We start from the raw sequence: 180,710 nt of genomic DNA on the forward strand, positions 1-180,710 counted from the left end.
AGACGGCGGTGCAGTTCACCCTGACCGGCACTCTGATCGGCTTCGCCGTCGGCCAATTGGTGATCGGTCCGATGTCGGACGCACTGGGTAGGCGACGTCCACTGATCGTGGCGTCGCTGCTCCATGTTGCGGCCTCTCTCGGGTGCGTGGTCGCGCCGGGTATCGAGGTGCTGGCAGTGCTTCGGGTCCTGCAGGGTTTCGGAGGTGCAGCCGGGGCGGTCCTCGCCATGGCCGTGGTGCGAGACCTCTACCAGGGCAACGCCGCTGCGGTCATGATGTCCCGGCTGATGCTGGTGATGGGCGTGGCACCGATCCTGGCACCGTCGATCGGTGGCCTGGTCGTCGAAGTGTCGACGTGGCGCGTGATCTTCGTGATCCTCGCGGCTCTGGGACTGACGGCGGTCGCGATCGGTGCGTTCGCGATGCCCGAGACCTTGCCCCCGGCGGCGCGGCAGCAGAACAGTGCACGCACGGTTCTGCGGAATTACGCGCGCCTCGGCACGGATCGAGCCTTCGTCTCGATGGTGCTCGTATGTGGCCTGGGCCGGGTGGTGATGTTCGCGTACATCTCTGCCTCGCCGTTCGTCCTACAAGGTAGCTTCGGACTCACTCCGCAGCAGTTCGGAATCGCTTTTGCCGCAGGCGCAGTCGTCTTGATCGGAGCTTCGCAGCTCAACGTCGTCGTTCTTCGTCGATGGACAACTCGAACCGTTCTGCTCTCTGCGCTGCTGATCGGCACCGTCGTTGCCGTCGTGTTCGTGGTCTTGGCGGCGACCGATACGGGTGGGTTGATCGGTTTCGGGGTGCCGGTGCTGCTGATCTTGGCGGTGATGGGCACGGTCCTACCGAACGCTCCGGCGCAAGCACTGGCCGGCTACGGATCCCTGGCCGGTACCGCGTCGGCCTTGATCGGCGGCGTCCAATTCGCCTTCGCAGCGGCAGCCGCACCCGTCGTCGGTCTCCTCGGCAACGACGCCCTCGCAGTGGCGACCATGATGGCTTTCGCGGCGTCGGTTGCCTTGGTGCTGGTTGTCGTCGGCACCGGACCGACGGTGAGGACCGCTGAGCGAGACGCAGTTGTTGCCGGTGACGCCCCCGTGTCCGAAGCTTGCGTCGTGACTGTGAGCCAGAACAACATCGAGGCCGCCGCCGAGCGGCTGAATCACGCTGCGAACAGCGGCGAGCCCTGCGAGCCGGTCCGCGACCTGATCGGCCGTGACGACGTGACGGCGGCCTATGCGGTACAGGAGATTCTCAACAACGAGCGTCTGGATTCCGGAGCGGTCGTGGTCGGCCGAAAGATCGGTTTGACGTCGAAAGCCGTTCAGGCGCAATTGGGTGTCGACCGTCCCGACTTCGGAATGCTGTTCGACGACATGGCCTACGGTGCCGACGCCGTCATTCCCGCCGAGCAGGTGTCACAGCCGCGTGTCGAGGCCGAGATCGGCTTCGTATTGCGCGAAGATCTGGCCGACGGGCCTCTCGACGCAGATCGCGTCAGACGAGCCACCGATTACGTGGTCGCCGCCCTCGAGGTATGTGGTAGCCGAATCAGCAACTGGGACATCAGCTTTGCAGACACCGTGGCCGACAATGCGTCGGCGGGTGCCTACGTACTCGGTGATCGGAAAGTGTTGCTCGGGGATCTGGACCTCACCGAGGTGCAGATGACCATGTCGATCGACGGAACTCAGGTGTCCGAGGGCACCGGTGCCGCCTGCCTCGGCGATCCGGTCGCAGCCGTCGTCTGGCTGGCGCAGACCGCGGCAGACCTCGGTCGGCCGCTGCGTGCCGGCCAGGTCGTTCTGTCCGGAGCTTTGGGACCGATGCGGGCGGTCGCAGCAGGACAGTCGGTCACGGCCACCCTGACCGGCCTCGGATCGGTGAGCGCTTCCTTCCAGTAGTAAACCGGGACAACCCTTCTCCGTGTATCGCGCTACGGAAGCGGGTTGTACTCGCAACGTGTCACGTCAGAAGGAGAACAATGTCGTCCATTCTCTCGTCGGAAACAGCCCGCGCGGCTTTCGTCCCCAACGGGGATTATCAGCAGTTCATCGGTGGCGACTGGGTGAGCGCCCGTAGCACCTTCGAAGCGGTCGACCCCAGCGTCGGAAGCCCGTGGGCGGTCCTGCCGCAGGGCACGGCCGAGGACGCGGAGTCCGCCGTGGCGGCGGCCGTCCGCGCCTTCGGGCAGTGGCGCAGGACGACGCAGGATCAGCGACAAGCAATCCTGCTGTCGATCGCGGATCGCTTCGAGGCCGACGGCGAACGTTTCGGTGCCTTGTTGGCGACCGAGAACGGCCGACCGGTGCGCGAAGCAGGAATTGCCGACATCCCTACGGTGGTGGCAATTTTCAGGTTCTACGCCGGCGTCATTCGCGCATTCAACGGCGAGCAGATTCCGCTGTCGAACCCCGACACCCTGCTCTACACCAAGCGCGAACCTCTCGGGGTGGTCGCGGCGATCATCTCGTGGAATTCGCCGTTGATCACCTTCGCCAACAAGGTGGCACCCGCGCTGGCCGCCGGGAACACGGTCGTCGTCAAGCCCTCGGAGTACGCGTCTGCGAGCATTCTCGAGTTCACCCGGTTGATCGGTGACCTCCTGCCGGCCGGTGTGCTGAACATCGTCACCGGTCTCGGCCCCGAGACGGGAGCGGCTCTGGTCTCGCACCCCGACGTCGCCAAGATAACGTTCACCGGTGGTCCGGACACCGCACGGGCAATTCTCGGTTCCGCAGCGCGCACACTGCGGCCGAGTTTGATGGAGCTCGGCGGCAAGGGACCGATGATCGTCGCTGCCGACGCGGACCTCGAACTCGCGGTTCAGGACGCGCTGATGGGGATCTATCTGGCCAACGGTCAGGCGTGCATCGCAGCCTCCCGTCTACTGCTGCACGACGACATCCACGACGAATTCGTCGAGCGGTTCGCGGCGGTGGCCCGAAAGATCAAGGTGGGCGACGCGACGGATCCGAGCAGCGAGATGGGACCGCTGGTGTCGGGTCGTCAACTCGAACTGGTCAGCGCACACGTCGAGCGGGCGCGCGCGGAGGGTGTCTCGGTGGTCGTCGGAGACGAGCCACTCGACCTGGACGACTCTTTGCACGGTGGGTTCTATCGTCGTCCGGTACTGCTGGCCGATCCGAAGGGCCAGGCCACGATCGTGCGGACCGAAGTCTTCGGTCCGGTGACCGTCGCGGAACGCTACCGAACCGACGAAGAAGCGATCACTCGCGCGAACGCATCGCCGTACGGCTTGGCGGCCGGAGTCTGGACACAGAACCTGCGCCGCGCGCATCAGTTCGCAGATCGCCTGGACGCGGGAATCGTGTGGGTGAACCGATGGTTCGATCTGCCGCCCGGGATGCCGATGGGCGGCCGAGGTGACAGCGGGTTCGGACGTGAGTTGTCGTTCGAGACGCTCCGTGAGTACTCCGCAGTCAAGTCGGTCAACATCGATCTCGGAGGCGACCGACCACCACTGTGGGGATTGGCCGGGCAGTAGCGACGCGGTCGTCGGTAGCGTGGTTTGCTGTGAGGATGAACGCTGCCGACGACTCGACGGAACATGAATCCGATCAGTCCACCAGGGATCGACTGCTGGATGCGGCCATCGATATCGCCGGTGAGACCGGTGTACAGGCCGTCACCTACCGGGCCGTGGCTGCCCGTGTGGGGATGGCGCACGGCTTGGTCCGGCACCATTTCGGCACCCGGGAGCAGTTGCTGATCGAAGCGTTTCGCCGAGCGGCGGAACAGGATTCGGACGACGTCGGGCTGGAGGCGAACTCGATCGACGAGTTTGCCTCCAATCTCGTTCCAACACTGAATATTTCGCGTAAGCGCCAGTTGCTTCAATACGACGAGACCACTCAGGCGGTCCGCGGTAATCTACCGATCGAAAACGTGCGTGGACTGTACCGGCGGTATGCGGCTCAGGTCCGACACACGCTCGACAATGCCGGCGTGCCCGACCCCGACGGCAGCATCTCGGAGCTGGTGTTCTCGGCACTGGACGGACTCGTGATGCAGCACATGGTCTTCTCCGACGACGACAGGACCTCGCAGCTGCTGGAGCAGCTGCGAGAAGTCCTCCGGCGTCTGGTCGCGAGCTGATCGCTCAGTGATTCGCCGTGAATTCGGTGTCGACGCCCAACGGTCCCAATTTCTGAGACCCGCCCGGATCACCGATCGGCTCGCTTCTTCCCGGCAACGGCTCGTTGAAGAAGGCGATGGAATCTGCGACGAATTCTGCGAGCTCGGGATCCTTGCGCGCTTTTCGGTCGACGAAGACGGCGTCCACCGGGCACTCCACTTCGCATGCCCCGCAGTCGATGCACTCGTTGGGGTTGATGTAGCTGCGGCGGTCGCCGATGTAGATGCAGTCGACGGGGCACACTTCGATGCACGACCGATCGAGCTGATCGATGCAGTTGATTCCGATGACGTAGGACATGCTTGTTCCTCCTGGTGTGGTGAGGTCTGGTGTGGTGAGGCGCTCAGGCGCCGTCGGTCGAATGTCCGGGGAAGAGCACCAGGTCGGGATCGAGGTCGACCGCAACGTGATTCATCGCGGTCGCGACTTCACCGAATCCGACCGACATGAGCTTGACCTTTCCGTCGTAGTCGGTCACGTCACCGGCGGCGTAGACGCGGGGCAGGTTGGTTCGACCCGAACGGTCGACGGTGATGGAACGGCCTCGCAGTTCGAGGTTCCAGTCGCGGATTGGGCCCAGATTGCTGATGAAGCCGAGAGCGGCGATCACATGATCGGCCGCGACGACGGTTTCCTCGCCGTTCTTCGCCCGAAGCGCCACCTTCGACAATGACCCGGTTTCCAGATCGCCCACCAGGGCAAGGACTTCGGTGTCCGTGTGGATGGCGACCTTGCCCGAACGCACGCGTTCGAGAGTCGCGGCGTGACCTCGGAACGTGGCTCGGCGGTGGACCAATGTGACCGATCGGGCGATCGAGGCCAGTGCATCTGCCCAGTCGAGCGCGGAGTCACCGCCACCGACGACGACGACATCCTGGTCGGCATGGACCGTGGGATCGGTGACGAAGTAGGAGAGCGCGGATCCGAGCCATTCGGTACCGGTCTCCATCGCCCGCGGCGTCGGGGTACCGATACCGGCGGTCAGCACGACGGCACCGGCACGAACGATCGTGCCGTCGTCGAGGGTCAGGACCGGCAGGCCGTCCTCGTGGGTCAGCTCGATGGCCTGACGGCCGAGTAGATAAGTCGGTGAGAAGGCACCGGCCTGCTCCACGAGATTGGCGACGAAGTCACGACCCCGTATCGACGGCAGCGCGGCCACGTCGCGAATCTGCTTCTCCGGGTACAGGGCCATCACCTGCCCTCCTGCCTGGGGGAGAGCGTCGATGACTACGGTCTCCAGCCCGCGAAAGCCGGCGTAGTACGCGCCGTAGAGTCCGGTCGGGCCAGCACCGACGATGGCGACGTCGGTCGTGACGACCGAGGGCTGAATGGTCATCGGGTCTCCTTCGAGTTCGTTGGGTCCTAGGGACAGTAGGCGCCGCCGTCGGATACATCACGTGGATTGGACCGCTGAGCGGAACCGGGCGGGGTTCTCGGTCCGAGAAGGCCGGGCGCGTGGACAAATTCCGGTAGGCGGACCGCTTCGATTGTGGTGTCCGCAACGCAGTGATGTGCTGTGCCGACTCGGAGCGATCGGTCGAGAAGTCGATCGCTTCCCACGACACGAGTGAACTGCACCTGGAGAGCACATATGAGCGAGACGCTGGAACCCCGCGCGGCGTCGACGGTATCGCGCCCTACCGTCGCGACACCGCCGAAAGAAGCGGACCGAGTGAAGACGCCGGCCCAGAAGAAGAAGGACGGCAACCTGCCCGGTAGGCAGGACTGGTCGAGTTGGCCCCTGTATCAGGCAGCCGGAGCAGGCTTTCGCGGCTACTGGTACCCGGTGGTGTTCTCGTCCAAGGTCGGCGAGCGTCCCGTACGGGTCAAGCTGCTCGGCGAGGACATCTTCGTCATCCGCGACCGCGGTGTCGTCCGAGGCATGGCCAATCGGTGCCCCCACCGCGGAGTGCCGCTGAGCTACGGCAACAAGCAGTTTCCCGGCACGATCTCGTGCGTGTACCACGGCTGGACTTTCGATCTCGAGACCGGCGACCTTAAGGCCGCCATCACCGACGGTCCCAAGTCGCCGATCTGCGGCAAGGTCACCCAACCGACCTACCACGTCGAGGAACGACTGGGAATGGTGTGGATTTTCGTCGGCGACGGTGAAGAGCCACACCCCATCGACGAGCAGCTGCCCGAGGAACTCGTCAGCAACGCTGCCGTCATCGGATCGCGAATCATGCCGCGAGAAGGCAACTGGCGCTTCGCCTGCGAGAACGGGTACGACGAGGGACACGCGAAGTACCTGCACCGAACGGCGCTGTGGCGGCTGTTCAAGGCGATGCCGGTGTGGAACACCACCAAGATCGTCAAGCGCGGTCGCTGGATCTACCGAGTTCAGCTGGAACAGTTCTGGGATGCGGACTTCCCCGGCCTCGGCAAGTGGACCGGGAAGGCGTGGTTCAAGAGCAACCCGCCGAAGACCACCACGAACATCGGCAACACCGGTTCACACCGTGAGGTGAACCCGGTGATTGCGGCACAGGAGTTCCCGGGTTTCGCGTCGGTGAGTATGCCGGGTGTTCTGCGTATCGCCTACCCCACCTTCATTCACTACGAGTTCTACGTACCGGTGGACGAGGACAACCACCTCTACGTGGGAGTGATGGCGGATTTCCAGAAGGGGCTCAAGACCATTCCCTTCTACTTCAAGTACCTCGGAGCGGTCCGTTGGCTGTTCCACGGTCAGTTCTCCAGCCAGGACAAGTGGATGGTCGAGGTGACCGATGCACCGCCGGAGAAGCTGTACCGGCCCGACGACTCGCTTCTGCAGTGGCGCAAGCTCGCCGAGGACACGACAGAGGATCGGATCGACGCGTTGGCCGAACAGGGCATCGACGTACCGACCCCGAACTGATCTCACCCTCTGATTCGAGCTCGACCGAAGGAGCAAAACATGTCAATCGTGCTGGGAATCGGGGCATCTCACTCCACGTTGATGAACACCCACTGGGACAAGGTCGTTCACACCGAGCGTGCCGAGGCGTTTCGAGACGGACTCGCGACGGCCCGCGACCGCATCGTCGAAGCACGTCCGGATGTCGTGGTTCTGGTGGGATCCAATCACTTCCGGGGGTTCTGGCTGGACATGATCCCGTCCTTCACCATGGGCGTCGGCGAGGTCGTTGCCGCAGGTGACGGCGGAACACCGAAGGGCCCGCAGAAGACCGATCCCGAATTCGCTCGTGCGTTGGCTCAGTACCTCGTCGATGCCGGCACCGAAGTCGCCATTTCGGCACGCCTGCAGATCGACCACGGTCAGTCCCACGCAATTCAGTACCTGCTCGACGGGATCGACGTCCCGGTGGTGCCGTTGGTGGTCAACGTGTTCGCCGCGCCCCTGCCGACACTTCCTCGTGTCGCCGAGCTCGGTCGCAATATCGCCGCGGCAATCGAGAGCTTCGGTGACCGCCGCGTCGTGGTCGTCGCCTCGGGCGGACTGTCACACCAGTTGCCGTGGCCCAGTGACTGGACCGCTCCCGAGGGCGAGGACGAGGAGTTCCTGGTCGAAGCCTGGTTGAACGGGCGCGGCGAATGGGAACGCTACGACAAGCGGCGACGGGAAATCATCGTCGGAGCGAAGCCGACCATATTCCCGGAATTCGACGAACAGTTTCTGCGCGATCTCGAACACGGAGATCTGCAGAAATACACACAGTGGACGTCCGAGCAGATTGCCGAAAACGCAGGAAACGGTGGCCAGGAGCTACGAACGTGGCTGATGATGGCTGCTGCTCTCGGCTTCGCGCCGGGCAAGACCCTTGCGTATTCGCCGATGCCCGAATGGTTGACGGGAATGGGCGTGGCAGTGATCGAACCCCACACCTTGCCAGGAGAGAAGAACTCATGACTGTCGCATCACCGGTTGCGGTCGGGAAGTCGCCCGCCGCTTCGGCACCCCCGGAAAGCCGCTTCATCGAAGCGGACGGTGCCACCTACCACTACTATGACATCGGCACCGGGCAGGACACGATCTTCCTGCACGGCGGCGGCCCAGGATGCACCGCGTGGAGTGACTTCGGCCCCGTCGCACCGTATTTCGAGGAAGACCGACGTTGCGTGCTGGTGGATATCCTGCAGTACGGGCAGTCGGAGAAGTGCCTGATCGATGGCCCGATGTGGGACTTTCATGCGGCCAAGACGGTGGCGCTGATGGACGCACTCGGCATCGAGCAAGCCGACTTCGTCTGCAACTCGTGGGGTGGAACGATCGCCCTGAACTTCGCTGCCCTGCACCCCGAGCGTGTTCGCTCATTGGTGATCACCGGAAGTATGCCGGTGTTCTACGGTCCACTGGCACCACTTCCCGAGCGCGGTCATCGGGGACGGACCGCACGGGACGTCTACTACGGCGGCGAAGGACCCACCCGGGAAAAGATGCGGACGCTGATCACCCGCCTGGAATGGTGCGACCCCGATCGTCTCCCCGAGGAGACCCTGGACATGCGCTACCAGCAGAGCCTCGATCCCGAGGAAACGGCACTCGCTGCGATGTCGGACAGCCCACGCGGCGAATGGCAGGACCTGACACAGCAATTGGGCCTGATCGAGGCGCCCACCTTGTTCATCTGGGGCCGCGAGGATGCATTCCTCACGCCCGACTATCCAATGATGCTCGCGCGCATGATCAAACGCGGCAATCTGCATGTGATGGACAACGTCTCGCACCATCTGCAGGAAGAGCGGCCCGCTGCGTACCACGCGGTGGTGTCCGGATTCTTCACTGCCAGCCAACATCCCTGATCGAGCGAACGAGGACACCGTCGTGAAGATTCTGTACATCCCGCTGGCCATCGGTACCGGGATCGGCGCGCTGCGCTACTTCAGCGGGCGCCTGGCCACCCACCAGCGTCTGATCCCGAACCCGTTGGCACGCGTCAACACCCAAGTACATCGCATCAATCAATAGCACCGTATCGACTGAGTAGGAGCATCCAACGTGACGCAGGAACTCGCACGAACAATTTGGACGGAACTGGCGGGGCTCGACTTCAGTGTCAGCACCATCGACGCAGGTGGCATCCCCACCCGATCGCTTCGGGCAGGTAACGGTGCCGAGCACATCGTGTTCTTGCACGGCACCAGCGGGCACCTGGAAGCGTTCGTCCAGAACATCAAGCCGCACGCGGAGCGCTACACCGTTCACGCGATCGACATGCTCGGCCACGGGTACACCGGAAAGCCGGACTACCCGTACGAAATTCCGCGCTACCGGGATCACTTGCTCGCGTACTTCGATGCCGTCGGTATCGACAAGGCGCACATCGGCGGAGAGTCACTGGGCGGTTGGGTGGGCGGTCGGACCGCAATCGACAACCCCGATCGTGTCGCTTCGCTGCAGATGATCGCGGCCGGTGGAACAGTGGCCAATCCGGAGGTCATGGATCGCATTCGCACGAGTACGCGAAAGGCCGTCGAGACCGACGACGTGGAGCTGACGCGCCGTCGGATGCAGTTGCTGATGCACGATCCGGCCAACGCGAGCGAGGAATTGATCTCGGTTCGGCACACCATCTATCACCAGCCGGATTTCATCGCAGGTATCGACAATCTCCTGTCGCTGCAGAACATGGAGACTCGGCTGCGGAATATCCTCACACCCGAGGACCTCGCTCAGATCACCGTTCCCACCCTGGTCGTGTGGGGGCGCAACAACCCGTTCGGCGACATTCCGGAGGCACACGCGATGCACCAGAACATCGCCGGATCCGAGCTTCTGTTGTTCGAGAACTGCGGCCACTGGCCCCAGCGTGAGCACGCGGACGAGTACAACGCGGCCAGCCTCGCGTTCCTCGAGAAGCACCCGATCGCATGAGTGCGACGATGCGCGCAGCCCGGGTGCACGCGTGGGGCGAAGCGCCGGTCGTCGAAGACGTCGACGTGCCGGTGCCGGCAGCGGGCGAGGCACTCGTCCGCGTCGAGGCCGCATCGGTAGCGCACCTCGACGTGACCGTCGCCAGTGGTGAGTTCGGTATCAAGCCGACGTTGCCGTACACCGGAGGCGTGGAGGGCAGCGGCGTCGTCGTCGAGTCCGCCGTGTTCGAGCCCGGCACCAAGGTCGTTCTGCGCGGCGGTGGCCTCGGACTGTTCAAGAACGGAACGTGGGCCGAGTACGTCGTCGTCAAGGACAAGGCTTTGGTCGAAGTGCCCCACGGTCTTTCACCCGAGGTCGCAGCGACATTCTGGGTTCCGACGACGACCGCCCGCGCTGCACTGGTCGACGTCGGTCGACTCGGTTCGTGGTTGCCCGACGTCGGCAGTGCTGCCGAGGAACACGTCATCGTGGCCGGTGCCGCCGGTGCCGTCGGCTCGATGGTCACCCAGCTGGCCCTGCGGTACGGAGCCACGGTGACGGCCCTCGTAGCCGACCGCGAGCAGGCGTCGCGGGTCCCTGCCGGTGCCACCGCATTGGTCGCCGGTGACGACGAGCAGTTCGCCGTACTCGCCGAGCAGCGCGCGGCCACCCTGCTGGTGGACACACTGGGCGGGTCGAATCTCATCGTGAGATCCCGTTGGGTGCGCCCCGGCGGCCGCGCGGTATCGATCGGATACGTCACCGGCAACGACGTGTCGATCGGGCTGTCCAACTGGCTGCTCGACGACGTTGCACTGTTGCCGGTCAACATGATTCGGCGCGAGGAGTCTGCGCGTGCCACGGTTCCCGAACTCGCTGCACTGTTGGCTGCAGGAGATCTGACGCTCGACTACGAGAGTTTCTCGTTGGACGAGACCGGGATTGCGCTCGACAAGCTCGGCGCGGGAAAGGTCCGTGGACGAGCGGTGGTCATTCCCCAGTGACGACCGTGAGCAGAAGGGACTCCGCCGACGAGGCCATCGAGCGCGTTCTCGCACATCTCACGCGAGAACGACTGCTCGCTGCCGTTCGGGCAATGGTGGACATTCCCAGCCCCACCGGCGGGGAAGCACCGCTGGCCGAGTGGATCACGTCGGATCTGGCCTCGGCCGGGGTCGACGCCGAGGTCCAGCGCATCGACTCGAGCCAGGCGAATGCCGTCGCGACCATCCCCGGCGGCGACGGACCGTCCCTTCTGCTCTACGCCCCGATCGACACGTTCACCACCGGTGATCCCGCGCTGGACATCCCCGGCGCGGCCGTGTCGTGGCGGCCGGATCTCGCACCGCGGTCGGTGGTCTCGGGCGACATCGTCGAGGGACTCGGAGCCGGTAATCCCAAGGGCCACGGCGCAGTGGTGCTGGCTGCACTGCATGCGTTGCACGCGGCCGGCGTCACTCCGCCCGGAGACGTCGTGGGCGGCTTCGGAGCCGGCGGCATGCCGAGTTTCGCGGTGTCGGGAGTCGGTGCGCCGGACCGCACGAACACCGGTCACGGTGTCGGCGCGGGGTTCATGCTCGAACGTGGGTACACCACCGACTTCGCCGTCATAACCAAGCCCGGTTGGACGGTGCTGCACGAGGAGGTCGGGCTCGTGTGGATCGACGTGACCGTGCACGGTGGACACACTTACGTCGGCAGTCGCCACCGCATTCCGTACAGCAACGCAGTTGCGTCGGCCGGCCGCGTGGCCGTCGCCCTCGAAGACTGGCTCGAGGAATACGCACAGCGCCATCGATATTCGACGATGACGCCCCAGGGAATTGTCTCGTCGATCAGCGGCGGCCTTCGCCGGCTCGCGGCGTCGACCCCTGCGGCAGTGACGCTTCGGCTCGATCTGAGGCTGACGACCCGACAGACGCCGGCCACGGTGCTGCGCGAAGTTCGCGCCATGCTGGCCGGGGTGAGCGAGCAGCTCGGCGTGGAGGTGTCGGCACGAGCGGTGGCGGCCATTCCGGCGACCCACACGCCCCTCGACTCACCGGTGATTCTGGCGGCTGTCGATGCCTTCGAGACGGTCTCCGGTTCACCGCACCAGATCATCATGGACAACAGCGGTGCCACCGACGCGAACATTCTTCGCATGCGCGGTGTGCCCACGGCTCGGGTCGGAATGCCGAAAGTGGCTGCCGTTCCCGATGGTTCGAGCATCGACTTCACGCGTGGCATGAACCTGGTGGACGTCCGAGAGATGCAGCGGTTGGCAGAAATTCTGATCCGTACCGTGTTCCTCCTGCCCTCGAAAGACGACAGTGCCCGAGCAGGATGACTGCGCCACACCCAGCGTCGCGAACTCGGTGCTGGGCAAAACGCGGTTGATTCTCGAAGCGTTTCGACTCGACGACGACAGCCTCACGTTGACCGAATTGGCGCAGCGCACCCAGATATCGAAAGCATCGGTACACAGGCTCAGCCGGGAACTCCTCGAATGGGGAATGCTCGAGCGGTCCGGTCTCGAATATCGCCTCGGCATGCGGGCTTTCGAGTTGGGGAGCCGCGTCCCGAGATTACGTGTTCTGCGTGACGCCGTCCGGCCGTTCATGGAGACCCTGCATCATCGGACCCACGAGACAGTGCATTTGGCGGTGCTCGACGGCCACGAAGTTCTGTACCTCGAAAAGGTCGCCGGCGGCCCCGCTTCCGCCCGCCCGTCACGGATCGCGGGTCGGCTTCCGCTGCACTCGACGGCCACCGGGAAGGTGCTGCTCGCATTCGGGCAGCCGAAGCTGTTCAACGATCTGCTCGCCAGGGGCCCGCTGGAGCGGGTGACCCCGGCGACGATCGTGCTACCCGGCATGTTGGCCGAGCAACTTCGCCGAGCGAGGGCCGACGGGTACGCCTCCGAACGGGAAGAGATGACCGCAGGCTACTGCTCGGTCGCTGCGCCCATCTTCGGGCCCACCGGCCTGCTGTTGGCGGCGGTGTCGTTGACTGCGCCGGCCGCCCGATCGGACCTGCCGCAGTTGGCCACGCTGGTGAAGTCGCTGAGCGACAGCGTCTCTGCTACCGGCGTGGTCAACTGACCCCTAGCTCATCGACCCTCGAACTGCGCAGCACGCTTGTCGAGGAACGATCCGATGCCCTCGGCGGCGTCGCGTAGCTCGAGGTTGGCCATGACGTGTTGCTCCTCGACCGCCATGGCCTCGTCGATGGGCAGGTGCAGGCCGCGATCGATCACGGACTTCACCAAACCGATCGTGGCGGTGGGACGGTCGGCGAGTCGACGTGTTTCGCGAGCAACAACGTCCTCGAAATCGTCACCGGCGACCACGTCGACCAAGCCTTCTCGTAGAGCTTGCTCCGCCGTGAACTTGGTGGCGTCGATGATGAATCGTTTGGCCCGATGTGCGCCGACCAAACGGGGCAGCCGTTGCGATCCACCGGCACCGGGAAAGATCCCGAGATCTGTCTCCGGGAATCCGAACACGGCCTTCGCGTGCAGGATTCGCAGGTCGCAGGCCAGCGACAGTTCGGCACCTCCACCGAGTGCATGGCCGTTCAGCGCTGCGATCACCGGTTTGGGAGCCAGTTCGAGCAAGCGTTGCACCACCACCCATCGACGCATGTCCCGATAGGTATCGGGATCGAGTCGTTGCATGACCCGCAGATTCGCTCCACCGACGAAGATTCGGTCCTTGCCGCGAACCACCACACATCGCACCGTCGGGTCGTCCAGCACGGTGGGAAGATGGGTGATCATCGATTCGATCAGTTCCGGATCGACGATGTTGATCGGCCCGTGGTCGATCACCACGGTGACGATGTCGCCGTCGCGCTCGTAGCGGTGGCCGATCGGTTCGGTACTCATGAAAGAACTCCTTCGTTGTGCAGGTCGACCAGCTCGTCCGGAGTCAGACCCAGCTGTTCGACGAGGATGTCGTCGGTGTGTTGGCCCAGAAGTGGTGCTGCTGTGCGTAATCCGCCCGGGGTAGCGGACAGGTGCGCGACGAGACCCTCGTGCGCCACCGATCCCGCCAGTGGGTGTTCGAGGGTGGGGTAGAAATTGCGGGCGCGCAGCTGTGGGTCCGTGTCCACCAGGTCTCGTCCGTCGCGGACGGGATATGCGGCGATTCCCTGGCTCTGCAGGCGCTCCGCGAGCACGTCGGGGTCCGTCGTCGCTGCCGTCTGCGTGAGCGCTTCCCATGGATCGTGCTCGACGGCTGTCCCGATCGCAGTGAGCGCGTCGTTCAGCTCGTCGGGAGTGCAACTCCCGACCGCTATCCATCGATCGTCACCGAGACTCTTCAGGATTCGTGCCGAATCGGTCGGAACATCTCCTGCCACTTGACTTTCGAGAGCCGCGGTGCCCAAATTCGAGGCCATTGCTTCGAGCTGCGACAGGTCGACGTGGCCACCTTCACCGCGATAGAGCAGTTCGAGTGCGCCGATGACAGCCGAATTCGCAGCGACCATGTCGCCGAGTCCGAACGTCAGCCCCTGTGGATCGCGATCGGCCCGTGCTGTCTCCGCTGTCAGTCCGGACATGGCCGCGAGGGTGTCGGCGAAGGTCACGGCATCGCGCCACGGTCCCGTCTGGCCGGTCCCGGCCATGGACACCAACACGACGCCGGGGTTGATCTTGCGAAGTTGTTCGTAGTCGAGCCCCCATCGCGCCAGGACGCCCGGGCTGAAATTTTCCACGACGACGTCGACATCCGCGGCAAGGCGACGCAAGAGATCCTGGCCGGCTTCGGTTTTCAGATTCAACGCAACGCTTCTCTTGTTGCGGTTGAAGTTGAGGAAGTAGCCACCGTCGTCGAATCCGGCGTCGGGGCGCAGTCTCATCCCCGGCGAGAAGCGGGTGGGGTCCTTTCGGTGGTACGACTCCACCTTGAGAATGTCGGCACCGTGTTCGGCGAATGTCTTGGTGACGTACGGACCGGCCAGAACCCAGGTCAGATCGAGAACGCGGACTCCGTTCAGTGCGCCGGTCGTTCTCGCCCCGTCGGCCGGTGCGCGCTCGTCGCGACGTACCTCGGCCGCGTCGTCGCTCGGGTTCGGTCGCGGAACGGCCCAGGCCTCGGCTGCCGTGACATCGCGAGGCTCGGCGAGGCGGACGGGTCTCGGTAGCGCGGGTGACTCCCAGCCGAAGCCGACGTCCCGGTAGCTGCCCTTGCTTCCACTGTGTACGAAGAACTGTCGATCCAGCAGCTGCGGATTGTCCAGCAGCGCAGGCCCGTTCGCCACCTCGGCCCAGGGCAATGCTCGACGACGGGCCTCCTCGGCGAACGGTCCGGCCGAGCGTCGACCGGTGAAGCGGGAGACCACTGCATCCACGTGTGCTCGTTCGCGCCACCGAATCTCGTTGTCCTGCCAGCGGTCGTCCGCCAGATCCTCGGCCTCGCCCTCTTCGACCATCCAGGCCAGAAGGTCCGTCCACATGCGGGGGGATCCGGAATAACCGCCGGCGAGGAACCCGTCGGATGCCCGGAACACTCGGTGGGCGACGTGACCGTAGATGCCCGAGGTGCGCCCGGGAATCGTCCCGCCGTGGATCCACGAGATGGCACCGATCTCGAGGGTGGCCGCGACGGCCTCCTGCGCAGAGATCTCGACCAATTGTCCTGCGTTCGTTCGACGTCGTGCAATGAGGGCGAGCAATGCGCCGATGGCACCGTGGGTGCCGGCGAGTTGAGTTCCCTGCTCGCGTGGCGGTGGCTCGGGGGCCTGTCCGGCATCTCCGCAGAGCCACGCCATCCCGCCTGCTGCGGTGATCACGGTGTCGTCGCCGAGCCACTCTCGGCGTGGGCCCGAATTGCCGAACGGGGTGATCACCGTGTGCACGACCGCGTCCCACAGCGACGGCCTACTCTCGCGCAGAGCAAGGGTGCGAAGCCTGGGTGCGGGGCCGGACTCGAGCACCACGTCGGCCTGGGCGATCAGTTCGATCAACGTGGTGTCCGAGACGGTCCCCGAATGTCGAATGACCTTCTTCCCGGCGTGCCAGTGCAGTCGGTCTGCCGCCGAATCCGAACTATCGTGGAGGGCTACCCGTACCACGTCGGCACCGAGGCCGACGAACACACGCGCGGCCTGGTATCCGAGCCGGTCGGTGAGGTCCAGTACGCGAATCGCAGGAACGGACAAGTGAAAGCTCCTAATCTTGTTGGTGCGCTTCGGCATCGAACGCGGAGGTCGGAATACCGCGATCGCGCAGTGCGCGCCGGTTCAGTTTCTTACTGGCCGTGGTCGGCAAGGCCGTCTCCACGTTGACGTACCGGGGGACCGCATGGCGCGGTAATTCCTGCGCGCAGTATCGGAGAAGATCGCGCGGGCAGATGTGTCGTCCGTGACGGGGGACGACGGCGAGCAGAACCTCGTCCTCGGTCAGCTCGGACGGCACGCCGACCGCAGCAGCCTGGGCAACGTCCGGGTGGCCGGACGCCACCCACTCCACTCGTTCGGCATCGACAGTCAAACCCCGGCGTCGGATCGTGTCGGCGGTTCGCCCCTCGTAGTAGAGCCACCCGTCGACCAGACGCCCGCAGTCACCGGTGACGAACCAACCGTCACGCCAAGCTTTTCGGGTGATCTCGGGTTCTCCGACGTATTCGGTGAAGGTCAGGTTCTCGCCACACGGCCGTACCTCGAGCGAGCCGGGCGTTCCGTCGTCCACCGTACGTCCGTCGTCGTCCACCACGCGCACTCGATAATCGTCGACGACTCGACCGGCCGCGCCCGGGCGCGGCGCCACATCGGTCGTGGCCACGTCACCGAGCTCGGTCGATGCATACGCCTGCCGTAGCTCGACACCGAAGCGCTCCGCGACGCTGTGGAACATCCAGTCCGGTGCAGGCCCGCCGTAGGCGCGCGAAATGGTATGAGCGCGATCGTCTTCGGTGGCGGGGGAGCGAAGCAGTATCGCGCACACCGCACCCATGAAGTTGAAGGCGGTGATGTGCTCTTCCCTGGCGGTACGCCAGAACCGTCGTGCGGAGAAGTCGTCTACCACCAGGCGGGCCCCGGACATCACCGCGGGTAGGAACGCGGCATGACGGGCATTGACGTGTTGCCAGGGAAACACATTGAGCAGCACGTCGTCGGAGCCGTAGTGCATGGCGCGGCAGACACGTCGGGCCTGACCGAGCCCGACGCCATTGCCCAGAAGAGCGCCTTTCGGACGCCCTCCGGTACCCGACGTGACCATGATCGCGGCCGGGTCGCCCGGGGACGTCCGATGACGCGACGGTGTGGTCCCGGTTCCGTCCGTCACCGCAGCCAGGCCGTCGACGTGGCCGTCGACAGTCATCGTTGCGACACCGACGGATTCGCCGAGCCGAATCAGATGCGGCTCCATGGCCAGCCGCGCCGGAGACGCGACAACGAGCACAGCGGAGCCCGCAGTCATCAGCTGACGAGCGACATCGGGATCCAGTGCCGTCGGGATCGGCAGCTCGATCGCTCCGAGCCAGGAGATGGCCGTGGTGAGTGTCGCGGCCGCGGGTCCGGACGAACACGCGGTCGCGACAACGCTGCCGGCACCGACGACACCGGCCATCGAGCCGGCCATGGCCAGGGCGTCCTCGAGTAGCCGACCGGCGCTGATGCTCGGCCCGCCGACGCGACGGATCACTTCACCGTCGGCGTCGGCGTGGGCGCGGAGCTCGACTGCCTCGGCCCACGAGGTCGGGTCGATCACGCCGGGAGTGCTTCCCTTTCGGCCACGAGACCGAGAGCGATGTCGATGATCATGTCCTCCTGGCCACCGACCAGTCTGCGACGGCCACATTCCATCAGTAGGTCACGCACGTCGACTCCGTAGGCACTCGAGGCAGCCTCCGCATGCCGAAGGAAGCTCGAGTACACGCCTGCGTAGCCGAGCGTCAGCGTCTCGCGGTCGACGCGGACCGGTCGATCCTGAAGCGGACGAACGATGTCGTCGGCGGCGTCCTGCAGCGCGAACAGGTCGCTTCCGTGAGTCAGTCCGGTCAGATTCGCAGCAGCGATGAAGGCTTCGATGGGGCAATTTCCTGCCCCGGCACCGTGTCCGGCCAGCGACGCGTCCACTCGATACGCGCCGTTCTCGACCGCTACCAGCGAATTGGCAACGGACAGAGACAGATTCTCGTGGGCGTGGATGCCGATCTGGGTTTCCGGTTCGAGCACGTCGCGGTAGGCGCGAACTCGAGCCTGGACGTCGCCCATCGTCAGGCGACCACCCGAGTCGGTGACATATACGCAGTGGGCGCCGTACGACTCCATCAACTTGGCCTGCTGTGCCAGAGCCTCGGGTTCTGCCATGTGCGACAGCATCAGAAAGCCGGACACATCCATCCCGATCTCGCGGGCCGCCGCAATGTGCTGGGCGGAGATGTCTGCTTCCGTGCAGTGAGTGGCAACGCGTACCGACCGGACCCCGAGCTCGTATGCCCGTTTCAGATCGTGGATCGATCCCACACCGGGGAGCAGGAGAGAGGTGAGGGTGGCGCGCTGGATCACCGACGCGGCAGCCTCCAACCATGCCCAGTCGCTGTGCGATCCCGGCCCGTAGTTCAGCGACGAACCTGCCAACCCGTCGCCGTGCGCCACCTCGATCGCGTCGACGCCGGCAGCGTCGAGCGCGACGACGATGCGGGCAACGTCGGTGGGGGACATGCGGTGCCGAACGGCATGCATACCGTCCCGCAACGTGACGTCCTGGACGTAGATGGGGGTGCTCATCGGAGTGCCACCTTTCGGCTTGCGATGCGTTCGGCGACCTGGATGCCGGCGGAGGTCATGATGTCGAGATTGCCTGCGAAGGCGGGGAGATAGTCTGCAGCGCCTTCGACTTCGAGAAACACCGAGACCTGATGTGTGGGCCGCGGTGCGGACGGGTCGGCGAGCAACGTCTCGACGGGCTGATCGTCGGGGACCGCGACAACCTGGACCTCCTGCTTCAACCGATAACCGGGCACGTAGGCGGAGACATCGGCCACCATCGCGGACACGGATTCGCGGATACGTTCGGTGAGAGCACCACGACCGTCGTCGGTCACGAGGGCAAACACGGTGTCGCGCATGATCAATGGCGGCTCGGCCGGGTTGAGCACGATGATTGCCTTACCGCGTGCTGCGCCGCCGACGGTCACGATCGCCGCGGATGTGGTCTCGGTGAACTCGTCGATGTTCGCGCGGGTTCCCGGCCCCGCAGATCGGGATGCGATCGACGCCACGATTTCGGCGTAGGCGACGGGAACGACGCGGTTGACGGCCGCGACCACCGGAATGGTTGCCTGCCCACCGCAGGTGACCATGTTGACGTTGCGCGCGGCGATGTGGTTTTCGAGGTTGACGGCCGGGATGACGTACGGCCCGATCGCGGCCGGGGTCAGGTCGATCATCGTCTTTCCCAGTGGTTCGAGCCGAGCTGCATTGGCCTGGTGGGCTTTTGCCGACGTCGCGTCGAACACGATGTCGATCTCGTCGAACCCGTCGAGCTCGATCAATCCCTCGACTCCACGATGGGTGACGGGTACGCCGAGTGCTCGGGCACGCGCGAGGCCGTCGGAGTCGGGATCGATCCCGACCATGGCACCCATCTCGAGTACCTCGGAGCGGCCGATCTTCATCATCAGATCGGTCCCGATGTTCCCAGATCCGATGATGGCGACTCTGGTGGCGATTGGCATGGGCTTACCTCACTCACGGACTGCGGCGTCACTGCCGTTGTGGCAGAACTGCTCCAGCTTCACAGCTGAACGGCGATCGACGCACGAATCGGGTCCGTTGAGCGATACGGCCTATGCCAGACGTTGCGCAGGGAAGACGCTCGGCGTGCTCATGGCCGCGTGGGTGTGCTGCCGCGTGATGGCGTGCGAGGCGAGCCGCAGTGCGTTGATCAATGCGGCGTCACCGGTGTGGTCCACCGGCACGGTCAGGGACAGTGCCGCAATGGCGTTGTCGCCGGAATCGTAGATGGGCACGGCGAAACTCTTGTATCCGACCAGAGCCTCTTCGCGCTCCGTCGCCAGGCGCTGATTACGGATCGACACCATCTCGCGGCGGACGGCGTGCATGCTTCGCGCGCTCTGCGCGGTCAGCCGTGGAAAGTCGCTCTCCACCAATTGGTCGAGCAGCCGATTGGAGTCGGGAGCCATTGCCAGAAGCAGCTTTCCGGACGCTGTACACGTCAGTGGGAGACGGCCGCCGACACGGGAGAGCGAGTGCACGCTTCGCGTTCCTCCCAGCTTTTCCAAATAGCACGTGTGCGTGCCCTCGCGAACCGCCAGGTGTGCGGTTCCCCGCGTCGACGCGACGAGATCGACGAGGACCGGCCGGCCCACTCGGCGAAGCAGAGATGTGCTGCCTGCGCGCTGACTCAGGGCGAACACGCTGAACCCGATTCGGTACTCGTGACCGACCCGCTCGAGCAAGCCGAGTGCCACCAACTCCTGTGCCAACCGATATACCGACGGCTTGGGAACGCCACTGCGCTCACAGAGGTCGACCAGACGAAGCGAGTCGCTGTCACCGTCGAAGGCCGAGAGTATCGAGAAGGCCTTCCCGAGGACAGAGTTGGGCGGAGCCAGCGATGAGTCCTCATCCAGGTCGAACGGGTGTGCCAACACGGACATGGTTGCCTCCTGCGCTCACGGGTGACGGATGTGCGGCCCATCACATCCACCATCATTATCCAGATGGATAACAATGTCCAGCCCGGTGAGCGGATCGAAACGCGGTGTTTACGACGCGTCGAATATCTGGGGTCGGTTCGGTCACCGAAACTCCCCGATACGGCGTCGCTCCGCGGCTGGCACATTGGACCGTCGAAGTCCGATATGGCGCTCGCCGAACGAGATGTTGAGGGAACACATGCACAACACGCAATTGCTCATCGCAAACGAGTGGGTCGATGCCTCCGATGGCCGTACCGGCGAGACCGTGGACCCGGCTACCAGCCAGGTGATCGGACGGTTCGCCGAGGCCACGATCTCGGACGTCGACGCTGCGGTGGCCTCCGCACGTGTGGGGTTCGAGTCCGATGCCTGGCAGGGGATGAGCCCGGATGCCCGAGGGCAGCTACTGTGGCGGATCGCCGACTTGCTCGACCGAGATGCCAAGGAAATAGCGGCACTCGAAACCGCCGACCAGGGGCAGCCGACGTTCATGAGCGTCGGCGTCAACCTGCCGCTGACCGCTCAGGTCTTCCGGTACTACGCGGGCTATGCCACCAAGATCGAGGGCACCGTCTCACCCGTGTCCATTCCCGGGAACCTCAGTTTCCAGCAGCGGGTACCGGTAGGTGTCTGCGCGCTGATCACCCCGTGGAACTTCCCGCTGGCCATTGCTGCGTGGAAGTTGGCACCGGCACTGGCCACGGGCAACGCGGTGATCCTCAAGCCTGCCGAACAGACGCCGCTGTCGACCATGAAGCTGGTGGAACTGTGCCTCGAAGCGGGAGTGCCCGCGGGCGTGGTCAATCTGTTGACCGGAGGACCCGAAGTCGGTAAGGCGCTGGTGTCCCATCGCGGTGTCGACAAGGTGTCGTTCACCGGATCGACCGAAACCGGGCAGCACATCGTTCGAGCCTCGGCCGGAAATCTCAAGCGCGTATCGCTCGAGCTCGGGGGCAAAGCCCCCAGCATCATCGCTGCCGACGCCGACATCGACGCTGCCGTCGCAGGCAACCTGCAGGGCGCTGTGTTCAACACGGGTCAGGCCTGTGGTGCCTACACCCGGTTCTTCGTACACAGCTCGCGCGCAGAGGAATTCACTTCCAAGATCGCCGCGGCAGCCGACGCGTTGCCGATCGGTCCGGGATTCGACCCGTCGACGGTCATCGGCCCCCTGGTGTCCCAGGAACATCTCGACCGAGTGCATTCCTACGTCGAATCCGGTCGGTCACAAGGAGCCGAATTGGTGACGGGCGGAAGCCGCGTCCAGGGCGATCTGGCCGACGGATTCTTCTACAAGCCAACGGTATTCGCCGGAGTGCGCGACGACATGACCATCGCCCGAGAGGAAATCTTCGGGCCGGTGCTGTCGGTCATGGCCTACGACGACGAGGACGAGGTCATCGCTCGGGCGAACGATACCGAGTACGGGTTGGCTGCGGTGGTGTGGACCAAGGCACTCGACTCCGCACTCACACTCCCGCCCAAGTTACGCTTCGGCACGGTGTTCGTCAATCAGCTGCCCCTGCTGGACCCGGCATCACCCTGGGGTGGTTTCGGGATGAGTGGCTGGGGCCGTGAATTCGGTTCCCATTCGATCGATGCCTACACCGAAGTCAAGACGACGTTCATCAACCTCGCCTAGCCGGCCACGTCCGCACGGCGGTGGGCCGAAGCCTCGTCCATCGCCGTGAGTGAGCGGCTTCGCTGCACGTGCACGGAAACTCGGTCTCTACTACGAACTTCCATTCACATGCGGCGAAGCCGCTCTTCCCAACTATTTGCCGCAGCCGTTGAACGAACACACGGTGGGATGACACGTTCCGTCTCCGCGCGCAGCGCCCGCCGGCTGGAGGCACCGCATGGCCTGCAGGCTGCGGGAGATGCCGATTCCGGCGGTACGCAGCGCTCCGGCAACGCGATTGACGTTCATCCTCGAGGTCGGTGCGGTGACCGACAGTGCGCCGGCCAGAACAGCGTTACCGCTGAACACCGGAACTGCAACGCTCATGTAGCCCAGTCGCGTTTCTTCGACCTCGACGGCCAACTGGTCCCTGCGCATTCGCTCGAGTTGCTGCGCCAGGACTGCGACCGACATCGTCGTGCGTGAGGTGTGTGCGACGAAGCCCTGCGCCACGACCTCGTCGAAGACCTCTCGAGGCGAGAACGCCAACATGATCTTTCCGGTTGCCGTGCTGTACAGCGGAAGTCGTCCCGCCACCCGCGAGTTCTCGTTCAAGCCCCGATGGCCCACGATCTTCTCGATGTAGAGAACGTCGAAACCTTCACGCACAGCGAAGTGGACGGTCTCCTGGGTGGCGAGAAGCAAGTCCTCCATGTACGGCAGGGCAGCGTCGCGAAGAATGCGCTGTCGGGGGACCATCTGGCCGAGCTCGAACAGCCGCAGCCCCAATCGGTACTTCGTGCCTGCACGTTCGAGCAAACCCCATTCGACCAACTCGCCGGCCAGCCGATGCACGCTGGCTTTGGACACACCGCTACGACGGGTGAGTTCGGTCAGCGAGAGGTCGGTATTCGTACTGTCGAACGCGTCGACGATCAGCCTGGCCTTGGCCAATACCGAGGTCATGTCCGCAGTCGGCTCGATGTCCAGCGGTCGCGGACTGGTCGCAGATCGTGCGGAGAGTGCGGAAGACATGCTCACCTCTATCGTCGAAATGTCTGAAACCCCCCCTCGACTTCGACGTTATGCCCTTGTTCACCTTTTGTTCGGGTTTCGGGGTCCACTGGGTGAACCTGTTTCGGGGTGTTAACAATTGCGGGCGACAGCGATCATTCGTCGAACAGAGGTCGAGCATCGAAGATGTCCGGCTCTGCTGCAGCAATACTCTGAATGATGGTCGAGTAGGCGAACCAGCCCACCTTGTCCACCCCGACCGCCTCGAACGTCTGCGCCGCGATCTTGTCGTGCAGAACCACCGGATCTCCGGCGGCACACGCCGCCAACTCGGCCTGCATCGACCGTTCCATCGAGACGTACCACCACACGGCCGCCTCGACGGATGTTCCCACGGTGAGGTGGCCGTGATTGGACAGGATCACGGCCTTGTTCGTACCCAGCGCCGCGGCAATTCTTACCCCTTCTTCGGCGTCGAGAGCCACTCCGTGGTACTCGTCGTACAGTGCGTGGTCCTGGTGAAAAGCGCAGGCGTCCTGGGTGATCGGCTGCAGTAGCCGGTGCAGGGACGAGAACGCTTTTCCGTGCAGCCCGTGTGCGTGCACGGCTCCGATCACGTCCGGGCGGGCTTCGTGCACCGTGGAGTGGATGACGAAGGCTGCTCGATTCAACGGTCCCGATCCGGACAGAACGGTGCCGTCGGCACCGACGTGCAACAGCTCCTCGGGCCGCACCTGGGAGAAGTGGCGTCCGAACGGCGCGGTCCAGAAGGTATCGGGATCTTCGGGGTCACGGGCGGTGATGTGGCCGGAGATGCCCTCGTCGAGGCCGAATTTCGACAATATGCGATAGCCGCCCACTACCGCGATCTTGCGACGCGTCCGCTCTTCTGCACTGCTCAGGCCAACGGGTGCATCCGGTATCGAGGCGAGTTCGGCAATCGATGCTGCCGAGCCCGGCATCACTTGACTCCGTAACGGCCGAGGAACCGCCTGGACAGCAACCGCAGTACGCGGTCGAACAGAAAGCCCATGATTCCGAGAGTGATGATCCCGACGAACGTCCAGTCGATGCGGCCGTAATTGCGCGCCTGCCAAATCATGGAGCCGATGCCGGCATCGGCAGCGACGATTTCGGCCGACACAATGGTCAAGAAGCTGTTACCCATGGCCAACCGAGCTCCGGTCACGATTCCCGGGACCGTGGACGGCAGGACGACCGTCTTCATGATCTGTAGCCTGCCTGCGCCGAGGTTCGTCGCCGCCTGCAGCTTGTTCTCGCTGATCGCCACTGTCGCAGCGATCGTACTCACGGTCACGATGAACACCGAGGTGTAGAAGATCAGGACGACTTTGGACGTTTCGCCGATGCCGAACCACACCACCGCCAGCGTGACGAACGCGATGGGCGGGATGAACCTGAAGAATTCGATGTACGGATCGAGCAGCTGGCGGACGATATTGATGCGGCCCATGAGGATTCCCACCGGCGCGCCCACGATCACACCCAGAACCCACCCGATGAGGATGCGTTGCCCGGACGCCTGAATCGATGTCCACAGGACCCCGGTGTCGGACAGTTCTTTCGCAGCCGAGACGACAGCCGCGGGCGACGCCATCGTCGTCGGTCCGTACCACCACGCCAGGAAGGACCAGAGTGCGAGACCGATTGCGGCCGAGACGACGAACAGAGCAGCGGTGCGCATCGCAGACTTTCCCGCACCCCACGCTCGATTGCCTCGACCAGGCTTGGCCGGCGACGCAGCCTCGGTGCGTCCTGCGATCACGGCGGTCATAGCGTGTCCTCCTCGATACCTTGATTGCGAAGCGAGGCAACCACTTCGGCTCGAATGTCGTCTCGTAGTCGTTCGTAGAGTTCTACGACGGCGGGATGATTGCGGTCACGCGGACGTGGAGCATCGACCTCGTACACGCTCTTGATGCGAGCGCTCGGACCGGCTGTCATGACGACGACACGGTCGGCCAGGGTGATCGCTTCGTCGATGTCGTGGGTGACGAACACGACGGTGCATCCCGTACGCCGCCAGATTCCGTCCAGTTCGGTTTGGAGAACTTGACGCGTCTGGGCGTCGAGGGCACCGAACGGCTCGTCCATCAGCACCAAGCGGGGTTGATTGGCGAGTACGCGCGCGATCTGGACACGTTGCTTCATGCCACCGGACAATTGCGTCGGGTACTTGCTACCCGCGTGCTTCAGGCCGACCATGGCCAAGTACTCGGCTGCGATACGCGCCTGTTCGGACTTGTTCGATCCGTGCATGCGGGGGCCGTACGCAACGTTCTGGCTGACGGTCATCCACTCGAACAATGCTTCGGAACTCTGGAACACCATGCCGGCGTGGGTGTTGTTTCCTTTCACCGACTCGCCGTCGCAACTGATGTCGCCTGCTGCCACCGACACGAACCCGGCCAGGGCCGACAGCAGGGTCGACTTGCCGCACCCACTCGGCCCGAGCAGGCAGACGAACTCGCCCGGTCGGATGTCGAGGTCGATGCCGCTGACCACCTCCAATTCGCCGAATCTGATGGCTACGTCGCGTGCCTCGATCGGAACGCCCTCTACTGTGTCCACACTCATCGTGATCCCTCCGTCGACCAACCGACGAGGAGCGCCGTGTTCAGGTCGGGTTGGTTGTTCATGGCACCGATCTCGGTGTAGAAATCGACCACGCTCTGGGCATCGGCAACGCTGGTCGGCGTCAAATCCTCTACTGCGTAATCGATTTCGTCGATCGACTGCACCGTCTGGGCTTCGTCGACGTTCACTGCGGTCTTCGTCGCCGCCGCCGCGGCCTGCGGATCTGCTTCGACCTCTGCCGTTGCCTCCGACAGCACGTCTCGAACGGCGCGTGCGGTGTCCTCGTTGCCATCGAGCCACGACTGGGTCGTGATCGCCCAATGGTGGTAGAACCAATCGAAGTCGCCGGTGGTCGCCACGACCTTGCCGGTTCCCTGGTCGATAGCAGCGCTCGGCCAGGGCTCCCACATCACGTATCCGTCGATGTCACCGCGACTCAGGAGTGCAGGCATGTCGGTCGGGGTTGCCGAGATCATCTCGACGGAGTCGGGAGAAACACCGTTCGCTTCCAGGTACTTGACGGTCGAAATCTGGCTGAGTCCGGCGACGATGCCCAGCTTGCGTATCGATTGCGGACCGTCGACGCCGTTGCGGAGTACGACTTTGATGTATTTGCCCGACGACTCGTACGAATACATGGCACGCAGCGCCGGGTTCTGTTGGAGCTGGGCGATCGTGGTCGTGTCCGAACTACCCGCCATCTGTACCTGGCCGGTGGACAGTGCATCGACGGCTTCGCCACCTCGGCCGAACTGAACCAATTCGACGTCGAGACCGGCTTTTTCGAAGAGGCCTTGCTCGTCGGCCACGAAGAACGGCGCGTACGACGCGTCGATACCGACCGCGATGCGAATGCTGCCGGTGGAGCTCGTTGCAGCCGCGGATTCGGTCGCCGGGCGGGTGCACGCACCCGCGAACAGTGTGGTGATTGCGGCGAGTGCAACAAGACTCGATGTGGTCACTGTCGATCGTGGGGCCATGGGCGCACGCTTTCCTTGCTGTGATCTGGACCGCATTTCGCGGCGGTGTGAGGCAAAGCTAGTGGCGGTCCGACCCTGCGCCCACCAACGCGGTCCACCGTGCGGACCCGACCGATGTCTTAACGTGGCCGAAACCCAGCGCAACGATGTCGGATGAATTCGTAGTGGGGTCTGGTGGCCGGACCGTCGGACGTACAGGTCAGCGCGAACACCGACATCATCATGTCTTCCGATACATGGGACTGCTGCCGCATCCGTTTGGACCGCACTCCACATCGAAAGGCACAACATGCTCTTGAAACGCACTTTTCCGACCGCCGGTCGGGCGCTGGCCGTCGTCGTGGCCTCGGTGGTCGTGCTCGCCGCAGGCTGCTCGCGACCGGCCACCGAAGCAGCGGCGACCGCTGATCTGGTACGGATCTCGGTCGGTGTCGATCCGTCGTACGCGCCGATCTTCCTCGCCGACAGTGAGGGAATGTTCGAAGCCGCAGGCCTCGATGTCGAGGTCATCCAGACTGAGGGCGGGGCGGCCGGTGCGCAGAACGTGGTGGCGGGAACGTCGGAGCTGTCCGGCAACGCCGATTCCACTGCGCTCACTGTCATGGCCGCGAACCCGAGCCTTCGCGCACTCGGAGTGTTCCAGGATTCGGATCGCTACTTCCAGGTCGTTCTCCGGGACGGGGTCGCACCGGCGGACATCAAGACAATGGGGGTGTTTCCCGGAATCGGTTTGTACTTCACCGATTTGTACCTGCGGAGCCTGGGGATCGACCCAGCTGCCGTGACTCTGGTGACCACGAGCCCGCCGGAGCAGCCGGCGCTGCTGGCGCGAGGTGACATCGACGGGTTCATCTCCTTCGACCCGTGGGTCGGGCAAGCGGAGGATGCCGGGTCGACAGTCGTCGCGACGACCGGTGATTTCGGCGCGAAGTACTCGCAGTGGATCATCGCATCCGAGGGTTGGCTCGCAGCCAACGAAGAACTTGCAGGCAAGGTGTTCTCGGTCATTGCCGAGGCATCTGCAATCGTCAACACCGATCCGGCTCGTGCAGCGAGGGCGGTGTCCTCGGAAATTCAGATGGATGCCGCCGAAGCGCAGGATCGGGTGTCGCAGATCGACTTCGGCGGTCGAGACTTCACCGAAGCCGACGTCCAGCAAGCTGGGAGCCTGGTCGACTTCTTCACTGCACAGGGCAAGTTGGCAGGTCCGGTCGACCCGTCAACGGTGCTGCTCAGCGGCTGGGTTTCGCAGCACGCAGGCTGACAGCGCTGCCGCGGCCTCGACACACGCGGGGCCGCGGTAGTGCCGCGCTTCCTCTCGGTCTCAGATGCTCGAGCGGAATGTCACGCGTCGTACGCGACGTAGTGCAATTCTGCGTCGCGGCGCTCGTCGTACAACGTCGTGTATGCCTTCGCAATGACGTCCGGTTCGGCCTCCGGATGACCTGCCCCGATGAGGGCAGTGATGCCGACGTGGGCAACGTAGACGCCCTTGGGTTCGAGAGCGTTGTGCAGATTCAGCACCCAGTTGCGAAGGCCCGCAGCGGCGATGTTGACGTTCCCCAGGAACGGCATCGGACTGATCGAACCGCCACCGGTGGTCACCAGGATCGTTCCGTTGCCGGCGGCGACCATGTCGGGGAGGACGTCGCCGATGGCGCGCAGCGCACCGCCGATATAGAAGTCGATCTGCGGCTGCAGGTTCTCAGGCGACACCTCGAGCACGTCCACGGGAACGAGTGTCGGATCCGCCGGGGAGAATTCCAGCACGTCGATCGGTCCGAGGTCGGCCTTGATCCGGCCGAGGGCGGCTGTGATCGTGTCGGGCCGGCTCACATCGGCGGCAAAGCCGCGAGCGCGGAACCCTTCACCGGTCAGAGTGTCGGCGAGGGCATCGAGCTTCGCCTGGGTGCGAGCGACGAGGGCGATGTCGAAACCCTTGCGGCCGAACGCGCGAGCGATTTCCAGACCGAGGCCGGGACCGGCTCCGATGATGGCGATGAGGGGCATGAGGGTCCTTTCGAGAACCGCCGAGTAGTCGGTGCAGACGGGTGATGGGCTAAGTTGAGGTCAACCTCATCTAATTCATACCCTAACTTGAGGTCGTACTCAACATCTAGGAGTTGGCATGGGTCCCGAGAAAGGCCTTCGGCGAGACGCACAGGCGAACCTGGACAAGCTCCATTCCGCAGCCCTACGGGTGTTCGCCGAGCACGGGTTGGGGGCACCTCTGGAAGACATCGCTCGGGAAGCAGGCGTGAGTATCGGCACGCTCTACAACCGCGTCGGATCACGCGAAGCGCTGATCGACGCCGTCGTTCCCGCCGTCGCGGGCGAGAAACTCATGACGCTCACCGAGCACACACTGGCTCAGGGATCGCCCCGTGCAAGACTGCAGACATTCGTCGACACCATGATCGAGCTCCAGCTGAGCGACCCGGCGCTGAACGACGCCATGCTCCGACGGTTCCCGAACGCGACCACGTTGATCGACGCCTGCGAGCGCTCGACGGCTCTGGGTGCGAAACTCGTCGACGAAGCACACGCCGCCGGCGTGCTCTCGACGTCGTTCACGGCGGACGACCTCATGGCGATGTTGTGGATAGCAGGCACGTCGAGCCGCGACGGGGCGGCACCCCCCGGCTGGCGTCGCATCGTCGACCGCGGTCTCACCGCGGCCTGGACGACCCAGTTGGATTAGTCGCTGCGCTGCACGTTTCCGCGCGGCGTCGAGACCATCACCTCGACTCGTCCAGGTAGATCTGCGTCAGTGTTCGCAGGCGATTCCCATCGAAGCTGTCCCCGTGCCCGGCATAGGCCCTGGCGACGTCGAGGGCCGCGAGCTCTGCCATGGATCGGCGGTAGTCGGCGACGTTCGAGCCGTGGCAACGATCGATCAGAATGTCGTCGTACACAACGTCTCCGGAGAAGAGTGTGCCGTCGTGTTCGGAGTACAACGCGATGCCGCCCGGAGTATGACCCGGTAGGTGCAGGACCGTGTAGGTGACGTCGCCCAGATCGATCGTCGCGCCGTGCTCCACAGGGAGAACGGTTGACGCGGGCCTGAGCCGATAGAGGTCGATGTCGTAGTCCGGTTCGGGTAGTGCATCGAGAAGGATTGTGTCGTCGGTGACACCGAACTCGCGCAAGTCCATTCCGAGTTCGACGCCCAGCGGGGCACCGCGCAGACTTCCCGGTGGTGGAGACGTCAGGTTCTCGTCGGCGTGAGCGAGGCACGTGTCGAACTCGTGTGCTCCTCCCATGTGATCGAGGTGTGCGTGTGTGACGACGACGATCGGATCGCGATCGAACAGGTGGGGGAGGTGTCCGCGCAGAGATGCGACACCGAGTCCGGTATCGACGATCAGATCTCGATCGCGGCCGCGAAGATGCCAGACGTTCGCCTGCAGGAGTGGATGAACAGAAGGTTCATCGATCCGCGTCAACGTGGCCGTCTCCGAGCGCGATCTGAACCAGGGGCCGACACCGGGGCTGTCCTTCGCGGTGCCGGCTGCCGGCGTCGACAAGCTGGTCGGCATCAGATCTGTTCCTTTTCTCGTACCCCGGTCGTCGTTGCGGCGTTCCGCGCCGGCTGTTGTGCCCGTTCCGGGCGCGCTGGTGCCGGTTCGGCGGCATCGGTGATTCGGGGGCGATCCGTCAGTGCTGAAAGTGACAGGTAGACCGCGGTGGTCACGACCGGTCCGACGATCCAGGACACGTCCGCTCCGCCGAGAGCCTCGGCGATCGGCCCGGTGAAATCCGTCGTACTGACGCACAGGAGCGCCGACGCAGCTCCGATCAGGAAGGCACTCATGCCGGCAATGCTGAATCCGCGGTGAAACCAGAAGCGGCCACCGGGGCTCAGGTCGTTCAGTTCCCAGCCGTCGTAGGCGTTGTGGCGTCGCAGCTGATCGACGACGTAGATCGTGATCATCGGGACCAGGAGAACCACGGTCAGCTCGAGCAGTGCGCTCAATGTATCGGTGAAGTCTGCGACGAACAGTGCGTAGGCCGCGAATGCCACACCGAGTGCGCCGTCGAAGAGCACCGTGACCGATCTCTTCAACTTCAGGCCCACTGCCTGCAGGCACAGGCCCGAGGAGTACATGGTCAACACGTTGTTCGCCATGGAGCCGATGACGATGACCAGCAACAGAATCGGGTAGAACCAACCGTCGACGATGGTCCCCAGGCTGGTCTGCGCGTCGGACATGTCCACGGCAGTGCCGGCGAGCGCACCCACGGCACCGAGTGCCACAGAGGGCAGGTATCCGCCCAATGCGGTCCACGATGCGACTGCCACGCGGGAGGCGTCCGGCGGCAGATACCGTGCGTAGTCGGGACTCACACCCCAGGACAAGGGGCATGCAGCGATCAGAGCCACACCTGCCGCCATGGTGGCCAGGGTTGCGCCGCCGGTCAGAGCTTCCGGCGGCTGGTAGCTCCAGTTCGTGTTCGCCACCACGAAGACCCCGAGTACGACCATGGCGACAGTCAGGGCAAGGGTGATGATTCCGCTGACGCGCATGATGGTCGCGTGTCCGTACACGCTGACGACCAGCGTCAGGGCAGCGATGACGATGAGGATCGCGGCCTCGCCCCACAGGGGTAGATCGACTCCGAGCTGATCCAGGATCGCGACGCCGGCAAGGGTGCCCAGACACAGATTGATCGCCTCGTAGGCGATGAACACCGGCCACGAGAACACGCCCAGGCTGATGCGATTTCCGCGGGTACCGAACTGTGCTCGGGTGATCACGCTGCTCGGCGAGCCCGACACCGGACCGCTCGTGGCCATGAAACCGATTGCGGCCCAGAACAGGTTGCCCACGGCTACGACGACGATGGCTTGCCACAGGTTCAGTCCCAAGACGATCAGGAGTCCGCCCAGAACTACGTACAAGAAGTTGATGTTCGATGCCGCCCACACCGCGAACAGGCTCCGGGGGTGTCCGAAGCGTTCGTCGTCGGGTATTCGGTCGATGCCGTGTGCTTCGACCTTGCCGACATCGTTCGTGCCTGGCCCACCGCGGGTGTCCGTCACGCGTTGCTCCTTATTGTCACCACCACCAACAGCTTGTTGGTGGTGGTGACAATACGCGTGACCCACGTCTCCGCAACCCGAACGATCGAACTCCTCGCGACGAATTTCGTTGGGTCTCGATATCCTCCTGGCGCGCGCATCTACCGGTGGTAGCGTCGTCGTCATGACGCTGTCGGCGACCAGCACGCACCGCCGGAAGGATCCGCAGTCCAGGCGTCGGGAGCTCGCAGAGGTGGCCGGGAGGCTGGCGATGTCGGAGGGGTTGGGGCAGCTGACGGCCAAAAAAGTTGCCGACGAGGTCAAGGTGTATCCCGGCCTTGTCAACCACTACTTCAAAACCTCGGACGGGCTGATCGCTGCCGGGTTCGCGGCAGCGGTGGAGGGCCGTCGCTCGCAGCGAGTCGGTGCTGCAGCCGATTCCGCCGATGCACTCGACCGTCTCAGAATCTTCCTGGACGAAGCGACGGACCCGAGCCACGATGAATATGCGCTGCTGTGGCTCGACGCTTGGCGTGAGAGCACCCGCCGCCCGGCACTGCAGCAGGAGGTCGTGAGCCAGATGGAAGTCGATATCGACACCCTGATCAGAATTCTCGAATCCGGTTGCGAACAGGGCCGTTTCGCGCCGCTGGACTGCGCTTCGACTGCGATGCGCATCCTCGCCCTCATCGACGGAACCTTCGCGCAGAGTGCCGTCAGAACAGCGTTGTCGGAGACCTCTGCCATCAACTACCCGATCGCGACGGACATGGTCTTCCGGCACACCGAGCTCGAATTAGGGCTTGCGCCTGGAACATTGGTCTCCAGCTGACCCGGTCGTCATAACGAATCGGATGTTCGCGGCGTCGTGTCGTTCCGGTTCGCGTTCGACGCATCGACCAGATTCTCTCGGAGAAAGCGGGTCGACAACGCCGACCAGTGTTCGGCGTTGCCCATCGCGCAGTGGTCGTCGTCGGCGTACAGAACCAATTGGGCGTTCGGTGCGTCGACGGCGAGTTCGATCGAGTCACGGGTGCTGGCCAACGTGTCTGCGGCTCCATTGATCACCAGCAGTGGGATGTCGATATCCCGGTAGCGATGCCGTAGGGACATTTTCGAGGTCTTGCGCGCCAAGTCCAGGTTTCCGGTCGCACCGAGTGTGCGGATGAGCGTCGATATCATCACCTCGGGCATCCCGATCGAGTTGATCGCACCGAAACTGCGGTGAGTCAGCGGACCGTTGGACACCGCCACTTTCAATCGTGGATCCGACGCGGCCATGCGTGCGGACCAGTATCCGCCGAAACTGAAGCCCATCATGCCGATTCGGTCCGCGTCGATGCGCGCATCGGCCGCGAGGAAGTCGATCACTGCCGAGTACACGTTCTCGGACGCAGCTGTCATGGGTTCGTCGTACGAGTAGGTTCCGGGCATTTCCATGACGAACGTGCCCAGTCCTGCATCCCGTTGCGTCAGTAGGGGTAGCAATGTTTCGGCAATGGTCCCTTCCAGACCGTTCGTAACCAGGACTGTCGGAATGTGTTTCGCATTCAGCGGTAACGCGAGAATTCCGTGTACCCGGTCGGAGGTACCGGGCAGGGCGATGTCGACCACCTCCACGACGTACCCCATAACCGGTGCGAGAGCGAGCAACAGCGACTCCGACAATCGAGTCGACCTGCGATAGGCGTCCTGGCGTCGCGGCGTCCCACCCGGCCATGCGGCGACGAAGTAGTACACCAGCGCCTTGATCAATCCGTCGACAGCGATGGCCTCGTCGGATGCGTCGGGATGCTCGGCGATGAATCGTGCGGTCGCGTGTGGATCGGCGACCGTTCCGCGGTCGGCGAGGATCGACGCCGCTGGGGCGAGTGCGCCGCCCAATTCGGACAGTACCGCGCCGGTCGGAGCCTCTGTGTCGAGCAGCCGTGAACTCACGGGCGCACGCAACCGTGACAGGGCCGCATCGGCGCGTTCGAGGTGCTCGGTGGCGAAAGTCGACCAGTAAGAAACCCACCTGTCGTCCTCGAAGGAGCGGCATCGAGCCAACTGGCCGCGGAACTCGTCATCGGGTATGCCGCCGAGGTGGGTGAAACGGTCGACGAACAGACGAGGCAGAAACGGCGCGACACCGCCTCTGCGCGAGGCCCTTTCGGTGGTGTGGGTCAGTGCTCTCGCGCTGACTGTTGCCCTCTTTCGCCATTCGATCAACGATGCCATCGTGTAGCTCCCCGTCCCTTAACGCAGATCAATCTGCTTTAGACGCACGGTAAGGCGCTCGATCGGTAAATGCAAGACTTTCTGCTTTAGCCTTGGGGTGTGGAGCACACACCTACCGATCCTCGAATACGGCGGCGACCCGGCGGTCGAGCCGCGCAGGTGACGGAAGCTGTCCACGAGGCTGTGCTCGCTGCCGTCGTGGAGGTCGGTGTCGACAAGGTCGGCATTCCCGATATCAGTCGACGGGCCGGAGTGCGTGACACCACGATCTACCGGCGGTGGGGGACACGCGAAAACCTGATTCTCGACGTCATGCTCACCGGGAGTGAGCGGATTCTTCGAGTGCCCGACACGGGCGCGCTGAAGGACGACTTGACTGCACTCGCTACTGCGCTCGACGGATATCTCGCATCTGCATTGGGGCAGGGCCTGATTCGAGTGCTCGCCTCCATCACCGACTCGCCTGCCACCGCAGAAGCGCGCACTACGTTCTGGTCGCAACGGTTGCGGTCCGTACAGGTGATCATCCATCGCGCGGTCGAGCGTTCCGAGGTGCCAACTGATGTCGATGCCGGCCTCGCGATCGAGCTACTGATTTCACCGATTCACTTCCGCCATCTGCTGACCCGGCAACCATGCGACCGCGAGTTCATCGACAGCCTGGTGAATGCCGTAATAGGTTGCTGCCAGTGTGCTCCGGCAGATGCGACGCACGAGTGATCGCAGCTAACCCAGGACGGTCCCGGTCGACTCGGTGTTGAATTCTCTTCGGCGAGAAAAGGACCCGAGATCGACCTTCACCCCGGTGTGAGTTCCCGTGTATACGACGGGGTCGACGTCGTGGTCGTGTCCGGCCTCGACCCTCTCGATCAGAGTTGTCAGCATTCGGCCGACGACGGGTGCATTCTTGAACTGATTCCCGCTGGTGCCCATGGCAACGTAGAAGCCTGCCCGATCGGTCCGGTCGTAGATCGGGGTCCAATCCGAGGCGGCGTCGTACACGCCGGCAATTCCCTTGGGCTGGAACGGGACCGACAATCGAGGTAGACGCCGAGCGGCTCTGGTGACCTGCGCCTGGAAGCGCGCGGCAGTGCGGCTCGGGTTGGCGCTGTCGGGGTCGTCGATCCATTCCAGGGGGTCGCATTCCGGTTCGGTACCGCCGATCAACAGGCCCCCGCCCCGCTCCGGTCGCATGTACGTGCCCAGGTCCAGATCGGCGATCATGGGTCCGAGACGTGCATCCTGGTTGTAGCCTTCCGGTGCAGAGACGTGGTGGACCTCCTGCCGCAGGGGGCGTACGTCCACAGTGAAATCGCTACCTACCCCCGCCATTGCGTTGAGTGCGCCCGACCAGGGGCCGGCTGCATTGACCACTATCGGGGCTTCCACGGTATCTCCGTTGTCCAAGTGCACGATCCACCTCTCGGAGACCTGCTGCTCGATACGAACCACCCGTGTCCGGAAGGTAAATCGGGCCCCAGCAGAGGCCGCAGCAGCTCCCAGGTTGGCCGCAGCGAGTCGAGGGTCGTCGACAAAGCCTGCCTGCGGCGTGAACACCGCTCCGAGCGAGGTAGCAGCATCTGCGTAGAAAGCGTCGCTGTCAACAGGTTTCGGCGGAAAGTAGGAGCCGACATCGATTCCAGGGACTCGATCGCTCAGAGTCGTCGAGTCCCAGAGTTCATATGCGACGCCGATTTCGTCGAAGAGTCGGACCGTTCGCTCGCGCGGGGCCAGGTCCACATCGAGAAACACCATGCCGCACTCGTGGAAGCGGGCCAGGTCGGTCGACGCCGAGTTGCCCAGGTGCTCCGGCCAGTTCTTCCAACACTGAGCGGACTCCCATGCCGTAGCCATACCGTCGAAGGTCGAATAGTTGAACCGAATGATCGCGCTGGAAGCGCTGGTGGATCCGAATCCCGGCCCACCTTCCTTGTCGACCACCAGAACTCGATATCCGCGTGCAGAGAGTTCGTAGGCAATGGAGTTGCCGATGACCCCCGCTCCCACGACTACCACGTCGGTCGATCGGGGCACCGTTCCTCCAGATGATTCGGTCGCGTCGTTGTCCGGAACGTGGTTTTGTTGCACAACAACAGTTTTGCTGAAGCCGACGGGCGACGCTATCGACATCTGTGAACACTTCGGCCACCCGCAGCGCATCTCGTGTAGCGCATGCCGGAGGTCACGGAACCGCCCGCCCGGACGACGCTTCCCGGGCCGCAGTCAGCGACGTCAACTTCAATCCCAGATGCAAGGTAAGTCGATCATCGCCGTTGTCGAGACTGCACTCGGTGATCTGCTCGATGCGTTTGAGTCGTTGGTAAAGGGTCGCACGATGAATGCACAGCTGGTCTGCTGTTCGCCGAATATCGCAGGCGTTGTCGAAGAATGTGTTCAACGTGCTCACGAACACGTGCTGCCGGTCCGCTGCCTCGAGTACCGACACCGGAGAATTGCGTGCAGCACTGGCGATGTCGTCGTTGGACATTCGTAGGAGAGTGTCGTAGGGGCCAAGATTGCCCCATCGTGCCATGTCGCCGAGCGAGGGGACCAGCAGCGCGGCGCGAACCGCCGTGAGAGCGTGTCGATAGGCGCGAAATATCAGCCCAGGTTCGTTCACGACGTCACTGGTGCCGAGTACGAACCGAGTGTTGTTTCCGCTCAGCTGCCGGAAACGAGAAGTCGCACGCGTGGTGACGGACTCCAGCTGATGCGGTGTCAACGGTTCCGTCGTCGCGAGCAGCAACCATATTCGCGATTTCTCCACAGCGATCGAGCCGGTGCCGCTCGGGAGAGCCTGTAGCCCCTCCTGAATCGCCACTTCCATTGCTACGTCGTCCGATGTTTCGGCAGGGTTCGCACTCTCGCGCTGTGCTGCGACGACCTGATAGTGGCCAGTGTGCTCCGCTATCACTTGCTCGGCGAGCGCGTCCTCGACTGCCTGCTTCCTGACGTCGTCGGCCGAGTCGACGAGGTCACGCAGAATTGCCGCGCGACGCTCGTTCGATCGCTCGCGGACCAGAAGGCGTTCGTACAGAACGATTCCCGCTCGCATAGCGGTGTTCTCTGCCTTCTGGATATCGGACGCGGTGAGAGGATTCTCGGCGGAGTCGATGAGCCAGAGAAAGCCCAACAGAAGACTCTTGCACCGCACAGGAACACAGAGCCTTTTCTGGCTCCCGGGCACATCGGGTTGGGCGAGGCCGGGTTCGATCCACGTACCGATGCCGGAAGCGAGCAGGGGGCGGGAGACTTCCTCCGGTACCGCTCGGTTCAGGATGGAGGTGATTCTCAGCGAGTCTTCGTCGCCGAAATGTCGACTTGCTGCGAGTAGGCGAATCGAGGGGTCGTCGATGGCCACAGAGCGGTGAAGCTGCGCGGCCAGGTCGTCGACGAACGTCTGCAGATCGTCGATGGGCATGACACCCTCCTCACGACGTCGATGGGCTCCACCAAATGTTAGAGCAGCCACTGCACACGATTACCGGACATGGCACTCCTTCAGGTAGCTCAAGAACGACGCCTGTACACCGGTCACGTGCGTCTCGTCGAGCATCGAGGTCGACACGACGTCGGCGCGTCCTTCGGCTCGCAATTCCTCGAGCGCGCGCAGGACGTTTCGAGCCAGACCGCGGTAGACCGGGACATCCCCCCACAGTTCGACCTTGTTCAGGGTGACGTGGAGACGAGGGTCGCGCTCGTCTCTCTCCGGAAGAGCGCGGATCAGTTCGAACAATTGGCTCTCGGCACTGCTGATTCCTGGAGTTCCCGCACCGACCGTCGCGAACGGTGTTCCGCCGCGAAGCCACGCGTAGAGCGCGAAGAGGCCACCGTACGAGTACCCGAACAGGCCGTGACCGTACTCGCTGACGCGCAGGCGCGATTGCAGTAGAGGGTGCAGCTCCTGAACGAGGAAGTCGAGGAAGGCACCTGCGTTGCAGTCCGAGATCTGCGCTATGTACGCATCGATGTCCGTCTGGCTCATCGTGCCTGCTTCGCGAGCCGACTCCAGCGCGGCTACGACGTCGTCGCCGATCGGTTCTCCGGGCGGAACGAGGTCTCGGTTGCGGAGCTGCGACCAGTCCGACGCCTCCTGACCGGCGTAGCCGACGGTGATCTGGATGTAAGGCGCGATACTCAGAAACGGATCCTTCTGCGTGACGATCAACGGTGCCGTGAAACCCACTGTCCAATTGCCATCTAACACATAGATCAGGGGCACCGTGTCGGTGGATTCGGCGTATCCAGGAGGTGTGGTGATCCACACCGCGTAATCGAGCCCGGATCGGGACGTTACTTGGATGTACTCGGTGTCGGGAAGGCAACCGTGCAATATCGTGCTCATCGAATGTCCTTTACTGTCGAACCGCTCTTGACTACGAGAACGGCCATTTCCGGATTTGCAAAGACGCTGGGATCTTCGAAGGGATCGCGCTGCCACACCGCGAGGTCGGCTCGCATTCCGACGCGCACCATTCCGACGGTGTCGCCCACGCCCAGAATGTCCGCGTTGACGCTCGTCGCAGACACCAAGGCCTGCATCGGTGATTCCAGCTCGGATCGCACGCGCAATTCTTCGCCTCTCCGTTGCTGGTTGGGGCCGATGAGGTCGGAACCGAGACCGATTCTCAAACCGCTCGCGCGAGCGATCGCGAGGGCGGCTTCCATGCGCTCGCGGATTCCGGCCGCCCTCGACGCAGTCACCGGATTCACGTCCGTCACTTCGTCGTTGGACAGCAGATCGAGGACGGAGAACGTGGGGACCACGGCGACGTCGTGTTCCTTCATCGAAGCTGCTGTCTGCTCGTCGATGTCGGTTCCGTGTTCGATGCAGCGCGCGCCGGCCTGTATCGCGTTGCGGATGCCTTCTTTGCCGTGCGCGTGGACCGTGACGTAGGTACCGCGGGCAGATGCTTCCTCAACGGCCACTGCGATTTCCTCGACGGTGAACTGAGTATCGGAGAGCCGGTCGTGGCCGCCGACCACCCCGCCGGTCACACACAACTTGAGGAAGGTGGCACCTCGGCGGAACGTTTCTCGAACGTTCTTCCGAAGTTCGTCGGCATTGCCCGACATCAACGACAACGCGCACAGTCCGGGGATGTGATGGTCCGTCCACATGGCCGTCGGTTCCCACTCGGCACCGTAGTACCCGTGCCCGCCCACCTGGCATTGGACGGGTCCGCACGACAAGACATGTGGACCACGTACCTTGCCCTTGGCGAGAACGCCCACGACGCCGCCGTCGATGCCGCCGGTATCACGAACGGTCGTGAATCCGGCGTCGAGCGCGAACCCCGCCGTTGTGAAAATGTCGGCAGCAACCTCTGCGGCAGACAGTTCGAACCCGAACTGCGCGCGGATAGGGCTGGACAGGCCGAGGTGGACGTGTGCATCGATCAGGCCAGGGGTCAGTAGTCTGCCGTCCAGGTCGACAGTCGTCGCACCCGCCGGAGCGCTGCCGACCGCGGTGATGATGCCATCCGTCACGCACACATCCACAGCGGATGGTTCTCTACCGGAACCGTCCGCGACTCTTCCTCCTGCGTACCACGTCTCCGTCACACAACCTCCCGGTCTTCGTCTCGACCGATGTCTCCGAGGCACGCCGACATCGGCGCGTAATGTTGGGCCGTCGAATACATCATGGTGTCTAGTAGCCGGAACCGACAGTGACCGTGCGATGCGACTTCGGCGACCTGCAATCGACAAACGTCGTGTCTACGTCTTCGATTCCGGTATTCCGCGCCACAGGACGGGCAGAGAGATCACGGCGATCGCCGTTGCGTAGAAGGCCGGTGACAGGGTGTTGCCCGTCGCGTTCACCAGTGCCTCGCACACCAACGGTGCCGTACCGGCGAAGAGTGCATAGGCCACGTTGTACGGGAGTGCCGTACCCGTGAATCGTGCATGTGTGGGCATCATTTCCAGAACCGCGAGAAGGGCGGAAGCCAGCAAAGCTTGGACGATGACCAGGGCCAGCAACGCAAGTGCGATCGCAACGATGTTTCCCGTTCCGATGAGTAGGTAGCTCGGTATCGCGACGAAGATCGACGACACCATGCCGATCCGGACGAGTGGCCGCCGGCCGACTCGGTCCACCGTGGCTCCGAAGTAGACGTACAGGGGAACTGCCACCACCAGTGCGCTCGACGTCAGTAACAGAGCAGTCGTGCTCGAGACTCGAGCCGCATGAACCAGGAACGTCGGCATGTAGCCGATCAGCATGTGAGTGGCAACGCCCAGCGCGGCGAAGTAGACGAACGCGGTGATCAGGGACTGCCGGTGATGGCGGAGCAGATCAGCCATAGGACGAATCGGGAGAGATTCTTTTTCCTTCATTTCCGTGAAAGCCGGAGTTTCCTCGACAGCAAGCCTCAGAAACAGGCCCGCAAGTGCGACAATTCCGCCGATGACGAACGGCCAACGCCACCCGCCATTCAGGAAATACTCTGCACCAACCGAATTGAACGACAGGACCGTCACCGTTGCGAAGATGCTTCCGACGAACGACGAGCCGGCGATTATCCCCGCGTACAGGCCGCGACGGTGGTACGGCGCATGTTCGACGACAAACGTAGCTGCTCCGGTGTATTCGCCTCCCGCCGAAAATCCCTGTACCAATCTGCAGACCAGCAACAACAGCGGTGCAGCGGCACCGATCGATGCGTACGTGGGAAGCAGGCCTATTGCGGCCGTCGAGCACCCCATGAGAGTGATGGCCAGTGAGAGCGATCCCCGTCGACCGAATCGGTCACCGAGTCTTCCGAAGAAGACTCCACCTGCTGGTCTGGCCAAGAAGGCGACTCCGTACAGGGCAAAGGTGGCCAGCAGTGCGCCACTCCCGAATTCCGCCGGAAAGAACACTGTCGCGAGAACAACCGCGCTGAATCCGTAGATGGTGAAATCGAACCATTCGACGATATTTCCTGTTGCACCGGCAATCAATGCTTTCCGACGAGTGAGCGACAGTGCTGTCGACCCTTCTGCCGGGGTCTTGACGGGAACATCGGCTGCACCGGTCATCGCAGTTCCTTCGGTGGTAGGTGGACATCGTGCAACGACGGCGGAACTCCGAAGTATCCTGGAATGCACGTGAGAAAACCGTTGCTACACAGTCGAACTCACGAGGTCGGTTCGACACGAGGAAAGCCTATGGCAGGCAACCTGGGCTGCGACATCGTCATTTGTTCACGGTAGCCGGGTGAAACCGCGGCACGTGTCGCATACGAATCTGCGCGGGGATGGCGACAGTCGGCGTCAGCTCGGTCCGAAACGCTCTGTTCGAATGTTCCCAGCCGAGTGACCCCGCGCTACCAGCATGTCCGCCACCGTGTCGACGAAGCTCGTGGGCCCGCAGATGTAGCAGCGCGGCTCGAATTCCGCCGGCCATCCGTGAGCGTCGATGTCTTCCAACGTGATTCGACCGAGGGGCCGTGTGCTGCCGGCAGGAGCACGCCGCGTGTGGATCATCGTGACGTCCACTCCCGCCGGAGGGTGAGCCCACTCGTCCGCGAAGTACACCTCTGCTGGTTCGCGCACGGAGTACAACACTCGGAAGGGCACCCGCCCGCCCGTCGCAGACGCCTGCGCGCGAACCATGGCGCGGAGCGGGACGATGCCGGAACCACCACCCACCAACAGAATCGGCGGAGACGGGGTCTCCGACGGTTGGGACGGCCGCCAGACGAACCATCGACCCACCGGCCCGCGGATTTCGATGCGATCGCCGACCTCGACGGACTCGACCAAGTAGGGCGACACCTCACCGTCCGCGACGTTCTGCACGGCGATCTCGATACGCGACGTGCCGTCGGGTGCCGAGGCCAAGGAGTAGCTGCGCTGTGCGCTGTAGCCGTCCTCGGCGGTGAGCTTGACGTCCACGTGCTGCCCGGCGAGATGGCCGGGCCAACCGTCGACGTCGAGAACAAGGGTGGACGCGGTGGGTGTCTCACGCCGCACGGCCGCAGCCGTGGCAACGAGCCAGGGTTTCGCCCCAGCCGCCGAAGTCACGTCAGTCGCCCTGGTAGCGCTGCTCGCGCCACGGGTCTCCGTAGTCGTGGTACCCACCACGCTCCCAGAAACCTTGTTCGTTCTCCAGGGTGAGCTCGATGCGTGAGATCCACTTGGCCGATTTCCAGAAGTACAGATGAGGAACGAGAAGCCTTGCCGGACCGCCGTGTTCGCGAGCCAAGGGAGCGCCGTCGAATTCGGTGACCAGCCAGGCCTTCCCGTCCCTGAGATCTTCGAGGGGGAGATTGGTGGTGTAACCGTCGAAGCCGTGCACCACGACGTACCCGGCATCGGTGTCGAGACCGTCCAGCAGAACGTCCAGGCTCACGCCCTTCCACGTGGTGTCGAGCTTCGACCACTTGGTGACGCAGTGAATGTCGACGGTCGGAGTCTCGTGTGGAAGTGCCGCGAATTCGTCCCAGGTCCAACTGCGAGTGTCGCCGCGTTCGGTGGTGACCGAGAACGACCAGGTGTCGATCGCGACCACGGGCGCAGGCCCGATCGCGAGGACGGGAAAATCCTTGGTCAGATACTGACCGGGGGGAGTGCGCCCGTCGTCGCCGCGCCGTCGGCCCACGAAGCCCTTCGAGATCAGTGCCATGGTGAAGAATTGTGCGCTCGTCGTCGGGAGTCTGACAAGTCGGGTGACGGTGTCGGCTACCTGCGCTTCGGCGGGAGCACATGGGATCGATGCGGAGTTCGCCGTGCTTCGTACCGGTACGGTCGAGGTGTGGACACTTCTATCGTCGACGCACCATGTGGTGCGTCATGAGTATCTCCGCCGCCGACCGTGCATTTCTGGCGCGTGCTGTGGATCTGGCGGCGGCCGCAGTGAGTACGGGCAACGATCCGTTCGGTTCGGTGCTGGTGTCGGGAAGCGGTGAAGTGCTTGCGGAAGATCGCAATCGCGTCGGCGATCGACACGATCCCACCCAGCACCCCGAGATCGCTCTGTCACGGTGGGCTGCGACCAATCTGAACCCCAGTGAGCGACGATCGTCGACGGTATACACCTCCGGTGAGCACTGTGCGATGTGCGCGGCGAGCCACGGAATTGTCGGGCTCGGACGTATCGTCTACGCCACCTCGACAGCCCAATTGCTCACGTGGCTGGAAGAATTCGATGCTGCGCCGCTCGCGATCACGCCGCTCACCATCACGCAGGTCGTGCCGGGAGCAGTGGTCGACGGGCCGGTCGCCGAGTTCAGCGACGCTGTCCGTGACCTGCACAGGCAACGTCACACGTCCACGGCGTAGCTAAGGGTGAGCAAAATTTTCGAAGGCCGGCGAACGAGAACGTCGACATCGGCACTCGTGATGACCGGTGGTATCGGTGTTGCACTCGCGTGGCTCCAGTGTCTTCTGATCCGTCAGCAGTTCGCGGTGGGATTGTGGGTCATCGTGGTGGCCGTCGTGGCCACCTGTCTCGTCGCGTCCGATGCCAGAAAGCATGTAGCCGTAGGAATTTCGCTCGGTGCAGTGACCGTGGTCGCTCAGGTCGCCTGGTTGGTGACGCCCTTTCACGCGCTGTGGGTCGTGAGCGCAACCGCGGGGACTGCGCTCGGGTTCTTTCTGCTCGGATCGGCGTGGGCGGGCTCCTCGGATGGCACTCGCCGGGTGGTTCTCGCCGTACCGGCCGGCCTCGCTGCCTCGATTGCGTTGGTGGTTTCCGCAGTGACGATCACTACGGCCGCCAGTCCGGCGCCGCTGGTTCGAGCGCTGCACTCGTTGGGGCAGAGTAATTCCTTCGTTTCTGCCGCGCCGACAGCGACGTCGGTAGTGAACGGGGCAGGTCGCACCAGTGACATCGAATACGGCTCGACGCTTCCCAATTCGTTTCTCGACATCTACATCGCCGACAACGATCCGTCGGTCAGCCGTCCCACGTACGTCATGGTGCACGGCGGGGGATGGATAGCGGGGGACAAGGCCGACGGTGATTCCGAACTCGGCGCGGACGACCCGTACTTCGCGTCGGGGGCGGGCCCCGTACTCGACGCCGGTTTCAACCTGGTGTCGGTGAATTATGCCTTCGCACCGGAATACCGTTTTCCCACACAGACGATCCAGCTGGGTGAGGCTCTGCAGTTCTTGGAAACGAACGCCGACCGATACGGCTTGGACATGAGCCGCGTCGTGCTCGCCGGAAGCAGCGCGGGTGGTCAGATCGTGGGTAGCTACGCCAATGTTCGGACCAACCCCGACTACGCACGGGCGCTGGGCATCGAACCCACGATGGATCGAAGCGCTCTCAAGGCCTTGGTGTTCGACAGTGCAGTCCTCGATGTGGGGAGGGCCGGCTCACCGCAATCTCCGAGTCCGTCGAACGGCTTTCTGTACGACATCGGTGCACGCAGCTACCTCGACACCACCGATGCCGATTGGCTGGCGCGCGCAAACGTCACGGAGAACGCCACCTCCGACTTCCCGCCGAGCTTCATCGCCGACGGAAACACCGGCACGTTCCCCGATCAGGCGGCCGAACTGAGCGCGAAGCTGGACAGAATGGGCGTTGCCAATCGCTTGAATCTGTACAGCAAGAACGAGGGGACCCTCGAGCATGCATTCATGACCACGGGCTCGCAGTGGACCGACGAGTACAACCGGCTCAGGATCGAGTTCCTCCGCGGCATCGTCGGATAGCAGAGCAGTCGCTGACGCACTCGACTGGCCGCTACTGCACTGGCAACCGCAGCTGGTCGACGGACCCGGAAACGGCGGCCAACCGGAGTTTCGTGTCGTCCTCCGATCCGGGGGCGGCTGTCATGATGACGATTTTCAGCTCCGCGTCTCCGTCGGTGAGTACGTCGCAGTCGACGGTGATCGGTCCGACGGTCGGATGGTGGACCACTTTGTGATCCTCGCGATGTGAACCGACAGCACCGACCGACCACAGAGACTCGAATTCTGGACTGCCGGTGCGTAATTCTTCGATCAGACCCCTCAGTCTCGAGTCTCGGGGAAACCGCCCGGTGGCCCGCCGAAGGTCCGATACGACTGCTGCGCGGACCGACCCGTCGCCGCCGGACGGCGTCACCGGCCATGCGGACATTCCGGGTGCATCCGTGCCGACAGGGAAACAGTCACGAGCGAAGTTGCGCTTCGAGGGTGAGACGGACGACGGATCACCGACCAGCGCGGCCCAACTCCGGTTCCACCAGAGCAGTTGCCAATCGGCGGCGAAGACGGCAACCGCACCCTCGTCGAGTCGGCCGACAACCCGCCTGACCCCAGGCGGGATGTGGTCGGAAATAGTCCCGTCGGCCGGCGGAATGTGGCCGGCCAAGCGGTAGAGATGGTCTCGCTCGGGAAGAGTCAGCTGGAGAGCCCGCGCCACGGACGACACCACCTGCACCGACGGTGTCGTCGCTCGTCCCTGTTCGAGCCGCACTACGTAGTCCACGGAAATGCCCGCGAGATCGGCGAGGTCCTCGCGTCGGAGCCCCGTGGCCCGTCGAGAGCGTCCGGTCGTCAGTCCGACAGCATCGGGTGAGAGTCGATCACGCCACGATCTGATCGTCGCGCCGAGTCCGTCCGTTGTCGAGGTCACGACTCCATTGTCACTCTTCGAGCGGGTGTGAGGGTGGTACCGATTGTCCTACCGTCCAGGCGTGCCTGGAACACGCGCCGGTCGACCTGAACACTGGGGCCATGACCATCACATTCATCACCGGAGCAAACAAGGGCCTCGGTTACGAAACCGCGCGCCGACTGATAGAACAGGGCCACACCGTGATCCTCGGAGCACGTGACGCCGAGCGGGGTAGGAATGCAGCAGCAGCGTTGGGCGCTCGGTTCGTTCGGATCGACGTCACCGATGCCGAATCCGTCGCATCGGCAGCTGCGGACGTACAACGGCAGGAGGGGGTTGTCGACGTACTGATCAACAACGCGGGCGTTCCCGGACCGCACAGCGCCATCGAAGAACTGACCGCCGAGGATGTGCAGTCGGTACTCGATGTCAACGTCCTCGGAATCGTCCGCACCACAACAGCATTCCTTCCACTACTGCGCCGCTCCACCGATCCCGTCATCGTCAATGTCAGCAGTGGAATGGGTTCGTTCGCGGCGACACACGATCCGTCTCGCGTCGAATCCAGCGTGATTGCTCCGGCCTACACCGCGTCGAAGTCGGCTGTCACGATGTTGACGACGCAGTATGCCAAGGGCCTGAGCGACATTCGCATCAATGCCGCCGATCCGGGCTACACCGCAACCGAATTCAACGGAAACAGCGGGCCGCAGACCGTCACCGAGGGGACCGACGCCATCGTGCAGCTCGCCACCGAAGGGCCCGGCCACGGATCCGGGCGGTTCATCGACCGCCACGGAACCGTCAGCTGGTGACCTGTTCCGTGGCAGTCGGAGTCAGCCGATCACACTCCGCAGTTCCATCCCCGCAGGCTTCTTCAGCGGAGTGAACGTTCCGACGCTCTGCTCGACGGCCCGGGCCGCCGCGAGTGCGATGTGGTCGCCGTTGCGCGGAGCGATCAGCTGAACGCCGGACGGGATGCCGTCCGAGTCGAGCCCGGTGGGCACGGCGACAGAGGGCAGGCCGAGGAGGTTGACCGTCACCAGTAGCCGGTGATCACGCCACAGTTGCGTGGTCGCTTCGGGACCGGACAAGTCGTAGCCGATGGCAGTCATCCGCCGCGCCGAGACCGGGCCCAACACGATCGGGTACTGGGCGTGAAACCTCTCCCACGCTGCCGAAATCAGCACACGCTGACCCCACGCAGCCTTGTACTCGGCGATCGACTCGTAGACCTCGGTCTCCGAGGAGTTGTCGAGGAAATACTGCGTTGCGCCCGCGCCGAGGGGCTCGGCACCGCTGTCGGGTTGGAAATTGCCGACGAACTCGGTGACCGAGAGTCGACGCCACAGCACCGCAGCTTCCTCGATCATGGGTGCCTCGGCCTCGACGACCTCCCACCCCGCAGAGGCCAGTTCATCGGCAGCTACCGAGATTGCCTCGGCCACTTGCGGATCCACACCCCAGCCGGCGGGATCGCGCGTGACGGCGACGCGACGTACGCCGTCGTAGGTGGTCGGGTGAGGAATCGAGGACGCCATCGGATCCAGGCCGTCCGACCCGTGCATCAGCGAGAAGGCGGTGTCCAGGTCGTCGACCCGGCGAGCGATCGGTCCGTTCACTGCGAAGAACTGTTCCGTCAGGGGCCAGGCCTCGACGGGTGAGGGTGCAGGCACTCGGCCCGCCGACGGTCGCAGTGCGCAGATACCGGCAGCGTAGGCGGGCAATCGTAGAGATCCGCCGAAGTCGTTGCCGAGTCCGATGACGGACATGCCGGTGGCCACGGCGACGCTGTCTCCGCCGCTGGAGCCGCCGGCGACTCGGTCACGATCCCATGGGTTGTAGGTCCGCCCGAAGAGTTCGTTGTCGGTGTCCCAACGCAATCCGGTGTCGGGCATGTTTCCCCGGCCGATCGGGATCGCGCCTGCTTCCATCAGCCGTCGGACCATTGTCGAATCCGACGTCGGAATCGCATCCGCGAGGAAGGTCCAGCCTTGCGTCGACGCAGACCACGTCAGGTCGATGTTCTCCTTCACGGAGATCGGTACCCCGGCGAGCTCACCGACATCCTCACCGTCGGCGATTCGGCGATCGATGGTGTCGGCGAGTGCGCGTGCGCGGTCGTGGAATACGACGGTGAGAGCGCCGAGGTGACCGTTGACCTCGGCGATGCGGTCCAGGTGCGCGTCGATCACCTCGCGTGCGGTCACTGCGCGAGTTCGAACGAGTCGCGCTATCTCGCGGGCGCCGAGCGTCCAGAGAACGGGGTGTGCCTGAGTCATGCTGTGCCTCCTGTGGCGTGGGACGGGGAGCCGAGTGGTGCAGGTGCCGCGAGGGCGAGGCCGAAGGCCGGGCCGCCGGGGACCGAATCGATCAGTGTGCGTGTGTATTCGGACTGCGGATCGGCGAATACCTGCTGCACCGAGCCGGATTCGACTACGTCGCCGCCCAGCAGCACGACGATGTCGTCGCAGATCTGGCTGACGACGGCAAGGTTGTGCGAGATGAAGAGCACGGTCAGCTGCAGTTCCTGACGCAATCGGGCGAGTAGATCGAGAATCTCGGCCTGCGTCGAGACGTCGAGAGCCGACGTGATTTCGTCGGCGATCACCACCTCGGGATCGGTGGCAAGTGCACGGGCGATCGCGATCCGTTGGCGCTGGCCACCCGAGAACTCGTGTGGGTACCGGGTGATGGCCGAGTCGTCGAGGGCCACCATGGCAAGTAGGGAGGAGACGCGCTCGCGATTCGGCCCGACCCGTGCCAGTACCGGATCGATTGCCTCGGCCAGTGTTTGTCCGATGGTTCGGCGTGGATCGAGAGACGAGTACGGGTTCTGCGGAACGAGCTGAATCCGACGCCGCACAGATCGACGGGTTCGGCGACTCGCACCGACCAACTCGGTCCCGGCGAATCGGATCGATCCTCGATCGGCTCGATGAATTCCGATGACGGTCTTGGCAATCGTGGATTTGCCGGATCCCGATTCGCCGACGAGAGCGACCGTCGACCCACGTTGGAGGGTCAGGTCGATCCCGTTCAGGATCTTCGTCGCCTTCGATCGCTGTCCGAGCGTGACATCGAGTCCGTGCACCTCGAGAATGGGGTTGTCGCTCGTGGTCATTGGGAGACCTCCTCGGCAGCAAGGGCGGGGGTGGGCAGTGCGATCGTCGGCGTCGCGGCCAGGAGTGCTGTGGTGTACGGATGCTGCACGTCCCGAGCGGCAAGCTGTGCACCGGTGAGCCGTTCGACTATCTCGCCCTGCTCCATGACCAGAACTCGGTCGCAGAAGGCCTCGACCACACCGATGTCGTGCGAGATGAACAGGATGGCGGTGCCCTCGCTGCTGTTGATGTGCTTGAGCTGCCGCAGAACCTCGGCCTGAACCGTCACGTCGAGTGCCGTCGTGGGTTCGTCGGCGATGATGAGCTTGGGGTGCGTGACGAGTGACGAGGCGATGATGGCCCGCTGCAGCATTCCTCCCGACAATTGATAGGGATGCTGGGTCATTCGTTCCTCGGGCTTCTTGATCCGCATGGCGCGCAGTGCCTCGACCAAGGTCTCGTTCGCCTTCGTGCGAGCCATGCCGAGGTGCACCTTCGCCACCTCGGTGAGCTGAACACCAAGCCGCAGAGCGGGATTGAACGTCGAACCCGGGTCCTGGTAGACCAGCCCGATCTCCTTGGCCAAGCGGCTCTGCTGTGTGCAGGAGCGGAGATCGAGATCGCCCAGCCTCATCAGACCGACGTCCACCGCGACACTGTCCGGGTGCAGGCGTGCCAGGCTCATGGCCGTCATCGACTTACCGGAGCCCGATTCGCCGACCAGGCCGAGGATTTCGCCGGGCGCTATGTCGAAATCGATCCCCTTCACGAGCTGTGTACCGTTCGCGGCCGTCACCTTCAGATCACGAACCTCCACCAGGGCAGCGGGGGACAGAGAGGTGGCTGCCGCCGACTGCGACTTGCGCGCCAACCGCGGCTGGCGACCCCACGGATCGATGCGTGCGGCAAGACCGTCGCCGGTGAGCATCGCCGCGACCCCGGCGAAGATCAACATCGCGGCGGGGGCGGCAACTGCCATGGGCTGCGAGTAGATCGCAGGCAGGCCCTCGTTGAGCAGGCGGCCCCAGTCGTAGTCCGGGCTCTGCACGCCGAGTCCGACGAAGGACAGGCTCGAAATATCGAGCAGCGACAGCGCGAAACTCGACGCGATGAGGACGAGCAACGGACCGCCGATGTTGGGCAGCAGGTGCCGGACGAACAGCATCCAACCCGGCACGCCCAGTAGCCGTGCCGTCCCCACGAAGTCCTTCTGGGCAACCGACGCAGTCATGTTCGAGGTGATGCGTGCGAATCCAGGGATACCGGCGACGCCGATCGCGATGATTGCAGACGACGTGGCCGGCCCGAGGATCGCGGCGATGACGAGCGCGAGGATGATCGAGGGGAACGCGACGGTGGAGTCGATGATCCGGAGGACCGCCTCCCGGAGCCGACGCGGTGCGAGCCAGACCAGTGCTCCGACAAGCACTCCCGCAACTACCGCCATCGCGGTTGCGGCTGCCGCCATGAGCAGTGTCAGACGAGCGGCGACCAGGGAGCGTGCCAGGATGTCACGGCCGAGGTCGTCGGTGCCGAACCAGTGTTCCGCCGAGGGAGTGGCGCGGGTATCGGTGGTCAGCGTGTTGGCCGCGCTGCTGAGGAAGACCGGCGCAAGGATGGCGGTCAGGACGAGGATTCCCAGCATGACCAAGCCCGCGATCAGCGGTGCCGGCATGCGGCGGTGTGTTTCAGCCATTGGTCGGCCCACCCAGGGTTCGGGGGTCGATGAGACCCAAGAGGACGTCGATCACCAGGTTGATGACGATCGCGATGGTTCCGATGGTCAGGACGATGCCTTGAATCACCGGATAGTCGCGGTAGATGATCGCCTGTACCACCTCCAAACCGAGCCCGGGCAGGCTGAATACGGTTTCGATGATGACTGCTCCGCCGAGGAGTCCGGCGAGGATCAGGCCCGTGAGTGTCAGCGTCGACGCCATCAGGTTCGGCAACGCATGGCGCAGGTACAGACGGGCCGAGGAGATGCGCCGGCCGCGGGCGGTGCGAACGTAGTCCTGCTGCAGTACCTCGAAAGTTTCCTGTCGGACCACTCGTGCGACCGCGAAAGCGGGACCTGTTGCGAGAGCGGCAATGGGAAGGATGAAGGAGCCGGTGGACGACACCCCACCTGCAGGAAGAACTCGAAGCCAGATGGCGAAGACGATGACCAGGATCGTGCCCGCCACATAGGCCGGGAAGGATGCGAAAAATCCTGCGACAGATCCGAACCCGGTTGCGAGTGCAGGTCTGCGTCCACCGCGGGTGAGGACGCCGATCGTCATGCCGAGTGGAATCGCAACGAGAATGACCACTGCAATCGAGCCGAACGCCAGAGTCGCTGTGTACGGGAGTTTCGTCGCGATCGTCTCCGTGACAGGCGTCGAATACCGGAAGCTGTCGCCGAGATCGAACGAGAACAGACCTCTGATGTAGAGCTCGAATTGACTCCACAGCGGAAGGTCGAGATGAAGCCGTTCGTGCACGGCCGCGATCGCGTCCGGCCGCGCGTCCGGGCCCAGAATCGCAAGTGCAGGATCACCGGGAATGAGCGGCACGATGAGGAAGGTGAGAACGACCAGCAATGCGAGGGAGAGAACGAGTCCCCCGAATCGGCGGAGCGCGAAGCCACTCCACGAGTTCTGTGCGATTCGACGTCCGAATCCGAGCGCGGGCGCGCCGGTCGGGAGAGTCTGTTCGGCTATGGACATCAGCGGTTCCCTGCTCTGTGGACCAGGGGCACACGCTCGTTCTGCCAACGGAACGTCGGTGCAAGAGGGTCGACCACGACGTGGTCGCGGGTCGTCCGAGCGGACGCGGAGTGCCATCGGTCGGTCATGTCTGCTCCTGAGGGTTCGGTTCGCGGGAGGGGCTCATCCGGTGATGCGAAAGATCGGGTCGTCGAGCGAGCCGCCGCGCATCTGCACGGTGAAGCCGGGGCGCTGGACGTAGATGAAGGCGTCGTTGATCAGTGGGAGTGCATCGACATCGTCGACCAGTGCCGAGACCGCACTGTTGAGGTAGCTGCAGCGTTCCTCCGGCGAGGATGCAGTCAGTGAGGCGGCGAAGGCTTCGTCCGCGGCGTCGTTCGTTACCCCGCCGACGTTTCCACCGCCCTCCTGGATCGTCGGTCCGACGAAGCTGCCCAACGGACTGGTCAGCGAACCGAGGAAGTTGAGGTCCGCGAACAACGTGAGGTCCCACGCGTCCGGCTCACCGAAGACCGTGCCGATCCAGCTTCCGACGTCGGTGTTCTGAATCGTGACCTGAGCGCCCGCAGCCCGCAACGCCTCGGCAATGTACTCGTTGCCGGCACCGGCGGGACCGGCAATGGACGGGCCGATGAAGCGGATGTTCAGACCGTCGAGGGCCTTCGAGGCAGCGTCGGCGTCCTGCTCGGGAAACGTGGTGTCTGCGGTGGGAACGCAGGGGGTCAGGTTCGATGCGAGCGAGGTCGCGATCTCACCCGTTCCTGCGGACGTCACCTTTTCGAGCATGCTGCGATCGATCGCCTGTGCGACGCCCCGTCGGAGGGCGGGGTCGGCGAGAACACTGCTGGGGCGTTCGTTGAACACGAGGTAGAAGTCGGAAAAGCGATCGACCGATACCCTGTACCCGTCCATGCCGTCGAAGCGTTCCATCGTCGTGGCTTGAATCTTGGCGATGTCCAGTTGCTCGCTCATCACCAGATTTGCCGTAGCGGTGGAGTCCTGAGAAACGAAGTACTCCAAAGTCTTTGCGGGCGTGCCGTCTACCGGTGTCGCCCACGCAGGCCAGCCGTCGTAGTTCTCACGCAATCGGAAGGTGTACTTCACTCCCGGCTGGAACGAATCCAGTACGTACGGCCCCGACTCGCTGCCCTTCGCGGTGCCGGCACCGAGACCCTCGGGATCGGCAAGTCCTGCGGGACAGATGATTCCGGTCGACGAAATGCTCAATCCGGTCATCAGGTCGGGCCAGGGCGCGCCGAGGTCGATGACGACCGTCCCGGCGTTGTCGTCCGCGGTGATCGTCGGCGGTGTTCCGCCGAAGACTTGACCGGGGACGGTCGAGCCGGAGTCCGGACGCGCGAAGTAGTCGAGCGAATTCTTGACGACCCCCGGAGTGATTGCGGTTCCGTCGGAACAGGTTGCGCCCTTGCGGATGGTGAGCGCCGCTTGGGTCGGTGTCGCCGTCCAGTCGGTTGCCAGACCGGCAATCAAGCCGCCGTCGTCTCGGCGGACCAGTGTGTCGTAGGACGTTCGTGCGAGCAGATTGTCAGGAAGCGACAGTGTTTTGGTGGGGTCGAACGTCGACGGCGGATCGATCGTCGTCCGAATCGTGTCTGCGGATTCAGGATTGGTCCCGCCGACACAGGCCGTCGTGAAGAGCGCGCATGCGGCGGTGAATGCGATCGCAATCATGCGAGTATGTCGTGTTGACATCTGGGTGCCTCTCGGGCGGATGCGTGCGAACACGCGTGCGGCGGTGAGATGAGTGATCAGGCCAGAACTTCGAAGACGTCGATCGTGGTGCCGGTTGCGTCGGATGTCGCGCGCCCCACGAACACCGAACGCGTGAGCCACTGAAGTCGCGGTGACGTCGTCCGAAATCGGGGGGTGGACTGGAAGTAGCCCATCTGTTCGCCGGACTCACCGGGGAGGTGGCGGACTATCCCCAGGTTGACCACGTCGACGATGTCGTCCTGATCGGTACGAATCAGGTATCGCGCTTCGACCTGGTATGCGTCGTCTGCGCGAGTCAGGCACCAGTCACCACCGCCGGGAATGATCGTTCCCGAAACATCTCCTTCCATGGTTCCGCCGGTGATGGGGATGAACTCGAGCAGCTCGGCGGCTCGTTGTTCGAGAGGTAGATAGGGGCCGGTGTCGGCGACGATGCGGAATGTGAATCGCAGCTCCGGTGCCGTGGGGGCGTCCATGGCTCGTCCAATCTCGGGTCGTATCGTTTGGTGTTGCAGTGACTATGGTCATAGTCAAGGCAATAGTCAATGGCATTCACTAAAAGAAATGTCGTCGGAACAAGACGGAAACACGTCTGGACGCGCTCGACGCGTCGGACGCGAAGGGATGTGCCGATGAGTTCGGACGTACGCAAGCGCCGCAAGAGGGGATCGCTGTCGCAGGAGGAAATTGTTGCCGCAGCGCTGACGATCCTGGACACAGAGGGCGAGCCGGCGCTGAAGTTCTCGCGCTTGGGTGACGAGCTGAAGTCGTCCCCGACTGCGGTGTACCGACATTTCGCGAGTCGTTACGACCTCCTCATCGCGGTGGCCGATCATCTCGACGAGCTGTCTCTGGACGGCTACGAGCCGACCGACGACTGGCGTGCGGATCTCGAAGATCTTGCCTGGCGCGCGTGGCGAACCACGACTGCGCACCCGGCAGCCGCCGCTGCAACGTTCTCCCTCGTCACCAACGGCCCGAACGAATTACGGGCCGTCGAGTGGGTGTTGCGGGCGATGCACATGGCAGGTCTGCGAGGCCGTGCCGCCGTGATCCAGTATCAGGTCTTCGCGAATCTGGTTCTCGGTTCGGCCAGTGCCGAGGGTGCTCGGCTCAGTGCGTCGGACCCGCGCGAAAAGGAGGACGGGTGGGTGCAGGTGTACGCCCCGAAGCATCCCGAGAAGTTTCCGTATGCAGAGCAAGCCAAAGCCGAACTGGCACTGATGAATTACGAAGAGGTGTTCGCCAAGCAGGTCGAGATGTACCTCGACGCGCTGCAGGCGCTTGCCGCGAAGGGCCGCGAGTAGGTCAGCCCCGGATCGTCGGACATCCCAGTTGCGCTGCAACTGCACGCATTCCGTCGGCCGCTACGTCGTGAGTCGTGATGTGATCGGCCACGATGTGCAGGCCGTATCCGTCCTCGAGGACGACCATCGTCGTCGCCACGAGGTCGCCGCTCGGGGTCGGAGTGAACACTCCAGCACGCTCGCCCGTAGCGATGATGTTCCGGTACGTCGCGGCCTGACGTCGGTCGAGTTCCTGCACCAGCTTTTCGTGCAGCGCAGAGCTGCCGGCGAGTACGTCGAGCTCGAACAGTAGCCGCATCAGAGCATCGTCGGGCCCTGTCGGTAAGCCGGCGTCGATGGCGATGTCCAGTTGTCGACGCGGGTCCTGTGTCGCCGCCACCAGTTCGTCGCGCTCGTCGCAGAACCGCGAGACACCGGCGGCATGAGCCTCGACCAGCAACGAGTCCAGGTCGTCGTAGTAGTAGAGCACGGCACCACGGGTCAAGCCGGCTTCCTTGGCGACGTCGGTCAACGACAACGCGCGCAGCCCGTGCTCGCGACCCGCTGCATACGTCGCTTCGATCAGCGCATTGCGCCTGGCCATCTGGTTCCGCTGGCGTGCCACCTGTTGACAGTACCGAGCGCGCGTGCCAATCTCCTAAGAATTCTTTGACACTTGAGTCAAAGAATATCTCGGCTTCACACTCCAGGAAGCAGGCCGTGTCATGCCCGAAATCCCCAATTCTCCGGTTGCCGCCGATGCACGCTCCGGTCCGCCGCTCGGCGTTTCTGGCACCTACGACAGGGAACTGGCGCGTTCGCTGGGCGTCAGCGGCAACGTCATGCTCACCCTCTCGTCGATCTCACCTGCAGCGAGCGTGTTCATCCTCGGCGGAGCGGCACTGACGGCCTACGGCACCGGGGTGTTCTGGGGCTTCCTGATCGGCGGCATCATCAGCTTGCTCATAGCGCTGTGTTACGCCGAGCTCGGTTCGCGGCACCCCGTCGCCGGTGGTGACTACGCGATGGTCAGTCGAACGCTCGGACCCGCATCCGGGGTTGCAGTCTTCTTCCTGGGGCTCGTCGGTCTTCCTCTGGCGCAGGCCATCTTCGCCCTCGGTGTTGCCGACTACCTCGGAGTCGCGATCTCCGGCGTCGACCCACTCGTCACAGCCCTGGTCGTCACCCTCATCGCAACAGTGGTGGCCTGCTTGAACATTCGTACCAACGCGTGGGTGACCGGGTCGTTTCTGTTCGTCGAGATGGCATCGTTGGTATTGCTCACCGCACTGGGATTGGTACACATCGAACGCCCGATCACCGATCTGCTGAACCCGCAGGCGCTGGACTCGAGCGGGGCTCTTGCCCCCATCGGGATCGCCGGGCTTGTACTCGTCGTCACTCAGGGAGTGCTGTCGCAGTTCGGATACGGCGGCGCGGTGTATTTCGCTGAGGAGACCAAGAACCCGCGTCGAAACGTGGCACGGGCGGTGTTGTATTCCGCCTTGATCACCGTGGTGGTCGAGCTGGTCCCTCTCGTGTCGGTGATGCTGGGAGCGGACTCGATCGAGGGCCTCGTCGGTTCCGATCTGCCGGTCCAGGAGTTCCTCGAGCAACGTGCAGGTCATGCGGTAGCCGTATTCGTATTGCTGACAATGGCTTTGGCCATCCTCAACGCCAATATTGCTCTCGGGCTGCAGGCCGGTCGGTTGTTGTTCGCCGCTGCCCGTGATCAGGCACTGCCTGCTGTGTTGGCCACGCCCCTCTCGCGTGTCTCCGGCTCCGTCAGCATGCCGCGGGTGGCAACGATCGTGATGGGTGTGATCTCGGGTGCCTGCTGTCTCATGCCGATGACCCTGCTGGTCAACGCGACGGGATCCACAGTTGTCGTCGGCTTCGCCTTCATCGCACTGTCGGCTCTCGTCGTTCGTCGACAGCGTGGCGTGGAGCATCCGGAGTTGTTCCGAATGCCGTTGTGGCCGTTGCCTGCACTGGTCGCGCTGATTGTGATCGTCGGCATCGTGGTCATCGGTGTGATGGATCCGGAGCAGTGGTTGAGTCTGGGTATCGCACTCGGCATCGTCGCAGCCGGCTACGCCTACTACTTCGGGTATCTCCGCTCGCGCGGTGCTACCCACCTGTTGTTGCTCGACGCGCAGGACGACGATCGGGTGTGAGTCCCGCGCCCAGCGCTCGTCTCCGCTGAGCCTCGGCTGCTCCGAAGTCGCAATCGAACGCGCGGGTTTGACGTGCGCGGTGTTCGAGGCAAAGGTGAACCGCGTGACGTACGGAGGCGACTGGCAGCCCAGCTCGGTGGATTGGTCGTCCACGCGTGGAAAAATCCTGTTGGCGGCGGCTTCGTTGTTCGCGCAGCGCGGTTACTTCGGTACTTCCACGCGTGACATCGCCGAGGCGGTGCACATTCGCCAGCCGTCGCTCTTTCATCATTTCGAGGCCAAGCACGCAGTCTTTCGGGCACTGGTGGAGATGGACCTCGGGGCTGCGATCCACCGCTTGCAGTGCCGGTTGGCAGAGGACAGCTCGTGGGCGGAGAAGCTGCACCTGACAGTAGCCGGGGACGTGCGGGTGTCGCTGTTGCAAACTTTCGACTCGCGCGGCCTGTATCAAGATGCTGTTCTGACGCAACCGGAGTTCGAAGCCGAGCGCCAGGGCATAGCTCTGTTCCACGAGTTGATGGAGCAGCTGATCATCGGCGGACAGAAAACTGGTGAATTCGTCGATGTGGAGCCGAGTTTCGTGCAGCGAGCGGTGAACGGAGTGCTGTTCGAGACGGTGCGCGAGCAAGGGGGGCCCAATGGGCCCGTCCGCCACGCGCGTCCGCTGCAGGCGGGCGATTTCGTGTTGCGCGCAGTACTGGTGGACCCGGCCGCGCTGTCCGCGGTACGTGAAACGACGCGTCGTCGGCTGGATGACCTCGAGGGCGCAACGGTCGGCTGACCGCACCAGCCCGCCGTTTCTGCATCGTTAGCCGACCGATTTCGCGCAATCGACACAATTCGTAACCCGGTTGACACAGAGTCGGCCTATCGTTTGATAGTCACCACCTATCGAGTGATAGGCGACAGGTGGCAAGAGTTCTCGTTCCCGCCCGATCTGGAGGAAGAACCGTGTTCAAGACCGCATTTTTCGTCGGCGCCGGTGTCGTTGCCCTGCTGGCCACAGGCTGTTCGTCGTCGGACTCGGCAGAGGCGAATGCCCCCTCGGGCCCACCGAAGGTGGCTCCGTCCGCCCTGCAGGAAGCCGGCACCTTGAAGGTGTGCGCCGCAAACGACGGCGCCCCGCCCAGCGTCTACTTCGACGAGGGCGGCGAGTTGGTCGGCAGCGAAGTCGATCTGGCCAAAGCCCTTGCGGCGCAGATGGGATTGAAGACCCAGTTCGTGCAGGCCGGATTCCCCGCCCTGATTCCGACACTGCAGGCAAAACAGTGTGACGTGATCATGGCCGCGCTCTACATCAAACCCGAGCGCGAAGCGATCGTCGATTTCGTGCCGTATCTGTACTCCGGTACCGGAATTGCGGTCAGCGAGAAGGACCCCGCCGACGTGACAGGTCTGGACGACAGTCTGTGCGGCAAGAAAGTCATGGTTGCCGTCGGAACCACCGCCGAGGCACTGGCGCAGGAGCAGTCCGACACGTGCGTGACCGAAGGCAAGCCCTCGGTGGACATCAACCGCAACAACAAGCCGGACGTATCGATTCAGCAGGTGCAGAACGGGCAGATGGACGCCTACATGGATGCCGCCGAGACACTCGGCTACTACGAGACCAAGACCGGGGCACAGATACAGACCGCAGGAAAACCGTTCGGCACCATCAAGATCGGTGCTGCAACGCTGAAAGGGAATGACGAACTGCACGATGCCATCGCAGAGTCGTTGAGTGCGCTCGAGGCCGACGGTACATACAAGAGCATCATCGACCAATGGGGCCAGGGCGACCTGAGCATCCAGGAATAGCGGCGGTCGACGACATGCAGTTCGATTGGCAATTCTTTTGGCAGAGCTTGTTCACTCCGACCGATCGCTTCCTCGACGGACTCGTATTGACCATCGCGATCTCCGTGGTGGCAATGATATTGGCCATCATCACCGGGCTGGCGATTGCCCTCATGCGACGATCTCGTATCGCTGCGGTGCGCTGGGTTGCAGGCGTCTACATCTGGGCCATCCGTGGAACTCCGTTGCTGGTTCAGTTGGTGCTGATCTACACAGGCTTCGCGGCCGTCGGTCTCTATCAGTTCGATGATGTGTCGCTACTGGGGCTTTCGTTGAAGGCGGCCGTGCAAGCTGCGATCCTCGGATTGATGATCAACGAGAGCGCGTACATCGCGGAGATCGTTCGCGCCGGACTCGATGCTGTTCCCAAGGGACAGTTCGAGGCTGCCGCTTCCCTCGGAATGCGACCGGGCAAGCTCATGCGGTGGATCATCGTGCCGCAATCGCTGCGGGTCATGGTTCCGCCCTTGGGCAATTCCTTCAACGGAATGATGAAAACCACGTCGATACTGAGCGTCATCGGGGTGAGCGAGATGTTTCAGGTCACCCAATCCATAAGTTCTGCAACGTTTCACACGTTCGAGATCTTCATCGTGGTTGCTATCTACTATCTGGCACTGACCACGGTCTGGACGGTCATTCAGTCGGCCATCGAGAACCGGCTGGCCCGTCAGGTGGGCATCGAACAGCCGGTACGAATCACCCAACGCCTGTTGGGGGCGCGGCGCTCGGTAGCCGCCTCTCAACCTGCCCACGAATGACGACAGCAGTCGAGGAGAGCGACATGACAGTCAAGACCGAGGATGCCGAGCCCATCGTTCGGGTCCGCAACGCATGCTGCACGCTCGGTGGCCGCCGAGTGCTCGATGAGGTTTCGCTCGATGTTCTGCGTGGTCAGGTCGTGGTGTTGATCGGGCCGTCCGGCGCAGGAAAGACGACGCTGCTGAGGTCGTTGAATCACCTCGAGCAGATCGACGAAGGCGAAATACTCATCGACGGCGCGTCCATCGGCCACCGGGACCTGACCTCCAGGAAGAAGGTCGGGACCACCGAGCTCGCTCGTCGACGCCGCGAAATCGGTTTCGTCTTTCAGCATTTCAATTTGTTTCCGCACATGACCGCCGCCGAGAACATCTGGAACGCCCCGGTGCGTGTTCTCGGAACTCCCAAGCAGACGGCGGTTCGTGAGGCGGCTGTGCTGCTGGAACGGGTGGGGCTGGCCGACAAGGCCGAATCGCGTCCCAGCCAGCTGTCCGGCGGCCAGCAGCAACGCGTGGCCATTGCGCGTGCACTCGCCATGCGGCCCAAGGTGATGCTGTTCGACGAACCCACGAGTGCACTCGACGTCGAGATGGTCGGGGAAGTGCTGGCGGTGATGCGCGAACTGGCGCAAGAGAACATGACCATGGTCATCGTCACGCACGAAATGCGCTTTGCCCGTGATGTTGCCGACCGCATCGTCGTCATGGACGCCGGTCGGATCATCGAGGACGCACCGCCCGAGAAGCTCTTCTCCGATCCGGTTCACGAACGCACGAGGTCGTTTCTGTCGACCATCGACTGAACGGGCCTCGTCGTCACCAATCAACTCGAGACCAAGGAGTATCCAGGCCGTGTCGGAATCGACTGCCACCAGACGTTTCACCGGAGCAGTAGCCACACCTCACACGTCGGCGACCGATGCTGCTCAGCGGGTCTACCGCGATGGCGGCAGCGCCGTCGACGCGGCCATCGCCGCTGCCGCGACCCTGACGGTCGTGTATCCGCAGAACGTAGCGCTGGGAGGCGATCTCATCGCCTTGGTGCGTAGTCCGGACGGTGTCATCCGGTGTGTCAATGCGTCCGGGTGGGCACCGTCGACGACGGACGCACACGCGCTGCGATCTCGGCACAGCAGCGGGCACCTACCGTTCCGCGGTGTCGAGACGATAACCGTGCCCGGGGGAGTGGGCGGCTGGGAGCGCATGCGCGGGTTGGGCGGTCGCCTACCATGGGAACGGTTGCTGCACGATGCGGAGGAGGCCGCCGAACGCGGGGTCCCGGTGTCGGCCTCGCTGGCAGACCACATCGTCGACCCCGAACATGCAGACCTGTTCGGTATGCCGGATTTCGATCGGGTCTTCCGACCGGGTGGACAGCCCCTTCACGCCGGAGAGTCGTTCGCGCAACCCGCACTCGCAGAGACGTTCCGCATCTTGAGAAGCGAGGGATCGGAGAGTTTCTACGAGGGCACTCTCGCCCGCCGCACCGTTGCATTCCTACGCAGTCGGGGTTCCAGCCTCGCCGAGGACGATTTCGTCGAATTCGCCCCGGAGGTGACCGAACCGGTCTCGGTGACATTTCGTGGATTGACCGTGTCGACGAGTCCGCCGAACACCCACGGTTTCGTTCTTCTCCGCGCGTTGCGCGCACTCGACGAACTCGGTTCGAACGACCCTTTGGGCGACGATCTGGGTGCCGTGATGCGAATCTTCCATCACGCCAACGGCCTACGGTCGAAGTGCCTCGCCGATCCGCGTCGGAGCGTCGTGGACGTGGGTGAACTGGTGCACGCGGACCTGTTGGCAACCTCCGCACTGGGAGCGATGACCGAGTGCACGGCACCGGTGCCGCACGGTGACACGGTCGGTATCTCCACCGCCGACAGCGACGGGTACGCGGTGTCCCTCATTCAGAGCGTCTACGGCGGTTTCGGATCGGGAATCATCGATCCCGAAACCGGTGTCCTGTTCCAGAACCGAGGCACCAGCTTTTCCCTCGACGAATCTTCTCCCAATGTCATCGGACCTCGAAAACGCCCGGCCCACACGCTGATGCCGACAATGACCACACAGGGCAGCTCTGTCCGTCACATCCTGTCGACGATGGGTGGTCAGGGTCAGCCGCAGATCATCGCTCAGTTGCTGCTTCGAATACTGAGCGGCGTCGGCCCCGACATCGCCGTAGCTGCACCGCGGGCAATCGTCGGAGTCCAATTCGACGGCAACACAGACGAATCCGTTTCGGTCGAACCAGGATTGTCCGCGCCGGCATGCGCATCACTCGAACGAAGCGGCCTGAACGTTCGACATGTTCCGGCCTTCACCGAAGCTATGGGTCAGTCGAACGTCGTAGTCGTGGGCGATGACGGGTCGATGACCGCGACATCGGATCCTCGGTCGGACGGCTCCGGGTCCGTCGTGCACTACTCGCGCCACGCGAGTCCCGCAATGTGAAACGGTCGACCAAGAACACAAACGTCAGAGAACTTCGATGGACAGCAATTTTATTGCCGAAAAGCACATTCGGCTGTTCTTCTGGGCTAATCTTGGTCGATCGTTCAACTTTGGAGGTAGTAGCTGATGGTGTTCACTCCGGTCGATGTTGCAAGGCCCGTTGCCGTGGTGACGGGTGCAGGTGGCCCCGACGGCATCGGCTTCGCCTGCGCCCGAGCGTTGGCGTCGACGCATTCGCTCGTGATCGCGGCGACGTCGTCGCGCATCGACACCCGTGTCGCGGAGTTGACCGCTACCGGTGCGCAGGCGATCGGCTTCATCGGCGATCTCACGGACTCGTCCACGGCGAAACGCTTGGTGGACGAGGCAGTCGAACACTTCGGTCGAGTCGACGTGCTGGTGAACAATGCGGGCATGACCGCGACCACGGGTAGCGAAGAGCAGACTCCGGCCGAACTCACCTCGGACGACCAATGGCACGCCGCAATCTCACGCAACCTCGACACGAACTTCTTCGTCACCCGCGCTGCGCTCGCACCCATGGTGGAACAGCAGTTCGGTCGAATCGTGAACGTCGGTTCGGTTTCGGGTTCGGTGATGGCCTACGGGGGAGACGCCTCGTATCATGCTGCCAAGGCGGCATTGGTGGGCTTGACGCGGTCGATCGCGATCGACAACGCTCACCGCGGCATCACCGCCAATATCGTTGCCCCGGGCTGGATTGCGACGGGATCGGCAACCGAGCACGAGAACACGATGGGTGCTGCCAGCCCCCTCGGACGTTCCGGTCGGCCGGACGAGGTGGCAGCGCTCGTATCATTCCTCGCCTCGGCATCGGCGTCGTACATCACCGGCCAGGTTCTCGTCGTCGACGGAGGAAACTCCATTGCCGAAGAACGAGGCGTCACCACACCTGCAGTGAACTGATACAGCCGTCGAAAGATACCCCGACACAGTGCATCCGAGGTCCCCTTCACTGGGCAACTTCGCCTCAACCAAGGATCGGAACAACGAATGACGCAGTCGGCCGACATAGCTTCAGCACTCGAAACGCATCACATCGACCCGGTGCCCACCACCGAACGCACAGGAACTGCGCGAGACCTGTTCGCAGTGTGGTTCTCGGCTAACCTCAATGTGGGCAATGCCGTATTCGGCCTGGTCATCTTGACGATCGTTCCCAACTTCTGGGTGGCGCTGGTTGCGACTCTGGTCGGCAACGTGATCGGGACGGCGCTGATGGCCCTGCACTCCGTGCAAGGGGCGAGACTCGGTATCCCACAATTGATTCAGAGTCGCGGACAGTTCGGTTACAACGGTGCTCTCATACCGGTGATCGCGGCCTTCTTGATGTACGCGGGATTGACTGCATCGGTCACCATAATCGGCGGGCAAGCATTGACGGCCGCAACCGGCATAGCTCTGCCGGTTGCCATGTCGATCGTGGCAGTGGCAAGTCTGCTGATCGCGGTCGTCGGCTATCACGCCATCCATGCGGTGTGCCGATGGGCGCAGATTCCCCTGACCGCGATACTTCTGACGGTGATCGTGGCTGCCTTCCTCCGCGATGGGGCTCCGGTGACCACGTCGCAGGACGTGTCGTGGGGTGCCTTCCTCACCGGCACCGGTGTCGCGGTCACATTCGCTCTGACATACGCACCCTTCGTGTCGGACTACTCCCGTTATCTGCCGGAAGACACCTCGGGACCGGCCATCTTCGGGTGGACCGCCGCGGGTGTGTTCCTTTCCGCGACGGGGGTGTGCGCCCTCGGCTTGCTGCTGACCGCGAAGTTCGGGTTCGGAGACATCTTCCAGAGTGCCGACGCGGCGCTCGGAGGCGGCCTACTCGGTTCGGTCGTTCTCGCGGCAACTGCCGCGGGCCTTGCCGTCACCAATGTCCTCAACATCTACGGCGGGATGCTCAACCTCGTCACCGGTCTGTCCACCTTCGTTCGCGTACCTGCTTCGCTCCGCACACGGGTTCTGATGATGATGCCAACTTTCGTCCTCGGGACGGCCGCCGCCACCATCGCGTATCAGAGTTACGCGCAGAACCTCCAGGCGTTCCTGTCCGTGCTCTTGCTGCTGCTCACTCCGTGGGGTGCGGTCAACCTGGTCGACTACTACGTGGTCCAGCACGGCGCGTACAACGTGTCCGCCATGTATGCGAAGGCAGGTCCGTATTGGCACGACCCCGTCAATTGGACCTACTACGGGCTGAACCTCAAGGTCCTGATCGCATACTTCGCCGGCGTTGCCACCGGGATCCCGTTCATGACCAGTGCATGGTTCACTGGGGCGTTCAGCACGGCGCTCGGGGGTGCCGACGTGTCCTGGATACCCGGGCTGGCCGTCACCGCAGGCGTCTACCTCGTCCTCGCGCGCAAGCGATCTGTCCAGCCGACCACCGTAAGCCGCTGAATCCCTACATCTTCGGAGACTCGATGACGTCAACTTCCGCCCGTCCGATCCCCGTCGTGACAAGTCCGGAACACCGGGGCCATGCCCCGCCCGTCGAGGTGCAGTGCGGGCGACCGATTCCGGCGTTCGACACCGTCGCACGAATGGACGCGATCCACCATGCTCTCGCAGGTGAACCGAATGTCGAGTTGATCGGACCGGACGTCGATAGTGCTGTCCTTGAGAGCATTCGAGGCGTACACGACACGGCACTCGTCGACTTTCTCGGGCAAGCATGGTCGGCGGCCGATGTGCCGGACGACGGCGTCGAGCTGGTGTTCGCAGACACGTTCAGCCACCCAGGTCTGCATGCTCCGACCGTTGCCGCGAAGAAGCCCCAGGACGCAGGTGCTTTCGGACAGTACTGCTTCGACACCATCACCGGTATCGGGCCGGGTACCTACGACGCTGCGATCGGGTCGGTGAGTACTGCACTGACCGCCATGAGACGAGTCGCCGACGGCGCTCCTCTGGCTTTGGCATTGTGCCGGCCTCCGGGCCATCACGTGTCGGCGGATGCGTTCGGAGGTGGGAGCTACCTCAACAATGCCGCGATCTCCGCGCAGTCGTTGCGAGACAGCGGTGCCGACAGGGTCGCCATCCTCGATGTCGATTTTCATCACGGCAACGGGACACAATCGATTTTCTACGATCGGGCAGACGTGCTGTACGCCTCGCTGCACGGTCACCCGGACCGTAGCTATCCGTACTTCACCGGATATGCGGGAGAAGCGGGATCCGGTCACGGACGCGGAAGCACGCTCAATCTTCCCTTCGCGGAAGCGATCGAGGGTCCCGCGTACCTCGCCCTCTTGGATGGCGCGCTGTCGGCGATCTCGAAGTTCACTCCCGACCTCATCGTCGTGTCCCTCGGCTTCGACACCTTTCGCGGGGATCCGGGTGGGGATGCCGCGCTCGATCGTGCCGATTATCGCGAGATGGGTCGTGCGATCGCTGATGTCGGCGTACCAGTGCTCGCGATTCTCGAGGGCGGCTATTCTGTGTCCGAGCTCGGCGACAACGTCGGTGCGTGGTTGTCCGGCGCGACGAACGCGTCCACAGTGGGAGGGTAGCGATCACCGAACACGGCGGGAACGGTTCTGCGGATCTGCCCGATGCCCTGAGCAAGATGCCGCCGAGTCGCCGCGGCGTCGCCAAGAAGAACGCGATCGTGGACGCAGCTCTCGAGGTGGTCAGTGAGATGGGGATCGCAGGCCTGTCGATGCGAGTGGTTGCTGCTCGAGCGGGGATACCGCTCGGCGCCGTGGGCTACTACTTCGAGGGAAAAGACGACCTGATTCAGGCAGCGTTCGACCGTCACATTCAGCGCGAAACGGCGCGGGTCACCTCGGCGATCGCTCGCATCGGCGAGCACCCATCCACAGACGATCTGGCCGATCGGTTGGCCGATCTCGTCATCGATGGTCTGACGCACAAGCGTTTTCAGCTTCTGGCCGAATACGAATTCACCGTCGAGGGTGTGCGGCGTCCCGCGTTGGCGCGCGCATCCGCCGCCTGGCAGGCAACGCTGAACATCCAGTTGCAGACCGTTCTGAAGAACATGGATTTCACGAGCCCGAGGACGGATGCTCGTCTGATCCTGGCGGTGCTCGCCGGTCTCGAGGTCGATCACCTGCCGAACGAGCTCCGGCCCGCGGATGCTCGAACTATCAGAGAAGTGCTGAGGCGACTGGTGCAGTCGCTCGACAAAGGTTGAGGCACAGCAGAACCTGAGAGTTCGAGCGAATACCGCGCTCGAAGTCATCCTCTACATCTGTCGCCGGCACCTCGGCCGGTGACCCCGACATGAAAGGTGCCGACTGTGGCACGTGTTGAGATCACTCGAATGACGAAGGCCCTCTCGGACGCGGCATTCATCGCGATCGCCGAGGCCACCAAGTACTCGATCGGAAGGCGGGTGTGCGGCAAAGAGCCCAGCGAACTCGAACCGGTAGACGTCACCGTATTCACGCAGGTGCCGTGGATCGGTACCGAGTCCGGCTACGCCGTTGAAATCATGCCCCAGCTTGCGACCGAGGATCAACCGGCGACGGTCGAAGCCTGCGATCGACTGGCAGCAGACATACTGAGCGACGTCGTGGCGGTCGTTCCCCGCGGCGCTCCGTTCCATGTGTGGGTCAACAACGGTGGATTGACTGGATTCGCCGAGGGTTTCGGAGCCTCGGCGAATCCGATTCTGACCCGGGACAGCTATGTCGCAGTTCTCGGTCACGCCGTCACGGACCAGGTATGGGAGTCCGCGAGCGCGCTCGCCGAGGAGGAGGGGCAGTGGGCGTTGCTTCAACACCCCGAGTCCGTCTATCGAGCGCTTTCCACGTGACGGCTCCGCAAGTTGGACGTTCGTCTCACAAACGCATAGCGTGATGCCTCACGTAAAGCCCTATACTACGTGTAGGGTCGGACAAAACTTGGTCGAACGTTCCACTTAGCAGGTAGGAATTCAATGGATGCCATGAGGCTGGACGCAACAATGGCCCTGCGAAAATCATGTGAGCACGGTGCCCGATGACTACACCTACCTGTGAACGCATGTTCTGTCTGACCTTGGCCTTCGACGAGATCCCCGAGCACATTTCGATCGAGGGCGGCTCCGACCGCGTTCTCGTCGAGCCGGTGTGCGCCATCCTCGTCAAGACGACCATCGGCTGGGTCCTGCTCGACACCGGAACCGATGCGCGACGGTTCCGCGGTCCCGATCCCGACGATTCCTACGCGCCGTGCGCTCCTCCCACCTTCCCCACCGACGGGGATCCGTTGATCGATGCCCTTGCGGTTCATGGACTGACGCCCGCCGACCTCGCTTTCGCGTCGATCTCTCATTTGCATCTGGACCACTCGGGAGGACTTCGGCATCTCGCCGACGCAGGTGTCGAAGTATTCGTGCAACGGCGCGAACTCGAATTCGCAATGGACACGGCCGGGCGGGCCGACGCCTACTTGCGCGAGGACTACTCGAACCCGAACATCAAGTGGCGCATCCTCGATGGTGACGCAGAGCTCGCCCCGGGTATCGACGCGATCTCGACGCCGGGACACACCCCGGGGCACATGTCGTATCGGGTTCGGATGGCGAAGTCCGGAACGTGGATCTTCACGATGGATGCCATCGATCTGCAGGCCGGCATCGATGAGAACCGTCTGGTCGGAACCCATGCAGTGCCGGAAGATGCTCCGCTGGTACGTCTGTCGCACGATCGGCTGATCGACCTGGCGGCAGCCGAGGGGGCTCGCTTGGTCGCCGGGCACTGCCCGGTCACATGGCCGAACGTAGCCACCGTCGCCGGTCACGAGTAGGTCCGGGTCGAGCGAACAAAACGGTGCGGCGTGTAGCGTCTCGAGCTGCGCGGCAACCGAGTTTCGAGTGGTGGCGCGTCGGGGCATGTCACCGTCGACGAAACGAGAGCAATCGATGAGCACCAAACCTCCACTTCTGTTGCTGCACGGAGTGACGATGTCGGCTCGAGCGTGGGACACCGTCGCACCGTTGCTCGAGAGGAACTACGACCTCGTCGTCCCCACTGCAGCGGGGCACCGCGGTGGACGTCGTCTCGATCATGCGAGTATCGGTGCTCTGACCGATGTGACAGAGCAGCTGCTCGATGATCGTGGTCTCGACACCGTGCACATCGCGGGCAATTCGATGGGAGGGTGGATGGGTATCGAGCTCGCTCGCAGAGGCCGGGCCCGTTCGGTGTGCGCGCTCTCGCCCGCCGGTTTCTGGGAGCCCGACGCCGATCCCGGTAAGAGTCGAGCGACGTTGATCCGAACCAAGAAGCTGGCCGACGCCACCAGCTCACTGATGCCGCCGCTGATGCGGTTCGGGTTCGTTCGCCAGCTCGCCATGCGTGATATTGCGTTGCGCGGCAAGCAGATGACGCACCAGCAGGCTACCGAATCATTCGAAGACCTCGTCGGATGCGATGCGGCTCACGACCTGTTGAACACCCGCGAGAGCGTGGCACCGTTCACCGAAATGCCGTGCCCCCTCACCGTGGCGTGGTCGAGTGGAGACCGCATCTTCCCGCCCGAACATTTCGTCCCTGCGGCCCGTCAGCGGCTACCCGGGGCGCATTTCGTCACGCTGGCAAACGTCGGCCATGTGCCGATGATCGACGATGCGGCACTGGTGGCGAAGACGATCGAGGAGTCCATAGTCGGTCGTTGACCACAAGAATCAGATCGTCGGCTCCAGGGCGTCGGCGAGCATGTGCATCGCTGCGGTGGTGGAAAGCGAACGCACACTTGCCCTGTCACCGGGCAGTCGAAGTGTCCGGGTGACGGTCGGCTGATCGCGGACGGCAATCGCGAAGCATACGGTGCCGACGGGCTTGAGTTCGGTGCCACCACCGGGGCCTGCGATGCCACTGGTCGAGACAGCGATGTCGACGCTCACCCGGTTCAACGCGCCCTCCGCCATCAGTGCAGCCACCGGTTCGCTCACGGCTCCGTGCTGCTCGATGACCTCGGCTGGAACACCGAGAAGTTCGGTCTTGGCTTCGTTTGCGTACGACACCACCGCGCCGATGACATATGCCGACGACCCGGCACGGTCGGTGAGACGCGCGGCAATCATGCCGCCCGTGCACGATTCTGCCGTTGCGATGCGACGGCCCGTCAAGCGACTCGCCACGATGTCGTCGATAGTGGATCCGTCGGTCGAAAAGACCTGTGCTCCATAGTGTTTATCGATGAGTGCTGCGACGTCGGCGTATGCGGCCGCCGCTGATTCGGCATAGCGCGTCACCATTTCGAGTTCACCCTGGCGCAGGCAGGTGGTGATCTCGAGGTCGCCGAATCCCGCTACCTCGCGCTCCGCTGTTCGTAAGGTAGCCGCGAGGTCGGCCTCCGACAGACCGTACGCGCGGATGGTGTCCTGGCGAACCGCAGCACTCCTGGCCAACACTCGCGAGACAGTCGCTGTCTGCACAGCTTCGGGCCACATGGCCTGTAGTTCGCGCGGTGGGCCCGGCAGAATCAGAACCGCAGGCAGCATCCCGGAGTCACTCGCTGGTATCGCGACGCCGGGAGCAGTGCCGGTCGGCGAAATGGACTGCGCGCCCTGCGGAACCATGGCTTGCTTGCGGATCCCCGCGAGAAGGGGCTCCGAATCGGTCGAGGAACTCAGGCGACTCCGCCAACGCTGCACGATCTGCTGGATGCGCTGCTCCAGTTCGACGTCGAGTTGCAGTTCTCGACCGTAGAGCGCGGCAACGGTCGCGACCGTGAGATCGTCGGCGGTCGGCCCCAACCCGCCAGTGGTGACAATGAGGTCCATACGCTGATCGGCGAGGAAACGAAGTTGTGCGGTGAGATCATCGGGCCTGTCCCCGCACACGGTGATGTGGGCGACGTCGACGCCCAGTTCCAAGAGACGTTGGGCGACCCATGGGCCGTTCCTGTCGGACACCCGACCCGAAAGAACCTCGGTTCCCGTGACCACAACACCTGCTCGCACTGACATTCTTCGACTTTACTGTCACCGGGTTCGAGTGGACTCGCGACGGTGGCTCGATCGACACCGAATCCGGGGCCGCGGTGAGTTTCCGTACCGACGGCAGTCGATACCGGCGACATCGTGCATCTCGAACATCGGAGAACATCATGACCACGACGACCACTCCTGCAACCACGTCACGTACCGCTGCGCGCGTCGGCTGGGTCCTCACCGGCCTGCTGGCGCTGTTTCTGATCTTCGATATCGTCGGCAAACTGCTGAATGTGCAGCAGGTGAAAGACGCGACGGTGGAATTGGGGCTGCGCGACGAGATGACGCCCGTCATCGGCGTCGTGCTACTGGTGTGCTTGGTGCTGTACGTGGTGCCGCGCACCGCATTTTTGGGTGCCGTTCTCCTGACCGGCTATCTCGGTGGTGCCGTTCTCACCAACTGGCGGGTCGACAAGCCGCTCTTCAGTACGGTCCTGTTCGCGGTCTACGTCGGAATTCTTGCATGGGGTGCGCTGTACCTACGGGATCCGAAGGTGCGTCAGGTCATGCCGATAGTGCGGTAGTGAGACGCCTCCTGCCCACACATGTGAGGGTCAGGACAACGGATTCAGACCCGACGTGACGGGACCCTCCAACACGGAGCCGTCGGCAGCGAAACGCGAACCGTGCAGCGGGCAGTCCCAGGACTTCTCGGCATCGTTCCACGCCACGATGCCGCCGAGGTGCGGGCACACCGCAGACACGCGGTGGGTGACGCCGTCGACGGTGCAGACAGCCTTCGGTGCGATGCCGGGCTCGACGTGGCCCTGACCCTCGACCAGTGGGGTTTTCGAGCCCCCGGTGATCGGCTTCGCCCATCCTTTCGTCATGTTCAGTCCCACGTTGGCGTTGATACGGATCGCGTCGACGATGCCGGTAAGTTGGCGCAGATTCCAGCTGTCGTACGCGCCGGCCCAGTCGGTTCGACCGCCGAACGCCCGCTGTGCAAGAACGAGCGCGGACGCCGCGGCGTTCGTCATTCCCCATTTGTCGTAACCCGTGGCGACCCAGATGCGATCGTCGCCGGGCAGTAGTGGTCCGGCGTACGGCAGCGCGTCGATCGACCCGTAGTCCTGCGCGGACCATCTGTATCGTCGTCGGGCTCCGGGGAAATTCTCTGCGGTCCACTCGTCGAGGTCGTTCACCTGGGCCTGCGGAGAAGACTCGCGCCCGACGACGTGATCGTTTCCACCGATGAGGAGTAGATCGCCGGCCGGAGTGGGCGCATACCGGATCGATCGGCTGGGGGAGTCGGCCGAGAGGTACATTCCGCGTGGAACGTCGCCGTCGATCTCGTACGCGGCGGCATACGACCGCATCGGTTCCATTCGAGCGAAGAATGCACCACGATCGAGAATGGGTGTGCCAGTGGCCAAGACGACCCGCGACCCGCGGAGTGGACCCTGATCCGTCTTGACGTCGACGTGACGAAGCCTTCGTCTCACACCGAGAGCTCGGGTGCCCTCGGTGATATCCGCACCCGCGCTCGAGGCGTCCTCGGCCAGGGCAATGAGGGCGTCCATCGGATCGAATTGAGCTTGGTCCGGAACAGACACGGCACCGGCGACGTCGAAGGGAAGTTCGGTGTCGGTGCCGTAGGAGGCGTTCAGTCCGGCACCGAGAGCGACGCGCAATTCATCGCGAACGGCGGTGAGACCTGAGCTAGTCGTGGCGTACGTGTACGCCGTCTCGCGTTGGACGGCGATACCCCGCTCCGCGCAGTAGTCGAGTAACCATTGCTGGCCAGCAGTGTTGCCCTGCAGGTAACGTCGCACCTGCTGCTGCGAATGTTTCGACGCTATCGACGACAGCTTCGTGCCCTGCAGAACACTGATCTTGGCTGTCGTGTTTCCCGTCGCGACGGCACCGATCGTGCGGGCTTCGAGCACCGCGACGCGTTCTCCGGCTCGTGCGAACAGCAGGGCGGTGACCAAACCTGTGAGTCCGGCTCCGATGACCACGGTGTCGTACTTCTGGGTGAAATCGATCGCGCGGTAGGGCGTGCGGTCGGGTCGGTCGAGCCAGAGCGAGTTGGGCGGCATACAACCGGGTTCCCGCCTTCGTCGTCGCGAAACCCGGAAAAACCAGATCGCCGTACGCCGTCGTCAGTGAACGATATCGCCGGGCGGACGCGCAAGAGCGACGCAATTGCGGCCGTTGCGTTTCGCGCGATACAAAGCCTCGTCGGCGGCGGCGAGTGTTCGGTCGAACACGGTGCGGGTGGAGCGTGGATCCACCTGTGGCAGTGCGGCACCGACGCTGACGGTGATCGGGATGTCGTCTGCGACGTTATGGACGGCCTGTCGAAGGCGCTCGGCGAATTCGCCGAGCGTCGGCGTCGGATCCGGGACGAGGACGACGAATTCGTCGCCGCCCAGTCGTGAGACCGTCGCGTGTCGGCCGGCGCTCATGGTCAATCGCATTGCCGTCAGCCTCAACGCGACATCGCCCGCGGAGTGGCCGTGGTGGTCGTTGACGGCTTTGAAGTGGTCGATATCGATCAGCAACAAGGCCGGACGAACGGGGTCGTTGCCGGCACCGACTGTTCTGGCTTCCAGGCCGCGCCGGTTCAGCACTCCGGTCAGTGGGTCGGTCATCGCGTCGGACAGATGAACCCGAGAGGAGTGCAGTACTGCTCGTGAGAACGCCGACAGCAGCGTGACAGCGCCGTTGATCACCGTGATGGCCACGACGACTCGGAGGACGACCGATACGGTGTCGGTAGGGGTTGTCGCCAATGCTGATGCTCCGAGTACGAGCACGTACACCGTGCTCCACCCGACGTGGAACCAGATCACTTTCGGTCGAGCGAAGTGCGCGGCGTACGCACCGACCAGTGCGAGAAGCATCGCACCCTGAAGCGCTGCAAGAGGATCAGCGTAGGTTGCCGTCACCACGGTGACACCGAGTTCGCAATACACGACGAACCAGTTGTTGACGGGTGCGCGGCGAGACCACCAGTCCATCCCGAATTCGGCTTTGCTCATGATCCGGGCGACGGGAATCGTGCTGATGCACACGGCGTAGGTCAGTACGGTGCCGAGTCCTTCGGTGGGGCCGTCCTGCGTGAACGTGGTGCCGATGCCGAGCAGCCCGAACAGCAGTGTCTGAACGACAACCCCCGTCCGCAGCAGCGGGTCGGGTGTCTCGTCGTTCGCCCGCATGCCGGCCGGTCGCTCGGTGGGCGCACGTCTTGCCGGTGAGTCCCGATGTCTACCCACCGAAACCGTCTCGTGTCATGTCCGATCGCCAGCGCAGACTGGCTCGGACTGCCTCGCCGACACGGTCGGCGAGGTCGGCGGCGAGGGGCTCGGAGTGGTGAAACGTAGTCGCCTGTTTCGGTTTCGACAACCGGGCCGGTTCGAGCTTCGGTGCATGCTCATCGATGCCCAACCGGAACGCACTGTCCGGAGTCATTCGAGTCGAGGGTATGCGTTCGGCGTTGCGCGGAACCGCCGAACAGTCGATGGTGAGCAGCGTTCGATCCGGGCGCGCGAACGTCTGCTTGTCGGCAAGCGCGACGTACAGTCCGTCGTTCGCCTCGGCGCGCGTGGCCAGTCGTGCGACGACCCGTCGAATACGCTGCTGGCACTGTGTTCGGTCCGACGACACGACCAGCTCGGCACCCGGGACGACAGATCGTGTGCTGCGCGCCGACTCCGTCAAGGACGTCCAGATTGCGTCGTCGTCCTCGCCGAAATATGTTCGCAACAGCCAGAGTTCGGAGCTGCTCGCGCCGTCGGGCATGGTGATCCAATCCGAGAACTGTGGGGTGCACCGAACGTGCGGTCAGGCGGAGGGGACAGCCCGGAGTGGCACGGGCACAGTATCGGCGAGGAAGGTCAGCTGATCTCCGATCACCGAGGAGAACAGCGGCTCCACGTACGGGTCGAAATGACCGCCTACGTAGGTTCGAACCGTCGCACCGCGAACTTTCGCCGCGGCGCGTTGTGCGACGGACGCCGGGGTCACTGTGTCTTCGGACGCAATCTGCACCAAAGTGGGGCAGTCGATACGCGACATCGTTCTTCCGGGGGAGTAGCGCCAGATCTTCAGAAGGATTCGTGCAGCGACGGTTTCGGGGTAGTCGCCGTCGGACAGTCCGGACTCGAGGACGAGACGGTCACGCCCCTTCATCGCGTCGGGCGAGACCATCACGGCTCGTTGGCCGGGTAGTCCGACGCTGTCGACGTAGCGCGGCGATCGGCCGAGGACAGCGCGCACAGCGTCGGACATGGCGGCCGGTGCCAGCCGCACAGCCTGTCGCAATCCGGTTGCGCGAACGGCAGCAATGCCGTCGATGTGGGGTACCTGGGCGATGACGGCTGCGAATCGAATACCGTTGCCCGCCAACGTCAGTACGTGGCCACCGGCGAACGACGTCCCCCAGCCGACGACCCGATTGTTGTCGACTCCGTCCAATGAGCGAGCGAAGTCGACTGCGTTTCGCCAGTCGGTGAGCTGTTCGTTCACGTCCAACAACTGGCGCGGTTCGCCCTCGCTGTCCCCGAAGAACCGGTAGTCGAAGACGCACACCACGTAACCGGCCGCGACGAAACGCTCCGCGTAGGCGTATAAGCGCATGGCTCGGGGACTGCCGAACCCGTGGGCCATGACAATCACCGGCAGACGGTCGGAGGCCGGGCTGCTCGGCCGGAAAACCGTAGCAGCGCAACGAACTCCGTTCGAGTGGAATGACGTCTCGGTACGGGTGAAACCGGTGTGGTCGTCGGTGATCATGCGATTGTTCCTCTGTTCAGCAAAGACTGTATGGATCGAAACTCGTTACTTGAAGGGATTGAGTGTCCGACCGAGGTAGTACCCGATACGTGTCGGAATCGGTTTGGCTGCAACAGCAGTCGCTTTGTTGACCAACCCGGGCACGCACACCGGAGTGCCGTTCTCGACCGCGCGCCATCCCTCGCGGACGACGTCCTCGGGGTTCTGCCACAGGATCGAGGGGAGCTTGGACGTGGCCGCCTCCCTGGTCCCCATGACGTCGTGGAACTCGCTGTGCGTGAAGCCCGGGCAGAGCGCGGTGACGTGAATGCCGTGGGGACGCAGCTCCATGTCGAGTGACTGCGACATGTCGAGTACGTAGGACTTGATGCCGGTGTACAGCAGACTGGCTGCGGGCGGAAGCAGGGCCGCCAGCGACGAGAGGTTGACGATGCGTCCGTATCCTCGCACTTCCATGCCAGGAACAGTGAGGTGAGCAAGTTCGGTCACCGCCGTGATCATCACCTGGATCTCCGCGGCCAGCGACTCGAATGGAGCGTCGGCGAACTTCGAATTCCCCGACATTCCAGCATTGTTGACGAGTATGTCGATGTCGACACCCAGGGCTCGCGTGCGCTCCATGATCGCGCGGGGAGCGTCGCGATCGGCCAGGTCGGCGGCCACCACGTCGCACCGCACGCTGTGGCGCGTGGTGAGCTCGTTTGCCAGTGCAGTCAACCGATCCTCGCGACGGGCTACCAGAACGAGGTTGTGTCCCTCGGCGGCGAGGTGACGGGCGAAGGCCGCGCCGATGCCTGCGGATGCGCCGGTGATCAGGGCTGTGCGTCCGGTGTTCGACATCTGCCACGTCTCCATCTCTTGAACGGTCATCAAGAACGGTAGCAGTGTCTTGAATGACATTCAAGATAAACTCCGGGACATGCCCAAGAATCGCGGACTGCACGACAGAGAGAGCAAGCGCGACGACATCGTCGCCGCTGCCCGCGAGATGTTCGTATCCGACGGTTTCGAGCGCGCATCGATCAGCCGTCTGGCGAAAGCTGTCGGGATCACCCCGAACACCGTGTACTGGTACTTCGACGACAAGGACGACATCCTGGTCGCAGTGCTGACCGCTATCGCGGCCGAGGACGCGGCAGATTATGCGACCGTCGCGGATCGATCCCTGGCCGACCGTTTGGTCTGGCTCGTGGAGCAACTGCAGAGGGTGGGCCCTCTGGTATCGACGGTGCACGACCGAGTTGCCAAGTCGGCAGCAATCGAACACTGGCACAACGGTTTCCACCACTTCGCGGAATCGTTGTTCGCTTCCGATATCGAGAAGGCTGGACTGTCCGGGTCCGAAGCCGATGCGATGCTGCGCATCGGGACGTTCGTCGTGGAGGGATTGCTGACGCACGCCCCGGCTCCAGAGGTCGTCCGTTCGGTGATCGATCGATTGGTCGCGACCATACCTCCGGCTACGCATGCCTCCGCGGCCGAATAGGGCGACACATTCGGTCCGGCTACCGCTCGCGGGCCCGGCGGGGTACGAGTAATCGACGAAGGTGGATCAACGCGCTGTCCGTCGCCTGTCGGTCGTCACCGGTGATCTGCTCGAGTATCAGGCCCTCTGCAGCCGAGTAGACGAGGTGGCTCAGAGCTGGATCGGGGTCGATTCCTGCCAGCGTCAGTTCCGCGCCGATGGCATCGACGTACGCGTCACGTACGCGCCGGATGTGGGGCCTCAGCTTCGGACGACGGCGTGACTCGAGCATCAACTCGAATTGAAACGCCTGATCGATCGCATCGTCGTCCGCAAATGTGGACAGCCCTGCGAACAGCGCGTTCAGATCGCCGCTACCGGGCCGGGTGGTGATGGTGGCGACACTGCGAACGTAGGAGCGGTGCAGCGCCTCCTCGACGAGAGTGTCGATCGATCCGAAGTGGTGTGCCACCAGTGTGTGACCGACACCGGCCTCCGAGGCAACCCGCCTGTAGGTGAGGCGACGAAGCCCGTCTTCGGCGACCGCTCGAACGGTCGCGTCCAGCAGGGCGTCGCGGCCGGTACCGTACCGGGACTCGTGAACTCTCTGCTCGACGGCCATGTGCGGTGTGCCCCTTTCTGTCGGCTCGAAGATGCGCTCCTCACCGTACCCAGCTTGCGATCCGAGATGTGGTCGAAGCAACGGTGATTCGGAGAGCATCGCTGGTGCGGCCTCGGGCACGCTGTGCGGTGTCATACCCTCGAATGCGGCGAACGCCGACCGATCCGCGAGGCGAAGCGGTGGCGTCCGGATCGATGGAATTCAGACCAATTCGGCCTCGTAGTCGATTGCGGGGCGAATTGTGGCCCAGGCAAACCCGGCGACCGACACCGCGGGAATCAAAAGGAGCAGCCACTGAGCAACTCCGCCCTGGCCACCGAGCAGGACGTCGTAGTTGGTGACCGCAATGTAGGCCACGGATCCGAATCCGGCGATCGAGAGCCCAGGCGCGATCTTCGTCGTCCACGGGTTGGTCTCCAACGTGTTCCGTGCGAAGAACGCGATGATGGACACGGATGTGAGGATCAGGATCACGATCAGCGCCACGGTGCCCAGCGAGAGAAGCCAGCTGAAGGTGACGGTGATGGGATCTGCGCCGGCGAGTCCGAAACCGGCGACGACGACAGCGATGAGTACACCAACACACAGAGCGGCGGTGGCAGGTGTACCCGACCTGGAGGTGACGGTACCCAGTCGAGCGGGCAGAACGCCTGCTCTGCTCAGTGCATAGAGATAGCGAGCGAACATGTTCTGAAACCCGATGAGCATGGCGACGAAACTCGTGACGACGAGAACCTCGAGGGAGGTCGCGAGCCAGGACCCGACCTCGGTCTCCGCCACTGCGAACACGAGTCCGGCAGGGTCATCGGTGGCTGCAGCCTGAACCGAATCCGATCCGACCGAATTGCCGATCGCCCACACGGTCAGGGCGTAGAACAGACCGATGAAGGCGATGGATCCGTAGACGGCGCGGGGAATGGTGCGACGTGGGTTCTTGGCCTCCTCCGAGAACACCACCGTTGCCTCGAATCCGGTGAAGCACGCGAAGGCGAACAGGAACGCCACGCCGAGACCCGGGCCGACCAGGTCGGATGGATCGAACGCGGCCAGAGAATTACCGGCCGGCCCGCCGCCACCGAGGATGATGGCAACGTCGAGCACGAGGAGCGCCGCGATCTCGAGGGCCACCAGAACGCCGAGAACTTTGAGGCTGAGGTCCACCCCGACGGCTGTCAATGTGGTCACTGCTGCAAGGACGACCAGGACGATGACCAACGGCGGAATGTCGATGCCGAGTTTGTCCGCAATCAATGCGTTGGCGAATACGGAGAACTGCGACCACAGAGCCGCCTGCAGACTGCCGTAGAACAAGATGGCCAATCCTGCCCCGGCGGTGGCGATTCGGGCACCCAGACCCTGAGCGATGTAGGCCACGAACCCGCCGGCGTTGCGTACGTGCCGACTCATGGCGACATACCCGGAGGAGAAGATCACGAACAGTGCAGCAGCGAGTAGATAGACCAGCGGTGCCGTTGCGCCGTTGGCGGAGAACACGACCGGCGAGGCGCCGATGACGGCCGCCATGGGTGCCACGGCGGCAACCACGAAGAAGATGATGGCCCCGACGCCCAACGTGCCCGGACGCAATCCGGATCGTTCGGAGGAACCTGGCTGGGGTGCTGCGTTCGAAGAGAAGGGTGGCATGGTGGACATCGGGGCATCTCCGTCGGTGGCGGGTAGAGCAGGATCGAATAGGTGGTGTTCGGCCGAATGCGTAGGGAACGAGCTGTCAGGCCGAGGGGCCGGGACGCGGAGCGTCGATCGAGGGCGTGCGCTCGAATTCCTGGGCGTACGAGCCCATCGTGAGGTTCACCAGTTCTCCGCTGTATTGATCGAGGGCGAACTGGATGCCGACCGTGCGGTGGGCCGCCAGATCGATGAGAACCATCCCTTCGACGCCCAGGTTCTTCTCCAGCCAGGAGAAGAGGTACGTGTTGTCGCGCAGCTTGAAGTAAGTGCAGCGTTCGGTGTCACCGACTCCGAGTTCGGTTCCGCCGACACACAGCCACGTGAAGATGTTCTCGTTCAAGTAGACGTGGTCGTAGACGTCCTCACTGCTGTAGGCGTAGCGGACGCGGCGTCCGATCAGCTCGTCGGTGACAGTGTGCGCCGCAGCGGGCGTGGCGCCGGAACCTGCGATTTGGCCCTGAAACCACTGCTGGCGTGCGGCTTCCGGCCGTGGAGAAAGGCCGAGTTCGCCGATCGCTCCGGTGACCTGCCCGCTGGCGGTGTCGATCGCAGCGCTGAAGGCCACGGGATGATCCGCCCCTGCCCGCAGGTAGTGGATGTAGAACAGTCCGGGCTGCATCTCGAACAGCTCGTAGCTGTCGCTTCCGCGCGCGGTCTCGGTGCCGTTCTCGAGCACCGCCCACTCGACGGCCGAACTGGAAAATTTCTGGGACAGAGTGAAGTCGCCACCACCGTCGAGGTACTGGGCGTCCAGCACGATTTCTCGGCCGTCGAGCGCCCGGCTGAGGTCGGGCAGGTACTCGTCGAAGCCGTCGGCCATTTCGGTGAGCGGAGCCCAGTCTTCCTTGCTCCAGCTGAACGGTGTTGCTGCAGTCTTCATTTCATACCTCTCGAAGGTGACGGCGCGTCGCGTTCGGTGACCGGCGGGTGATCACCGCGCAAACTGAACAGATGGTCGATTGTGATCCGTGGCACAACTATGACCGATCGCCGGCAAATAATCAAGGGTTTGATCGATTTGTTTACGCGTGCAACACGGTGGAAACAGGAATCGGACATATCCGTCGGGGATGCACAACGAATCGAATCCGCGAGGTGGCAGTTACGCCCTGCGTCGGAACGGTTTTCATGATGCTGAGCGTGCGGCGAGGGTAGATCCGGAGCACTTGCCCCGTCGGCGAGCGGTCAGCGCCGTTTGATGCCGTCCTGATCGATCGCGGTGGCCAGCTTTTGCAGAAGGCCGGTGAGAATCAGGCGTTCTTCGCCTGTCAGTGCTTCGGCCCAGAGTTGTTCACGACGGTTGTGAGCCGCAAAAGTGTCCGTGATGGCGGAATGCCCGGATTCCGTCAGCGAGACGGTCAGGGCTCGGCCGTCGGTGATGGACCGTTCCGATTCCACCAGACCGTCCTTGATCAAGGTCTTGACCAGAGCGGACGTGGCAGAGCGGCTGATGCCTGCCAGCTCTGCGATGCGCTTCGATTCGCTCGGCCCGACGAGCCACAGAACGAACAACACTCGGAAACCCGACCATGTCCAGCCACTGGGGCGATGAACGCTCGATTCCAGGTCGTAGACCACGGCACCGGTGACTCGATGCAGCTCGAGCACCAACCGCATGGCAACCGGATCGACCTGTTCGAGTTCCGTGGACGCCTTCTCGACGGCGAACTCGACGAACGACATGAAGTCGAGCTGAGCGGGGTCGATGGCGTCGGCGGTCACCGTCCCACGGTATCGGACCGGCATCGGCGTGCCCGGCCGAGCACGCCGATGCGGTTCGATCAGCCGTTGATGACCTGTGGTGCCGAGACCGATTTGAGTCCGTCGACTCCGAATTCGAGGCCGTAGCCGGACATCTTGATGCCGCCGAACGGAACCATCGGGTGTACGCCACCGTGGCTGTTGATCCATACCGTGCCGGCTTGAATCCGAGCGGCTATCTTTCGGGCAGCATCGCGGTCGGAACTCCACACCGAAGCTCCGAGTCCGACATCGAGGCCGTTGGCGAGTTCGATTGCCTCGTCGACTGTTTCGTATCGAACGATGGGTAGGGCCGGGCCGAACTGCTCCTCGGTCACCAGAGCGTTGTCGTTGTCGATGTTCGACACCAGAGTCGTGGGGTAGAAGTGCCCGGGGGCGTCGGCGTCCGGGTTTCCGCCGACCAGCATGGTGGCACCGGATTCGCGGGCGCGCTCGACAAGATTCGCGACGATGTCGTACTGTGCCTTGTTCTGCAACGGGCCCAACACGTTGTCCTCATCCAGACCGCGGCCCATCGGCATCGCCTCCGCGACTGCCGCGAGTTCGGTGCAGACCGCGTCGTAGACGTCGGTGTGCACGTACAGGCGCTTGAGTGCGGCACAGGTTTGTCCAGTGTTGATGAAGGCACCCCAGAACAGATCCTGCGCAATGGCTTGGGATCGACATCCGGCAACACGATGCCGGCGTCGTTGCCACCGAGTTCGAGGGTGAGCCGCTTCACCGTATCGGCGGAGCTCTTGATGATCGCTTGGCCGGTGCGGGTGGACCCGGTGAACATCAGCTTGTCGATGTCGGGGTGCGACGACAGGCGTGCGCCCAGGTCTCCCTCGCCGGCGACAACGGTCAGCACATCCTCGGGTAGCGCCGAGTTGATGACCGTGGCGAGCGCCAGCACACTCAACGGCGTGTATTCCGACGGTTTGACGACAGTGGTGTTACCCATCCGCAGTGCCGGCGCGACCTGCCAGACGGTGATCATCATGGGCCAGTTCCACGGCCCGATCGCTCCGACGACTCCGAGGGGGCGGTAGTACATTTCGGCATTGCCGTCGTCTCCATCGAGGAGGGTTCGGCCGGGGAGTTCGGTTGCCGCGGTGGCGCGGAGCCAGTCGGCGCAGGCACCGACCTCGAAGCGGGCGTTGGGTCCGTTGAGCGGCTTACCTTGCTCACGCGAAAGCAATTCTGCCAGTGGCTCGGTGGCTGCATCGATGGCATCGGCTGCCTGGAGCAGGCGCGCCGTGCGGTCCTCGTCGGTGAGCGCCGCCCACGCAGGCTGTGCTGCTTTGGCGCGGGCGATCGCGGCGTCGAGCACGTCGACACCCTCGACCGGTGCTTTCCCGACGACGTCCCCGGTTGCCGGGTCGAGGATCTCGCGTCCGTTCGGATCGGTGATCTCGCTGAGAAGCGAATCGAATGTGATGGTCACTGTCTGTCCTTTCGACGGCGAACTGGGTTGGAGGATCAGTAGCTGGCGCGCGCGCTGTGCGCCGATGGATCGATGTAGCGCTGGGCGAGGGCCTCGGAACCCCGCGCCAAGATTGCAGCGTCGGCACCGACGAGCAGGAACCGTGCGCCGTCCTCGGCGTAGGAGTCGGCACGGCCGGGCTCGAAAGCATTGACTCCGAACGGCTTTCCGGTGGATGCGATCGCCGTGAACGCATCGTTCACGGCGGCCACGACGTCGGGGTGGTTCTGCTGTCCGAGTAGTCCCATCGAGGCGGACAGATCGCTTGGTCCGAGGAAGACGCCGTCGATCCCCGGCGTTCCCGCGATAGCCGCCGCGTTGGATACCCCTTCGGCCGTCTCGATCTGGACGAAGACGGACACGTGATCGGCTCCGTCCGCCAGATAGTCCTCGACCCGGTTCCAGCGGGCCGATCGTGCCAGCGCGCTACCGACGCCGCGCCGCCCGACCGGTGGGTACTGTGCCGCGGCGGCCACCTCGCGTGCTTGATCGGCCGTCGAGATCATCGGCACCAAGATGTTCTGAGCGCCCAGATCCAAGACTTGTTTGATGATCACCGCGTCGCCGACGGGGACTCGCACCACCGGCGTCACAGGGTAAGCCGAGACCGCATACAGCTGTGCGAGAACCGATTCGAGCCCGTTGGGTGCGTGCTCCATGTCGATCAGCACCCAGTCCAGTCCCGAGCCGGCCATGATCTCGGCGGCCACCGGTGAACCGGTGGTGACCCAGCCGCCGTACAGCGGCCGGTCCGCCTCCGCCAACGCATCCCGGAAGGTCTTGTTCAGACGAAGCGGCATGAGATCGTTCCCATCGGGCCGTAGTCGGCGAGCACGCTGTCGCCCTGGTGCACCCACATCGGGCGGGTGAACGATCCGGCCAACACGATTTCACCGGCCTCGAGCCGGTCGCCGTGCTGAGAGAGCTTGTTGGCCAACCACGCCACGCCCGTCGCCGGATGATTGAGCACCGCGGCGGCGACGCCGGACTCTTCGATCGTCTCGTTGCGATAGAGCAGCGCCGATATCCACCGCATGTCCACAGTCGAGGGGTCGGTGGGATTGCCGCCGTAGACCATCGCGCCGAGTGCGGCGTTGTCGCTGATGGTGTCGACGATGGTGCGGCCCTGCATCTCGATCCGCGAACTGAGAATCTCGAGAGCCGGCACGACGAACTCGGTTGCCTTCAGAACATCGAAGATCGTCGCTGTCGGACCGGCGAGCGGGCTCCCGAGAACGAAGGCGAGTTCGACCTCGATGCGCACATTGGAGAAGCGTCCGTGTTCGATCACCGAGCCGTTGTCGAAAACCTGATCGTCGAAGATCGCGCCGTAGTCTGGCTCGGTGATGCCGGTCGCGACCTGCATCACCTTGCTCGTCAAGCCGATCTTACGGCCGACCAGGCGTCGACCGGACTCGACCTTGCGTCGACGCCACTCGTTCTGCACCGCGTACGAATCCTCGAAGGTCATGTCGGGATAGCGAGCAGTGAGCCGCGGAATCATCGTCCGCGTCCGTTCGGCTTCTTCGAGTTGGTCGGCGATGGCCGTGATGGTGTTCGGGGGGAGCATGAATTCTCCTGTGCCGTCGGGGAATGAGTCGTTACTACAGCTGTGCGCCGAGCTTGAACTCGCCCTTCTTCCAGTCCGGCATCTCGTCGGTGTCCTCTTTGCGGGTATACGAGAAGCCGTCCGCCCCGATGGTGACGGCCATTTCGGAATCGTCGGTCCGCGCGATGACCGGCTTGGGGTTGCCGTCGAGATCCAGGACGATCGAGGCGTCGGTGTACCAGCTGGGGACCACCGGGGTGCCCCACCAGTCGCGGCGTTGGTTGTCGTGCACGTCCCAGGTGACGACCGGGTTGTCGGGATCGCCGGTGTAGTAGTCCTGGGTGTAGATCTCGATGCGGTGGCCATCCGGGTCGCGGAGGTAGAGGTAGAAGGCGTTCGAGACGCCGTGCCGTCCCGGTCCGCGCTCGATGTGGTCGGACATCCGGAGGGAACCGAGTTTGTCGCAGATCGCGATGATGTTGTGCTTCTCGTGCGTGGCGAAGGCAACGTGGTGCATCCGTGGTCCGTCGCCCCCGGTCATCGCGGTGTCGTGCACAGTGGACTTACGACGCATCCAGGCCGCGTACGTTGTCCCGGCCTCGTCCTGGATGTCTTCGGTGACGCGAAAGCCGAGATCCTCCATGTACGCCACGGCGCGGGGGACATCGGGGGTCACCTGATTGAAGTGGTCCAGTCGGACGAGCGCACCCGGGGTGTACAGGTGGTAGTGCCACGCAAGGCGCTCGACGTGCTCGACGTCGTAGAAGAACTCGTACGGAAAGCCGAGGGGATCCTCGACGCGCACCGAATCACCGATGCCCTTGTTGTACCCGTTGGGGTTTCGCTCCACGCGGCAGCCGAGTTCGGTGTAGAACGCGACGGCTTTGTCGAGATCCTCCGGGCTGCGTACCCGATAGGAGAACGCTGCTACACCGGCGACAGGGCCCTTGCGCAGGACCAGGTTGTGGTGGATGAATTCCTCGAACGAGCGAAGGTAGACGGCGTTCTCGTCTTCCTCGGTCACGACGAGGTCGAGTACGTCGACGTAGAACTTGCGTGAACGCTCGAGGTCGGTGACGACCAATTCCATGTAGGCGCAGCGCAATACATCCGGGGGAGTGGCCCGCGGGGTGGGAACCGGGTCGGCCGAGCGGATCGGGCTGGTGCGCGTCACGACGGGCTCGGGGGCATCGGGGGTGATGGTCATGTCATGGTCCTTGTCGAAAGGTGAAGGGAGTCGGTGCTGTCTGCGTCAGTGCTTGGCTGAGTCGGCCTTGCCGAAGGTCGGGTTGTGTACCTCGCCGAGCGTGATGTGCACGGCCTGCTGCTGGGTGTAGAAGTCGATGGAGCGGTAGCCACCCTCGTGCCCGAGCCCAGAAGCCTTGACCCCACCGAACGGGGTGCGTAGGTCGCGGACGTTGTTGGAGTTGAGCCACACCATGCCGGCATCGATGGCCTGGGCGAAGTTGTGCGAGCGCTTGAGGTCGTTGGTCCAGACGTATGCTGCGAGACCGTATTTGACACCGTTGGCCAATTCGAGAGCTTCGTCGTCGGTGTCGAACGGAGTGATCGCCACGACCGGTCCGAAGATCTCTTCCTGGAAGATGCGGGCGTCGGGTGCGACATCGGCGAACACCGTCGGGGTCACGAAGTTGCCCTGCTCGAAGCCTTCGGCCCGGCCGCCGCCCGCAACCAGGCGGGCTTCGGTCTTGCCGATCTCGATGTAGCTCATCACCTTGTCGTAGTGCTCCGGGTGTACCAGCGCACCGACCTCGGTCGAGGGATCGTGCGGGTAGCCCACCTTCACGCGCTTTGCTTGTGCGGCATAGCGTTCGACGAATTCATCGTAGATGGACCGTTCGACGAGGATGCGGCTGCCCGCGGTGCAGCGCTCCCCGTTGAGGGAGAACACACCGAAGATCGTGGCGTCCACTGCTGCTTCGAGATCGGCATCGGCGAACACGATCGCCGGGCTCTTTCCGCCCAGTTCCATCGACAGGCCCTTGAGGAAGGGCGCGGCGTTGCCGAAAATGAGCTGACCCGTGCTGGATTCGCCGGTGAAGGAGATCAAGGGAACGTCGGGGTGCTTGACGAGCGCGTCGCCTGCGTGTTCGCCGAGGCCGTTGACAAGGTTGAACACACCCTCGGGGAGGCCGGCTTCCTCGAAGATGCCCGCCCACAACGATGCCGACAGGGGAGTGAACTCGGCGGGCTTGAGGACGACGGTATTGCCGGTGGCCAGTGCTGGGCCGAGCTTCCACGATTCGAGCATGAACGGGGTGTTCCACGGGGTGATGAGGCCGGCGACCCCGATGGGGGTGCGATTGACGTAGTTGATCTGCCGTCCTGGCACCTTGTAGGTGTCGTCGGCCTGAGCGACGATGAGGTCTGCGAAGAAGCGGAAGTTCTCGGCGGCGCGGCGAGCCTGACCGAGTGCCTGGGTGATGGGCAGGCCGGAGTCGAAGGATTCCAGTTCGGCCAGCCGGGCGTCGCGTGACTCGACGATGTCGGCAATGCGGTGGAGGATCCGGGAGCGCTCGCGCGGCAGCATGCGCGGCCACGGGCCTTCCTTGAAGGCTTTCTTGGCGGCCTCGACAGCGCGGTCGATGTCGGCCTTCTTGCCGGCGGCGGCCTGCAGGTAGACCTCATTGGATACCGGGTCGAGAACGTCGAAGGTGCCGCCGTCGATCGAATCGACGAACGCACCGCCGATGTAGTGCTGGATCTTGCTGGGAAGGTCGGTGGGGACGTGGCGTTGTGCCTGTTCGGCGACAGTGTTCGTCATGAATGCTCCAATATCGGGATCGGTTGTCTGATCTGACTCAGTAGGCCGGTAGGCCGATGGTTTCGTCTGGGTGCTCGTGGACCAGGTAAGCGTCGAGCGTTGCGGATCGGTGTCGTCGAGCCGCCTTCTCGATTTCGCCGAGGGGCGCACCGATTTCGATGAGCCGCACGATGTTTTCGTGTTCGTGCACCGATTCACGTGCGCGACCGGGAACGAACGCGAACGTCGATGCGCGCAAGTGTCCGAGACGGCCCCACTCGGCTTCGACGAGTGTCAGCATTCGCGGGTTCACGCATTTCGCGAACAGAATTTGGTGGAACCCCTTGTTCAGCGACGTGAACAGGTGCGGATCGAAATGCTCGAGGGACTCGATCATGCGTTCGTTCACGGCACGGGCTTTCCGAATGTCGTCCTCCGACAATCGGCGTGCGGCCATGGCAGTGGCAGCGCCCTCGAGAATGCTCAAACTCTGCATGCTGTAGCGATATTGGGTGTCGTCCACCATCGACACGTGGGCACCGACGTTCCGCTCGAACGTCACCAGACCTTCGGCCTCGAGTTGTCGGATCGCCTCACGAACCGGAACGACACTCATGTCGAGATCCTTCGCGATCGAGCCGAGTACGAGGCGGTAGCCGGGCGTGTATTCCTGCCGCGCTATCCGGTCCTTGATGTAGTGGTAGGCGGCCTGCGATTTGCTCTGTGTCACTGGGAAACTCCCTGATCCATACGCCACTGCTCGTACTTGCTCTTCCACTCCGCATTCGGTGGGAAGAGCCCGTCGAGTGGATGTCCGGCCGCGACTTGGTCGGCAACCCACGCGTCCTGCTCTTCCTGAGCGAGCGCCTCGTCGACCACTTCCTCGGCCAACGCCGGCGGAATCACGATCACCCCGTCGCTGTCGCCGACGATGACGTCGCCGGGCTGTACCGTCGCTCCACCGCAGGCGACGGTCAGGTCGAAATCCCATGGGACGTGGCGGCGGCCCAACACTGCGGGGTGGGCGGTCGCGGCGAACACAGGGAGGCCGATCTCGGCTACGGCGTCGCGATCGCGGACTCCTCCGTCGGTCACGACGCCGACGGCGCCGCGGGATCGGGCCCGCAGGGCGAGGATGTCACCCAGCGTGCCGGAGCCGAGTTCGCCGCGGGCCTCGATGACGATGATCTCACCGTCGTTCACGGCGTCGAACGCTCGTTTCTGGGCGTTGTAGCCGCCGCCGTGGGAGACGAACAGGTCTTCGCGGTTGGGTACGAACCGCAGTGTCCTGGCCGTTCCGACGATCTTGTCGCCGGTATTCAGTGCGCGAACACCGTCGATCGACACGTTGTTCAGTCCCCGCTTACGAAGCTGGGCCGACAGACCCGCCACCGGTACCCGGGTCAGTTTGTCTCGTAGCTGGGGGCTCAAACCTGTTCGAGGCGGGATGATTCCGGCCGCCTCGGCCGAGCCCCACGCGTCCTCGCGCTGCGCATCGTCTGCCGCCGGCAGAGAGCCGAGCCCTGGGTCGAAATCGTTCTCGCCCTGGGTGACTGTTGTGATCAACCGGCCGGTCGACGACGAATCGTCGATCGTGCTCACCTCGACCTCGACGACGTCGCCGGGAACGACGACCGACGAGCCGGCGGGTGTACCGGTGAGGATGACGTCGCCGGGCTCGAGGGTGAAGTGCTGCGACAGGTCGGCTATCAGCTGGGGCAGCGAGAAGATGAGGCCGGCCGTGGTGTCGTCCTGGGCCACGGTTCCGTTGACCCACGTCCGGATTCGCAGTGCAGTCGGGTCGACCGAACGCGCGTCGATGACGTCGGGTCCCAGGGGTGTGTACCCGTCTCCGCCTTTGGAGCGGACGTTGGATCCCTTGTCGTTGGCGCGCAGATCGTAGAGGCCGAAGTCGTTGGCGGCCGTGATGCCCGAGACGTGGTTCCAGGCGTTCTCTGTCGTTACCCATCGCGTTGTCGACCCGATGATCAGGGCGATTTCGCCCTCGAAAGCGAGAAGTTCGGTGCCTGCCGGCCGCTCGACCGTGTCGCCCGTCGACGCCACAGAGCTTGTCGGCTTGAGGAAGTAGGACGGATGAGCCGGGCGGCGACCGCGCTGATCGGCTCGTGATGCATAGCTCAGATGCACCGCGACGATCTTCCCGGGCCTGGTCAGTGAGTTGTTCGACTCGATGACGGCAGCATCGTGGCTCTCGGTCTTCATGTTCCTCCTCGATTGCGACCCTTGCATCATATCTCAGATCGTATACGATGAGTGACGCAGATCGCAATGAATACCGTCGGTGCTACACAGCACTCGAGCACACGAGAGAATCGGCGAAGGTCCAGCAATGCAATTTCACCACCATGGCTACGTATCCGGTGACCCACGCGTCCAGCAAGCATCGGGGACCGGTATCGACCGGCCGGACGAGCTTCCGGAGTACGTCGATGTGCTCATCGTCGGCACCGGTCCGGCAGGAATGATGACCGCCGCACAGCTTTCCCAGTTTCCCGACGTGACGACGCGCATCGTCGAGCGCCGCACGGGACGTCTTGCGATAGGACAGGCCGACGGGATTCAGGCTCGTAGTGTCGAGACCTTCCAGGCGTTCGGATTTGCGGATCGCATCACAGCAGAGGCATATCGAATTACCGAAATGGCCTTCTGGAAGCCCGATCCCGAGGATGCCTCGAAGATCGTGCGCACTGCGCGGACGCCCGACGACGCAACCGGCATCAGTGAATTCCCTCATCTGATCGTCAATCAGGCGCGCGTCCTGGATTACTTCGCCGAGGTCATGGCTCTGTCGCCTACTCGAATGAAGCCGGATTTCGGCTACGAATTCTGCACTCTGGAGATCGGGGATGGCGACTACCCGGTCACGGTCACACTGGAGCACACCGGCGGCGATCAGGTGGGGCAGAAGCGAACGGTTCACGCCAAATACGTCGTCGGCTCCGACGGTGCACGCAGCGCCGTGCGCGACACGATCGGATGTAAGCCGGTCGGAGACAAAGCGTTCCATGCCTGGGGTGTGATGGACGTTCTTGCTGTCACCGATTTTCCCGACATTCGCCTCAAGTGCGCCATCCAGTCCGGCTCGGGCGGGAGCATCCTGCACATTCCACGCGAGGGTGGTCACCTGTTTCGCATGTACGTCGACCTCGGGGAAGTTGCCGAGGACGACAACGGCAAGGTGCGCACGACCAGCATCGACCAGATCATCGCGCAGGCCAACGAGATTTTGCATCCCTACACCCTCGATGTGAAAAATGTTGCGTGGCATAGCGTCTACGAGGTCGGCCACCGCGTGACCGACCGCTTCGACGATGTACCGGCCAACGAGGTCGGGGTGCGTATGCCGCATGTCTTCATCACCGGCGATGCCTGCCACACCCACAGCGCCAAGGCGGGTCAGGGAATGAACGTGTCGATGCAGGACGGGTTCAACCTCGGCTGGAAACTCGGGCACGTACTCGAAGGCCGCGCGCCCGAGAGCCTGCTCGCAACCTATACCGCCGAACGCCAGGTCATCGCGCAGAACCTGATCGACTTCGACAAACAGTGGTCGGCCATGATGGCGAAGCGCCCGGAGGACTTCGACAACCCGTCCGAGCTCGAAGAGTTCTACGTCAAGACCGGAGAATTCCCGGCCGGCTTCATGACCGAGTACCGGCCGTCGATGATCGTCGGCGATACCACCCATCAGAATCTGGCCACCGGATTTCCGGTGGGCAAGCGTTTCAAGTCGGCACCGGTGGTGCGAGTATGCGATGCCAATCCGATGCATCTCGGTCATCATCACCGTGCAGACGGACGCTGGCGGATCTACGTTTTCGCTGACGCGGCCGCCGCCGGCCTTCACTCGGCCAGCGTGGCGTTGACCGAATTGTCGTCGTGGCTCCTCGAGTCACCCGATTCGCCGATCGTGCGGTTCACCCCGCAGGGCACCGACATCGACAGTTTCTTCGACGTCAAGGTGATCTACCAGCAGGACCACGCCTCGGTCGATATCGGCGCGGTGAATCCCGTGTACCTCCCCGTCGGGGGTCCCTTCGGACTCGTCGACTACGAGAAGGTCTTCGCGACCGATCCCAGTACCGACATCTTCACCGAGCGCGGAATCGATCGCGACGGCGCAATCGTGGTGGTTCGGCCCGATCAGTATGTGGCACAGGTTCTTCCACTCAGCGCAACCGACGAGCTGGCGACGTTCTTCGCCGGAAACATGCTGCCGCGCAACACGGCCTCCAACCCGAAGGAATTGGTATGACCGATCACGAGAAGAAGCTCCTCGACTCCGTCCCGAACGAACTGTTCATCGGGGGACACTGGCGCGCGTCGTCCTCGAACACAACTCTGGCGGTACATGATCCGGCAACGGGGAAGGTTGTTCGTGACATCGCCGACGCCACCCCCGAGGACGGGATGGCTGCACTCGATGCGGCCGTCGCCGCCGCCGACTCGTGGGCGTCGACCCCCGCGCGTGAGCGTGCCGAGATTCTGCGACGTGCTTTCGACCTGCTGCAGGCGCGAAAGGAGGACTTTGCGCTCCTCATGACCATCGAGATGGGTAAACCGTTGGCCGAGGCCAGGGGAGAGGTGGCGTACGGAGGCGAGTTCCTGCGGTGGTTCAGCGAGGAGGCCACCCACGTCCAGGGTCGGTACGGCGCAAACCCGGAGAACACCGGGCGGATGTTCGTCACTCAGCATCCCGTCGGTCCGTGTTTTCTCATCACGCCGTGGAACTTCCCCCTTGCCATGGCAACTCGTAAGATTGCCCCGGCTCTGGCTGCGGGCTGCACTGTCGTGGTCAAACCGGCTGCGCTCACTCCGTTGACGACTCTGCTCCTGGTGAAAATTCTGCAGGAGGCAGGCCTGCCTGACGGCGTCGTCAACGTGGTCACCACTTCGTCCTCGTCGGCGGTATCCGGCCCGATCATTGCCGACCCCAAATTGCGGAAGCTGTCGTTCACCGGTTCGACCCCCGTCGGTCAGGCTCTGCTGCGTCAGGCCGCCACCGGGGTTCTTCGTACGTCGATGGAGCTCGGCGGTAACGCCCCGTTCGTGGTGTTCGGTGACGCCGATCTGGACAAGGCTGTCGACGGGGCCATTGCCGCGAAGTTTCGCAACATCGGTCAAGCCTGCACGGCGGCAAACCGTTTCATCGTGCACAGTTCGATAGCAACCGAGTTCGCCCGGCGAGTCACCGAACGAGTCGACGCCTTCGGCGTCGGGCGAGGTACCGAGGACGGGGTGACGATCGGTCCGCTCATCGATGGCAAGGCCGTGGCCAAGGCCGACGAGTTGGTCACCGATGCCGTGCAGCGCGGCGCAACGGTCACCACCGGCGGCGCAGCGATCGACCGGCCCGGGACCTTCTTTGCCCCTACGGTTCTGACCGACGTGGCCCCGGGCAGCGATATCCTCCGTGAGGAAATCTTCGGTCCGGTACTCGCGATCGCGACCTTCGATACCGACGACGAGGCAGTCTCGCTGGCGAACGACACCGAGTACGGGCTCGTCTCGTACGTCTTTACCGAGGACTTCCGTCGCGGCCAGCGCATGATCGAACGTCTGCAGACTGGAATGATGGGACTGAACGTCGGTGTGGTGTCCAACGCCGCGGCACCGTTCGGTGGCTGGAAGATGTCGGGTCTCGGACGTGAAGGTGGAGCCGAAGGCATCCATGAGTATCTGCAAACCAAATACACACTGACCCCGTCGCCCTTCGCAGACTAGACACGCCGTTGTGGGGGTCTTGGACCCCCACAACGTGTGATCGCAGTGAGGATCCGGTAACGCGAAATTCACAGCGCCAACGAGGATTCGTAACGCAGGGAGAGCAATCTTCTTTCAACGGGCGTAGAACAACGAACCGTTCACCGAGAGGAGGTAAAGCGTGAGTCGAGACTTGCGACCGTCGACCGGCGCGTCGGGACCGCCCGGTGAGCCGTTACCGTGGCCTCATGCCCAAGCTGGTCGACCACGATGAACGCAGGCGAGCCATCGCTGCGGCAACGTGGCGGCTGATCGCGGCAAAGGGGATCGACGCCGCGAACATGCGCGACATCGCTACCGAAGCCGGCTACACGAACGGCGCGCTGAGTCACTACTTCTCAGGCAAGGACGAGATTCTCAGAACCTCGTTCGAGCTCGTCTTCGAGGCTACGAACGCCCGGATCGACGCGCGAATGCGTGACGCCAAAGGTCTCGCCGCGCTTCGCATCTTCTGTCGCGAGATCATGCCGACGACGCAAGAGACGCTGCTCGAAGCCCGTATTGCGATCTCTCTGTTTCAGCGGGCGATGTACGACGAGCGGATGGACGAGATCAATCGCCGTGCATTGACTCTGTGGCGTGGGCAGATGGCCGGTCACCTCGAGGATGCACGTGCGACAGGCGAGGTCGGCGACATCGATGTCGCGGTCGTCATCGAGCAGTTGCTCGGCATGATGATGGGCGTGCAGCTCCTCGGTGTTCTCACTCCATCGGAGAGTTCTGCGAAGATGCAGTTGGCGATGCTCGACAACTTCCTCGCGCTGCTGCGTTTCTAGCGCCCGCGCTCACTGGCTCCATGCCAGAAATTTTTCGGATCGTCTTTCGAATGTGATCTGTACAGCCGTTGCCCACAGGTGTAGCGTCCGTCACATCTTTTTTCCAACATGTGTAGAACCAACCTACTCGAGGACTGTTCATGCCGACTCTTTCTCCCACAAGAATCGATCACCCTCTGGCCTTGCCCACCACCGAAGAGATCGCGGACGTACGTGCCGTCCTCGATGACGCAGGACTGCTGGGTGAGCACACCCGCTTCGTCTATGTCGGTCTGGAGGAGCCGCTCAAGTCGGAGCTGTACCCCTCTGCGACGGGTATCGACCGCCGCTTTCGTGCCTTGCTGCACGACGTCTCCACGCCGAACGCCGTCGACGTCGTCGTATCGGTCACCGAGCGAGCGGTCGTGTCGTCGGTGACTCTCGACGCAATCCGTGACGGCCAGATGCCGGTTCTCGACGAGGAATTCGGACTCGTCGAAGAAACACTGCGAACCGATCCCGAATGGTTGGCTGCGCTCGAGCGCCGTGGCCTCGATGTCGACCACGTCCGAGTGGCACCGTTGTCGGCCGGCGTCTTCGACTACCCCGGCGAGGAAGGGCGAAGGATTCTGCGAGGCTTGGCATTTCGCCAGGATTACCCGACGGATCATGCATGGGCGCATCCCATCGACGGCCTGGTCGGGTTCGTCGACGTCATGAACAAGACGGTCGAAAAGGTGCTCGACACCGGAGTGGTGCCGATCCCCGAGGAATCGGGCAACTTCACCGATCCCGAGGTCACCGGTCCGATGCGCACGACGCAGAAGCCGATCGAGATCACCCAGCCCGAGGGGCCGAGTTTCGAGGTCACCGGCAATCTCGTCGAGTGGGAGAAGTGGAGCCTTCGCGTCGGTTTCGACGCCCGAGAGGGCCTTGTGCTGCATCAGATCGGCTTCGACGACAAAGGGGCGACCAGGCCGATCATTCACCGCGCATCGATCGCGGAAATGGTTGTCCCGTACGGTGATCCATCACCGGTCCGCTCCTGGCAGAACTATTTCGATACTGGTGAGTACCTCGTCGGCAGGTACGCCAATGCCTTGGAGCTCGGGTGTGACTGCGTCGGCGACATCACGTACTTCGACGTCGTCATCGCAGACGAGCTGGGTAATCCGCAGACGTTGAGAAACGCGGTCTGCATGCACGAAGAGGACTTCGGCATCCTGTGGAAGCACACCGACCTGTGGGCCGGTTCGAATGAGACGAGACGTCAACGTAGACTGGTCATTTCGTTCTTCACCACTATCGGCAACTACGATTACGGCTTCTTCTGGTACCTGTACCTCGACGGCACCATCGAATTCGAGGTCAAGGCAACCGGTGTCGTGTTCACCTCCGGTCATCTCGGAGACGACTACCCGTACTCCTCGCAGATCGCCCCGGGTCTCGGTGCTCCGTGCCATCAGCACCTGTTCAGCGCGCGGCTGGACATGATGGTCGACGGTGCCGTGAACTCGGTGGAGGAAGTCGAGACCAGACGCGTCCCGATGGGCCCGGACAACCCGCACGGCAACGCTTTTGCTCTGTCCACGACTCCACTGACGACCGAGGCCGAGGCCGCTCGCTGCGCGAACGGATCCACGGGACGTGTATGGCACATCAGTAACCCGGATTCACTCAACCGACTCGGTAAGCCTGTCGCATACGTGTTGCATCCGGAAGGTCAGCCATTGCTGCTCGCCGACGACAATTCGTCCATCGCCAAACGTGCCACCTTCGCCACCAAACACCTGTGGGTCACGCAGTTCGACGCGGCGGAGCGCTACGCGTCGGGAGACTTCGTGAATCAGCATTCCGGCGGAGCAGGGCTGCCCAGTTACGTGGCCGGTAACCGGGACATCGAGGGCAAGGACATCGTCGTATGGCACACGTTCGGCTTGACCCACTTCCCGAGACCGGAGGACTGGCCAATCATGCCGGTCGACTACACCGGCTTCAAACTCAAGCCGGTCGGCTTTTTCGACCGGAATCCGACGCTCGACGTCCCCGCCTCGACCTCGGCACACTGTGCGCCGTCGAGCACCCCGTGCCATTCTACGAACGGAAGCTCCCATGTCTGACACACGAGACGGAAAGCTGAAGGGCTCGATCGGCGTTGTCGGGATCGTCTTCCTCGTGATCGCAGCCGCGGCTCCGCTCACCGCGATCGGCGGTGCACTGCCCATCATGATCGCGACGGGCAACGGCGCGGGTGCGCCCATGGCATACATCGTCGCGGCAGTGGTGCTGCTGGTGTTCAGCGTGGGGTACGCGGCAATGAGCAGCCACATGACCGACACCGGCGCGTTCTACGCATACGTCGGAAAGGGTCTGGGCGAAAACGTCGGTCTCGGAGCGGCGGGACTCGCATTGCTGACGTACACCGCAATACAAGCGGGAATCTATGGACTGGCGGCGTCCACGTTGCAGGGACTCGTCGTTTCCTACGGCGGCCCGGACCTACCGTGGTGGCTGTGGGCGCTGGTGCTCATCGGCATCGTCTCGGTGCTCGGCTACCGAAGCATCGATCTGGGCGCGAAGGTTCTCGGTGTTCTGCTGGTACTGGAAATCGGTATCGTGCTGGCGTTGTCGGTGGCGGTGTTCGCTCAGGGCGGTGCCGACGGTATCGACGTCCAGTCGTTCACACCGGACGCGTTCCTGTCCGGATCTCCTGGAATCGCGCTGATGTTCGCGATCGCGTCGTTCATCGGATTCGAGGCGACCGCGATCTACGGCGAGGAGGCCAAGGACCCCAAGCGGACGGTGCCGATCGCGACGTACGCCGCGGTCATCGTCATCGGAGCCGTGTACGCGGTGTCGAGTTGGGCGGTCGTGCTGGCATTCGGTAGCAACTCGGTCGCCGACGCTGCCGCCGCGGATCCGGCGGGTCTCACCTTTGCCGCGGCCGCACAGTTCCTCGGAGCGACGTGGTCGGACATCATCCAAATAATGCTCGTGACAAGCCTTTTCGCAGCACTACTCGCCTTCCACAACGCGATCTCACGGTACGTCTTCGCGCTGGCAAGACGAGGCGCAGCGCCGAAAGCACTGGCGCGGACACATGCCCGACACGGATCGCCACATGTGGGCTCGATCTTCCAGACTCTCTCGGCCGTTCTGGTGGTCGGAGTGTTCGCATTGGCGGGCGCAGACCCGATACTTCAGCTGTTCACCTGGATGTCCGGATTGGCGACAGTGAGCATTCTGGTGCTGATGATCCTCACCGGAGTTGCGATCTACACGTTCTTCGCCCGAACCCGAGTCGACTCGCGGACGTGGCACACGAAGATCGCCCCCGTGCTCGGAACCCTCGGGCTCCTCGTCGTTCTCGGGCTCGTCCTCGACAACTTCACTCTGCTCATCGGAGGTTCGTCCACGATCGCTGCGATCCTGCTGCTCATCGTTGTGGGATTCTTCGTCGCAGGTCTGCTGCGGGGTATCTCCACGCGCCGTTCACGATCGACCGAGGCTTCTCGGGCGATCGAGCACGAACCCGGCGAGCTGGCCCAGTGAGCGCCGCCGACGCGCTGATGGCCGCCGGCGCTGTCGGCGCATTTCTCCCTCTGGTGACGCGGCGCGCGATGTCACGTTCGATGACGATCGCGCACGGCTCCATGGCCGTCCTGATGGTGGTCATGGTGGTGACCCATGTGCCGCAGTGGATCTACCTGATCGCCGCCCTCGGATTACTGGGCCAGGCGTTCCACATGGTGGGGTGTACCAACGGCAGTCGAGCCAGACGACTGTGCACCGTCGACCTCACCGCCATGGGCGCGCTGCTGCTGGCGATGCCGAGCTCGGGCACCTCAGGGGTTTCGTCACTGGGTCACCACCACGCAGCGAGCAGTACGCAACTGCCTTGGGGGCCGGCGATCGTACTCGTGTGTTGGCTTGCAGCAACCACTCTCGTGGCCATCTCGGACCGGCCGCAGGCGAGAAGGGGAGCGACAATCGGTTCGGTGCTGATGATCCTCGGGATGACACCGATGGCAGTGTGACAATGCCATCGGTGTCCGAGCATGGGGCGATACCGAATTACTTGCGGCCGCCCCGCACGAACATGCTGTCGTCCATAGCTTCGTCGACGGCGAGGATCGTCACGTCGATGTCGCAGTCATCGGTCGGACCCTCCGTGGTCGGACCGACATAGACACAGATTCCGGTCTGTACGTCGAGTCTCACGGATACCGGCGGCCCGGGAACCCAGTGCCCGGTATCGAAGTCGTAGTGCCCGCTCAGTAACGCGCAGCATTCGCATCGGGCGTCGTACTCCGGAGTGGTGCAGACGGTGGCCTCCCACGCTTGACGGCCGCCATGCTCGACAACCTCGACCTCGGATACGGCGGTGCCTGTCGCGGCGGACGAATGGTCGTGCGGTGAACGAGTGAGTTCGATCGGGTTGAGCATCGCGATCCATTGGTAGTTCTCGTAGAACGGATCGTCCCAGTCCACGAACCACGAATCCGTTTCCGATGGTAACGCCGACACCAACCCATCGGCGTCGAACACCGGTGTCGTATCCGATGCCCACAGTGCACTGGGACGGTCGGCATCGGCTCCGTTCGAGTACACAGCTGCCCTCCCGTCGAACGGGATTGCCGCGGAGGATAATTCGACGACTTCACCAGCGGCGTTCTCCACGCGAAGATAACCCGGGCGTCGAATCCATGCGTGCACCGGAGATGTGTGACCGGCGCGCACGAACGCGAGCTCGACAGTTCTCCACCGCCACGGAGACGACTGTGCCAATCGACGGAACTGTTCGACGGACGGTGTGACAATCATGTCTTCGATCATGTCAGCCACGTCCAGTCATTTCTGGTATCAGCAGAATCCAGTTGCTGACGTTCGTTGATCAGACCGTCAACAGGGATTTGACTGCGAGCAGGTCCACCTGGCGGATGGTCGGCGGCTCGGCCAGAAGCTCCTGCTGACGTTCGCGAAGCGACTTCACGATGCTGCCGTGCAGGTGGTCCTGGCGTCCGTCCTCGTCGGGGAACGTGTCGTAGATCGCGAACGTGTTCTCGCTCAACTTGATTGCATACCAGGTTGTGGTGCCCGGCTCGTCGAGTGCGTGGGTGTGCATCTCGGTGAGCCAGTTTTCCAGGGCGTCTGCCGTGTCGGGTTTGGCGGTGAGGGTGACCAGGAGTCCGACATTGCGGGGTGCGACGCGAATGGTCGTCGGCGGGGCCGGACGGGGACCCGTCGTCGCGGCGGGCCGAAAGGCCGCGCCGGGATGGTCGTCGCGCAGACGGGGCTGCCCCAGCACCAGTTCACGCAGGGAGGTGGGTTCGGTGCGGTTGGTGTCGGGAATCAATCCACGGCGACGGAGTTCGGGGGTGATCAATTCTCCGAAGTCGCGAAACGTTTCGAAGTTGGTGACGCGAGCGATGTTGAAGCCGTCGACATCGGCGATCTCGATCCACTCCTCGAAGTGATCGACGATCGTCTTCGGTGAGCCCACGATGCTCGCGCTCATGCCGCCCACGCACAGCCACTCCGCGAGTTTGCGTGGTGTCCAGACCAATTCGCTGTCGACCCGAGTGAGCATGTCGCTGAACGCACGGATGCCGTCGCCTCGGAACTGGTCCAACGGCTTGTCGGGGTCGGCTCCCGAGAGATCGACTCCGGTCCATCCGCCCCACAGTGCCAGAGCGGCGTCGACCTGGGCGTGCTTCTGAACCTGCAGCAGTTTTTCGTGCGCGGCCTCGTCGGTCTCGGCGACGATGGGGGTGAGCATCATGATGATCTTCAGGCTTCGCGGATCGCGTCCCTGCTCGGCGGCCAACATGCGGTACTGGTCGACGATGGGGCGAACGTCGTGCGGGTTGACTCCGACGAGGAAGACCGCTTCGGCGTGCTTGGCAGCGAACTTGCGCCCCCGGGCCGACGCCCCGGCCTGGAACAGGAACGGCGTGCGTTGCGGGGACGGTTCGCCCAGATGCGCACCGGGAACGGTGAAGTACTTACCGGCGTGGTCGATGTCGTGCACCTTGGACGGCTCGGTGTAGACGCCACGAGCGCGGTCGCGCACCACGGCGTCCTCTTCCCACGAGCCCTCCCACAGCTTGTAGCAGACCTCCATGAACTCGTCGGCGATCTCGTACCGTTCGTCGTGCGAGATCTGCTGCGTCAGGCCGAGATTGACTGCTGCGCTCTGCTGGTAGGACGTCACGACGTTCCACGCGACGCGGCCTTTGGTGAGGTGATCGAGTGTCGTCATGGTCTTGGCGAACTTGTACGGCAGCTCGTACGTGGACGAGACCGTCGCACCGTAACTCAGCGTCTTCGTCGCCGCGGCCATGGCCGAGATCGTCAACAGCGGATCGGCCACAGGAGCCTGCGCAGCGGTACGCAGTGCGGCGTCTCGGTTGCCGCCGTACACGTCGTAAAACCCCAGGACGTCGGCCAGGAAGAGGATGTCGAAACCCGCCGCTTCCAGCGTCTGGGCCAATTCCACCCAGTACTCGATGTCGGTGTAGCGGTGAGTCTGGTCATCGGCGTCGGTCCACATGCCGGGGTTCTGGTGCACCACGCACGCCATGTCGAAAGCACTCAGTACCAGCTGCTTGCGTGCGGTGTCGGGCCCTGCGTTCATGTTCGGCTCTTTCGATCAGCGGGTCGGAGTACTGGGGTGAACCTGCTGTTCATCGCAGGTCGGTCGACATCAGACCTTGGAGGCGAGCACGTCGAACGACTGCACCGACGGCGCGTGCGCGAGTAGGTCGTCGGACAGTCGGGTGAGCACCGGATGCCCGTCCTGGCCGAGGGGTGCCTGACTCTCGGACGAACCGAAGATTCCGAACTCGGTGTTGGTGATTCGATACGCGTACCACGTCGCGGTCTGCGGATCCCGCGCCACCGATCCGAGTGCTTCGCCCAGGATCGCGGCGACCTCGTCCTGCTTTCCCTCTCGTGCGACCAGGTGGATCAGAGTTCCGTTGTTGAGCGCCATGCGGTGCGACTGTCCTCACTGTTGGGCAGACCGACGTCCACCACGAATCGAGCATCGTTACCGAAGCTAACCCGTCCGAGTCCGTGCAGCGACGGTTCGAATCACCCTGATTCGAAGCCTGGCCAACGGTCGCCGAGCGTGCGAGACGCGATTGGTGGGCGCGCGTGTGCGCCGACCGACGGACATATCGATCGAAACTCCCGCCGATCGGCGGGGACGGAGCAGACCTTCGGTGGATGTTCTTCGGCCGCGGCCGACACCAGGATCGAAGGACAGGAAGTCGATGATCGGAGTGGCCGGGTGCAGTGGTTCGAGGACGTGTCGTTGATCGACGGTTGGCTGGTGCCGGTCCTCTGGGGCATCGCTGCGGTCGGCGCGATCGCGCTGCTTGCCGTCAGGTCGGCGTGGTACGCACAGGTCGTCGTCCCGATCGTGGCGGCGACGGCCGCGGTCGTGACAGGCGTCGGTTACGTCGTCATCGAGCATTGGTGGCATCCGTTTCCGGACAGACTGCCCTTCGTCGTCTACCTGTGGGCCGGTGTCGGTGTAATGGCGGTCGGCTTGGCGGTGTACCGCTCGCTTGCCGGTCGCAGCATCGGGACCGCGGTCGTCGTGGTGCTCGCTGCTTGTGCGGTGCTCGTGCAATCGGCCGCTGCCGTCAACGGGTACTTCGCCTACTTTCCGACTGTCGGCGCGGCTGTCGGGACCAGTCGGGTGAACGAGATCCCGTTGCTGTCGTTGCCGGCGCACCATCGGGAGCCCGTGCCCGTCGCACAGTGGCAGGACCCCGGTGGTCTACCGGCAGGCGGATCCGTCGTCACCACCGACATAGCCGGTCGGACATCGAGTTTCTCGGCCCGTCCCGCAAAGATCTACCTGCCGCCCGCGTACTTCGCGGCCCGTCGGCCGTCGATGCCGGTATTGGTCCTACTGGCCGGCCAGCCCGGCAGCCCGGGGGACTGGCTGCGAAGTGGAGGGTTGGTGAAAACGATGGACGCGTTCGCCGCTCGTCATTCCGGGCTCGCACCCGTCGTCGTGGTTGCCGACGGAACCGGGTCGACGCTCGCCAACCCTCTGTGCGTCGATTCCCCGCGAGGAAATGCTGCGACGTACCTGGCAGTCGACGTACCGGCGTGGGTCAGAACGTTCCTTCAGGTCGACAACTCCGCGTCGTCCTGGGCGGTGGGTGGGCTGTCGTACGGCGGAACGTGTGCACTGCAGCTGGCGACCAACTATCCGTCGGTGTTCCCGACGTTCCTCGATATTTCCGGTCAGGCCGAGCCGACGTTGGGCGGCGATCGTCGACGCACTCTCGACGCAGTCTTCGATGGGGACGCAACGCTTTTCGAGAAGGTCAATCCCCTGGACAAGCTGCGGACGAATTCGTACGCGAACAGCGGTGGTGTCTTCGTGGTGGGGGCGTCCGACAACGACAACAAACCGGGCTTGCAGGCGCTGTACGGGGCGGCCCGGTCATCGGGGATGCAGGTCTCGTACCAGGAGATTCCGGGCGGACACGACTTCCGGGTGTGGTCGGGCGGCTTGTCGAGCCAAATCGATACCATTGCAGCACGATTGGGAATATCCCGATGAGCGCGGGAATCGAGCCGCGTCCCGAGATCGTGCGTGCGTCGACCGCCCTGGCCTGCGCCGCACGAAGATGGACTGCGGGCGCGCCGATCACGATCGTGATTGCGGCGACGACTGCGGTCGCGACCGTGACGGTTCACGCTTTGACAGCCGATCCGGACTTCGTGGAACACCATCTGAACCTGAGCATTTCGGCGCTCTCGCAGATGCATTGGTGGACGCTGCTCACTTCTGTGGTCGTCGCACCGAATTTCCTCGTGCTCTCGCTGTCCGTCGTGCTGTTGCTCCTGTGTGGGGTGCCGTTGGAACGACACATGGGCTCGGGCAAGTTTCTGGCGGCCGTCGGAATCGTTGCCGTGCTCGGGGCCATTGCCGGACTGAGCCTTGCCGTCTCGGTCGATTCCTTCGACGAGGACTGGGGCAGTCGGCTCGGCACGTCCGTGGTGTTCGATCCGGCGGCGTGGGTCGCTGGGGTCGCCATGGCAGCGAGTGCATCGATGCCCGTCCTGTGGCGCCGCAGAATTCGCGTGGGTCTGCCGGCCGCTGCGATCGTGCTCGCGCTGTTCCACGGCGGGTTGTCGGATCTGGTGGGGCTGGCATCCATCATCGTCGGACTCGCGGTCGGCCGGGTGATGCACGGCCCAGTCGATCCGGAGGACGCGGTGGCGGGGACGCGCCGCGAGAGCCGCTTGCTGGTAGCGCTGATCGTGCTGGCAAGCGCGCTGGGCCCGGTGCTCGCGCTCGTGTCGAACGATGCTGCCGGTCCGTTCGGGGTCCTGGAGGCATTGCTGCGGGCCGATCCGTGGACCGCCGAGGAAGTACGGGCGGTCTGCAGTTCGGCGGCCCAGAGTTCCGAATGCCGGCAGGGATTGTTCGCCTTGCGGTTCGATGGGCTCGGGTTCACGGTGCTCGCCGTCGCACCGTCCCTGCTTCTCGTCACAATCTGCGACGGCCTCCGGCGGGGCAGGCGAGCGGCATGGACGTCGGCTCTGATCGCGCAGCTGTGTCTGACGGCATCGGCGGTCCTCAACGTCGCTCAGTTGCACGAGTCCTGGTCCGAATTGTCCGATGCCGGTGTGCAGCTGGACGGTTCGTATCTGATCCGGGCGGCCGCGCCGCTGTTGACCCCGGTAGCGGTGGCTCTGGTCCTCGCCTTCACCCGATCGTCCTTCACGATCGCCTCGCCGAACGGAGCTGCACGATCGGCCATGCGATCCGTCGGTCTGGCGCTGCTCACCTTGGGCACGCTCTACGTCGCCACGGGGTCGATGTCGGCGCGGACGATCGCATACGTTCCCGAACTGGCCGTCGACTTCGTTCAACGCCTGATTCCCAGCGTGTACCTGCAATGGTTCGAGCCCGCTCTGCTTGCCGGGGAGTTCGTTCCGTCCTGGATGTACCAGTGGATCGGCGTCGCGTTCTGGGTGACGCTGTGTGCGACCGTCCTCGCGATGTTTCTGCGGCCCACCTACGACGACGAGCCGGACGATGCTCGGCGGGCTCGCGACATCCTCTTGCGCAGCGGTGGGTCGAATCTGTCGTGGATGTCGACCTGGAGCAGCAACAATTATTGGTTCACGCCGGACGGGAACAGCTTCGTGGCCTACCGCGTCGTGGGCGGCATTGCGTTGACCACTGCCGGCCCGGTCGGACCGAGACAAGACCATGCCGCCGCGGTACGTGCATTCGCGGACTTCTGTTCCGACAACGGGTGGACACCGTGCCTGTACTCGATCTCGGCTGACACCCGTCGCGTCGCAGATGCATTGGGCTGGAACTCCGTTCACGTGGGGGAGGAAGCCATCCTCGACCTCACCTCGCTGAAATTCACCGGTAAGAAATTCCAGGACATCAGGACGTCGTTCAACCGAGCGACGAAATCCGGAATCGCTGCCGAGTGGACAGCGTATTCCGACGTATCACCGGTGATACGCGATCAGATAGCGGCCATTTCCAGAGAGTGGGTGGCGGACAAAGCGATGCCCGAGATGGGGTTCACTCTCGGTGGATTGACGGAGATGGAGGATCCGGACGTCCGATGCCTGATAGCCATCGATGCCGATCGAACGGTGCACGGTGTCACATCCTGGTTGCCGGTGTATCGAGACGGAGAAGTGGTGGGATGGACGCTCGATTTCATGAGGAGACGATCGACGGGATTCGGACCGGCAGTGGAATTCCTCATCGCGTCGGCAGCAGTGTCGTTCGCGTCGGAGGGCTTCGAATTCGTGAGCTTGTCCGGCGCACCACTCGCCAAAAGCCCGCGAACGATCGAGGCCGACGGTCTCTCTGCGACAGTATCGAGCCCGGACCCGGTGGAGAAGCTCCTCGATGCCGTCGGCCGAGCACTCGAACCCGTCTACGGATTCAGGTCTCTGCTGGCATTCAAATCCAAGTTTCAGCCGCGGTACGAGTCCATGTACATGAGCTTCCCCGACAGTGCCGCACTTCCGGGTATCGCCAATGCAGTCGGTCGTGCGTATCTACCGCGAATGACGGTGAGCCAGAGCGCACATCTGATGTGGACTGTCGCTCGCTCCCGGGTAACGAAACGCGACCGGCAGTGAGGCCACCCGCCGACAGGATCGACTGTGTCCGGCCGAGAAAGAACGAGGGGGTACACCGATGACCGCACTGGCTCAGTCACTGCTGTGCTGCGTCGGCGTTGTCGCACTGTGGTCACTGGTGTCCGCGAAGCTTGCGTCGTGGCGAGTGAGCGCACCTCTGGCGATCGCGTCGGCGGGCGCAGTGGTCGGTTGGTTCTTCGGCCCCGAGATCGTGACGGTGCTGAACTATCACGTCACCGAGCAGATCGTCGAACTCGTTCTGGCTGCACTGCTGTTCTCCGATTCCCTCAGGGTCGAGGGAAAGATGCTGGGGAGCTCGCCCTCGGTGTCGCTTCGGCTACTTCTTCTCGCACTACCGCTGAGCCTTGCGCTGGCGGCGAGTGCCTCATGGTTCCTGTTGCCCGAGTACGGCTTTGCCGTCGCACTGCTGATCGCGTGTGTGATCATGCCCATCGACATGGCTCCAGCGACGGCAATTCTGACCGACAATCGGCTCACGCGTGGCGTGCGGTCGGCGCTCAACGTCGAGTCCGGGTACAACGACGGGGTCGTCGCTCCCATCTTCGTGTTCGCGCTCGCCATGATCACCGCGACGAGTGTCGACAGCGTGACCACATCGATCGGAAAAGCGCTGCTCGCCAGCACCGTGTCGCTACTCGTCGGCAGCGCCATCGGCCTTACCTTCGGATGGGCGATGAAGGTGGCCCTGCGACGGGGGTGGACCACCACGAGCTCGTTGTCCATCGGCGTGCTCGCTGTCCCTCTCGTGACGTTCTCTGTGGCAATCCTTCTGCACGGCAACGGTTTCGTCGCGGCGTTCGTGGCAGGAGTTGCCGTGCACCTGTGTGCGCGCTCCGAACTCCACCCGCACACTGCCCTCACCGAACAGTTCGTGGAATGCACGTCCCTCGTGGTGTGGTTCGTATTCGGCGCGGTGGCCGCGTACATCGTCTACCTCGGTCTCGACTGGCGCATCGTCGTCATCTCGGTGCTGGCCTTGACCGTGGTGAGACTAATGCCGGTGTGTCTGGCGCTCGTGGGCTCACGATTGGGCGTCGTCGATCGGCTTGCGTCGTCGATCCTCGGTCCGCGCGGGATCACGACCATCGTGCTGGGATTGTTGGCGTTCAACGCACTCGACGACGACATCGGGTTGATCGTGTTGCAGGCGATGATCGTCACCATCTCCCTCAGCCTGCTGATGCACGGATTGGGCTCGTCCTTCATGGTCCGGGTGTTGTCGCGTGCACGGTTTCGTTCGCCGCACACCAGCAGCGCCCTATGCTGATCGTGTTCCCGGGCCCGTGACTGTTCGATGATCTACAGGAGTGCTGTCGTGGGTGATACCAAGAACGTCAGAGTCGTCGTCGTGGACGACGAGGCGCTCGTCAGATCGGGTTTCGAGCTCATCCTCGGTGCCGCGCCCGGCATCGACGTGGTTGCCACGGGCGACGCGGCCGACGCCCTCGATCTCGTCGTCGGAACGGAACCCGATGTCGTGCTGCTCGATATCAGGATGCCCGGTCGCAACGGGCTCGACGTCCTCGCCGACATCCTCGCATTGCCGCAGCCGCCCGCAGTGGCGATGCTGACCACCTTCGACTCGGACGACTTCATCATGCGTGCACTCGACACCGGTGCCGCAGGCTTCCTGGTCAAGGACACCGATCCCGAAGAGTTGCCGAGACACATCAGATCGCTTGCCGCTGGTGGAATCGTCCTGTCGCCGACCGTCGGACGCACCGTCGTTCGTGGGTTTCTCGGAGCGGCCCGTGATTCGACCGAAGCCCGAAAGATCGCGCGGCTCACCGAGCGTGAGCGCGCCGTTCTCGTGCGCGTGGTGCACGGCGACTCCAATGCGGAGATCGCCGCCGCACTGTTTCTCGGCACCGGAACCGTCAAGGACCACGTCAGTGCGATCTTGTCGAAGTTGGAGGTCTCGACGCGGGTGCAGGCGGCCTTGATAGCCGAGCGGGGTGGACTGTCGGCGGGCGGGTCCACTTCGGTTGGGGGCGAGTCGCAGTGAGCACTGTGCAGGCTTTTCGGCGTGCGACCGAGCGGCGATCGGGTGTGATTCTCGATGCGGTGTTCGTCGTTCTTTCTTTCGCCGATGGACTGCTCACGTTGCCGGATCCGACCACGGCGGAAGTTGCCGTCGCCCTCCTCACCCCGGTGCTGTTGTTCGGGCGCAGACGATTTCCGGTAGTTGTATTCGTACTGACGCTGCCCGGTCTGGCAATGGGCGTCACGTTGCTGGCGGCAGTGTTCTCACTCGGGACGGTGGCGTTCGTCGTTCGCAGTCGCGTGGTCGTGGGTTGTTGCGGCGCAGGTATGTTCGCGGCCAGCATGGCGTGGGTGACGACGGACTCCTCGTTCGAGTCGGTCGTCGCGATCACCCTGGCGGCCGGCGCGTACGCCTCGGCCCCGGTGGCCCTCGGTCAGCTGATTCGAGCGCAACGCGATCTGAAGCAGCAATTGAGCGAGTTGCACCAGGCTCGCGAGCGAGATCGGACTGCGCAGGCCGAACTGGTGCTGTCGACCGAGCGCGCACGTCTGGCGCGAGAAATGCACGATGTGGTCTCGCATCAGGTGAGTTTGATCGCGGTTCAGGTCGGTGCCCTGATGGTCAGCAACGACGATCCTGCGGTCAAAGCCGCCAGCCGGACCATTCGGTCGCTTGCGGTGCGAACACTCGAGGAGCTGCGGCAGATGGTCAGTGTCCTGCGGGCGTCGGGCGGCGAGGCCGACGGAATCGATCCGCAGCCGGCCATTTCCGATCTCTCGGCGCTGGCGGCTGAATCCGAGTTGGACGTCGAATTGACCGTGCACGTGGAGTCGGATGTGCCGAGTTCCGTTCAGCGTGCTGTGTATCGAATCGTCCAGGAGGGGCTGACCAACGTTCGCAAACATGCTCCGGGCTCGAAAGTCGATGTCACCGTGAATGAAGTCGACGAATCGGTGACGGTACAGGTTGCGAACACGGCTCCCACGCTGCCGCCGCTCGCATTCCCGTCGTCGCGGCACGGACTCGTAGGACTCGCCGAGCGGGCGGAATTGTTGGGTGGGCACGTCTCGGCCGCCGCGACGGTGCACGGCGGTTTCACCTTGCGGGTCGTCCTTCCGATCGACTGATCAGCGTCGGCCTGCAACGCCCGTCGGCCGTCGTGGCCTAATCTCGAGGCGATGCGAATAGCGGTGGTGGAGGACGACGACGGCGTCGGCGACGCGTTGGTAGACGCGCTGACCGAGGTGGGGCACGACCCTGTCCGGATGCGCCGCGGTGCCGACCTGCTGCTCGGGTACCACGGCATGGGTGTCGTTCTCCTCGATCTCGGCTTGCCCGACATGGACGGCCTCGAGGCGCTTCGTAAGCTGCGGACCCTGAGTTCGGTGCCCGTGGTGGTGCTGACCGCGCGGGACGACGAGCGGTCGGTGGTCCGAGCTCTGCGCGCGGGGGCGGACGACTACGTCGTCAAGCCCGCTCGATTGGGGGAGTTGCACGCGAGGCTGGAAGTGGCGGCGCGACGTCGGAGCGCAACGAGTGATGCGGCGGTGGATCGGCTCGAGTTGGGCGACGTGGTCGTCGATCTCGTCGGGCGCAGTGTCGAAGTCGACGGGCGAGACATCGGGCTGACCACCAAAGAGTTCGACCTGCTCGCGCATCTGGCGACTCGACGTGGTGAAGCGGTGAGCCGCGAACAGCTGATGGATGCGATCTGGGGCGATGCGTACGTGGCGATCTCGCGATCGCTCGACGTGCACATGACGACGTTGCGTGCCAAGCTCGGCCGACCCGGGACCATCGCCACGATCCGCGGCTTCGGCTACCGCTGGGACAGCTGACGTGCGGCGCCGGGTTCTCGTGGTGCTGATGGTCTACTCCGCCGTCGTCGTTCTCGCGCTGTCGGTTCCGCTGGGATTGCTGCTGGGTCGCGAACGCGCCCAACGATTCGGTGAGAATCGAGCTGCCGCTGCAACGTACTTCGAGGAACTGAGCTCCCGGGAGGACGAGTCGGGTGATTCTCGAATCCGAGAGTCGGTGCAGCGCTACAACGATCTGTACGGCGAGGGGATCGTGGTGGTCGACCGCACCGGAGCGGTCCGTGCTGCATCGGGTCTGGATACGACGCGCACGGACGTGCAACAGGCGGTGGCCGGTGCCCTGCGCAATCAACGCGGTGGCCTTCCGTCGAGTGTGACGCCGTGGTCGCCGTCGTCGGTACTGGTGGCAGCACCGATCGGTGGGGGAACGCAGGTCGACGGTGCCGTGGTGATCGCAGCCTCCACCGACGCGGCCCGCCGGGATGTGGCGATCGGGTGGGCGGTGACCGCAGTCGGTGCGCTGCTGATCTTGGCCACGGTGGCGCTGATCGCTGCTGCGTTGTCGCGCTGGGTCGTTCGTCCACTGACGTCGTTGTCGATGCGAGTCCAATCGTTCGGCGACGCCTTTCACGATCGCCGGCCTCTCGACGACTCGCCACGTCTCGAGTCGGACGCACACGTCGGTCCGCCCGAGGTTCGAGCGCTCTCGCGTGCGTTCGACGCGATGGCAGACGATGTGGAGAACGCGACCGCTGCGCAGCGCCGTCTGGTGGCCGACACCGCTCACGCGTTGCGTAACCCGCTGGCGGCATTACGGATTCGACTGGACGTGTTGGGAATGCGGGTGCCCGAATCGGTCGCCGAAGCGCACCAGCGAACGACACTGGAGGTCGATCGGCTCGACTCCGTCGTCGAGGATCTTCTCGTTCTCGCTGCTGCCGAGACGCCGGTCCTGCATCGCGAGACCGCGTGCGACGTACTGTTCGTGCTCACCGACAGAGTCCGATTCTGGTCGAGCGCACTGACAGTGGCCGGGCTGACCGTCCATGTCGCGGATCCCGACCCGGGAGCCGATCACACTGCTGCGGTACCGGAGGAAGACCTGGTGCGCATGCTCGACGCGATCCTGAGCAACGCGACCAAGTACGCCGGTTCGGGAGCGGATGTCGACATCGACTGCCGAGCCGGCGACAATCACGTCGTGGTGTCGATCACCGACACCGGCCCGGGTGTATCCGCTGCCGAATTACCGATGATCGCGGACCGGTTCTTTCGGGCATCTAGTGCTCACGGGACCGGAACGGGGCTCGGCCTGGCAATAGTCGCGGCCCTGATCGAACGAGTGGGAGGACGCCTCGAGGTCGACGCTCATCGACCGTCCGGTTTGATCGTCCGAATGCTGCTCCCGCGTCACGGCTCGAGCGGGTCCTTGTCCTAAGGGAGTGTTAGGAAACGCGAAACAGCTTGGTTCTCGCTGTGCTGGGGGTCACAGTAGAAGGACTTCGGTTGCCGTCACGCGTTCGGCGACCCACCCGCAAGCTATCTGTGGAAGGACCTGCCCATGGCCAACGAGGCCACTTCGACCGCTGGTTCGTCTCGTGCGAACCCGCCGGTCTCGTCTCCCGCAGCCACCCGCCGCGCCGTCTACAACACACTGCGTGGGTCGTCGGGCAACCTCGTCGAGTGGTACGACGTGTACGTCTACACCGTCTTCGCGACGTATTTCGAGAATCAGTTCTTCGATTCGGCGGACAAGAATTCGACCATCTACGTCTACGGGATCTTCGCGGTCACGTTCCTGATGCGTCCGGTCGGTTCGTGGTTCTTCGGACGCTACGCAGACCGGAACGGTCGCCGAGCTGCACTGACATTCAGTGTCTCGCTGATGGCGGCCTGCTCGATGGTCATCGCGTTCACCCCCGGCCGGGAGAGCATCGGTGTATGGGCCGCGGTCATTCTGATTCTGTGCCGTCTGGTGCAGGGCTTCGCCACCGGTGGTGAGTACGGAGCGTCGGCGACATACATGTCCGAGGCCGCCACTCGTGAGCGTCGCGGATTCTTCTCCTCGTTCCAGTACGTCACGCTGATCGGTGGCCACGTTCTGGCGCAGGTCACGCTGCTGCTCATGCAGGTCTTCTTCGAGCGGGAGCAGATAGAGGACTTCGGTTGGCGCATAGCGTTCTTCATCGGTGGCGTCGCCGCAGTGGTTGTCTTCTGGCTGCGCCGCAGCATGGACGAGTCCCTGACGAAGGATCAGCTCGAGGCAGTTCGTAGTGGTGCCGATCAGGCGTCCGGATCTCTCAAGGAATTGGTCGGAAAGCATTGGCGCGCTCTGCTGATCTGTTTCATGGTGACCGCCGGTGGCACCATCGCGTTCTACACCTACAGCGTCAACGCACCCTCGATGATCAAGGCAGCGTACGAGGACCGCGGAATGACCGGGACCTGGATCAACCTGTTCGGGCTGATCTTCCTGATGTTGCTGCAGCCCATCGGCGGCTTGATCAGTGACAAGGTGGGACGCAAGCCTCTGCTGGTCTTCTTCGGCGTCGGTGGCGTGCTCTACACCTACGTGCTCATCACGTATCTGCCGTCGGCGACGTCGGTGGTGCAGTCACTGGCGCTGGTCTGCGTCGGCTACGTCATCCTCACCGGCTACACCTCGATCAACGCGATCGTCAAAGCCGAATTGTTCCCCTCGCACATCCGCGCCTTGGGAGTCGGCCTCGGTTACGCGCTGGCGAACTCCGCGTTCGGTGGTACCGCTCCGTTGATCTACCAGGCCGCGAAGAACGGTGGGCACGTCGGGTGGTTCATTCTGTACGTGACCGTCGTCATCGGTATCTCGCTCCTGGTGTACATCTTCGTGCTGCGGAACAAGACCGAGACCGTCCTCGACAGGGAGCAGGGCAAGGCCTTCGCGTGACCTGTGACGACTTACAGTGAGTGACATGCTCCGGCCCGCTGCGTTGTTCTCCCGAAGAACAGCTCTGCGGGCCGGTGTCGTGTCGCTGACCGCGGTGGCCATGGGAGCCTGTGCCACGGACCCGCCGATGCAACTGCGCCTGGCGGCGGGCGAGGTGGGCGGCTTCTTCTGGGAGTTCTCCGGCTTGCTGTCCGACGCGGCTGCCGGACTGTCGGAGGTCGAGGTAGTGCCGCTCACGACATCCGGTTCTCTCGACAACCTCGACGCGTTGATCTCCGGTCGTGCCGAACTGGCGATGACGCTGATCGACGCCGCATACAGCCACCCGAGTACCGACCTGGCCGCGGTCGGATGTGTCTACGAGAACTACTTTCAGGTCGCTGTGCGGGCGGACTCGACCATCCTCGCAGCGAGCGATCTACGGGGACGACGAGTGAGTACCGGCGCGCCCGGATCGGGGGCGACGGTTCTCTCGCATCGGATCCTGGACGCGGCCGGCGTCTCGGGACCGGATGCAGTTCGTGAAGTTCAATTGTCGATGAAGGCGGCAGCGACCGCGTTGTCCGACAACGAGATCGACGCGGTGATGTGGGCGGGTGGATTGCCGACCCCGGCCTTCGCCGACCCGCGTAGCGAGATCCGGTTGCTCGAACTGGGCAGTCTCGTTCCGAACCTACGTCGGGCGTTCGGCACCGCGTACGAGGCGGTCCCGGTTCCGGCGAACGTGTACGGCTCGCACCCGGGGGTGACGACCGTCGGAATCCCGAATCTGCTGTTGGCCCACCCCGATGTGCCGAACCGAGTTGTCGCCGCACTGGTGAGCGTTCTGCTCGACCGATCGTCGGCCCTGGTTCCCGGGCAAGCGATCGGCAGCCAATTTCTCGACGCACGCTCACTGGTCATGACGGGCGGTATTCCTCTGCACCCCGGGGCCGAAGAGGAATACCGCGCTCGACACGGTTAGACGGCGGGCACTACCAGCTCACAACCTCGCTGCGAGTCGGTGGTACGCCGCGTTCCATCGGAGAGTCTGCTGGAACCCACGCGTCGTGGTGCCGGAATCGATAGCGAGCAGCTCGACACCGATCATGTCCGAGAATGCCTCCAGCACAGGCAGACCGATGGCGGTGCTCAACACCGTGTGGTGGGGTGCGCCTGCAGTCAACCACGATTCGGCCGACACCGACAGCGAGGGCTGCGGTTCCCACACTGCGCATGCCACGGGTAGTTTCGGCAGCGCCTCGTCGGGCTCGACCACGTCGATCACGTTGGCCGTCAATCGGAATCGTTCACCGACGTCGGACAGTCCGACGACGACGCCGTGCCCCGGATCGGCGGTGAATCGCAGCCGCACCGGATCCTCGCGGCCGCCGATCGAGAGTGGATGAATCTCCAGTGTGGGGCGAGACGTCGTGATGGACGGGCACACCTCCAGCATGTGTGCACCGAGGATCTTCTCCTCACCGGGAACGAGGTGATAGGTGTAGTCCTCCATGAAGGACGTGCCGCCGTCCAGCCCCTCGGCCATCACCTTCATGCCGCGCAACAACATCGACGTCTTCCAGTCGCCCTCGCCGCCGAAGCCGTAGCCGTCGGCCATCAGTCGCTGCACGGCCAATCCCGGCAACTGACGCAGCCCGCCGAGATCCTCGAAATTGGTGGTGAACGCCTTGAAGCCACCGTCGGTCAGGAACTGTCGTAGTCCCGCTTCGACGCGCGCGCCGTAGCGAAGCGATTCGTGTCGGTCCCCGTCCTTGTCGAGGCTCGGTGCGATGTCGTAGAGCGACCGATACTCGTCGACGAGTTCCGAGACGGCAGACTCGCTGACGCTGTCGACCACGTCCACGAGATCGTTGACGCCGTAGGTGTTCACGGAGACGCCGAACCGCAGCTGCGCCTCCACCTTGTCGCCCTCGGTGACCGCGACGTCGCGCATGTTGTCGCCGAAGCGGGCCAGTTTCAGCGAACGCAATTCGGCCCGGCCGAGTGCCGCGCGCGCCCACTGCTCCGCCCGCGTCCGTACCGACGGATTGTCGACGTGGCCCGCGATGGTGGTGCGCAGTACGCCGACCCTGGACTCGATGTGCCCGAACTCGCGATCACCGTGCGCAGCCTGGTTCAGATTCATGAACTCCATGTCGATCGTGGACCAGGGCAACGACATTCCGGCCTGCGTGTGCAGGTGCAGCAGTGGAACATCGAGCGCGTCCAAGCCTGCGATCCACATCTTGGCCGGCGAGAAAGTGTGCATCCAGGTGACGACGCCGATGCAGTCCTCGGCGGCGTTGGCCTCGCGCATGCACCGCAGGATCGCGGACGCGTCGAGCAGCACCGGCTTCCAGACGACGGATACCGGTAGTGCGCCGTCGAGTTTGTCTGCGATCTCCCGTGACTGGACTGCTACCTGCTCGAGCGTCTCGGGACCGTAGAGGCCTTGGCTGCCGGTGAGAAACCATACTTCGGACATGGAGAATGTACCTTCCGTGGAAAAATGTGGCGCTGATCAGCGCTGGCCGTAGACGTTCTGGTAGCGGTCGTAGAGTGCGTCGACCGACGCGCGGGGGATGGGAAGTGGTTGTCCCAGTTGATATGACAGGTGCACCGATCGGGCCACGTCCTCGCACATGACCGCCGCTTTCACCGCAGATCGGGCCGACGGGCCAACGGCGAAGACGCCGTGGTTCTGCATGAGTATTGCCGGAGAGCGGCTGCCTGCGAGGGTGTCGACGATGCCGCGCCCGATCGAGTCGTCGCCGATCACGGCGAACGGACCCACCGGAATGTCGCCGCCGAATTCGTCGGCGCACATCGTGGTCACGACCGGAATGGGTTCTCCTCGTGCGGCCCACGCCACCGCGTAGGGCGAATGAGTGTGCACCACACCGTTGATATGGTCGAGGTGCCGATAGACGTATGCCTGCGCCTCGGTGTCCGAGGACGGCGCGTGGTCTCCTTCGACCACTCGACCGTGCAGATCGCACACCACCATGTTGCCCGGTGTCAGGTCGTCGTAGGAGACGCCGCTCGGCTTGATGACCATGAGGTCTCGACCGGGAACGCGCGCGGACACGTTGCCCGCCGTCCACACGACCAAACCGTAGCGCACCAGTTCCGCATGCAGTGCGCACACGTCCTTGCGAATCTCCTCGACGACCTCGCGAACATCGTCGACAACTGTCATTTCGCTTCCAGCTTCCTCGTCAGGGCTGCGCGACGCAGTGATCGCAGCCGGCGCATGGTCGGTACGTCCCGACCGAAGCGATCGTGCAGTTCCAGGTAGATCTCGTACAGCGAGTCGTATGCCTCCGAGCGGGACTCGTCCGGAACGAATGCACCGCGGCGGACCTTGCCCATCGACTTCGACGCCACCGGCACGTCCGGGTAGCAGCCTGCGGCCACTGCCGCGTGGATGGCGGAGCCCAAGGCGGGGCCCTGTGCGGACGCGATGACGGACAACGGCATACGTAGCACGTCGGCGTAGATCTGCATCAGCAGTGGGTTGCGGGCCAGACCTCCCGCCACGACGAATTCTTCGACGGGAACGCCGCTGTCGCGGAACGTCTCGACGATGACGCGGGTGCCGAATGCCGTTGCCTCGAGCAGTGCGCGGTAGGTGTCCTCGGGCCGCGTCGCGAGCGTCGATCCGATGACCAGGCCGGACAGTTCGTGATCGACCAGGATCGACCGATTGCCGCTGTGCCAGTCGAGCGCGACCAGACCGTGCTCGCCCACCTCTTGGGCCGACGCGAGCCGCGTCAGGTATTCGTGCACGGACTCGCCTGCGGCAGTTGCCGCTTCACTGTAGGACGCGGGAACTCCGGTGCGGGTGAACCACCCGAAGATGTCGCCGACCCCACTCTGGCCGGCCTCGTACCCGTACGACCCAGCGACGATGCCGCCGTCGACGACGCCGCACATACCCGGAACGTCGTTCAACACGGTCGAACTCATGACGTGGCAGGTGGATGTTCCCATGATGGCGACCATGCGGCCCGATTCGACGGCACCCGCAGCCGGGGCCGTGACGTGGGCATCCACGTTTCCGACCGCGACGGCTATCCCCTCGGGCAATCCCGTCCATGCCGCGGCCTCGGCGGTCAACGTGCCTGCACGCGAGCCCAACTCGCCCAGCGGTTGGTCCAGTTTCTCTGCCACGAACCCACCGAACCCGGGCGCGAGCTCGGTGAGGAAGTCGACGGAAGGATACTTGCCGTCCTGATAGATGCCCTTGTATCCCGCGGTGCAGGCATTGCGCACGTAGTTTCCGCACAGTTGCCAGACGATCCAGTCGGCCGCCTCGACCCACCGGTCCATGGCCTCGTAGATCTCGGCGTCCTCCTCGTGAATCTGCAGCGCCTTGGCGAATTCCCATTCCGAGGAGATCAAGCCGCCGTAGCGGGGGAGCCAGCTCTCTCCGCGACGGGCGGCCAGTTCGTTGATCCGGTCGGCCTGTCCCTGCGCCGCATGGTGTTTCCACAGTTTGACGTAGGCGTGTGGGCGATCGACGAAGCGCGGGTCTTCGCTGAGCGGCGTGCCGTCCGCGTAGGTCGGCACCATGGTGCATGCGGTGAAGTCGGTCCCGATGCCCACCACCTGCTCCGGCGCGATGCCCGCGGCGGCCATCGCAGCGGGGACGGCGCGGCGTAGGACGTCGCGATAGTCGTCCGGCACCTGCAGAGCCCACGCGTCGGGAAGTCGCACGGTACTGCCGGGCAGAGTCTCCTCGAGTACGGCGTGGCTGTATTCGTGTACGGCAGATGCAATTTCGGCACCATCGGACACACGGACGACTACGGCACGGCCGGAGAGAGTGCCGTAGTCCACTCCTACCGTGTAGCGGTCATTGGACATGCGATTCTCCTTGTTGCGGTGCAACGGTTGTGGTCGGTTTCGGTGCAGTGGTGCTGGACGATCGAACGACGAGTTCAGGATCGATGGACGCCTCGGGTGCGGCAGTGTTGTCCAGTGCCGCGCGCAGGACGTCGATCGCGCGTCTGCCGACTTCGGTGAAGTCCTGGCGGACCGTTGTCAGTGGTGGGATCAGGAAAGCAGCCTCGGGGATGTCGTCGAATCCGACGACGGCGAAGTCCTCGGGCACACGGCGGCCGCTCTCGTGGAAGGCGCGCAGCAAGCCGAGGGCCATCTGGTCGTTGGCGCAGAACGCGGCCGTGACGGTGTGGTCCTCGGCGAGGCGGAGCCCGTTCTCGTAGCCGCTGCGTGCGGACCAGTCGCCGCGGAGGACCGGTGTCCACGCCAGCCCGGCCTCGTCGAGCGCATCCTGCCACCCTTGTTCACGGCCGCGGGATTCGGTCCATCCCTGCGGTCCGGACAGATGCACGATGCGTTCGTGACCTGCCTCGATCAGGTGTCGGGTGGCCAATCGAGCGCCGCCGACCTGATCGATGCCCACGGTCCAGGTCGAGGTGGTGGGGTCACCTTCGACGACCACGACGGGAACGACGGACTCCTCGGATCGAGCCGCCGCCACAGCGTCGTCGGTGGCGGCGATCAACACGATGCCCTCGACGCCCTGGTCGTGCAGGTGATGCAGTGCGCCGACGAGTTCGTCGTGTGTCAGCGTTGCGAGACTGACTGCGCTGACGGAGAATCCGGCATCACGTGCCGCGCTCTGCACGGTGCGATGCGTGGTGCTCGGCCCCCAGAACCCGCCTTTGGAGCCGATGATTCCGATCGACGCGGACCGTTTGGTGACCAGTGCCCTGGCGGCACGATTGGGACGATAGCCCAGTTGGTCGATGGCATTCTGTACCCGGTCGCGGGTTTCGGGGCGTAAGTTGTTCTGGCCGTTGATGACCCGCGAGACCGTCTGATGGGATACCCCGGCCAATCGGGCGACGTCGGTCATGACGGGTGCCTTACCGTCGATCCCTGTGTTGGTCACCTCTTTCTCGCCGTCAGCAGACGTTGGGCGAGAACGAACACCAGGAGCAGCACTCCGATCGTGATTCGCGTCCACCACGAGCTCAGGGTTCCGTCGAAGGCGATGAAAGTCTGTATGGCACCGAGGATCAGGACTCCCACCAGCGAACCGAGGACGTACCCGCGCCCGCCGGTGAGCAGCGTTCCGCCGATCACCACCGCGGCGATAGCGTCGAGCTCCATGCCGACGGCGTTGAGGCTGTAGCCCGACAGTGCGTAGAAGGAGAACAGTAGGCCGGCGAGCGCTGCGCAGAATCCGCTGATCGTGTAGACGCCGACTTTCACGGCCGCCACCTTGAGCCCCATCAGCAGCGCGGACGCTTCGTTGCCACCGATGCCGTAGACCGAACGTCCGAAACGAGTGCAGGAAAACACGTATGCAGCAATCGCCACCGTGACCAGCGCGATCACCACGCTCCAGGTGATGGTGTAGCCGCCGGGTAGTTCGATGACGGCGAATGCGATCGAGGAGAACGTGTCGTCGGTGATCGGGATCGACTCGACACCGATCATGTAGCACAGGCCCCGGGCGAGGAACATCCCCGCGAGTGTGGCGACGAACGGCTGAATCTGCAGATAGTGGATGAGGGCACCCATGACGGTGCCGAGCACGGCACCGCACAGCAACACCACGGCCATGACCAGCAGCGGTGGCCAGCCCAATTGCAGTGTGCGCGCTGCGATCATCGTCGACAGTGCGACGACGGACCCGACGGAGAGATCGATTCCGCCGGTGAGGATGACGAAGGTCATCCCTACCGCGAGGACGATGAGGAACGAGTTGTCGATCAGCAGTGACAGGAACACCTGTGGATCGGCGAAGCCGCTGTAGCGGAATTCGCCGAGTCCGAACAGACCGACGAACAGCGCGAACGTGGCGATGACCGGCAGAAACCGAGACGGTGGGGAGTACCGCTTCACGCGGTCCCAGGTCGAGGGCGCGGTGCTCGGTGCTGCCGCGGTGGTCGTGGGGGGAGCAGTCATGAGGTCGCTCACGGTCGTACCGCCTTGGTGGAGTCGGTGCGGAACCACGTCCGCAGTGATGCGCGGGCTCGTGGTGATTGCAACAGGCAGACCACTATTATGACGACCGCTTTGAACAGGTAGTTGGCCTCGGAGGGGATACCGACATTGGTGATGGTGCGCGTGAGCGTGCCGATGAGCAGGGCACCGACGACGGTGCCGGCGATGGAGAATCGACCACCGGTCAGAGCAGTACCGCCGATGACGACAGCGAGGATCGCGTCGAGCTCGATCCACTGGCCCAGACTGTTCGCGTTCACCGAGTTGGTGTTCGCAGCGATGATCAGACCTGCCATTCCCGAGCACACCGCGGCGAACACGTAGACCGTCCAGACGATCGTCCGCGACTGGACACCGGCCAATCTGCTTGCCTCCGGGTTGATTCCGACGGCTTCGACGAGCATCCCCAGTGCAGTCCGCCGGGTCAACAGTGCGGTTGCCGCCACGACCACGAGAGCGATGATCAGTGCCAGTGGAAGTCCGAGAAGCGTGCCCGACGCGAGCGTGCTGAAGGCCGGGTTGTTGACTGTCGTGATGTTTCCGTCGGTGATCAACATGGCCAGGCCACGTCCGGCGACCATCAGAATGAGCGTCGCGATGATGGGTTGAATTCCGAAGACCGACACCAGAAGGCCGTTCCACAGACCCAGCAGCAGACATGCTCCCAGTGCCCAGACAACAGCCATGATCATCGTCGTGGTGGCACCCTCGTCCGGTGCCGCGACGATGCGAGTACACGCAACGGCGGCAGCGATGACTGCCACTGCGCCCACGGAGAGGTCGATGCCGCGGGTTGCCACCACCAGCGTCATGCCGACGGCCACCAGAATGAGCGGCGCGGAGTTGCGTGCGATATCGACGATGTTTCCGAACAGGCCACCGTTCTCGATTCGAATGTCGAGGAAGTCCGGTGTCACAACGACATTGACGACGATCAGAGCTATCAGAGCCAGCAGCGGCCAGACGACCGGCTGGGCGAGGGCGGCACGTGCGCGAGCGGGCGCGCCGGCCGATGGTTCGAGGGTTTCGGTCATGATGCGACATTCCTGTCGGTGGTCGAAGTGGCGGCCGCGACGGGTTCGTCGGTGCGCACCCCGGCTGCGATGGTGGCGAGCACGTCGCCGACCGACACACCGTCGTTGATACGTTCGTCGATCTTGCGGTGATCTCGCATGACCACGATGCGGTCACTGAGGCGCAGGATCTCTTCGAGCTCGGCGGAGATGAACACCACCGACATTCCGCGCGCGGCCAGGTCGGCCACCAGGGTTTGGATCTGCGCTTTGGCACCGATGTCGATTCCGCGTGTCGGTTCGTCCAGAATCAGAAGTTCGGGTTCGGTGATGAGCCAGCGGGCGAGGAGCACTTTCTGTTGGTTGCCGCCGGACAGGTTGCGCATCAACGCGTTCGGATCGGCGGGCCTGATGTCGAGTGCAGAGATGTATTCCTTGACGAGCTTGGTGCGGGTGGCACGGGGGATGGGACGAAGCCATCCACGCTTGGCCTGCAGAGCGAGCAGCATGTTGTCGGCCACCGTCAGATCGGCCACCACACCGTCGGCCTTGCGATCCTCGCTGGTGAGGGCGATGCGCTGATCGGCGGCCTGGCGTGGACTGCGAATGCGGTGCTTGGTCGCATGCACTTCGATCGATCCGGAGTCCGATCGATCGGCTCCACCGAGCAGGCGAGCAAGCTCGGTACGGCCGGACCCGAGCAGACCGGCGATGCCGACGACCTGTCCCGCATGAAGACGCAGATCGGTTGCTTCCAGTGCGCCCTTGCGTCCGATGCCCAACACTTCCACGACGGGCGTCTGTTCGTCGGAAACCATCACCGGCTCGCGGCTGTCGAGTTCGCGCAAGGTGTCCAGTTCCCGACCGATCATCAACTCGACCAGCTCGAACTGCGGAGTGTCGGCGACCAGGCGCTCGGAGACGAGCTTTCCGTTGCGCAGGATCGTCATTCGGTCGGAGATCCGATAGATCTGGTCGAGGAAGTGCGACACGAAGACGATCGAGGTTCCGTCTTCCCTCAGCCGTTCGATGACGGAGTACAGGGTTTCGACCTCGTCCTTGTCCAGGCTCGAGGTCGGCTCGTCCAGGATGAGGACGCGGGCGTCGACATCGACTGCGCGGGCGATGGCGACGAGCTGTTGCACGGCGATCGGATGGTCCCCGAGGACCGACGACGGCTCGATGTCGAGGCCCAGCCGGTCGAGAGTCGTTCTGGCACGGCGGTTCATCGCTCGCGTGTCGATACCGCCGATGGCCCCCAACAGTTTTCCGGGTAGGCGTCGGGGCTCGCGGCCCAGGAGCATGTTCTCTGCGACAGTCAGATTCGGAAGTAGGTTCACTTCCTGGTAGACGGTGCTGATACCTGCAGCCTGGGCCGCGCTCGGCGTCGCGAACTCGTGTTCGGTTCCGTCGATCGTGACCGTTCCGCTGTCGATCGAGTAGACCCCGGTCAGTGCCTTGATCAACGTCGATTTACCGGCACCGTTCTCACCCATCAGCGAATGCACCTCGCCGGGGAAGAGCCGCAACGACACCCCGTCGAGGGCTCGGACGGCACCGAAGGTGATCGAGATGTCTTTCATCTCCACGAGCGGAGTCGGCTCTGTGCTGGTGATCGGCTCCGCGGTGGGAACGGTGTCGGTATGCATGCGTCGACTTTCAGTACTGGCGGTCGGCGAGTACTGCTGCCGCCTGGTCGGGCGTGAAGGTGGTCTCCTCGGTGACGACCCTCTTGGGAACGTCCTCGCCCTTGACGACCTTGTCCGTGAGCTCCATCAGTTGCGGTCCGAGAAGTGGGTTGCACTCGACGATGAAGTCGATCTTCTTGTCCGCCAGTGCTTGCATTCCGTCCTTGACGGCGTCGACGGTGATGATCTTGATGTCTTTTCCGGGTACCAGCCCGGCTGCTTCGATGGCTTGGATTGCGCCCAGGCCCATGTCGTCGTTCTGGGCGAAGACGACGTCGATCTGGCCTCGATTGGAGTTGAGGAACGACTCCATCACCTGCTTGCCGCCGTCACGGGTGAAATCGCCGGTCTGTGACGCGGTGATCGCGATGTTCGACTGGCCGCCGATAGCGTCGCGGAATCCCTCGGCCCGGTCGATGGCGGGAGCGGCTCCGGTGGTTCCCTGCAGCTCGACCACGTTGATCTTGCCGTCGCCGGTGGTGTCCGCAGAGGCGCTGTTCTGCACCAGCCAATCGCCTGCCTTCTTGCCCTCCTCGACGAAATCGGAGCCGAGGAACGTGGCATACAGCGAATCGTCGGTGGTGTCGACGGAGCGGTCGGTGAGGATCACCGGGATGTTCGCGCGCTTGGCTTCCTGGAGGACCGGCTCCCATCCCGTCTCGACGACGGGGCTGAAAGCGATGACGTCGACCTTCTGCTGGATGTAGGTGCGAATCGCCTTGATCTGGTTTTCCTGCTTCTGCTGCGCGTCGGAGAACTTCAACTCCATGCCGGCAGCGCTGGCCGCGTCCTGGATGGAGATGGTGTTGGCCGTGCGCCATCCGCTCTCGGCACCGACCTGGGAAAAGCCCAGCACCGTTGCGCCGTCACCGCCGCCGGACGCGTCGCCGCCGCCTCCGCTACTGCACGCACTCAGGACGATCGCACCACTCAGAATGAGCGCGCTCGCCGCAAAAATTGTCTTCGACGCCATGGTGATCTCCTCAATGTCGCCACTCCACTGTGACGTGTGCAACACAGTGTGAGCGTTAACATCGGGCCGCGTCAAGACTTGAAACGTTTGAATTCCAAAAATTTGTGAGCGTTCACTCAAGCGTGAAGTGCAGAAAATCTCCACTCGATCACGGACCGGTACGTCTGGCCCGGTCGCAGCACCGCAGAGGGAAAGTTCGGGTGATTCGGTGAATCGGGGAACAGCTGGGGTTCGAGTGCGATGCCGTCGCCTTGGCGCAGCATCGAGCCGCGTCGGGACACATCGCTGCCGTTCAGGAAGTTGCCTGTGTACACCTGCACGCCGGGCTGATCGGTCCACAATTCCAGTGCCGTTCGACTGCGCTCGGAGCTCAGGATCGCCGCACGCCGATGCCCCGTACCGTCGACGACGAAGTTGTGGTCCACACCCCGGGCGGTCAGCAACTGCGGATGAGTGGCTCGGGCCAGGTCTCCGACTCGTCCGGGCGTGCGCAGATCCAGCGCGGTGCCGTCGACGGATTCGATGGCACCGGTCGGGATTCCCTCGGTGTCGACCGGGGTGTACGTCGAGGCGAACACCTGCAGGGTGTGATCGTCGATGCCATGGCCATCGAGATCGAAATACGCGTGCGACGTCAGGTTCACCACCGTCGGCGCGGTGGTCGTTGCCGTCGACTCCAGCCGCACGCGATCGGTCGTGACGGAGAACTGGGCCCGCGCACGGACTTCGCCCGGGTAGCCCTGATCGCCGTCGGGGCTGATCAACTCGAACTCGACCGAATCCGGCGATCGGCCGACCACGGTCCAGTGTCGTGAGTCGAAGCCGTCGGTTCCGCCGTGCAGGTGGTTGGTGCCGTCGTTGATCGTCAGTTGCACCGCCTGCCCATCGATCTCGAACCGGCCGTCCTTGATCCGGTTCGCGTACCGGCCGACGGTAGAGCCGAAATAGGCAGTGGACGAACGAAGCTCACGCTCGCCCGCCACGCCGACGAGAACGTCGCGGCGCTCGCCGTCTCCTCCGGTCACCGACATTCGTTGCAGGGTCGCGCCGTAGGGGAGTACCTCGACCTCCACCCCGGGCGAACGTCCGATGGTGATGGTCTCGTTGTGATCGTCGTCGGTGGGCACCGGTCGACGATAGCTCCGGGGAGTGAGATCGGTCCCCGGATTGCTTCGTGCGGCGGGCGACGCACCGTGTATTCGTAGGTGCGCATACTATGGTGTGATGCAGGCCACATCACTGCGCGTTGATCGTCTCGATGAGATGAAAAGAGCTATCGCGCAGGCGATCTCGGTCTGTCGAACGCAGCCGGACACCGTCGAACAGGAGAAATCGTGGCAGACAACAGAGCAGTGACGTACGCCGGACCAGGAAAGGTAGAGGTTCAGGACATCGCTTTTCCGGGCCTGGAATTGACCGATGGCCCCGGCGTGAATCCGGCCAATGTCGGCCGCAAATGCGAACACGGCGTGATCCTGAAGGTCGTCTCGACCAACATCTGCGGCAGCGACCAGCACATGGTCCGTGGACGCACGACGGCACCCGAGGGTCTGGTGTTGGGCCACGAGATCACCGGCGAGATCGTGGAGGTCGGGCGAGACGTCGAATTCTTGAAGGTCGGCGACATCTGCTCGGTACCGTTCAACATTGCTTGCGGACGGTGCCGAAACTGCAAGGAGCGCAAGACCGGCATCTGCCTCAACGTCAACCCGGATCGACCCGGTTCTGCGTTCGGTTACGTGGACATGGGCGGATGGGTGGGCGGCCAGGCCGAGTACGTCATGGCACCGTACGCGGACTTCAATCTGCTGAAGTTCCCCGACCGCGATCAGGCGATGGAGAAGATCCTGGACTTGACCATGCTCTCCGACATCTTCCCGACCGGATATCACGGCGCGGTCACCGCGGGAGTGAAACCCGGTGCGACGGTGTACATCGCGGGTGCGGGCCCGGTCGGTCTGGCGGCCGCGGTCGGCGCACAATTGCTGGGCGCGTCGGTGGTGATCGTCGGCGACATGAACGCCGACAGGCTGGCGCAGGCACGAACGTTCGGCTGCGAGACCGTCGACGTGGGCAAGGGCGCGCCGCAAGATCAGATCGAACAAATCCTCGGTGTCCCGGAGGTCGACGCTGCGGTGGACGCGGTGGGATTCGAGGCTCGCGGCCACGGCGGAGACTCGTCCCACGAAGCACCGGCCACGGTGCTCAATTCGCTGATGGACATCACCACCGCGGGCGGTGGCATCGGAATTCCCGGGCTCTACGTCACCGGTGATCCGGGCGGCGTGGACGAGGCCGCACAACGCGGCGCTCTCTCGCTCAGCCTCGGCACCGGTTGGGCGAAGTCGCTCTCGTTCGCCACCGGGCAGTGCCCGGTGATGAGCTACCACCGGGAACTGATGAATGCCATTCTCAAAGAACGAGTGTCGATTGCGAAGGCGGTGAACGCAACGGTCATCACTCTCGACGACGCCCCACGCGGCTACCGTGAATTCGACAGCGGAGTCGCACAGAAATTCGTCATCGACCCGCACGGCATGATCGCCGGCTGACACCGCGGCGTAACTACGGCCGCCCTCGCTCCGATGGATGCGAGGGCGGCCGTTCTCGTGTGCGGTCGAAAGGCGGTGGAGCGCAGGGGGTGACGGACGAGCCCGACAACGCTGAAGGATTTGCGTATATCGCCGATTTCGGAGTCGACATAGCGTCGAGTCGTACCCGTCCGTGATCGTGGTGTTTACCGAGGAGATCGAATGACCGACACAACCATTGCTCAACTCACCGCCCGACTCGAGGTGCTCGAGTCCGAGGCGGACATTCGACGCATTCAAGCTCGCTACATGTTTCTGTGCGACACTCCGTGTCCCGAATTCGGCGTGGACGACGACGCTCGCCGAATCGAGCTGGTGCTGGACCTGTACACCGAGGACGCGGTCTGGGAAGGCGTGGGCGAGTACTACGACGGCCAATTCGGCCGCGCCGAAGGCAAGGAGGCCATTCGGGCGCACTTCAACCGCTTCTGGGGTGAAAAGACCGATCCTGCGTTGTTACTCAACGCCCACTACCTCACCTCGGAACAGATACACGTCGACGGCGATACGGCCGAAGGCCAGTGGATTCACATGCAGCCCTGGCTGTTCTCCGACGGCAGGAGCCTGTTGCGTTCGAGCCGCCTCAACAACGCCTTTCGTAAGGTCGAAGGCCGGTGGCTCATTTCCAGAACTCGCACCGAAAACGTGTTCGTGGCACCGCTACCGAACCATTTCGCCGAAGCGTTCCCCAGCTCGTCGGTGTTGTTGAAGCCCTGATGCATCGAGGTCAAAATGTCAATAGGGATGTGGAGTCGCCCGCCTAGGGGAACCTTTATTCAGGCCCGGTTGCGCTGAAATTCTTCTTGGGATGGTCGACAGTGTTCTCTACAACGCCGCGAGAATCACTCTCCAGTCCGGCGGTCGTCCAACCGAACAGGATCGATACCGATGTCCGAGAAGATAGTTGCAACCGAAGCCGAGTCACCGCCGAAGCGTTCGAGTCTGGGAAGAATTGCATTCGCCAGCGGCGTCGGAACGTCACTGGAATTCTACGATTTCGCTATTTACGGAACCGCTACAGCACTCGTGTTCACCGATACGTTCTTCCGCACGGGTAATGCATGGTTCGGCACATTCATGGGTCTGGCCACATTCGGCATCGGATTCTTGATGGCCCCGCTCGGAGCCGTGCTCTTCGGCTGGGTCGGCGACACCTACGGTCGTCGCCGCGCCCTGCAGTTGACGTTTCTCGGGATGGGTGCGGCCACCCTGATCATCGGCGTGCTCCCCACCTACGCACAGGTAGGCGTCGCGGCCCCGGTCTGTCTGGTTCTACTCAGGCTCGTTCACGGACTGTGCCGTGGTGGTGAGACCGGTGGCGCTGCCGTGCTGGCCATCGAGCATGCCCCGGACGACCGAAGAGCACGCTACGGAGTCTTCACCGCTCTGGGGTCCCCGATCGGCACGATCCTCGCGAACGCGTCGTTTGCATTGGTTCTGCTGTTGCCGGCAGAGACGGTGCAGGAGTGGGCGTGGCGTCTGCCGTTCCTCTTCGGCGGTCTGGTTCTGGTGTTGGGACTGTGGGTTCGCAAGGGCGTTCACGAGAGTCCGGTGTTCCGACAGATGGTGGCCGAGCGCGGGGAAGAGGCCGTGCGGGCCCAGATGCCGTTCAAGACCGTCGTGAAGAGCAGTTGGCGTCGCCTCGTGCTTGCGGCGGGGGTCAACGTCGGACTGAACTCCACGACCTTCGTGCTCGCGATCTTCATGCTGTCGTACGCCACGGCCGAAGCTCCGGAGGGGCTCGGTCTTCCACGTACCGACATCGTGTACGGCAGTATCGCCGCGTTGGTACTGCACGGCGCGGCGGTGGTGCTTGCATCACTGCTGTCCGATCGGATCGGACGCCGACCGGTGATGATGGGCGGTGCGCTGGCCACTATCGCGGCGGTGCTCACCATCTTCCACATGGCCCAATGGGGCACCGTCACCTCGGTTGTGCTCGGTTTGATGATCGGGTTCACCGCCACCGGGTTCCTGTTCGGCCCGATGTACACGTACTTCACCGAGCTGTTCCCGAAGGAACAACGCCAGACCGGGATGGGCATCGCGTTCCATGTCGGGGCGGTGCTGGGCGGCGGCATTGCACCCCTGATCGCGAACCGGATCGTCGCATTCACCGGTGATGCCTCGAACATCGGCTACTACCTCGCCGGTGCCTGCATCATCTCACTGACCTGCCTGTGGATTCTGCCCGAGACTGCGCCGGTTCGGTTGGAGCGCAATCGGATTGCGGCAGGCGCGGCTCGTGCGTCCTGAACACGATCACAGTGGCCGGATCCGGCCACCGAAACAGAGGAATGTCATGACGTACGCCGATTCTGTCTACATCAACGGCCGTATCTTCACGATGGACGCCGCTTTCGGTATTGCGTCGTTCGTCGCAGTCACCGGTGATGTCATCACCGCTGTCGGCATCGACGACGACGTTGCGGCGCACATCGGGCCCGACACCGTGGTGATCGATCTCGCGGGCAACACCGTCCTACCGGGAATCAACGACTCTCACCTACACGGGATTGCCTTCGGCTTGGATACTCCGCCGTTGTCCCTGGACGTGACGTACCCGACGGTGCAGTCGATCGCGGATGTCGTCGCAGCTGTGAAGGCAGCCGTCGACGCCGCGCCCGAAGGTGAATGGATCATCGGAACCGGCTGGGACGAAGGATATCTCGATGAGTGCCGCGGAGAGGCAGGGCGATCGCCGACCCGTTGGGATCTCGATGCGGTGTCTGCGCACAACCCGGTGTTCCTACAGGACTTCTCTCGGCACACGTCCTGGGTCAACTCGGCTGCGCTACGGCTCGTGGGCGTCGACGAGAACACCGTTGTTCCCGAGGGCGGCCGCGCGGTGAGGAACGCCGAGGGAGAGCTCACCGGCATATTCATGGAGGGGGCGCAGTCTCTGGTGCAGGCAGGCCTCCCACTTCTCGACGACGCACGACGCGAGAAAGCCGCACGATCGGCAATCGCCTCACTGCAGCGCGAGGGCATCACGAGTTTCACCGATCCGGCCCTGGGGCCCGGCGGAGAATCGCTCGCGGGAGGTGCGATGGGCAGTGGGGGCCTTGCCACGTACGCGAAGCTGGCGGCCGCCGACGAACTCGGAATTCGCGTATCCGTACTGCTGCTGCCGTGCGGAATGAGTGGTACGGCAGAGGAATTCGCAGAAAATCTGGCTGGTATCGAACCACCGGCCGGCCCGGACTCGCGTATGTTCCGGGTGCTCGGCGTCAAGGTGTTCGCCGATGGGATACCGCTGAGCAAGACGTCGTGGATGCACGAGGAGTATGTGGGTGGCGGCTGCGGATCGCTCTGTGTCGGTGGTGAAACCGACGAACGCCGCGTCGAAGAAGTGACCGAGATGGTTCGACGAGGCCATATCGAGGGCTACCAGGTAGGCGTGCACGTCACCGGTGACCGAGCGATCGACACGGTGGCGGCCGCACTGATCGCAGCACAGCGTGATCACCCGCGACCCGATCCGAGGCACTACTTGATTCACGGCGACTTCATTTCTCGAGAAACGCTGGACAGGCTGGCCGAGGCAGGAATCGGCGTCAACATGAATCCGACGATCAAATGGACCATCGCTGATCTCGAGCCGGAGTTCGTCGGAACCGAGAGGGCAGCATACGAATTCCCCTATCGAAGTGCCGTGGACTCAGGGGTTCGACTGATGAGTAGTTCGGATGCCCCTGTCACGATGCCCAGTTGGCGACAGGGGCTGTCGACGATGATTCTTCGCGAGAGCAAGGCCTCTCGGGCCGTCAGCGGCCCGGACCAGACGATCTCGTTGGAGCAGGCGCTCCGCACCTACACGATCGACGCGGCGTGGCAGGACTTCGCCGAGGACTGGAAGGGATCGATCGAGGTGGGCAAGGTTGCCGACCTGACCGTCATCGAGGGTGATCTCCTCACCGTCGACCCTCATGACATACCCGCAATGGCAGTGCTGCGCACCGTAGTCGGCGGTACCGCTGTGTACGAGCGGGCGCAGCAGTAGCGCGTGCCGGGCATGGTGCGGACCTCGCGCGGAAGCGGGTGATACCGACTGGCCTCCCCCCGCCGACATTGCGGGGGGAGTGGGCCGTTCAGCTGCGATCAATACAGCTCGATGACCAACTTGCTCGATTTCGCACGCGAGACGCAGAGCGCGATCTGGTTGCCCGCGGCCTTGTCTGCAGCCGACAGGCAGTTGTCTCGGTGCTCGGGTTCGCCCTCGAGGAGGCCGGACACACACGAGCCGCAAATACCTTCCTCGCACGACTTGAACACCTCGATGCCGTTCTCCTCCAGCACGGAGAGAATCGATCGGTCGGCAGGTATCTCGAAGGACTCACCGGTATCCATTTCGACGGTGAACCCGGTGTCACCAGAGGTGTCGATGTCGGAGGCGACGAAGTGTTCGATATGAACGTTGTTCGGCCCCACCGTCGGTGTGAAGATCGAGACCACAGTCTCCATGAAACCTTCCGGACCGCAGGTGTAGACGGCCGAGGAAGCGCTCACGGAGCCGGCCAACCCGTCGAGAACAGCCTTTTGCTGTGTGCGGGAGAGACCGATGTGGAGATGGACACTGTCACGGAATTCGGCCCGATCCTCCAGCAACTCGAGAAACGCGGTGTGCTCCCGACTGTGCGAGAAGTAGTGGAGCTGAAAATCGGAACTGCTGTGGTGCAGTTGATACGCCATGCTCAGCAGGGGAGTGACCCCGATACCGGCCGCGATCAGCACATGGGCGTCGGCGTTCGGTGCCACCCCGAGGATGTTGCGCGGTTCGCTGATCTCGATGACGTCGCCTTCCCGAATCCGGTGCAACGCTTCGGATCCGCCGCGGGACTCCAGCTCGCGTTTGACCGCGATGAGCAACGAATCGGGTTCGGCAGGGGGACCGCACAGGGAGTACTGGCGCAGTACGCCCGTCGGACCTGTCACGTCGATGTGGGCACCGGCCTGATAGGGGCCGAGTGCGCCCCCTCCGTCGCGCACGAGACGAAGGGAACGAATGTTCGGCGTTTCGTCGACGATCTGCGCTACGACAACTTTGACACTGGACACGGCGTCTTCCTAACGCATGTAGAGTCCGCCGTTGGCATCCCAACAAGCACCCGTGACCGACGCTGCGGTCGGCGATGCGAGCAGAGACACCATTTCGGCGATGAATGCCGGGTCGCCGAGACGACCGACGGGGATGGTCTGTGCGTAGGACTCGATATTGGCCTCGCCGACGATCTTCCGCACGATGGGGGAATCCTGGGGCCCGGGTGAGACCGCGTTGACGGTCACTCCGGAGGGTGCCAACTCTCGGGCGAAGACTTTCGTCAAAGACATCACCGCGCCCTTGGCCGACGCATAATGCCCACCGGTTGCCGTTCCACCGTTCTGTCCCGCCAAAGATGCCATGTTCACGATGCGGCCGTACCGGTTGCCTGCCATGTAAGCACCGAATATCTGGCAGGCCGTGAAGGTGCCTTTGAACCCGACGGACATGACCGAGTCCAGCTCTTCGGCCGTGATGTCCATCAGCGGACGTGCCTGTGTCTTGGCGGCGTTGTTGACCAATACCTCGACCGATCCGAAGTCGATGATCACTGCGGACAGAAGACGCTCGATCGCAGACCTGTCACCGACATCCACCTGGTAGCTGCGGACCGAGTCGGCAGAGCCGAGTTCGGCTGCCAACGAATTCGCGGACTCCAGGTCGATGTCTGCGACAACGACTCGGTGACCGGTGGAGTGAAGTTTGCGCACAATGAGCTCGCCGAGCCCGCTCGCGCCGCCGGTGACGACAGCAACAGGCGCGTTCACAGCAGGAATCCGGCTGCGGGAACGGCGTCCTCGCTGTCGACGAGCCGAATCACCTTGAGAGCGATCCGGTCCGCTGCGCCGTCGACTCCCAGTCGGATGCGGTATTCCACGTCGCCGGCCCACAGATCGTGCTTCCCACGTTTGAACGCGACGACGATCTGTGCGGCCCTGAGGTGAACAGTGTCGTCCGCACAGGATTCGACGACGAAACGGGAGACGGTTCGGGTGGTGATCGCAGCGTCGACGGCGGCGATCGCGTACCCCTCGGTCATCCGCACCACCCGCATGTCACGCATCCGAGCGTCGTCGTAGATCATGTTGAGACGATTGTCGAAGTCGTCTCCGGTCGAGTCGATCGGGACGACGTACAGGCCGTCCTCGGAATACAGGCCCTTCCACGTCTCGTATTGCTTGCGATCGAGCAGATCGGCCTCGCGCCAGATCAATTCGATGGCTCGTACCACACGGGTGTCTGCGATCGACAGCGTTTCCACGGCGGTATCAGTCATGGCTCATCATCTCTTTCCACTGTGCGTAGGCGGCGCGCATACCGGTTTCGTCGGTCACGTGCGAGGTGGGCCATCCTTCGGCACTCGGCTTCTCCCGAGCAGCACCACGATTGACGAGAATGGGCATGTCGGGAGCGCCCTGAGCGCCGCGTTGCACCCGATCCCATCCTTCTGCGTCGTCGGGTGTACCGAAACCGAACGGACCCTGGAAGTGTTCGTGCACTCGTAACCGCGCCCTGTTGACCGGATTCACCACCTCGGCCGGCCCGTCGGGACCGATTGCCAGATGCTCGATGGTCGTCGCGTCGACTGCGGTCGGCTCGAGAACACGGAAGAAGGCAGCCGACATCGACACGTTCGGGAAGAGATTGAGGTTGAAGCCGGTGCCGTGCATGGCGCGAACGATTTTACGGATCGCCGGCTCGTCGAGACCCGCAGCGGACAGCTCGGCCACGAGATCGTCGAAACGCGCCTGCAGCGGCTCGGATCCATCGTCGGCATCGAGATCGGAGTGCTCGGGCACCATCTGCATGACGCTGTGACCGTTGCCGAGATCGTGGGTGACGGCTTCCGGGTTGGTCATGAACGACATCATGTCTGCCGTCTCGGCGTCGACCGATGCCATCCAGGATCGATGAACGATGGGGAAATGATAACCGTCCGTGGTGTTCTCGAGCTGGATCTTCCAGTTGCCGTTGAACCGGAATCGGTGCGTACCCAGCACCTTGATGGGGTAGCCACCGCCCTGTTTCATGAATCGATCGATCCACAGCTTGGCGTCGCCGAGAAAGTCTTCGAGGGATTCGATGTCCTGGGCGAACGTGGCGAACACCATTCCGCCGTAGGACTCCGTGCGCAGTTTCCTGAGCGAGAGTTCGCCCTTCTCGATGACGCCCTCGTACCCCTCGGGGTACGGAATGCCGCGCAGCTGCCCGTCGAGGCTGTACGACCAGGCGTGGTACGGACACGTGAAACCGTTTGCGACGCCGGTCTTCTGCTCACAGATGCTGGCACCACGATGCCGACAGCGGTTGAGCAGTGTGTTGATCTGTCCCTTGCGGTTCTTGGTCACGATGACCGGCTGCAGGCCGACGTGAGTGGATTTGAAGCTGCCCGGCTTCGGGAGCTCCGATTCGTGAGCGACCCAGATCCAGGTGCTCTCGAAGATCTTGGTGATCTCCTCGTCGAACACGTCCGGGTCGGTGTAGATCCGACCCGCGACACGATCGCCCATCACCAGATCGGACGCCGGGGACTTCGGTGTTGTCTCTACGGTGTCGTGCACGGTCATCGATATCTCCAAAGCTCTCACGTTGTCGAGGTTGTCAGTGGTGGCCACCGAACGACGCAGCTGTGCAGCGTCGTTCGGCGGAGCATGAGTACGCGGTGGTTCAGTACGTGCGGGGCGTGAGTGCTCGGCCGATGCGGGCCTCGATCTTCACGTACTTCCACAGCTTCCAGTCGCTGGATCCGACTTCGATCGTCCGCAAGAAGTTGCACGCCTGCTTGACGGTGTCGTGGGAGTCGACATCGGCGAGCAAGTAGCACGTCCACGGCCAGGAATCCGAGGGGCCGACCATCGTGGCGTCGTCGTCGATATCGCCGATGAAGTCGACACCCTCGAGACCCTTGATGCCGTCGGACAGGGCGACGAACGCAGTCCAGACGTCTCCGGCTGTCACTCCGGACTCGGGGAGATCGAAGAAGTTCTGGTTGATGCCGATACAGAACAGAACGCGAAGCGGAGTAGTGGTCATGTGTTGTCCTTCGAGGGTCATTTGAAGCCGGGGACGGTGGGCGGTAGGCCCATCAGCACTGCGCCTGCGGCGTCGAGAACGGCTGGGCCCAGGAATGCGTGCTGCTGAGGAACGAGTGCGTCACCGGTCCACTGCTGAAGCGGATGCGATGCGTAAATGGCTCCGGTGCCCGAGATTTCGACGACTTTCGCTGCAGTCGCCGCCGAAATTTTGGCGAGGTGGGTCGATGCCAGACGGAGGTGAGCATTCTGAGCGTCGGTGGGTTCGAGCCCGTTCAGCACCGCGCTCCACACCTCGTCGGTGACCTCGTAGAAGTACGCTCGCGCAGATCGCAAGGCGGCTTCCGCCTCGGCGACGGCAATGCGGTAGTAGGGCCGGTCTGCGAGCTTGGGGGCTCCGGTGATGCCGGACCTGCCGGCACCGACCTGCACTGCGTAGTCGAGCGCGCTTCTGGCGACGCCTGCACCGACCACTGCGAGAACCTGTGCGGCGTAGGCGATCGTCGGGTAGCGGTAGAGAGGCTCGTCGATGGTCGCCGCGCCGCCGCGAATGAAGGTCCACTCCCGCGCTACTTCGACCTTGTTCACCACGAGGTCGAACGACCCGGTGCCGCGCATACCCACGACATCCCATTCCTGGACGATCTCCACGTCCTTCGGGCGCAGCAACGCCGTTCGGGGTTTTCCGCCGGTCGAGTCGTCACCGGGAATTCCGACGCCCAGAATGTCGGCACCCATCGAACCACTTGCGAATTTCCAACGCCCGTCGACCAGGAATCCCCGGTCGGTCGTCGCCGCCGGCTGTACCGGAAACAGACCCCCCGCGAACACGACATCCGGTCCCTCGGCGTACAGCTCGGCCTGAGTGTCCACCGGTAGAGCAGCGAGGTAGATCAAGGCAGAACCGAAGCTCGCCACCCACCCGGTCGAACCGTCGACAACGGAGATCTTCTCGATGGTCCGCAGAAAGTCCGCCGGGGCCTGCGGATCGCCGCCGAAGCATCTCGGGGTGGCGGCCCGATAGATGCCGATTTCCTTGAGGCGGGCCACGAAGTCGGGGGAGACGAAACGCTGATCGCGAAACTCCGTCCGCCGCTGAGCCAGTTCGACCAACACGTCGTCGAGAGTGGCCGTGCTTCCGGCGTCGGGTGGAGCGTCCTGAGTGACGGTCATGATCGGTCTCCTTGTGCAAGGTCTCGTGCCTCGTGCCTCGTGGCCTGTTCGTTGGTTCGACCGTAATGCGAGTCACGTGCGGCCAATATCGGTAAAGAGTGCGGTCGACAGGGGGTGCGTCCATCAGTCGAATAGGTAATTTCTTCAGTCCAGGTGTGAGATTCGAACCTTCCGCACATCGTTCGGTTCACCGCGCATACGCTCGTGAAGATGTCCATGGACTCACGTGTTCCGGAATTGGTGCCGGCCGATTTCGTCGAGATGATGAATGCCGCGCAGGTATGTGTGCTCGTGCACGACGGGGCGACCAAAAGCATCCTGTGGGCCAATCCCGCCGCCTGCGCGATGCTGGAATTCGATCTCGACGAAATGCGTCCTCTCAAGGCGAACGACATGAGTAGTTCTGCGCAGCAGTACGACCGAGTGGTCGGACGAGCGTGGTTGCACGAGGCCGTCGAGTGCGGCAGCAGTCGTATCGAGTGGCACTATCGGTCGAAATCCGGCCGTATCATCCCGACCGACGCCATTGCGACCAGGATCGAATTGCGCCAGGGCCCCGCAGTGATGGTGCAGTTCCGGGACATCGAGAACGAGCAGCGCACTGAACGTGCGTTGAGGTTGACCACCACTTACGTCGACGCACTGTCGAGGAATACGTCCACGATCGCGTTCGTGCTCGACGAGACCGGCGCGATCGGATTCGCGACCGACACCGCGATGGAACACCTGGGTATCGATCCCAGTGTCGAACCCCCGGCAGGCAGGTCCCTCGCCTCGTACGCGTCGTTTCATGTAGCCGGTCGCCGATCCACCTGGAGGGACCTGGCACGGGACGCGAGTCCGGTGGCCTCGGTCCGTCTGGAAGTGCTTGCCGCAGAGGGCAGAACACGGTGGCTGGACGGCAGTGTCGAGCGACTGCAGGAGGACGAGGTCAGCGCCTATCTGATGTTGCTGCACGATGTGTCCGATCGCGTGCGCACCGAGGAGATGCGCGGGCTGGAACTTCAGCGCGAGAACTATCTGGCTCGGTACAACGCCATGGGCGATATGGCCATGGCAATCGCACACGAGTTGGGGCAGCCGCTCGCAGCGGCGGGCAACTTTCTGGCGGGGGTCGAGACCATCCTGACCGGTGACGGTCATCTCGCGTCGCGCGTGGAGTACGGTCTCACATCGGCTCATCGGCAAATCGAAAGGGCAGCAACGATCGTCTCCACACTGAGGACGTTCGTCGGACACCTCGAACAGATCGATCAGACGGTAGATCTCAATACCGTCGTCACCGAATGTCTCTACTTCATTCGCCTCCGCGCGGAACAGAATTCCGTCCGAATCGACTTCGAGCTCGCCGACGATCCGGTGCGGGTGCGCTGCGAACGCGTACTCACCGGCCAGGTCATCATCAATCTGTGCTTCAACGCGATCGACGAAATGGCCCAGTGTGCGCTCCCGGACCGCACGATCACCCTGTCCACCGGGAACCGCGAGGACGGTGGTGCCTTCACCGTGACAGATCGAGGAAGAGGGCTGCAGCGCAACCCTTTCGAGGAGTCGTTCACCACCAAGCAGTCGGGCAGCGGGATCGGTCTCGCACTCAGTTATCGGATCATCACCAGGCAGCACGGCTCCATCTGGTACACCCCCGGCGCGGAGGGCGGTTCGGTGTTCGGGTTCGTACTCCCGACGGTCGATCGGGACTCGGCTGTTGCGGGCGAGCAGGGCCCGCCGGCGTAGGGAAAATCTTCAGGGTCGGCAAGGAACTCTTCATTCCGGTTCGACCGCCCAACTCGTAGCGTCGACCCATGATCTTCGGTTGCTGAGCAGTGCGCAGCCGGACCTATCCGGGAGAGCGACGTATGGACGACACACGCGAACGCATGACACTGATGTGCTACAACGACACTCACGGGTACGGATGGCGACACGTGGACCTGTTCATGCACGACCATGAGGGCAACGAGCTGAACTGGGTGCATTGGCAGGTCCGAGCCGATGGCCCGGATGCGGCAGATCGGGCGACCGAGCGCGCCGAGCCATCACTGCGGCGCGTCTCGGAGTGGCGACATTTCGTCAGTGCCGGTGGAATGGACTATTGGACAGCCGACGCAGTGTGGGGCGACCGATGAGCATCGGCTCTCCCCTGTACGAGCCGTGGTCGCTGGCCGATCTCGTGGCCGACCTACGGGCCGGACGCAGCACCGTAGAGGATGCATGGCGGCGGTCCCAGCGCCGCATCGACGACACAGAAGATGATCTTGCGGCATGGGTAGTGCACGCGCCTCCGGTCGAGCTCGAGGATCCGCCCGGCCTGCTGGGCGGAATTCCGTTGGGAGTCAAAGACATCGTCGACGTCGCGGGACTCCCGACGAGATGCGGAACGGATCTCTATGCCGCGCGGGGGCCGGCCGAGGCCGATGCCGCCGTAGTGCAGGCATGGCGCACTGCAGGTGCCGTGCCCGCGGGCAAGACCGTCTCGACCGAGTTCGCATTCTTCGCCCCCGGACCGACTCGCAATCCTGCCGATCCGTCGCGCACCCCGGGGGGATCGTCGAGTGGTTCGGCAGCCGCGGTGGCGTCGGGGCAGGTGCCCTTGGCTCTCGGTTCTCAGACCGCCGGATCGGTGACTCGACCCGCCTCGTACTGCGGCGTCGCGTCGATGGTCATGACTCGGGGGCGGCATTCGACCGAGGGCGTGACCGGCTTGGCGGCCAGTCTCGACAGTCACGGATTCTATGCCGCCCAGGTACGCGACCTTGCATGCGCGTGGTCCGCATTCGTCGGGCAGGAGGTCGTTCTGGGTTGTATGTCTGCGCCGCCACGGGTACTGCTCTGGGACGCAGGCGAACTCGGCGTCGTCGAGCCCGACATGGCAGATGCTCTCGCCCGTCTCGGTCGTGGGATTCGAGCGGATGGAGCCGGACAGTCGGCATTCCCCGCGGGTGATGCCGTTTCGCTCGCCACCGCTGCCCATGCGGTGGTCATGTCCTACGAGGCAGCACGCGAACGGAGCGCACTCTTCGCTGATGTCGACCGACTCAGCGCTCCGCTGACGGCACTGTTGCAACGCGGAGCAGCAACCGCCACCGCGGACTACCACGCTGCGTGCATCAGCGTCGCCGAGACGCGGGAGCACATCCTGCGTCTCTTCGACAGCGTCGACGTCATCGTGGGGCCCGCGGCCCCGGGCGCTGCCCCCGAAGGTCTCACCGCGACAGGAGATCCGGCACTGAGCCGGGCGTGGCAAGCCTGGGGACTGCCTGTTGTCACCGTTCCCGGCCTGACCGATGGCAGGGGCCTGCCGCTCGGAATTCAGGTCATCGGACCGCCGAACTCGGAAGCAGAACTTCTTGCCGGCGCGTCGTGGATCTCCGCGGTGATCGCCTCGCAGCCCGCGGCGTGATCGCCGGCATCACCGATGCCGGTTTCGGCATCGATTTCCTTTCGTCATCGAGCACCATTCACTTCGACCAGCACAGGAGGCGGCCATGACCGCAGTATCGAATTTCACCACCGATCTTTTCATCGACGGGGGCTGGAGCAGCGGCGGCGCCGGTACATTCGAGACTTTCGATCCTGCGACCGGTGAGAAGCTCGCCGACATCGCCTCGGCGGACGCCGCAGACGTCGATCGTGCAGTCCGCGCAGCGCAGTCCGCGTCGACCGGAAGCTGGGCCGCGGTGCCGCCATCGCACAAAGGGCAGCTGTTGAACAAGCTGGCCGACTTGGTCGAACGTGACGCCGAGCTACTGGCCCGCCTCGAGTCGCTCGACATGGGTGGACTGTTCTTCCTCGGCAAGATGATGTTCATCCCCAATCTTGTTGCTTCGCTTCGCTACTACGCGGGATGGGCAGACAAGATCAACGGCGAGACCCTGCCGAACGACGGCTACATGGGCCGTCCCACGTTTGCCTACACCCGCCGCGAACCAGTCGGGGTCATCGCCACGATCATTCCGTGGAACGCCCCACTGATGATCCTCGGATGGAAATTGGCACCGGCGCTGGCCACGGGTAACACGGTGATCGTCAAGCCGGCCGAGGACGCGTCGTTGTCGATCCTGCATCTCGCGCGGTTGATCGAGGAGGCCGGATTCCCAGCAGGCGTCGTGCAAGTTCTTCCGGGTATCGGTTCGATTACCGGCGAGGCGCTCACGACACACCCCGGGGTAGCCAAGGTGTCGTTCACCGGATCCACCGCCGTCGGCCGTCGAATACTCGTGAACTCCGCTGCGGACTTCAAGCGCACCACGCTGGAGCTGGGAGGCAAATCGCCGCAGATCATCTTCGGCGACGCCGATCTCGAATCGGCAGTGGGCGGTGCCGCAATGGGACTGTTCACCAACTCGGGCGAGGTGTGTGCCGCGGGAACGCGTATCTTCGCGCACCGCTCCGTGTACGACGCCGTGGTCGAGGGTCTCGGTGCGGCCGCCGGAGCGCAGGTGCTCGGCAATCCCTTCGACGCCTCGACGACAATGGGCCCGTTGATCAACGCGAAGCAGAAGGACCGCGTGCTCGGCTATATCGAGAAGGGCAAGTCCGAGGGCGCCCGCCTGGTAGCGGGTGGTACCGACGGCGACGCAGACGGAAACGACCGCGGCCACTTCGTACGTCCGACGGTGTTCGCCGGCACCAACGACCTGACCATCGCCCGCGAAGAGATCTTCGGGCCTGTGGGCATCGTCGTTCCCTTCGACGACGACACCGACGCAATCGCTTTGGCCAACGACAATCAGTACGGCCTGGCGGCCACGCTCTGGACGACCGATCTGGGGCGGGCCCACACCGTGTCGGCGGCATTGCAGGCGGGAGCCGTCGCGGTCAACGGATGGTCCCCACTTGCTCCCCAATTGCCCTGGGGCGGAGTCAAAGCCAGTGGTCTCGGCCGCGAGCTCGGATACGAAGGAATCCTGGCCAACACCGAGGCGAAAACCGTCACGATCGTCCTGTGACCGACCACGTCGACTCCGTCGGCCGATCGGTGGGCGGCTTCCGCTGTGCCGGGGCCCGTCCACAGCTAGGCTCGGAACTCATGGAAACCGTGAAGCCCACCGTCGTTCACGTGGTGGACGACGACGAAGATCTCAGGCAATCACTGGCGTTTCTTCTGCAGAGTGTCGGAATAGAGGCGCTCACCTATCCGACCGCTACCGCATTTCTCGAGGAAATGGATGCGGCCGAGCCCGGAGTGGTCATCGTCGACGTCAGAATGCCGGGCATGAGCGGATTCGAGCTACAGGACGAATTGATCCGACGCGATTATCCGGCTCCGATCATTTTCTGTTCGGCGCACGGGGACATTCCGATGTCGGTACGTGCGCTGCGTGCGGGAGCCGTCGATTTTCTCGAGAAACCGTACGAGCCGCAGCGCATGCTCGAGGTCGTTCAAGAGCAACTTCGGCTGGCGTCCGGTGTGTTCTCCGAGCGTGCGGAGCGCGACCGGGTACACCGGCGCCTCGATGCTCTGACGCCGCGTGAGCGAGAGGTGTTGCGGCTGGTGATCGAGGGTATGGCCAGTCAACAGATCGCACGCCGCTTGGGTACCAGCGTCAAGACCGTCGATGTGCATCGAGCGCGCATCAAGGCCAAGACGGAGGCCGAAAGTCTCGGCACACTGGTCCGTGACGTCCTGGCATGGCGAGTAACGGTCTGAGGGCTGTGCACGTCCTTGTCCGACGGTGTGGCTAAAGGTTTCCCGCCTACCAGTAAGAACAGGTGGGAAATTAATTTGGGTGCAATACCGAATCGGTCCACCGTCGACAATGCTCAGGAGATCGGCATGCCTCACACAGTAACCACGGAGGAAACGCAGAGAACGTTTCGAGAAGTCACGGGACACTATCCCACGGGCGTCGCGGTGGTAACCGGCACGGATCCGACAGGGGAGCTGCTGGCGTTGGTCGTCGGCACCTTCAGTTCGGTCTCGCTCGACCCCCCACTCGTCTCGTTCATGCCGATGAAGACGTCGCGTACCTTTGCGCGAATGCAGGATTGTTCATCCTTGTGCATCAACATCGTCGGCGGCGATCAGGAACGTGAGGTGATGTCCATTGCGCAGCGCTGGGAGAACAAATTCGCCGGAATCGATTGGTACGCATCACCGAACGGAAGTCCGGTGCTCACCGACGCGATCGGTTGGATGGACACGACGATCTGGAAGACCGTGGACGCGGGCGATCACTGGATCGTGCTGTGCGAGGTTCAGGACATGGCCATCACGAACCCGGTGTCGCCGCTGATCTTTTTCCAGGGTGGCTACGGCAGTTTCGTGTGCACGTCTCTGCTCGCTCGAATGGACCACGAAATTCTTCCGGCCATACACGCTGCCCATGCTGCGCGCGCCGAGGTCGACGCTCTCGCCGCCGAGATCGGCTGCGAAGTGTCGGTCCTGACGGCCGTCAGTGCCGACGAAATGGCGACGGTGCTGTCCGCAACGGCACCCGGCGTCGACCGCGATGCTGCTCTGGCTCAACGTATACCGATCGTGCCACCGATCGGTGACTCCTACGTCTTCGCGTTGCCCGAGGCCGATCAGAACCGCTGGATCGACAAGCTGAAGGGTGCGGACAAGGGGACCCAGGTACATCGTGACCGGCTCGATTTCATTCGTGAACACGGTTACGGGATCTCGTTTCTTCCTGCGGCGGGATCGGACGCGTACACCGAAATGCGGCAGGCCACCAAGCAATACGAGTCCGGCCGCCTGACTCCGCGGCAGGAACGCGAGATCAGAGCGCAGATCGGCCGCACCTCGGTCGACTACCGGCCGCAGGTGCTCGACGACACCGGCACGTACAACGTGGGATCGGTCGTGCTGCCGGTCCGCGATCCGTCCGGTCGACACACACTGACACTTCGGCTCGCGCAGGTTCCGCAGAACGTGCCCGGACGTCTGGTCTCGGACTGGATCCGACGCGCCAGAGCCGTGGTGGCGGTACTCGAATCGGCTCGGGGCTCGAGTACTGCAGGGTAGCGACGATCGATGGCGTCAGGTAGGGGTCTTCCTTGTAGGCGACCACGGTTGCATCGGAATCGAGCGCCCTCGGTGCCCGTACCTCTAGGCTGGTCCGATGTTTCTCCTCTTCGGCTTCGGCAGCAAGCGCAAACACGTCGGCCCTGGCGCAACGCGAAACTGCCCGCGGTGCCACAACACGACCCAGTGGGCGAGAATGAAGCAGTACCAGCAATTCACGCTGTTCTTCGTCCCGGTTGCACGGTGGAAACGCGTCGAATTCGAGGAATGCGGAATCTGCGGGGCCGGGGTGTCGATCTGAACGGGCTCGCGCGCCCGTGACGGTGCGGGCGCGCGAACCATCCGGCAGACCGTCGCTCACGCAGGAGCCAGCACCACCACCGAATTGTGTCCTCCCATTCCCAGCGAGGATTTCATCGTCAGACCTGGCTCGGCTGCGGTGAATCCGTCGAGCAACTGCGGGTGTCCGTCGGAGACCTGTGGGGCCGCAGGAACCAGTCCGCGATCGAATCCCATGACGGCAGAGATGGTTTCGACGGCCGACGCCGCGCCTTGGCAATGCCCGGTGAGCGGCTTCACCGAATACACCTGCGCGTGTGAGCCGAGCACCGTCTCCAGCATCTCCGTCTCCGCGGCATCGCACTGAGCGGTGCCTGGCCCGTGCGCATTGAGGTAGCGCACCTGGCGCGCCGTGGCACCGGCGTCCGTCAAGGCGGCTTCGAAGCAGTCTCGTACCTGCGTCAGGGCCGGGTCGATGGACGTCGCGTGGAACGCGTCGTGAGTCATCGAACCGCCCAGTACCCGCGCGTACGCAGCATCGCTACGGTTGGTGAGCACGAAAGCTGTTGCTGCTTCGCCCATTCCGAACCCACGACTACCTTCCTGGAACGGTCGGCAGCCCTCCTGAGGTTCCACGTCGACCACCCCGACGCCGAGCGCGACGAAATGGTCGATGTTCTCCGGCGTCAGAGACAGGTCGGTGGCGACGAAGACGACGTCGTCGACGAAGCCGGTATCGAGCCACATCTTGGCGGTGAGAAGGCCGGCGTTGCCCGACGCGCACATGGCCGAGACGTTCATCGCCGGGCCGTGAAAGCCGTGCTCCTGCATCAGCAGTGATACCGGGGTCGACGGCATCAGCGTCAGGTAGTCGCGCACCCGCCGCACACCGCCGTCCTCAAGATAGAAGTTGCGCCACTCGTCCACTTCACCCAGGACGACCGCATGCACCAGACCGACCCGCCGACCGGGCCGCCAGCCCCGAGCGAGTGCGTCGTCGATGGCCTCGCGTGCGGCGCCGCGCAGTGCGCGGCCGAAGCGGCTGGTGCCGTCGTCGGTCTGCCCGCCGTCGGGCACTTTCGCAAGCCACACCGGGTTGCGGCCCGGGTGTGACCGGTTGTGGTGCAAGGTGGCGGCAGCCTTACCGCTGGCCAGACCGGTCCACAATGCGGCCGTACCCCAGCCGTAGCCGGACACTGCGCCGATCCCACTGATGTCGATGCCGTGAGATGTCATGATCGATTCCCGTTCCTTCTCGAGTTGTACGAGCCGTTTTCGGCTGGTTCCTCGATTTAGCCCCGCAAACAAGCACTGGGTCCAGTCGGAAAACGGACATAAGCATCGAACCGTGCAGAAGATTCCGGCTCGGCCCACAGAAGTGGTTGAATCGAGTGTCGACAGACCGCCTACGAACGCGAGGACCGCAGATGGCCCCAGGGGAGCGCGACGTCGTCGGCGACCCCGAAGCCGATCCCGGGTCGCCCGGTCTCGCAGATCGTTATCGGGTTCTGATCGAACACTCGCCCGACGCGATCGTCGTCCACAGGCGAGGCAACCTTGTCTACGTCAACCCTGCGGGGCTCCGGTATCTGCGCGCCGACAGTCTCGGTGCGGTGGTGGGCCGTCCGATCACCGACTTCATCGCGGCCGCGTCGATCGGGCCGATGCTCGAGCGCATCGCCGCCCTGGACGTGCACGGAACCGCCAGTTCGGCCTCCGAGGCAGACGTACTCGCCCTCGATGGATCGACTCTGACCATGGAGGCGGTCTCGGTCCGCACGGTGTGGAACGGAGAACCTGCATTTCAGGTCATCCTTCGCGACCTCACCGAACACAAGGCCGCACAGAAGGCGCTGCACTATCAAGCCGCGTTGGTCGAGCACGTCAGCGACGCCATCGTGGGGGTGTCCTCCGACGGGGTCGTGTCCAGTTGGAATCCTGCCGCGGAGTCGGTCTACGGACGACGCGCAGCAGATGTGCTCGGCCTCTCCGTATCGAATGCAGTGGGGGTGCCCTGCGACCCGGTGGCCATTCTCGCGGCCGGCGGCCGGCTGTGGGACTCGCATCTGCGCGCGGACGGGACGGCGTTGGCGATGGTGGTCTCCGCGGCCCAGATGCCCGACGGGTGGGTGTTGGTCTGCGCCGACCAGAGTGCCGTCCGCCGGGCCGAGGAGCATTACACCGCCGTGGTGGAATCGCTGGAGGCAGGTGTCGTCGTACTCGACCACGCCGGTCGCATCACGTCGGCGAACCTCGCGGCGAAGACGATCCTCGACATCCAGGTGGGATCGGCGACGACGGGACAGTCCGCTGTGCTGCCGTTCCGGGTGTACGGCACCGATCAGCAACCCATTCGGCGACTCGAACACCCCGTGGCCGTCACGGGCAGAACCGGGAAGCCGAGCCAATCGGTGATCGGAGTCGAACGCCGTCGGGACGGACGACATTTCTGGCTGTCTCTGACCGCGACCATGCTCAACTTCGGCGGCCCGTCACCCTCGATAGTGGCAACGTTCGTCGACGTCACCGATGCCTATCGGACGAGCATGAAGCTCGAACACGCGGCAACCCACGACGACCTCACCGGGCTTCCCAACCGCCCGCTGATTCTGGCGCGGCTCGACCAGGAGCTGTCCCGATCGAGTCGGGAGGATGCCATGGCGGTGTTGTTCATCGATCTCGACAACTTCAAGACCATCAACGACCTGCACGGACATACGGTCGGTGATGCCGTTCTCGGTATCGTGGCCGCGCGCTTGACGCGGGCTCTGCCGGACGACGCATTCGTCGGACGCATCGGCGGTGACGAATTCGTGGCGGTGGTGCCGTGCAGTGTGGGGTCGGAGGCGGACGACGTCCGGGCGGAACTCGCAACCCCGATCACGACGGCAGACCGAGAACTGACGGTGACCGCCAGTATCGGCTGTGTGACCGTCGGCAGTGGTGATCCTCGCACTGCCTTGGACATTCTCGACGATGCCGACCACGAGATGTATCAGGCCAAGCCGGTGTCGCAATACTCGGCGCAGTCGTAGCGTTCGGTAACGAACAGGCACGACTGTGCACTGTTGTTACTCGTGGGGCTCGTGTGTCGTCCATACTTCAGCGGTGATCAGGACCCTGCGCAAGCACGCCCTCGCAATTCCCATGACGCTCGTCGCCGCCGTCGGTCTGCTGTTGGGCGCAGCAGGGACGGGTAGCGCTGCGCCTGCGGTCACGTACACCATGGTGGCCTTCAGTAATGACAGTGATCGCAACATGGACGTGTACCAGTCCAGCAACGGAACGGACTTCACCACGGTCGAGACCGCCGCGTACACGCCGCCCTCCGGTGTGGTTCGTGACTCCAGCATCTTTCGAGCCGCCGACGGTATGTACTACGTGACATATACGACGGGCGGCGGCGCGGAAATCGGCTTTGCGCGCAGCGCAAATCGGGTGGATTGGGAATTCTTGCAGAACCTTCCGATCCCGTTCTGCTGCCTGCTGCTGCCCGGGACCGGGGCGGGTACCGGCTCGGCGGGGTCCTCGGAACTCCCGTCTCTGTCCCCGTTCACCACCAAGGCGTGGGCACCGGAGTGGTTCGTCGAGGGCGACCGCGTCAGCATCATCGTGTCGTTGTCTGCCGGCGGAGGGTTCGTGCCGTATCTCATGACGGCGACCGATCCCGGCCTGACGACGTGGAGCTCGCCGGTTCCGTTGGTGGGAATCATCAACGACCACATCGACACCACGGTGGTGAAGGCCGGGTCGACCTACCACGCCTTCACCAAAGGTGAGAGCAACAAGGTCATCGAACACTGGATCGCGCCCGCTCTGGGTGGTCCCTACGTTCGGGACCTCACCTTCCGCGATTTCGGCCCGTTGAAGGAAGGGCCCGCCGTCGTCGAGTTGCCCGACGGTACCTGGCGGTTGTACTACGACGACTACACGAACCAGAAGTACTTCTACTCCGACAGCGCCGACCTGAACGGCTGGTCCGCACCTCAGGAGCTTCCGACGCTGTCCGGAATCGTTCGCCACATCGGCATCATGAGAGAAGCTGCTTAGCAATAGCTTCTGCGGTCAGCCCGCCGACAATGCTCGGAGGCCGGCCGCGATGAATTCTCCAGTTGCTTCGGCGGCGTTGCGTGCTCCGGCACCGGTATCGGAGCCCGACAGTGCGCGGTGGGTGATGCCCTCACCGATCACACCGAGCTTGAAGTTGGCCAACGCCACGTAGAAGCCCCAGTTGTCCACCTCACGGCCCGATCGAACGGCGTACTGCTGCACCAGATCCGCCGCCGATGGGTAGCGGTCGCTCGTCCAGGCTGCGTCGGCACCGAGAACGGCATCGAACACGGGTTGCCGGTACACGCACATCAGCGCCACATCGGTCAACGGATCGCCGAGTGTGGACATCTCCCAGTCCACCACGGCTGCAACAGAACTTACGTCCTGGGCATCGAGAATCGTGTTGTCGACCCGGAAATCGCCGTGCACGATGGACGCCGCCGATCGGGTGGGCACCGCGGCTTCGAGGGCGCGGTGAAGTCGGTCGACGTCGGGTAGTTCCCGTGTCTTCACCGTCTGCCACTGACGCGCCCACGTGGCTACCTGTCGAGCAACGAAACCGTCGGGGCGACCGAACTTTTCGAGACCCACGGCCGCAGGATCGACGGCATGCAGCTCGGCGAGCACTCGCACCAATTCGGCGGCGTTGTCGGCGACCTGCTCGTCGGTCAGATCGCGCAGATCCTCGCGTGTGCGCACGACGCGCCCGGGAACGAAACGGACCACCGTCATCGGAGCACCGAGTACGGCACCTTCTCGGTCGAAGGCCACGGTCTCGGCCACCGGCACCGCGGTGGACGCGAGCGCGTCGGTCACTGCCCACTCCCTGGCCATGTCGTGCGCCGACGGGGTCAGGCCACTGGTCGGGGGCCGACGAACCACCCACGTCGAGGTGTCGTCGTACACCTTGTACGTCAGATTGGAGCGACCGCCGCTGATCATCTCGACCGTCAGCTCACCGTCGACATCGATGCCCTCGGCACGCAGGAATCGTTCCAGAGCAACGCGGTTCATGCCCGGTAGGTCACTCATGACTGCTCCTGTGCGGCGCGCTTCGCTGCCCCGACCGCTCGTTTTGCGATGGCCCAGCGATGCACTTCCGACGGGCCGTCGTAGACCCGGAACGGACGTACTTCGCGCGAAAGCCGTGCCAGTGGCAGGTCGTCCGATACCCCGAGCCCGCCGCACATCTGGATGCTGCGGTCCACGATGCGAAAGATGGCCTCGGCTGCGAACGTCTTGGCGATGGAGGTTTCGTTGCTCGCGTGGCCGCCGCGATCCAGCTCGAAGCAGGCCTTGATCAACAGGGCACGGGATGCGGCGATGTCGATCTCGTTGTCGGCGACCATCTTCTGGATCATGCCGAGATCGCCGAGCTTGCCGCCGAACCCTTCGCGCTTAGCCACCTGGGCGACGGCGATGTCGTGCGCCCGTCTGGAGGCTCCGAGCCACCGCATCACGTGGGTCATACGGGCGGGCCCCAATCGCACCTGGGCGTAGGCGAAGCCCTCGTCGACGGCCCCGAGAACGTTCTCGTCGGGCACGAAGACGTTCTCGAAGAACACCTCGCAGTGCCCGCCGATCATGGCTTTGTCCAGGGTGCCGATATGACGGCCGACCGTGATGCCCGGTGTGTCGGCCGGGGCGAGGAACATCGTGGCTCCGCCTCGGTCACCCGGCTTTCCGGATGTACGGGCCATGATGATGAAGAACCCTGCGCCGTCGGCTCCGGTGATGAACCACTTGTGTCCGTTGATCTTCCATCCGCCGTCGGTCCGTTCGGCCGCGGTGGTGAGGGCCGAGGGATCGGAGCCGGCACCCGGTGCCGGCTCGGTCATCGCGAATGCAGATCGTTGATCGCCGCGGGCGAGAGGGGCGAGGAATTGATCCTTCTGTGCCGGCGATGCGATGTGCGCCAGCATGTGGACGTTGCCCTCGTCGGGTGCGCCGAGATTGAGTGCGATGGGGCCGAACAGGGAGTAGCCCGCTTCCTCGAACACCGGTGCGCGGTCGCTCATCGACAGACCGTGCCCACCGTATTCGACGGGTGCGTGCGGTGCGAACACGCCCGCTTCCTTGGCTGCGGACTGCATCTCGACCCGGAGGCCGTCGCCGCCTGCGTCGGCGATATTGCCCAGAAACCGATCCTCGATCGGGAGCACGTATTCGCGAGTGAACGTACGCGTTCGGTCGATCAGCTTCTCGACGTCTGCGTCGAAGGTGAGGTCGATGGCCATTCTGCACTCCCTGGTCGATACCGACCGAACACTCGCTCGGTCTCTTGAAGACTGGCATACACGCAGGTTTCGGTCAAGGAACTCACGTCCTGTGTGCAGTGCCTCGGCCGGTAGCAGCACCGACCGTTCGGCGTGCGATATCGAGGTACACCTCGACCAGTTCGGCCGGCGTCAGCGGGCCATCGGGTCGGTACCAGGTGGCCACTCCGATGCACATCGTGGTGACGGCCCGGCCGGCATCTGCGGGGTGCGGGGTGTCGAAGACCCCGGACTCGACTCCGTCGGTGACGATGGCATCGAGCAGCCGTTGCTCTTCGTCGCGCTTGGCGATGTAGCCGGCGCGGTTGGCCGGCTCGAGACTGCGAATCTCGGTGGAGCACACGAACGCGGCATCTCGGCGATGGATATGGAACAGCAGCAAGGACTCCACCACCGCGTCGAATCGGTCCTTCGGCGACGAACCGGCCCCGTCCATGGCCGATCGAGTCCGGTGCAACAGTTCGTCCATCGACGCATTCATGATGCCGACCAGGAGGGCCTGCTTCGACGGAAAGTGGTGATACAGACCGGGAACCGACAAGCCGGCACCCGCGGCGATCTGCCGCACCGACGTGCCGTGGTAGCCCTGCTCGACGAAGATGCGCAAGGCCGACGCCAGCGCTGGGGACAGTGCCGCGCCCTCGTATGTTCGCCAGTCGCCGATCGAGGTCATGCGATCACCGTAGAGGGCACAGCGAACTGGGCCGGGCGTTCGCACCGGGTTGACACCAAAGTTGTGATCCGCAACACTATCGAGGATGCAGACCGAACGAGTGTTCGGTCGGTCCACGTGGGCCGAAAATCTGCTCGAGCGGAAGGGCCGTTCATGACCCTCGACAGCGCGACCGGGCCTGCAACTGTTCTCGCCGCCTGGCGTAGCCGAGTCGCCGACACCCCGGACCGGCCGGCGCTGGCGTACTTCGACGCCGTGCTCACGGTGCGCGAGGTGGACGAGGCGTCCGACGCACTTGCCGCCGCACTGTTCGATCGAGGAGTGTCACAGGGCGATCGCGTCGGCATCTATCTGCAGAACATTCCGCAGTACGCCTTGACGTTCCTCGCGTTGTGGAAGATCGGGGCGGTCGCGTTGATCCTCAACCCGATGTACCGCAACCGTGAACTTCGCACCTTGATCGACGATGCAGAACCTGTCGCGCTCGTCTGCGACGAACACGATCTCGATTCTGTGGGGGCGACGTTGCGCGGCAGTTCGATTCGACTGCTCGTGAGCACCAGCGGACTGGACCTGCAGACACGCGACGACCCACGAGTCTTTGCGTCGACGTCACGCGTGACACCCCGGCCCGACGACGATCTGATGGGTCTGATCGACCGCTACCGTGGTCGATCTTTCCCCGAAATCGATCCCGAGCCGGACGATCTCGCGCTACTGGCCTACACGTCAGGAACCACGGGTCCGCCGAAAGGCGCGCAGATCTCGCACGCGAACGCCTTCGCGACTGCCCTCGATTTCGGGGAACGGGCCGGTCTCGACGACGGCGACGTCGTGTTTGCCGTCGCACCGCTGTTTCACATCACCGGCGCGATGCTCGACGCGGCGGTGGCCCTGATCCGCGACTGCATGCTTGTGTTCGCGCATCGTTTCGACGCGGCAGTCACTCTCGACGCTGTCGTCGAGCATCGTGTCACCTACACCATCGGTTCGATCACGGTGTTCAACGCGATCTCCGCAACCGAGGGTGCGACGAGGGCCCACTTCGAGTCGGTGAAGGCGTTGTATTCCGGAGGCGCACCTATTCCGCCCGCCACCGTCGCCGCGTTCGAGTCCCAATTCGGTTGCTACATCCACAACGCATACGGGATGACCGAAACCACCGCGGGAGTCATTGCCGTGCCACCCGGCGTGCGCGCGCCGGTGGACGCGGCCAGCGGTTCACTGTCCGTCGGGTTGCCTCTTCCTCGCGTGACGTTACGAACGCTCGACCCATCGGGGGAGCCGACGGCCGCGGGAATCGCAGGGGAACTGGAGATCTCGGGTCCGCAGGTGGTGTCGGGCTACTGGCGCAATCCGGACGCGTCCGAGTCGACGATGCCAGAGGGACGTCTGCGCACAGGCGACGTGGCGATCATCGACGAACACGGCTGGGTGTATCTCGTCGACCGGCTCAAGGACCAGATCAACGTGTCGGGATACAAAGTGTGGCCCCGAGAGGTCGAAGATGCACTCTACGAACATTCAGCGGTGTTCGAGGCCGCTGTGGTGGGCAGGCCGGATGACTATCAAGGGGAATCGGTGGTGGCGTACGTGTCACTCCGGCGCGACGCCACCACGACGCCGGATGAACTGATGGCCTTCGCGCGTGAACGACTGGCCGCGTACAAGCGTCCGAAATCCATCCACATCATCGACGAACTTCCCAAGACCCAGACCGGGAAGATTCGACGTGCAGCACTCAAACCTGTTCCTGTGAACAATAATTCGATCGAAAGTGGCACTCCATGACTGTCGGATCATCGCACGACACCCGCTCGGCACCGAATATTTCCTCACGGAAGAAATCACTGTTCGCCAGCACGATAGGCAACGTACTCGAATGGTACGAGTGGAGTGCCTACGCAGTGTTCGCGCCGTTCATCGCGGCGGCCATGTTCAGTCAGGCCGATCCGGTCTCGGCATTGCTGTCCACGCTGGCGGTGTTCGCCGTCGGATTCCTGATGCGGCCTCTCGGCGGCATCGTGTTCGGACGCATCGCGGACAAGAAGGGCCGTAAATTCGTCCTCGTCACCACGATGCTGATGATGGCAACCGGCAGCTTGCTGATCGGCATCATGCCCACCTACGGTGCGATCGGGGCCTGGGCCTCGGTAGTGCTGTTGCTCGCACGCGTCATGCAGGGTTTCGCGCACGGCGGCGAGTCGGCGACGGCGTATTCCTACGTCGGCGAGATTGCACCACCGAACCGACGTGGCATGTGGGGCAGCGTCGCGTTCGTCGCCATCTTCGGTGGATCGGCTCTGGCATACACAGTGGGTGGCGTCATCACCTCCACCCTGTCGGACTCTGCTGTCGGGCAATGGGGTTGGCGCATCCCCTTCCTCCTCGGCGCGCTCCTCGCGCTGTTCGCTCTCTACCTGCGCAAGAACATGGACGAGAGCGAGGTGTTCGACTCGGAGCAGAACAAGGTCGAACAAGAACCGATCGCGCGTAAGACCGTCGTCAAAGCGATCGTGTTGATGATCGGAATGACGTCGGGAATCACGGCGGCGCACTACACCTGGACCTCCTACGTCTCGACGTTCGCCATCACGCAGCGCGGGATGAACCCGGACACCGCCTACTGGATGCTCGTCGTCGCGCAGTTGATAGCGCTGGTGTCGCTACCGTTCTTCGGTCGCCTTTCGGATTCGATCGGTCGGCGGCCGATGCTGGCGGCATTCGCCGTGCTGATGTTCGTGCTGCAGATCCCGCTGACGATGCTGATCTCGACGCAGTGGTGGTCATTGCTGCTGCCGTCGACGGTGGCCCTGCTCGTCATCGCCGTCCCGGCCTCGATTCTGTCGTCGACGTTGTCGGAGAGCTTTCCCACCCGACTCCGCACGCAGGCAATCGGATTCGCCTACTCGTTCTCGGTGGCGGTGTTCGGCGGAACGGCACCGTATCTCAACCAGCTGTTCCTCGGGTTGGATCTGGGCTGGGTCTTCGGCGTGTACATCATGTTCCTCGCTGCCCTGACCGGAGTCGCCTGCTTCTACATGAAGGAGACCAAGGGGATTCGACTCGAGGATGTCTGATCCCTCCCTGGGCGGAGTTTGCTCCTGACGTGGCGTGAGGTTCTACCGTTGCCTGCATGAACAGCAGCGATACGACCACCTGGGGTATCGGCGACGTGGCCCGTCGGACCGGTGTCACCGAGCGGACCCTGCGTTACTACGAAGAGCTGGGTCTGCTCGCGCCGGACCGGGACGGGGGAGGCAGGCGCAGGTACGACGGCGGCGATCTCGCTCGGCTGTACCGGATTCGACTGCTTCGAGAATTGGGCACTCCGCTTGCGGACGTCGATCCGGAGGCAGGGGATCTCCACCACCTGACGCGGCAGCATCTGGCCGGCGTGGACCAACGGATGGCCGAGCTCGCTCGGGTGCGAGAGCGCGTTCGGGCTGTGGAGGACCGACTTCTTCACGGTGCTCGCCCGGGCGACGACGCTCTGCTGGACCTGCTCTCCGGCCTGTCGACCGACGAGCCCGCGGTCACTCGCCGCACCACGTTGCTGGTCTACCGCGACATCGCAGCAGCCCATTCCTACCTCGTCGACGTGCTGGGGCTGGCTCCCGGACAGATCGAATACGACGGCGACCGAGCAGTCCACGGCGAGATTCACGCCGGTGACGGTGTTGTCTGGTTGCACCGCGAGGCCCCCGAACATCGCATGGTGTCGCCGCTGACCACCGGCGCGGTCACCGCGTCGCTTGCGATCCTCGTCGACGACGTCGATGTCCATCACGCTCGCGTGGCGGCAACCGGAGCAGCGATCGACTACCCGCCGATTGACATGCCCTACGGCGTTCGTGAATACAGCGTTCGCGATCCCGAGGGACATCTGTGGTCGTTCCAGACGCCACTCGCAGAGTCGGCGGCGTCCTGAACTCGCCGCCAACCGTTCCGAATCAGCCATTCTGGGATCGACTTCAGGCAGTCAGCGCCTCGGTCACCTCGGCCGCGATGGCGGCCTCGCCTAGTGAGTTCGGGTGCAGCGGCACGAACTGATCCGCGAACAGCAGTGGTTCCACCCACCGCACTCCGACGGGCTGGCAGGCGTCGTGCCCCTCCGACGCCACGGACATGTCGAGGAAGGTCGTGTCGGTGTCAGCCGCTGCCTCGCGGATGGCATCGTTCAGCGTGGCCTGGAGGTTGCGCAGATACGGAACGTCGCCGCGCGTGACGGGGACCGACGGTTCGCACGTGCTTGCGGCCGGCATGAGCCATGGATAGCCGATGATGATCATCTTTGCCTCGAGCGCACGAGTATGTATGTCTCGCAACGCCTGTCGAACGGCCGGCAGCGTCTTGTCGAGAATCTTGTCGTCGAAGCTACTTCCGTTCTGCTGCGTGCACGGATCGAATGCACCGGCGTGGGTTGCGAGCGCACTCATGCACGCTGCACTCGCTCCCGAGAACACGCTGTTGTCGTTGCCACCGATCATCAGAGTCACTACATGTGCCGATGGCGACAACGCATCGAATTGCGGTCGTGTGCCCTCGAAATGAGGGGCATAGAAGTCGTCGGTGGCCGCACCGCCGCAGCTGACATCGGTGAGGCTGTAGCCCTGCTCGCGCGCGACGAGATGAGCAAAGTTTCGTTGCGACTGGAGGCACCTCAGTGGCGTGTTCGGCGCCAGTGGGAGAACGCCGTTGCCTGTGCTGAAGCTGTCGCCGAGGTTGACGTGCTCCATGGTCGACGCTGTTGCATGGGAGGGGATCGCCAGCGCGACAATGACGGACACGACAATGCCGAGCCCGAACCGATGCGTTGTGCTGCGCACTACTGACTCCCTTGCCAGCGGATACTGCCCGAGAGCGTACCGCCGTCGGGTGTTCTGGTGATCGGTGATGGTTCACGGTTCCGCACGGCGTGCCGTGGACAGCGAGAAGGTCTCTGGGTCGTAGGTCATGAACCCTCAGATGTCACCCGTCTAAGCCTGCTACTTCTGCGGACGGTCGTCGGTTTTCGTCGTCCTTAACACCTTCGCCGGCACCTACTTCACAGAGCATGGTGTCGGTCGCGACAGCGCCACCACATCCTTCGTGTACTGGGTCGCTTCCACGCAGACTCGTGCCCCGGCTGGGGACCGGGGATGACCAGCGTCGCCCTCGAATTCTGGTCTCTGTGGGACTCGAGAGACAACGGCGTCGAACACTGGTGGCTTGGGCCTGTCGGTATTCGTGTCGTCGGTGTTGTCGGTGACCCGGTTTAGAGTCTCGCTGTGAAACCGAGCCGAGGGGGCGCAAGTGTTGAGCACAATTGATTTTCTGGGCAGCTACACCGTGAATTGGGTACTGTCCCGGGTGAGGAGCACAGTAGATCTGGCGGTTGAGGAAGTCGATGTCGATGCCGTGGAGCGCGTGCTCGGCGACATGGGATGGACAAGAATTTCCGCCCCACCCCAATCTGGCAGTGGGCGTCCAATAGTTAGATTTTCCAAAGACATTCGTGGCACTGTCAGCTTGCAGACCCGACGTGAGACACGCGTCCGGATTCAGCAGCGGTTGGTCGATGCTTTCATCGTTTCTTCGGTTCAAAACATCTGGATCTCCACGATCAGATATCCCGATGGGCGGGATGGCACCTGCACGATTCGAGCCCGTGAGATCGGTCGCCCGTCAGACCTGTCAGCGGCTCGAGAGCGCGAACTGCTGAGCGATCGGTTGAGGCGTGGTGAGGTCGCCCACCCGCTGGTTCGGGCCGTCGGAGGTTGGGCCGTTCGGCAGTTTGATCGTCTGGTCGAAACTTGTGGCCGACTTGTGGTCGGCACCAGGCGCGGTCCCTATCGACGGTCGATCTGGACTCGCCCGGCGATGTCGTTTTTGGCCTTGTCTCTGTTAGTAGCGGCTATCTTGCTTGCCTTGATGGTTGACGATCCTTGGAAAGCGGGGGATTGGCCCTATGTAGCGGTCTTCGGCTCGACAGCATTCCTGATCATCGGGGCGGTCCTGTTCAGGGCGGTAGTTCTTGGTTTATGTACGCGTGTTTCGGTAGGTGATCCCGCCCGATTTCGGTTCGAAAGTACTCGCTCGAGGTGGACTGTCGAGGACTGGATCACTGACTCGGATCTTGGCGTGGGAGGAATGATCAGCGAGCCTCGGGTTTCGATGTTGGTGCGTCTCAACGCTTGGTCAAATAACGTGATGGCGCTCGTCGGCGCTGGGGTCGTAGCTTTGATGCTGTTTTCGTTCGTGCAGCTGCTTCGGACGAGCCCATCGCTCGCGATCATTCCGATTACTGCCGGAGTCGCCGCGTTGTGGCTGTTGGGGGCCAGCGTCTTTCGCTCCCGTCCTCGACGTGCGACACGACTGAGATTCCGTGGGGTACTGCAGTTTGCCCTAGCTCTCGGCCTTGCCGCAGCTGTGTTCAAAGCCCCCACGTTTGTTTTCTACAACAGTATGGGACAAACCGAGGCGGCGTTCTCTGCGAGTAATGTCGAGTATTTTTACCACGCAATTCCATTGCTGGTATCCGGCTCGATCGGAGGGGTCGCTTTTCTCGTCACCTGGTTGATCAGCCCAAAACTTGATCGCGTCACCCGGGATCTTCTTTCGATGGGGTGCGCCGCGTTGATTCTGGCCTGTCTGGTCGCAGGAATGTATCCGGCATCGCAGGGAATGGGTGAATCAGGTGGTGTTCCGTCGGTTAGCCCAGTTGTGAAGCGTGCGTGCGTCGTCGACGAAGCTGGTGCACACGCAATCTGGTTGATCGGAAGAGGTGAACATGCTCTGCACTACTCGAGGAATGTGAATACCGACACCGTCGGTGGACATCGCATCGGGGAAACCGGTGTTGCCAACACGGTGCTGGTGCCGCCTGGACAAAGCTGTCCAGTAGTTGAGTGAACAGGGTCGGCAACGTAGGTCAGAGGGCGATGTCACATCGAGTTAGTGTGACGCTCGACGCTCTTGATTGCTGGACGGTTCTCACTCTCCTCAGCAGGCGATGCGACTGGTTTATCAGGACCAGCGCGGTTGCTATAGCCGTCGGTCGCAGGCAAGGGCCGGCATACGAACTGATCTCGATGGCGGCGAGCGGCGCATCCAGACTGAGAGCCAATGCCGATTCGATGATCTAACTTTGACCACAAGCGTCAGTGCGGCGCAGTCGACCTCTCAGAAGGACGTACACCCATGACCGATGACACGCTGGCTGATTTCGAGCGAACCGAGTTCACCGCGGACGGGCGCACGGCGCCTGTCTATCGCATCGGCACCGGCCCGGCGGTCATCGTGATGTCCGAAATGCCGGGCATCACGCCGAGAGTGGCGGATTTCGCGCGCACCGTCGCCGGGATCGGATGCACCGCGATCGTGCCGCACCTGTTCGGCGTCGACGGTAAGGATCCTTCGACCGCGCCCCTGGGCGTGCTCGGGACGGTGGCAACGATCTCTCGCGCCATCGTGCCGGCGTGTATCAGTCGAGAATTCACCATCCTGGCCACCGGCAAGTCGTCGCGAGTCGTGGTGTGGCTGCGTGCTCTGGCGGCCGAGGAACACGAGCGGTGCGGCGGACCGGGGGTCGGTGCCATCGGAATGTGCTTCACGGGCGGGTTCGCCCTGGCCATGGCCGCCGACGATCGATTGATCGCACCGGTGCTGTCGCAACCGTCACTTCCGTTCGCGGCGTCGAAGTCACGCAGTCGTTCCATCGACATCAGTGCCGGCGACCTTTCGAAGGTGAAAAGCCGTTGTGCTGCGGGAGATCTCACTGTTCTCGGTATGCGGTTCCAGGGCGACACGATGTGTCCCCCTACACGGTTCGAGTTTCTGAGGGAACAACTCGGCGACGCATTCGTCTCCGTGGAATTGCCCGACTCCTCGTTCAATCCGGAAGCCTTCGGACCGCCGCACTCCGTCGTGACGGAAGGACTCATCGACGAGCCGGGTCAGCCGACACGGCAGGCTCTGGACCAGGTACTCGATCTGTTCCGCAGTAAGTTACTCGCAACGCCGTGAAGCCCCGCGGCGCGAACACGATGCGAAGCCGAAGGTCGAATTCACGACCACGGAATCGTGGCCTGCAGAACCGCCTCCTTCAACGCGGCGGTCCGTAACGCCGTCACCGTCTGATATTCGGGATCGGCCACCATCTCGCTGAACGCCTTACGTGACGGGTACTGGACCAGGAGTACTGCATCCCAGGCCTGCCCGTCCTCCGCGGCAAGTGCGGTCGAACCGTCGCCCGCGTACAGCACCGTCGCGCCGTAGCGCGGGAGGAAAGTCTCGTCCAGTGCTTTCGCATATTCTGCGTAGGAGTCGCGACCACCCTCGGCGAACCGAAGCAGGTTGAGCATCACCACCGGACCGCCGGGATCTTCTTCGAGGTAGCGCTTCAGGTCTCTTCCGCGGGGATCGACAGCCATCGTTCGAGTATGCGTGAGCCGTCGATCCTGTGGAGTGCAAAGCGCCGTTGCCGGTCGAGTCGATCCGCTGTCGGCCCCCACGAGGCGGTGGCTCCGCGCTCAGCGGTAGAACTGGGGGAGCGGGAAACCAGTAACTCGATTAAGGGAAGTGTGTCGTCAATGTCCGATGTTGAGAACGTGACCGTATTCGGAACCGGAGTGCTCGGTTCACAGATCATGATGCAGGCTGCCTACCACGGAAAAACCGTTGTGGGATACGACATTTCCGACGAACTTCTGGCCAAGCTGCCGGACCGCTGGGAATGGATGCGCGGATACTACAAGCGTGACCTGAAGACTTTCGACGAGGCGCGCTTCGACAAGGCCATCGAATCCATCACGACCACCACCAGCGTCGCGGAGGCTGTTTCGGACGCCGACCTGGTGATCGAAGCAGTTCCGGAGGATCTCGACCTGAAGAAGAAGGTCTGGTCGGATATCGGCGCTTCCGCCCCGCCGAAAACTATCTTCGTGACCAACTCGTCGTCGCTACTGCCCAGCAGTTTCGCCGAGGCCACCGGGCGGCCGGAAAAGTTTCTCGCATTGCACTTCGCCAACCTCGTGTGGCGATACAACACCGGTGAAGTAATGGCAACTGCTGCAACAGATCCTGTCTACTTCGATGTCGTCCTGAGCTTTGCTTCGGAGATCGGTCTCGTTCCCGTTCCGGTCCGAAAGGAAATTCCTGGATACGTGCTGAACAGTCTTCTGATCCCGCTGCTGCAGGCGGGAGCCAACCTCTACGTCGGCGGGGTTGCCAATCCGGCGGACATCGACAACGTGTGGCGCATAGCCACCGGGGCACCCGCCGGTCCGTTCCAGATATACGACACTGTCGGCTTCAACGTCGCAGCACATATCGCGCGCGCACACGGTGGCGAGGATCAGGTCGAATTTGCCGACATACTGCAAAAGGGTATCGACGCGGGAAAGACCGGTCTCGGGGACGGTGAAGGCTTTTACACGTACGACTCCGACGGCAAGCGACTCGATGCTGTCGAGTCGTGGAACATCAACTGAATCACTCGATCCCGCCTGTCGGTGATCCTGGGATCGACGACCCGGGCTCGAGTAATCGGTCATGGGCGCATGTGCGCACGACCACCGGCGACGCCGAATTCAGCCGAGCCGGGTCAACCGAGTTGGCGTAGTTGTATCGCGGTGTCCAGCGCCAACCGATGCCACGCCGAACGCGGATCCCGTCCGGTCAGTTCCTGAGCCCGGCGCAGTCGATAGCGCAAAGTCTGCGGGTGCACCTGCAGTCGGGCGGCTGCAGCCGTTGCTGTGCCGGTGGAGATGAAGGCCGAAAGACCCAGCAGGATATGCTCGTTCGCTGCCTCGGTCAGCGAGCCGAGCACGCTACGCACCACCTCGCTCGTGTCGGCGGTCGGGCGCGCTGTCAACAGTGCCAACAGCTGACCGTCGCCCTGATCGAGCAGTGCCCGGCCGTCGAACGCGTGATCCGGTGCGGTCTCGAGCGCTTCCGAGGCGAGTCGCCACGAACTGCTGATATCGGTAACGGTCGATCTCTCCACGAGGCATCCGCGCAGCCGCAGATCCCGACACGCGAGGTCGACCTCGGCGCGATGGATCGACGGCGGCAGCAGCGCGATCGCGCGTTGTTCGCGCCGAGTGCACAAGTGTGTCCGTTGATCCGCCGTTGTGGTGCGGTCCGGAGGGGCGAGGCCCATCGCAAGCACCAGAGACTCGACGGTGTCGTCGGACATGGGTCGGCCCGGATCGGTGGACTGCACCACGAGCAGGTTCGGGTGCGTCGGCAGCTTCAGGTCGAGTTCGCGAGTACGGTCCGACACCGCCCCGGGTGAGTTGTGTCTGGCAGCCAGCAAGTCGTCGAGCAACGCGGCGTGCGCCTGCGCACGGTTGGATGTGAGCTGTTCGCGCGCAATGACATACGCACCGATGATCTCCTCGGATATGGCGTCGATCGCGTCGAGCACGCCCAGGCCGAGTTCGGCGATGTCCGGCGGGTCGAGTACTTCCAGATACTCCGTTGTCACGTGCCGAACGAACACGCTCGACGCGACTCGATACGCGCGCAGCACATCGGCCAGCGGCCGCCCGTCTGCCGCGCGTGCGGAACCTATGGCTCGGAATCTCTTGTGGTCGCGGTCGTCGATCGTTCGATCGCCGTGCGCCCACAGGGCCATCAGCCGCCTCAGTGACCAATACGCGATGGCCTCGACATCGGCCAATTGTGCACCCTGCAGTGATCGGTAGACCGGGATCGCGTCGCGAATCGCGTGTACTGCGGATGCGACGACGGGGCCCAGATCCGATTCGATCTTCGCGACCACGGCGACCCGCGCCGGGTACATCGATCTACCTCGCACTCTTTATCAGCACCTGATAAATCCTATACTCATTCGACTCGATTTCCTTGAGTTCCGACGCCGACGACAGCACAGTCGAGGGAGACACCCGGGTCGAGCAGAAGAGTGGGGCAATGGACGCAGACGTGATCGTGGTGGGGGCCGGCTTGGCCGGACTGGTGGCAACCGCCGAACTGGCCGACGCGGGAAAGCGCGTGCTGCTCCTCGACCAGGAACCCGAGCAGAACCTGGGTGGTCAGGCCTTCTGGTCCCTCGGCGGACTGTTCATGGTCGACACGCCCGAACAGCGTCGAATGGGCATCAAGGATTCGGCGGATCTGGCGTGGCAGGACTGGCTCGGCACAGCGACGTTCGATCGCGGCATCGACGACCCTGCAGGGGAAGACTACTGGGGTCATCGGTGGGCCAGGGCATACCTCGATTTCGCGGCAGGTGAGAAGCGGTCGTGGCTCCACGCTCAGGGAATGCGATGGGTCCCCATCGTCGGATGGGCCGAGCGCGGCGGTTACCTGGCCGAGGGGCACGGAAATTCGGTTCCGCGATTCCACCTGACGTGGGGCACCGGGCCGGGTGTCGTCGCGCCGTTCGAGCGTCGCGTACGTGAGGCTGCCGACAAAGGGTTGGTGCGCTTCGGTTTTCGGCATCGGGTCGACGGATTCGTCGTCGACGGGGGAGCGGTGGTCGGAGTTCGCGGTGCGATGCTCGAAGCCAGTGCCGCGGAGCGAGGGGCAGGAAGTACCCGCGTCGAAGTGGGTGAGTTCGAGCTCCGCGCCGGAGCCGTGCTGGTGACGGCAGGAGGAATCGGGGCCAATCACGATCTGGTGCGCGAGAATTGGCCGGCGCGGCTCGGGACGCCGCCGAAGTCGTTGATCTCCGGAGTGCCGGAACACGTCGACGGCCGAATGCTCGGCATCACCGAGAAGGCCGGAGGCCGGCTGGTCAACAAGGACCGCATGTGGCACTACACCGAAGGCATCAAAAACTGGAATCCGATCTGGAAGAACCACGGCATCAGAATCATTCCGGGCCCGTCGTCGATGTGGTTCGATGCCCGCGGGCAACGGTTTCCGGTTCCGAACTTCCCCGGATTCGATACGCTGGGAACGCTGAAAGCGATCCAGGACAGCGGTTTCGAGTACTCGTGGTTCGTATTGACCCAGAAGATCATCGAGAAGGAATTCGCGTTGTCCGGGTCGGAACAGAACCCGGACATCACCGGCAAGAACCTCAAGCTCGTTCTCGGGCGGGTATTGCCCGGTGCCAGCGAACCGGTGGAGGCATTCAAGAAGAACGGCGAGGACTTCGTCGTCGCAGATTCTCTCGAAGAATTGGTCCAGGGCATGAACCGAATCACCGGCGAGGACTTGATCGACGGTGTCGACCTCAGGCGTCAGATCGAGTCGCGAGACCGTGAGGTGGACAATCCTTTCACCAAGGACCTGCAGATCTCTGCCATCCACAATTCCCGGCGCTCGCGCGGTGAACGCATCGCGCGGACCGCTGCACCTCACAAGATTCTCGATCCCAAGTCGGGTCCGCTGATCGCGGTGCGGTTGAACATCATCACTCGAAAGACGTTGGGCGGCATTCAAACCGATCTCGACGGTCGCGTTCTCGACTCGATGGGCACTGCCGTCGAGGGGCTGTGGGCTGCCGGTGAGATCGCCGGATTCGGCGGCGGCGGTGTGCACGGCTACCGGTCCTTGGAAGGAACCTTCCTCGGTGGATGCATCTTCGGCGGACGGCAGGCAGGGCGAGCCCTGGCGGCGCAGGCGTGAGAGTGCCGCGTTCGCTCGGTAGACCCCTACTGCCCGGTGCGGCCGAGATCGCCACCACAGCGTCGGCGAATCCTCGTTCCCCGGTGTCGGTCTCGTTTCTCGGGGTGAGCACAGTGCTGTTCGACGACGGCGAGTCGGCGATCCTGACCGACGGCTTCTTCTCGCGTCCGTCCCTGCCGAAAACCCTTCTGCGGCCTCTACGTTCGGACGGCCCGAGAATAGACAGTGCGTTGGGTAGAGCCGGCATCGGGACGCTCGACGCGGTGGTGTGCGCGCATTCTCATTTCGATCATGCCCTCGACTCCGCAGCGGTGGCACTGCGCACCGGCGCTGCCCTGGTCGGTGGTGCTTCGACCGCACAGATCGGGCGGGGCGCGCAGCTCCCGGACGCGCGCATCACCGTCGTCGCCGACGGTTCCGCAGTCGAGCTGGGTCACTTCGCTGTCACGTTCGTCGAGTCGGTTCACTCGTATCCGGACCGAGCTCACGGGACGATCGACCGGCCATTGCGGCAGCCTGCCCGGGTGCGAGCGTTCCGGTGCGGTGAGGCGTGGTCGATGGCAGTCGAACACCGTCCGAGCGGCAGGCGGGCTCTCGTCCACAGCAGCGCCGGGTTCCGAGCGGGCATGCTCGACGGCCTTTCCGCCGAGGTGGTGTACCTGTCCATCGGTCAGCTGGGGCGCCGAACACGCGAGTACATCGACGAGTATTGGCGGGAAACGGTGTTGTCGGTGGGGGCTCGGCGCGTCGTGCTGACGCATTGGGACGACTTCTTCCGGCCCCTCGACAGGCCGTTGCGGCCGCTGCCCTACGCCTTCGACGACATGCGCACCTCGCTCGACGTATTGACCGCCTGTGCACGCAGGGATGGGGTCGAACTGCAGTTGCCGACGCTGTGGCGGCGTGCGGACCCCTGGGCAGACATGGTCTGAGGCACCGAACGGGAGCGACCGAAATGCGCGGCGGTCGTCGAGCAAGATAGGGCAGGGTATCCTCTCCTCTTGTTCGTCCTCCCGCTCAGTACGTCAAGAAAGTTCGGTCACCCCGTGAAAAAAGGTACGAGGCGCGTCGCTGCCCTCTCGTCGCTGGTTCTTGCTGCAGGTCTGATCACCGCATGTGGTGAGTCCGAGGAGGTGTCGCAGACCGCGGCCACGGGCGGCGACGGCAAGACCGTCTACCCGCTCGTACTCGACAACTGTGGCCAGTCGGTGACCGTCGACGCTCCGCCGCAGCGAGTGGTGTCTCTCGATCAGGATTCCACCGAGATCCTGCTGTCGCTCGGTCTGCAGGATCGCATGGTCGGGACAGCATCGTGGACGGATCCGATCCGCGAGAATCTCGCCGAGGCGAACGCATCCGTACCGCGGTTGGCAGACAACGCGCCGACCTACGAGGTGGTGCTCGACACCGACCCGGATTTCGTGACCGCGTCGTTCGGCCGCCATTACAAGCAGGGCGGTGTCGCAGACCGTAGCCGCTTCGCCGAATCGAACATCGAGACGTATCTCGCACCCACCGACTGTGACAACGGCCTGAGCGTCAACGGTGGCCATCCCCGGACGACCCCGTTGACCATGGACGCGCTGTATCAGACCATTCGCGAAACGGCCGAGGTGTTCGACGTCCAGGAACGCGGTGAGAGCCTGATCAGCGAACTGCAAGGCCGTCTCGACGCGGCCACATCGGGCAACGACAAGACCGGTGAGAGCATCGCGTTCTGGTTCGCAGACACCAAGAGCCCGTACTTCGCCGGCCGCTCCGGAGCGCCTGCCCTCCTCGCCGATCAGGTCGGTGCCACCAACGTCTACTCCGATCTGCAGGACGACTGGGAAGCGGTCGGGTGGGAAACAGTGGTGGACCGCGATCCGTCCGTACTGGTGCTCGGAGACCTACTCCGCAATCGCTTCCCCGGGGACAAGCTGGAGGACAAGATTGCGTTCCTCGAATCGGACCCGGTCACCAGCACGATGGACGCGGTGAAGAACAAGCGATACATCTCGCTGCACGGTGCCGAGATGAACCCCTCGATTCGGCTGGTCGACGCCGTCGAGAAGCTGACCGCAGGCCTGAACCAGATCGGGCCTCGGTCCTGAGCGCCACCACGGCCGAGCCGAGCGTCTCGGCTAAACGACAGATCGGCCTGCCCGCCGTCATGATCGGCGGGGTTCTCCTTCTGGTCGTCTCCGTGGCGATCGCGATGACGCTCGGGCCGGCGCAGATCTCGCTGGTCAACGTGCGTGACGTCGTGCTCAACCACCTGGGACTGGCGGACATCCCCGTCCGGGTGTCCAAGAACGCGATCGTGTGGGAAGAACGGCTCCCACGCAGCCTCGTGGCAGCTGCATGCGGCAGCGGCCTCGGGATCTGCGGGGTCATCATGCAGTCGCTGCTCCGCAACCCGCTCGCCGACCCGTTCGTGCTCGGCATCAGTTCCGGCGCGTCCACGGGAGCGGTGCTGGTCGGGATCCTCGGAGTCGGTGGGGCCGCGCTCGGACTGTCCGGTGGCGCGTTCATCGGGGCCCTGGTGGCGTTCGGCTTGGTGCTGCTGCTCGCTCAACTCTCCGGTGGCAACAACGACCGCGTGATTCTGGCCGGAGTAGCGTCGACCCAGTTGTTCTCGGCATTGACGTCGTTGGTGATCTTCGCGTTCGCCGATTCCGACGAGACCCGCGGCGTCATGTTCTGGCTGCTGGGCTCGCTCGAGGGTGTTCGCTGGGACGACGTGATTCTGTGCGCCGCAGTCGTCGCGGTCGGGACAGCCGTCTGCTTCTACTACGCATTCGTGCTCGACGCGTTCTCGTTCGGCAACGAGGTGGCGTCCTCACTGGGCATCCCGGTACGCAAGGCTCGCATCGCACTCCTGGTCGTGACCGCCCTCATCACGGCCACCTTGGTGAGTGTGGCAGGGGCGATCGGATTCCTCGGGCTCGTGTTGCCGCATGCAGCGCGGTTCCTCGTCGGCTCGAGGCACGGTCGCCTCGTTCCGGTCACGGCATTGATCGGGGCGGTCTTCATGGTCTGGGTGGACGCGGTGTCGCGCGTCGCGTTCGCGCCGACGCCGCTGCCGGTCGGCGTGGGTACCGCACTGGTGGGCGTCCCGGCATTCATCGCCATCCTGTCCAGACGGAAGAAGGCGTCATGACACTCTCGGCAACCGATGTCACGTGGCGTCGCGGCGGTGCGCTGGTCGTCGACGGGGTGTCCCTCGAGCCCGGCCCGGGCGATACCGTCGGGCTGCTCGGGCCCAACGGATCCGGCAAGTCCTCGCTGCTGCATCTGATGAACGGTGCCGTCAGGCCGACGTCGGGCGTGGTGACCCTCGACGGAACCGAGCTGTCCGCGATGCGGCGGAAGGACGTCGCGAAGATCGTGGCCGTGGTGAGTCAGCACGCCGACACCGACTTCGACATCACCGTCGCCGACGTCGTACGGCTCGGCCGCATTCCCCATCGAGGAGCGTTCGGCGGAGACGCAGCTGCAGATGCGGCGGCCGTGGATTCTGCACTGCGGCATACGGGTCTGGCAGGAAAGGCTCATTGTCTGTGGCATCAGCTGTCCGGCGGAGAACGGCAGCGCGCGCAGATCGCGCGCGCCCTGGCTCAGGAGCCGCGGGAACTGCTGCTCGACGAACCGACCAACCATCTCGACATCCATCATCAGCTCGAATTGCTGGCGCTGGTCGCACGGTTACCCATCACGAGCGTCATCGCACTGCACGATCTGAACCTGGCGGCGATGTTCTGCACGCAACTCGTGGTGTTGTCCGAGGGCCGGGTGGTGGCAGCAGGCGCACCCGCCGACGTACTCACCGAGGAGTTGATCGCGCGGGTGTACCGCGTGCGTGCCCATGTGACCCTCGATGGACCGAACAACAGTCCGTCGATCCGATTCGAGCCCGGCCTCGGGGCGCACGTGTAACTCGACCTGCCGATCGAGTCGACTGGCTTCACCATCGACCATCACCGTCAACATCGCCGAAACATTTCTCGCGCACGATGGTCGCGCCGAAACATGGTGCGATGCGACGGAGATGTCGCCGAGCACGACGGAAACTCGATCGAACGGTGAGCGCATGACAGAACGACCGACCGCAACGGACCGGGAAGCCGAACCCGATGTAGGCCGAAAGCCTTGGTATGCATCGCTTTTCGTGCAGTTACTGATCGGCATAGTCGGAGGCATTGCGATCGGGTGGCTCTGGCCGGGCCTGGGTGCGGACCTCAAACCACTGGCCGACGGCTTCATCAAGCTCATCAAGATGCTGATCGCCCCGATCATCTTCTGCACCGTCGTCATCGGCATCGCCCATGTGGGCGACCTCAAGTCCGTCGGCCGCATCGGCGTCAAGGCCCTGGTCTACTTCGAGCTGATCACGACGTTCGCGCTCGTGTTCGGTCTGGTGGTCGGCAACATCGTCAAGCCGGGCTCCGGGTTCTCCATCGACCCGCAGACCTTGGCCACCGGTGCCGAGGCCGTCGACCAGAAGACCGGCAGCGGCGAGTTGCCGCACACCGTGGACTTCTTGCTGAACATCATTCCGACCTCCGTGGTGTCGGCATTCGCGGAGAACGCGCTACTGCAGGTGCTGTTCTTCGCCGTGCTGTTCGGCTTGGCCTTGGCGAAGTTCGGTGAGAAGGGCCCGCCGATCGTGCTCGAACTCGTCGATCACATCAGCCACATCTTCTTCACGATCATCGGTTGGATCATGCGCCTGGCACCCATCGGTGCCTTCGGGGCGATGGCATACATCGTCGGCCAGTACGGCATTTCGTCGCTCGGTAGCTACGGGAAACTGATCGCGTGCTGCTACCTGGCTGCCGTGTTGTTCATTCTCGTTCTCGCGGCCGTCGCGCGGTACTTCGCCGGAGTCAACCTCTGGAAGTTCTTGCGGTACATCAAGGACGAGTTGTTCCTCGCCCTCGGAACGGCGTCGACGGAGGTGGTACTGCCGCGCATCATGGTCAAGCTGACCGAGGCAGGGTGCTCCCGCACGACCACCAGTCTGGTGGTTCCGACGGGATATTCGTTCAACCTCGACGGAGCAACCCTCTATCTGTCGATCTGCATTCTCTTTCTCGCGCAGGCTCTCGGCGTCGACCTGACACTCGGAGAGCAGATCGCTGCGGTGTTGATCCTGATGCTGACCTCCAAAGGCATGGCCGGAGTACCGGGTTCGTCGTTCCTCGCATTGTCGGCGACCGTTGCGGCCATCGGGCACGGGTCCATCCCGGTTGCGGCCGTGGCGTTGCTGCTCGGTGCCGACCGGATCATGGACTCCATGCGAGTATCGGTGAACCTTCTCGGCAACTGCGTCGCGACATTCGTCGTGGCGAACTGGGAGGGCCAACTCGACAAAGAGCGAATGCGCAGAGTGCTCGACGGTGAGGAGGTACCGCCGTTGGAGGCGATCGAGGAGTCGAAGGATTACGAACCGGTCGGATCGGAGCCGGAATCGGTATCGATCGGGGGAACCTCGAAGGCGAGCAACGCCACGTCGTCCTGAAGTCCGTCACCGAACGAGGCCAACAATTCGGTCAGATCGTCGACGATCTTTGCCGCGGAGGTCCGGCCTCGTTCGGCGGCGAATGCGTGCAGACTGCCGTCGTCGTCGAAACGAGTTCGGCCCGGGCCGACGATCGCCTCGGTCAGCCCGTCGGTGTAGAACGCCAACACGTCACCGGGCTGCATCGTCACCGTCGCCGAGGCGAAGTGCGGTTCGGTGAGGGCTCCGACCAACTGCCCCCCGGTGGTGTCCACGAATTCGACGACGCCGTCGTGCGCGATACGAAGAGCCGGCGGGTGGCCTCCGCTGGCGAGGTGCACCACGGCACCGTCGGGTCCCGGCGCGACGGTACCGAAGACCACGGTGCAGAAACGCGGATCGTCGCCGTGAAACTCGTGGTGGAGCACCGTGTTGAGGTTCTCGAGTACGGCGATCGGATCCCGATCGAAGACCGCTGCGGCTCGCAGCGTGTATCGAGTCAGGGACGTGACGGCAGCCGCGCCCGCTCCTTTTCCGCTCACGTCGCCGAGGAAGAAACCCCACGTCGCGTTGTCGAGGGGAAACACGTCGTAGAAGTCGCCGCCCACTTCGTCGATGGACGCGGGGTGGTAATGGGCCGCCACCTGCATGCCCGTCGGCGCGGACAGGATCGGCGGCAACAGTGTGCGTTGCAGAGTCGACGCCAGAATCTGTACCTGAGTCTTCTCGGCTTCCGCCAACTTGCGGGCTTCCTCCGACGCGCCCAATGCATCCTGAGATCGGTCGAGAGCTGCTTCGGCGTCGTCCTGAGCTGCCTCGGCATATATCCGCGCATCCATCAGGTGCTGCTCGCGGACTCGGCGCTCGGTCTCGTTGTGCAGCGTCATGGTCACCGTCGTCGCACCGGACACCGCTCGCAAACTGTTGGCGAGCATCGACACCGCCGTCTGCGAGCCCGATGCGGGTGCGCCGGTGAGTTGCGCCGTCACTCCGATGGGCGAGTCGGAGTCGGACGACGTGGCTGCCGCGAGCAGTTCGCGCAAAACCGGTGCGAACTCGGGGCTGAAAAGATCCGTGACTGCGGTGCCGACCAGATCGTCCCGACTCAGTGCCGTGATGCGAGCGGCCGCCGCGTTGGCGTAAAGGATGTCGCCGGACGCAACGTCGATCGAAAAAACCCCGCACGGTGCGGAGTCGAGTAGTTCGGCAGCCGAGGCGGTCATGGCTTCTCCTACCAAGATTACGAGGGGCGGCCGGTTGATTCGGCCGTGACTGGGTTCCGCCACACTGCGGTGACCACGGTGCCCAGACCTGGACGGTGGTCGACGGTGAGGTCGTCGGACACTGCCTCGGCGAGCTGAAGCCCGTGGCTTCGTGTGGTCGTCGGTGCCGGCGGACGCCACGTGCCGGTGTCCGAGACGGTGACGGTCAGTGTCTCGCGTTCGTACGCTGCCGTGATCGTCATCGTCCCCGGTTCGGGCGCGGAGCTGTAGGCGTGTTCGACGACGTTGGCCAGGGCTTCGTAGGCCCCGAGAGCGATGTCGTCCACGAGAGTCCGATGCACTCCCAGGTCGAGCGCCCAACCCTGGAGTCGGCGCCGAGCGGCGCTGGCAGCAGCAGCCTCAGCGGTCGCAGTGTGACTCCACCGACTGGCGGGCTGTGAGTGGGACGTCATCGGCCACCCTCACTGTCGACCGCGCTCGACTGCACGTGCGCCACAGCCTCGGGAACGGTGGTGAAGGTGGCCATCACCCGGTCGATTCCGCTGAGCTGAACCGGGCGAACGACCACCCCGTCGACGGCGACCAGTGCCATTCGCGACGATTCGGGCAGCCGGTCGGACACTCGGACCAACACGGTGATGGCGCTCGACGACAGAAAGCTCACATCGGTCATGTCGACCACCAGTCCGCGTTCCGCGGCGTCGGCCGCAGGGAACGCAGCGGCGGACAAGTGGGGGATGGTATCCAGGTCGAGTTCGCCTCTGACTGTGATGACGGTTGTCGCGTCGTGCACATCCGAAACGATCTCGAACTGTCCTCCGGTCGGGTCGTCAGACATACGGCCGAGGTTACCTGTCATCGTGTCCGATTCACGATCCAGGCGCGTCGACGAACAGGTCGCCTGCACCCAGTACGTCGAGGACCATGCGCACCGAACGGGCCGGTGCGTGGATGACGATCTTGCCCGGGTGGGTGTATGTCGCGTCGACGATGGCATTCGCGACTCCCGAGTAGACGAACGACACCTCGGACAAGTCGATCGTGACCACGGAGGAAACGGCGGCCAGGCGATCGAGGCCGTGGACGAACTCGGCCCGGGTCGACATGTCGAGTTCACCGAAGGCGCGCAGGATGTTGTTCCCGTCGGAACGGACGATGGTGTCGAGTCGGAACTCGGCTTCGTCGTCGCGAACGGCGTTGTCCATGGTGGCAATGCTCATCGACATGTCGAGACCTCTTCCGGAGAAGTGCGCGGCCGGCTGGTGTCTCCGCCTGCTCGCTGGTTTGTTGTGTAGTCAACGATGCCAGTGCGAGATGTCGGACGGTGATGTCGACGATCTCGAGTCGGTAACGAAAGATCTCGTTTCGATAACGCCGTCATCGGGTCAGGAATTCGATCAGTGCACTGGTGACTTTCTTTCGCGCCCATCCGCGCGCCCCTCGCTGGCCGAGTGCGGCCCGAGCGGCGTTGGCCCCGGCCGCACCGTGGACTCCGCCCCCGGGGTGGGCGGACGCGGACCCGAGGAACAATCCTTCCACCGGGGTCTCCGCGCGCCCCAATCCTGGCGTGGGACGAAAGATCAACTGCTGCTGCAGTTGTGCGGTACCACCGTTGACCGCACCGCCGTGCAGGTTGGCATCGGCGCCGTGCAGATCACTCGGTCTCTGCACCACCCGTCCCACCACCGAATCGGCGAATCCCGGGGCGTGCTGTTCCAACACCTGATCGACGCGGTCGGCGACGGTCTCGGCGGCCGAGTCGTCGACGACGCCGCGCGGCAGATGTGTGTAGGCCCAAGCGCTTTCGGTGCCCTCGGGCGATCTGGACCGGTCCGCTGTGGTCATCTGGCCGAACAACATGAACGGGCTCTGCGGGAGAACCCCGGTCGTGAGATCGGCCGCCCAATGGACCAGGCCGTTGTCGTCCGCACCGAGGTGGACGGTGCCTGCGTCGGCCAAAGATGCTGAGCGCCAAGGTATTCGACGGTCGAGACCGTAGTTGAGCTTGACCACCGGGGTGTCCCACTCGAACGTACGTAAGTCGTCGTGCACGCGACGCGGGACCGCATCGAAGGGCAGCAACGACCCGTACAGCGCGGGGGCCGACACGTCGGCAACGATCGCTCGACGAGCGCGGAACGTCTCGCCACCTGTCGTGTGCACGGCGCGTGCACGACCGCCCCGCACGTCGATGGACTCGACGGGTCGACTGCACGTCAGCACAGCACCCGAAGCCTGAGCCCGGCGAATCAACGCGTCGGTCAATGCCGACGATCCACCTACGGGTGCCGGATACCCGACGTCCTGCGCGAGCATCGTCAGCAGATATCCCATCATTCCGCTCACCGGCGCGTCGGTGGGAACGTCGCCGTGCATCGCATTGCCCAGGAGCAGGCACCGCGCGGCCTCGCTGTGGAACAGCTCGTGGGCCATCACCCGTGCAGGCAACGCAGCGAACCGGACGAAGCGCAGTGTCTCGGAGACGCCGAGAGTGCGCGCCAATCGTGCTGCCGGCAGTACCGGTGGAAACGGCCCGAAGAGCGAACCGAGCAGGGGAGTGCGAATACGTTCCCACTGCTCGAACAGGCGCAGCCACGTGTCACCGTCGCGTACGTCGTGCTCACGCAACAGAGCAGCGGTCGCCTCGACGTCGTGATGGACGACCGGAGCGTCGGTGTCCTCCGGGGATCGCGCGTGGCCGTAGACCGTCGGCGAGTGAGACCACGTCAGTCCGTGACGCTCGAGCTCGAGTGCCGTCATGGCGGGCGAGGACACAGCCAGCGGATAGAACGCGCTGAACAGGTCGCTGGTGAATCCAGGAACCAGTTCGGCACTGCGGACGGCACCGCCGGGTAGTTCGGCCGCCTCGAGAATCACGACGTCCCACCCCGCGTCGGCCATCGCCGCAGCGGCGACCAATCCGTTGTGACCGCTGCCTATGACGACTGCGTCGACCTCTGTGGTGGTCATCGGGTGATGCTCCTGGGTTCGGTCGCGGTCTTGTTGCTCACAACCCTACCGACGTAGTACAGCGCGATTCCGACTGCGAGCAGCAGCCCGGCGCGGAGCCACGTGGCTGCGGACTGCTGAGTGAGCAGCACGGCGCACGTGATCAACGCCAGGACGGGAAGCGCCGTCGGCGTTCGAAAGTGGTCGGTGTCGGATCGGTCCCGACGCAGCACGAGCACGGCAATGTTGGTACTGATGAAGACGAACAACAGAAGCAGCACCACCGTTTCGGCGAGTGCGGCCACGGAGCCGGTGGTGCACAACACCATTGCGACCGCAGTGGTCGCGACAATGGCCGCCCACGGAGTCTTGCGGCCGGGCAGCACCTTGGCCAGGGCGACCGGAAGCAATCCGTCGCGGGCCATGCCGAAGGTCAGTCTCGACGCCATGATCATCGTCAGCAAGGCGCCGTTGGCGACGGCCACAAGGGCGACCAGACTGAAGACCCATGGTGGGATTCCGGCGTCGGCGGCGTCGACGACCTCGAGCAGCGGACCGGTGGACTGGGCCAGCGTATCCGCCGGAACGACCGTCGAGACTGCCAGACCGACCAGCACATAGACCGCTCCGGCCGTCGTGACGGCTCCGAGCAGAGCCCGGGGATACACCCGCCGCACATCCTCGACCTCCTCGGCGATATTGGCCGAAGTCTCGAACCCCACGAACGAGTAGAAGGCGAGCAGAGCCGCCCCCAGCACTGCCAGCGTCGGCGTGGTGTCGTCGGTGAATTCGAGCACCCGTGACGGCGCGCCGTCGCCGCGGCTCAGAACGAGCCCGGCCAGGGCGATGATCACGACGAGACCGGACACCTCGATCACCGTCATACCGAGGTTGGCCCGAAGAGATTCGGTGATCCCGCGGGCATTGAGAAGTCCGACGAGAAGTAGGAAGACGACCGCCGCAGGCACGGCGGGCACATCGAGGAACACTGCGAGATAGTCGCCCGAGAAGGCCAGCGCCAGACCTCCCGCGCTCGTCACGCCAGCCGCGAGCATCGAGAATCCGACGAGGAACGACACTATCGGTCGCCCGAAGGCTCGCTGCGCGAACACCGCCGCCCCGCCTGCTCGCGGGTACTTGGTCACCAATTCGGCGTATGACGCCGCAGTGAGCAAGGCCATCAGGAGAGCGAGCAGCATCGGCAGCCAGATCGCTCCGCCGACCTCACCCGCGATTTCCCCGACGAGAGCGTAGATCCCGGCACCCAGCACGTCACCGAGAATGAAGACGAACAACAACTTGCCCGAGATCGCCCGGCGCAGTGGCGTCGACGACCCGTCGGACTCGGAGCCGTCCGGGTGGACGCTCGGACTGTGGTCGGACGCCATCAGTGCCGGTTCCCGCTTCGGGGGCCGGTGCTGGAGACAGATCGAATCGATCGACGAAGTGGGGGAGTCATGTGAATCGCATGCCCGCTGCATTCGGTCTTCAATCGTGTTCGGCCGTTCCGTTGCGGCACAGAGGTTTCGGTGAGCGGGCCGTGCCCGACCGGGCAGGTTCTACGGGTTCGATGCGCGCTCCGCCAACAGTGCGAGACGCCTGAGTGCCTCGGAATTTCGGGGGTGAGACAGCGCATGTTGAACCCGGTTGGGCACGAGCTCGAACGGCGGTGTGCTCGCGTGCTCGATCATTTCGATCGTGCAGCCGGTCGCTGTCGGGTGCAACCGGACGGTGATGGAGGCGCGTCCGAACGGCATGGCCCTGGCTTCCAGCTGTAATTCGCGGTTCTCGTGAACGGCGACCGAGCGCGTGACGTCGCTGAGCACGAGCGGCCAGGCCCCGACCGAATGGTGGATGACACTGCCAGGAGCAGGCCACGCCGCGTCGACCGCTCTGATTCGGGATGCACCGACCACCCACATTGCGTAGGACCAGCCATCGGCAAGAACGTTCCACACGTCCTCGCATCGAGCTGTGGTGTCGCGTTTCGTCGTCACGCTCGGACCTCCGTCGTCATCTCGGTACGCCGCTACGCCGAACGAAAAGCGTTGGTATGCCGCCGTTCTCGGGGCACACGTACGGCGGTTGCGCAGTGGGGGACCGGCCTGGACTCGACTCGGATATCGGTGACGCTACCTGCCGCTGAGCCGGGGCACAACGCGGCAGCGGGCCCGGCGCACGCGGCTTCTCGACCACCCGGCGCGGTATGGGGCGTCGGTTGCCATAATGGGCCGATGTCGACAATCGCTTACGTGATCGCAGGTTCGGAAGCCACCGGCGGGGCCGGTCTGCAAGCAGATCTCAAGACGTTCGAGCGGTTGGGGGTCTACGGGGTCGGCACCATCACGTGCATCGTGTCCTTCGATCCGAAGGCCGAATGGGGCCACCGCTTCGTGCCGATCGACAGTTCGGTGATCGCAGATCAAATCGAAGTGGCCACCGCCGCTCACGATCTCGATGTCGTCAAGATCGGCATGCTGGGCACCCCCGCCACCGTCGCCACGGTCGCGGAATCACTGCGCCTGCAGCCGTGGCGTCATGTGGTGGTCGATCCCGTGCTGATCTGCAAGGGCCAGGAACCCGGTGCGGCTCTCGACACCGACAATGCGCTCCGTCGCGACATTCTTCCGCTGGCCACCGTCATCACACCCAACCTGTTCGAGGCAACGACGTTGTCCGGAATGGACTCCATCGACACCGTCGAGGATCTCGGTGAGGCAGCCAAGAGGATCGCCGACCTCGGCCCCCAGTACATCGTGGTCAAGGGTGGTGCCGGCCTACCCGGAGACGAAGCCGTCGACGTCGTGTTCGACGGACAGGACCTCACCGTCCTGCGCGCCCCGAAGATCGGCGACGAGAGGGTGTCCGGCGCAGGATGCGTGTTCGCAGCTGCGATCACCGCCGAGCTGGCCAAGGGATCCGGCGTGCTCGACGCAGTGGCCACGGCAAAGGACTTCGCGCATGCCGGCATCGTCGGCCGGTTGTCGAGTCGCGCTCCGTTCGCTGCCGTCGCCTGGCAGAACTGAGCCCGCCGGCCCGGATATCGATCACGGGTCTACCTCGAGTGCTGCGAGGCTTCATGTTTGGACGGGTTCGCCGCGGGGACACTGACGTAATCGACGTGTTCCTGCAGGCCCGGAATGCGTCGCCGGTGAAGCGAACAGCAGTCGAGGAGACACCATGGCCCAACATGACCCCGCCGACTCCGGTGCCGAAGCGAACGACGACGACCGCACGATGCGCGGGCACGCCGGGGAAGCGATCGTCGACGCGCGCAACTGGCCCGGCTACATCTGTATCGGTCTCGCGCTGGTCAGCCTCGGACTGACCTTGACCGCGGCCGGCTACGGGTTCGAGGGGTGGGCGTGGACGGGCGCGGTCCTCGCGCCCGTTCTGCTCGTCGCAGGCACGGTTCTGGTGTTGCTCGAGCGTCGCAGGGTCAAGGCACAGGAAGGTAAGAATCTGACCGACCCTGCGGGGCATTGATCGAGCCCGATCTCGGCAGGGGTGGCACGTCGTCGATCGGCGTCGGCGTGGAACTGAACGAGCTGGCACTCTCGATCGGCGCTGCGCCGCCGATTCGTTCCGTGCGAGTGACCGGGGCAAGCGACGACTCGCGAACGGTTCGTCCCGGTGACCTGTACGTGGCTTTGCCCGGCCGCCGAGCGCACGGCCTCGACTTCGAGCTCGAGGCCAAGGCCCGAGGGGCAGTGGCGGCGTTGTCGGACCGGGCCTCGACGGTTCTGCCGACACTCGTCGTGCCGAACCCGCGCCGCCGGGTCGGGGAGGTGTGCGCTCGAATTCATCGGTTCGCGCACCGAGACCTGGATCTGTACGGGGTCACCGGGACCAACGGCAAGACGAGCACCACCCTGCTGCTCGGAGCCGGGCTCGCTGCGGCGGGCGACTCCGTGGCGACTATGACCGGAATCGGTTTGGCGGGCCCGCGCGGCGCGGAAGAATCGGCCAGAACCACACCCGAGGCCGCCACCGTGCATCGGACTCTGCGCCGTTTCCGGGACGAGGGTGCTACGGCGGTTGCCCTCGAGGTGTCCTCTCACGCCGTCACCGAGCACCGCGTCGACGGCCTCCGTTTCGCGGTGATGGGGTTCCTCAATCTCACGCCGGATCACCTGGATTACCACGGAGACATGGACAGTTACTTCGCCGCGAAGGCCGAACTGTTCTCGGCGCACCGATCGACACGCGCTGTGGTCAACGTCGGCGATCCGCACGGCAAAATTCTGGCGGGACGCCTCGATATTCCCTGTTGGACGTGGTCCACGGCCGATCGCGGTGCCGATGTTCGCGGCGAGAACATCGAGTGCACCGACGTCGGAACGTCCCTGACAGCGCGAACCCCGATGGGCGATGTCGAGATCCGCCTACCTCTGCTGGGTCCGCACCAAGCCGAGAACGCTCTGGCCGCACTGACCATGGCGTTGGCGGCCAGCCGCGACATCGCAGCAGTCGCGGCAGGACTCGAACGCCTCGACGCCGTTCCCGGCCGCCTCGAACGTGTCGACGTCGGACAGCCTTTCCTGGCCGTCGTGGACTACATGCACAACACGGCAGGTCAGCGGGCGCTGCTGCCGTTCGTCCGCAGCGTGGTCTCGGGTCGACTGATCGTCGTCGTCGGGGCAACGGGCGAACGTGACCCGGGTAAGCGGTTTCCACTCGGGCGAACGGCAGCCACGTTGGCCGATGTGGTGATCGTCAGCGACGAGAGTCCGCTGTCGGAGGACCCCGGCACCATCCGAGCCGCAGTGGAAGAGGGAGCTCGGGCTGCACGCTCGGCGGTGGTGGTAGTGGAAGCCGACCGGCGGCGTGCCGTGGAGCATGCTGTGGCCATTGCTCAGCCCGGGGATGCCGTGGTCGTGGCGGGCCGGGGCTGCGATGCCGAACAAGTGTACGGCGACCACATCCTGCGATTCGACGACCGTGAGGTGTTGCGCGACGTCCTCGCCGCCCACGTCGCGCGGAGTTGAACGCGCTACCGCTACTGCGCCGCGGACGTACGTTTCCGAGCGGATTTGTCTGCTCGACGCTGCGCGAACCTGCCGGCGGACTTCAGGGCCTTGGATACGACATTGGCTCTGCCCGTTCGCTTTTCGAGGCTCACGCCGGCAAATGCCAGGAGCCGGGCAATGACGGGCAAGCCGATCGCGACGACGAGGTAGCGGTAGAGATACTTGCGAGCCAGCAGCGGGATCATGCGAGAAGTCCTGTCGTGGGGGAGGTTGTCAGCGGACGGCCCGTCGAACCTTGACTGCTGCTGTTGCCGTCAGCGCGATGATCGCTCCGACGACGGCTGCACCGAGCATTGCGACGCCCTGCCCGAGATCGAAGTTCCAGCCGAGGAAGTTGATCGTGCTGTGAACGGTGTTCTGCAGCACGAAGATGACCAGTGCCGCAACGAGCACGACCGTGACGAGGAGGGCCAACTTCGAGGCGAATCCGCCGCGGCGCTTGGTAGTTGTGGTGTCCGATGTTGCAATCATGAGGGTTCCGTTCTGTGAAGTGGAAGGTGAGCAGAAACCGAGTGCCGCCGATCGCGGTGACCGGCGGCACTCGATGCGGGGCTGCTGGTTACTTGAAGGTGTCCTTGATGTTCTCGCCGACCTTCTTGACGCCGGCCGAACCCTGATCCTTCTTGCCCTCGGCTTCGAGGTCCTTGTTGTCGGTTGCGTCGCCGACAACTTCCTTCGCCTTGCCGATGGCGTCTTCTGCTGCGTTCTTGGCCTTGTCGATGAAGCTCATGGTGTGCACCTTTCGGGTGGCTGTGATTGTTGGTAACGGATAGATAGTCGGTTTTCGAGGCCGAAAGCAAACGTCGCGCGAAAGTGATCTGTATCACTCGGACGACCGCGGCGGTCAGGTGAGGGAGACCAGCTCGGTGATGTCGTCGTGCGGGAGTTCGCCGTCGACCACGGCTGTGACGACGGAGCTGTTCAGCGTGATTGCACCCTTGTGGTTGTCCAGGAATGCGGTATCGGCGGCATCGCGGCCTACCGAAATGCGAACCAGAGTGGACCGCGGTGCCAGGCACGTGGCGTCGACGACACGCCACTGGCCGCCGACGAACGCCTCGGCGACGGCATGGAAATCCATCGGATCGCATCCGGGCGCGTACACGGCCACGAGGCGGGCAGGAACATTGACAGCGCGGAGCATCGCGACGACCAGATGCGAGTAGTCGCGGCACACTCCCTGGCCTGCGAGCAGCGTGTCGACGGCTCCGTCGATCGGATCACTGCTTCCTGGAACGTAATTCAGGCGTGCGCCCACCCAGGCGGAGATCTTGGCCAGCAGTTCCTCGGAATCGGCGTAGTCGCCGAATTCTGTTGCGGCGAAACCGTAGAACTTGTCTGCTTCGGCGTAGCGACTGGGCCGAAGGTAGAGCGACATGTCGTAGTCGGTGACGGGGGCCGGGGTGGTGTTGCCCAGGATGGTGGCGTCGTACGAGACCTGTAAGTTGCCGACGTCGGCGGGCATGACGTGAATGCGGTTGCCGTGCGGTCCGCTGACCTCCTTCGCCTCGACGGGATTACCGTCGAGAACGAAGGAGAGCGATTCGGTGACCGTCGTACCGGGGTGCGGTGCGATGGCGATCTGGAATTCGAGAGTGGTGGCGGCGGTGATGTCTACATCGAGGTGCGCGGATACGTCGCGTTTGAGCATGAGGACTCCTGGCAGGTGGGGGCGGGTGAACCTGCTGCCAGTACCCGTATCCGCCGAAACCAATCGCCCCTGGTCACCGAGTGATCAACGCCACCCCAGTGCGGGGGCCACGTCGCGCAGCAGCGTCTCCAGAACGTGTGCGCAGTACTCCACACCCAACTGGTTCGGGACGGTGAGCAGCAGAGTATCCGCGGCGGCGATCGCCTCGTCCGCTGCCAGTTCTTCGATCAGCCGATCGGGCTCGCCCGCGTAGGTCTTGCCGAAACGAGCCTTGCCGCCGTCGAGGTAGCCGACTTGGTCGTCGCCGCTGCCCTCTCGGCCGAAGTAGGCGCGGTCGAGATCGTTGACGATCGGAAAGATGCTGCGGCTCACGGATGTTCGAGGAGCGAAGTCGTGGCCCGCGTCGCTCCACGTCTTGTGGAAGCGTTCGATCTGTTCGGCTTGCAACTGATGGAAAGGCACCCCGGTGTCTTCGCTGAGAAGTGTGGAGCTCATCAGATTCATGCCCTGGCGCGCCGTCCACTCGGCCGTCTCGCGGGTGCCTGCGCCCCACCAGATGCGTTGGCGCAGACCCGGTGCGTGAGGTTCGAGGCGCAGCAGGCCAGGCGGGTTGGGGAACATCGGCCGCGGGTTCGGCTGAGCGAAGCCCTTGCCTTCCAGCAGGTCGAGGTAGATGCGGGTGTGCTCGCGAGCCATGTCCGCGTGGTCGGAGCCCTCCGCGGGGGAGTATCCGAAGTGGCGGTACCCCTCGATGACCTGTTCGGGCGATCCCCGGCTCACGCCGAGTTGCAACCGCCCGCCCGAGATGAGGTCGGCAGAGCCGGAATCCTCGGCCATGTAGAAGGGATTCTCGTACCGCATGTCGATGACGCCGGTACCGATTTCGATGGTGCTCGTCCTGGCTCCGACGGCGGCGAGCAGCGGAAACGGTGACGAGAGCTGATTGGCGAAGTGATGGACGCGGTAGTACGCGCCATCGGCTCCGAGTTCCTCGGCCGCGACCGCGAGGTCGATCGACTGCAACAGCACATCCGATGCCGATCGGGTCTGCGACTGCGGGGACGGTGACCAGTGTCCGAAGGACAGAAATCCGATCTTCTTCATCGTGCGCTCTTTCGTTGAAGGATCAACTATGTTCGTACGACTCAGCGCTCAGCCGGGTCGATTCATTCCCCGGTGCCAGCACTACGCCCCAATGCCCGCCGTCAACAACTTCGCCAGTTCGAGGTAGGCGTCGCCGTCACTCAGACCGGTCAGGCGGAACACCTCGCGCGTCTGGATGCGCACCATGACCGAGGATGCGACGTCACCGACGAATGCCGCGTGGACGTCGCGTACCTCGCCACTCGCCACACCCTCGCTGATCAGCTCCTGGACCCGTCGTGCCGCGATCGCGGTGTTGCGTTCGTACACCGATCGTGCCGATTCGAGCGACGCGAGATCGGTCATGAATTGCTCGGACGCAGATTCCAGAGCGGCACCGACTGCGGTGAGATACGTGGTGATGCGGTTGCGGGTTCCGTCGACCTCGGCGACCGCATTCTCGACCTGGGTGGTCATGGACTTGAAGTAGTGCACGGTTGCGCCGCCCACCAACTGATCCTTGCTCGACGCCAACGTGTACAAGGTGGATTTTGAGCAGCGGAGGCGAGCCGCGATGGTGTCGAGCGTCAGGTGAGCGAACCCCTCGGCCAGGAACAGGCTGACGAGTTGGTCGAACAATTCCGAACGGCGAGCCGTGGCATGCGAGGTCACGGGTGCGTTCACATCCAGGATGGTACTGCATCGTCTTGTGCAGTACTGTGCATCAGTACTGCGGATCATTCTTCAGTACTGATGCCGAACATCCCGGAGGTTCTAGTGCCCGTCGCTCGTCTGTTGCCCACCGCCGAAGCGCGCGACCTTCTCGCGCTGACCCGCGATGTGGCAGACAAGGTGCTCGACCCGATCGTCGACGAACACGAGCGCAACGAGACCTATCCGACGGGAGTGTTCGCCACTCTCGGCGAAGCCGGACTGTTGAGCCTGCCGTACGCGGAGGAATGGGGCGGCGGAGGTCAGCCGTACGAGGTGTACCTCCAAGTACTCGAGGAATTGGCATCACGATGGGCGGCCGTTGCAGTCGCGGTGAGCGTGCACGGTTTGGCCTGCTATCCCGTGATGGCGTTCGGTACCGATCAGCAGAAGGCCGACAAGCTTCCCGACATGCTCGGCGGATCGCAGATCGGCGCCTATTCGCTGTCCGAGGCGCAGGCCGGTTCCGACGCAGCGGCCCTCAGTTGCAAGGCGAGCGCGGCCGACGGTGGGTACACGGTCAACGGGTCCAAAGCATGGATCACCCACGGCGGTGTTGCTGATTTCTACAACCTGTTCGCCCGCACCGGCGAAGGCTCCAAAGGGATCTCGTGTTTCCTCGTTCCGGACGGGACCGAAGGCCTCAGTTTCGGCAAGCCCGAGGAGAAGATGGGGTTGCATGCGATCCCGACCACGTCGGCGCACTACGACAACGTGCACGTTCCCACCGAATGGCGCATCGGAGCGGAAGGTCAAGGACTGCAGATCGCCTTCAGCGCGTTGGACGCCGGAAGGCTCGGAATCGCCGCTGTCGCAGTCGGAATCGCACAAGCTGCGCTCGACGATGCCGTGAAGTACGCGCAGGAACGCACTGCGTTCGGCAAGAAGATCATCGACCATCAGGGTCTGGGGTTCGTGCTGGCGGACATGGCCGCCGCAGTCGACTCCGCACGCGCGACCTATCTCGACGCGGCTCGCCGTCGGGACGCCGGACTTCCTTACTCCCGCAACGCTTCTGTGGCCAAGCTGATCGCTACCGATGCGGCCATGAAGGTGACGACCGACGCCGTGCAGGTGTTCGGCGGGTACGGCTACACCAGAGACTTCCGCGTCGAGCGCTACATGCGCGACGCCAAGATCACCCAGATCTTCGAGGGCACCAACCAGATTCAGCGTCTCGTCATCGCCCGATCACTCGCGACCAACTGACCATCCGCACCTTGCTTTCCACACACACGTAGGGGACATCTGCATGACGACAACCGAACCCGATATCCATACCACTGCGGGTAAATTGGCCGATCTTCGTAAACGTCTGGGGGCTGCGGAGATGCCGTCGGGTGAGGCGGCGGTGGAGCGGGTCCACGCCAAGGGCAAGTTGACCGCGCGGGAGCGGATCACGGCCCTGCTCGACGAGGGCTCGTTCGTCGAACTCGATGCGTTGGCGCGGCACCGATCACAGAATTTCGGGTTGGGTGACAATCGCCCCTTCGGTGACGGTGTCGTCACCGGCTACGGCACCGTCGACGGCAACCCGATATCCATACCACTGCGGGTAAATTGGCCGATCTTCGTAAACGTCTGGGGGCTGCGGAGATGCCGTCGGGTGAGGCGGCGGTGGAGCGGGTCCACGCGAAGGGCAAGTTGACCGCGCGGGAGCGGATCACCGCCCTGCTCGACGAGGGCTCGTTCGTCGAACTGGATGCGTTGGCGCGGCACCGATCACAGAATTTCGGGTTGGGTGACAATCGCCCCTTCGGTGACGGTGTCGTCACCGGCTACGGCACCGTCGACGGCCGCGATGTGTGCGTGTTCTCCCAGGACGCGACCGTCTTCGGCGGCAGTTTGGGGGAGATCTACGGCGAGAAGATCGTCAAGGTGATGGACCTGGCGATCAAGACCGGACGRCCGTTGGTGGGSATCAACGAAGGTGCCGGGGCCCGCATCCAGGAAGGGGTGGTCTCCCTCGGGTTGTACGGGGAAATTTTCCACCGCAACGTCCGCGCATCCGGGGTGATCCCGCAGATCTCGGTGATCATGGGCCCCGCCGCCGGCGGGCACGTCTACTCCCCGGCCCTGACCGATTTCGTGGTCATGGTCGATGGCACCAGTCAGATGTTCGTCACCGGCCCCGATGTCATCAAGACCGTCACCGGGGAGAACGTGACGATGGAAGAGCTCGGTGGCGCGCACACCCACATGGAGAAGTCCGGGGTCGCGCACTACGTCGCGTCCGGGGAGCAGGACGCCCTCGACTACGTCCGCGACCTCCTGTCCTATCTCCCGAGCAACAATCGGGCCGATGCCCCGCGGACGGTGGCGTCGGATCCGATCGTCGGGGCGATCGAGGATTCGTTGACGGCGGAGGATCTCGAGCTCGACACGTTGATTCCGGATTCGCCGAACACTCCGTACGACATGCACGAGGTGATCCGCCGGATCCTCGACGACGACGAATTCCTGGAAGTGCAGGAGGGTCGGGCCCGCAACATCATCGTCGGGTTCGGGCGGATCGACGGCCGGTCGGTGGGGATCGTGGCCAATCAGCCCACCCAGTTCGCCGGCACGTTGGATATCGATGCCTCGGAGAAGGCAGCCCGGTTCGTCCGCACGTGTGATTGTTTCAACGTTCCGATCATCACGTTGGTCGATGTGCCGGGGTTCCTGCCCGGGACGGGCCAGGAATACAACGGCATCATCCGGCGTGGGGCGAAGTTGTTGTATGCCTACGGGGAGGCGACGGTCGGGAAGATCACCGTCATCACCCGTAAGGCCTATGGCGGGGCGTACGACGTGATGGGGTCCAAGCACATGGGTGCCGATGTGAATTTGGCGTGGCCGACGGCGCAGATCGCGGTGATGGGGGCCTCGGGTGCGGTCGGGTTCGTCTACCGCAAGCAGTTGCTCGAGGCGGCGAAGAACGGTGAGGACGTCGATGCGTTGCGGCTGACGTTGCAGCAGCAGTACGAGGACACGTTGGTCAATCCGTACGTCGCTGCCGAACGCGGGTATCTCGATGCGGTCATCCCGCCCAGTCACACCCGCGGTCAGATCGTGACCGCGTTGCGGCTGCTCGAACGCAAACAAGTGACCCTGCCCCCGAAGAAACACGGAAACATCCCACTATGAGT

Annotated in this window: 166 protein-coding genes and 3 pseudogenes (1 of these 169 only partly in view); 82 read left to right on the plus strand and 87 right to left on the minus strand. The window is 63.7% G+C overall.

From position 1 onward, the window contains the following. The 4 genes and pseudogenes from ASH04_RS26950 to ASH04_RS14740 all read left to right on the plus strand — a co-directional run. Positions 1-1,022: pseudogene (locus ASH04_RS26950) on the plus strand (multidrug effflux MFS transporter) (its annotated part extends 94 nt beyond the left edge of the window); the annotation flags it as partial. A gap of 75 nt (positions 1,023-1,097) precedes the next feature. Beyond that, on the plus strand, positions 1,098-1,904 hold the full coding sequence (locus ASH04_RS27230; protein ID WP_235580022.1) for a 2-keto-4-pentenoate hydratase: 807 nt from the start codon (positions 1,098-1,100) through the stop codon (positions 1,902-1,904). Positions 1,905-1,984: 80 nt separating this feature from the next. Continuing rightward, the gene (locus ASH04_RS14735) at positions 1,985-3,508 is read left to right on the plus strand and encodes an aldehyde dehydrogenase family protein (RefSeq protein WP_057473821.1); all 1,524 of its coding nucleotides are present in this window, start codon (positions 1,985-1,987) and stop codon (positions 3,506-3,508) included. A 35-nt stretch (positions 3,509-3,543) separates the two neighbouring features. Next, on the plus strand, positions 3,544-4,119 hold the full coding sequence (locus ASH04_RS14740) for a TetR/AcrR family transcriptional regulator (protein ID WP_057473822.1): 576 nt from the start codon (positions 3,544-3,546) through the stop codon (positions 4,117-4,119). A 4-nt stretch (positions 4,120-4,123) separates the two neighbouring features. On the opposite strand, the gene ASH04_RS14745 is transcribed toward ASH04_RS14740, so the two are convergent. Beyond that, positions 4,124-4,459, minus strand: coding sequence for an indolepyruvate ferredoxin oxidoreductase subunit alpha (locus tag ASH04_RS14745; protein ID WP_032385615.1), 336 nt, complete (start codon positions 4,457-4,459; stop codon positions 4,124-4,126). Between the two features lie 43 nt (positions 4,460-4,502). Then, a complete protein-coding gene (locus ASH04_RS14750) occupies positions 4,503-5,498 on the minus strand; it encodes an NAD(P)/FAD-dependent oxidoreductase (RefSeq protein ID WP_057473823.1) in 996 nt (331 codons plus the stop codon). A 255-nt stretch (positions 5,499-5,753) separates the two neighbouring features. Between ASH04_RS14750 and ASH04_RS14755 the strand changes: the two genes are divergently transcribed. Genes ASH04_RS14755 through ASH04_RS14785 form a run of 8 tightly spaced genes read left to right on the plus strand, consistent with a single transcriptional unit; the run spans position 5,754 to position 13,045 of the window. Continuing rightward, complete coding sequence (locus tag ASH04_RS14755) at positions 5,754-7,025, plus strand: aromatic ring-hydroxylating oxygenase subunit alpha (protein ID WP_082519260.1); 1,272 nt, start codon at positions 5,754-5,756, stop codon at positions 7,023-7,025. Positions 7,026-7,064: 39 nt separating this feature from the next. Then, on the plus strand, positions 7,065-8,018 hold the full coding sequence (locus ASH04_RS14760; protein WP_057473824.1) for a catechol 1,2-dioxygenase: 954 nt from the start codon (positions 7,065-7,067) through the stop codon (positions 8,016-8,018). Beyond that, positions 8,015-8,911, plus strand: coding sequence for an alpha/beta fold hydrolase (locus tag ASH04_RS14765; protein WP_057473825.1), 897 nt, complete (start codon positions 8,015-8,017; stop codon positions 8,909-8,911). Before ASH04_RS14760 ends, ASH04_RS14765 begins: the two co-directional genes overlap by 4 nt. Positions 8,912-8,933: 22 nt before the next feature. Next, entirely contained in the window at positions 8,934-9,077 is a 144-nt protein-coding gene (locus tag ASH04_RS26565; protein ID WP_155288885.1) for a hypothetical protein, read from the plus strand. A 30-nt stretch (positions 9,078-9,107) separates the two neighbouring features. Further along, the gene (locus ASH04_RS14770; protein ID WP_032385612.1) at positions 9,108-9,983 is read left to right on the plus strand and encodes an alpha/beta fold hydrolase; all 876 of its coding nucleotides are present in this window, start codon (positions 9,108-9,110) and stop codon (positions 9,981-9,983) included. Next, positions 9,980-10,966: a quinone oxidoreductase family protein gene (locus tag ASH04_RS14775; RefSeq protein ID WP_235580012.1), complete on the plus strand. Its 987-nt coding sequence runs from the start codon at positions 9,980-9,982 to the stop codon at positions 10,964-10,966. Before ASH04_RS14770 ends, ASH04_RS14775 begins: the two co-directional genes overlap by 4 nt. Before the next feature lie 5 nt (positions 10,967-10,971). Then, entirely contained in the window at positions 10,972-12,291 is a 1,320-nt protein-coding gene (locus ASH04_RS14780) for a M20 family metallopeptidase (protein ID WP_235580013.1), read from the plus strand. After that, positions 12,275-13,045, plus strand: coding sequence for an IclR family transcriptional regulator (locus ASH04_RS14785; RefSeq protein WP_057473827.1), 771 nt, complete (start codon positions 12,275-12,277; stop codon positions 13,043-13,045). Before ASH04_RS14780 ends, ASH04_RS14785 begins: the two co-directional genes overlap by 17 nt. Before the next feature lie 8 nt (positions 13,046-13,053). On the opposite strand, the gene ASH04_RS14790 is transcribed toward ASH04_RS14785, so the two are convergent. The 6 genes from ASH04_RS14790 to ASH04_RS14815 form a co-directional block, all read right to left on the minus strand. Further along, complete coding sequence (locus tag ASH04_RS14790) at positions 13,054-13,830, minus strand: enoyl-CoA hydratase/isomerase family protein (RefSeq protein WP_057473828.1); 777 nt, start codon at positions 13,828-13,830, stop codon at positions 13,054-13,056. Further along, complete coding sequence (locus ASH04_RS14795) at positions 13,827-16,109, minus strand: CaiB/BaiF CoA-transferase family protein (RefSeq protein ID WP_057473829.1); 2,283 nt, start codon at positions 16,107-16,109, stop codon at positions 13,827-13,829. The genes ASH04_RS14790 and ASH04_RS14795 overlap by 4 nt, the downstream gene beginning before the upstream one ends. A 10-nt stretch (positions 16,110-16,119) precedes the next feature. Next, positions 16,120-17,661: an AMP-binding protein gene (locus ASH04_RS14800; protein WP_057473830.1), complete on the minus strand. Its 1,542-nt coding sequence runs from the start codon at positions 17,659-17,661 to the stop codon at positions 16,120-16,122. Beyond that, positions 17,658-18,683 carry a 4-hydroxy-2-oxovalerate aldolase gene (dmpG, locus tag ASH04_RS14805; protein ID WP_057473831.1) on the minus strand — a complete coding sequence of 342 codons (1,026 nt, stop codon included), beginning with the start codon at positions 18,681-18,683 and terminating at the stop codon, positions 17,658-17,660. Before dmpG ends, ASH04_RS14800 begins: the two co-directional genes overlap by 4 nt. Further along, positions 18,680-19,633 carry an acetaldehyde dehydrogenase (acetylating) gene (locus ASH04_RS14810; protein WP_057473832.1) on the minus strand — a complete coding sequence of 318 codons (954 nt, stop codon included), beginning with the start codon at positions 19,631-19,633 and terminating at the stop codon, positions 18,680-18,682. Before ASH04_RS14810 ends, dmpG begins: the two co-directional genes overlap by 4 nt. Before the next feature lie 111 nt (positions 19,634-19,744). Next, positions 19,745-20,578: an IclR family transcriptional regulator gene (locus tag ASH04_RS14815; protein WP_048319529.1), complete on the minus strand. Its 834-nt coding sequence runs from the start codon at positions 20,576-20,578 to the stop codon at positions 19,745-19,747. A gap of 238 nt (positions 20,579-20,816) precedes the next feature. On the opposite strand from ASH04_RS14815, the gene ASH04_RS14820 reads away from it, so the two are divergent. Beyond that, positions 20,817-22,262, plus strand: coding sequence for an aldehyde dehydrogenase family protein (locus tag ASH04_RS14820; RefSeq protein ID WP_057473978.1), 1,446 nt, complete (start codon positions 20,817-20,819; stop codon positions 22,260-22,262). 132 nt (positions 22,263-22,394) lie between these two features. On the opposite strand, the gene ASH04_RS14825 is transcribed toward ASH04_RS14820, so the two are convergent. The 5 genes from ASH04_RS14825 to ASH04_RS14845 form a co-directional block, all read right to left on the minus strand. Then, the gene (locus ASH04_RS14825; RefSeq protein ID WP_200937327.1) at positions 22,395-23,207 is read right to left on the minus strand and encodes an IclR family transcriptional regulator; all 813 of its coding nucleotides are present in this window, start codon (positions 23,205-23,207) and stop codon (positions 22,395-22,397) included. Between the two features lie 203 nt (positions 23,208-23,410). Next, on the minus strand, positions 23,411-24,217 hold the full coding sequence (locus tag ASH04_RS14830; RefSeq protein WP_057473834.1) for a class II aldolase/adducin family protein: 807 nt from the start codon (positions 24,215-24,217) through the stop codon (positions 23,411-23,413). Beyond that, on the minus strand, positions 24,217-25,050 hold the full coding sequence (locus tag ASH04_RS14835) for an ABC transporter permease (protein ID WP_032385606.1): 834 nt from the start codon (positions 25,048-25,050) through the stop codon (positions 24,217-24,219). The genes ASH04_RS14830 and ASH04_RS14835 overlap by 1 nt, the downstream gene beginning before the upstream one ends. Continuing rightward, positions 25,047-25,853: an ABC transporter ATP-binding protein gene (locus tag ASH04_RS14840; RefSeq protein ID WP_057473835.1), complete on the minus strand. Its 807-nt coding sequence runs from the start codon at positions 25,851-25,853 to the stop codon at positions 25,047-25,049. The genes ASH04_RS14835 and ASH04_RS14840 overlap by 4 nt, the downstream gene beginning before the upstream one ends. Continuing rightward, positions 25,850-26,833, minus strand: a complete 984-nt coding sequence (locus ASH04_RS14845; protein WP_057473836.1) for an ABC transporter substrate-binding protein — start codon at positions 26,831-26,833, stop codon at positions 25,850-25,852. The genes ASH04_RS14840 and ASH04_RS14845 overlap by 4 nt, the downstream gene beginning before the upstream one ends. Before the next feature lie 289 nt (positions 26,834-27,122). Between ASH04_RS14845 and ASH04_RS14850 the strand changes: the two genes are divergently transcribed. After that, positions 27,123-28,097 carry an ABC transporter substrate-binding protein gene (locus ASH04_RS14850; protein WP_057473837.1) on the plus strand — a complete coding sequence of 325 codons (975 nt, stop codon included), beginning with the start codon at positions 27,123-27,125 and terminating at the stop codon, positions 28,095-28,097. 80 nt (positions 28,098-28,177) lie between these two features. Here the strand turns inward: ASH04_RS14850 and ASH04_RS14855 are convergent, their stop codons facing one another. Continuing rightward, on the minus strand, positions 28,178-28,843 hold the full coding sequence (locus tag ASH04_RS14855) for an SDR family NAD(P)-dependent oxidoreductase (protein ID WP_057473838.1): 666 nt from the start codon (positions 28,841-28,843) through the stop codon (positions 28,178-28,180). A 118-nt stretch (positions 28,844-28,961) separates the two neighbouring features. Between ASH04_RS14855 and ASH04_RS14860 the strand changes: the two genes are divergently transcribed. After that, entirely contained in the window at positions 28,962-29,534 is a 573-nt protein-coding gene (locus ASH04_RS14860; RefSeq protein ID WP_057473839.1) for a TetR/AcrR family transcriptional regulator, read from the plus strand. Between the two features lie 37 nt (positions 29,535-29,571). Here the strand turns inward: ASH04_RS14860 and ASH04_RS14865 are convergent, their stop codons facing one another. Both ASH04_RS14865 and ASH04_RS14870 read right to left on the minus strand, forming a co-directional pair. Beyond that, positions 29,572-30,372, minus strand: a complete 801-nt coding sequence (locus tag ASH04_RS14865; protein WP_057473840.1) for an MBL fold metallo-hydrolase — start codon at positions 30,370-30,372, stop codon at positions 29,572-29,574. Continuing rightward, positions 30,372-31,877, minus strand: a complete 1,506-nt coding sequence (locus ASH04_RS14870; protein WP_200937325.1) for a purine-cytosine permease family protein — start codon at positions 31,875-31,877, stop codon at positions 30,372-30,374. Before ASH04_RS14870 ends, ASH04_RS14865 begins: the two co-directional genes overlap by 1 nt. A gap of 163 nt (positions 31,878-32,040) precedes the next feature. On the opposite strand from ASH04_RS14870, the gene ASH04_RS14875 reads away from it, so the two are divergent. Continuing rightward, positions 32,041-32,688, plus strand: coding sequence for a TetR/AcrR family transcriptional regulator (locus tag ASH04_RS14875; protein ID WP_069973089.1), 648 nt, complete (start codon positions 32,041-32,043; stop codon positions 32,686-32,688). Between the two features lie 8 nt (positions 32,689-32,696). Here ASH04_RS14875 and ASH04_RS14880 read toward each other — a convergent pair whose 3' ends face one another. Next, positions 32,697-34,076 (minus strand): alpha/beta hydrolase family protein, encoded by a 1,380-nt coding sequence (locus tag ASH04_RS14880; RefSeq protein WP_057473841.1) that lies wholly within the window; start codon positions 34,074-34,076, stop codon positions 32,697-32,699. 99 nt (positions 34,077-34,175) lie between these two features. On the opposite strand from ASH04_RS14880, the gene ASH04_RS14885 reads away from it, so the two are divergent. Beyond that, a complete protein-coding gene (locus ASH04_RS14885) occupies positions 34,176-34,796 on the plus strand; it encodes a TetR/AcrR family transcriptional regulator (protein ID WP_082519263.1) in 621 nt (206 codons plus the stop codon). A 6-nt stretch (positions 34,797-34,802) separates the two neighbouring features. On the opposite strand, the gene ASH04_RS14890 is transcribed toward ASH04_RS14885, so the two are convergent. From ASH04_RS14890 to ASH04_RS14920, 7 genes are all read right to left on the minus strand, one after another. Further along, a complete protein-coding gene (locus tag ASH04_RS14890) occupies positions 34,803-36,110 on the minus strand; it encodes an NAD(P)/FAD-dependent oxidoreductase (protein WP_057473979.1) in 1,308 nt (435 codons plus the stop codon). Positions 36,111-36,258: 148 nt separating this feature from the next. After that, positions 36,259-37,497 (minus strand): PucR family transcriptional regulator, encoded by a 1,239-nt coding sequence (locus ASH04_RS14895; protein ID WP_048319541.1) that lies wholly within the window; start codon positions 37,495-37,497, stop codon positions 36,259-36,261. Between the two features lie 60 nt (positions 37,498-37,557). Further along, on the minus strand, positions 37,558-38,421 hold the full coding sequence (locus ASH04_RS14900; protein WP_057473843.1) for an alpha/beta hydrolase: 864 nt from the start codon (positions 38,419-38,421) through the stop codon (positions 37,558-37,560). Then, entirely contained in the window at positions 38,418-39,566 is a 1,149-nt protein-coding gene (locus ASH04_RS14905; RefSeq protein ID WP_235580014.1) for a metal-dependent hydrolase family protein, read from the minus strand. Before ASH04_RS14905 ends, ASH04_RS14900 begins: the two co-directional genes overlap by 4 nt. A gap of 231 nt (positions 39,567-39,797) precedes the next feature. Beyond that, the gene (locus tag ASH04_RS14910; protein ID WP_082519264.1) at positions 39,798-41,102 is read right to left on the minus strand and encodes an MFS transporter; all 1,305 of its coding nucleotides are present in this window, start codon (positions 41,100-41,102) and stop codon (positions 39,798-39,800) included. Between the two features lie 234 nt (positions 41,103-41,336). Continuing rightward, positions 41,337-42,089 carry a ferredoxin reductase gene (locus ASH04_RS14915; RefSeq protein ID WP_057473845.1) on the minus strand — a complete coding sequence of 251 codons (753 nt, stop codon included), beginning with the start codon at positions 42,087-42,089 and terminating at the stop codon, positions 41,337-41,339. Between the two features lies 1 nt (position 42,090). Beyond that, on the minus strand, positions 42,091-42,690 hold the full coding sequence (locus ASH04_RS14920; RefSeq protein ID WP_057473846.1) for a sulfite oxidase-like oxidoreductase: 600 nt from the start codon (positions 42,688-42,690) through the stop codon (positions 42,091-42,093). Between the two features lie 167 nt (positions 42,691-42,857). On the opposite strand from ASH04_RS14920, the gene ASH04_RS14925 reads away from it, so the two are divergent. Both ASH04_RS14925 and ASH04_RS14930 read left to right on the plus strand, forming a co-directional pair. Then, positions 42,858-43,346, plus strand: a complete 489-nt coding sequence (locus tag ASH04_RS14925) for a nucleoside deaminase (RefSeq protein ID WP_057473847.1) — start codon at positions 42,858-42,860, stop codon at positions 43,344-43,346. A gap of 60 nt (positions 43,347-43,406) precedes the next feature. After that, the gene (locus ASH04_RS14930) at positions 43,407-44,732 is read left to right on the plus strand and encodes an alpha/beta hydrolase (RefSeq protein WP_143544762.1); all 1,326 of its coding nucleotides are present in this window, start codon (positions 43,407-43,409) and stop codon (positions 44,730-44,732) included. A 31-nt stretch (positions 44,733-44,763) separates the two neighbouring features. Here ASH04_RS14930 and ASH04_RS14935 read toward each other — a convergent pair whose 3' ends face one another. After that, positions 44,764-45,639, minus strand: a complete 876-nt coding sequence (locus ASH04_RS14935) for a helix-turn-helix transcriptional regulator (protein WP_057473849.1) — start codon at positions 45,637-45,639, stop codon at positions 44,764-44,766. A gap of 101 nt (positions 45,640-45,740) precedes the next feature. On the opposite strand from ASH04_RS14935, the gene ASH04_RS14940 reads away from it, so the two are divergent. Next, the gene (locus ASH04_RS14940; RefSeq protein WP_032383916.1) at positions 45,741-46,436 is read left to right on the plus strand and encodes an SDR family NAD(P)-dependent oxidoreductase; all 696 of its coding nucleotides are present in this window, start codon (positions 45,741-45,743) and stop codon (positions 46,434-46,436) included. 21 nt (positions 46,437-46,457) lie between these two features. Here ASH04_RS14940 and ASH04_RS14945 read toward each other — a convergent pair whose 3' ends face one another. The 6 genes from ASH04_RS14945 to ASH04_RS14970 all read right to left on the minus strand — a co-directional run bounded on the left by ASH04_RS14945 (position 46,458) and on the right by ASH04_RS14970 (position 53,643). Further along, entirely contained in the window at positions 46,458-47,903 is a 1,446-nt protein-coding gene (locus ASH04_RS14945) for an amidase (protein ID WP_057473850.1), read from the minus strand. Beyond that, on the minus strand, positions 47,900-48,745 hold the full coding sequence (locus tag ASH04_RS14950) for an ABC transporter ATP-binding protein (protein ID WP_057473851.1): 846 nt from the start codon (positions 48,743-48,745) through the stop codon (positions 47,900-47,902). The genes ASH04_RS14945 and ASH04_RS14950 overlap by 4 nt, the downstream gene beginning before the upstream one ends. Beyond that, positions 48,742-50,421: a dipeptide/oligopeptide/nickel ABC transporter permease/ATP-binding protein gene (locus tag ASH04_RS14955; protein ID WP_057473852.1), complete on the minus strand. Its 1,680-nt coding sequence runs from the start codon at positions 50,419-50,421 to the stop codon at positions 48,742-48,744. Before ASH04_RS14955 ends, ASH04_RS14950 begins: the two co-directional genes overlap by 4 nt. Then, entirely contained in the window at positions 50,414-51,433 is a 1,020-nt protein-coding gene (locus ASH04_RS14960; RefSeq protein ID WP_057473853.1) for an ABC transporter permease, read from the minus strand. Before ASH04_RS14960 ends, ASH04_RS14955 begins: the two co-directional genes overlap by 8 nt. Positions 51,434-51,595: 162 nt before the next feature. Continuing rightward, complete coding sequence (locus tag ASH04_RS14965; protein WP_200937326.1) at positions 51,596-53,125, minus strand: ABC transporter substrate-binding protein; 1,530 nt, start codon at positions 53,123-53,125, stop codon at positions 51,596-51,598. A gap of 77 nt (positions 53,126-53,202) precedes the next feature. Continuing rightward, positions 53,203-53,643 (minus strand): DUF3237 family protein, encoded by a 441-nt coding sequence (locus tag ASH04_RS14970; protein ID WP_057473855.1) that lies wholly within the window; start codon positions 53,641-53,643, stop codon positions 53,203-53,205. 156 nt (positions 53,644-53,799) lie between these two features. On the opposite strand from ASH04_RS14970, the gene ASH04_RS14975 reads away from it, so the two are divergent. After that, positions 53,800-54,474, plus strand: a complete 675-nt coding sequence (locus ASH04_RS14975; RefSeq protein WP_057473856.1) for a TetR/AcrR family transcriptional regulator — start codon at positions 53,800-53,802, stop codon at positions 54,472-54,474. A 1-nt stretch (position 54,475) separates the two neighbouring features. Here ASH04_RS14975 and ASH04_RS14980 read toward each other — a convergent pair whose 3' ends face one another. Then, on the minus strand, positions 54,476-55,078 hold the full coding sequence (locus ASH04_RS14980) for a TetR/AcrR family transcriptional regulator (RefSeq protein WP_057473857.1): 603 nt from the start codon (positions 55,076-55,078) through the stop codon (positions 54,476-54,478). A gap of 100 nt (positions 55,079-55,178) precedes the next feature. Between ASH04_RS14980 and ASH04_RS14985 the strand changes: the two genes are divergently transcribed. The 13 genes from ASH04_RS14985 (at position 55,179) to ASH04_RS15045 (ending at position 68,330) form a co-directional block, all read left to right on the plus strand. Beyond that, on the plus strand, positions 55,179-56,630 hold the full coding sequence (locus ASH04_RS14985) for an APC family permease (RefSeq protein ID WP_082519265.1): 1,452 nt from the start codon (positions 55,179-55,181) through the stop codon (positions 56,628-56,630). A gap of 103 nt (positions 56,631-56,733) precedes the next feature. Then, complete coding sequence (locus tag ASH04_RS14990; protein ID WP_057473982.1) at positions 56,734-57,411, plus strand: TetR/AcrR family transcriptional regulator; 678 nt, start codon at positions 56,734-56,736, stop codon at positions 57,409-57,411. 170 nt (positions 57,412-57,581) lie between these two features. Then, on the plus strand, positions 57,582-58,430 hold the full coding sequence (locus ASH04_RS14995; RefSeq protein WP_057473858.1) for an ABC transporter substrate-binding protein: 849 nt from the start codon (positions 57,582-57,584) through the stop codon (positions 58,428-58,430). Between the two features lie 14 nt (positions 58,431-58,444). After that, complete coding sequence (locus ASH04_RS15000) at positions 58,445-59,230, plus strand: amino acid ABC transporter permease (protein WP_057473859.1); 786 nt, start codon at positions 58,445-58,447, stop codon at positions 59,228-59,230. 23 nt (positions 59,231-59,253) lie between these two features. Next, positions 59,254-60,033 (plus strand): amino acid ABC transporter ATP-binding protein, encoded by a 780-nt coding sequence (locus tag ASH04_RS15005; RefSeq protein WP_057473983.1) that lies wholly within the window; start codon positions 59,254-59,256, stop codon positions 60,031-60,033. A gap of 49 nt (positions 60,034-60,082) precedes the next feature. Beyond that, positions 60,083-61,684, plus strand: a complete 1,602-nt coding sequence (locus tag ASH04_RS15010) for a gamma-glutamyltransferase family protein (RefSeq protein ID WP_057473860.1) — start codon at positions 60,083-60,085, stop codon at positions 61,682-61,684. Between the two features lie 126 nt (positions 61,685-61,810). After that, positions 61,811-62,611: an SDR family NAD(P)-dependent oxidoreductase gene (locus tag ASH04_RS15015; protein ID WP_057473861.1), complete on the plus strand. Its 801-nt coding sequence runs from the start codon at positions 61,811-61,813 to the stop codon at positions 62,609-62,611. Positions 62,612-62,698: 87 nt separating this feature from the next. Then, positions 62,699-64,105 carry a purine-cytosine permease family protein gene (locus ASH04_RS15020; protein WP_057473862.1) on the plus strand — a complete coding sequence of 469 codons (1,407 nt, stop codon included), beginning with the start codon at positions 62,699-62,701 and terminating at the stop codon, positions 64,103-64,105. 23 nt (positions 64,106-64,128) lie between these two features. After that, positions 64,129-65,217 carry a histone deacetylase family protein gene (locus ASH04_RS15025; protein ID WP_162247538.1) on the plus strand — a complete coding sequence of 363 codons (1,089 nt, stop codon included), beginning with the start codon at positions 64,129-64,131 and terminating at the stop codon, positions 65,215-65,217. Further along, positions 65,175-65,861 carry a TetR/AcrR family transcriptional regulator gene (locus ASH04_RS15030; protein WP_057473864.1) on the plus strand — a complete coding sequence of 229 codons (687 nt, stop codon included), beginning with the start codon at positions 65,175-65,177 and terminating at the stop codon, positions 65,859-65,861. Before ASH04_RS15025 ends, ASH04_RS15030 begins: the two co-directional genes overlap by 43 nt. Positions 65,862-65,966: 105 nt before the next feature. Further along, on the plus strand, positions 65,967-66,485 hold the full coding sequence (locus tag ASH04_RS15035; RefSeq protein WP_156394554.1) for a hypothetical protein: 519 nt from the start codon (positions 65,967-65,969) through the stop codon (positions 66,483-66,485). Between the two features lie 185 nt (positions 66,486-66,670). Continuing rightward, complete coding sequence (locus ASH04_RS15040) at positions 66,671-67,459, plus strand: N-acyl homoserine lactonase family protein (protein WP_082519267.1); 789 nt, start codon at positions 66,671-66,673, stop codon at positions 67,457-67,459. Positions 67,460-67,574: 115 nt separating this feature from the next. After that, positions 67,575-68,330: an alpha/beta fold hydrolase gene (locus tag ASH04_RS15045; protein WP_048319685.1), complete on the plus strand. Its 756-nt coding sequence runs from the start codon at positions 67,575-67,577 to the stop codon at positions 68,328-68,330. Between the two features lie 9 nt (positions 68,331-68,339). Here ASH04_RS15045 and ASH04_RS15050 read toward each other — a convergent pair whose 3' ends face one another. Continuing rightward, the gene (locus ASH04_RS15050) at positions 68,340-69,626 is read right to left on the minus strand and encodes a competence/damage-inducible protein A (RefSeq protein ID WP_057473867.1); all 1,287 of its coding nucleotides are present in this window, start codon (positions 69,624-69,626) and stop codon (positions 68,340-68,342) included. 140 nt (positions 69,627-69,766) lie between these two features. On the opposite strand from ASH04_RS15050, the gene ASH04_RS15055 reads away from it, so the two are divergent. Continuing rightward, the gene (locus ASH04_RS15055) at positions 69,767-70,174 is read left to right on the plus strand and encodes a DoxX family protein (RefSeq protein WP_032364793.1); all 408 of its coding nucleotides are present in this window, start codon (positions 69,767-69,769) and stop codon (positions 70,172-70,174) included. Positions 70,175-70,204: 30 nt separating this feature from the next. Here the strand turns inward: ASH04_RS15055 and ASH04_RS15060 are convergent, their stop codons facing one another. The 5 genes from ASH04_RS15060 to ASH04_RS15080 all read right to left on the minus strand — a co-directional run bounded on the left by ASH04_RS15060 (position 70,205) and on the right by ASH04_RS15080 (position 75,230). Continuing rightward, positions 70,205-71,692, minus strand: coding sequence for an FAD-dependent oxidoreductase (locus ASH04_RS15060; RefSeq protein ID WP_057473868.1), 1,488 nt, complete (start codon positions 71,690-71,692; stop codon positions 70,205-70,207). Positions 71,693-71,755: 63 nt separating this feature from the next. After that, positions 71,756-72,814, minus strand: coding sequence for a GGDEF domain-containing protein (locus ASH04_RS15065; protein WP_057473869.1), 1,059 nt, complete (start codon positions 72,812-72,814; stop codon positions 71,756-71,758). A 49-nt stretch (positions 72,815-72,863) separates the two neighbouring features. Continuing rightward, the gene (locus ASH04_RS15070; protein WP_057473870.1) at positions 72,864-73,397 is read right to left on the minus strand and encodes a DUF6924 domain-containing protein; all 534 of its coding nucleotides are present in this window, start codon (positions 73,395-73,397) and stop codon (positions 72,864-72,866) included. Positions 73,398-73,439: 42 nt separating this feature from the next. Then, positions 73,440-74,390: an alpha/beta hydrolase gene (locus tag ASH04_RS15075; protein ID WP_032408132.1), complete on the minus strand. Its 951-nt coding sequence runs from the start codon at positions 74,388-74,390 to the stop codon at positions 73,440-73,442. 45 nt (positions 74,391-74,435) lie between these two features. Continuing rightward, positions 74,436-75,230, minus strand: a complete 795-nt coding sequence (locus tag ASH04_RS15080) for an SDR family NAD(P)-dependent oxidoreductase (RefSeq protein ID WP_057473984.1) — start codon at positions 75,228-75,230, stop codon at positions 74,436-74,438. A gap of 79 nt (positions 75,231-75,309) precedes the next feature. Between ASH04_RS15080 and ASH04_RS15085 the strand changes: the two genes are divergently transcribed. Continuing rightward, entirely contained in the window at positions 75,310-75,876 is a 567-nt protein-coding gene (locus ASH04_RS15085) for a TetR/AcrR family transcriptional regulator (RefSeq protein WP_048319571.1), read from the plus strand. Between the two features lie 19 nt (positions 75,877-75,895). Here the strand turns inward: ASH04_RS15085 and ASH04_RS15090 are convergent, their stop codons facing one another. The 11 genes and pseudogenes from ASH04_RS15090 to ASH04_RS15140 form a co-directional block, all read right to left on the minus strand. Further along, positions 75,896-76,477, minus strand: a complete 582-nt coding sequence (locus tag ASH04_RS15090; protein ID WP_032393383.1) for a TetR/AcrR family transcriptional regulator — start codon at positions 76,475-76,477, stop codon at positions 75,896-75,898. A 201-nt stretch (positions 76,478-76,678) separates the two neighbouring features. After that, positions 76,679-78,130 (minus strand): APC family permease, encoded by a 1,452-nt coding sequence (locus ASH04_RS15095; RefSeq protein WP_057473871.1) that lies wholly within the window; start codon positions 78,128-78,130, stop codon positions 76,679-76,681. A 76-nt stretch (positions 78,131-78,206) separates the two neighbouring features. Further along, positions 78,207-79,046 carry a MoaF C-terminal domain-containing protein gene (locus ASH04_RS15100; protein ID WP_057473872.1) on the minus strand — a complete coding sequence of 280 codons (840 nt, stop codon included), beginning with the start codon at positions 79,044-79,046 and terminating at the stop codon, positions 78,207-78,209. A gap of 305 nt (positions 79,047-79,351) precedes the next feature. Then, positions 79,352-79,888 carry a MarR family winged helix-turn-helix transcriptional regulator gene (locus ASH04_RS15105; protein WP_407726937.1) on the minus strand — a complete coding sequence of 179 codons (537 nt, stop codon included), beginning with the start codon at positions 79,886-79,888 and terminating at the stop codon, positions 79,352-79,354. Positions 79,889-79,947: 59 nt separating this feature from the next. Next, positions 79,948-81,353, minus strand: a pseudogene (locus ASH04_RS15110) (aldehyde dehydrogenase family protein). Between the two features lie 35 nt (positions 81,354-81,388). After that, entirely contained in the window at positions 81,389-82,192 is an 804-nt protein-coding gene (locus tag ASH04_RS15115) for an HpcH/HpaI aldolase family protein (RefSeq protein WP_057473874.1), read from the minus strand. Continuing rightward, the gene (gene hpaH / locus ASH04_RS15120; protein ID WP_048319581.1) at positions 82,177-82,962 is read right to left on the minus strand and encodes a 2-oxo-hept-4-ene-1,7-dioate hydratase; all 786 of its coding nucleotides are present in this window, start codon (positions 82,960-82,962) and stop codon (positions 82,177-82,179) included. The genes ASH04_RS15115 and hpaH overlap by 16 nt, the downstream gene beginning before the upstream one ends. Positions 82,963-82,996: 34 nt before the next feature. Beyond that, positions 82,997-84,148: a 3,4-dihydroxyphenylacetate 2,3-dioxygenase gene (hpaD, locus tag ASH04_RS15125; protein ID WP_057473875.1), complete on the minus strand. Its 1,152-nt coding sequence runs from the start codon at positions 84,146-84,148 to the stop codon at positions 82,997-82,999. A 45-nt stretch (positions 84,149-84,193) separates the two neighbouring features. Beyond that, positions 84,194-85,726 carry a 5-carboxymethyl-2-hydroxymuconate semialdehyde dehydrogenase gene (gene hpaE / locus ASH04_RS15130; RefSeq protein ID WP_057473876.1) on the minus strand — a complete coding sequence of 511 codons (1,533 nt, stop codon included), beginning with the start codon at positions 85,724-85,726 and terminating at the stop codon, positions 84,194-84,196. 37 nt (positions 85,727-85,763) lie between these two features. After that, the gene (locus ASH04_RS15135) at positions 85,764-86,435 is read right to left on the minus strand and encodes a GntR family transcriptional regulator (protein WP_235580015.1); all 672 of its coding nucleotides are present in this window, start codon (positions 86,433-86,435) and stop codon (positions 85,764-85,766) included. Further along, a complete protein-coding gene (locus ASH04_RS15140; protein ID WP_052053759.1) occupies positions 86,432-87,928 on the minus strand; it encodes a fumarylacetoacetate hydrolase family protein in 1,497 nt (498 codons plus the stop codon). Before ASH04_RS15140 ends, ASH04_RS15135 begins: the two co-directional genes overlap by 4 nt. Positions 87,929-88,055: 127 nt before the next feature. Between ASH04_RS15140 and ASH04_RS15145 the strand changes: the two genes are divergently transcribed. The 6 genes from ASH04_RS15145 (at position 88,056) to ASH04_RS15170 (ending at position 96,281) form a co-directional block, all read left to right on the plus strand. Continuing rightward, positions 88,056-89,981 (plus strand): FAD-binding monooxygenase, encoded by a 1,926-nt coding sequence (locus ASH04_RS15145; RefSeq protein WP_057473878.1) that lies wholly within the window; start codon positions 88,056-88,058, stop codon positions 89,979-89,981. Beyond that, complete coding sequence (locus ASH04_RS15150) at positions 89,978-91,450, plus strand: NAD-dependent succinate-semialdehyde dehydrogenase (protein ID WP_057473879.1); 1,473 nt, start codon at positions 89,978-89,980, stop codon at positions 91,448-91,450. Before ASH04_RS15145 ends, ASH04_RS15150 begins: the two co-directional genes overlap by 4 nt. A 227-nt stretch (positions 91,451-91,677) precedes the next feature. Further along, on the plus strand, positions 91,678-92,265 hold the full coding sequence (locus ASH04_RS15155) for a TetR/AcrR family transcriptional regulator (protein ID WP_057473985.1): 588 nt from the start codon (positions 91,678-91,680) through the stop codon (positions 92,263-92,265). 140 nt (positions 92,266-92,405) lie between these two features. Beyond that, complete coding sequence (locus ASH04_RS15160; protein ID WP_057473880.1) at positions 92,406-94,364, plus strand: primary-amine oxidase; 1,959 nt, start codon at positions 92,406-92,408, stop codon at positions 94,362-94,364. Continuing rightward, complete coding sequence (locus tag ASH04_RS15165) at positions 94,357-95,796, plus strand: APC family permease (protein ID WP_057473881.1); 1,440 nt, start codon at positions 94,357-94,359, stop codon at positions 95,794-95,796. Before ASH04_RS15160 ends, ASH04_RS15165 begins: the two co-directional genes overlap by 8 nt. Beyond that, the gene (locus ASH04_RS15170; RefSeq protein ID WP_057473882.1) at positions 95,793-96,281 is read left to right on the plus strand and encodes a hypothetical protein; all 489 of its coding nucleotides are present in this window, start codon (positions 95,793-95,795) and stop codon (positions 96,279-96,281) included. Before ASH04_RS15165 ends, ASH04_RS15170 begins: the two co-directional genes overlap by 4 nt. Positions 96,282-96,318: 37 nt before the next feature. Here the strand turns inward: ASH04_RS15170 and ASH04_RS15175 are convergent, their stop codons facing one another. The 3 genes and pseudogenes from ASH04_RS15175 to ASH04_RS26955 form a co-directional block, all read right to left on the minus strand. Next, positions 96,319-97,080 carry a hypothetical protein gene (locus tag ASH04_RS15175; RefSeq protein ID WP_235580024.1) on the minus strand — a complete coding sequence of 254 codons (762 nt, stop codon included), beginning with the start codon at positions 97,078-97,080 and terminating at the stop codon, positions 96,319-96,321. A gap of 403 nt (positions 97,081-97,483) precedes the next feature. Further along, positions 97,484-98,881: pseudogene (locus ASH04_RS15180) on the minus strand (LLM class flavin-dependent oxidoreductase); the annotation flags it as partial. Between the two features lie 69 nt (positions 98,882-98,950). Next, positions 98,951-99,238: a hypothetical protein gene (locus tag ASH04_RS26955; RefSeq protein WP_032383925.1), complete on the minus strand. Its 288-nt coding sequence runs from the start codon at positions 99,236-99,238 to the stop codon at positions 98,951-98,953. A gap of 300 nt (positions 99,239-99,538) precedes the next feature. Between ASH04_RS26955 and ASH04_RS15190 the strand changes: the two genes are divergently transcribed. The 9 genes from ASH04_RS15190 to ASH04_RS15230 all read left to right on the plus strand — a co-directional run bounded on the left by ASH04_RS15190 (position 99,539) and on the right by ASH04_RS15230 (position 111,107). Continuing rightward, on the plus strand, positions 99,539-100,831 hold the full coding sequence (locus ASH04_RS15190; RefSeq protein ID WP_032393389.1) for an alpha/beta hydrolase: 1,293 nt from the start codon (positions 99,539-99,541) through the stop codon (positions 100,829-100,831). Next, positions 100,828-103,395, plus strand: a complete 2,568-nt coding sequence (locus ASH04_RS15195; RefSeq protein WP_057473884.1) for a DUF2156 domain-containing protein — start codon at positions 100,828-100,830, stop codon at positions 103,393-103,395. Before ASH04_RS15190 ends, ASH04_RS15195 begins: the two co-directional genes overlap by 4 nt. Positions 103,396-103,453: 58 nt before the next feature. Continuing rightward, entirely contained in the window at positions 103,454-104,683 is a 1,230-nt protein-coding gene (locus tag ASH04_RS15200) for a cation:proton antiporter domain-containing protein (protein WP_057473885.1), read from the plus strand. Between the two features lie 48 nt (positions 104,684-104,731). Next, complete coding sequence (locus ASH04_RS15205; protein WP_032393256.1) at positions 104,732-105,421, plus strand: response regulator; 690 nt, start codon at positions 104,732-104,734, stop codon at positions 105,419-105,421. Next, positions 105,418-106,527: a sensor histidine kinase gene (locus ASH04_RS15210; RefSeq protein ID WP_082519268.1), complete on the plus strand. Its 1,110-nt coding sequence runs from the start codon at positions 105,418-105,420 to the stop codon at positions 106,525-106,527. The genes ASH04_RS15205 and ASH04_RS15210 overlap by 4 nt, the downstream gene beginning before the upstream one ends. Before the next feature lie 51 nt (positions 106,528-106,578). Continuing rightward, the gene (locus ASH04_RS15215; RefSeq protein WP_032368848.1) at positions 106,579-107,238 is read left to right on the plus strand and encodes a response regulator transcription factor; all 660 of its coding nucleotides are present in this window, start codon (positions 106,579-106,581) and stop codon (positions 107,236-107,238) included. A gap of 1 nt (position 107,239) precedes the next feature. Then, positions 107,240-108,655, plus strand: coding sequence for a sensor histidine kinase (locus ASH04_RS15220; RefSeq protein ID WP_235580016.1), 1,416 nt, complete (start codon positions 107,240-107,242; stop codon positions 108,653-108,655). A gap of 123 nt (positions 108,656-108,778) precedes the next feature. Further along, the gene (locus ASH04_RS15225; protein WP_032372988.1) at positions 108,779-110,143 is read left to right on the plus strand and encodes an MFS transporter; all 1,365 of its coding nucleotides are present in this window, start codon (positions 108,779-108,781) and stop codon (positions 110,141-110,143) included. A gap of 25 nt (positions 110,144-110,168) precedes the next feature. After that, positions 110,169-111,107, plus strand: a complete 939-nt coding sequence (locus tag ASH04_RS15230) for a TAXI family TRAP transporter solute-binding subunit (RefSeq protein WP_057473886.1) — start codon at positions 110,169-110,171, stop codon at positions 111,105-111,107. A gap of 18 nt (positions 111,108-111,125) precedes the next feature. On the opposite strand, the gene araA is transcribed toward ASH04_RS15230, so the two are convergent. The 9 genes from araA to ASH04_RS15275 all read right to left on the minus strand — a co-directional run bounded on the left by araA (position 111,126) and on the right by ASH04_RS15275 (position 121,907). Continuing rightward, positions 111,126-112,610, minus strand: coding sequence for an L-arabinose isomerase (araA, locus tag ASH04_RS15235; protein ID WP_057473887.1), 1,485 nt, complete (start codon positions 112,608-112,610; stop codon positions 111,126-111,128). A 36-nt stretch (positions 112,611-112,646) separates the two neighbouring features. Continuing rightward, complete coding sequence (locus tag ASH04_RS15240; protein WP_032393258.1) at positions 112,647-113,324, minus strand: L-ribulose-5-phosphate 4-epimerase; 678 nt, start codon at positions 113,322-113,324, stop codon at positions 112,647-112,649. After that, a complete protein-coding gene (gene araB / locus ASH04_RS15245; RefSeq protein ID WP_032408127.1) occupies positions 113,321-114,994 on the minus strand; it encodes a ribulokinase in 1,674 nt (557 codons plus the stop codon). Before araB ends, ASH04_RS15240 begins: the two co-directional genes overlap by 4 nt. Next, a complete protein-coding gene (locus ASH04_RS15250; RefSeq protein WP_230591075.1) occupies positions 114,984-116,045 on the minus strand; it encodes a LacI family DNA-binding transcriptional regulator in 1,062 nt (353 codons plus the stop codon). The genes araB and ASH04_RS15250 overlap by 11 nt, the downstream gene beginning before the upstream one ends. Then, on the minus strand, positions 116,042-117,067 hold the full coding sequence (yjfF, locus tag ASH04_RS15255; protein WP_082519291.1) for a galactofuranose ABC transporter, permease protein YjfF: 1,026 nt from the start codon (positions 117,065-117,067) through the stop codon (positions 116,042-116,044). Before yjfF ends, ASH04_RS15250 begins: the two co-directional genes overlap by 4 nt. Before the next feature lie 8 nt (positions 117,068-117,075). Beyond that, positions 117,076-118,140 (minus strand): ABC transporter permease, encoded by a 1,065-nt coding sequence (locus tag ASH04_RS15260; protein WP_080729054.1) that lies wholly within the window; start codon positions 118,138-118,140, stop codon positions 117,076-117,078. After that, a complete protein-coding gene (locus ASH04_RS15265) occupies positions 118,137-119,768 on the minus strand; it encodes a sugar ABC transporter ATP-binding protein (RefSeq protein WP_052056750.1) in 1,632 nt (543 codons plus the stop codon). The genes ASH04_RS15260 and ASH04_RS15265 overlap by 4 nt, the downstream gene beginning before the upstream one ends. 10 nt (positions 119,769-119,778) lie before the next feature. After that, on the minus strand, positions 119,779-120,780 hold the full coding sequence (locus ASH04_RS15270) for an ABC transporter substrate-binding protein (protein WP_045842118.1): 1,002 nt from the start codon (positions 120,778-120,780) through the stop codon (positions 119,779-119,781). Positions 120,781-120,896: 116 nt separating this feature from the next. Further along, the gene (locus tag ASH04_RS15275; protein WP_052718703.1) at positions 120,897-121,907 is read right to left on the minus strand and encodes an aldose epimerase family protein; all 1,011 of its coding nucleotides are present in this window, start codon (positions 121,905-121,907) and stop codon (positions 120,897-120,899) included. Between the two features lie 207 nt (positions 121,908-122,114). Between ASH04_RS15275 and fdhA the strand changes: the two genes are divergently transcribed. The 4 genes from fdhA to ASH04_RS15295 all read left to right on the plus strand — a co-directional run bounded on the left by fdhA (position 122,115) and on the right by ASH04_RS15295 (position 127,374). After that, positions 122,115-123,332: a formaldehyde dehydrogenase, glutathione-independent gene (fdhA, locus tag ASH04_RS15280; protein WP_032385562.1), complete on the plus strand. Its 1,218-nt coding sequence runs from the start codon at positions 122,115-122,117 to the stop codon at positions 123,330-123,332. Between the two features lie 201 nt (positions 123,333-123,533). Then, positions 123,534-124,088 (plus strand): nuclear transport factor 2 family protein, encoded by a 555-nt coding sequence (locus ASH04_RS15285; RefSeq protein WP_032393260.1) that lies wholly within the window; start codon positions 123,534-123,536, stop codon positions 124,086-124,088. 171 nt (positions 124,089-124,259) lie between these two features. Next, entirely contained in the window at positions 124,260-125,627 is a 1,368-nt protein-coding gene (locus ASH04_RS15290) for an MFS transporter (protein ID WP_032393261.1), read from the plus strand. Positions 125,628-125,673: 46 nt separating this feature from the next. After that, complete coding sequence (locus ASH04_RS15295) at positions 125,674-127,374, plus strand: amidohydrolase (protein ID WP_032393262.1); 1,701 nt, start codon at positions 125,674-125,676, stop codon at positions 127,372-127,374. A 98-nt stretch (positions 127,375-127,472) separates the two neighbouring features. Here the strand turns inward: ASH04_RS15295 and ASH04_RS15300 are convergent, their stop codons facing one another. From ASH04_RS15300 to ASH04_RS15325, 6 genes are all read right to left on the minus strand, one after another. Beyond that, positions 127,473-128,429, minus strand: a complete 957-nt coding sequence (locus tag ASH04_RS15300) for a PDR/VanB family oxidoreductase (protein ID WP_032393263.1) — start codon at positions 128,427-128,429, stop codon at positions 127,473-127,475. 9 nt (positions 128,430-128,438) lie between these two features. Continuing rightward, on the minus strand, positions 128,439-129,179 hold the full coding sequence (locus tag ASH04_RS15305) for an SDR family NAD(P)-dependent oxidoreductase (RefSeq protein ID WP_032393264.1): 741 nt from the start codon (positions 129,177-129,179) through the stop codon (positions 128,439-128,441). After that, positions 129,176-129,688, minus strand: coding sequence for an aromatic-ring-hydroxylating dioxygenase subunit beta (locus ASH04_RS15310; RefSeq protein ID WP_032393265.1), 513 nt, complete (start codon positions 129,686-129,688; stop codon positions 129,176-129,178). Before ASH04_RS15310 ends, ASH04_RS15305 begins: the two co-directional genes overlap by 4 nt. Next, a complete protein-coding gene (locus ASH04_RS15315; RefSeq protein ID WP_032385767.1) occupies positions 129,681-130,979 on the minus strand; it encodes an aromatic ring-hydroxylating oxygenase subunit alpha in 1,299 nt (432 codons plus the stop codon). Before ASH04_RS15315 ends, ASH04_RS15310 begins: the two co-directional genes overlap by 8 nt. A gap of 100 nt (positions 130,980-131,079) precedes the next feature. Beyond that, a complete protein-coding gene (locus ASH04_RS15320; protein WP_032385555.1) occupies positions 131,080-131,445 on the minus strand; it encodes a hypothetical protein in 366 nt (121 codons plus the stop codon). A gap of 17 nt (positions 131,446-131,462) precedes the next feature. Beyond that, positions 131,463-132,617 (minus strand): acyl-CoA dehydrogenase family protein, encoded by a 1,155-nt coding sequence (locus ASH04_RS15325; RefSeq protein WP_057473888.1) that lies wholly within the window; start codon positions 132,615-132,617, stop codon positions 131,463-131,465. A 210-nt stretch (positions 132,618-132,827) separates the two neighbouring features. Here ASH04_RS15325 and ASH04_RS15330 point away from each other — a divergent pair, with 210 nt between their 5' ends. From ASH04_RS15330 to ASH04_RS15360, 7 genes are all read left to right on the plus strand, one after another. Beyond that, positions 132,828-134,351: a PAS domain-containing sensor histidine kinase gene (locus ASH04_RS15330; RefSeq protein ID WP_057473989.1), complete on the plus strand. Its 1,524-nt coding sequence runs from the start codon at positions 132,828-132,830 to the stop codon at positions 134,349-134,351. A 122-nt stretch (positions 134,352-134,473) separates the two neighbouring features. Next, a complete protein-coding gene (locus ASH04_RS15335; protein WP_057473889.1) occupies positions 134,474-134,743 on the plus strand; it encodes a hypothetical protein in 270 nt (89 codons plus the stop codon). Beyond that, positions 134,740-136,017: an amidase gene (locus tag ASH04_RS15340; RefSeq protein ID WP_057473890.1), complete on the plus strand. Its 1,278-nt coding sequence runs from the start codon at positions 134,740-134,742 to the stop codon at positions 136,015-136,017. Before ASH04_RS15335 ends, ASH04_RS15340 begins: the two co-directional genes overlap by 4 nt. Positions 136,018-136,102: 85 nt before the next feature. Then, positions 136,103-137,566: an aldehyde dehydrogenase family protein gene (locus ASH04_RS15345; RefSeq protein WP_057473891.1), complete on the plus strand. Its 1,464-nt coding sequence runs from the start codon at positions 136,103-136,105 to the stop codon at positions 137,564-137,566. Positions 137,567-137,646: 80 nt separating this feature from the next. Continuing rightward, positions 137,647-138,267: a response regulator transcription factor gene (locus ASH04_RS15350; RefSeq protein WP_057473990.1), complete on the plus strand. Its 621-nt coding sequence runs from the start codon at positions 137,647-137,649 to the stop codon at positions 138,265-138,267. A gap of 126 nt (positions 138,268-138,393) precedes the next feature. Next, positions 138,394-139,587 carry a flavin reductase family protein gene (locus ASH04_RS15355; RefSeq protein WP_032385552.1) on the plus strand — a complete coding sequence of 398 codons (1,194 nt, stop codon included), beginning with the start codon at positions 138,394-138,396 and terminating at the stop codon, positions 139,585-139,587. Positions 139,588-139,684: 97 nt separating this feature from the next. Beyond that, on the plus strand, positions 139,685-139,888 hold the full coding sequence (locus ASH04_RS15360; protein WP_027496168.1) for a zinc-ribbon domain-containing protein: 204 nt from the start codon (positions 139,685-139,687) through the stop codon (positions 139,886-139,888). Between the two features lie 56 nt (positions 139,889-139,944). Here the strand turns inward: ASH04_RS15360 and ASH04_RS15365 are convergent, their stop codons facing one another. Next, the gene (locus ASH04_RS15365; protein WP_032368854.1) at positions 139,945-141,102 is read right to left on the minus strand and encodes a beta-ketoacyl synthase N-terminal-like domain-containing protein; all 1,158 of its coding nucleotides are present in this window, start codon (positions 141,100-141,102) and stop codon (positions 139,945-139,947) included. 191 nt (positions 141,103-141,293) lie between these two features. Here ASH04_RS15365 and ASH04_RS15370 point away from each other — a divergent pair, with 191 nt between their 5' ends. Beyond that, on the plus strand, positions 141,294-142,901 hold the full coding sequence (locus ASH04_RS15370; protein ID WP_057473892.1) for a diguanylate cyclase domain-containing protein: 1,608 nt from the start codon (positions 141,294-141,296) through the stop codon (positions 142,899-142,901). Between the two features lie 112 nt (positions 142,902-143,013). Next, a complete protein-coding gene (locus ASH04_RS15375; protein ID WP_057473991.1) occupies positions 143,014-143,916 on the plus strand; it encodes a hypothetical protein in 903 nt (300 codons plus the stop codon). A gap of 15 nt (positions 143,917-143,931) precedes the next feature. Here ASH04_RS15375 and ASH04_RS15380 read toward each other — a convergent pair whose 3' ends face one another. From ASH04_RS15380 to ASH04_RS15390, 3 genes are all read right to left on the minus strand, one after another. Continuing rightward, positions 143,932-144,951: a phosphotransferase family protein gene (locus ASH04_RS15380; RefSeq protein ID WP_032364697.1), complete on the minus strand. Its 1,020-nt coding sequence runs from the start codon at positions 144,949-144,951 to the stop codon at positions 143,932-143,934. After that, on the minus strand, positions 144,948-146,156 hold the full coding sequence (locus tag ASH04_RS15385; protein WP_032364698.1) for an acyl-CoA dehydrogenase family protein: 1,209 nt from the start codon (positions 146,154-146,156) through the stop codon (positions 144,948-144,950). The genes ASH04_RS15380 and ASH04_RS15385 overlap by 4 nt, the downstream gene beginning before the upstream one ends. 82 nt (positions 146,157-146,238) lie before the next feature. Further along, a complete protein-coding gene (locus ASH04_RS15390) occupies positions 146,239-146,868 on the minus strand; it encodes a TetR/AcrR family transcriptional regulator (protein ID WP_057473992.1) in 630 nt (209 codons plus the stop codon). 153 nt (positions 146,869-147,021) lie between these two features. On the opposite strand from ASH04_RS15390, the gene ASH04_RS15395 reads away from it, so the two are divergent. The 3 genes from ASH04_RS15395 to ASH04_RS15405 are packed head-to-tail and all read left to right on the plus strand — an operon-like array spanning position 147,022 to position 150,799. Then, on the plus strand, positions 147,022-148,659 hold the full coding sequence (locus tag ASH04_RS15395; RefSeq protein ID WP_057473993.1) for a class I adenylate-forming enzyme family protein: 1,638 nt from the start codon (positions 147,022-147,024) through the stop codon (positions 148,657-148,659). Further along, positions 148,656-149,948 (plus strand): MFS transporter, encoded by a 1,293-nt coding sequence (locus ASH04_RS15400; protein ID WP_052053768.1) that lies wholly within the window; start codon positions 148,656-148,658, stop codon positions 149,946-149,948. The genes ASH04_RS15395 and ASH04_RS15400 overlap by 4 nt, the downstream gene beginning before the upstream one ends. 56 nt (positions 149,949-150,004) lie before the next feature. Next, entirely contained in the window at positions 150,005-150,799 is a 795-nt protein-coding gene (locus ASH04_RS15405) for a MerR family transcriptional regulator (RefSeq protein ID WP_032388806.1), read from the plus strand. Between the two features lie 43 nt (positions 150,800-150,842). Here ASH04_RS15405 and ASH04_RS15410 read toward each other — a convergent pair whose 3' ends face one another. Next, the gene (locus ASH04_RS15410; protein ID WP_057473893.1) at positions 150,843-151,697 is read right to left on the minus strand and encodes an SGNH/GDSL hydrolase family protein; all 855 of its coding nucleotides are present in this window, start codon (positions 151,695-151,697) and stop codon (positions 150,843-150,845) included. 466 nt (positions 151,698-152,163) lie between these two features. On the opposite strand from ASH04_RS15410, the gene ASH04_RS26570 reads away from it, so the two are divergent. Both ASH04_RS26570 and ASH04_RS15425 read left to right on the plus strand, forming a co-directional pair. Further along, positions 152,164-153,762, plus strand: a complete 1,599-nt coding sequence (locus ASH04_RS26570) for a hypothetical protein (protein WP_143544764.1) — start codon at positions 152,164-152,166, stop codon at positions 153,760-153,762. 288 nt (positions 153,763-154,050) lie between these two features. After that, positions 154,051-154,875 (plus strand): dienelactone hydrolase family protein, encoded by an 825-nt coding sequence (locus tag ASH04_RS15425; protein ID WP_057473894.1) that lies wholly within the window; start codon positions 154,051-154,053, stop codon positions 154,873-154,875. 41 nt (positions 154,876-154,916) lie between these two features. On the opposite strand, the gene ASH04_RS15430 is transcribed toward ASH04_RS15425, so the two are convergent. Next, a complete protein-coding gene (locus ASH04_RS15430) occupies positions 154,917-155,282 on the minus strand; it encodes a DUF1330 domain-containing protein (protein ID WP_027496177.1) in 366 nt (121 codons plus the stop codon). A 159-nt stretch (positions 155,283-155,441) separates the two neighbouring features. On the opposite strand from ASH04_RS15430, the gene ASH04_RS15435 reads away from it, so the two are divergent. Continuing rightward, a complete protein-coding gene (locus ASH04_RS15435) occupies positions 155,442-156,341 on the plus strand; it encodes a 3-hydroxyacyl-CoA dehydrogenase (protein WP_082519269.1) in 900 nt (299 codons plus the stop codon). Positions 156,342-156,454: 113 nt separating this feature from the next. Here ASH04_RS15435 and ASH04_RS15440 read toward each other — a convergent pair whose 3' ends face one another. Then, a complete protein-coding gene (locus tag ASH04_RS15440) occupies positions 156,455-157,657 on the minus strand; it encodes a helix-turn-helix domain-containing protein (protein ID WP_143536321.1) in 1,203 nt (400 codons plus the stop codon). A 128-nt stretch (positions 157,658-157,785) separates the two neighbouring features. Here ASH04_RS15440 and ASH04_RS15445 point away from each other — a divergent pair, with 128 nt between their 5' ends. From ASH04_RS15445 to dctA, 6 genes are all read left to right on the plus strand, one after another. Beyond that, complete coding sequence (locus tag ASH04_RS15445; protein WP_032393403.1) at positions 157,786-159,450, plus strand: FAD-binding dehydrogenase; 1,665 nt, start codon at positions 157,786-157,788, stop codon at positions 159,448-159,450. Between the two features lie 2 nt (positions 159,451-159,452). Continuing rightward, on the plus strand, positions 159,453-160,382 hold the full coding sequence (locus ASH04_RS15450; RefSeq protein ID WP_057473897.1) for an MBL fold metallo-hydrolase: 930 nt from the start codon (positions 159,453-159,455) through the stop codon (positions 160,380-160,382). A 114-nt stretch (positions 160,383-160,496) separates the two neighbouring features. Then, positions 160,497-161,543, plus strand: a complete 1,047-nt coding sequence (locus ASH04_RS15455) for an ABC transporter substrate-binding protein (protein WP_057473898.1) — start codon at positions 160,497-160,499, stop codon at positions 161,541-161,543. Between the two features lie 59 nt (positions 161,544-161,602). Then, positions 161,603-162,592, plus strand: coding sequence for a FecCD family ABC transporter permease (locus ASH04_RS15460; protein WP_080729059.1), 990 nt, complete (start codon positions 161,603-161,605; stop codon positions 162,590-162,592). Further along, the gene (locus ASH04_RS15465; RefSeq protein WP_027496184.1) at positions 162,589-163,368 is read left to right on the plus strand and encodes an ABC transporter ATP-binding protein; all 780 of its coding nucleotides are present in this window, start codon (positions 162,589-162,591) and stop codon (positions 163,366-163,368) included. Before ASH04_RS15460 ends, ASH04_RS15465 begins: the two co-directional genes overlap by 4 nt. Positions 163,369-163,522: 154 nt before the next feature. After that, positions 163,523-164,953: a C4-dicarboxylate transporter DctA gene (dctA, locus tag ASH04_RS15470; RefSeq protein ID WP_057473899.1), complete on the plus strand. Its 1,431-nt coding sequence runs from the start codon at positions 163,523-163,525 to the stop codon at positions 164,951-164,953. Here the strand turns inward: dctA and ASH04_RS15475 are convergent. The 7 genes from ASH04_RS15475 to ASH04_RS15505 form a co-directional block, all read right to left on the minus strand. Then, entirely contained in the window at positions 164,875-166,155 is a 1,281-nt protein-coding gene (locus ASH04_RS15475; protein ID WP_072692246.1) for a PP2C family protein-serine/threonine phosphatase, read from the minus strand. The two genes, dctA and ASH04_RS15475, sit on opposite strands and share 79 nt — an antisense overlap. Positions 166,156-166,172: 17 nt before the next feature. Then, positions 166,173-166,607 carry an ATP-binding protein gene (locus tag ASH04_RS15480; RefSeq protein ID WP_032368860.1) on the minus strand — a complete coding sequence of 145 codons (435 nt, stop codon included), beginning with the start codon at positions 166,605-166,607 and terminating at the stop codon, positions 166,173-166,175. Further along, positions 166,604-166,993, minus strand: a complete 390-nt coding sequence (locus ASH04_RS15485; protein ID WP_027496186.1) for an STAS domain-containing protein — start codon at positions 166,991-166,993, stop codon at positions 166,604-166,606. Before ASH04_RS15485 ends, ASH04_RS15480 begins: the two co-directional genes overlap by 4 nt. Positions 166,994-167,024: 31 nt before the next feature. Beyond that, complete coding sequence (locus ASH04_RS15490) at positions 167,025-167,375, minus strand: STAS domain-containing protein (protein ID WP_141214482.1); 351 nt, start codon at positions 167,373-167,375, stop codon at positions 167,025-167,027. 157 nt (positions 167,376-167,532) lie between these two features. Continuing rightward, the gene (locus ASH04_RS15495) at positions 167,533-169,125 is read right to left on the minus strand and encodes a phytoene desaturase family protein (RefSeq protein WP_057473900.1); all 1,593 of its coding nucleotides are present in this window, start codon (positions 169,123-169,125) and stop codon (positions 167,533-167,535) included. Then, positions 169,122-170,492, minus strand: coding sequence for an APC family permease (locus ASH04_RS15500; protein ID WP_052053773.1), 1,371 nt, complete (start codon positions 170,490-170,492; stop codon positions 169,122-169,124). The genes ASH04_RS15495 and ASH04_RS15500 overlap by 4 nt, the downstream gene beginning before the upstream one ends. A 171-nt stretch (positions 170,493-170,663) precedes the next feature. Next, complete coding sequence (locus tag ASH04_RS15505; protein WP_027496188.1) at positions 170,664-171,101, minus strand: SRPBCC family protein; 438 nt, start codon at positions 171,099-171,101, stop codon at positions 170,664-170,666. A 237-nt stretch (positions 171,102-171,338) separates the two neighbouring features. On the opposite strand from ASH04_RS15505, the gene thiD reads away from it, so the two are divergent. From thiD to ASH04_RS15520, 3 genes are all read left to right on the plus strand, one after another. After that, entirely contained in the window at positions 171,339-172,130 is a 792-nt protein-coding gene (thiD, locus tag ASH04_RS15510) for a bifunctional hydroxymethylpyrimidine kinase/phosphomethylpyrimidine kinase (RefSeq protein ID WP_057473901.1), read from the plus strand. A gap of 154 nt (positions 172,131-172,284) precedes the next feature. Further along, positions 172,285-172,590 carry a membrane protein gene (locus tag ASH04_RS15515; protein WP_032364705.1) on the plus strand — a complete coding sequence of 102 codons (306 nt, stop codon included), beginning with the start codon at positions 172,285-172,287 and terminating at the stop codon, positions 172,588-172,590. Next, a complete protein-coding gene (locus ASH04_RS15520; RefSeq protein ID WP_139278546.1) occupies positions 172,587-174,092 on the plus strand; it encodes a Mur ligase family protein in 1,506 nt (501 codons plus the stop codon). The genes ASH04_RS15515 and ASH04_RS15520 overlap by 4 nt, the downstream gene beginning before the upstream one ends. Positions 174,093-174,103: 11 nt before the next feature. Here the strand turns inward: ASH04_RS15520 and ASH04_RS15525 are convergent, their stop codons facing one another. The 6 genes from ASH04_RS15525 to ASH04_RS15550 form a co-directional block, all read right to left on the minus strand. After that, positions 174,104-174,319 carry a hypothetical protein gene (locus tag ASH04_RS15525; protein ID WP_032364706.1) on the minus strand — a complete coding sequence of 72 codons (216 nt, stop codon included), beginning with the start codon at positions 174,317-174,319 and terminating at the stop codon, positions 174,104-174,106. Between the two features lie 28 nt (positions 174,320-174,347). After that, on the minus strand, positions 174,348-174,605 hold the full coding sequence (locus ASH04_RS15530; protein ID WP_174557318.1) for a lipopolysaccharide assembly protein LapA domain-containing protein: 258 nt from the start codon (positions 174,603-174,605) through the stop codon (positions 174,348-174,350). Positions 174,606-174,693: 88 nt separating this feature from the next. Beyond that, positions 174,694-174,864 (minus strand): CsbD family protein, encoded by a 171-nt coding sequence (locus ASH04_RS15535; RefSeq protein ID WP_008718579.1) that lies wholly within the window; start codon positions 174,862-174,864, stop codon positions 174,694-174,696. 114 nt (positions 174,865-174,978) lie between these two features. Beyond that, positions 174,979-175,785, minus strand: a complete 807-nt coding sequence (locus ASH04_RS15540) for a transglutaminase-like domain-containing protein (protein WP_057473902.1) — start codon at positions 175,783-175,785, stop codon at positions 174,979-174,981. Positions 175,786-175,869: 84 nt separating this feature from the next. Further along, positions 175,870-176,889, minus strand: a complete 1,020-nt coding sequence (locus ASH04_RS15545; protein WP_027496194.1) for an LLM class flavin-dependent oxidoreductase — start codon at positions 176,887-176,889, stop codon at positions 175,870-175,872. A gap of 81 nt (positions 176,890-176,970) precedes the next feature. Next, a complete protein-coding gene (locus tag ASH04_RS15550; protein WP_230074079.1) occupies positions 176,971-177,552 on the minus strand; it encodes a TetR/AcrR family transcriptional regulator in 582 nt (193 codons plus the stop codon). A 93-nt stretch (positions 177,553-177,645) separates the two neighbouring features. Between ASH04_RS15550 and ASH04_RS15555 the strand changes: the two genes are divergently transcribed. From ASH04_RS15555 to ASH04_RS15560, 3 genes are read left to right on the plus strand one after another with little or no spacing between them, the layout of a single operon-like run. Next, positions 177,646-178,788, plus strand: coding sequence for an acyl-CoA dehydrogenase family protein (locus tag ASH04_RS15555; RefSeq protein WP_032383940.1), 1,143 nt, complete (start codon positions 177,646-177,648; stop codon positions 178,786-178,788). 43 nt (positions 178,789-178,831) lie between these two features. Beyond that, positions 178,832-179,227, plus strand: a complete 396-nt coding sequence (locus tag ASH04_RS26195) for a carboxyl transferase domain-containing protein (protein ID WP_082519272.1) — start codon at positions 178,832-178,834, stop codon at positions 179,225-179,227. After that, positions 179,119-180,708 carry an acyl-CoA carboxylase subunit beta gene (locus ASH04_RS15560; RefSeq protein WP_057473903.1) on the plus strand — a complete coding sequence of 530 codons (1,590 nt, stop codon included), beginning with the start codon at positions 179,119-179,121 and terminating at the stop codon, positions 180,706-180,708. The genes ASH04_RS26195 and ASH04_RS15560 overlap by 109 nt, the downstream gene beginning before the upstream one ends. Positions 180,709-180,710: the final 2 nt, after the last annotated feature.

It is taken from the genome of Rhodococcus sp. Leaf233 (genome assembly GCF_001426165.1).
Lineage (GTDB): Bacteria > Actinomycetota > Actinomycetes > Mycobacteriales > Mycobacteriaceae > Rhodococcoides > Rhodococcoides fascians.

Bases quoted from the DNA above. Each gene is read 5' to 3' on its own strand.
- ASH04_RS15465 (WP_027496184.1), top strand. From the start codon at position 162,589: ATGACACTCTCGGCAACCGATGTCACGTGGCGTCGCGGCGGTGCGCTG.
- ASH04_RS14745 (WP_032385615.1), bottom strand. From the start codon at position 4,459: ATGTCCTACGTCATCGGAATCAACTGCATCGATCAGCTCGATCGGTCG.
- ASH04_RS15490 (WP_141214482.1), bottom strand. From the start codon at position 167,375: ATGAGCATTGCCACCATGGACAACGCCGTTCGCGACGACGAAGCCGAG.
- ASH04_RS14820 (WP_057473978.1), top strand. From the start codon at position 20,817: ATGCACAACACGCAATTGCTCATCGCAAACGAGTGGGTCGATGCCTCC.
- ASH04_RS15475 (WP_072692246.1), bottom strand. From the start codon at position 166,155: ATGACCGCCTCGGCTGCCGAACTACTCGACTCCGCACCGTGCGGGGTT.
- ASH04_RS15390 (WP_057473992.1), bottom strand. From the start codon at position 146,868: ATGACCTCGATCGGCGACTGGCGAACATACGAGGGCGCGGCACTGTCC.
- ASH04_RS15090 (WP_032393383.1), bottom strand. From the start codon at position 76,477: ATGGCCGTCGAGCAGAGAGTTCACGAGTCCCGGTACGGTACCGGCCGC.
- ASH04_RS15355 (WP_032385552.1), top strand. From the start codon at position 138,394: ATGCCTCACACAGTAACCACGGAGGAAACGCAGAGAACGTTTCGAGAA.
- ASH04_RS15285 (WP_032393260.1), top strand. From the start codon at position 123,534: ATGACCGACACAACCATTGCTCAACTCACCGCCCGACTCGAGGTGCTC.
- hpaE (WP_057473876.1), bottom strand. From the start codon at position 85,726: ATGACGAACACTGTCGCCGAACAGGCACAACGCCACGTCCCCACCGAC.
- hpaD (WP_057473875.1), bottom strand. From the start codon at position 84,148: ATGACCATCACCCCCGATGCCCCCGAGCCCGTCGTGACGCGCACCAGC.
- ASH04_RS15545 (WP_027496194.1), bottom strand. From the start codon at position 176,889: ATGAAGAAGATCGGATTTCTGTCCTTCGGACACTGGTCACCGTCCCCG.
- ASH04_RS15515 (WP_032364705.1), top strand. From the start codon at position 172,285: ATGGCCCAACATGACCCCGCCGACTCCGGTGCCGAAGCGAACGACGAC.
- thiD (WP_057473901.1), top strand. From the start codon at position 171,339: ATGTCGACAATCGCTTACGTGATCGCAGGTTCGGAAGCCACCGGCGGG.
- ASH04_RS14760 (WP_057473824.1), top strand. From the start codon at position 7,065: ATGTCAATCGTGCTGGGAATCGGGGCATCTCACTCCACGTTGATGAAC.
- ASH04_RS15115 (WP_057473874.1), bottom strand. From the start codon at position 82,192: ATGCCGCTTCGTCTGAACAAGACCTTCCGGGATGCGTTGGCGGAGGCG.
- ASH04_RS14840 (WP_057473835.1), bottom strand. From the start codon at position 25,853: ATGAGTGTGGACACAGTAGAGGGCGTTCCGATCGAGGCACGCGACGTA.
- ASH04_RS15405 (WP_032388806.1), top strand. From the start codon at position 150,005: ATGAACAGCAGCGATACGACCACCTGGGGTATCGGCGACGTGGCCCGT.
- ASH04_RS14880 (WP_057473841.1), bottom strand. From the start codon at position 34,076: ATGGCATCGTTGATCGAATGGCGAAAGAGGGCAACAGTCAGCGCGAGA.
- ASH04_RS15325 (WP_057473888.1), bottom strand. From the start codon at position 132,617: ATGACCGTCACTCAGGACGCTCCACCCGACGCCGGAAGCACGGCCACT.
- ASH04_RS14825 (WP_200937327.1), bottom strand. From the start codon at position 23,207: ATGACCTCGGTATTGGCCAAGGCCAGGCTGATCGTCGACGCGTTCGAC.
- ASH04_RS14835 (WP_032385606.1), bottom strand. From the start codon at position 25,050: ATGACCGCCGTGATCGCAGGACGCACCGAGGCTGCGTCGCCGGCCAAG.
- ASH04_RS26195 (WP_082519272.1), top strand. From the start codon at position 178,832: ATGACGACAACCGAACCCGATATCCATACCACTGCGGGTAAATTGGCC.
- ASH04_RS15230 (WP_057473886.1), top strand. From the start codon at position 110,169: ATGCTCCGGCCCGCTGCGTTGTTCTCCCGAAGAACAGCTCTGCGGGCC.
- ASH04_RS14750 (WP_057473823.1), bottom strand. From the start codon at position 5,498: ATGACCATTCAGCCCTCGGTCGTCACGACCGACGTCGCCATCGTCGGT.
- ASH04_RS14865 (WP_057473840.1), bottom strand. From the start codon at position 30,372: ATGCCGACCAGCTTGTCGACGCCGGCAGCCGGCACCGCGAAGGACAGC.
- ASH04_RS15360 (WP_027496168.1), top strand. From the start codon at position 139,685: ATGTTTCTCCTCTTCGGCTTCGGCAGCAAGCGCAAACACGTCGGCCCT.
- ASH04_RS15140 (WP_052053759.1), bottom strand. From the start codon at position 87,928: ATGAAGACCGAGAGCCACGATGCTGCCGTCATCGAGTCGAACAACTCA.
- ASH04_RS15375 (WP_057473991.1), top strand. From the start codon at position 143,014: ATGACGCTCGTCGCCGCCGTCGGTCTGCTGTTGGGCGCAGCAGGGACG.
- ASH04_RS15095 (WP_057473871.1), bottom strand. From the start codon at position 78,130: ATGTCCACCATGCCACCCTTCTCTTCGAACGCAGCACCCCAGCCAGGT.
- ASH04_RS14955 (WP_057473852.1), bottom strand. From the start codon at position 50,421: ATGGCTGAAACACACCGCCGCATGCCGGCACCGCTGATCGCGGGCTTG.
- ASH04_RS15500 (WP_052053773.1), bottom strand. From the start codon at position 170,492: ATGGCGTCCGACCACAGTCCGAGCGTCCACCCGGACGGCTCCGAGTCC.
- ASH04_RS15015 (WP_057473861.1), top strand. From the start codon at position 61,811: ATGGTGTTCACTCCGGTCGATGTTGCAAGGCCCGTTGCCGTGGTGACG.
- ASH04_RS15150 (WP_057473879.1), top strand. From the start codon at position 89,978: ATGACCGATCACGAGAAGAAGCTCCTCGACTCCGTCCCGAACGAACTG.
- ASH04_RS14970 (WP_057473855.1), bottom strand. From the start codon at position 53,643: ATGGACGCCCCCACGGCACCGGAGCTGCGATTCACATTCCGCATCGTC.
- ASH04_RS15100 (WP_057473872.1), bottom strand. From the start codon at position 79,046: ATGAAGACTGCAGCAACACCGTTCAGCTGGAGCAAGGAAGACTGGGCT.
- ASH04_RS14875 (WP_069973089.1), top strand. From the start codon at position 32,041: ATGACGCTGTCGGCGACCAGCACGCACCGCCGGAAGGATCCGCAGTCC.
- ASH04_RS14925 (WP_057473847.1), top strand. From the start codon at position 42,858: ATGAGTATCTCCGCCGCCGACCGTGCATTTCTGGCGCGTGCTGTGGAT.
- ASH04_RS14985 (WP_082519265.1), top strand. From the start codon at position 55,179: ATGCCCGAAATCCCCAATTCTCCGGTTGCCGCCGATGCACGCTCCGGT.
- ASH04_RS15310 (WP_032393265.1), bottom strand. From the start codon at position 129,688: ATGACTGATACCGCCGTGGAAACGCTGTCGATCGCAGACACCCGTGTG.
- ASH04_RS15335 (WP_057473889.1), top strand. From the start codon at position 134,474: ATGGACGACACACGCGAACGCATGACACTGATGTGCTACAACGACACT.
- ASH04_RS15425 (WP_057473894.1), top strand. From the start codon at position 154,051: ATGACCGATGACACGCTGGCTGATTTCGAGCGAACCGAGTTCACCGCG.
- ASH04_RS15145 (WP_057473878.1), top strand. From the start codon at position 88,056: ATGCAATTTCACCACCATGGCTACGTATCCGGTGACCCACGCGTCCAG.
- ASH04_RS14775 (WP_235580012.1), top strand. From the start codon at position 9,980: ATGAGTGCGACGATGCGCGCAGCCCGGGTGCACGCGTGGGGCGAAGCG.
- ASH04_RS15290 (WP_032393261.1), top strand. From the start codon at position 124,260: ATGTCCGAGAAGATAGTTGCAACCGAAGCCGAGTCACCGCCGAAGCGT.
- ASH04_RS14815 (WP_048319529.1), bottom strand. From the start codon at position 20,578: ATGTCCGTGTTGGCACACCCGTTCGACCTGGATGAGGACTCATCGCTG.
- ASH04_RS15525 (WP_032364706.1), bottom strand. From the start codon at position 174,319: ATGATCCCGCTGCTGGCTCGCAAGTATCTCTACCGCTACCTCGTCGTC.
- ASH04_RS15485 (WP_027496186.1), bottom strand. From the start codon at position 166,993: ATGTCTGACGACCCGACCGGAGGACAGTTCGAGATCGTTTCGGATGTG.
- araA (WP_057473887.1), bottom strand. From the start codon at position 112,610: ATGTCCGAAGTATGGTTTCTCACCGGCAGCCAAGGCCTCTACGGTCCC.
- ASH04_RS15340 (WP_057473890.1), top strand. From the start codon at position 134,740: ATGAGCATCGGCTCTCCCCTGTACGAGCCGTGGTCGCTGGCCGATCTC.
- ASH04_RS15240 (WP_032393258.1), bottom strand. From the start codon at position 113,324: ATGACAGTTGTCGACGATGTTCGCGAGGTCGTCGAGGAGATTCGCAAG.
- ASH04_RS14945 (WP_057473850.1), bottom strand. From the start codon at position 47,903: ATGACTCAGGCACACCCCGTTCTCTGGACGCTCGGCGCCCGCGAGATA.
- yjfF (WP_082519291.1), bottom strand. From the start codon at position 117,067: ATGACTGCTCCCCCCACGACCACCGCGGCAGCACCGAGCACCGCGCCC.
- ASH04_RS15160 (WP_057473880.1), top strand. From the start codon at position 92,406: ATGCCGACTCTTTCTCCCACAAGAATCGATCACCCTCTGGCCTTGCCC.
- ASH04_RS15350 (WP_057473990.1), top strand. From the start codon at position 137,647: ATGGAAACCGTGAAGCCCACCGTCGTTCACGTGGTGGACGACGACGAA.
- ASH04_RS15155 (WP_057473985.1), top strand. From the start codon at position 91,678: ATGCCCAAGCTGGTCGACCACGATGAACGCAGGCGAGCCATCGCTGCG.
- ASH04_RS15540 (WP_057473902.1), bottom strand. From the start codon at position 175,785: ATGCTCAAACGCGACGTATCCGCGCACCTCGATGTAGACATCACCGCC.
- ASH04_RS15445 (WP_032393403.1), top strand. From the start codon at position 157,786: ATGGACGCAGACGTGATCGTGGTGGGGGCCGGCTTGGCCGGACTGGTG.
- ASH04_RS14965 (WP_200937326.1), bottom strand. From the start codon at position 53,125: ATGATTGCGATCGCATTCACCGCCGCATGCGCGCTCTTCACGACGGCC.
- ASH04_RS15050 (WP_057473867.1), bottom strand. From the start codon at position 69,626: ATGTCAGTGCGAGCAGGTGTTGTGGTCACGGGAACCGAGGTTCTTTCG.
- ASH04_RS14910 (WP_082519264.1), bottom strand. From the start codon at position 41,102: ATGACCGGTGCAGCCGATGTTCCCGTCAAGACCCCGGCAGAAGGGTCG.
- ASH04_RS15270 (WP_045842118.1), bottom strand. From the start codon at position 120,780: ATGGCGTCGAAGACAATTTTTGCGGCGAGCGCGCTCATTCTGAGTGGT.
- ASH04_RS15430 (WP_027496177.1), bottom strand. From the start codon at position 155,282: ATGGCTGTCGATCCCCGCGGAAGAGACCTGAAGCGCTACCTCGAAGAA.
- ASH04_RS15055 (WP_032364793.1), top strand. From the start codon at position 69,767: ATGACCACGACGACCACTCCTGCAACCACGTCACGTACCGCTGCGCGC.
- ASH04_RS15040 (WP_082519267.1), top strand. From the start codon at position 66,671: ATGACTACACCTACCTGTGAACGCATGTTCTGTCTGACCTTGGCCTTC.
- ASH04_RS15225 (WP_032372988.1), top strand. From the start codon at position 108,779: ATGGCCAACGAGGCCACTTCGACCGCTGGTTCGTCTCGTGCGAACCCG.
- ASH04_RS15000 (WP_057473859.1), top strand. From the start codon at position 58,445: ATGCAGTTCGATTGGCAATTCTTTTGGCAGAGCTTGTTCACTCCGACC.
- ASH04_RS15005 (WP_057473983.1), top strand. From the start codon at position 59,254: ATGACAGTCAAGACCGAGGATGCCGAGCCCATCGTTCGGGTCCGCAAC.
- ASH04_RS14755 (WP_082519260.1), top strand. From the start codon at position 5,754: ATGAGCGAGACGCTGGAACCCCGCGCGGCGTCGACGGTATCGCGCCCT.
- ASH04_RS15260 (WP_080729054.1), bottom strand. From the start codon at position 118,140: ATGACCGAAACCCTCGAACCATCGGCCGGCGCGCCCGCTCGCGCACGT.
- ASH04_RS14735 (WP_057473821.1), top strand. From the start codon at position 1,985: ATGTCGTCCATTCTCTCGTCGGAAACAGCCCGCGCGGCTTTCGTCCCC.
- ASH04_RS15085 (WP_048319571.1), top strand. From the start codon at position 75,310: ATGCCCAAGAATCGCGGACTGCACGACAGAGAGAGCAAGCGCGACGAC.
- ASH04_RS15080 (WP_057473984.1), bottom strand. From the start codon at position 75,230: ATGTCGAACACCGGACGCACAGCCCTGATCACCGGCGCATCCGCAGGC.
- ASH04_RS15400 (WP_052053768.1), top strand. From the start codon at position 148,656: ATGACTGTCGGATCATCGCACGACACCCGCTCGGCACCGAATATTTCC.
- ASH04_RS14860 (WP_057473839.1), top strand. From the start codon at position 28,962: ATGGGTCCCGAGAAAGGCCTTCGGCGAGACGCACAGGCGAACCTGGAC.
- ASH04_RS14790 (WP_057473828.1), bottom strand. From the start codon at position 13,830: ATGAGTACCGAACCGATCGGCCACCGCTACGAGCGCGACGGCGACATC.
- ASH04_RS15395 (WP_057473993.1), top strand. From the start codon at position 147,022: ATGACCCTCGACAGCGCGACCGGGCCTGCAACTGTTCTCGCCGCCTGG.
- ASH04_RS15200 (WP_057473885.1), top strand. From the start codon at position 103,454: ATGACCGCACTGGCTCAGTCACTGCTGTGCTGCGTCGGCGTTGTCGCA.
- ASH04_RS15060 (WP_057473868.1), bottom strand. From the start codon at position 71,692: ATGCCGCCCAACTCGCTCTGGCTCGACCGACCCGACCGCACGCCCTAC.
- ASH04_RS15370 (WP_057473892.1), top strand. From the start codon at position 141,294: ATGGCCCCAGGGGAGCGCGACGTCGTCGGCGACCCCGAAGCCGATCCC.
- ASH04_RS14960 (WP_057473853.1), bottom strand. From the start codon at position 51,433: ATGTCCATAGCCGAACAGACTCTCCCGACCGGCGCGCCCGCGCTCGGA.
- ASH04_RS15315 (WP_032385767.1), bottom strand. From the start codon at position 130,979: ATGACCGTGCACGACACCGTAGAGACAACACCGAAGTCCCCGGCGTCC.
- dmpG (WP_057473831.1), bottom strand. From the start codon at position 18,683: ATGAGCACCCCCATCTACGTCCAGGACGTCACGTTGCGGGACGGTATG.
- ASH04_RS15295 (WP_032393262.1), top strand. From the start codon at position 125,674: ATGACGTACGCCGATTCTGTCTACATCAACGGCCGTATCTTCACGATG.
- ASH04_RS14950 (WP_057473851.1), bottom strand. From the start codon at position 48,745: ATGACCACGAGCGACAACCCCATTCTCGAGGTGCACGGACTCGATGTC.
- ASH04_RS15175 (WP_235580024.1), bottom strand. From the start codon at position 97,080: ATGATCGAAGACATGATTGTCACACCGTCCGTCGAACAGTTCCGTCGA.
- ASH04_RS15495 (WP_057473900.1), bottom strand. From the start codon at position 169,125: ATGACCACCACAGAGGTCGACGCAGTCGTCATAGGCAGCGGTCACAAC.
- ASH04_RS15380 (WP_032364697.1), bottom strand. From the start codon at position 144,951: ATGAGTGACCTACCGGGCATGAACCGCGTTGCTCTGGAACGATTCCTG.
- hpaH (WP_048319581.1), bottom strand. From the start codon at position 82,962: ATGCTCCCCCCGAACACCATCACGGCCATCGCCGACCAACTCGAAGAA.
- ASH04_RS15165 (WP_057473881.1), top strand. From the start codon at position 94,357: ATGTCTGACACACGAGACGGAAAGCTGAAGGGCTCGATCGGCGTTGTC.
- ASH04_RS15385 (WP_032364698.1), bottom strand. From the start codon at position 146,156: ATGGCCATCGACCTCACCTTCGACGCAGACGTCGAGAAGCTGATCGAC.
- ASH04_RS15480 (WP_032368860.1), bottom strand. From the start codon at position 166,607: ATGACGTCCCACTCACAGCCCGCCAGTCGGTGGAGTCACACTGCGACC.
- ASH04_RS15440 (WP_143536321.1), bottom strand. From the start codon at position 157,657: ATGTACCCGGCGCGGGTCGCCGTGGTCGCGAAGATCGAATCGGATCTG.
- ASH04_RS15075 (WP_032408132.1), bottom strand. From the start codon at position 74,390: ATGATCACCGACGACCACACCGGTTTCACCCGTACCGAGACGTCATTC.
- ASH04_RS14920 (WP_057473846.1), bottom strand. From the start codon at position 42,690: ATGGCACTGATCTCGAAGGGCTTCGTGGGCCGACGGCGCGGCGACGAC.
- ASH04_RS15345 (WP_057473891.1), top strand. From the start codon at position 136,103: ATGACCGCAGTATCGAATTTCACCACCGATCTTTTCATCGACGGGGGC.
- ASH04_RS15195 (WP_057473884.1), top strand. From the start codon at position 100,828: ATGAGCGCGGGAATCGAGCCGCGTCCCGAGATCGTGCGTGCGTCGACC.
- ASH04_RS14810 (WP_057473832.1), bottom strand. From the start codon at position 19,633: ATGCCAATCGCCACCAGAGTCGCCATCATCGGATCTGGGAACATCGGG.
- araB (WP_032408127.1), bottom strand. From the start codon at position 114,994: ATGTCCAATGACCGCTACACGGTAGGAGTGGACTACGGCACTCTCTCC.
- ASH04_RS15330 (WP_057473989.1), top strand. From the start codon at position 132,828: ATGTCCATGGACTCACGTGTTCCGGAATTGGTGCCGGCCGATTTCGTC.
- ASH04_RS14930 (WP_143544762.1), top strand. From the start codon at position 43,407: ATGACCGGTGGTATCGGTGTTGCACTCGCGTGGCTCCAGTGTCTTCTG.
- ASH04_RS26955 (WP_032383925.1), bottom strand. From the start codon at position 99,238: ATGGCGCTCAACAACGGAACTCTGATCCACCTGGTCGCACGAGAGGGA.
- ASH04_RS15320 (WP_032385555.1), bottom strand. From the start codon at position 131,445: ATGACCACTACTCCGCTTCGCGTTCTGTTCTGTATCGGCATCAACCAG.
- ASH04_RS14765 (WP_057473825.1), top strand. From the start codon at position 8,015: ATGACTGTCGCATCACCGGTTGCGGTCGGGAAGTCGCCCGCCGCTTCG.
- ASH04_RS15215 (WP_032368848.1), top strand. From the start codon at position 106,579: ATGCGAATAGCGGTGGTGGAGGACGACGACGGCGTCGGCGACGCGTTG.
- ASH04_RS14940 (WP_032383916.1), top strand. From the start codon at position 45,741: ATGACCATCACATTCATCACCGGAGCAAACAAGGGCCTCGGTTACGAA.
- ASH04_RS15025 (WP_162247538.1), top strand. From the start codon at position 64,129: ATGACGTCAACTTCCGCCCGTCCGATCCCCGTCGTGACAAGTCCGGAA.
- ASH04_RS15435 (WP_082519269.1), top strand. From the start codon at position 155,442: ATGTCCGATGTTGAGAACGTGACCGTATTCGGAACCGGAGTGCTCGGT.
- ASH04_RS15530 (WP_174557318.1), bottom strand. From the start codon at position 174,605: ATGATTGCAACATCGGACACCACAACTACCAAGCGCCGCGGCGGATTC.
- ASH04_RS15065 (WP_057473869.1), bottom strand. From the start codon at position 72,814: ATGCGGGCGAACGACGAGACACCCGACCCGCTGCTGCGGACGGGGGTT.
- ASH04_RS15020 (WP_057473862.1), top strand. From the start codon at position 62,699: ATGACGCAGTCGGCCGACATAGCTTCAGCACTCGAAACGCATCACATC.
- ASH04_RS14900 (WP_057473843.1), bottom strand. From the start codon at position 38,421: ATGAGCACGATATTGCACGGTTGCCTTCCCGACACCGAGTACATCCAA.
- ASH04_RS14845 (WP_057473836.1), bottom strand. From the start codon at position 26,833: ATGGCCCCACGATCGACAGTGACCACATCGAGTCTTGTTGCACTCGCC.
- ASH04_RS15365 (WP_032368854.1), bottom strand. From the start codon at position 141,102: ATGACATCTCACGGCATCGACATCAGTGGGATCGGCGCAGTGTCCGGC.
- ASH04_RS15535 (WP_008718579.1), bottom strand. From the start codon at position 174,864: ATGAGCTTCATCGACAAGGCCAAGAACGCAGCAGAAGACGCCATCGGC.
- ASH04_RS15070 (WP_057473870.1), bottom strand. From the start codon at position 73,397: ATGCCCGACGGCGCGAGCAGCTCCGAACTCTGGCTGTTGCGAACATAT.
- ASH04_RS15460 (WP_080729059.1), top strand. From the start codon at position 161,603: ATGATCGGCGGGGTTCTCCTTCTGGTCGTCTCCGTGGCGATCGCGATG.
- ASH04_RS15045 (WP_048319685.1), top strand. From the start codon at position 67,575: ATGAGCACCAAACCTCCACTTCTGTTGCTGCACGGAGTGACGATGTCG.
- ASH04_RS14895 (WP_048319541.1), bottom strand. From the start codon at position 37,497: ATGCCCATCGACGATCTGCAGACGTTCGTCGACGACCTGGCCGCGCAG.
- ASH04_RS14850 (WP_057473837.1), top strand. From the start codon at position 27,123: ATGCTCTTGAAACGCACTTTTCCGACCGCCGGTCGGGCGCTGGCCGTC.
- ASH04_RS14740 (WP_057473822.1), top strand. From the start codon at position 3,544: ATGAACGCTGCCGACGACTCGACGGAACATGAATCCGATCAGTCCACC.
- ASH04_RS15265 (WP_052056750.1), bottom strand. From the start codon at position 119,768: ATGCATACCGACACCGTTCCCACCGCGGAGCCGATCACCAGCACAGAG.
- ASH04_RS14975 (WP_057473856.1), top strand. From the start codon at position 53,800: ATGAGTTCGGACGTACGCAAGCGCCGCAAGAGGGGATCGCTGTCGCAG.
- ASH04_RS14855 (WP_057473838.1), bottom strand. From the start codon at position 28,843: ATGCCCCTCATCGCCATCATCGGAGCCGGTCCCGGCCTCGGTCTGGAA.
- ASH04_RS14830 (WP_057473834.1), bottom strand. From the start codon at position 24,217: ATGCCGGGCTCGGCAGCATCGATTGCCGAACTCGCCTCGATACCGGAT.
- dctA (WP_057473899.1), top strand. From the start codon at position 163,523: ATGACAGAACGACCGACCGCAACGGACCGGGAAGCCGAACCCGATGTA.